Origin of the sequence: Agromyces sp. Leaf222 (assembly GCF_001421565.1) — a bacterium.
Classification (GTDB): domain Bacteria; phylum Actinomycetota; class Actinomycetes; order Actinomycetales; family Microbacteriaceae; genus Agromyces.
Genome location: NZ_LMKQ01000001.1, coordinates 1311746 through 1537932, shown reverse-complemented (window position 1 = coordinate 1537932; position 226187 = coordinate 1311746). Strand labels below are relative to the sequence as shown.

206 protein-coding genes, 5 tRNA genes and 1 riboswitch (2 of these 212 running past the window's edge) are annotated in these 226187 nt (G+C 71.4%); of the genes, 84 read left to right on the top strand and 127 right to left on the bottom strand.

Annotation, left to right across the window (positions count from 1 at the left end; all coding sequences use genetic code 11):
- The 6 genes from ASE68_RS06740 to ASE68_RS06715 form a co-directional block, all read right to left on the bottom strand.
- A protein-coding gene (locus ASE68_RS06740) for a zinc-binding dehydrogenase (protein ID WP_055856555.1) crosses the window boundary here: on the bottom strand, positions 1-1081 show its 5' portion. It extends 11 nt beyond the left edge of the window; the window shows 1081 of its 1092 coding nt (coding positions 1-1081); its start codon is at positions 1079-1081; its stop codon lies beyond the left edge, outside the window.
- 37 nt (positions 1082-1118) lie between these two features.
- Positions 1119-1850, bottom strand: a complete 732-nt coding sequence (locus ASE68_RS06735; RefSeq protein ID WP_055856553.1) for a fumarylacetoacetate hydrolase family protein — start codon at positions 1848-1850, stop codon at positions 1119-1121.
- Positions 1850-2623, bottom strand: coding sequence for an SDR family oxidoreductase (locus ASE68_RS06730; protein ID WP_055860869.1), 774 nt, complete (start codon positions 2621-2623; stop codon positions 1850-1852). The genes ASE68_RS06735 and ASE68_RS06730 overlap by 1 nt, the downstream gene beginning before the upstream one ends.
- Complete coding sequence (locus tag ASE68_RS06725) at positions 2620-4032, bottom strand: MFS transporter (protein ID WP_055856550.1); 1413 nt, start codon at positions 4030-4032, stop codon at positions 2620-2622. Before ASE68_RS06725 ends, ASE68_RS06730 begins: the two co-directional genes overlap by 4 nt.
- 221 nt (positions 4033-4253) lie before the next feature.
- Positions 4254-5060: an IclR family transcriptional regulator gene (locus ASE68_RS06720; RefSeq protein WP_055856547.1), complete on the bottom strand. Its 807-nt coding sequence runs from the start codon at positions 5058-5060 to the stop codon at positions 4254-4256.
- 32 nt (positions 5061-5092) lie between these two features.
- A complete protein-coding gene (locus tag ASE68_RS06715; protein ID WP_055856545.1) occupies positions 5093-6151 on the bottom strand; it encodes a D-2-hydroxyacid dehydrogenase in 1059 nt (352 codons plus the stop codon).
- A gap of 145 nt (positions 6152-6296) precedes the next feature.
- Between ASE68_RS06715 and ASE68_RS06710 the strand changes: the two genes are divergently transcribed.
- The 5 genes from ASE68_RS06710 (at position 6297) to ASE68_RS06690 (ending at position 9914) form a co-directional block, all read left to right on the top strand.
- Positions 6297-7259 (top strand): NAD(P)-dependent oxidoreductase, encoded by a 963-nt coding sequence (locus ASE68_RS06710; RefSeq protein ID WP_082462083.1) that lies wholly within the window; start codon positions 6297-6299, stop codon positions 7257-7259.
- 83 nt (positions 7260-7342) lie between these two features.
- Entirely contained in the window at positions 7343-8803 is a 1461-nt protein-coding gene (gene gndA / locus ASE68_RS06705; protein WP_369800065.1) for an NADP-dependent phosphogluconate dehydrogenase, read from the top strand.
- Positions 8804-8852: 49 nt separating this feature from the next.
- Complete coding sequence (locus tag ASE68_RS06700) at positions 8853-9209, top strand: YidH family protein (RefSeq protein WP_055856539.1); 357 nt, start codon at positions 8853-8855, stop codon at positions 9207-9209.
- Between the two features lie 4 nt (positions 9210-9213).
- Positions 9214-9555, top strand: coding sequence for a DUF202 domain-containing protein (locus ASE68_RS06695; RefSeq protein WP_055856536.1), 342 nt, complete (start codon positions 9214-9216; stop codon positions 9553-9555).
- Entirely contained in the window at positions 9552-9914 is a 363-nt protein-coding gene (locus ASE68_RS06690) for a hypothetical protein (protein WP_055856532.1), read from the top strand. Before ASE68_RS06695 ends, ASE68_RS06690 begins: the two co-directional genes overlap by 4 nt.
- 6 nt (positions 9915-9920) lie before the next feature.
- Here ASE68_RS06690 and ASE68_RS06685 read toward each other — a convergent pair whose 3' ends face one another.
- The 5 genes from ASE68_RS06685 to ASE68_RS06665 all read right to left on the bottom strand — a co-directional run bounded on the left by ASE68_RS06685 (position 9921) and on the right by ASE68_RS06665 (position 14732).
- Positions 9921-10481, bottom strand: coding sequence for a hypothetical protein (locus tag ASE68_RS06685; RefSeq protein WP_055856530.1), 561 nt, complete (start codon positions 10479-10481; stop codon positions 9921-9923).
- 12 nt (positions 10482-10493) lie between these two features.
- Positions 10494-12194 (bottom strand): long-chain-fatty-acid--CoA ligase, encoded by a 1701-nt coding sequence (locus ASE68_RS06680; protein WP_055856527.1) that lies wholly within the window; start codon positions 12192-12194, stop codon positions 10494-10496.
- A gap of 6 nt (positions 12195-12200) precedes the next feature.
- Positions 12201-13178 (bottom strand): ribose-phosphate diphosphokinase, encoded by a 978-nt coding sequence (locus ASE68_RS06675; RefSeq protein WP_055856524.1) that lies wholly within the window; start codon positions 13176-13178, stop codon positions 12201-12203.
- 38 nt (positions 13179-13216) lie between these two features.
- The gene (gene glmU, locus ASE68_RS06670; protein ID WP_055856521.1) at positions 13217-14659 is read right to left on the bottom strand and encodes a bifunctional UDP-N-acetylglucosamine diphosphorylase/glucosamine-1-phosphate N-acetyltransferase GlmU; all 1443 of its coding nucleotides are present in this window, start codon (positions 14657-14659) and stop codon (positions 13217-13219) included.
- A 1-nt stretch (position 14660) separates the two neighbouring features.
- A tRNA-Gln gene (locus tag ASE68_RS06665) sits at positions 14661-14732 on the bottom strand.
- A gap of 109 nt (positions 14733-14841) precedes the next feature.
- Between ASE68_RS06665 and ASE68_RS06660 the strand changes: the two genes are divergently transcribed.
- Positions 14842-15333, top strand: coding sequence for a MarR family winged helix-turn-helix transcriptional regulator (locus ASE68_RS06660; protein WP_055856518.1), 492 nt, complete (start codon positions 14842-14844; stop codon positions 15331-15333).
- Between the two features lie 36 nt (positions 15334-15369).
- Here the strand turns inward: ASE68_RS06660 and ASE68_RS06655 are convergent, their stop codons facing one another.
- The 11 genes from ASE68_RS06655 to rsmI all read right to left on the bottom strand — a co-directional run bounded on the left by ASE68_RS06655 (position 15370) and on the right by rsmI (position 27313).
- Positions 15370-16017, bottom strand: a complete 648-nt coding sequence (locus ASE68_RS06655) for a Pr6Pr family membrane protein (RefSeq protein ID WP_157421571.1) — start codon at positions 16015-16017, stop codon at positions 15370-15372.
- 104 nt (positions 16018-16121) lie between these two features.
- Positions 16122-16781: a methionine ABC transporter permease gene (locus ASE68_RS06650; protein ID WP_055856513.1), complete on the bottom strand. Its 660-nt coding sequence runs from the start codon at positions 16779-16781 to the stop codon at positions 16122-16124.
- On the bottom strand, positions 16781-17809 hold the full coding sequence (locus ASE68_RS06645; RefSeq protein WP_055856511.1) for a methionine ABC transporter ATP-binding protein: 1029 nt from the start codon (positions 17807-17809) through the stop codon (positions 16781-16783). Before ASE68_RS06645 ends, ASE68_RS06650 begins: the two co-directional genes overlap by 1 nt.
- Positions 17810-17911: 102 nt before the next feature.
- Complete coding sequence (locus tag ASE68_RS06640) at positions 17912-18805, bottom strand: MetQ/NlpA family ABC transporter substrate-binding protein (protein WP_055856508.1); 894 nt, start codon at positions 18803-18805, stop codon at positions 17912-17914.
- Between the two features lie 183 nt (positions 18806-18988).
- A complete protein-coding gene (locus ASE68_RS06635) occupies positions 18989-20863 on the bottom strand; it encodes an ABC-F family ATP-binding cassette domain-containing protein (RefSeq protein ID WP_055856506.1) in 1875 nt (624 codons plus the stop codon).
- Between the two features lie 70 nt (positions 20864-20933).
- Positions 20934-21860 (bottom strand): 4-(cytidine 5'-diphospho)-2-C-methyl-D-erythritol kinase, encoded by a 927-nt coding sequence (locus tag ASE68_RS06630; RefSeq protein ID WP_055856504.1) that lies wholly within the window; start codon positions 21858-21860, stop codon positions 20934-20936.
- Positions 21861-21864: 4 nt separating this feature from the next.
- Positions 21865-22707 carry a 16S rRNA (adenine(1518)-N(6)/adenine(1519)-N(6))-dimethyltransferase RsmA gene (gene rsmA / locus ASE68_RS06625; RefSeq protein ID WP_055860863.1) on the bottom strand — a complete coding sequence of 281 codons (843 nt, stop codon included), beginning with the start codon at positions 22705-22707 and terminating at the stop codon, positions 21865-21867.
- Positions 22708-22788: 81 nt separating this feature from the next.
- Complete coding sequence (locus tag ASE68_RS06620) at positions 22789-23682, bottom strand: TatD family hydrolase (RefSeq protein ID WP_055856502.1); 894 nt, start codon at positions 23680-23682, stop codon at positions 22789-22791.
- Positions 23679-25238 carry a methionine--tRNA ligase gene (gene metG / locus ASE68_RS06615; RefSeq protein ID WP_055856499.1) on the bottom strand — a complete coding sequence of 520 codons (1560 nt, stop codon included), beginning with the start codon at positions 25236-25238 and terminating at the stop codon, positions 23679-23681. The genes ASE68_RS06620 and metG overlap by 4 nt, the downstream gene beginning before the upstream one ends.
- Before the next feature lie 41 nt (positions 25239-25279).
- On the bottom strand, positions 25280-26380 hold the full coding sequence (locus ASE68_RS06610; protein ID WP_082462081.1) for an NADP-dependent oxidoreductase: 1101 nt from the start codon (positions 26378-26380) through the stop codon (positions 25280-25282).
- A 111-nt stretch (positions 26381-26491) separates the two neighbouring features.
- A complete protein-coding gene (gene rsmI / locus ASE68_RS06605; protein ID WP_055856496.1) occupies positions 26492-27313 on the bottom strand; it encodes a 16S rRNA (cytidine(1402)-2'-O)-methyltransferase in 822 nt (273 codons plus the stop codon).
- Between the two features lie 73 nt (positions 27314-27386).
- Here rsmI and ASE68_RS06600 point away from each other — a divergent pair, with 73 nt between their 5' ends.
- From ASE68_RS06600 to ASE68_RS06590, 3 genes are all read left to right on the top strand, one after another.
- Positions 27387-29168, top strand: coding sequence for a dolichyl-phosphate-mannose--protein mannosyltransferase (locus ASE68_RS06600; RefSeq protein WP_082462080.1), 1782 nt, complete (start codon positions 27387-27389; stop codon positions 29166-29168).
- A 35-nt stretch (positions 29169-29203) separates the two neighbouring features.
- Entirely contained in the window at positions 29204-30184 is a 981-nt protein-coding gene (locus ASE68_RS06595; RefSeq protein ID WP_055856492.1) for a YeiH family protein, read from the top strand.
- A 93-nt stretch (positions 30185-30277) separates the two neighbouring features.
- On the top strand, positions 30278-31225 hold the full coding sequence (locus ASE68_RS06590) for an alpha/beta fold hydrolase (RefSeq protein ID WP_055856489.1): 948 nt from the start codon (positions 30278-30280) through the stop codon (positions 31223-31225).
- Between the two features lie 96 nt (positions 31226-31321).
- On the opposite strand, the gene ASE68_RS06585 is transcribed toward ASE68_RS06590, so the two are convergent.
- The 10 genes from ASE68_RS06585 to ASE68_RS06540 form a co-directional block, all read right to left on the bottom strand.
- Positions 31322-32374 carry an NAD(P)-dependent alcohol dehydrogenase gene (locus ASE68_RS06585; RefSeq protein ID WP_055856486.1) on the bottom strand — a complete coding sequence of 351 codons (1053 nt, stop codon included), beginning with the start codon at positions 32372-32374 and terminating at the stop codon, positions 31322-31324.
- 6 nt (positions 32375-32380) lie between these two features.
- Positions 32381-32602 (bottom strand): helix-turn-helix transcriptional regulator, encoded by a 222-nt coding sequence (locus ASE68_RS06580; RefSeq protein WP_055856484.1) that lies wholly within the window; start codon positions 32600-32602, stop codon positions 32381-32383.
- On the bottom strand, positions 32596-33027 hold the full coding sequence (locus ASE68_RS06575) for a hypothetical protein (RefSeq protein ID WP_055856482.1): 432 nt from the start codon (positions 33025-33027) through the stop codon (positions 32596-32598). Before ASE68_RS06575 ends, ASE68_RS06580 begins: the two co-directional genes overlap by 7 nt.
- A 152-nt stretch (positions 33028-33179) precedes the next feature.
- A complete protein-coding gene (locus tag ASE68_RS06570) occupies positions 33180-33506 on the bottom strand; it encodes a multidrug efflux SMR transporter (protein ID WP_055856480.1) in 327 nt (108 codons plus the stop codon).
- Between the two features lie 14 nt (positions 33507-33520).
- Positions 33521-33586: riboswitch (guanidine-III (ykkC-III) riboswitch) on the bottom strand.
- A 79-nt stretch (positions 33587-33665) separates the two neighbouring features.
- Complete coding sequence (locus ASE68_RS06565; protein ID WP_055856478.1) at positions 33666-33968, bottom strand: antibiotic biosynthesis monooxygenase; 303 nt, start codon at positions 33966-33968, stop codon at positions 33666-33668.
- Entirely contained in the window at positions 33965-35383 is a 1419-nt protein-coding gene (locus tag ASE68_RS06560; RefSeq protein WP_055856475.1) for an AMP-binding protein, read from the bottom strand. The genes ASE68_RS06565 and ASE68_RS06560 overlap by 4 nt, the downstream gene beginning before the upstream one ends.
- A complete protein-coding gene (locus ASE68_RS06555; RefSeq protein WP_055856472.1) occupies positions 35380-35991 on the bottom strand; it encodes a hypothetical protein in 612 nt (203 codons plus the stop codon). The genes ASE68_RS06560 and ASE68_RS06555 overlap by 4 nt, the downstream gene beginning before the upstream one ends.
- On the bottom strand, positions 35984-37987 hold the full coding sequence (locus ASE68_RS06550; protein ID WP_235480774.1) for a VWA domain-containing protein: 2004 nt from the start codon (positions 37985-37987) through the stop codon (positions 35984-35986). The genes ASE68_RS06555 and ASE68_RS06550 overlap by 8 nt, the downstream gene beginning before the upstream one ends.
- Positions 37984-38670: a hypothetical protein gene (locus ASE68_RS06545; protein WP_082462079.1), complete on the bottom strand. Its 687-nt coding sequence runs from the start codon at positions 38668-38670 to the stop codon at positions 37984-37986. Before ASE68_RS06545 ends, ASE68_RS06550 begins: the two co-directional genes overlap by 4 nt.
- A complete protein-coding gene (locus tag ASE68_RS06540; protein WP_055856467.1) occupies positions 38667-40241 on the bottom strand; it encodes a MoxR family ATPase in 1575 nt (524 codons plus the stop codon). The genes ASE68_RS06545 and ASE68_RS06540 overlap by 4 nt, the downstream gene beginning before the upstream one ends.
- A gap of 92 nt (positions 40242-40333) precedes the next feature.
- Between ASE68_RS06540 and ASE68_RS06535 the strand changes: the two genes are divergently transcribed.
- Both ASE68_RS06535 and ASE68_RS06530 read left to right on the top strand, forming a co-directional pair.
- The gene (locus tag ASE68_RS06535) at positions 40334-41629 is read left to right on the top strand and encodes an O-acetylhomoserine aminocarboxypropyltransferase/cysteine synthase family protein (RefSeq protein WP_055856464.1); all 1296 of its coding nucleotides are present in this window, start codon (positions 40334-40336) and stop codon (positions 41627-41629) included.
- Complete coding sequence (locus tag ASE68_RS06530; protein WP_055856461.1) at positions 41626-42249, top strand: CoA-binding protein; 624 nt, start codon at positions 41626-41628, stop codon at positions 42247-42249. The genes ASE68_RS06535 and ASE68_RS06530 overlap by 4 nt, the downstream gene beginning before the upstream one ends.
- 217 nt (positions 42250-42466) lie before the next feature.
- Here ASE68_RS06530 and ASE68_RS06525 read toward each other — a convergent pair whose 3' ends face one another.
- The 6 genes from ASE68_RS06525 to ASE68_RS06500 all read right to left on the bottom strand — a co-directional run bounded on the left by ASE68_RS06525 (position 42467) and on the right by ASE68_RS06500 (position 46499).
- On the bottom strand, positions 42467-43309 hold the full coding sequence (locus ASE68_RS06525) for an ABC transporter permease (protein WP_055856458.1): 843 nt from the start codon (positions 43307-43309) through the stop codon (positions 42467-42469).
- Positions 43306-44283 (bottom strand): ABC transporter ATP-binding protein, encoded by a 978-nt coding sequence (locus ASE68_RS06520; RefSeq protein ID WP_055856455.1) that lies wholly within the window; start codon positions 44281-44283, stop codon positions 43306-43308. The genes ASE68_RS06525 and ASE68_RS06520 overlap by 4 nt, the downstream gene beginning before the upstream one ends.
- Entirely contained in the window at positions 44280-44771 is a 492-nt protein-coding gene (locus ASE68_RS06515) for a Clp protease N-terminal domain-containing protein (RefSeq protein WP_055856453.1), read from the bottom strand. Before ASE68_RS06515 ends, ASE68_RS06520 begins: the two co-directional genes overlap by 4 nt.
- Positions 44764-45033 carry a helix-turn-helix domain-containing protein gene (locus tag ASE68_RS06510; protein WP_055856450.1) on the bottom strand — a complete coding sequence of 90 codons (270 nt, stop codon included), beginning with the start codon at positions 45031-45033 and terminating at the stop codon, positions 44764-44766. Before ASE68_RS06510 ends, ASE68_RS06515 begins: the two co-directional genes overlap by 8 nt.
- Before the next feature lie 80 nt (positions 45034-45113).
- Positions 45114-45905, bottom strand: a complete 792-nt coding sequence (locus ASE68_RS06505) for an alpha/beta hydrolase (RefSeq protein WP_055856446.1) — start codon at positions 45903-45905, stop codon at positions 45114-45116.
- 72 nt (positions 45906-45977) lie between these two features.
- Positions 45978-46499 (bottom strand): DUF3060 domain-containing protein, encoded by a 522-nt coding sequence (locus tag ASE68_RS06500; RefSeq protein ID WP_157421570.1) that lies wholly within the window; start codon positions 46497-46499, stop codon positions 45978-45980.
- 77 nt (positions 46500-46576) lie between these two features.
- On the opposite strand from ASE68_RS06500, the gene ASE68_RS06495 reads away from it, so the two are divergent.
- The gene (locus ASE68_RS06495) at positions 46577-49795 is read left to right on the top strand and encodes a BTAD domain-containing putative transcriptional regulator (RefSeq protein ID WP_055856442.1); all 3219 of its coding nucleotides are present in this window, start codon (positions 46577-46579) and stop codon (positions 49793-49795) included.
- A 27-nt stretch (positions 49796-49822) separates the two neighbouring features.
- Here ASE68_RS06495 and ASE68_RS06490 read toward each other — a convergent pair whose 3' ends face one another.
- From ASE68_RS06490 to ASE68_RS06480, 3 genes are all read right to left on the bottom strand, one after another.
- Complete coding sequence (locus ASE68_RS06490) at positions 49823-50665, bottom strand: ABC transporter permease (RefSeq protein WP_055856439.1); 843 nt, start codon at positions 50663-50665, stop codon at positions 49823-49825.
- Positions 50662-51687, bottom strand: coding sequence for an ATP-binding cassette domain-containing protein (locus ASE68_RS06485; protein ID WP_055860857.1), 1026 nt, complete (start codon positions 51685-51687; stop codon positions 50662-50664). The genes ASE68_RS06490 and ASE68_RS06485 overlap by 4 nt, the downstream gene beginning before the upstream one ends.
- Before the next feature lie 141 nt (positions 51688-51828).
- A complete protein-coding gene (locus tag ASE68_RS06480; protein ID WP_055856436.1) occupies positions 51829-52932 on the bottom strand; it encodes a ThuA domain-containing protein in 1104 nt (367 codons plus the stop codon).
- A gap of 309 nt (positions 52933-53241) precedes the next feature.
- Here ASE68_RS06480 and ASE68_RS06475 point away from each other — a divergent pair, with 309 nt between their 5' ends.
- A complete protein-coding gene (locus tag ASE68_RS06475; protein ID WP_055856434.1) occupies positions 53242-54627 on the top strand; it encodes an L-serine ammonia-lyase in 1386 nt (461 codons plus the stop codon).
- 90 nt (positions 54628-54717) lie between these two features.
- On the opposite strand, the gene ASE68_RS06470 is transcribed toward ASE68_RS06475, so the two are convergent.
- From ASE68_RS06470 to ASE68_RS06450, 5 genes are all read right to left on the bottom strand, one after another.
- Positions 54718-55251, bottom strand: coding sequence for a rhodanese-like domain-containing protein (locus ASE68_RS06470; protein WP_082462077.1), 534 nt, complete (start codon positions 55249-55251; stop codon positions 54718-54720).
- A gap of 198 nt (positions 55252-55449) precedes the next feature.
- Positions 55450-56727 (bottom strand): M18 family aminopeptidase, encoded by a 1278-nt coding sequence (locus ASE68_RS06465; RefSeq protein WP_055856431.1) that lies wholly within the window; start codon positions 56725-56727, stop codon positions 55450-55452.
- 111 nt (positions 56728-56838) lie between these two features.
- Complete coding sequence (locus ASE68_RS06460; RefSeq protein ID WP_055856429.1) at positions 56839-57777, bottom strand: DnaJ domain-containing protein; 939 nt, start codon at positions 57775-57777, stop codon at positions 56839-56841.
- Between the two features lie 160 nt (positions 57778-57937).
- Positions 57938-60703, bottom strand: coding sequence for a hypothetical protein (locus tag ASE68_RS06455; RefSeq protein WP_157421569.1), 2766 nt, complete (start codon positions 60701-60703; stop codon positions 57938-57940).
- Between the two features lie 157 nt (positions 60704-60860).
- The gene (locus ASE68_RS06450; protein ID WP_082462076.1) at positions 60861-62489 is read right to left on the bottom strand and encodes a methyltransferase; all 1629 of its coding nucleotides are present in this window, start codon (positions 62487-62489) and stop codon (positions 60861-60863) included.
- Positions 62490-62699: 210 nt separating this feature from the next.
- On the opposite strand from ASE68_RS06450, the gene ASE68_RS06445 reads away from it, so the two are divergent.
- The gene (locus ASE68_RS06445) at positions 62700-63032 is read left to right on the top strand and encodes a hypothetical protein (protein WP_055856424.1); all 333 of its coding nucleotides are present in this window, start codon (positions 62700-62702) and stop codon (positions 63030-63032) included.
- On the opposite strand, the gene pnuC is transcribed toward ASE68_RS06445, so the two are convergent.
- Positions 62983-63693, bottom strand: a complete 711-nt coding sequence (pnuC, locus tag ASE68_RS06440; RefSeq protein WP_055856421.1) for a nicotinamide riboside transporter PnuC — start codon at positions 63691-63693, stop codon at positions 62983-62985. The two genes, ASE68_RS06445 and pnuC, sit on opposite strands and share 50 nt — an antisense overlap.
- Positions 63693-64154, bottom strand: a complete 462-nt coding sequence (locus ASE68_RS06435) for a DUF3054 domain-containing protein (RefSeq protein ID WP_055856418.1) — start codon at positions 64152-64154, stop codon at positions 63693-63695. The genes pnuC and ASE68_RS06435 overlap by 1 nt, the downstream gene beginning before the upstream one ends.
- Before the next feature lie 203 nt (positions 64155-64357).
- Here ASE68_RS06435 and ASE68_RS06430 point away from each other — a divergent pair, with 203 nt between their 5' ends.
- Positions 64358-64870 (top strand): O-acetyl-ADP-ribose deacetylase, encoded by a 513-nt coding sequence (locus ASE68_RS06430; protein ID WP_235480773.1) that lies wholly within the window; start codon positions 64358-64360, stop codon positions 64868-64870.
- A 39-nt stretch (positions 64871-64909) separates the two neighbouring features.
- Here ASE68_RS06430 and ASE68_RS06425 read toward each other — a convergent pair whose 3' ends face one another.
- Together ASE68_RS06425 and ASE68_RS06420 are read right to left on the bottom strand one after the other, a co-directional pair.
- Positions 64910-66937 carry a thioredoxin domain-containing protein gene (locus ASE68_RS06425; RefSeq protein ID WP_055856411.1) on the bottom strand — a complete coding sequence of 676 codons (2028 nt, stop codon included), beginning with the start codon at positions 66935-66937 and terminating at the stop codon, positions 64910-64912.
- A 73-nt stretch (positions 66938-67010) separates the two neighbouring features.
- Positions 67011-67847: an aldo/keto reductase gene (locus tag ASE68_RS06420; RefSeq protein ID WP_055856408.1), complete on the bottom strand. Its 837-nt coding sequence runs from the start codon at positions 67845-67847 to the stop codon at positions 67011-67013.
- Positions 67848-67968: 121 nt separating this feature from the next.
- Between ASE68_RS06420 and ASE68_RS06415 the strand changes: the two genes are divergently transcribed.
- The 9 genes from ASE68_RS06415 to ASE68_RS06380 all read left to right on the top strand — a co-directional run bounded on the left by ASE68_RS06415 (position 67969) and on the right by ASE68_RS06380 (position 79781).
- Entirely contained in the window at positions 67969-72117 is a 4149-nt protein-coding gene (locus ASE68_RS06415; protein WP_055856405.1) for a DUF3418 domain-containing protein, read from the top strand.
- A gap of 118 nt (positions 72118-72235) precedes the next feature.
- Positions 72236-73444: an MFS transporter gene (locus ASE68_RS06410; protein WP_055856404.1), complete on the top strand. Its 1209-nt coding sequence runs from the start codon at positions 72236-72238 to the stop codon at positions 73442-73444.
- A gap of 11 nt (positions 73445-73455) precedes the next feature.
- Positions 73456-74292, top strand: a complete 837-nt coding sequence (locus ASE68_RS06405; RefSeq protein ID WP_055856402.1) for an aldo/keto reductase — start codon at positions 73456-73458, stop codon at positions 74290-74292.
- Between the two features lie 322 nt (positions 74293-74614).
- Positions 74615-75694 (top strand): DUF4349 domain-containing protein, encoded by a 1080-nt coding sequence (locus ASE68_RS06400; RefSeq protein ID WP_082462074.1) that lies wholly within the window; start codon positions 74615-74617, stop codon positions 75692-75694.
- 9 nt (positions 75695-75703) lie between these two features.
- Entirely contained in the window at positions 75704-76882 is a 1179-nt protein-coding gene (locus tag ASE68_RS06395; protein ID WP_055856400.1) for an acyl-CoA dehydrogenase family protein, read from the top strand.
- Positions 76883-76961: 79 nt separating this feature from the next.
- Positions 76962-77138, top strand: a complete 177-nt coding sequence (locus ASE68_RS20165; RefSeq protein WP_157421568.1) for a hypothetical protein — start codon at positions 76962-76964, stop codon at positions 77136-77138.
- 10 nt (positions 77139-77148) lie between these two features.
- Complete coding sequence (locus tag ASE68_RS06390) at positions 77149-78021, top strand: hypothetical protein (protein ID WP_055856397.1); 873 nt, start codon at positions 77149-77151, stop codon at positions 78019-78021.
- A gap of 67 nt (positions 78022-78088) precedes the next feature.
- Positions 78089-78583, top strand: a complete 495-nt coding sequence (locus ASE68_RS06385; protein ID WP_055856393.1) for a cation:proton antiporter regulatory subunit — start codon at positions 78089-78091, stop codon at positions 78581-78583.
- A gap of 16 nt (positions 78584-78599) precedes the next feature.
- Positions 78600-79781: a cation:proton antiporter gene (locus tag ASE68_RS06380; RefSeq protein ID WP_055856390.1), complete on the top strand. Its 1182-nt coding sequence runs from the start codon at positions 78600-78602 to the stop codon at positions 79779-79781.
- 55 nt (positions 79782-79836) lie between these two features.
- On the opposite strand, the gene ASE68_RS06375 is transcribed toward ASE68_RS06380, so the two are convergent.
- Positions 79837-80961 carry an LLM class flavin-dependent oxidoreductase gene (locus ASE68_RS06375; protein WP_082462073.1) on the bottom strand — a complete coding sequence of 375 codons (1125 nt, stop codon included), beginning with the start codon at positions 80959-80961 and terminating at the stop codon, positions 79837-79839.
- A 229-nt stretch (positions 80962-81190) separates the two neighbouring features.
- On the opposite strand from ASE68_RS06375, the gene ASE68_RS06370 reads away from it, so the two are divergent.
- The 4 genes from ASE68_RS06370 (at position 81191) to ASE68_RS06355 (ending at position 85582) form a co-directional block, all read left to right on the top strand.
- Positions 81191-81850, top strand: coding sequence for an NADPH-dependent F420 reductase (locus tag ASE68_RS06370; RefSeq protein ID WP_055856387.1), 660 nt, complete (start codon positions 81191-81193; stop codon positions 81848-81850).
- 31 nt (positions 81851-81881) lie between these two features.
- Positions 81882-83267: a M20/M25/M40 family metallo-hydrolase gene (locus ASE68_RS06365; protein ID WP_055856384.1), complete on the top strand. Its 1386-nt coding sequence runs from the start codon at positions 81882-81884 to the stop codon at positions 83265-83267.
- 137 nt (positions 83268-83404) lie between these two features.
- Entirely contained in the window at positions 83405-84862 is a 1458-nt protein-coding gene (locus ASE68_RS06360) for an MFS transporter (protein WP_055856382.1), read from the top strand.
- 24 nt (positions 84863-84886) lie between these two features.
- Positions 84887-85582: a DNA alkylation repair protein gene (locus ASE68_RS06355; RefSeq protein WP_055856379.1), complete on the top strand. Its 696-nt coding sequence runs from the start codon at positions 84887-84889 to the stop codon at positions 85580-85582.
- A gap of 40 nt (positions 85583-85622) precedes the next feature.
- Here the strand turns inward: ASE68_RS06355 and ASE68_RS06350 are convergent, their stop codons facing one another.
- From ASE68_RS06350 to galU, 5 genes are all read right to left on the bottom strand, one after another.
- Positions 85623-87134 carry an MFS transporter gene (locus ASE68_RS06350; RefSeq protein ID WP_082462071.1) on the bottom strand — a complete coding sequence of 504 codons (1512 nt, stop codon included), beginning with the start codon at positions 87132-87134 and terminating at the stop codon, positions 85623-85625.
- Between the two features lie 189 nt (positions 87135-87323).
- Positions 87324-87399: transfer RNA gene (locus ASE68_RS06345), tRNA-Ala, on the bottom strand.
- A gap of 67 nt (positions 87400-87466) precedes the next feature.
- Positions 87467-88495 carry a hypothetical protein gene (locus tag ASE68_RS06340; RefSeq protein ID WP_055856373.1) on the bottom strand — a complete coding sequence of 343 codons (1029 nt, stop codon included), beginning with the start codon at positions 88493-88495 and terminating at the stop codon, positions 87467-87469.
- A 52-nt stretch (positions 88496-88547) separates the two neighbouring features.
- Positions 88548-89210, bottom strand: a complete 663-nt coding sequence (locus ASE68_RS06335; RefSeq protein ID WP_055856370.1) for a GNAT family N-acetyltransferase — start codon at positions 89208-89210, stop codon at positions 88548-88550.
- A 2-nt stretch (positions 89211-89212) separates the two neighbouring features.
- Positions 89213-90112, bottom strand: coding sequence for a UTP--glucose-1-phosphate uridylyltransferase GalU (gene galU, locus ASE68_RS06330; protein ID WP_055856368.1), 900 nt, complete (start codon positions 90110-90112; stop codon positions 89213-89215).
- Positions 90113-90183: 71 nt separating this feature from the next.
- Here galU and ASE68_RS06325 point away from each other — a divergent pair, with 71 nt between their 5' ends.
- The 3 genes from ASE68_RS06325 to mscL are packed head-to-tail and all read left to right on the top strand — an operon-like array spanning position 90184 to position 91618.
- Positions 90184-90762 carry a 5-formyltetrahydrofolate cyclo-ligase gene (locus tag ASE68_RS06325; protein WP_055856366.1) on the top strand — a complete coding sequence of 193 codons (579 nt, stop codon included), beginning with the start codon at positions 90184-90186 and terminating at the stop codon, positions 90760-90762.
- Positions 90763-90797: 35 nt separating this feature from the next.
- On the top strand, positions 90798-91151 hold the full coding sequence (locus tag ASE68_RS06320) for an FmdB family zinc ribbon protein (protein WP_055856363.1): 354 nt from the start codon (positions 90798-90800) through the stop codon (positions 91149-91151).
- Between the two features lie 29 nt (positions 91152-91180).
- Positions 91181-91618, top strand: a complete 438-nt coding sequence (mscL, locus tag ASE68_RS06315; RefSeq protein ID WP_055856360.1) for a large conductance mechanosensitive channel protein MscL — start codon at positions 91181-91183, stop codon at positions 91616-91618.
- Between the two features lie 42 nt (positions 91619-91660).
- Here mscL and ASE68_RS06310 read toward each other — a convergent pair whose 3' ends face one another.
- Positions 91661-91867: a hypothetical protein gene (locus ASE68_RS06310; protein ID WP_055856357.1), complete on the bottom strand. Its 207-nt coding sequence runs from the start codon at positions 91865-91867 to the stop codon at positions 91661-91663.
- Positions 91864-95553 carry an ATP-binding protein gene (locus tag ASE68_RS06305; RefSeq protein ID WP_055860851.1) on the bottom strand — a complete coding sequence of 1230 codons (3690 nt, stop codon included), beginning with the start codon at positions 95551-95553 and terminating at the stop codon, positions 91864-91866. Before ASE68_RS06305 ends, ASE68_RS06310 begins: the two co-directional genes overlap by 4 nt.
- A gap of 236 nt (positions 95554-95789) precedes the next feature.
- Between ASE68_RS06305 and ASE68_RS06300 the strand changes: the two genes are divergently transcribed.
- Entirely contained in the window at positions 95790-96098 is a 309-nt protein-coding gene (locus tag ASE68_RS06300) for a rhodanese-like domain-containing protein (RefSeq protein WP_055860848.1), read from the top strand.
- Between the two features lie 32 nt (positions 96099-96130).
- The gene (locus ASE68_RS06295; protein ID WP_082462328.1) at positions 96131-96496 is read left to right on the top strand and encodes a metal-sensitive transcriptional regulator; all 366 of its coding nucleotides are present in this window, start codon (positions 96131-96133) and stop codon (positions 96494-96496) included.
- A 24-nt stretch (positions 96497-96520) separates the two neighbouring features.
- Here ASE68_RS06295 and ald read toward each other — a convergent pair whose 3' ends face one another.
- Positions 96521-97621 (bottom strand): alanine dehydrogenase, encoded by a 1101-nt coding sequence (gene ald / locus ASE68_RS06290; protein ID WP_055856356.1) that lies wholly within the window; start codon positions 97619-97621, stop codon positions 96521-96523.
- A gap of 128 nt (positions 97622-97749) precedes the next feature.
- On the opposite strand from ald, the gene ASE68_RS06285 reads away from it, so the two are divergent.
- Complete coding sequence (locus tag ASE68_RS06285; RefSeq protein ID WP_082462068.1) at positions 97750-98328, top strand: Lrp/AsnC family transcriptional regulator; 579 nt, start codon at positions 97750-97752, stop codon at positions 98326-98328.
- A gap of 34 nt (positions 98329-98362) precedes the next feature.
- On the opposite strand, the gene ASE68_RS06280 is transcribed toward ASE68_RS06285, so the two are convergent.
- Complete coding sequence (locus ASE68_RS06280) at positions 98363-99427, bottom strand: ATP-dependent DNA ligase (RefSeq protein WP_055856352.1); 1065 nt, start codon at positions 99425-99427, stop codon at positions 98363-98365.
- Between the two features lie 179 nt (positions 99428-99606).
- Here ASE68_RS06280 and ASE68_RS06275 point away from each other — a divergent pair, with 179 nt between their 5' ends.
- Entirely contained in the window at positions 99607-99897 is a 291-nt protein-coding gene (locus tag ASE68_RS06275; protein WP_055856350.1) for a hypothetical protein, read from the top strand.
- A 69-nt stretch (positions 99898-99966) separates the two neighbouring features.
- Here ASE68_RS06275 and ASE68_RS06270 read toward each other — a convergent pair.
- Together ASE68_RS06270 and ASE68_RS06265 are read right to left on the bottom strand one after the other, a co-directional pair.
- Positions 99967-100038 (bottom strand) — tRNA-Arg (locus ASE68_RS06270).
- A gap of 26 nt (positions 100039-100064) precedes the next feature.
- Positions 100065-100637: a hypothetical protein gene (locus tag ASE68_RS06265; protein WP_055856347.1), complete on the bottom strand. Its 573-nt coding sequence runs from the start codon at positions 100635-100637 to the stop codon at positions 100065-100067.
- Positions 100638-100805: 168 nt separating this feature from the next.
- On the opposite strand from ASE68_RS06265, the gene ASE68_RS06260 reads away from it, so the two are divergent.
- Positions 100806-101840: a beta-propeller fold lactonase family protein gene (locus tag ASE68_RS06260; RefSeq protein ID WP_055856344.1), complete on the top strand. Its 1035-nt coding sequence runs from the start codon at positions 100806-100808 to the stop codon at positions 101838-101840.
- Positions 101841-102162: 322 nt separating this feature from the next.
- On the opposite strand, the gene ASE68_RS06255 is transcribed toward ASE68_RS06260, so the two are convergent.
- From ASE68_RS06255 to ASE68_RS06225, 7 genes are all read right to left on the bottom strand, one after another.
- Positions 102163-103113, bottom strand: coding sequence for a CHAP domain-containing protein (locus ASE68_RS06255; protein WP_055856341.1), 951 nt, complete (start codon positions 103111-103113; stop codon positions 102163-102165).
- A 134-nt stretch (positions 103114-103247) separates the two neighbouring features.
- A complete protein-coding gene (locus tag ASE68_RS06250) occupies positions 103248-104597 on the bottom strand; it encodes a M20/M25/M40 family metallo-hydrolase (RefSeq protein ID WP_055856338.1) in 1350 nt (449 codons plus the stop codon).
- A gap of 64 nt (positions 104598-104661) precedes the next feature.
- Positions 104662-106119 carry an SLC13 family permease gene (locus ASE68_RS06245; RefSeq protein ID WP_055856335.1) on the bottom strand — a complete coding sequence of 486 codons (1458 nt, stop codon included), beginning with the start codon at positions 106117-106119 and terminating at the stop codon, positions 104662-104664.
- Between the two features lie 29 nt (positions 106120-106148).
- Positions 106149-106556 carry a hypothetical protein gene (locus tag ASE68_RS06240; protein ID WP_055856332.1) on the bottom strand — a complete coding sequence of 136 codons (408 nt, stop codon included), beginning with the start codon at positions 106554-106556 and terminating at the stop codon, positions 106149-106151.
- Between the two features lie 211 nt (positions 106557-106767).
- A complete protein-coding gene (locus ASE68_RS06235; RefSeq protein ID WP_055856330.1) occupies positions 106768-107265 on the bottom strand; it encodes an HNH endonuclease in 498 nt (165 codons plus the stop codon).
- A gap of 372 nt (positions 107266-107637) precedes the next feature.
- Positions 107638-108330, bottom strand: a complete 693-nt coding sequence (locus tag ASE68_RS06230) for a C40 family peptidase (protein WP_157421567.1) — start codon at positions 108328-108330, stop codon at positions 107638-107640.
- Between the two features lie 408 nt (positions 108331-108738).
- Positions 108739-109431, bottom strand: a complete 693-nt coding sequence (locus ASE68_RS06225; protein ID WP_055856324.1) for a metal-dependent transcriptional regulator — start codon at positions 109429-109431, stop codon at positions 108739-108741.
- A 70-nt stretch (positions 109432-109501) separates the two neighbouring features.
- Here ASE68_RS06225 and serC point away from each other — a divergent pair, with 70 nt between their 5' ends.
- Both serC and ASE68_RS06215 read left to right on the top strand, forming a co-directional pair.
- On the top strand, positions 109502-110617 hold the full coding sequence (serC, locus tag ASE68_RS06220) for a phosphoserine transaminase (RefSeq protein WP_055856322.1): 1116 nt from the start codon (positions 109502-109504) through the stop codon (positions 110615-110617).
- A 5-nt stretch (positions 110618-110622) separates the two neighbouring features.
- Positions 110623-110889 carry a DUF2530 domain-containing protein gene (locus ASE68_RS06215; protein ID WP_055856318.1) on the top strand — a complete coding sequence of 89 codons (267 nt, stop codon included), beginning with the start codon at positions 110623-110625 and terminating at the stop codon, positions 110887-110889.
- Here ASE68_RS06215 and ASE68_RS06210 read toward each other — a convergent pair.
- Both ASE68_RS06210 and ASE68_RS06205 read right to left on the bottom strand, forming a co-directional pair.
- Positions 110865-111824 (bottom strand): DUF3027 domain-containing protein, encoded by a 960-nt coding sequence (locus ASE68_RS06210; protein ID WP_055856315.1) that lies wholly within the window; start codon positions 111822-111824, stop codon positions 110865-110867. The genes ASE68_RS06215 and ASE68_RS06210 overlap by 25 nt on opposite strands.
- Complete coding sequence (locus ASE68_RS06205) at positions 111817-112197, bottom strand: cold-shock protein (protein ID WP_055860839.1); 381 nt, start codon at positions 112195-112197, stop codon at positions 111817-111819. The genes ASE68_RS06210 and ASE68_RS06205 overlap by 8 nt, the downstream gene beginning before the upstream one ends.
- Positions 112198-112307: 110 nt before the next feature.
- Between ASE68_RS06205 and ASE68_RS06200 the strand changes: the two genes are divergently transcribed.
- The 3 genes from ASE68_RS06200 (at position 112308) to ASE68_RS06190 (ending at position 116204) form a co-directional block, all read left to right on the top strand.
- Positions 112308-112583, top strand: coding sequence for a multidrug ABC transporter ATPase (locus ASE68_RS06200; RefSeq protein WP_157421566.1), 276 nt, complete (start codon positions 112308-112310; stop codon positions 112581-112583).
- 9 nt (positions 112584-112592) lie between these two features.
- Positions 112593-114461 carry a helicase-associated domain-containing protein gene (locus ASE68_RS06195; protein WP_055856309.1) on the top strand — a complete coding sequence of 623 codons (1869 nt, stop codon included), beginning with the start codon at positions 112593-112595 and terminating at the stop codon, positions 114459-114461.
- 102 nt (positions 114462-114563) lie between these two features.
- Complete coding sequence (locus ASE68_RS06190) at positions 114564-116204, top strand: DNA repair helicase XPB (RefSeq protein ID WP_055856305.1); 1641 nt, start codon at positions 114564-114566, stop codon at positions 116202-116204.
- 67 nt (positions 116205-116271) lie between these two features.
- Here ASE68_RS06190 and ASE68_RS06185 read toward each other — a convergent pair whose 3' ends face one another.
- From ASE68_RS06185 to ASE68_RS06175, 3 genes are read right to left on the bottom strand one after another with little or no spacing between them, the layout of a single operon-like run.
- Positions 116272-117000, bottom strand: coding sequence for a pyrimidine reductase family protein (locus tag ASE68_RS06185; protein ID WP_055856303.1), 729 nt, complete (start codon positions 116998-117000; stop codon positions 116272-116274).
- A complete protein-coding gene (folP, locus tag ASE68_RS06180; protein ID WP_055860836.1) occupies positions 116997-117851 on the bottom strand; it encodes a dihydropteroate synthase in 855 nt (284 codons plus the stop codon). Before folP ends, ASE68_RS06185 begins: the two co-directional genes overlap by 4 nt.
- Positions 117852-117892: 41 nt before the next feature.
- Positions 117893-119179, bottom strand: coding sequence for an NAD(P)/FAD-dependent oxidoreductase (locus ASE68_RS06175; RefSeq protein ID WP_082462067.1), 1287 nt, complete (start codon positions 119177-119179; stop codon positions 117893-117895).
- An 88-nt stretch (positions 119180-119267) separates the two neighbouring features.
- On the opposite strand from ASE68_RS06175, the gene ASE68_RS06170 reads away from it, so the two are divergent.
- The 3 genes from ASE68_RS06170 to ASE68_RS06160 all read left to right on the top strand — a co-directional run bounded on the left by ASE68_RS06170 (position 119268) and on the right by ASE68_RS06160 (position 122207).
- Positions 119268-119966, top strand: coding sequence for a response regulator transcription factor (locus ASE68_RS06170; RefSeq protein WP_055860832.1), 699 nt, complete (start codon positions 119268-119270; stop codon positions 119964-119966).
- Positions 119967-119997: 31 nt separating this feature from the next.
- Complete coding sequence (locus ASE68_RS06165) at positions 119998-121791, top strand: HAMP domain-containing sensor histidine kinase (RefSeq protein WP_055856297.1); 1794 nt, start codon at positions 119998-120000, stop codon at positions 121789-121791.
- Between the two features lie 125 nt (positions 121792-121916).
- A complete protein-coding gene (locus ASE68_RS06160) occupies positions 121917-122207 on the top strand; it encodes a WXG100 family type VII secretion target (protein ID WP_055856294.1) in 291 nt (96 codons plus the stop codon).
- 93 nt (positions 122208-122300) lie between these two features.
- On the opposite strand, the gene groL is transcribed toward ASE68_RS06160, so the two are convergent.
- The 5 genes from groL to ASE68_RS06135 form a co-directional block, all read right to left on the bottom strand.
- A complete protein-coding gene (groL, locus tag ASE68_RS06155) occupies positions 122301-123920 on the bottom strand; it encodes a chaperonin GroEL (RefSeq protein ID WP_055856291.1) in 1620 nt (539 codons plus the stop codon).
- 130 nt (positions 123921-124050) lie between these two features.
- Positions 124051-125106 (bottom strand): DUF3048 domain-containing protein, encoded by a 1056-nt coding sequence (locus tag ASE68_RS06150; protein WP_055856288.1) that lies wholly within the window; start codon positions 125104-125106, stop codon positions 124051-124053.
- Positions 125107-125261: 155 nt separating this feature from the next.
- A complete protein-coding gene (locus ASE68_RS06145; RefSeq protein ID WP_055856285.1) occupies positions 125262-125462 on the bottom strand; it encodes a cold-shock protein in 201 nt (66 codons plus the stop codon).
- A 199-nt stretch (positions 125463-125661) separates the two neighbouring features.
- Positions 125662-126204: a LytR C-terminal domain-containing protein gene (locus ASE68_RS06140; RefSeq protein WP_055856281.1), complete on the bottom strand. Its 543-nt coding sequence runs from the start codon at positions 126202-126204 to the stop codon at positions 125662-125664.
- Positions 126205-126232: 28 nt separating this feature from the next.
- Positions 126233-126529: a DUF3263 domain-containing protein gene (locus tag ASE68_RS06135; RefSeq protein WP_055856279.1), complete on the bottom strand. Its 297-nt coding sequence runs from the start codon at positions 126527-126529 to the stop codon at positions 126233-126235.
- 149 nt (positions 126530-126678) lie between these two features.
- Here ASE68_RS06135 and msrB point away from each other — a divergent pair, with 149 nt between their 5' ends.
- The gene (gene msrB / locus ASE68_RS06130; RefSeq protein WP_055856275.1) at positions 126679-127080 is read left to right on the top strand and encodes a peptide-methionine (R)-S-oxide reductase MsrB; all 402 of its coding nucleotides are present in this window, start codon (positions 126679-126681) and stop codon (positions 127078-127080) included.
- Positions 127081-127082: 2 nt separating this feature from the next.
- The gene (locus tag ASE68_RS06125; protein ID WP_055856273.1) at positions 127083-127655 is read left to right on the top strand and encodes a nitroreductase family protein; all 573 of its coding nucleotides are present in this window, start codon (positions 127083-127085) and stop codon (positions 127653-127655) included.
- A gap of 40 nt (positions 127656-127695) precedes the next feature.
- Here the strand turns inward: ASE68_RS06125 and ASE68_RS06120 are convergent, their stop codons facing one another.
- The 3 genes from ASE68_RS06120 to ASE68_RS06110 form a co-directional block, all read right to left on the bottom strand.
- Positions 127696-128670: a DMT family transporter gene (locus ASE68_RS06120; RefSeq protein ID WP_055856270.1), complete on the bottom strand. Its 975-nt coding sequence runs from the start codon at positions 128668-128670 to the stop codon at positions 127696-127698.
- Between the two features lie 142 nt (positions 128671-128812).
- A tRNA-Thr gene (locus tag ASE68_RS06115) sits at positions 128813-128885 on the bottom strand.
- A gap of 87 nt (positions 128886-128972) precedes the next feature.
- Entirely contained in the window at positions 128973-129902 is a 930-nt protein-coding gene (locus ASE68_RS06110) for a thioredoxin domain-containing protein (protein ID WP_055856267.1), read from the bottom strand.
- 298 nt (positions 129903-130200) lie between these two features.
- On the opposite strand from ASE68_RS06110, the gene ASE68_RS06105 reads away from it, so the two are divergent.
- Both ASE68_RS06105 and ASE68_RS06100 read left to right on the top strand, forming a co-directional pair.
- A complete protein-coding gene (locus ASE68_RS06105) occupies positions 130201-131301 on the top strand; it encodes an ABC transporter ATP-binding protein (RefSeq protein ID WP_055860829.1) in 1101 nt (366 codons plus the stop codon).
- A gap of 166 nt (positions 131302-131467) precedes the next feature.
- A complete protein-coding gene (locus ASE68_RS06100) occupies positions 131468-132787 on the top strand; it encodes a DUF4032 domain-containing protein (RefSeq protein WP_055856264.1) in 1320 nt (439 codons plus the stop codon).
- Positions 132788-132862: 75 nt separating this feature from the next.
- On the opposite strand, the gene rlmB is transcribed toward ASE68_RS06100, so the two are convergent.
- From rlmB to ASE68_RS06080, 4 genes are all read right to left on the bottom strand, one after another.
- Positions 132863-133894, bottom strand: a complete 1032-nt coding sequence (gene rlmB / locus ASE68_RS06095) for a 23S rRNA (guanosine(2251)-2'-O)-methyltransferase RlmB (RefSeq protein ID WP_055856261.1) — start codon at positions 133892-133894, stop codon at positions 132863-132865.
- A complete protein-coding gene (gene cysS / locus ASE68_RS06090) occupies positions 133891-135300 on the bottom strand; it encodes a cysteine--tRNA ligase (protein WP_055856258.1) in 1410 nt (469 codons plus the stop codon). Before cysS ends, rlmB begins: the two co-directional genes overlap by 4 nt.
- A gap of 47 nt (positions 135301-135347) precedes the next feature.
- Positions 135348-136616: a 2-C-methyl-D-erythritol 4-phosphate cytidylyltransferase gene (gene ispD / locus ASE68_RS06085; protein ID WP_055856256.1), complete on the bottom strand. Its 1269-nt coding sequence runs from the start codon at positions 136614-136616 to the stop codon at positions 135348-135350.
- A gap of 90 nt (positions 136617-136706) precedes the next feature.
- Complete coding sequence (locus tag ASE68_RS06080) at positions 136707-137189, bottom strand: CarD family transcriptional regulator (RefSeq protein WP_022889889.1); 483 nt, start codon at positions 137187-137189, stop codon at positions 136707-136709.
- A 157-nt stretch (positions 137190-137346) separates the two neighbouring features.
- On the opposite strand from ASE68_RS06080, the gene ASE68_RS06075 reads away from it, so the two are divergent.
- Positions 137347-137796, top strand: a complete 450-nt coding sequence (locus tag ASE68_RS06075; RefSeq protein WP_055856253.1) for a hypothetical protein — start codon at positions 137347-137349, stop codon at positions 137794-137796.
- Between the two features lie 120 nt (positions 137797-137916).
- Here the strand turns inward: ASE68_RS06075 and ASE68_RS06070 are convergent, their stop codons facing one another.
- Positions 137917-138597 (bottom strand): response regulator transcription factor, encoded by a 681-nt coding sequence (locus tag ASE68_RS06070; RefSeq protein ID WP_055856250.1) that lies wholly within the window; start codon positions 138595-138597, stop codon positions 137917-137919.
- A gap of 52 nt (positions 138598-138649) precedes the next feature.
- A complete protein-coding gene (locus ASE68_RS06065) occupies positions 138650-139864 on the bottom strand; it encodes a cell wall metabolism sensor histidine kinase WalK (RefSeq protein WP_055856247.1) in 1215 nt (404 codons plus the stop codon).
- Positions 139865-140056: 192 nt separating this feature from the next.
- On the opposite strand from ASE68_RS06065, the gene phoU reads away from it, so the two are divergent.
- Positions 140057-140719, top strand: coding sequence for a phosphate signaling complex protein PhoU (gene phoU / locus ASE68_RS06060; RefSeq protein ID WP_055856244.1), 663 nt, complete (start codon positions 140057-140059; stop codon positions 140717-140719).
- A 126-nt stretch (positions 140720-140845) separates the two neighbouring features.
- On the opposite strand, the gene ASE68_RS06055 is transcribed toward phoU, so the two are convergent.
- Positions 140846-141592, bottom strand: a complete 747-nt coding sequence (locus ASE68_RS06055; protein ID WP_055856241.1) for a phosphoglyceromutase — start codon at positions 141590-141592, stop codon at positions 140846-140848.
- A gap of 100 nt (positions 141593-141692) precedes the next feature.
- Between ASE68_RS06055 and ASE68_RS06050 the strand changes: the two genes are divergently transcribed.
- Positions 141693-142550, top strand: coding sequence for a class I SAM-dependent methyltransferase (locus ASE68_RS06050; RefSeq protein WP_055856238.1), 858 nt, complete (start codon positions 141693-141695; stop codon positions 142548-142550).
- 9 nt (positions 142551-142559) lie between these two features.
- Here ASE68_RS06050 and ASE68_RS06045 read toward each other — a convergent pair whose 3' ends face one another.
- The 3 genes from ASE68_RS06045 to ASE68_RS06035 form a co-directional block, all read right to left on the bottom strand.
- On the bottom strand, positions 142560-143723 hold the full coding sequence (locus ASE68_RS06045; RefSeq protein WP_055856235.1) for a folate-binding protein YgfZ: 1164 nt from the start codon (positions 143721-143723) through the stop codon (positions 142560-142562).
- Entirely contained in the window at positions 143723-144331 is a 609-nt protein-coding gene (locus tag ASE68_RS06040; RefSeq protein ID WP_055860826.1) for an FABP family protein, read from the bottom strand. The genes ASE68_RS06045 and ASE68_RS06040 overlap by 1 nt, the downstream gene beginning before the upstream one ends.
- A 154-nt stretch (positions 144332-144485) precedes the next feature.
- Positions 144486-144800, bottom strand: coding sequence for a hypothetical protein (locus ASE68_RS06035; RefSeq protein WP_055856230.1), 315 nt, complete (start codon positions 144798-144800; stop codon positions 144486-144488).
- 75 nt (positions 144801-144875) lie between these two features.
- Here ASE68_RS06035 and ASE68_RS06030 point away from each other — a divergent pair, with 75 nt between their 5' ends.
- From ASE68_RS06030 to pstB, 7 genes are all read left to right on the top strand, one after another.
- Positions 144876-145562 (top strand): response regulator transcription factor, encoded by a 687-nt coding sequence (locus ASE68_RS06030; RefSeq protein WP_055856227.1) that lies wholly within the window; start codon positions 144876-144878, stop codon positions 145560-145562.
- A gap of 45 nt (positions 145563-145607) precedes the next feature.
- Positions 145608-147788 (top strand): RNA degradosome polyphosphate kinase, encoded by a 2181-nt coding sequence (locus ASE68_RS06025; RefSeq protein ID WP_055856224.1) that lies wholly within the window; start codon positions 145608-145610, stop codon positions 147786-147788.
- A complete protein-coding gene (locus tag ASE68_RS06020; RefSeq protein WP_055856221.1) occupies positions 147785-148726 on the top strand; it encodes an NUDIX hydrolase in 942 nt (313 codons plus the stop codon). The genes ASE68_RS06025 and ASE68_RS06020 overlap by 4 nt, the downstream gene beginning before the upstream one ends.
- 198 nt (positions 148727-148924) lie before the next feature.
- A complete protein-coding gene (gene pstS / locus ASE68_RS06015) occupies positions 148925-150016 on the top strand; it encodes a phosphate ABC transporter substrate-binding protein PstS (protein ID WP_055856219.1) in 1092 nt (363 codons plus the stop codon).
- Positions 150017-150141: 125 nt separating this feature from the next.
- Positions 150142-151086 carry a phosphate ABC transporter permease subunit PstC gene (gene pstC / locus ASE68_RS06010; RefSeq protein ID WP_055856215.1) on the top strand — a complete coding sequence of 315 codons (945 nt, stop codon included), beginning with the start codon at positions 150142-150144 and terminating at the stop codon, positions 151084-151086.
- Positions 151086-152186, top strand: a complete 1101-nt coding sequence (gene pstA, locus ASE68_RS06005) for a phosphate ABC transporter permease PstA (RefSeq protein WP_055856212.1) — start codon at positions 151086-151088, stop codon at positions 152184-152186. Before pstC ends, pstA begins: the two co-directional genes overlap by 1 nt.
- 60 nt (positions 152187-152246) lie before the next feature.
- Positions 152247-153026, top strand: coding sequence for a phosphate ABC transporter ATP-binding protein PstB (gene pstB, locus ASE68_RS06000; protein WP_055856210.1), 780 nt, complete (start codon positions 152247-152249; stop codon positions 153024-153026).
- A gap of 138 nt (positions 153027-153164) precedes the next feature.
- On the opposite strand, the gene ASE68_RS05995 is transcribed toward pstB, so the two are convergent.
- The 4 genes from ASE68_RS05995 to ASE68_RS05980 form a co-directional block, all read right to left on the bottom strand.
- On the bottom strand, positions 153165-155027 hold the full coding sequence (locus ASE68_RS05995) for a glycosyl hydrolase family 18 protein (protein ID WP_235480772.1): 1863 nt from the start codon (positions 155025-155027) through the stop codon (positions 153165-153167).
- 270 nt (positions 155028-155297) lie between these two features.
- On the bottom strand, positions 155298-157880 hold the full coding sequence (locus tag ASE68_RS05990; protein WP_055856207.1) for a glycosyl hydrolase family 18 protein: 2583 nt from the start codon (positions 157878-157880) through the stop codon (positions 155298-155300).
- A gap of 103 nt (positions 157881-157983) precedes the next feature.
- Complete coding sequence (locus ASE68_RS05985) at positions 157984-160491, bottom strand: helix-turn-helix transcriptional regulator (RefSeq protein ID WP_055856204.1); 2508 nt, start codon at positions 160489-160491, stop codon at positions 157984-157986.
- Positions 160492-160657: 166 nt separating this feature from the next.
- Complete coding sequence (locus ASE68_RS05980) at positions 160658-161539, bottom strand: aminodeoxychorismate lyase (RefSeq protein WP_055856201.1); 882 nt, start codon at positions 161537-161539, stop codon at positions 160658-160660.
- Positions 161540-161655: 116 nt separating this feature from the next.
- Here ASE68_RS05980 and ASE68_RS05975 point away from each other — a divergent pair, with 116 nt between their 5' ends.
- Complete coding sequence (locus ASE68_RS05975) at positions 161656-162510, top strand: MerR family transcriptional regulator (RefSeq protein WP_055856198.1); 855 nt, start codon at positions 161656-161658, stop codon at positions 162508-162510.
- A 78-nt stretch (positions 162511-162588) separates the two neighbouring features.
- On the top strand, positions 162589-163572 hold the full coding sequence (locus ASE68_RS05970; protein ID WP_055856195.1) for a transglutaminase-like domain-containing protein: 984 nt from the start codon (positions 162589-162591) through the stop codon (positions 163570-163572).
- A gap of 236 nt (positions 163573-163808) precedes the next feature.
- Here ASE68_RS05970 and ASE68_RS05965 read toward each other — a convergent pair whose 3' ends face one another.
- A complete protein-coding gene (locus ASE68_RS05965; protein WP_055856192.1) occupies positions 163809-164495 on the bottom strand; it encodes a response regulator transcription factor in 687 nt (228 codons plus the stop codon).
- A complete protein-coding gene (locus ASE68_RS05960; protein WP_162238254.1) occupies positions 164485-165747 on the bottom strand; it encodes a sensor histidine kinase in 1263 nt (420 codons plus the stop codon). Before ASE68_RS05960 ends, ASE68_RS05965 begins: the two co-directional genes overlap by 11 nt.
- A 204-nt stretch (positions 165748-165951) precedes the next feature.
- Between ASE68_RS05960 and ASE68_RS05955 the strand changes: the two genes are divergently transcribed.
- Positions 165952-167115, top strand: a complete 1164-nt coding sequence (locus ASE68_RS05955; RefSeq protein WP_055856187.1) for a hypothetical protein — start codon at positions 165952-165954, stop codon at positions 167113-167115.
- A 60-nt stretch (positions 167116-167175) separates the two neighbouring features.
- Here the strand turns inward: ASE68_RS05955 and ASE68_RS05950 are convergent, their stop codons facing one another.
- Together ASE68_RS05950 and ASE68_RS05945 are read right to left on the bottom strand one after the other, a co-directional pair.
- Positions 167176-167820: a hypothetical protein gene (locus ASE68_RS05950; RefSeq protein WP_055856183.1), complete on the bottom strand. Its 645-nt coding sequence runs from the start codon at positions 167818-167820 to the stop codon at positions 167176-167178.
- Positions 167821-167864: 44 nt separating this feature from the next.
- Positions 167865-168350, bottom strand: coding sequence for a hypothetical protein (locus ASE68_RS05945; RefSeq protein WP_157421565.1), 486 nt, complete (start codon positions 168348-168350; stop codon positions 167865-167867).
- A 6-nt stretch (positions 168351-168356) separates the two neighbouring features.
- Between ASE68_RS05945 and ASE68_RS05940 the strand changes: the two genes are divergently transcribed.
- Positions 168357-168428 (top strand) — tRNA-Lys (locus ASE68_RS05940).
- Positions 168429-168974: 546 nt separating this feature from the next.
- Here ASE68_RS05940 and ASE68_RS05935 read toward each other — a convergent pair.
- Positions 168975-170024, bottom strand: coding sequence for an LLM class F420-dependent oxidoreductase (locus tag ASE68_RS05935; protein ID WP_055856177.1), 1050 nt, complete (start codon positions 170022-170024; stop codon positions 168975-168977).
- A 239-nt stretch (positions 170025-170263) separates the two neighbouring features.
- On the opposite strand from ASE68_RS05935, the gene ASE68_RS05930 reads away from it, so the two are divergent.
- Positions 170264-171442 carry a MarP family serine protease gene (locus ASE68_RS05930; RefSeq protein ID WP_055856174.1) on the top strand — a complete coding sequence of 393 codons (1179 nt, stop codon included), beginning with the start codon at positions 170264-170266 and terminating at the stop codon, positions 171440-171442.
- A gap of 10 nt (positions 171443-171452) precedes the next feature.
- Here the strand turns inward: ASE68_RS05930 and ASE68_RS05925 are convergent, their stop codons facing one another.
- Together ASE68_RS05925 and ASE68_RS05920 are read right to left on the bottom strand one after the other, a co-directional pair.
- Positions 171453-172388, bottom strand: coding sequence for an aldose 1-epimerase family protein (locus ASE68_RS05925; protein ID WP_055856172.1), 936 nt, complete (start codon positions 172386-172388; stop codon positions 171453-171455).
- Positions 172385-173212 (bottom strand): DeoR/GlpR family DNA-binding transcription regulator, encoded by an 828-nt coding sequence (locus tag ASE68_RS05920; RefSeq protein ID WP_055856161.1) that lies wholly within the window; start codon positions 173210-173212, stop codon positions 172385-172387. Before ASE68_RS05920 ends, ASE68_RS05925 begins: the two co-directional genes overlap by 4 nt.
- Positions 173213-173294: 82 nt before the next feature.
- Here ASE68_RS05920 and galT point away from each other — a divergent pair, with 82 nt between their 5' ends.
- On the top strand, positions 173295-174515 hold the full coding sequence (galT, locus tag ASE68_RS05915; RefSeq protein ID WP_082462063.1) for a galactose-1-phosphate uridylyltransferase: 1221 nt from the start codon (positions 173295-173297) through the stop codon (positions 174513-174515).
- Complete coding sequence (galK, locus tag ASE68_RS05910; RefSeq protein ID WP_055856158.1) at positions 174512-175675, top strand: galactokinase; 1164 nt, start codon at positions 174512-174514, stop codon at positions 175673-175675. The genes galT and galK overlap by 4 nt, the downstream gene beginning before the upstream one ends.
- A gap of 15 nt (positions 175676-175690) precedes the next feature.
- Here the strand turns inward: galK and ASE68_RS05905 are convergent, their stop codons facing one another.
- The gene (locus tag ASE68_RS05905) at positions 175691-176281 is read right to left on the bottom strand and encodes a GNAT family N-acetyltransferase (RefSeq protein ID WP_235480771.1); all 591 of its coding nucleotides are present in this window, start codon (positions 176279-176281) and stop codon (positions 175691-175693) included.
- On the bottom strand, positions 176278-176772 hold the full coding sequence (locus tag ASE68_RS05900; RefSeq protein WP_055856155.1) for a YbaK/EbsC family protein: 495 nt from the start codon (positions 176770-176772) through the stop codon (positions 176278-176280). The genes ASE68_RS05905 and ASE68_RS05900 overlap by 4 nt, the downstream gene beginning before the upstream one ends.
- A gap of 73 nt (positions 176773-176845) precedes the next feature.
- Here ASE68_RS05900 and ASE68_RS05895 point away from each other — a divergent pair, with 73 nt between their 5' ends.
- Together ASE68_RS05895 and ASE68_RS05890 are read left to right on the top strand one after the other, a co-directional pair.
- A complete protein-coding gene (locus ASE68_RS05895) occupies positions 176846-178177 on the top strand; it encodes an APC family permease (protein ID WP_055860820.1) in 1332 nt (443 codons plus the stop codon).
- 33 nt (positions 178178-178210) lie between these two features.
- On the top strand, positions 178211-178744 hold the full coding sequence (locus ASE68_RS05890) for a gamma carbonic anhydrase family protein (RefSeq protein ID WP_055856152.1): 534 nt from the start codon (positions 178211-178213) through the stop codon (positions 178742-178744).
- On the opposite strand, the gene ASE68_RS05885 is transcribed toward ASE68_RS05890, so the two are convergent.
- The 5 genes from ASE68_RS05885 to glyA form a co-directional block, all read right to left on the bottom strand.
- Positions 178703-180253: a DUF6716 putative glycosyltransferase gene (locus ASE68_RS05885; protein ID WP_369800084.1), complete on the bottom strand. Its 1551-nt coding sequence runs from the start codon at positions 180251-180253 to the stop codon at positions 178703-178705. The genes ASE68_RS05890 and ASE68_RS05885 overlap by 42 nt on opposite strands.
- Positions 180253-181125, bottom strand: a complete 873-nt coding sequence (locus tag ASE68_RS05880; RefSeq protein ID WP_055856146.1) for an N-acetylneuraminate synthase family protein — start codon at positions 181123-181125, stop codon at positions 180253-180255. The genes ASE68_RS05885 and ASE68_RS05880 overlap by 1 nt, the downstream gene beginning before the upstream one ends.
- A gap of 15 nt (positions 181126-181140) precedes the next feature.
- Positions 181141-182445, bottom strand: a complete 1305-nt coding sequence (locus ASE68_RS05875) for an acylneuraminate cytidylyltransferase (RefSeq protein WP_082462062.1) — start codon at positions 182443-182445, stop codon at positions 181141-181143.
- A 193-nt stretch (positions 182446-182638) separates the two neighbouring features.
- The gene (locus tag ASE68_RS05870; protein ID WP_055856140.1) at positions 182639-183514 is read right to left on the bottom strand and encodes a bifunctional methylenetetrahydrofolate dehydrogenase/methenyltetrahydrofolate cyclohydrolase; all 876 of its coding nucleotides are present in this window, start codon (positions 183512-183514) and stop codon (positions 182639-182641) included.
- A 7-nt stretch (positions 183515-183521) separates the two neighbouring features.
- Positions 183522-184796, bottom strand: a complete 1275-nt coding sequence (gene glyA / locus ASE68_RS05865) for a serine hydroxymethyltransferase (RefSeq protein ID WP_055856135.1) — start codon at positions 184794-184796, stop codon at positions 183522-183524.
- A 296-nt stretch (positions 184797-185092) separates the two neighbouring features.
- Here glyA and ASE68_RS05860 point away from each other — a divergent pair, with 296 nt between their 5' ends.
- Both ASE68_RS05860 and ASE68_RS05855 read left to right on the top strand, forming a co-directional pair.
- A complete protein-coding gene (locus ASE68_RS05860; protein ID WP_235480770.1) occupies positions 185093-186832 on the top strand; it encodes a family 20 glycosylhydrolase in 1740 nt (579 codons plus the stop codon).
- 242 nt (positions 186833-187074) lie between these two features.
- Complete coding sequence (locus tag ASE68_RS05855) at positions 187075-187923, top strand: endonuclease domain-containing protein (RefSeq protein WP_055856132.1); 849 nt, start codon at positions 187075-187077, stop codon at positions 187921-187923.
- 120 nt (positions 187924-188043) lie between these two features.
- Here the strand turns inward: ASE68_RS05855 and ASE68_RS05850 are convergent, their stop codons facing one another.
- The 3 genes from ASE68_RS05850 to ASE68_RS05840 all read right to left on the bottom strand — a co-directional run bounded on the left by ASE68_RS05850 (position 188044) and on the right by ASE68_RS05840 (position 191292).
- Positions 188044-188952 carry a carbohydrate ABC transporter permease gene (locus tag ASE68_RS05850; protein ID WP_235480769.1) on the bottom strand — a complete coding sequence of 303 codons (909 nt, stop codon included), beginning with the start codon at positions 188950-188952 and terminating at the stop codon, positions 188044-188046.
- A 2-nt stretch (positions 188953-188954) separates the two neighbouring features.
- Positions 188955-189980 carry a carbohydrate ABC transporter permease gene (locus ASE68_RS05845; protein WP_082462060.1) on the bottom strand — a complete coding sequence of 342 codons (1026 nt, stop codon included), beginning with the start codon at positions 189978-189980 and terminating at the stop codon, positions 188955-188957.
- A 67-nt stretch (positions 189981-190047) separates the two neighbouring features.
- The gene (locus ASE68_RS05840; RefSeq protein ID WP_055856129.1) at positions 190048-191292 is read right to left on the bottom strand and encodes an extracellular solute-binding protein; all 1245 of its coding nucleotides are present in this window, start codon (positions 191290-191292) and stop codon (positions 190048-190050) included.
- A gap of 399 nt (positions 191293-191691) precedes the next feature.
- Between ASE68_RS05840 and ASE68_RS05835 the strand changes: the two genes are divergently transcribed.
- The 9 genes from ASE68_RS05835 (at position 191692) to ASE68_RS05795 (ending at position 201274) form a co-directional block, all read left to right on the top strand.
- Positions 191692-192561, top strand: coding sequence for an SIS domain-containing protein (locus tag ASE68_RS05835; RefSeq protein ID WP_055856126.1), 870 nt, complete (start codon positions 191692-191694; stop codon positions 192559-192561).
- Between the two features lie 2 nt (positions 192562-192563).
- Positions 192564-193592 carry an ROK family protein gene (locus ASE68_RS05830; RefSeq protein WP_082462059.1) on the top strand — a complete coding sequence of 343 codons (1029 nt, stop codon included), beginning with the start codon at positions 192564-192566 and terminating at the stop codon, positions 193590-193592.
- A complete protein-coding gene (locus tag ASE68_RS05825; protein WP_082462058.1) occupies positions 193589-194701 on the top strand; it encodes a 1-phosphofructokinase family hexose kinase in 1113 nt (370 codons plus the stop codon). The genes ASE68_RS05830 and ASE68_RS05825 overlap by 4 nt, the downstream gene beginning before the upstream one ends.
- On the top strand, positions 194698-195552 hold the full coding sequence (locus ASE68_RS05820) for a class II fructose-bisphosphate aldolase (protein WP_055856122.1): 855 nt from the start codon (positions 194698-194700) through the stop codon (positions 195550-195552). Before ASE68_RS05825 ends, ASE68_RS05820 begins: the two co-directional genes overlap by 4 nt.
- On the top strand, positions 195549-196337 hold the full coding sequence (locus ASE68_RS20160; protein ID WP_055856118.1) for a DeoR/GlpR family DNA-binding transcription regulator: 789 nt from the start codon (positions 195549-195551) through the stop codon (positions 196335-196337). Before ASE68_RS05820 ends, ASE68_RS20160 begins: the two co-directional genes overlap by 4 nt.
- Positions 196334-197500, top strand: a complete 1167-nt coding sequence (gene nagA, locus ASE68_RS20155) for an N-acetylglucosamine-6-phosphate deacetylase (protein ID WP_055856114.1) — start codon at positions 196334-196336, stop codon at positions 197498-197500. Before ASE68_RS20160 ends, nagA begins: the two co-directional genes overlap by 4 nt.
- A 327-nt stretch (positions 197501-197827) precedes the next feature.
- Positions 197828-199834, top strand: a complete 2007-nt coding sequence (locus ASE68_RS05805; protein WP_055856110.1) for a sigma-70 family RNA polymerase sigma factor — start codon at positions 197828-197830, stop codon at positions 199832-199834.
- 63 nt (positions 199835-199897) lie between these two features.
- Entirely contained in the window at positions 199898-200770 is an 873-nt protein-coding gene (gene purU / locus ASE68_RS05800; RefSeq protein ID WP_055856107.1) for a formyltetrahydrofolate deformylase, read from the top strand.
- Positions 200771-200908: 138 nt separating this feature from the next.
- Complete coding sequence (locus ASE68_RS05795) at positions 200909-201274, top strand: YrdB family protein (protein WP_055856105.1); 366 nt, start codon at positions 200909-200911, stop codon at positions 201272-201274.
- An 85-nt stretch (positions 201275-201359) separates the two neighbouring features.
- Here ASE68_RS05795 and ASE68_RS05790 read toward each other — a convergent pair whose 3' ends face one another.
- Positions 201360-202412 (bottom strand): hypothetical protein, encoded by a 1053-nt coding sequence (locus tag ASE68_RS05790; RefSeq protein ID WP_055856102.1) that lies wholly within the window; start codon positions 202410-202412, stop codon positions 201360-201362.
- 98 nt (positions 202413-202510) lie between these two features.
- Here ASE68_RS05790 and ASE68_RS05785 point away from each other — a divergent pair, with 98 nt between their 5' ends.
- Entirely contained in the window at positions 202511-203101 is a 591-nt protein-coding gene (locus ASE68_RS05785) for a TetR/AcrR family transcriptional regulator (protein WP_055856099.1), read from the top strand.
- 85 nt (positions 203102-203186) lie between these two features.
- On the opposite strand, the gene nagB is transcribed toward ASE68_RS05785, so the two are convergent.
- From nagB to ASE68_RS05740, 9 genes are all read right to left on the bottom strand, one after another.
- Entirely contained in the window at positions 203187-203972 is a 786-nt protein-coding gene (gene nagB / locus ASE68_RS05780) for a glucosamine-6-phosphate deaminase (RefSeq protein ID WP_055856096.1), read from the bottom strand.
- A complete protein-coding gene (locus tag ASE68_RS05775) occupies positions 203957-204883 on the bottom strand; it encodes an ROK family protein (RefSeq protein ID WP_055856093.1) in 927 nt (308 codons plus the stop codon). The genes nagB and ASE68_RS05775 overlap by 16 nt, the downstream gene beginning before the upstream one ends.
- Positions 204880-206409 (bottom strand): glycoside hydrolase family 3 protein, encoded by a 1530-nt coding sequence (locus ASE68_RS05770; protein ID WP_055856090.1) that lies wholly within the window; start codon positions 206407-206409, stop codon positions 204880-204882. The genes ASE68_RS05775 and ASE68_RS05770 overlap by 4 nt, the downstream gene beginning before the upstream one ends.
- Complete coding sequence (locus tag ASE68_RS05765) at positions 206406-207335, bottom strand: carbohydrate ABC transporter permease (protein WP_082462057.1); 930 nt, start codon at positions 207333-207335, stop codon at positions 206406-206408. Before ASE68_RS05765 ends, ASE68_RS05770 begins: the two co-directional genes overlap by 4 nt.
- A complete protein-coding gene (locus tag ASE68_RS05760; RefSeq protein WP_055856088.1) occupies positions 207332-208315 on the bottom strand; it encodes a carbohydrate ABC transporter permease in 984 nt (327 codons plus the stop codon). Before ASE68_RS05760 ends, ASE68_RS05765 begins: the two co-directional genes overlap by 4 nt.
- Before the next feature lie 130 nt (positions 208316-208445).
- Positions 208446-209693: an extracellular solute-binding protein gene (locus ASE68_RS05755; protein ID WP_055856084.1), complete on the bottom strand. Its 1248-nt coding sequence runs from the start codon at positions 209691-209693 to the stop codon at positions 208446-208448.
- 64 nt (positions 209694-209757) lie between these two features.
- Positions 209758-210993: an ROK family transcriptional regulator gene (locus tag ASE68_RS05750; RefSeq protein WP_082462056.1), complete on the bottom strand. Its 1236-nt coding sequence runs from the start codon at positions 210991-210993 to the stop codon at positions 209758-209760.
- 76 nt (positions 210994-211069) lie between these two features.
- Positions 211070-212953 (bottom strand): heavy metal translocating P-type ATPase, encoded by a 1884-nt coding sequence (locus ASE68_RS05745; RefSeq protein WP_055856081.1) that lies wholly within the window; start codon positions 212951-212953, stop codon positions 211070-211072.
- Between the two features lie 124 nt (positions 212954-213077).
- Positions 213078-214295 carry an NADP-dependent isocitrate dehydrogenase gene (locus ASE68_RS05740; protein ID WP_055856079.1) on the bottom strand — a complete coding sequence of 406 codons (1218 nt, stop codon included), beginning with the start codon at positions 214293-214295 and terminating at the stop codon, positions 213078-213080.
- A 229-nt stretch (positions 214296-214524) separates the two neighbouring features.
- Here ASE68_RS05740 and ASE68_RS05735 point away from each other — a divergent pair, with 229 nt between their 5' ends.
- Both ASE68_RS05735 and ASE68_RS05730 read left to right on the top strand, forming a co-directional pair.
- Positions 214525-214977 (top strand): GNAT family N-acetyltransferase, encoded by a 453-nt coding sequence (locus tag ASE68_RS05735; protein ID WP_055856075.1) that lies wholly within the window; start codon positions 214525-214527, stop codon positions 214975-214977.
- 53 nt (positions 214978-215030) lie between these two features.
- Positions 215031-215345 carry an MGMT family protein gene (locus ASE68_RS05730; protein ID WP_055856072.1) on the top strand — a complete coding sequence of 105 codons (315 nt, stop codon included), beginning with the start codon at positions 215031-215033 and terminating at the stop codon, positions 215343-215345.
- A 72-nt stretch (positions 215346-215417) separates the two neighbouring features.
- Here ASE68_RS05730 and ASE68_RS05725 read toward each other — a convergent pair whose 3' ends face one another.
- Together ASE68_RS05725 and ASE68_RS05720 are read right to left on the bottom strand one after the other, a co-directional pair.
- On the bottom strand, positions 215418-217151 hold the full coding sequence (locus ASE68_RS05725) for a sensor histidine kinase (protein ID WP_055856069.1): 1734 nt from the start codon (positions 217149-217151) through the stop codon (positions 215418-215420).
- Positions 217152-217225: 74 nt separating this feature from the next.
- Complete coding sequence (locus ASE68_RS05720) at positions 217226-217888, bottom strand: response regulator transcription factor (RefSeq protein WP_200921672.1); 663 nt, start codon at positions 217886-217888, stop codon at positions 217226-217228.
- Positions 217889-218106: 218 nt separating this feature from the next.
- Here ASE68_RS05720 and ASE68_RS05715 point away from each other — a divergent pair, with 218 nt between their 5' ends.
- On the top strand, positions 218107-218691 hold the full coding sequence (locus tag ASE68_RS05715; protein WP_055856066.1) for a hypothetical protein: 585 nt from the start codon (positions 218107-218109) through the stop codon (positions 218689-218691).
- Positions 218688-220145 carry a type III PLP-dependent enzyme gene (locus tag ASE68_RS05710; RefSeq protein ID WP_200921671.1) on the top strand — a complete coding sequence of 486 codons (1458 nt, stop codon included), beginning with the start codon at positions 218688-218690 and terminating at the stop codon, positions 220143-220145. The genes ASE68_RS05715 and ASE68_RS05710 overlap by 4 nt, the downstream gene beginning before the upstream one ends.
- A 100-nt stretch (positions 220146-220245) precedes the next feature.
- Here the strand turns inward: ASE68_RS05710 and ASE68_RS05705 are convergent, their stop codons facing one another.
- Entirely contained in the window at positions 220246-222051 is a 1806-nt protein-coding gene (locus ASE68_RS05705) for an ABC transporter ATP-binding protein (protein WP_055856063.1), read from the bottom strand.
- Complete coding sequence (locus tag ASE68_RS05700; RefSeq protein WP_082462054.1) at positions 222048-223946, bottom strand: ABC transporter ATP-binding protein; 1899 nt, start codon at positions 223944-223946, stop codon at positions 222048-222050. Before ASE68_RS05700 ends, ASE68_RS05705 begins: the two co-directional genes overlap by 4 nt.
- A 450-nt stretch (positions 223947-224396) precedes the next feature.
- Between ASE68_RS05700 and ASE68_RS05695 the strand changes: the two genes are divergently transcribed.
- Positions 224397-226187, top strand: partial view of a hypothetical protein gene (locus tag ASE68_RS05695; RefSeq protein WP_157421564.1) — the 5' portion only. Its footprint extends 1245 nt past the window's final position; the window shows 1791 of its 3036 coding nt (coding positions 1-1791); it begins with the start codon at positions 224397-224399; its stop codon lies beyond the right edge, outside the window.

Below are 226187 nucleotides of genomic sequence, written 5' to 3'. Positions count from 1 at the left end.
CGTCGCCGGCTGATTCGCCGGCTTCTCCGGCCGATTCGTCCCGGCCCTGATGGTCGCTGAAGTCGAGCAGCACCTTCGAGGAGACGGATGCGTCGGCCGCGACGCCGAAGGCCTCGGGCGCACGATCGGCCGGCAGCACGTGCGTGACGACGCCCGACACGTCGAGGCTGCCGTCGGCCAGGGCCGCGATCACGTCGTCGAACTCGTCGGCGAACCGGAACGAGCCGACGATCGTGAGTTCGCGCGTGATCGCGGTGGCCACGGCGGCGGGCACGTCGCCGGCGCGCTGGAGCCCGAGCAGCACGACGGTGCCGCCCCGACGGGCGGCCTCGATCGCGCTCGCGAGGCCGGGCACGGTGCCACTGGACTCGACGACGACGTCGGCGTGCAGCGCGGCGATCGCCGCGGCATCCGTCGCCGCGAGGGTCGTCGCGCCGTGCTGCTCGGCGATGCGCCGCGGCAGTGCGTGCAGGTCGGTCGCGAAGACCTCGGCCGCGCCGTGGTGGCGCGCGACCGCGACGACGAGCTGGCCGATGGGGCCGGCGCCGATGACGAGCACCCGCTTGCCGCGAACGTCGCCGGCCCGTTCGAGCCCGTGCCAGGCGACGGCGGCCGGTTCGGCGAGCGCGGCGACCTCGAGCGGCAGCGTTTCGGGCACGGCGTGCAGCAGGCGGGTGGGCAGCGCGACGCGCCTGGCGAATCCGCCCTGCGTGTGCGGCAGGTGCAGCGCCGAGCCCAGGTAGCTCGACGCGGGCGCGAGGTTCGGGCGGTCGGCGGGCCACGGCGTGATGCCGTCGCCATGGGGGGTGAGCGGGTGCACGGCGACGCGGGTGCCGGCCGAGGGTCCGCTGCCGTCGGCGGCGGCCGCGACGACGGTGCCCGAGATCTCGTGCCCGAGCACCATGGGCTCGCGCAGCACCGAGGCGCCCGCGGCGCCGTGCCGCCAGTAGTGCAGGTCGGAGCCGCACACGCCGCCGAAGGCGATCTCGAGCACCGCCTCGTCGGGAACGGGCGAGGGTTCTGGCAGCGCTTCGACGCGCAGGTCGTCGGCCGCGTGGGCGACGACGCCGAGGTTCGGCATGGGGTCCTCCGGAGAACGACGGTGGGCTGGAGCGGGGCTAGCGGGTGGGGGTGACGAGCCGGATGCCGGCGACCTCGATCTCGACGAGGGCGCCGGGGTCGATCGGCGCCTGCGAGGTCGGGGCGCCCGTCATGACGACGTCGCCGGGGCCGAGGGTGGTCCAGGCTGCGAGGTAGGCGAGGCATTCGCGCGGCGACGACGGCAGCGCTCGGCTGCTGGTCGCGCCAGCGAGCACGCCGTCGACGAAGAACTCGAGCGACACGTCGTCGAGATCGGCCTCGGTGTCGATCACCGGCCCGAGAGGCGTGTAGCCCTCCCCCGCCTTCGGCTCGAAGTTGCGCGGGTCGACCGCAGCCCGGTCGGGGCTCGACAGGTCGTTCACCGCGGTCACGCCGAGCACGTACTCGTGTGCGTTCGCCGCCGTCAGGCCGGTCGTCTCACGGCCGATGACGAGCGCGATCTCCCCCTCGGCGACCGTCGTGCCCGCGTCGCGGCGGAGGGTGACCGGCACTCCGGATGCCACGACCGAGCGCGGGCTCTTCAGCCACGCCTGCACGGGCGAGGCGTGCTCGGGCCCGTTCTGCGCGATGCCCACGACGACGAGCGGCTCGCACGGTGCGAGGAGCTCGCCGAGGAGCGGCGTTCCGGCGTCGACCGGGCGCCTCCCCTCGGCGAACGCGGGGTACGGGTCCTCGATCGGCACCCAGCCGTCGACGGATTCCCGAACGTGCACCGGCCCAGCGGGCGTGGCGATCCTGGCGATGCGCATCAGACCACCGCCGTCATTCCGCCGTCGACGTAGATCGTCTGGCCGTTCACGAAGTCGCTCGCGCTGCTCGCGAGGAAGACGAGCGCGCCGACGAGGTCGTCGACCTCGCCCCAGCGGCCCGCCGGGGTGCGCCCGCGCACCCACGCCGAGAAGGTCTCGTCGGCGACGAGCGCCTGCGTGAGCTCGGTCGCGAAGTACCCGGGCGCGATCGCGTTCGCCTGCACGCCGTGCGGCGCGAGGTCGGCGCAGAGCCCCTTGGTGAGCATCACGATCGCGCCCTTGGTCGCCGCGTACGGCGCGATCGAGGGGCGGGCGAGCTGCGACTGCACGCTCCCGATCTGGATGAGCTTGCCCGAGCCGCGCTCGATCATGCCCCGGGCCACGCGACGCGAGAGGTGGAACGCGCTCGACAGGTTCGTCTCGACGAGCTCGTGCCAGTCGGCGTCGCTGAACTCCGCGATCGGCGCACGCCGCTGGATGCCGGCGTTGTTCACCACGATGTCGGGCGTGCCGAGCTCGGCCTCGAGGGCGGCGATGCCCGCGTCGACGGCCGAGGCATCCGTCACGTCGAAGACCGCGCTGATCGTGCGCGACCCCGTCGCCTCGGCGATCTCGTCGGCCGCTCGTGCGGCCTTCGCCGCGTCTCGACCGTGCACGACGACCGTCGCCCCGGCGGCCGCGAGGCCCCCGGCGAGCGCCCGCCCGATGCCCTGGCTCGAGCCCGTGACGAGCGCGGTGCGCCCGGTGAGGTCGAAGGCGGCGAGGCCCGTCACCACTGGATCGTCCGGATCGACAGGGTGCTCGCGTCGACGTCGTCGCCGGACTCGGAGCTCGAGACCTTGATCGCGTCGTCCATGCGGGTGAGGTCGCGGCGGAGCGTCTCGGGTACGAGGAACGTGGACGCCGTCGTGATGAGCGCGAGCACGACCATGTAGATCGCGAGCAGCACCCAGTTGCCGTCGCTGACGGCGATGAGGTACGCGCCCAGCACACCGGCCAGGCCGCCGGCCAGAACCGCGGAGAGTTCGCGGGCCATGGCGACGCCGAGGTAGCGGTGGCGGTTGCCGAAGAGTTCCGGCAGCATCGCGCACTGCGGGCCGAGCATGGTGTTCACGGCGATGCCGATGCCGACCGCGACCGCGGCGATGGCGATCGGGTAGCTGCCGAGCGAGATGAGCCACCACGCGGGCACGGCGTAGAGGAGCATGAACACGGCGCCGAAGCGGTACACGGTGCGCCGGCCGACGCGGTCGGAGATGGCGCCCGTGAGCGGCACGGTGAAGATGCCGAGCAGCGAACCGAAGGTCACGCCCCAGGTGAGCAGGCTCTTGTCGGTGTCAGGACCGACGACCGAGACGAAGAACGCGAGCGCGAGCGCCTGGAACATGTAGGAGCCGCCGTTCTCGGCCATGCGCAGGCCGATGCCGACGATGACGCCGGGCAGACCCTTCGTGAAGATCTCCTTGACCGGCTTCTCGGCGATCTGCTCGTGCTTCTCGAGCTGCACGAAGGTCGGGGTCTCCTTGAGGCGCATTCGGATGAAGAGCGCGACGATGATCAGGAGGAACGAGGCGAGGAAGGGCACGCGCCAACCCCAGGTGAGCAGCGCCTCCTCGGGCAGCAGCGTGATGAGGCTGAAGACGAGCGCGGCGAGCAGCGTGCCCGCCTGGATGCCGATGAACGGCAGCGACGAGAAGAAGCCGCGGCGCCGCACCGGCGCGTACTCGGCCATGAGCACGGTCGAGCCGGCCTGCTCGGCGCCGGCGCCGAAGCCCTGCAGCAGGCGCATCGTCACGAGGAGGATGGGCGCCCAGATGCCGATGGCCTCGTACGTCGGCAGCAGGCCGATCGCGGTCGAGGCGCCGCCCATGAGCATGATCGTGATGACGAGCACCCACTTGCGGCCGAGCCGGTCGCCGAGCCGGCCGAAGAAGAGGCCGCCGAACGGGCGGGCGAGGAAGCCGACGCCGTAGGTGGCGAACGCGGCGACCGTGGCCATGGCCGGGTCGTCCTGCGGGAAGAACAGCACGTTGAAGATCAGCGCCGTCGAGAGCCCGTAGAGCGCGAAGTCGAAGTACTCCAGCGCGCTGCCGATGCTCGAGGCGTAGGTCGCGCGCTTGAGGTTCGCAGCGTACTCGGGATCGTCGTTCACCGCGGTGGGACTGGGGGCTGTACCGGTCATGTGCCATCTCCTTTGATCGGCTCGCACGAGTCGCGATGACGGCCACTGTATCAACGTGTTGTACGCAGTTCAACCCCTTGGCCTCTATTGGCTGAACGCGATCGAGCGAGCGGATGCCGGAGGCCTGCGTCAGGGCGCGACGAAGCACGCCGTGGCGCACACGGCGCGATCAGGGCGAGCGGATGCCGCGGGCCGGCCTCAGGCCCGGCTGCGCCCCGCGCTCAGGCCCGGCTGCGGCCCGCGCTCAGCGGGTTCGTGAGCCTCGCAGCGGCGTCGACGAGCGCGGCGGCCACGGAGGCGACGCGTCCGGGCGTCGCCTCGGCGACCGGCAGCGCGACGCCCAGCGCGAGGCTCGGGTCGCTCGGCGCCCAGCCCTCGAGGGGCACGGCGACCCCGACGATGCCGGGGAAGGACTCCCCGTCGTCGAGCGCCCAGCCTCGGTCGCGCGCGGCGGCGAGCTTCACGAGCAGGTCGGGGATGTCGCGGATGCTGCGGTCGGTGAGCCGAGGGAACGGCGCCTGGTCGGAGAGGAGCGCCGCGACATCCGCGTCGTCCATCGCCATCAGCAGGGCATTGCCCGTCGCGCTGAGCGCGGCGGGCAGCCTCGACCCGAGCGGGGTGCCGAATCGAACGCTGCGCGACCCCTCGTGCCGCGCGAGGTAGAGCGCCTCGGTGTCGTCGAGCATCGCGACCTGCACGACCTCGTGCACGAGCACGGGCGAGGTCTCGCAGACCGTGTAGAACTCGCGCACCTGGCTGAACTGCGACGCGTACGCGCCGCCCAGCTCGATCGTGCGACGGCCCAACTGGTAGCCGAGCGGCACGCGCTGCACCATCATGGCCGCCTCGAGCGCGAGGCAGAGGTTCGCGGTGGAGGACTTCGCGAGCCCGAGCCCGCTCGCGATCTCGGTGAGGGTCAGCGGTCCGGATGCCTCGGCCAGCAGCCCGAGGATCCGCATGCTGCGGGTGACGGCCGGCGCGGGGTCGCGCCCCTGACGGTCGGCCTTCGCGTCTGACTCGTCGGACATGCCACCCCTCTCGTCCGCGGCATCCGCGGGACTCAGTAGAACTCGACCGTATCGACCACGCTGCGCATCGGCAGGCCGTCGATGAACCGGGAGGCGTCGTCGGCGAAGCGCCGCGCGATGCGCTCCTCCTCCTTGCGCGAGAGCGCCGCGGTGTGCGGGCTCACGAGCACGGACGGGTGGGACCACAACGGCGACGCCGCCGAGAGCGGCTCGGACTCGAAGACGTCCAGTGCGGCGAAGCCGACCCGCCCGTCATCGAGCGCCGCGGTGAGCGCCGCCTCGTCGATCACCGTACCGCGCCCGACGTTCGCGACGATGACGCCGGGCCTGACGGCGCGCAGGATCCGATCGTCGAGCAGGTGGTGCGTGGCCTCGGTGCCCGGCAAGGTCATGACGATCGCGTCGACGTCGGCGACGGCGGACTCGAGCTCGTCGATGGGGATGAGCCGGTCGACGCCCTCGACCGGATCGCCGGTGCGCGTGGTACCCCAGACCCGGGCGCCGAGCGCACTGAAGCGTCGCGCGCACTCGGCGCCGATGCCGCCGAGGCCGACGACGAGCACGGTCATCTCGTCGACCTGGCGCATCTCCCAGCGCTCGGGCCACGTCGTCGACCGCTGGTCGGCGAGCAGGCGAGGCAGGCCCTTGGCGCCGGCGAGCACGCCGAACACGGCGAACTCCGCGAGCGGGCCGCCGTGCACGCCGGCGCTCGTGGTGAAGGCGATGCGATCGAGCTGCTCGCGGTCGAGACCGGCCGCCTTGACCTGGCTGCCGCCGCCCGCGGCCATCGTCATGACCCAGCGGAGCGCCGGATTCGCCGTGGCCGTGCGCGCGAGCGCGGCGGGCTCGACGTCGGGAATGCCGAACAACACCTCGGCGGAGTCGACCATGGCGTCGAACTCGGCCTGCTCGTCGGGCGTGCGCACGTGGTCTGGATCGCCCGACCAGTCGGCCGGTCCGCGCATCGGGCGGGTCAGCGCGTGATCGCGCACCAGGTCGATGCGCGGCTCGAGGGTCTCGATGAGGCGGCAGTGCTCCTCGGAGAGCGGCACCGCCACCACGGCTCGCAGGCGGTTCTGGGTGTCGGGCATCCGGTCTTCCCCTTCAGTGCGGTCTCGGCGACCGGGCGAGGGACGGGCCCACGGGCCCCTCCGACGCGGTCAGCGTGTTCAGCATAGCGGATGTTCAGCAGGTTGAACCATGTACGACTGGTTGCGATTCCGATAGGATGCCAGCATGTCCAACGCCGAACATCCCGCCGACGCCGAACGCGCGGCAGACCCGCTCCCCTCCGAGGGGCCCATTCCCCGCCCCGACGACCACGTCATCGGCGTCGTCGGACTCGGGTCGATGGGCGCGCCGATGGCCCGACGCCTGCTCGCCGCCGGACGCCGTGTCGTCATCACCGCACGTCGCCCGCAGCCCGAGCTCCTCGAGCTCGGCGCCGAGTGGGCCGCCACGCCGCGCGAGCTCGGCCTCCGCGCCGACGCCGTGCTCGCGATGCTGCCCGACCTGCCCCAGCTCGAGCAGGTGCTCGACGGCCCCGACGGGATGCTGGCCGGCCTGCTCGAACGCGAGGGCGAATCCATGCTCATGATCGGGTCGACCTCGTCGGCGCCGCAGGTGCGCGCCCTCGCCGAGCGGCTCGCCGCGGCATACGACGGTCGCGTCCGCGTCGTGGACTGCCCGGTCTCGGGAGGAGAGGACGGCGCGAAGGCCGGCACGCTCTCGATCATGCTCGGCGGCGAGCAGGCCGACGCCGCCACCGCCGCAGCGCTGCTCGCGCCGTGCGGCACCCCCGTGCACCTCGGCCCGCTCGGCGCCGGCGAGGTCGCCAAGGCCTGCAACCAGCTCATCGTCTCGGCCACGATCCTCGCGCTCGGCGAGGCCGCCGTGCTCGCCGAGCGCTCCGGCCTCGACCTCGGCGCGCTCTTCGGCCTGCTCTCGGGCGGCTACGCGGGATCGAACCTGCTCGCGAGCCGCATGGACAAGCTCGTCACGGGCGACGACTCCCCCTCCGGCGTGGCCGAGTACATGGTGAAGGACCTCCGTTTCGCCGCCGAGGCCGCGGCGGCGACCGGCACGGATCCCGTGCTGCTGCCGACGCTGCGCGCGGCCTTCGACGAACTCGTCGAACGCGGACTCGGCGATCGGGACATCGCCGTGACCCGTCGCTTCGTCTCGGAGCGGTCCCGATGACCTCTCAGCAACAGCGCGCAACGGTGAGGCCCGCTCACAGTACGCTTGACTCGACCCCCAGAAATCTCACGAGGAGTGTGTTCGTGCCTGCAACCGGATCAGCAAACATCGGCGTCGTCGGACTCGCGGTGATGGGGTCCAACCTCGCCCGCAACCTCGCCAGCCGCGAGGGCAACACGGTCGCCGTGTTCAACCGCTCGTTCGAGCGCACCACGACCCTGATCGAAGAGCACCCCGAGGCCGGCTTCGTCGCCGCCGAGACCTACGACGACTTCGTCGCCTCGCTCGCCAAGCCCCGCACCGCGATCATCATGGTGCAGGCCGGCAAGGGCACCGACGCCGTGATCTCCGAGCTCGCGAGCCGCTTCGAGCCCGGCGACATCATCGTCGACGGCGGCAACGCGCTGTTCACCGACACCATCCGCCGCGAGCGCGCGGTGCGCGAGACCGGCATCAACTTCGTCGGCGCCGGCATCTCCGGCGGCGAGGAGGGCGCGCTCAACGGCCCCTCGATCATGCCCGGCGGCTCCGACGAATCGTGGGTCACCCTCGGCCCGATCCTGAAGTCGATCGCCGCGGTCGCCGAGGGCGAGCCCTGCGTCACCCACATCGGCCACGACGGCGCAGGCCACTTCGTGAAGATGATCCACAACGGCATCGAGTACGCCGACATGCAGCTCATCGCCGAGGCCTACGACCTCATCCGCCGCGGCACGGGCAAGAGCCCGGCCGAGATCGCCGACGTCTTCGCCGAGTGGAACAAGGGCGAGCTCGAGTCCTACCTCATCGAGATCACCGCAGAGGTGCTGAGGCAGGTCGACGCCGAGACCGGTCAGCCGCTCGTCGACGTCATCCTCGACGAGGCCGGCTCGAAGGGCACCGGCGTCTGGACCGTGCAGACTGCGCTCAGCCTCGGCACGCCGGTCTCCAACATCGCCGAGGCCGTGTTCGCCCGCGGCCTGTCGTCGCACCCCGAGCAGCGCGCCGCCGCCAAGGGCCTCGCCGGCCCCGACGAGGCCGCACGCATTCCGGCCGACCAGGTCGACGCCTTCATCGAAGACGTGCGCCTCGCGCTCTACGCCTCGAAGATCGTCGCCTACTCGCAGGGCTTCGACGCGATCCGCGCCGGTGCCGTCGAGTACGACTGGAACATCGACCTCGGCGCCGTGTCCAAGATCTGGCGCGGCGGCTGCATCATCCGCGCGCAGTTCCTGAACCGCATCGCCGACGCCTACGGCGAGACGCCGAACCTCGAGCTGCTGCTCTCGGCGCCGTACTTCGCCGAGGCCTTCACGCGTGCGCAGGCCGCGTGGCGCCGCGTCGTCGTCCGCTCCGTCGACACCGGCATCCCCGCCCCCGCGTTCGCCTCCTCGCTCGCGTACTACGACGGCCTCCGTGCCGACCGCCTGCCGGCCGCCCTCGTGCAGGGCCAGCGCGACTTCTTCGGTGCGCACACGTACAAGCGCATCGACAAGGAGGGCGTGTTCCACACCCTCTGGTCGGGCGACCGCACCGAGATCGCCACCACTCCGTCGACCCACTAGTATCCTTGGCCCCGGACGCGAGTCCGGGGCCGAGGACGACGGAGGACGAATGCGCAAGCCGGCGTGGCGCGACGAGGGCCGAGACCCCGACTACCGGTTCACCCTCGCCAACGAGCGCACGTTCCTCGCCTGGGTCCGTACCGCGTTCGCGCTGCTCGCCGGCGGCGTGCTGCTGTTCGAGTTCGCGCAGAGCATCGGCCCCCGCGTCCTGGTGCTCATCCTCGCGCTCGGCCTGGCCGTCGCGGCCGCGCTGCTCGGAGGCCTCTCCTACGTGCGCTGGCGGGCCAACGAGATCGCCATCCGCAACGACCGCCCCCTCGCCTACAGCTTCGTCGTGCCGTTGCTGGCCGGCATCGCCCTGCTCTCGGCGGCGATCATCGCCGTCATGATCCTGCTCAGCCGCTGACGCCATGACACTGGCCCACTCCGACCTCCCTCCCCGCGATCCCGGGCTGCAGTCCGAGCGCACGGCGCTCGCCTGGAGTCGCACCGGGCTCGCGATCGCGGTGAACGCCGTGCTCGCGCTCCGCGACGGGCTCATCTCCGACCAGCCCGCCCTCGCTGCGGCCGGGGTCGCGCTCTTCGTCCTCGCGGGCGTCGCGATCGCCCATGGTGCGGTGCGGCGTCGGCAGCTCGACGCACGCCACGGCTTCGTGCCCCCGTCCTCGTGGGCCATGCTCGGCCTCACGGTCACCGTTCTGCTCGCCGCCCTCGCGGGCGTCATGTCCATCTCGATCGAGGCGACCCGATGACCGACGACCACCCCGAACTGGCCGGCTACGAGCCCGTCGACCGTCCACGCCGCCCCGGGCGCCAACGCGCGATGCGCATCGCGGTGGTCCTCGCCCTCGCCGCGATGGTGCTGCCGATCGTGCTCTCGACGTTCTCGGTCGCCACCTCGACCGCCCGCTCCACGTGCGCGGCCTTCGCCACGGCCGCTGCGGGCTCCACCGGCGGCGACCTCTCGACGGATGCCCCGTTCGAGCTGTTCGCCGCGGGCGGCCCCGGCTGGCAGTGCTACGTCACCACCGAGAACGGATCCCGCCACCACCTGGCGAACTTCGGGCTCTTCCCGGCCGCGCCGCGCTACGGGGTCGGCACCCCGACCTGATCGGTCTCAGCCCTCGGCGGGCGGGACGCGGTCGGTGGTGTCGGTGCCGACGCCGGCGCCGGTGGCGTCCGCGCCGCCGCCGTCGGGATCGGCGGGGTCGGTCAGGAAGACGCGCTTGTACGACCGGCCGTCTGGCAGCGTGATCGTGCGGGCCTCGACGAGGCCCCTCGTCACGCGCTGGTAGATCGCCTGCGGCGTCAGGCCGAGGCGCCTCGCGGCCTCGGACACGCTCTCGCCCGGCAGGTCGGTGGGCACGCTCGACGGTCGCTCGCGCTTGCGGCGACGGCTCGCCTCCTGACGGTCGGCGATCGTGTCGTCGTCACCCGCCCAGCGGTACTTCGCCGCCGAGGCGCTGAGACCCGCGGCATCCGCGATGTCGTCCCAGCTCGCGCCGGCATCGACCGCTTCGCGGGCGGCGACGAGGGCGGCCGGATCGGCCTCCAACGCGACCACCAGCGCCCGGATGCCGCGCAGGCGGTCGAGCGGCGCCGCCTCGCCGGCCCCCGACTCGAGTGCCGTGAGCGCCGCAAGGGCGGCCGCGGCATCCGGAGACAGGAACGACGTCATGACGGGTTCGACTCAGCCGGCCAGGAGGCGGTTGCGCACCTCGCGACGGATGACCTTGCCGATGAGCGACCGCGGCAGCTCGTCGACCTCGACGATGCGCTTGGGCACCTTGTACGGCGTGAGGCGCTCGCGGGCGAACTCGCGGATCGCCGCCTCGTCGAGGCGCTGTCCGTCGGCGAGCACGACGGCGGCGACGACCTGCTCGCCGGAGTGCTCATCGGGCAGGCCGACGACCGCGACGTCATCGATGCCGGGGTAGGTGCGCAGCGCCTCCTCGACCTCGGTCGGGGCGACGTTGAAGCCGCCGGTGATGATGAGCTCCTTGATGCGGTCGACGACGTGCACGAAGCCCCCGTCGTCGATCGAGACGATGTCGCCCGTGCGGAACCACGGGGTGCCGCCGTCGGGGTCGGCCACGAACACGGCGTCGGTCTCGTCGGGCTTCTTCCAGTAGCCCTGGAACACCTGCGGGCCGCGGACGACGAGCTCGCCCTCACCGCCCGAAGGCACATCGGCCGTCGGGTTCTCGGGGTCGACGACACGGCATTCCGTCGACGGCAACGGCAGGCCGATGGTGCCGGCCTTGCGGTTGCCCGCGACCGGGTTCGCGGAGATCACGGGCGAGCACTCCGAGAGGCCGTAGCCCTCGACGAGCACGCCTCCGGTCGCGGCCTCCCACGGCTCGACGACCGCGGGCGTGAGCGCCATCGCACCGGAGATCGCGATCTGGATGCCCTCGAGCGAGACGCCCTTGGCCGCGGCGGCCTTGGTCAGGCGGTCGTAGATCGGGGGCACCGCGGGAAGGAAGGTCGGCGGTCGCTTCTTGATGACCGGCAGCACGAGGTCGGGGTCGAACTTCGGGAAGAGCACGAGGCGTGCGCCCATGCTCATCGCGAAGGTGAGGCACAGCGTGAGCCCGTACGCGTGGAACATCGGCAGCACGGCGTAGACGACGCAGTTGCCTCGCTCGATCGTCGGCACCCACGCGCGCGACTGGGCCGCGTTCGCGAGCAGGTTCAGGTGCGTGAGCGTCGCACCCTTCGGCGACCCGGTGGTGCCGCTCGTGTACTGGATGAGGGCGACATCGGATGCCTCGGGCGCGACGACGTGCGGCGAGATGCGCTCGGCCTCGACGAGGTCGGGCCAGGTCGAGGTGCCCTTGGCACCCGAGGTGAGCGCCGCGCGGGACTCGCGGGCCTTCGCGATCGGCAGCTTGAGGGCCGCCCGCGTGAGGAACGGCATCGCACGCGTGACGTCGACCGAGACGATGTGCTTCACGCCGAGATCGGCCGGGAACTCGCGAATGGTCTCGACGACGTTGTCCCACGCGATCGCGAAGCGGGCGCCGTGGTCTTCGAACTGGTGGCGCAGCTCGCGCGGGGTGTAGAGCGGGTTGTGCTCGATGACGATCGCCCCGAGCCGGAGCACGGCGTAGAAGGCCACGATGTGCTGCGGGCAGTTGGGCAGCACGATGGCGACCGTGTCGCCCTTCTGCACGCCGAGCAGGCGCAGCCCCTCGGCCGCGCGATCGACCTGTTCGCCGAGCTCGGCGTACGTCGTCTCGCGACCGAAGAACTCGAGTGCGACGCTCGACGGGTGCTCGGCGATCGAGGTCGCGAGCAGGTCGTAGAGCGAGCCTTCGGGCAGCTCGAGCTCGTGCGGCACGCCTTCGGCGTACCCGGCGAGCCAGGGCCGGGGGGTCGAGATGGTCATCGGCGGTTACGCCGCCCCGTCGAACATGCTCGTGACGGAGCCGTCTTCGAAGACCTCGTGGATGGCGCGCGCGAGCAGCGGTGCGATGGGCAGCACGGTGAGGCGGTCCCAGCGCTTGTCTTCGGGTACCGGCAGCGTGTCGGTGACGACGACGCGGTCGATGACGTCGGACTGGAGGATCTCGGTCGCGGGCGGCGAGAACACCGCGTGCGTGGCCGCGACGACGACGCCGATGGCGCCGGCGTCCTTGAGAGCCTCCGCCGCCTTGACGATCGTGCGACCGGTGTCGATGAGGTCGTCGACCAGGAGGCAGACGCGGCCGTTCACGTCGCCGACGATCTCGTGCACCGAGACCTGGTTCGGCACCAGCGGGTCGCGGCGCTTGTGGATGATCGCGAGGGGTGCGCCGAGCTTGTCGCTCCAGATGTCGGCGACGCGCACGCGACCCATGTCGGGCGAGACGACGGTCAGCGTCGACGGGTCGAGCGAGTTCTTGAACTCCTCGAGCAGCACGGGCATGGCGAAGAGGTGGTCGACGGGGCCGTCGAAGAAGCCCTGGATCTGCGCGGCGTGCAGGTCGATCGACATGATGCGGTCGGCGCCGGCGGCCTTGAACAGGTCGGCGACGAGTCGTGCGGAGATCGGCTCGCGGCCACGGCCCTTCTTGTCTTGGCGCGCGTAGGGGTAGAACGGCGCGACGACCGTGATGCGCTTCGCCGAGGCGCGCTTCAGCGCGTCGAGCATGATGAGCTGCTCCATGAGCCACTCGTTGATGGGCGCGGTGTGCGACTGGATCACGAATGCGTCGGAGCCGCGGACGCTCTCGTCGAAGCGCGCGTAGATCTCGCCGTTCGCGAAGGTGCGCGCATCGGTGGGCACGAGCTCCGAGCCGAGTTCATGTGCGATCTGCTCGGCCAGCGCGGGATGCGCCCGCCCCGAAACCAGCACGAGCCGCTTCGATCCGGTGGTCTCGATTCCCGACATGTGCTGTGTCCTCTCCACCTGCGCTCGGCGCGGTGCGTTCAGTCGGCGTCGGAACCGGATGCCTCGCGCGCGGCCTCGGCGGCGTCAGCCGCCGCAGAACCGGCCCGGTGCTTCTGGACCCACTCCTCGATGTTGCGTTGCGGTGCCACGTTCACGGCGAGAGCGCCGGACGGGACGTCTTTTCGGACGACGGTGCCGGCGGCCGTGTAGGCGCCGTCCCCAATCCTAACCGGCGCGACGAAGACGCCGTGTGAGCCGGTTCGCACGTGCGAGCCGACCTCGGAGTGGTGCTTCCGGATGCCGTCGTAGTTGGCGAAGATCGAGCCCGCGCCGATGTTGGAGTGCTCGCCGATGGTCGCGTCGCCGACGTACGACAGGTGCGGCACCTTGCTGCCCGTGCCGATGGTGGCGTTCTTCGTCTCGACGAAGGCGCCGATCTTGCCGTCGGCGCCGAGCACCGTGCCGGGCCGCAGGAAGGAGAACGGGCCGACCGTGGCGCCCGCGCCGATGACGGCGAGCGTGGCGTCGGTGCGGCGCACGTCGGCGTTCTCGCCGACCTCGCAGTCGGTGAGCGTCGTGTCGGGGCCGACGACGGCGCCCGTCTCGATGAGCGTCGCGCCCTTGAGCTGGGTGCCGGGGCGGATCGTCACGTCTTGCGCGATGCGCACCGTGAGGTCGATCCAGGTGGTCGTGGGGTCTTCGATCGTGACGCCGTTGAGCTGCCATCCGCGGATGATGAGGGCGTTGAGCCTGGCCGCCGTCTCGGAGAGCTGGGCGCGGTCGTTGATGCCGGCGACCAGCCACGGCTCCGACACGGGCACGGCCTCGACCTCGGAGCCGGCCGCGCGCAGCAGCTGGATCACGTCGGTCAGGTACTTCTCGCCCTGCGCGTTGTCGGTCGTGAGGTTCGCGAGCTGATCGCGCAGTGCGGCGGCGCCGAAGGCGTAGATGCCCGCGTTGATCTCGCCGATCGACTGCTCGGCGTCGTTGGCGTCCTTCTGCTCGACGATGCGGTCGAACTGGCCCACCGTGTCGCGCACGATGCGACCGTACCCGGTGGGGTCGTCGTAGTACGCGGACATGACGGATGCCGCCGCGGCGCGGCCGCGGTGCAGTTCGAGGAATCCGGCGAGGGTGTCGGCGTTCAGCAGCGGCACGTCGCCGTTCAGCACGAGCACCTCGCCGTCGAAGTCGGCGGGGAGCGCGTCGAGCGCCTGCTCGACGGCTCGGCCGGTGCCGGGCATCTCGTCTTGGTCGACGATGCGCGTTCCGGGCAGCTCGGCCTCGACCGCGGCGGCGACCATGTCGCGCTCGTGTCGCACGACGGCGATGACGTGCGCGGCGTCGAGCGCCCGCGCCGTCGCGAGCACGTGCCCGACGACCGGCGCGCCCGCGAGCGGGTGCAGCAGCTTCGGGGTTGCGGACTTCATGCGGGTGCCCTGGCCTGCGGCGAGCACGATGATGGCGAGCTTCTGGTCCATGCTCCGCCACCAGGATTCGAACCTGGACCGAACAGCTCCAAAGGCTGCCGTGCTGCCGTTACACTATGGCGGACCACTCGGGCGCGAGGCGCACGAGCGCCCTCCAGTCTGCCAGACGCGCCACCGTGTTCGATGCGTTCCGGGCGGCACGCGCACCGGTCGGTTCGCGGGATACTGGGTGGATGACGCATGCCGACGAGGTCGACCGCATCGTCGAGGACTGGGAGCGCGAACGCCCCGACCTCGACTTCGCACCCCTGCAGGTGCTCTCGCGCGTCGCCCGCCTCTCGAAGCACCTCGACCGGGCCAGGCGTCAGGCGTTCACGCGCTCCGAGCTGGAGTCGAGCGAGTTCGACGTGCTCTCCGCCCTGCGCCGTGCCGGCTCGCCGTTCCGGCTCTCGCCGAAGCAGCTGCTGCAGCAGACGCTCGTCTCGAGCGGCACCATGACGAACCGCATCGACCGGCTCGTCGAACGAGGTCTCGTGAGCCGCCAGACCGACCCCAACGACGGCCGCGGCATCCTCGTCGAGATGAGCCCGGCCGGCCTCGCCAGGGTCGATGCCGCGATCACGCGCCTCGTCGATGCCGAGGCCGAGCTGCTCTCCGGCCTCCCGGCGGGCGAGCAGAAGCGGCTCGCCGGCCTGCTGCGCAAGCTGAGCCTCGGCTTCGACTGACGCGAGCGGCCGGCGCGACGAACGGGTCCCGAGCGGTCAGGCGCGGTCGGCGGCGAGCTCGCGGGCCGGGCTGTTGCGCAGGTTCCCGAGACCGCGCACGGCGAACGACAGCGCGAGGAACCCGACGAGCATGCCGAGGCAGTACAGCGCGACCGCGCCGTATCCGCCGACGGCGCCGGGGTTGAAGAACGGGTAGGGGTAGATGCCGGTCGCGGCCCCCCGGATGAGCGAGAACACCGTGTACACGACGGGGAACACCATCCACCAGAGGATCGCGCGACCCGGGATCCGATTCCTCGGCGCCCAGATCAGCCAGTCCACGACGCCCGCGATCGGGAGCACGAAGTGCAGGATGGCGTTCACGACCGGGTCGAGGTCTCCGAGGTCGGCATCGCGCAGCAGCGTGTTGAAGACCAGCCCCACGAACGCGATGTAGACGACGGCGGCACCCCGGATCGCGGAGTCCGTCGGCGTGGGCGCGCTGCGCTGCCGCACCAGGCGCACCGCGCTGACGATGAACACGATGCTGATCAGGATGTTCGACAGGTTCGTGAAGTACGTGAAGAAGTTGAAGACGCTGTAGCCCTTGGGGATGTGCACGGCGAACAGCTGGAACGCGATGGCCGACAGCGCGGCGACCGCGAACACCAGACGGAATACGACGGCTGCGATGCGACCCTTCATTCCGGTGATGCTACGGGTCGCGACACGGCGGGACCCCGCGACACGGCGGGACCTCGGGACCCGCCGCCCGCGGCATCCGCCCCGCTCGGTTCAGCGACCGGCGGTCAGCGGCGCAGGACCTTGCGGGCGAGCCAGTTGCCGAAGAACTGCGCGAGCTGCACGAACACGATGATGAGGATCACCGCGGCCCACGTGATCAGCGGCTGGTACTGGCGGTAGCCGTAGACCACCGCGAAGTTGCCGAGTCCGCCGCCGCCGATGAGCCCGGCCACCGCGGTCATGTCGACGATCGCGACGAGCACGAAGGTGTAGCCGAGGATCAGCGGGCCGAGCGCCTCCGGCAGCACGACGGTGCGGAGGATGCGGATCGGTCCGGCCCCCATGGCCCGCGCGGCCTCGACCACGCCGGGCGAGACCGTCAGCAGGTTCTGCTCGACGATGCGCGCGATGGCGAACGACGCGGCGATCGAGAGTGCGAACACGAGCGCGTCGTTGCCGATGCCCGTGCCGATCACGAGGCGTGAGAGCGGCTGCACGGCCGCGATGAAGATGATGAACGGGATGGGCCGGAAGAAGTTGATGACGACGTTGACGATGGTGAAGACCGGCTTGTTCGACAGCAGGCTGCCCGGCCGCGTCGTGTAGAGCACCATGCCGAGGAGGAGGCCGGCGAGCCCGCCGAACAGCAGCGTGAGCGCGACCATGTAGAGCGTCTCGAACGCCGCTTCCCAGAACTCCGGGCCGAGCTCGAACAGGCGATCCATCACGCCACCTCCGTGACCTCGGCGCGGGCGCCGATCGTCGCGAGCACCGCGTCGACCGCGGCATCCGCCCCTCTGATGGCGAGCGTCAGGTGGCCGAACGCCCGCCCCTGGATGTCGTTGATGCCGCCGTAGACGAGCTCGAACTCGAGCCCCGCGTTCGCGAGGTCGAGGAACACCGCGGCCTGCGAGGCGTCGCCGTCGCGGAAGGAGATGGTCACGATGCGGCCCGCGTGCCGCTCGCGCAGCACGACGACCTCGGCCGGCGACGGGATGCCCTTGACCACGGTCGAGACGAAGCGCGCCGACGAGGGGTTCTTCGGTGACGAGAACACGTCGAACACGTCGCCCGACTCGATGACCCGGCCGCCGTCCATGACGGCGACCTTGGTGGCGATCGACTGGATGACGTCCATCTCGTGGGTGATGATCACGATCGTGACGCCGAACTCCCGGTTCACGCGCTTCAGGAGCTCGAGCACCTCCTGCGTCGTCTCGGGGTCGAGCGCGCTCGTCGCCTCGTCGGCGAGGAGGAGGCGCGGCGAGGTCGCGAGCGCCCTGGCGATGCCGACGCGCTGCTTCTGCCCGCCCGAGAGCTGGTCGGGATAGCTCCTGGCCTTGTCGGTGAGCCCCACGAAGGCGAGGAGCTCGTCGACGCGGGCCGTGATCTCTGCCTTGGAGGCGCCGGCGACCTGCAGCGGGTAGGCGATGTTCGCCCGCACCGTCTTGGAGTTGAAGAGGTTGAACTGCTGGAAGATCATGCCGATCTCGAGGCGGATGCCGCGGAGCTCGCGCTCGGGCATCGTCGTGATCGTGCGCCCACCCACCTCGATCGTGCCCGAGGTCGTGGGCTCGAGGGCGTTGATGAGCCGCACGAGCGTGGACTTGCCGGCGCCCGAGTAGCCGATGATGCCGTAGACGTCGCCCGCCTCGATCTCGAGGCTCACCGAGTCGACGGCGACGACGGGCGCCCCGCCCTTCTCGGGTGAGGGGTAGGACTTGGTGACGTCGGTGAGGCTGACGAGAGCCATGTGGTGCTCCTTCCAGAACGCCGGAACGGGCGACGGGACCGATGCTACGGTTCCCGCCGCCCGCACGGTGCGGACGATCCGCGGATGCGGACGTCGGCGCGATCAGCCCTTGGCGGCCTTCGTGTCGGCCTCGACCTTGGTGAGCGAGTCCTGCAGGTCGGCGACGGAGACCTTGAGCGGCACCGCCGTGTTGCCGGACGCCTCGAGGAGGCCGGCCTGCACGTCGGGGTCGGTCTGGAAGATCTCGACGAGCTTGAGGTAGGTCTCGTTGTCGGCGTCGTCGGCGCGCGTGGCGAAGATGTTCACGTACGGCAGCGCGTTCGGGTCGGACGGGTCGTCCTGCGCGATGGCGTCCTCGAAGGACAGGCCGGCGTCGGTCACGTAGTCGTTGTTGATGATCGCGGCGGCGACGTCGGGCAGCGAGGTCGGCGTGAGCGAGGCCTCGAGCGTGGTGACCTTCACCTTGGACTTCGCCTCGTCGACGTCGGCGAGGTCGGAGAAGATCGTGCCGCCGCTCTTCAGCTCGATGAGGCCGGCCGACTGCAGCACGAGCAGGCCGCGGGCGAGGTTCGAGGCGTCGTTCGGCACGGCGACCGTGTCGCCCTCCTTGATGTCGGCGACGTCGTCGTACTTCGTCGAGTACAGGCCGAGGGGGTAGATCGCGGTCGAGCCGATGGGCGTGAGGTCTTCGCCGGCCGACACGTTGTAGTCGGCGAGGTAGACGATGTGCTGGAACTGGTTGAGGTCGAGCTCGCCCTCGGTCGTGGCGGGGTTCGGCTGCGCGTAGTCCGAGAAGTCGACGAGCTCGATGTCGATGCCCGCCTCGCCGGCGGCCTTCTCGAAGGCGTCCCACTGGGCGTCGCCCTTGCCGACGACGCCGATCTTGATGACGTCGTCTGCACCGGCGTCGCCCGAGCCCACGGAGGCGCAGGAGGCGAGGCCGAGCACGAGGGGGACGGCGGCGAGTGCGGCGATGAGCTTGGTGCGGTGTGCCATGGTGTGTTCCTTTCACGTGGGCGCGCGCGATCTGGTGCTGATGGCTGTGGAGCAGGCATGGCTCCGCCACGGTCGGTCACAGTGGGGGCTTCGATGCCGCGAACGCGGGCGCACTCCTACGCTAAGCGAAGATCCTTTGCCCGACTCCGCGCAGCGACACAGAACGTCACAGCATCTGCGACGTCACGCCTCGAGAATCTCAGAAACTTCGAGCCACCGGGTCTCGAGGTCGACGACGGATGTCTCGAGCGCGCGCAGTTCGTCGCCCAGCGCCGCGAGGCCGACGTAGTCGCCCTGGTCGTGCACGGCCAGGCGCTCGTGCGCCCTCGCGATCTCGGCGCCCAGCTTCTCGAGCCGACGGTCGATCGAGGAGAGCTCCTTCTCGGCGGTGCGCCGCTCGGCGCCCGCGAGGGCCGGAGCGGCGGGAGCGGCGGAGGCACCCGCGGCAGCCGGCGCCGCGGCGGCCGAGGACGACGGGGAGTCCCCACGACGCGAGTCGGCCGCATCGCTGCGGCGCGCGGCATCCGTCGCCTTTCGGAGTTCGAGGTACTGGTCGACGCCGCGGGGCAGGTCGCGCAGGTGCCCGTCGAGGATCGCGAACTGGCGGTCGGTCACGCGCTCGATGAGGTAGCGGTCGTGCGAGACGACGAGCAGGGTGCCCGGCCAGGAGTCGAGGAGGTCCTCGATGGCCGCGAGCATGTCGGTGTCGAGGTCGTTCGTCGGCTCGTCGAGGATCAGCACGTTCGGCTCCTGCAGCAGGATCAGCAGGAGCTGCAGGCGCCGCTTCTGCCCGCCCGAGAGGTTCTTCACCGGCGTCGAGAGCTGCGCCGTCGTGAAGCCGAGGCGCTCGAGCAGCTGCCCGGGCGTCATCTCCTTGCCGCCGACCTCGTAGCTCGTGCGCTGCTCGGCGACGACCGCGGAGACGCGCTGCTCGGCCCACTCGGTGAGCTCGTTCAGCTCCTGGCTGAGCGTCGCGATGCGCACGGTCTTGCCGCGCTTGACCTTGCCGCTCGTCGCCTCGACCGCACCGGTCACGAGGCCGAGCAGGGTCGACTTGCCGGCGCCGTTGACGCCCAGGATGCCGGTGCGCTCCCCCGGCGCGATGCGCCACTCGATGTGGTGCAGCACGGTGCGGGTCGCCGGAGCGCCCGGCGCGGCATCCGACACCGGGTACTCGACGGACACGTCGATGAGGTCGACGACGTCCTTGCCGAGCCGGGAGACGGCGAGTCGGTCGAGCTCGACCTTGTTGCGGATGGGCGGCTCGTTCTCGATGAGCTCGTTCGCCGCGTCGATGCGGAACTTCGGCTTCGACGTGCGCGCCGGGGCCCCGCGGCGGAGCCACGCGAGCTCCTTGCGCATCAGGTTCTGCCGCTTCGCCTCGGATGCCGCCGCCATGCGATCGCGCTCGACGCGCTGCAGCACGTAGGCCGCGTACCCGCCCTCGAAGGGCTCGACGATGCCGTCGTGCACCTCCCACGTGTCGGTGCACACCTCGTCGAGGAACCACCGGTCGTGGGTGACGACCACGAGCGCGCCCTGGGCGGTGGCCCAGCGCTGCTTCAGGTGCCCGGCGAGCCAGGCGATGCCCTCGACGTCGAGGTGGTTCGTCGGCTCGTCGAGGAACACGACGTCCCAGTCGCCCACCAGCAGGCCCGCGAGCCCGACGCGGCGACGCTGTCCGCCCGAGAGACTCGAGATCTGGGCGTGCCACGGCACGTCGGACAACAGCCCGCCGATCACGTCGCGCACCCTCGGGTCGCCCGCCCAGACGTGCTCGTCGATGCCGCCGACGACGGCCTCGGCCACCGTCTGGCCCGGGTCGACGACGTCGGACTGGTCGAGCATGCCGATGCGGATGCCGCGGCGCATCGTGACGCGCCCGCCGTCGGGCTCGATGCGGCCGGAGAGCAGCTTCAGGAGGGTGGACTTGCCGTCGCCGTTGCGGCCGACGACGCCGATGCGATCGCCCTCGTCGATGCCGAGGGTGACCTCGTCGAAGACGGTGCGCGTCGGGAACTCGAGGTGCAGGCGCTCGGCGCCCAGAAGATGTGCCATGTCCCGTCGAGCCTAGCCGTCGAGCCTGAGCGTGCGGCGCGCGGGGCCTCGGTGCGGCTTCTGCGCGGACTCAGTTCGCGAGCACGCGCGCGCCGTGCACCGCGCCGTGCACATGGATCGCATGCAGGCGCGCGGCCGAGAGTGCGACCTGCAGCTCGAGCGCCGAGTCGGAGTCGACGGCGAGGAACGCGACCGTCGGCCCGGACCCGGACACGATGCCCGCGAGCGCGCCGTGCGACTCGCCGAGCTCGAGGATGCCGCCGAGCCCGGGCGCGAGCCGGATCGCCGCCTCCTGCAGGTCGTTGTGCATCGACTGCGCGAGCAGTACGGGGTCGCCGGCGCGGAGCGCCTGCAGCACCTCGGCGTCGACGACGGGCGAACGCGGCACGTTGCGCCCGTCTTCGAGGCGGATGCGGTCGAGCTCGCCGTAGACGCCGGGCGTCGAGAGGCCGAACTCCGCGACCGCCAGCACCCAGTGGAAGGAGCCGGTGGCCAGGGCCGGGCTCAGCCGATCGCCGCGGCCGGTGCCGATCGCCGTTCCGCCGGTGAGCGAGAAGGGCACGTCGGCGCCGAGCTTCGCCGCGAGGGCGACGAGCTCCTCCTTCGACAGGGCCGTGCCCCAGAGGGCGTCGCAGGCGACGAGGGTGGCCGCGGCATCCGCGGAGCCACCGCCCATGCCGCCCGCGATCGGCACGTGCTTGTCGATCTCGAGGCGTACGCCGCCGGCGACCCCGGTCGCCCTCGCGAGCAGCTTCGCCGCGCGGATCGCGAGGTTCGAGCCGTCGGTCACGAGGCCCGAGGTGTCGATGCTGCCGCCGAACGCGACGCTGAACTCGTCGTCGGGCCACGCCCGCACGTCTTCGTAGAGCGACACGGCCTGGTAGGCGGTCGCGACGTCGTGGTAGCCGTCTGGCTGCACGTCGCCGACGCGCATGAAGACGTTGATCTTGCCGGGCGCGCGCACGTGCACGGCCTCTTCGGTCCAGGCGATCGTCATGGGGTCACGCTTCTCCGGCGGCCCTGGCGATGCGCAGGAAGTCCTCGATCACGAGCTGCTCGCCGCGCGACTCGGGCGAGACGCCGGCGCGCTCGAGCACCTCGCTCGCGGCCGCGGCCGACCCGCCGAACACCCCGGAGAGCGACTGGCGGAGCATCTTGCGGCGCTGCTGGAACGCCGCGTCGATGAGCGCGAACGTCGCCCGGCGCTCCTCGATCGTGCCGGGCTCGGTGCCGCGCTCGAATCCGACGAGCACGGAATCGACGTTCGGAACGGGCCAGAAGACCATGCGCGACACCTGGCCGGCCGTGCGCCAGTCGCCGTACCAGGCGGCCTTGAGGCTCGGCGCGCCGTAGACCTTCGATCCGGGTTCGGCCGCGAGGCGATGCCCGACCTCGGCCTGCACCATGACGATGCCCGACCGCAGCGAGGCGAAGTGCTCGAGCAGGTGCAGCAGCACCGGGACGGAGATGTTGTAGGGCAGGTTCGCGACGAGCCGCACCGGTTCGCCCGGCAGCTCGGTCACGCGCAGCGCGTCTTGCGTGACGACCGTGAGCTGCGTGCCCGGCTGCATGACGCTGGCGGTGTGCGGCAGCTGGGCGGCGAGGCGCTTGTCGATCTCGACCGCGATCACGTCGGCGCCCGCCTCGAGCAGCCCGAGGGTCAGCGACCCGAGCCCGGGCCCGATCTCGAGCACGGTCTCACCCGACTGCACGCCGGCGACCTGCACGATGCGGCGAACGGTGTTGCCGTCGTGCACGAAGTTCTGGCCGAGCTTCTTGGTCGGCGTCACCTCGAGCAGCTCTGCGAGGTCGCGGATCTCGGCGGGCCCGAGCAGGCGCGCGATGGTCGGCGCGCCCTCGGCCTCGTGGCGATGCGCGTTCACGCCTCGCACCTCATGCCGGTCGCGCGGCGCCCGGTCGAACGTTCACTCCCCCACACGGGCCTCATCCTCCCATGAGCCGTACACGCGTCGCGTGTTCGACGCGAGATCGGCGCAGAGCTCGTCGAGGTCGGCTCCGAGCACCTCGGCCATGAACCTGACCGTGTGCGGCACGAGGTAGGGCGCGTTCGGACGTCCGCGCAGCGGCGCGGGCGTCAGGTACGGGGCATCCGTCTCGACGAGGATGCGATCGCGCGGCGCGACCCGCAGCGCATCGCGGAGGTTCTCGGCGTTCTTGAACGTCACGTTGCCCGCGAACGAGAGGTACCAGCCCTCGGATGCCGCGAGCCGCGCCAGCTCGTCGCCGCCCGAGAAGCAGTGGAACACCGTGCGCTCGGGCGCGCCGACGCGCCGCAGGGTCGCCACGACGTCGTCGTGAGCATCGCGGTCGTGGATCTGCATGGCCACGTCGTGCCGCTTGGCGATGTCGATGTGCGCCTCGAAGGAGCGGAACTGCGCGGGCCGGCCGTCGGCCTCGGTGCGGAAGAAGTCGAGCCCCGTCTCACCGACGGCGCGCACGCGCGGCTGCGCGGCGAGCTCGTCGATCACGGCGAGCGCGTCATCGAGGGTGCCGGCCGCCTCGAGTTCCGGCGCCTCGTTGGGGTGCAGCGCCACGGCGGCCAGCAGGCGCGGCTCGCGCGCGGCCATGTCGGCCGACCAACGGCTCGTCGCGACATCCGTGCCGACCTGCACCGCGCCGATCACGCCGACGGATGCCGCGCGCTCGAGGTGCTCGTGCACGCTGAGCGGCAGTGCGCCGTCGGCGATCTCGAGGTGCGTGTGGTTGTCGTAGACGCCGATCGCGAGCGACTCGGGCAGCGGCGGGTACTCGACGGGTCGGCCGCCGTCGTTCCTGGTGCGGAGGTGCTCGGCGCTCATTCAGCCGTTTCGATACGCGGGAACAGCGCCTCGAGCGGCGCGACCTGCGCACCGACGACCCACTCGTTCGCACGGTCGATGCGCTGCTCCTGCACCGTGCCGGGCGCGCCGAGCGAGCTCCAGAGCTTCGCCGTGGCCTTGGGCAGCACGGGCGAGAGCAGCACGGCGAGCGTGCCGAGCCCGTGGTACGCGGTCGCGAGCACGGTCTCGAGCCGGGCCCGGTTCGCGGGATCCTTCGCGAGCACCCAGGGCTCCTCGCTCGTGATGTAGCCGTTCAGCGCGTCGACGAGCTCCCACACGGCGGCGATCGCCTCGTGGATCGCGATGCGGTCGATGGCCGACCACGAGGCATCCGTCGCCCGCTGCTCGATCGCGACGATCGCGTCGTCGGCCTCGGTCGGGGCCGTCGACGCGGGCACGACGCCTTCGCAGTAGCGCGTGATCATCGCGATGACGCGCGAGGCGAGGTTGCCGAAGCCGTTCGCGAGCTCGGCCTGGTAGCGGGCCGAGAGGTCCTCCCACGAGAACGAGCCGTCTTGCCCGAACGCGATCGCGCGCAGGAAGTAGTAGCGGAACGCGTCGGAGCCGAACGTGTCGGTGATCTGCTCGGGCGCGATGCCCGTGAGCTTGGACTTCGACATCTTCTCGCCGCCGACGAGGAGCCAGCCGTGGCCGAACACGCCGCGGGGCACGTCGAGCCCCGCCGCCATGAGCATGGCCGGCCAGATCACCGCGTGGAAGCGGAGGATGTCCTTGCCGACGATGTGCTGCGCGGGCCAGCGGCTCGCGAACTCCTCGTCGTCCTGGCCATAGCCGACGGCGGTGATGTAGTTCAGCAGGGCGTCGAACCAGACGTAGACGACGTGCGTCTCGTCCCACGGCACCTTCACGCCCCAGTCGAACGTCGAGCGCGAGATCGACAGGTCGGAGAGTCCGGAGCGCACCCAGCCGAGCACCTCGTTGCGCGCCGACTCGGGCTGCACGAAGTCGGGGCGCTCCTCGTAGAGCGCGAGCAGGCGCTCGGCGAAGGCCGAGGTGCGGAAGAAGTAGTTCTTCTCGTGCAGCAGCTCGACGGGCTTGGAGTGGATCGCGCAGACGAGCTGGCCCTCGTACTCGCCGGTGCCCGGCACGAGGTCGGACTCCTGCTTGTATTCCTCGCAGCCGACGCAGTAGTACCCCTCGTACTCGCCGGTGTAGATGTGGCCGTCGTCGTAGAGCTTCTGCAGGAACTTCTGCACGTTCTCTTCGTGGCGCACGTCGGTCGTGCGGATGAAGTCGTCGTTGGCGATGTCGACGGTCTCGAGGAGCGGCTTCCATGCCTCGTCGACGAGCTTGTCGGCCCACTGCTTCGGCGTCACGCCGTTCGCGGTCGCCGTGCGCAGGATCTTCTGGCCGTGCTCGTCGGTGCCCGTGAGCATCCACGTGGGCTCGCCCGCCTGGCGGTGCCAGCGCGCGAGCACGTCGGCGGCCACCTCCGTGTAGGCGTGCCCGATGTGGGGAACGTCGTTGACGTAGAAGATGGGCGTGGTGACATAGAACGAGGAGCCTTCGGCCATGCCGTCAATCCTACGGGCGAGCGGATGCCGCGATCGCCGCGTTACTCGCGGCCCAGCGCGTCGGCCTCCGCACGCTCGTGCGCCTCGCGTCGGCGACGCCGCACGCTGCCGTCGCCGATCGCCGACGGCACGGCCTCCTCGACGTCGACGTGCGCGTGATCGGTCGGCACGCCGAGCGTGACGTCCTGCTGCTTCAGCTCCGGCACGCCGACCCGCTGGTTCGGGTAGTCGACCACGCGCATGCCGAGCACGATCTTGCCCGGGGCCTCGCGCTTCTCGAGCGCGCGGTAGGCGTCGGCCACTCGATCGAGCGGGAACACGTCGGCGATCGGCAGGCGGATGCGGCGGGCCGAGACGAGCGCCGCCACTCGCCCGAGCGCGACCACGTCGCCGGCTCCGGCGCGCACGGCGTCGTCGCGTTCGACGGCGTCCCAGTCGGTCAGGGTGAAGACGCGCGACGGATGCACTCCGAGCGCGTGCGCCTCGCCGGACTCGCCGCCGAGGAAGTCGAGGAACACGCTCACCGGATGCGGGGCGAGGCCGCGCACCCGCCCGGCGAGATCGGGCCCGTACGCAACCGGGATCACGCCGAACTGGCGCAGGAAGTCGAAGCGCGCGTCGGGCGCCGTGCCGATGACGCTCGCGCCGCGGAGCCGTGCGAGCTGCGCGGCGAGGCATCCGACGCCACCTGCGGCGGCGGTCACGACGACCGTGTCGTTCGGCTGCAGGTTCAGCCCCTCGATCACCGTCCAGGCCGTGGTGCCGGCGGTGTAGAGCGAACCCGCGACCTCCCACGACAGCGCGGGCGGGCGGGCGATGAGGTTGCCCTCTGGCACCGCCACGTGGGTGGCTTGGGCGCCGCGATCGACGAACCCGAGCACCTCGTCGCCGCGGTCGAACCGGGAGACGCCAGGGCCGACGGCGATCACCTGGCCGGCGAGGTCGCGCCCCTGCACCGACGGCGGGTCGACACGCCACCGCTCGGGATGCTCACCGCGACGGATCGCGCTCTCGACCGGATTCAGGCCCGCCGAGTACACCTCGACGAGCACCTCGCCCTCACCCGGCTCCGGCGTCGGCATCTCGACGATCTCGAGCACCTCCGGACCGCCGAACGTTGCGAACCTGACTTCGTGGGCCATGTCGCACCTCCCTGTGCGTGTGATCCCATTCTCCGCCCATCACCCCCGAATTGGTGACAAAAGCTCGGGATTCCCAGCCCGGCTGCAGTTCGGGCGACGGCCCTCGCCGGCTCAGCTCGAACGTGCGGCGAGCGCGGCCTCGTAGAGATCGCGCTTGCCGAGGCCCGTCTCGGCGGCCACGAGCGACGCGGCGTCCTTCAGTCGCGTTCCCGATGCCGCGAGCCCGAGCACGCGGTCGAGGGCCGTCGTGGCATCCGCCGCCCGTTCTTCGGCCCCGGCGACGACGATGCAGATCTCGCCGCGCACGCCGGCGGCCGCCCATTCGGCCAGCTCGCCGAGCGGGCCGCGACGCACCTCCTCGTGCAGCTTCGTGAGCTCCCGGCACACGGCGGCCCGGCGGTCGGCCCCGAACGCCTCGGCGAGCGCCGTGAGGCTCGCGGCCAGGCGCGAGGGGCCCTCGAAGAACACGAGCGTTCGACGGTCGCCGGCGAGTTCGGCGAGGCGGCGCGACCGGTCGCCGGCCTTGCGGGGCAGGAAGCCCTCGAACGAGAACCGGTCGGTCGGCAGGCCGGCCACGGCGAGCGCCGTGATGACCGCGCTCGGACCCGGGATCGCCGTGACCTCGACGCCGGCGGCGGCCGCGGCCTGCACGAGCGGGAACCCCGGATCGGAGACGGTCGGCATGCCCGCGTCGCTCAGCACGAGCAGGTCGGTGTCGCGCGCGAGCTCGACGAGCTCCGCTGCCTTCTGCCGTTCGTTGTGCTCGTGCAGGGCGATCAGGCGCGGCCGATTCGCGATGCCGAGGCCCGCGAGCAGTCGCTGGGTGACCCGCGTGTCCTCGGACGCGACGACCTTCGCCTCCTCGAGCGCTTCGCGCAGGCGCACCGACGCATCGCCGAGGTTTCCGATGGGCGTCGCCGCGAGGATGATCATGCCCCCAGTCTCGCGCACCGCGCCGTGTGGAGTGTCGCTTCACGGTCGGCCCGTGCGGGTTACTCTGGGGCGCATGACTTCAGGAACGGATGCCGCGGGCGACCCCGACACCGGGTCTGTCGGCACCATCGACCACGAGGCCGAGCCCGAGCGGGGGCACGTGGTCGCGCCACCGGTCGCACCCGAGTCCACGCTCGCGGCCGGGGCCGAGCCGCAGGCGCAGCCCGAGGCGGAACCCGGATCCGAGGCCGCGCCCGAGAGCGCATCGGATCCCGCGCCCGAACCCGAGCCGCGCGGCACCCGACTCGACGACTGGTGGGCGCGCACGCTCTCGACACCTCGTCGGCGGGCCCTCTGGTACTGGGGCGGCCCGGCGCTCGTCGTGCTGCTCGCGGCGGTGCTGCGCTTCTGGAACCTCGGGCACCCGCAGGCGATCGTCTTCGACGAGACGTACTACGTGAAGGACGCGTGGACGCTCCTGCACCACGGCTACGAGTCCACGTGGCCCGAGGGCGCCGACGAGCAGTTCGCGAACGGCGACACCGACACGTTCACCGACGCCGGGTCGTACGTCGTGCACCCGCCGCTCGGCAAGTGGATGATCGCGCTCGGCATGGGCCTCGTCGGCGGCGCGGAGAGCGCGTTCTGGTGGCGCGCGACGACCGCGCTCGCCGGCACGGCCGCGGTCTTCATCCTCATGATGATCGCGCGTCGCCTGTGGCCGTCGACGATCCTCGCGGTCATCGCGGGCCTGCTCTTCGCGATCGACGGCAACGCGATCGTGATGTCTCGCGTGGCCCTGCTCGACAACTGGGTCATGCTCTTCGCGCTGCTCGGGTTCTGGTTCGTGCTCATCGATCGCACGTGGGCGCGCGATCGCCTCCAGCGCGGGCTCGACCTGGCGCGCGCCTCGGGCTACGAGCCGCACTACGGCCCCGCGCTCTGGGCCAGGCCGTGGGTGATCGCCGCCGGAGCGGCGTTCGGCGCGACCACGGCCGTGAAGTGGTCGGGCCTGTGGTTCCTCGCGGCGTTCGGCGTCTACCTCGTCATCGTCGACGCGCTCGCCAGGCGCCGCGCCGGGGTGCCGTTCTGGGCGACCGCCGCCATCCTGAAGCAGGGTCCGGTGACCTTCCTGCTGTACGTGCCGGTCGCGTTCGTCGTGTACCTCTCCTCGTGGACGGGCTGGCTCGTCACCGACGGCGGGTACGACCGGCACTGGGCCGACGACCCGGCGAACCGCGCCTCGGGGGTCTTCTCGTGGGTGCCGCTCGCGCTGCAGAGCCTCTGGCACTACCACCAGTCGGCGTACAACTACCACGTCGGCGTGCACGCCGAGCACCCGTGGCAGTCGAATCCGCTCACCTGGCTGTTCATGATCCGGCCGACGAACATGTACTTCGCCTCGACCGACGACGGGTCGGGCGGCTGCGGCGCCGACACCTGCTGGTCGTCGATCATGGGCATCGGCAACCCGCTCATCTGGTGGGCGGCCGCGATCGCCTGCCTCTACCTCGTCTACCGGCTGATCCGCTACCGCGAGTGGCAGGTCGGGCTCATCATGCTCGGGCTCGGCGCCGGCTACCTGCCGTGGATCATGTACCTCGACCGCACGGTCTTCCAGTTCTACTCGATCGCGTTCGAGCCGTACATGATCCTCGCGCTCACCGCGGTCGCGGGGCTCGTGCTCGGCAGCCGCGACGACGTCTGGTGGCGCCGAGAACGCGGCATCGCCACCGTCGGCGTGTACCTCGTGCTCGCGGTGCTCGTCTCCGCGTTCTTCTATCCGCTCTGGACCGGCATGCCGATCACGCCCGATTTCCGGCAGCTGCACTTCTGGCTGCCGTCCTGGGGCTGATCGGCCGCCCCCCGCTGCTCGGCTAGCCTGTCGACATGCGCGAACGGATGCCGGGACTCGCGGTCGCGGCATCCGCGGCCGTCGTCGCGTGGCTCGTGCACCTGGCGCTCCCGGCGCTGCCGCTGCTCACGGCCGCGGTCGCCATCGGCATCGTCGTCGGGCAGGTTCCCGCGGTGCAGCGCCTCCTCGACGGCAGGCTCGCTCCGGGCCTCCGCACCGCGTCACGCAGCCTGCTCCGCGCGGGCATCGTGCTGCTCGGCCTCAAGCTGAGCCTCGTCGACATCGCGGACCTCGGCTGGGTGACGATCGTCACGACGGTCGCGGTCGTGGTGCTCACCTTCGTCGGCACCATCGGGCTCGGGCGGGCGCTCGGACTCCCCGGCCACCAACCGCTCCTGGTCGCGAGCGGATTCGCGATCTGCGGCGCCTCCGCGATCGGGGCGATGGGCTCGACGGTGCGCGCCCGCGCCGAGGACCAGGCGGTGCCCGTGGCGCTCGTCACGCTGTGCGGCACCCTCGCGATCGCCGTGCTGCCCGCGCTGTGGCATCCGCTCGGCCTGTCGAACGTGGAGTTCGGTCACTGGGTCGGTGCGGGCGTGCACGACGTGGGACAGGTCGTGGCGACCGCCCAGCTCGGCGGCCAGGCGGCCCTCGCGATCGCGGTCGTCGTGAAGCTCACCCGCGTGCTGCTGCTCGCGCCGATGGTCGCGGTCACCGCGGCGGTCGAACGCCGCAGGCACGTGTCGGCCGACGGCCCGCGTCCCCCGATCGTGCCGCTCTTCATCGCGGGCTTCCTCGTGGCGGTGCTGGTCGCGTCGTTCCTGCCGGTGCCGACGCCCGTGCTCGAGGCGGCCGACGTCGTGCAGACCGCCCTGCTGGCGATGGCGCTCTTCGCACTGGGCGCCTCGATCCGCTTCGCCGACCTCGCGGCCACCGGGTGGCGGGCGCTGGTCGTCGGCCTCACGTCGTGGGTGCTCGTCGCGACGCTCGCGTACGGCGCGGTGCTGCTCGGCTGACGCCGGAGCACACACCGTGGAGGCCGGTTGCCGCCCTCGACGCATCAGCCTAGATTCGCAGGACACGTTTCCGAAGACGGCGACGGAGGAGTCATGCGCTTCAGGACACTCGCGGGCATCCTGGTGGTCGCCATCGCGTTGAGCGGTTGCAGCGCCGCCATGCCGGGCGCGCCTCTCGACCCGGCGGAACGATCGACACCGCCGAACGGCACCCGGTCCGGCCTGGTCACCATCGGTGGGGGTCGTGAGGTGTTCCTCTCGTGTCGCGGGTCGGGGTCGCCGACCGTCGTCTTCATTTCGGGCACGGGCGGCGGCGCCGACGAATGGAGCACCCTGCCGGGCGCGGGTGCCGATGCGCCGTCGAGTCCGCCGGAATCGACACACGCCGCCGTGCCGGTCTTCGCCGCCGTCGCCGAATCGACCAGGGTCTGCGCGTACGACCGTCCGGGCGTGGCCCTCGAGGACGGCTCGCCGACGACGACCACGCCAGTGCCTCAACCGACGACCGCCCAGCAGGGTGTCGACGACCTCGACGCGGTGCTCGCGGCCTCCGACGAGACCGGCCCGTTCGTCCTGGTCGGCGCCTCATGGGGCGGCCTCATCGCGCAGCTCTTCGCGCGCACGCATCCTGATGCGACGGTGGGTCTCGTTCTGGTTGACTCCGCATCGATCCATCTCGAGCAGACCCTCAGCCCCGAGCAGTGGCAGGCGTGGATGGCCGCCATCGAGGGCGCCCGCTCGGGTGATGCCGAGAGCCCGGCATACGAGCCGACGATGGTGGAGTTCCGCGGCGCCCGACCCTCGCCGTCGGTACCGGCCGTCGTCCTGTCGTCGGACGAGCCCTGGGACCTGCATGTGACACCGGGCGAGTCGACCTGGCCGGCCTGGCTGGCGGCGCAGTCCGCTCTCACCGAGTCCGTGCACGCCACGCACGTGAGCGAGACCGACAGCGGGCATGGCATCCAGGTCGAGCAGCCCGACCTCGTGAGCGCGGCGATCGACGACGTCATCGAAGAGGCCCGGAGGGGGGTGACCGGCTGACGGCACGGCGACCGTCACGTCCCTCCCGGCTCGATCCGTGAGGGCGACATCGCGCCGAAGGACGGATGCCGGTGGCTGCCCGCTGAGCCCGCTCGCTCAGCGCACCGAGAGCACGAGCTTGCCGCGGATCTCGCCGGCCAGGTAGGCGCGCACCGCGCTCTGGACGTCGGCGAGCGGCACGACGCGGTCGATCATCGGGCGGAGGCGACCGTCGGCGAGCAGCGCCATGAGCGCCTCGAGGTCTTCGGCGCTGCGGGCTGCCGCGAGGGGCTTCAGCGACGCGCGCATGAACGGCCCGCGCAGCATCGCCCCGAGCAGCCGCGGGATCGGTCCGAGCAGACCGTCGCCGCCGCCGGCCGAGAGCACGACGGTGCCGCCGCGCCGCGTGAGTCGGGCGAGGCGACTCAGCGACTGGGCGCCCGCGAGGTCGAACACGGCGTCGTAGCCTCCGTCGGGCTCGGCGTCCGCCCAGGGGCCGCCGTGGTCGAGCACGCGGTGGGCGCCGAGCGCGCGCACGTGATCGGCCTTCGCCCGGCTGGCGACCCCCACGACCTCCCAGCCGGCGAGCGCGGCGAGTTGCACCGCGAATCCCCCGACGCCGCCCGAGGCGCCGATGACGAGCAGGCGATGGCGGTCGCCCGACGCGTCGACCGGCTGCGCGGGGTCGATGCCCGCGAGCCGCAAGCCCTGGAGCGCGGTGCCGGCCGAGACCGGAAGGGTCGCGGCATCCTCGAACCGGATATCGTCGGGCACTCGCACCGCGAACCGCCCGGGCAGCACCGCGACCTCGGCCCAGCCGCCCTGCGACACCTCGCCGCAGACGCGGTCGCCGACGGCGAACCCGGTCACCGCTGACCCGACCGCCGCGACCGTGCCGGCGATGTCGCGGCCGACCGTCGGCACGCGGGGCCTCCGGAATCCGAAGAACGCCCGCATGAGCTTCGGCTCGCCGCGCATGACCCGCACGTCGCCCGAGGCGACGTCGACGGCGTGCACGGCGACGAGCACCTCGTCGGGCTTCGGCACGGGCGCCGTCACGGTCTCGAGCGCGAGCACGTCCGGCCCGCCGTAGCGGTGCTGGGCGACCGCCCGCATGGCGGTCGTGGTGGGCCGCCCGGCGGCATCCGTCTCAGGCTGCGTCTCGTTCATGGTCGTTCACTCCCCTTCGGGGTACTGGAAGACGTCGTCGAGCGGCACCCCGAAGACCCGCGCGATCTGGAAGGCCAGTTCCAGCGACGGCGAGTACCGGCCCTGCTCGATGGCGATGACGGTCTGGCGGGTGACCCCGATGCGACCAGCAAGGTCGGCCTGGGTCATCTCGCCGTGGGCGAACCGCAGTCCGCGGATGGCGTTGGTCACGCGCGTGGGCTTCACCATTCCTGGAACCCCCCGGTGCGGTAGGCCGCCAGTCTCGTGAGGCTCGCGAGGATGCCGCTCACCACGAAGCACAGGTACACCGCGTTGGCGATCCAGAACCAGTCGACCTCGAACCAGGCCATGACCAGGGCGGCCAGGGCGCCGATGACGACGAACGAGTTGCCGACGCGCTCGCCGGTGCGCTCGATCTCGCGGTCGCGCTGGTCTGCCTTGGAGGTCTCGCTCGGTGCGACGATCTCGATGAGGATGCGCGAGACGATGCCGGCGACGATCGCGCCGCCGATGGTCCAGACCATCGGCCAGACGTAGTCGACGTCGGGGATCGGCGTGCCCGCGAGCCTCGGGAGCACGATGCCCAGGTAGACCGCATAGCCGATGACGGCGATCGCCAGGAACGACCAGACGCCCTTCTCCTCGTACGACATCGTGCCCTCCTCCGTGCGTGTCAAGAATTCTTGACACACCGAATGTAAGACATTCCGAACCCGAGGTCAAGCATTCTTTACATGGCTGCTCTGCAGAGCGGATGTCGGCAGCGCCGCCGGCATCCGCTCTGCACCGTCATCCCGGCGTGGCGCTAATGGCCGCCGGCGTCGACGAACTTCAGGCCCACGACGCAGCCGACCAGGCCGATGAGCAGCGCGACCTTCGCCCACGAGACGTCCGTGTCGCCCGTGATCATCGCCCACACGACGGTCAGGGCCGCGCCGATGCCGACCCACACGGCGTAGGCGGTGCCGGTCGAGATGTCGCGCATGGCGAAGGCGAGGCCGCCCATCGAAGCCACGAGGGCGACGCCGAAGACGATCGACGGCCAGAGCTTCGTGAAGCCCTCCGAACGACCGAGGGCGGTGGCCCAGACGGCCTCGAGGACACCGGACGCGATGAGGACGATCCAAGCCATGACTGCTCAACTCCTGAGCCAGTCTTGTCGCGTTCCGGGTACTGGGTGCCCTCGTCCGGAGGCCGCGATCGCGGCCGTGAACCCGACCATACCGGGACGCGCTGTGCAGGCCCTGTGCAGCGCTGTGCAGGCCTGTCGGGCCGGGCGCGGACCCCGGCGTCAGCCCTCGACCGACGCCACCTCGTCGAAGTGCTCGACCACCGGGAAGGGCTCGTAGAACCGGTGCAGCAGCGACCGCCAGAGCTCGTACTCGGGCGAACCGCGGAACCCGACCTCGTGCGCCTCGACGCTCTGCCAGTGCACGAGCAGCAAGTAGGTCGACGGCGACTCGACGCCGCGGGAGAGCGTGAGGTCGACGAACCCGGGCATCGACGCGATGATGTGGCGGGCCTCGTCGAACGCCGCCTCGAACTCCGACTCGAGGCCGGGGACGACGGGCAGCAGCGCGTGCTCGAGGATCATCCGCCCATCGTATCGGCGGGCCGGGCGTGCCGATCAGCGGAGGCCGCGCGACCCGCCGGATCGGCCGCGAGGCTGCGGTACCGGCGCGGCTTGCCCTCGCCGAGGTCGGCGAGGCGATCGACCCGCTCGACCGCCACGGCGCGGCCGAGCAGCGCGGCGAGCGCGGCCTCGACGGCCGGCGCATCACCGCCGGCGATGCGCGCCGTGACGGCGCCGTCGGCGGCCTGCTCCACGCTCCAACCGAGCGCACCGTGCGCCTGGAGCTGCTGCGTGAGGTCGACGCTCGGCACGAGGTCGCCGCTCGCCGCGACGAATCGGGTGTGCTCCCGGCCCTCGAGGTCGGCGATGCCCGCCGCACCGTCGGCGAGCCGAACCAGGCGCCCGAAGTCGCCCGTGCGGTAGCGAACGAGGGGCAGCAGCGGATTCTCGCCGGCCGTCACGACGAGCTCGCCGACCTCGCCGTCGGGCACCGTGCGTCCGTCGGCGTCGAGCGTCTCGACGAGCACCCGTCGATCGAGCACGCGGAACGGCCCATCGTCGGTGCGCACGGCGATCGGTCGGGTCTCGTGCAGGCCGTAGACGTCGAAGACGGGACAGCCGAAGGCCTGCTCGAGGCCGGCGCGCAACGGCGCCGACAGCGCCATGGCGCCCGAGAAGATCGCGAGCGGCCGGATCGCGGAGCGCACCTCGGGGGCGAGCAGCTCGGCGAGGCTCGTGGGATTGCCGGTGACCACCTGCGGGTCGGCATCGGCGAGGAACGCCGCGCGCGCGGCATCCGTCGGCCAGGCCGACCCGTGCAGGTTCACGCGGGCCATCGCGCGCTGCTCGAACGAGCTCACGATCGACACGTACGTGAACGCCTGCCGCTGGTGCACGACCTGCACGACCGCGAGGCGCTCGCCGTCGGGTCGCCAGTCGACGCCCTCGCCGGCCGCGAGCGCCACGAGCAGGTGGAACCCGCGCGCGACCTCCTCGACCTCGTCGGGCAGCACCAGTGCGGCGCCCGTCGACCCCGAGCTGGTGCCGTGCACGGCGAGGTCGAGGTCGGCGTCGAGCGGCACGAACGCGGCGAGGTCGTCGACGAGGTCGCGGCGCGACGAGGTCGGGAAGTCCTCGAGCCGGTCGAGCCCCGACATGCGGCGATAGCGGATGAGGCGACGCGCCGTCGCGAGATGCCCGTCGAGCCATCCCTCGACGGGCAGCGGCCGCCGCACGCGGTCGAGCTGCTCCTCGCGCAGGCGGTCGCCGGTCGCGTGCACCCAGCGCGGGGCGTGCGGATGCCGCCGCCACCGCTCGAGCCGGGCGCGGCCCTCGTCGGACAGCGTCGGCCATCGCTCGGCGTCGCTCAGGACGGCGGCCTCGCCCGGCGCGTACTCGGCGAGCTCGAGCGGATCGGGCCGGTCGGGGTCGCTCATTCGGTCGAGTACCTCGCCGCGGCCTCCTTCGCACGCGCATCGGCGAGTCGCCGGGCGATCTCGGCGCGATGCCGATGCTCGGCATAGGCCTCCGCGAGCTCGCGGTGCCTGGCCAGCGAGTCCCGCGCGACGAGCAGTGCACGCGCGGTCGCGGCGTCTTCGCCCGCCGGCAGGAATCCGCACCAGAGCAGGAAGGTGCGGGCGGCCTCGTCGCGCCGCTCGTCGTCGGCGAGCCAGTCGAGCGGATCGGCGACCGACGCGACCCGCAGGGCGAGCGCGTCGACCGCGAGCGCGGTGGTGCCGGTGCGGATCGCGGGTGTGAAGGGTTCGACGAGGTCTTCGCTCGCGACGAGCCAGAGGGCCAGCGACGCGCCGAGCCGCACGCGAGCATCGTCGGCGAAGGCGAGCGCCGTGAGCGGCCGCCCGCCCAGCACGTCGCCCGCGAGCGCCGCGAGCACGACCCGATCGTCGAGGAACGCGCGGGGCGCGCTCGCGAGCCGTGCGGCGACCGCGTCGAGCGACGGGCCGGGCCGCGCCGCGGCCCAGACCGCATCCACGTCACCGGCGAGCACGGCCCACGCCGCGAGCCGTTCGTCTTCGTCAGCCACGCAGCACCTCCGCGAGGCGCGCGCACACGCGCGGCGCCTCCTCCATCGAATCCAGGTAGACGACGTCGTAGCCGGCGGCCTCGGCGAGCGGCCCGACCCGCCGCCAGCGGTCCTGGAGCACGAGCGTTCCGGTCGTGAGCTTCTCGCGAACCTGTCGGGCCACGTCGGCGAACGGCTCGTTGCCGACGCCGAACATCGAGACGAGGCCGTCGTCGGAGAGCACGACGACATGGCGGCGCACCCCGTCGCGCGGCGGCGCGAGCCGTCGATAGCGGTCGCCGTAGACGTCGAGGGGAAAGCTCGTGCCGCTGCCGAAGAAGAACGCCAGCGACGAGACGATCTCGCGGGGATTGCGGCTGAACCGCTCGCCGCCCGCGACCTGACCCGCCGCCGAGAAGCTCGTGACGCGCACCCGGCCGCCGCCGCGGAGCACCGAGAGCGCGAGGATCGTGCCGGCGAGCACGGCCGGGGAGCCCTCGCTCGGGCGCGCCATCGACCCCGACGAGTCGAGGTAGAGGTCGAGCTCGATGCTCGCCTCCTCGGGTTCGGGGTCGTCGTCGAGCCGCGAACGCCTGCGCGTGGTCACGCCCGGCACGACCACCGCACCCGCCTGCAACGTCGCCGACCAGTCGAGGTCCGCGAGCTCGTCGCCGGCGTCCCAGAGCTCGATCGGCCCCGGCAGGTCCGCGACGGGGCGGTCCGGCCTGCGTTCGGTGAACGGCCTGACCCACGGCGCCGCGGTCGTGCGGTACCACGTGGCGATCACGTCGTCGGCGACCGATGCGGGGTACAGCCGCAGGGTCTGGGCGACGCTGAAGCCCTGGCCGCGACCGCGCCCCTGCCCATCGCCGCCAGGCCCGACGTCGCCCTCGCCGTCGTCACCGCCGGGCGCGTCGGCACCGGGCGCGTCGCCGAGGTCGCGCGAAGGCATGGGCTCCTGCAGTCGGCGATCGGCGAGCACGCGCCCGAGCTCCTCGGCCGTCGGCGGCGCCGCGTCGGACGAGCATCCGCCGGCGTTCCCACCGCTGCCGCCGATGGCGCGGGCACCGGCCAGCCCGCCGCCCGACTGCGCGGCGCGTTCGGCCTCGACGAGGTACGGCGCGGTCAGCACGCCGAAGCGCAGGGCCCCCGCGACGGGATCGCTCGCGAAGGTGCGCACGAGGCCGGCCACGCGATCCGCGTCGAACTCGGGCGTCGTCATCGTGATGCGCGAGAGCTCGTCGGCGATGCGCGCCGCGCGTTCCTGGGCTTCGCGGAGCTCGCGCTCCTGCTCGCGGAACTTCTCGGGAACCTCGGAGAGCGGCTTCGGCACGTACGCGGCGGCGGCCGCCGAGACGGGTCGCACCGGCACCGGCGGCGGGTCGACCGGGCACATCGTGCCGGCCGGCAGGCCCCACACGTGCTCGTAGGCGCGGCGGTACACCCACCACAGCCGGCTCTGCGCATCGAAGCCGCCCCGGAAGAGCTCGTGCATGAGCCTGACGACCCCCGGGGTCGTGCCCGGCGCCGCCCGGGTTCCCGGCTCGGGCACGTCGACACCCGGAACGCCGCGTCGACGTTGGAGCACGGCGACGCGGGCGTTGACGAGCAGGTCGCACCAGAGGTTCGCCAGCCGCTGCGCGGGCTCGGGGCGAACGGGTACGGCGCCCGCGGCGGCGAGCGCGCGCGCCATCTGCTGCACGATCTTGAACGAGTCGACGCGCGTGCTCGGCGCGAGCACGTGGTGGCCGAGCTCGTGGGCGAAGACGCTCTCGAGCTCCCCCGAGATGCCGTCGTCGACGAGCATGACCGGGTCGACGGCGATCGAGGGCGGGAACGTGAACCACGCCGCCGCGCCCTGCGCATCGCCGGCGCCCGGCCGCAGCTCGGCATCGTGCATGCGCACACCCCACAGGCCCTGCGCGTGCTCCCAGGCCGCGCGGGCCTCGCCGACGAGCGGCACGCTCACGGCGTCGACCGGCCCGATGACGGGAGCCTCACCCCGCACGCCGCTCACGCGGCATCCCGAACGTGCAGCCAGGCCAAGTGCGTGTCGGGGCGGCACACGATGCTCACGCGCGGGTCCGCCGTCGCCGATGCCTCGGGGGCCTCGGCGAGGCGGATGAGCCTCGCGCCCCAGACGTCGGCGTCGAGTCGCCACCAGTCGCCGGCGGCGTGCACGCCGAACGCGCCGGGCTCCGCGAGCGCGCACCAGCCGTCGGGGGGTGCGATCCACGCACCGCCGAGCCCGGAGAAGCCACCGGCGGAGCACACGTATCCGCGGAGGCGATCCCGGCCGGGCCACCAGTACCGGTCGTCGGCCTGGCGCTCGACGAACCCGTCGAGCTCGTCGGTGTCGAGCCCGAGCACGGCCGCCGCTGCCGGCCGCATCCGCTCGTCGGACCGGATCGTCTCGAGGCGCCGGAGCGCGTCGTCGCGAAGCCCCAGCACGCCGGCCCGCCAGCCCGCGACGGCCACGAGGTCGAGGGCATCGGCCCGTGACGGCGCCGCCTCGAGTGCGGCGAACCCGGCGCCGAGCGTCACGGCGAAGCGCAGCGGGTCTCCCCCGCTGCGGCCGACGTTGCCCGCCGCGAGCGCGAGATCGAGGTCGCGGCAGCGGGCCGCGGCATCCGACACCGCGCTCTCGAGCGTCACCGCCGCGAGCGGCGCGTTCGCCGCATTGCCCGCGACGCGGATCATCTGGGCTGCTCCGCCCACCGCAGGTAGGCGGTGTACCGCTGGTGCAGGTACTTGAGCGTCATGAGGTCGTCGAAGTCGCGGCCGTAGAGCTTGCCGGTGTCGGCGATGCGACGGATGCGCGTCTCGACGGCCGTGATGCGGCGGGAGACGTCGACCGACGAGAGGCCGTCGAGGCCGCGATCGAGCTCGGTGAGCAGGTCGCCCACCGGGTCGTCGTGGTCGCGCCCGAGCGCGTCGTACTGCCGGCACGACTCGGCGAAGAGGTCGCCGAGCCAGCTCGCCGTGTCGGTCGCGAGCTCCCGCTCCGCGCCGACGTCGAATCGCGGATGGGCGAGGTTCGGCAGCAGCTTGCCGCGCAGTGCGAACGGCAGCACCGCGGCCACGTCGGCGAGCGACACCGCGCCGGTGCCGCGGAACCACGCCATCGCCTTGGCGTAGACGATGAGCGTCTGCATGGCTCGCACCGAGAGCCCGTTGAGCGTCTGCGCGCCGAGGTCGGCCTCGAGGTCGGCGCCGGAGTTCGCCTCGATGATCTCGCCGACCCGGCCGCCGGCGGTCGTGGCGGTGTCCTTCGTGCGGTATTCGAAGCGCCGGCCGGCGTGCTGCACGAACTCGAAGTGGCCGAAGAAGTACTCGAGCCGTCGCCGCACCTCTCGCGGCATCGGCACCGCGCGGATCTCGGCGCGCATGCGCTCCTGCTCGTCGCCCGAGAACACGAGCTCCTGCGGCACGTGCTCCTCGGGCTTCTCGCCGGCCTCGACCCGTGCGATGAGCTCGTCGAAGAAGCGGCTGTTGAACCCGGCCGACTGCACGGTCACGTCCATGCGGTCGCGCAGCGCCTGGATGACGGGGAACGTACCGCCGCCGGCGTCGTCGTTCGCGGTGAAGAACCAGCTCTCGACGCCGGACTCGGGGGCGGTGCGCCGCATCTGGTCGTGGCTCTCGACGTACCCCTCTGCGACCATGGTGAGCAGCGCCGACTGGGTCTTCGTCGGGATGCGGTTGTACTCGTCGACGATCTTCACCGGCCGCGTGAGCCACTCGCGCCAGGCGATGCCGATGTCCGCCAGTCGCGACGCGTTCACGAGGTCGCGCGGCAGCGGGATGCCGACCAGGTCGCTCACGGTCAGCTGCGGCTGGCCCTGCTGCACGCCGCGGCGCACGTCGTCGGCCGAGCTGCCGGCGAGCACGCCCATGATCACCGCGACCGTCGTCTTGCCGCGCCCGGGGCCGCCGACGAGCAGGCACTTGCCGCCGAGTGCGAACGAGAGCAGGGGCACCAGCACGTTCGACGAGAACGACGCCTCGGTCGGCAGGGTCAACTGCGCGCCGGCATCGCCGAGCCCGAAGGTCAGCGGCGCACCCGACGAGAACTCGAGGTCGTAGTACGGCGAGATGACCGCGCGGTTCACGATCCAGTAGTAGGCCTGGCGCAGCTTCTCGTCGAGCGCGATGGCGGCGGCGGCCTCGACGGGCTGCGCGAAGAGGTCTTCGGCGGCCAACGGTTGCACGCCGTGGCCCGCCCCGGGCGCGGTGGGCGAAACGGAGACCCTGTGCCATCGATCCGACATCGCGCCAGCCTAACCGTTCGGGTTCCGCGATCTGATTGCTCCGCATTACGGATGCCGCGGGCCGGCGGGTGCGGCGCGGCTAGCGTTGCGGTATGGCAGACCGCGAATACGGCTTCAAGACCCGCGCCATCCACGCGGGCAACATCCCCGACCAGGTGACGGGCGCCCGCGCCCTCCCGATCTACCAGTCGAGTGCGTTCGTCTTCGACGACACGGCGGATGCCGCGGCGCGCTTCGCGCTGCAGAAGTACGGCAACATCTACTCCCGCCTCGCGAACCCGACGGTCGCGAGCTTCGAGGAGCGCGTCGCGAGCCTCGAAGGCGGGCTCGGCGCCGTCGCCACCGCCTCCGGCCTCGCCGCGCAGTACATCACCTTCGCGAGCCTCGCCGGCTCGGGCGACCACATCGTCGCCTCGGCGAACCTCTACGGCGGCTCGATCACCCAGCTGGATGTCACGCTCCGCCGCTTCGGCATCGACACGACGTTCGTCCGCTCCTCCGACCCGGCCGACTACGCGGCCGCGATCACCGACAAGACCAAGGCGCTCTTCGTCGAGACGATCGCGAACCCGTCGGGAGAGATCGCCGACCTCGAGGGCCTCGCCGACGTGGCGCACGCCCACGGCATCCCGTTCATCGTCGACTCGACGATCGCCACCCCCTACCTCAACCGCCCCATCGAGTGGGGCGCCGACATCGTCACCCACTCGGCCACGAAGTTCCTCGGCGGCCACGGCACGACCCTCGGCGGCGTCGTCGTCGAGTCGGGCCGCTTCCACTGGCACTCCGAGAAGTTCCCGCTCTTCGGCCAGCCCGTGCCGAGCTACGGCGGACTCGAGTGGTCGGGCAACTTCGGCGAGTACGCGTTCCTCACGCGCCTGCGCGCCGAGCAGCTGCGCGACATCGGCCCGGCGCTCGCACCGCACTCCGCGTTCCTGCTCGCGCAGGGCGTCGAGACCCTTCCGTACCGCATCCAGGCGCACATCGACAATGCGCGCGCCGTCGCCGAGTGGCTCGAGTCCGACTCCCGCATCGAGAACGTCTGGTGGGCCGGCCTGCCGAACCACCCCCACTACGACCGTGCCCAGAAGTACCTGCCCAAGGGCGCCGGTTCCGTCTTCAGCTTCGAGGTCAAGGGCGGCCGCGCGGTCGGCCAGACCCTCATCGAGTCGGTCAACCTCGCCTCGCACCTCGCGAACATCGGCGACGCGAAGACGCTCATCATCCACCCGGCGTCGACCACGCACGCGCAGTTGACCGAGCAGCAGCTCGTCGACGCGGGCGTGCTTCCTGGCGTCGTGCGGATTAGCGTGGGCATCGAAGACGTTGAAGACATCATCGACGACCTCGACCAGGCCCTCACGGCCGCGACTGGAGCAGCACGATGAGCACTGCCACCGACACCATCATCGACCCGAGCACGACGGATGCCGCGGCATCCGTCGACTCCACCGAGACCGTCCGCCTCGTCAACGGCCTCTCATGCGAGCTGCCCGCGAGCTCGCCGCTCGCGAAGCTGCTGAAGTCGCAGCGCACCTGGGTCGGACCCGACGCCAAGGCGCGCCTGCGCATCCTGAACGCGGCGAAGTCGGTCGCGATCGTCGGCGCGTCGCCCAAGCCGCAGCGCTCCAGCTTCTTCGTGGGCACGTACCTGCAGCAGTCCAGCGACTACCGCCTCTACTTCGTCAACCCGATGGAGAAGGAGATCCTCGGCCAGCCGGCGTACGCCAGCCTGAAGGACCTGCCAGAGGTGCCAGACATCGTCGTGGTGTTCCGCAAGGGCAGCGACATCCCGCAGGTCATCGACGACGTGGTCGCCGCGGGCGCCAAGACCGTCTGGGTGCAGCTCGGCATCTGGAACCAAGATGCCGCGTACTACGGCGAGGAGCAGGGTCTCACGGTCGTCATGGACCGCTGCATCAAGGTCGAGCACGCCCGCTTCCACGGCGGACTGCACCTGCTCGGCTTCGACACCGGCCAGATCACGGCGCGCAAGACGGTGCGCTAGGAGCGGCGGCGCTCGCCCTCACCGCAGATCTCGGATGCCCCGGAGCCGCTCGGTTCCGGGGCACCCGTCGTTCGCCGCGACATCCGGCGCCGGTTCCGGCGCCCGCTGGGCCCAGGCGCGCCGAGCACGTCCGCCGAGCGGTCACGTTCTGCGGCTTCCGAGCCCGTCGTTCCGACGTGTCGCGACCACTCGGGCGGCCCGATCGGCGCGTCGAGCATCAGCCGAGCCGCTGCAGCGCCCGCTCGCGACGTGCGGCCACCCGCGAACCGGACTCCTTGCGGGCCATGCGTCCGAGCACGACGGGCGCCGAGATGAGCCCGGCGATCGCCCACCCCCCGAGCACGACCGCGGTCTCGACCGGCCGCCACGAGCCGCCGATCTCGACGACGACCGCCGAGTCGGGCAGGAGCGCCGAACGCATGCCGAGACCGAGCCAGCAGACCGGGAACACCTGGGCGATCCCCGCCAGCCAGGCCGGCAGCGCGGTGATCGGGGCGAAGATGCCCGAGATCGCGATGAGCGCGAGCACCGGCAGCGACAGGTAGCCGGCGCCGCGGGAGCTCGACACGAGCGACCCGAGCACCGCGCCGATGCTCTGCGTCGCGACCAGGCCGAGCAGCACGACCCACGCGAACGTCAGCCAGGAGCCCGGGCGCCCGAGCGCGAGCCCGTCGACGAAGAACAGCCCGGGCACCAGCACGATCGTGACGTACGCGAGCACGGTCGCCGAGATCTGCACGAGCTTGCCGACGAGGTATGCCGGGATGCCGTTCGGCGTGATCTTCGCTCGCAGCACCGATCCGTCCTCACGGTCGGCCGCGAGTTGCTGCACGACGAGCAGCATGCCGAGCGCCACGAACATGCCGAGGGCGCCCGGCAGGATGAACGTGTCGAGCGTGTAGCCGTCGCCGATCTGCACGTCGCGCACGAGGAAGATCGCGACGAGCGTCAGCAGGGGCCAGAGCAGCTGGCCGATCAGCTCGGCACCGCTGAACGCCTGCCGGAGTTCGATGCGTCCTCGTACGAACCCGGCCCGCGCGGCGATCGCCGAGACGCTCATCGGTTCGCCTCCGCGAGGTCGCGCGGGCCGTCGGTGCCTCCGGACGCTGCGCCGGATACTCCGCGCGATTCGGCGGCCGCCTCGGCCGCCTGCACGAGCGCGAGGTAGGTGTCCTCGAGCGAGGCGCGCCGGATCTCGAGGTCGGCGATGCCGCGCCCGTGCTGCTCGAAGAGCTGTCGGGCGAAGGCCGTGGAGTCGCGGACGTGGTGCGTCATCGACTGCCCCTCGAACGTCCACCGCACCTCGTCTTCGCCCACGATGCGCCGTGCCAGGTCGTCGGAGGTACCGTCGGCGACGATCCGCCCGTCGGTGAGGATCGCGATGCGATCGGCGAGCTGCTCGGCCTCGGAGAGGTCGTGCGTGGTCATCAGGATCGTGGTGTCGAGCTCCTGCGCGATCCGCCGCACGAGGTCGTGGAAGTCGCGTCTGGCCTGGGGGTCGAGCCCGGCCGTGGGTTCGTCGAAGAAGACCAGCTCGGGGCGTCCGACGAGGCCGATCGCCACATCGAGCCGGCGGCGCTGGCCTCCGGAGAGCGACTTCAGCATGCGGTCGGACTGCTCGGCGAGCCCCACCGCGGCGAGGAGCTCGCCCACCGGCCAGGGGCGGATGATGGAGTCGGTCGAGTACGGCGCGGCGAGCGAGCCCTGGTACTCGAGCAACTCGCGCACACACCACTTGGCGTGGTCGCGCCACGACTGCAACACGACGCCCACACGGGCGCGCCACCGCTCGTCGGCCTGCGCGGGGTCGATGCCGAGCACCTCGACACGCCCGGCCGATCGGCGGCGCAGGCCCTCGAGGATCTCGATCGTGCTGGTCTTGCCCGCGCCGTTCGGGCCGAGCAGGGCCAGGACCTCGCCGCGGCCCACCTCGAAGGACACGTCGCGAAGCACCTCGTGCGCGCCGTAGCGCATCTGCAGGCCGTCGACCGCGATCACGGGCCGCGCACCGTCGAGGCGGTCGGGGGTGCTCATCGAAGCGCCTCGAGCCTGGTGATGAGGGCGGCACGATCGACGCCCGCGTAGGCGAGCGCACGCGGAACCGTGCCGACCTCGGCGCGGAGCACGCCGACGAGCGCATCGGCGACGGCGAGTCGCTCGCGCTCGGCCCTCGGTCGGCCGCGACGGGCACGGAAGTTCGCGCGACTCAGGGACTCGCGGATCGACGCGCCCCAGCCTGGCCGGGCGTCACGCACGGCGCGCAGGCGCTCGTCGGCGACCGGCTCGACCCCGGCGGAGGCCAGCGAGTTCGCGCGTTCGACCCGGAGCGCCTCGTCGATCGCGCCGTGGTCGAGGCCGACCTCGGCGAGCGTCGCCGAGGCGAGGTCGCCGCTGGCCGCAATGGAGAGCAGGAGGTGCTCGGACTCCACCTTCGTCGCGCCGCGCCGGGTCGCCTCGTCGATCGCGCCGAGGACGACGCCCTTCAGGGTCGGCCCGAGTTCGTCGTGCACCAGTTCAGGCATTGCCGCGCCTCCTCAGTTCGATTCCCGCATGCTCGAGTCGCCGGTGGTGCTTCTTGTGCACGGCCTGGCGGGTGACGCCGAGGGCCTCGGCGACCTGGGTCCAGCTCCAGCCCTCGCGCATCGCGCGTTCGATGGCGGCGTCTTCGAGCTGGTCGGCGAGATCACGCAGTGCGACGACGGCGGCGAGGTCGGAGGCCTCGGCTCCGGTGGGGTCCGGGCTCGTCGTGGGCGGCGGTGGCGGCGGTGGTGGCGGCGGGTTCATGTAAGCAACCTATGTTGCTTACATGACTTTGTCAACCAGAGTTGCTCAACCGTGATCGGATGCCGCGGCATCCGACCGCGCTACTCCCCCGACGCGCCCGAATCGCCCCAGAACGCCACGAGCGCATCGGTGATCGCCGCCCGCACGTCGCCATCGGGAATCGTCGCGACGCCGTCGCCCGGCTGCACGCCGTAGTTGCCGAAGCTCGCGTGGTTCGCGCCCTCGATCTCGACGTAGGTCGTGTCGGCCGGAACCAGGTGCGCGGCGCCCTCGATCTTGTCGGGCGTGCTGAGCCCGTCTTCGCTGCCCGAGATGCTGAGCACGGCGAGGTCGGTGCCGCTCACGTCGTTCGCGCAGTACGAGCCGAAGAACACGAGGCCGGCGACCTCCTCGCCGTCGGCCGCCATCATGCACGCACGCACCCCGCCGAGCGAATGCCCGCCGACGTACCACTCGTCGACGTCGGGCGCGTGGCTCGTGAAGGTGTCGAGCGGGCGCTGGTCGAAGAAGGCGAGGTTCAGCGTGGGCTTCGTGATGACGACGGTCGTGCCGGTCTCGGCGGCGGCGTCGACGAGCTTCGCCAGGTAGGCGTACGGGTCGACCTTCGCCCCGGGAATGAACACGAGGCCGCGATCGGATGCCGCGTCGACGGGGGTCATCACGACCGAGTCGTCGAACGACTCGATGCTCACCCGGTCGTCCGTCCACGCCTCGAGGGCCGCAGGCCGTTCGCCCTGCATGACCGTGTTCGCCCACACGAGGAAGCCGACGACGAGCAGCACGAACACGGTCAGCACCGCGAGCAGGATCCGGATGACGCGGCGCCCGGTCGATCGTTCGTGTGCTGGCTCGTGCTCGGCGGCGTTCGTCATACCCCGAGTCTCGCAGTTCGGCCGCGGCGACGCGTGCGACTTTCGGACGGTTCGGCGTCGACGAGCTCGACGTCAGTGGCGCTCGACCATGTTGCCGTCGCCCGTCACGCGTACCGGTTGCGGGTCGTTGCCGGCTTCGACGCCGTTGTCGTCGCCGGCGATCTCGACCGATCCGACGGTCTCGGCCTCGAGGTCGTTCTCGTTGCCCGCGATCACGATCGACGCGATGGTGGTCGCCTCGACGTCGTTGTCGTCGCCCTTGATCGTGACGGCGCCCACACCGGAGCCCGAATCGACCTCGTTCGCACGACCCTCGATGCTGAGCTCGGTGGTCGCCCCCATGCGCACGTCGAGGCCGTTGCCGCGCACGATGACCTCGGCGCAGTCGCCGACGACCTCGTACGCCACGCGCTCGCCGTCGAGCGTCACGCTCGACGCCTCCGCGCACGAGACCTGCTCTCGGCCGCCGGCGCCCGCCCCATCGCCGGAGCCACTGGAGCCGTCGCCCCCGCCCTGGCCGCCGGGCGGCCCGACGCATCCGGCGAGCAGCAGGATTCCGGTAAGTCCGAGCAGTGTCCCCACAGGTGCGCGCATGTCATCCCCCCGAGCCCAGCATAGACAGGCGACCGCGCCGCGCTCCAGCCCCGGAACGTCGCCGGTAGGCTCGTGCCGTGCACACCGACCCCGGCGAGTCCCCCCGCGTGCGCGTGCTGGGCCCGATCTCGGTCGAGGGCCCCGACGGCAGCCGGGTCGAGCCTCCCGGCGCGCTCGCGAAGGCGCTGATCGCCGTGCTCGCGGTACTTCCGCGGGCCGCCGGCGGCGGGGTCGGGGTCGAGGCGATCGTCGACGAGATCTGGGGCGACGCACCGCCGCGCAACGCGAAGGCGGCGCTGCAGACCCTCGTGAGTCGCCTGCGTTCCACGACGGCCGATGGGCTGCTGCGCTCAGTGCCCGGCGGGTACGCGCTGGGGGTGGAGGCCGACCAGCTCGACCTCTCGCTCGCCGCCCGGGTGTCGACGGATGCCACGGCGAGCCCCGCAGCGATCGATGCGGCCCTGGCCCTCTGGCGCGGCGAGCCGGGCGCCGATCTCGGCGGGGCGCCGATCGCCGAGGCACTCGTCGACCGCGCATCCGCTGCCAGGTCCGCGCTGCTCGAGCGGCGTGCACGGCTGCGCGGCGAGGCCGGCGATCACGCCGGCGCCGCGGCAGACCTGGCCGCACTGCTCGGCATGCAGCCGTTGAACGAACGACTGATCGCAGCCCGGCTGCGCGAGCTCGCGGCATCCGGTCGGCGGGCCGAAGCCCTCGCGGCATTCGCGGGATTCCGCGAACGCCTCGCCGACGAACTGGGCGCATCCCCTTCGGCCGAGCTCGTGACCCTGAACGCCGAACTTCTGCAGGACGAGGCACCCGACCTGTCCGACGCCACGACGGCACCGGCGCAGCGGCGCCGCATCGGCGTACGCGCGGCTCCGAACGCGCTGATCGGCCGCGACGCCGACGTCGAGGCTGTCGAGCGCGCGATGGCCGAGCACCGGCTCGTGACGATCCTGGGACCTGGCGGCCTCGGCAAGACCCGACTCGCGCAGCAGGTCGCCCTACGCTCCGATGCGCCCGCCGTCATCGTGGTCGAGCTCGCGAGCGTGCGCACCGACGACGACGTGGCCCTCGCGCTGGGCTCGGCCCTCGGCATCCGCGAGGCGAGCGCGAGCCAGCGACTCGGCGAGGCCGCCATGACGCGACGCGACGCGCGCTCGCGCATCGTCGAGCAGCTCGCCGAGCGGCCCACCCTGCTGGTGCTCGACAACTGCGAGCAGATCGTCGAGGGCGTCGCGACGTGGACGGCCGAGCTGCTCGCCGCCGTGCCGACCCTGCGCGTGCTCGCGACCAGTCGCAGTCCGCTCGCGATCGGCGCCGAGCAGGTGTACCCGCTCTCGACGCTCGCGGCCGGCGAACCCGATGCCGAGCCCGGCCCGGCCGCCCGCCTGTTCCTCGAGCGTGCGAGGTCGGCCCGCCCCGCGGCGTCCCTCCCCCTCGACGTCGTGCAGCGCCTCTGCGACCGACTCGACGGGTTGCCGCTCGCGATCGAGCTGGCCGCGGCCCGCGTTCGCTCGATGAGCGTCGAGCAGATCGAGGCGCGACTCGCCGACCGGTTCACCCTGCTCGCGCGCGGCGACCGCTCGGCGCCCGAACGCCAGCGCACGCTCGCCGGGGTCATCGAGTGGAGCTGGGCCCTGCTGACGCCGGCGGAGCAGGCCGCGCTGCCGAGGCTCGCCTGGTTCGTCGACGGGTTCGGCGCGGAGGCCGCCGAGGCCGTGCTCGGCACCGCCGACGCCGTCTGGGTGCTCGACGGGCTCATCGCCCAGTCGCTGCTCGCCGTGGCCGACGACGCGCTCGGGCAGCCGCGGTTCCGCATGCTCGAGACCGTGCGCGAGTTCGGGCAGCTGCGGCTCGCACCCGAGGAGCGCGACGACGTCGCCGCGGCGATGGCCGACTGGGCCTCGGCGTTCTCCCGACGCGCGCTCGCGCATGTGCGAGGGCCGGCCCAGTTGCGCACCTTCGCGTCGATCGCGATCGAGCAGGACAACCTCGTCGCCGTGCTCCGCCGGGCGATCGAGCGCCGCGACGCCCCCACCGTCACCTCGGTGTTCGCGACGCTCGGCTACTTCTGGACCGTCAGGAGCGCCCACTCCGAGATCCTCGGCCTCAGCGACGCCGTGCTCGAGGCGACCAGGGGCACGCGACCGGATGCCGCGACGAGCGAGGCGGCGACGCTCGGCCTGATCCTCATCGCCGGCACGAACTTCGCCGCGGACACGCCCGTCGGCCTTCGCGCCCTCGCCCGGCTGCGCGCCGTCGCGAAGCTCGGGCTCGCGCGAGCGCCGTGGATCGACGCGATCACGCAGTTCCTCCTCGCGATGCCCGACTTCGAGCTGGCCGGCCGCCTGATCGCCGCGATGACCGAGTCCGACGACCCCGAGACCGCCCTGCTCGCCAACATCCTGCAATCGCAGTTCACCGAGAACGAGGGCGAACCGGGCCAGGCCGCAGAGTACGCCCTGCGCACGCATCTCCTCGCCGAGCAGGTCGGCGACGCGTGGGCCTCCGCGATGTCCGCCCTCATGCTCGCCGAGCTCGCCGGCCAGCGCGGGGCTTCCGACGAGGCGCTCGAATGGGCGACCGAGGCGCGCGCCGGCATGGTGCGGCTCGAGGCGACGCAGGACCTGATGCAGATCGACTGGATGATCACGAGCCACCTGATCTCCGCCGGCCGGCTCGACGAGGCCGAGGAACGGCTCGTGGCGCAGGCGGCCGACGACCGCGTCACGAGCGACGGGATCCCGCACGCGATGACGGCCAGGCTCGGACTCGTCGAGGTCGCCCGACTCCGTGGCGAGACCGCGCTCGCGTTCGCGCGGGCGCCCGAGGTGATCGCGCAGTTCGCGCAAGGGCGCCAGCGATCGTCGCCGTGGTACCAGATCGCGCTCGCCGCGGTCGTCGCGGGCGGCGTGCAGTCCGGCTGGCCGGAGCCCGCCCTCGCGGAGTGGGCCGAGCTCATGCGGCGGCGAGCGGTCGCGGCGCTGCGCGTTCGAGGCGACGTCTTCACGGATCGCCCGGTGCTCGGCACGGTCGCCGCCGGCTGGAGCGCGTGGGCGGTGCGGCATCCGTCGCTGTCGGATCGAGCCGTCGAGTCGTTCGCGCTCGCCGAGGTGCTGCACTCGCGGCAGGACCTGCCCGCGCTGCGCCTCGAGAACATCGCCGCGGTCATCGCCGAGCACGCGGGCGCCGAGCGCCTCGCCACGGCGCGCGCCGCGGCATCCGTGCTCTCGAACACCGAACGCACGGAACGGGCTCGCGCGTTGATCGCGGAGCCCGTTCCCGGGGTGTGACGGCGCCGACCTCGGCCTGCACTGGCGTCACGCCTTGCGCATGTACGCCTTCACGGTGAGCGGCGCGAAGACCGCGACGATGACGGCCGCGCCGAGGAGCGAGAGCCAGGCGTCGCCGCCGAACGTGCCGGCGTCGAAGAGCTCGCGCACCGCGGTGACGAGGTGCGAGACCGGGTTGATGTCCACGAACCACTGCAGCCAGTCGGGCATGGTGTCGGCCGGCACGAAGGCGTTCGAGAGGAACGTCAGGGGGAACAGCACGAGCATCGAGATGCCCTGCACGCTCGAGGCGGTGCGCGCGATCACGCCGAAGAAGGCGAAGATCCAGCTGATCGCCCACGAGCAGGCGATCACGAGCACGGCGCCGCCGACGACGCCGCCGAGCCCGCCCTCCGGCCTGAGCCCCATGATGACGCCCATGGTGATGGTGAGCGTCGTCGCGATGAGGTAGCGCACGGTGTCGGCGAGCAGCGCACCCGAGAGCGGCGCGATGCGGGCGATGGGAAGCGAACGGAACCGGTCGAACACGCCCTTGTCCATGTCCTCGCGCAACTGCGTGCCGGTGACGATCGACGTCGTGATCACGGTCTGCACCAGGATGCCCGGGATGATGATCGGCAGGTAGCTCTGCACGTCGCCGGCGATGGCGCCGCCGAAGATGTACGTGAACATCAGGGTGAAGATGATCGGCTGCAGGGTCACGTCGAACAGCTGCTCCGGCGTGCGCTTGATCTTCAGCAGGCCGCGGTAGGCCATCGTGAACGTGTGCGAGATCGTCTCGGGGATGGAGACGCGGTTCCTGAGCGAACGCTCGACGCCCGGGGTGATCGGCGACGCGGTGGTCGCCTTCGGCGAAAGCGTGGTGGTCATGCTCGGCTCCCTTCGAGCGCGGCGGATGCTGCGGACTCGGCGTCGTCGGTCTCGACGCCGTGGCCGGTGAGGGTGAGGAACACCTCATCGAGCGTGGGCTTCTGCACACTCATCTCGGCGAGGTGGATGCCCTCGTCGCGGAGCGTCACGAGCAGCTCGGTGACGAGGTCGGGGTTGTTCATCGGCGCGGTGATCCGGCCGGCCTCGGGCGAGACGGAGGCCGTGACGCCGAGGACGCGCTGGATCGCGACGCGCACGTCATCGGCGTCCGACGCGCTCGCGAGCCGCAGCTCGAGCGTGGACTCGCCGACGGAGGCCTTGAGCTCGTTGCCCGTGCCCTCGGCGACGACCCGTCCACGGTCGATGACCGCGATGCGGTCGGCGAGCTGGTCGGCCTCGTCGAGGTACTGGGTCGTCAGCAGCACCGTCGAGCCCGATGAGACGAGGCGGCGGATGGTCTCCCACATCTGGATGCGGGTGCGCGGGTCGAGGCCCGTGGTCGGCTCGTCGAGGAAGATGAGGGGCGGCTGCGCGATGAGGCTGGCTGCGAGGTCGAGGCGACGGCGCATGCCTCCCGAGAAGTTCTTCAGCGGACGCTTGGCGGCGTCGGTCAGCCCGAACTCCTCGAGGAGCTCGGCGGACTTGCGCCGCGCGGCGGCTCCGCTCAGGCCGTGCAGCCGCGAGAAGAGGTAGAGGTTCTCGGTCGCCGAGAGGGTCTCGTCGACCGAGGCGTACTGGCCGGTGACGCCGATGAGCTGGCGCACGACCTGGGACTCGCGCTGCACGTCGTGGCCGAAGATGCGGGCGCTGCCGCCGTCGGGTCGCAACAGGGTCGCGAGCATGGAGATCGTGGTGGTCTTGCCGGCGCCGTTGGGGCCGAGCACGCCGTAGACGGTGCCGGTCGCGACGCGGAGGTCCACGCCGTCGACGGCGCGGTTGGATCCGAAGGTCTTCACGAGGCCCTCGGCCTCGACGGCCCAGCCGCGCCCGGCGGTGGTGTCGTGTGAAGTGAATGTGGTCATGTCGACCATGCTCCGCGCCGGCGCTCACACGGCGCTGTCGCGGCGCTGACATGCGCAGACATGGTCTGTGAGCGCAGACGAGGGGACGGGCCCCGCCGTCCTGGCGGAGCCCGTCCCGTCGATGCGCTGCTGGTGCGCGGGTCAGCCGCCGAGCGCCTGCTGCCACTCGATGAGGTCGGCGATCTTCTCGACGAGCTCGGCGTCCTGGATGCCGTGCGCCTTGCCCTTGGCCTGCTTCAGCACGTGGCTCGCACGTGCGTGATCGCCGGCGTCGGCCGCGGCCTCGGCGGTCACGAGGTACGCCGTGACGTCACCGGCGAGCTTGGCGTTCTTCTTCGAGTCATCAGCGAGATCCGCGAGGATCCCGTCGACCTCGGGGAACGTCACGCAGTCTCCGCCACCGGTGACCTTGCCCGCGGTCCACTCGATGCCGCCGAGGATGTGCTCGAGGAAGAGCGGGTCGCTCCAGGAGACATCCGTGTGTCCGGCGCCCTCGTACCAGGAGCGACCGCCCTCGAAGTTCTGGCACCACGCGATCGGGTGGTCGGCGCCCATGGCGCCGTTGCCCGGGTTGTAGGTGGACTCGTCGAGCGTGATGAGCACGTGGACGTCGTCACGCGGGTTGGTCGTGAAGTTGTACCACTCGTCGAAGCGCTGCCACGCGGCGGGCAGCATCGTCGTCGACGGATGCCCCGGGCTCTCGACCCGCATCGTCGCGGTCTGCTGCGCCGGGTGGTTGCGGAAACGCGCGCTGCCGCCCGTGAGCTCGCTGTACCAGGGCACCGTGTGCATCGAGTCGGTGGCCGCGTGGAGGCCCACGTAGCCGCCGCCCCCGCGGATGTACCCCTGGAACGCCCCGAGTTCGGTGTCGTTCAGCAGGCGCGGCCGGTTCGGGTCGAGGTTGTTCGTCGCGTCGACCGGCGAGGCGAAGATGATCGTCTCGTACTTGGACAGGTCGGCCGCGGTGGTGAACGGTGAGCTTGTGAGCGTGAGCGCGGGCTGGCCGGGCGAGTTGCCCTGCGGCGGATCCCACACGTCGACGCCGAACCCGTGCTCCTCGCCGAGGGCGATGATCGCGAGCGTGGTGTCGTCGATGTGCGAGTGGCGGAAGCCGAGGGTCTCCCCGACGACGAGCACCTGGTACTCGTCGTCAGCGGCGTTCGCCGGAGCCGCGGCGATGCCGAGGCTGAGCGTGACGCCGACGGCGCAGAGCCCCGTGACGGCTCGTTGGACGTGTTGCTTCATAGGTCGTTCTCCCCTTCGAGTGGACCGTGCATGAGCTGACCGTTCGCCGCTCGGGCGGATCGGCCGAATATGTTGCCTTAAGCGACATATCCACAGGGACGAGACTATTCGGCGCCCACGATGGATGTCAACGGGTGCCCGGCAATACCCGCGCCATTGGCATCCAGCTTTCGCCGAAACTTCAGCAGAAGTGAAGATCGGCCGACGGCGGTATCCACGCGCGGGTTCCGCGACGATCGGACCGACCACGCAAGATCCATGCACGCTCCCGGCGAATGCGTGCACGGTCTGCGGCGTACCCTTGAACCCGTGACAGCGTTCGTCTCTGCCCTCGATCTCTTCTCGATCGGGATCGGCCCCTCGAGTTCGCATACCGTCGGCCCCATGCGGGCGGCCAGGGCCTTCGCCGAACGACTCGTCGACGACGGCCTGCTCGAGCAGGTCGACCGGGTCACGTGCACGCTCTTCGGCTCGCTCGGCGCGACCGGGCTCGGCCACGGCACGCCCGATGCCGTCGTCGCCGGGCTCCGCGGGCTCCGACCCGACGACTGCGATCCCGACGACGTGCGCAACGCGTGGACCGCGCTCGGCGAGGGCGCCGACGTGCAGCTCGCGGGTCGGCATCCGATCACCATGTCGAGCGAAGACGTGGCGTTCGCCCCGCGCACCCGCCTGCCCGGGCACCCGAACGCGCTGACGCTGCAGGCCTGGCACGGCGACGACGCGCTGCCGCTCGTCGAGGAGACGTACTACTCCGTGGGCGGCGGGTTCATCCGGCGCGACGGCGACGCCCCGCAGGAGTCGGAGGTCGTGCGTTATCCGCTCGCGTACTCCACGGCGGCCGAGTTGCTCGAGCTCTGCGAGGAGCACGACGTGTCGATGTGCGACATCGTGCGGTCGAACGAGGTCGCCCTGCACGGCGAGGCCGGCATCGACGCCGGGCTCGACGCGATCTGGGCGGCGATGGCCGTGTGCGTCGAGCACGGCCTCGACACCGGGGGCACGCTGCCCGGCGGCCTCAAGGTGAAGCGCCGCGCCCCCGACGTTCGACGGCGCCTCGAGCAGTACGAGCGCGACGAGGCCGCGCATCCGGGCGCCCGCGACACGTCGACCGAGTGGCTGCACGCGTTCGCGCTCGCCGTGAACGAAGAGAACGCGTCGGGCGGGCGCGTCGTCACCGCGCCGACGAACGGCGCCGCGGGCATCATCCCCGCGGTCGGCCACTACTACCTGCGTTTCGTTCCCGGTGCGGATGCCGCCGGCATCCGCCGCTACCTGCTCACGGCCGCGGCGATCGCGTCGCTCGTCAAGCGCAACGCCTCGATCTCGGGCGCCGAGGGCGGATGCCAGGCCGAGGTCGGATCCGCGTGCGCGATGGCCGCCGGCGCGCTCTGCGCGGTGCTCGGCGGCACGCCCCGCCAGGTCGAGAACGCGGCCGAGATCGCCATGGAGCACCACCTCGGCCTCACCTGCGACCCGGTCGGCGGGCTCGTGCAGGTGCCCTGCATCGAGCGCAACGCGATCGCGTCGTCGACGGCGGTCTCGGCCGCGCGCCTGGCCCTGCACGGCGACGGCACGCACCTCGTGTCGCTCGACACGGTCATCGAGACCATGCGCCAGACGGGCATCGACATGAAGTCGAAGTACAAGGAGACGAGCCTCGGCGGGCTCGCCGTCAACGTCGTGGAGTGCTGACCGGGCCGCGCAGGCGGTGTCGCGCGCTGCGCGGCCCGAGTCGGTCCGCCCGCTGAGGGGTCGGCACCGCAGGGTTCAGCCGCCGGGGCCTCAGCAGGCGCAGGTGATGCCCGTGTCGATGGTCGTGACGGATGCCGCGGCGCCGGTCGTCGCGTCGGCCCCCGTGAGCCCGGCGGGCGCGACGTTCGTGAGCGCGTCGGGCACCCGCTGGGCGAGCCCGTCGGCCGTGTCGAACGCGAAGCCCTCTCGCACCCAGTACTCGAAGCCGCCGATCATCTCCTTCACCGGGTAGCCGAGCGTCGCGAATTCGAGCGCCGACTTCGTCGCGCCGTTGCAGGCGGGGCCCCAGCAGTAGACGACGACCGGGGTGCCGATCGGAACCACGGATGCCGCGCGCAGGCCGATGTCCCGACGCGGCAGGTGCACGGCGCCGGGCACGTGCCCCTGCGCCCAGGCGGCGTCGTTGCGGGTGTCGATGAGCACGAACGGCTCGCCGTCGGCGAGGGCGCCGTGCACGTCGGAGACGTCGGCCTCGAAGCCGAGTCGTCCACGGAAGTGCGCGATCGCGTCGAGCGACGGGGCGACGTGCTCGAACAGGGTGGCGGTGGCCGTATCTTGCGTCATGCGTCGATGCTGCCATCGAGCGGCCGCTCGGCGCTCATGAAATCCGGACGCCGACCCGCGACATCCGGCCATCGCCATGCGGCCGTGCCTCGAGAACAGGCCCGTGCCTCGAGAACAGAGTGCGGCGACCGGACCTGCACCGGAACAGGCGTCGAACCGGCGCGTCGGGCGCCAACGCCTGTTCCGGGGCGCGGATGATCAGGCGGGCGTGAGGAACGCGGTCGCCGCCGCCGCGAGCGCGGCCAGGTCGTCGACGTGCGAGAGCTCACGGGCCGAGTGCATCGACAGCAGCGGCGTGCCGACGTCGACCGTGCGGATGCCGAGGCGCGTCGCGCTCAGCGGCCCGATCGTCGAACCGCACGGGATCGCGTTGTTCGACACGAACGGCTGGAAGCGCACGCCCGCCTGCTCGCACGCCCGCGCCCAGAGCGCCGAGCCGTGCGCGTCGGTCGCGTACTTCTGGTTCGCGTTCAGCTTCAGCAGCGGTCCGTCGCCGAGGTGCGGGCGGTTCACGGGGTCGTGGCGCTCGGGGTAGTTGGGGTGCACGGCATGGCCCGCGTCGGACGAGAGCAGCCACGACGAGGCGAACGCACGACGGCGGTCGTGCTCATCGGCGCCGAGGCCGCCGGCGATGCGCGCGAGCACGTCGACGAGGAACGGACCGCTCGCGCCCGAGCGCGACTCGGAGCCGAGCTCCTCGTGGTCGAACGCGGCGAGCACGCTGACATGGTCGGATGCCGCGTCGTCGCCGGCCGCGAGCAGCGCCACGAGTCCGGCGTGCACCGAGGTCAGGTTGTCCTGGCGCCCGGCGGCGAAGAACACGTCGTCGAGGCCGAAGCGCGTCGGCGCGGCCGTGTCGGCCACGAGCACGTCGTGCCCCGCGATCTCGTCGGCGTGCAGGCCGGCGATGCCCGCGAGGTGCGCGAGCACGTCGCCCGCGGCGCCCGAACCCCAGATCGGCTGCAGGTGTCGCTGGCGGTCGAGCGTGAGGCCCTTGTTGACCTCGCGGTCGAGGTGGATCGCGAGCTGCGGGATGCGCAGCAGCGCGCCCGTGCGCACGAGGTGCTCGGTGCCGTCGGCCGTCACGAGGCGTCCGGCGAGTTCGAGCTCGCGGTCGAGCCACGAGTTCAGCAGCGGGCCGCCGTAGACCTCGACGCCGGCCTGCAGCACGCCCTCGGAGCTCGTCGAGGCGCCGGGCTTCAGCTTGAACGAGGGCGAGTCGGTGTGCGCGCCGATGATGCGGTACGGGCTCGTCGCGGTCGCGGCCTCGGGCTGCACCCAGGCGATGACGGCGCCGTCGCGCACGACCACGCGGCGACCGGGGCCGGCCGGCCACTCGTCGCGCTCGTCGAGCCGCTCGAACCCCGCGGCGACGAGGCGATCGGCGACGGCGACCGCCGCGTGGTACGACGACGGCGATTCGCGGATGAACGCGGAGAGGTCTTCGATGTGGGCGTCACGGTCAACGAGGGGCATGGGTCAATCCAACACCGCGGATGCCGCCGACGCGAACCGAGCGGCCATCCCCCGCCGTGCGAGGAGGCGCCCCGGCGCCGTCACGAGACCGGCGTCGGGCCGGCACGACGGTCAGGCGAAGCGCACGCTCTGCTGCAGGCGCGTGCGCACCTCCATGACCTCGGCGCCGCCGATGAACGGGGATCCGGGGATGCCCTCGCGGATCGCGCTCGCGACCCGCGACGCGCGCGCGAGCACGACGACCGCACCGCGGTTGGTGCCGCCGACCTGCAGCGGCTCCTCGGCGAACTCGTCTGGCACGACGACGATGAGCCCGGTCGGCTTGACCTTCGCGGCGCGGCCGATGGACTTCGCGCGGGCGGCGAGCGCGCGGATCGGCCGCTCCCCCGCGAGCGCCTCGCCGATGAGCTCGCCCCGGCGGAAGCGCACGGGCCCGCCCCAGTCCTCGGACTGGATGGCGAACAGGCCCGTCGGGCCGAGCACGAGGTGGTCGAGCTTCGGGGGCAGGCCGTGCCCCGCGGCATCCGTCGCCACGTCGTGCCAGACCGTGAACGCGATGCCGAGCGTCGAGAGCGATCGGGCCGTGGCCTCTTCGGCGAGCGCGTCGGCGAGGAGGTGCCGGATCTCGCGGGGAGCTCGACGAACGAGCGTCGGGTCGTACGGGTCGGGGATCTCGTCGCCGAGGCCGACCCATTCGCGGATGCCGTCGAGATAGCGCTGCCGGGTGAGCCCGCCCGGGTGGCCGTACGAGCGGGCGAGCGGACGCGAGTCGCGAGGCGGGCGCGGCGGCGCCGGGGCCCAGGTCGCCCGCGTGGGCTCGGCCATGGACTCGGCGCCGCGGCCTCCCCGGTCGAACGCGGCCCGCGCGGCGGGCGTGCCGACGAGGATCCACGCGCGCTGCACGGCATCGAACTGCGTCGTCGATCCCCCGGTGTCGGGGTGCGCGTGCCGGAGCGCGCGGCGGTACGCGCGGCGGAGTTCGTCGTCGTTCGCGTCGGCGCGGACGCCGAGCACCTCGTACGGTGAGGCGGAGAGCGGACTGTCGGGCATGGGCTCGCTTTCGTCGTGCGCAGACGAGACTACCGCCGACCGACTGCGAGACGGCCGCGCCCGACGCAGGCGCGGCGCGTGGCGCGGCCTGCCGCCGGACAGCGCGAGGGCCGGCCTCCCCGAGTTCGGGAGACCGGCCCTCGACGGGTGGATCAGGCGATCAGCCGACGGGCACGACGGCCGACGACCCCTTCACGATCGTCTGGTAGCCGCTGAGCGTGCCCGTGACCAGGACGGAGACCGCCGTGCCCTTCTGCGCCGTCGCGAGCTGGTAGGTCGACGCGGTCGCACCCGGGATCGCGGTGCCCCCCGCGTACCACTGGTACGTGAACGCCGTGCCGGTCGTCCAGGTGCCGGTCTTGGCAGTGAGCGTCGAGCCGACCTTCGCCGTGCCCGAGATCGTCGGCGTCGCCACCGTCGCGACCTTCGGCGTCACCTCGGACGTCTTCGTGATCGTCGGATACCCCGACAGGGTGCCCTTCACCGCGACGGTGATCGTCTTGCCGGCGTGGGCAGTCGTGAGCGTGTAGGTCGACGAGGTCGCACCCGAGACCGCCGCACCGTTCACGTACCACTGGTACGTGAACGTCGTGCCGGTCGTCCACGTGCCGGTGTTCGCCTTCAAGGTCGACCCGACTGCGATCCACTCCGAGATCCACGGCGTGGCGACCGTCGCGACCTTGGCCGTCGCAGCCGACGTCTTCGTGATCGTCGGATAGCCCGACAGCGTGCCCTTCACCGCGACCGTGATCGCTTTGCCGGCCTGCGCGCTCGTGAGCTTGAACGTGGACGCCGTCGCACCCGAGATCGCCGTGCCCGAGGCGTACCACTGGTACGTCAGCGCGGTGCCGGTCGTCCACGTGCCGGTCGTCGCCGTCAGCGTGGATCCGACGGCGAGGGTGCCGGAGATCGTCGGCGTTGGGGCCGTCGCGACGGTCACTGTCGCAGCCGACGTCTTCGTGATCGTCGGGTAGCCCGACAGCGTGCCCTTCACGTCGACCGTGATCGTCTTGCCCGCCTGCGCGCTCGTGAGCTTGAACGTCGATGCCGTCGCACCAGCGATCGCCGTGCCCGACGCGTACCACTGGTACGTGAACGTCGTGCCCGTCGTCCACGTGCCCGTCTTCGCCGTCAGCGTTGAGGCGACTTCGGCGGTTCCCGAGATCGTGGGCGTCGCGACCGTTGCGACCTTCGCCGTCGCCGCCGAGGTCTTCGTGACCGTGGCGTAGCCCGACAGCGTGCCCTTCACGGCGACCGTGATGGCCTTGCCCGCCTGCGTCGACGTGAGCTTGAACGTCGACGCCGTCGCACCCGAGATCGCGGTGCCCGAGGCGTACCACTGGTAGGTCAAGGCGCTGCCGGTCGTCCAGGCGCCGGGAGTCGCGGTGAGCGTCGATCCGACGGCCGCCGTGCCGGCGACGGTCGGGGTGGTCGCGGTAGCGACCTTCGCGGTCGCGGCCGACGGCTTGACGGCACGCGTGTTGCCGCCGAGCTTGCCCGTGACAGTGACCGAGATCGTCTTGCCCGCCTGAGCGCTCGTGAGCTTGAACGTCGATGCCGTCGCACCACTGATCGCGGCGCCCGAGGCGTACCACTGGTAGGAGAGCACGGTGCCCGAGGTCCAGGTGCCGGTCACGGCCGTGAGCGTCGAGGCGACGGCAGGGGTGCCCGAGACCGTCGGCGTCGGGGCCGTGTAGCCGTCGGCCTGGGAGGGGCCGATACCTGCGCTGCGCCCGGTCGCGGGCTCGTACCCCGCCAGCGTGCCGGTCACGAGGACCGCGACGAGTCGACCCTGCTGCGCCGAGGTGAGGACGAACGTCTTGCCGGTCGCGCCGGCGATGTTCGCGCCGGAGGCGGTCCACTGGTACGTGAGCGTCGTTCCCGTCGGCCAGGTGCCCGGCACGGCGGTCAGGGTCGCGCCGGTGACCGTGGTGCCCGTGATCGACGGCGTAGCGGCCGTGATGAGCCCCTTCGAGATCGTGCCGACCTGGATGACGTCGGTCGCCGAGACGTACCCCGCCTTCTCACCGACGAACCGGACGCTGATGGAGGCGCCGACGACGGCCGCGGTCGGGGTGTAGGTCGACGACGTCGCGCCGGCGATCGCCGTGCCGTTCGCGAGCCACTGGTACGAGACCGTGTCGGGCTGCGTCTCCCAGGTGCCGGTGACCTGGAGCACCGAGCCGACCTGACGCGATCCGGCCACGTTGAGGCTGGGCGTGACCAGCCCCGCGGAGACGTCCGCGTCGAATCCCGTGAGCGCGCCCCCGGCGACCTCGATGCGCGTCGCCGAGGCGAGGTCGGCCTGCAGCTTCCAGTACTGGTCGCGGTAGGTGCCGGTGTTGAATTGCAGCGTGTATGTTCCGACCGCGAGCCCCGAGATCTCGTACGGGCCGTTCGCTGCGAGGTTCTGGTATCCCGCCTGCGACCACTGACCGCTGCTGTCGAGTCGCCAGGCGATCACGTTCGCGCCGGACGCCGGGACTCCCGAGAGCACGCCGGCGATCGATCCCGCCTGCGCGAGCGTCGCGTCGATGCCGGTGAGCTGCTGTCCGGCGGTGAGCGTCACGGTCTTGGCGGAGGCGAAGTCGACAGCTCCCCCGTACCACCCGGGCAGCACGGACGGCTCGTTCCAGGCGCGGAACTCGAGCTTGTAGGTGCCGGCGCCGAGACCCGAGACGACGAAGTCGCCTGCGGGCGTGATGGATCCGCCCATCGAGCTGTTGTCGACGGAGGCTTCGAACACACCGACCGAGAGGCCGGCCGTTGCCGGGTCGATACCGGCCGGCAGCGTGATGTGGCCCGAGATGCTCCCGGTTCCACTGGGGATCGCGGCGTTGGCCGGGGCGGCGGAGATGCCGACGCTTGCGAGCACGAGCGCGATGACCGCGCCGAGGACGGCCCAGGCTCGTGGTCGTCTGGTCACGAGGATGTTCAAGCGATGCCTCCCAGCATGCGACGCCCCGACCCGCCCCGGCGCGGGCACGAGGGCGGAACGGGTCGCTTCTGCCGGGACGATGGACATCATCACACGAGAGCCGGTCGAATTGGCATGGGGAGCGCTCCCCTGTGGCTCCCGGTGGCTACTCCGCGAAGCGCAGCATCCCGTCGTCGACGAGGGCGCGCACGGCGGGCAGCAGCTCGGCGGCGAGCGCGGCCGCGTCCACCTCGAGCAGGTGCGCGATGGCCGCGATGATCTGCCCGACCTCGAGGTCGCCGTCGCAGGCGCCGACGAGGGCCGCGAGGCCGGTGTCGAGCGTGATGGCGCGGCCGAACCCGCCGCCCTGGCGCAGCACCATCGCCGTCGGGTTCTCGTCGCCCGGCCAATGGTGGCGTTCCTCGGTCACGTCGGGCGCGACGACGAGCCTGGTGCGGGCGAGCTCGACGTCGTCGAGGCCGGCGAGCACGTCGTGCGCGGCGAGGCACTCCGACAGGTGCGAGCCGAGGGTCGCCCCGTCGCCGCCGAGCGGGCCGTGCAGGCGTTCCAGGCGCGACAGGCGAGGGGTGTCGGATGCCGCGGGCCGCCGCAGCAGCACGTAGCCGAAGCCGACCTGGCGCACGCCGCGGTCGGCGAAGTCGTCGAGCCAGGCGTCGTAGAGCCGGTCGAAGCGTTCACCCGGCAGGGTGCCGCCGTCGCGGATCCAGGTCTCGGCGTACTCGGTGACGTGCTGCACCTCGCGCTCGATGATCCAGTGGTCGAGTCCGCTCCGGCCGACCCAGTCGGCGACCCGGTCGAAGGCGTCGGCGCGGCCGCGGTACTCCCAGTTGCCGAGCAGTTGCGCGACGCCGCCCGGTGCGAGGTGCGCGCCGACGCCCGTGATGACGGCCTCGACGATGCCGTCGCCGACCATGCCGCCGTCGCGGTAGTCGTACTCGGGCACGCCCTCGCGGCGCGGGGTGATGACGAACGGCGGGTTCGAGACGACCCGGTCGAAGCGTTCGCCGGCGACCGGTTCGAAGAGGCTGCCGAGGCGGAACTCGACGCCGTCGATGCCGTTCAGCTCCATGTTCATGCGGGCGATCTCGAGGGCGCGTTCCGAGATGTCGGTCGCGACGATGCGCCGGGCGAACCGCGACGCGTGCATCGCCTGGATGCCGCATCCGGTGCCGAGGTCGAGCACGCTCGCCGCGGCATCCGGGATCATCAGGCCCGACAGCGTCGACGAGGCGCCGCCGATGCCGAGCACGTGATGCTCGCCGAGCGCGTGGCCGAGCGCGAGTTCGCCGAGGTCGGAGACGACCCACCACTGCCCGGCGCCGTGCGCGTCGGCGAACGCGTACGGGCGCAGGTCGAGCCTGGCCCGGATGTCGCGGGCCGGCGCATCGGCGTCGGCCGTCGCCGCGTCGCGGGTGTCGGTCGGTGCGGGACCGACGAGCCCGAGCGCGATCGCCCCGTCGACGCCGAGCAACGGCAGGGCGTGCTCGAGCTCGTCGCGCCGAACCGGCAGCCCGAGCACGAACAGCTCGGCGAGGGTCGCCAGGTCGGCGGATGCCGCGTGCTCGGCGCGCCGGGCGTCGAGCACGCGTCGGGCGGGCACGCGTTGCCCGCGGTGCAGTGCTGCAGCAGCCTCGGCCCCCCACAGCGACTCGAGCGCCGCGACGTGGAACCGTGCGGAGTCGAGGTCGGCGCGGAGCCGCCCGAGCAGTTCGCCGCGCACCTCAGCCGTCGCGGTGCCGAGGCGGTCGGGGTCGGATCCATCGTGCGCGTCCATCCGTCCATTCAAGCGCACGCCCTCGCGCCGCCGTGCGGAGGGCGGCCCGCCTGCACCACCCGGCGGGAGCGGCGTCGCGGACGCACGGTGCCCGACATCGGGCGTCACGCACGTGTCATCCGTTGGCCATCTGGGGTCATGCCCCGTAACCCGCGCGACACACGGCCCCCGTAGCGTTGGTTACGATCTAGACAGCGAGGGGAGGTCGCCATGACACACGCGACGACGCTGGAGAACCTGCGGCAGGACGCCCGCGACGAGCTCTCGGCGCTCATCGAACTGCGATGCCGTCTGGGCGAAGACCCGTGGGTCTTCCTGCCCGACCTGCCGTCGGTCGACGAGCAGGTGGTCGCGACGCTCCGCGAGGAGCGCATGCATTCCGATCGCTGGAACACGGCTCGGGCGCGGGCCTACCACCCCGCCGCCCGCGAGGGCGACGTCGAGAAGTTCGAGTTCGAGCTGCTCCGCGAGATCGCGCTCGAACTGCCCGAGCTCAGCGCCGCGGTGTGGAAGATCCTCGATCGGGTGCCGTCGGCCTGGTAGTCCCGGCGTCTGCCGCCCGGCGCTGCACGCGCATCCAGGTGATGAACCCCAGGATCGTGAACGCACCGTAGAACAGGTAGAGGAACGCCGAGGCGTAGTAGCCGGCGCTGATCAGCAACGGCACGCCGACGAGGTCGACCGCGACCCAGATGAGCCAGAACTCGGTCCACCCCTTGGCCATGCCGTAGGTCGCGAGCAGCGATCCCATGAAGATCCACGCGTCGGCCCACACGGGCTCGAACGAGCCGAGCGCCCGGAAGATCGGGGTGAGCGCGAGCGTGCCGCCGACCATGCCGAGGCCGAGCAGCACGCGCACCTTCCATGTCGCCCAGCGGGGTTCGACCGGGGGCGTGTCGCCGCCGCCCGCACGCTGGTGCTGCGACCACCGGATCCAGCCGTAGACCGACACGATGATGAACATGACCTGGCGCGCGGCCTGACCCAGCAGGTTCACGGGGTTCGGGGTGTCGAACACCGCGCCGAGGAACACCGTGAACAGCAGCGCGTTGCCGACGATGCCGACGGGCCACGCCCAGATCTTGCGCCGAAGGCCGCCGAGTGCGCTCGCGAGGCCGAAGAGGTTGCCGACGATCTCGCGCCAGAGGATCACCTGGTCGCCGATCACGAGCTGGGCGTCGAACAGCCACTCGATGGGGTTCACTAGGCGGCGCTCGCCGAAGCCTCGGTCGCCGATGCATCGGTTCCGGATGCCGCGGGTCGGCCGTTCCTCGCCCGCAAGCGCAGCACCAGGCCGGCGATCGCCCGCCATCCGAGCAGCAGCAGCGCGAGCGTGAGGGTCGCCACGATGATGAACGCCACCGCGGTGCCCTGACCGGATGCCGCGCGCAGCAGCATGCCGACGACGACGGTCGCGACCCACACGATGACCCCGGTCGGCCACACCGCGATCGGGCGACGCCAGGCGCGCGCCGCCGTCCAGCCGAGCATGGCGCCCACGAGGAACGGCCACGCGGTGCCCCAGAGTCCGGCGGGGTCGAGCGCCTCGCCGTGGCTGCTGCGGCCGATGACCGCGAACACGACGACGAGCACGGCGTCGAGTGCGGCGGCGAGCGCGATCGTGCCGGCGCCGGTCGACCGCGGCGCGTGCGAGGGTGAAGTCACGCCCTCATCGTACGGTGGGCGCGGCCATGGTTCCTCTCCGGCCCGCGGGACTTCCGCCCCCGTGGACCGGCGCAACAACGCAACAACGCAACAACGCAACAACGCAACAACGCAACAACGATTCGAGGACGAACCCCGGCGCCACGAGCACACCGCTCGCGACCGCCCGGGCGTTCCGACCGGCGATGCGGGAGACTGGCCTGGTGCCCGTCATCACTGCTGTGCCCGGCGACATCACGACCCAGGACGTCGATGCGATCGTGAACGCCGCGAACCGCGCCATGCGCGGAGGCGGCGGCGTCGACGGCGCGATCCACCGGGCGGGCGGGCCGGCGATCCTCCGCGACTGCATCACCCGGTTCCCCGACGGACTCGCGACGGGCGACGCCGGGTGGACGACGGCGGGCGAGCTGCCGGCGCGCTGGGTGATCCACACGGTCGGCCCGAACTTCGCGGCCGGTGAGCGGGATCGATCGTTGCTCGTCTCCTGCTACCGGCGAGCGCTCGAGGTCGCCGACGACCTCGGTGCGCGCACGGTGGCGTTCCCGCTCATCAGCGCGGGCGTCTATGCCTGGCCGCTCCACGACGCCGTCGCGGCAGCCGTCGAGACGATCGCGTCCGCGAGCACGCGCGTCGACGCCGTCAGGATCGTGTGCCGTACCGACGACGCCCACCAGCACGTGATCGCTGCGCTCGACGCCCGCCGCGCCGGCTGAGTCGACCAGGCGGTCGGCGACGCGAAGACGTCGGTCGCCTCAGCGCGCGAGCGCGGCGAGCGCGTCGGCGGCCTGCACGGGCAGGGCGCAGACGAACGACTCGCAGCGGTACGCCGTCGCCTCGCCGCCCACGGCGGCGCGCGCCTCGAAGAGTTCGAAGCCCGCATCTGCGAACGCCCGCGCCTGCGACTCGGTGACGATCGCGGTGACGGATGCCGCGTGCCGACGGGTCGCGTCGACGAGCTCGATCTCGGGGTCGAACGCGGGCTGGAACCCCTCGCCGAGCACGGGATCGAACACGGTCGTGGGCTCCGCGAACGGATCGGACTCCGCCGCGCGCTCGGCCGGATCGGCCGAGGCCTCGACCGCGGCATCCGGAACCACCGTGACGAGTTGCACGAGCGGGGCGTCGAGCCGCGCCATGAGTGCGAGGGCGCCGCCGAACGCGATCGGACGCTGCACCGCGATGCCGGCGACGGTCTGCATGGCGCGACGCGCGGCATCGAGGTATCGGTCGCCGGCGCCGAGTGCGGCGAGCCGCCACGCGGCATCGGCGCACGAGGTGAGCCCCGACGGCGTCGCGCCCTCGGCCGGGTCCTCGGGGAGGGCGAGCCCGCGCGCGGCGAGCACCGGGTCGGCGCCTCCGGGCGGCGCGAACCGCCCATCGTCGGCGAGCGCGCCGTCGACGAGCGTTCGCGCGGTCACGGCATACGACGCCTCCCCCGTGGCGAGCGCGAGGTCGATGAGCCCGCCGGCGAGCATGCCGACGTCCTCGAGCGTCGCGACCGCCTCGGAGACCTCGCCGCCGAGCGAGGCGCGCACGAGCATGCCGTCGGGTCGGAGGTGCACGGCGAGCACGTGGGCGGCGGCCCGGGTGGCCCCGCCGAGCGCGGCCGCGCCCTCGGGCCCACCCTCGACCGCGGCGAACCGGGCCAGCGCGCCGATCGCGAGGCCGTTCCACCCCGCGAGCACCTTGTCGTCGAGCGCGGGCGGCGGCTGCGACATCCGCTCGTCGCGTGAGAGGGCGTAGTACCCGCCCTCCGTGCGCACGCCGTCGACGTCGCTCTCGGAATCCTGTGCGCTCGCGAATCCGCCGGAGGGCAGCTGCATGACGTCGCGCAGGAAGGCCGCGACGCCCGACGCGATCTGCTCGATGCCGCCGGAGCCGCCGTCGCCGGTCATGAGCTCGGCGAGCGCGCGGAGCAGCAGCGCGTTGTCGGTGAGCATGCGTTCGTAGTGCGGTTCGCTCCAGTCGGCGCGCGTCGCGTAGCGGAAGAACCCGCCCTCGACGGGGTCCAGCAGCGGCGAGGCGCCCATCGCGAGCAGGGTGCGCTCGGCGAGCGCCCGACCCGCATCCGCCGACCCCACCCCACCGGCTCCACCGGAGGCGACCCCGGAGGCGACCCCGGAGGCGACCCCGGAGGCGACGAGGAAGTCGAGCACCGGCGCGACGGGGAACTTCGGCGCCCCGCCGAATCCGCCGTGCACCGCGTCTTCGTCGGCCGCGAGCAGCGCGACCGCAGAGGCCAGCTGCGCCGCCCCCGGCAACGCCCCCTCGGTCGACGCGACGGATGACGCGGCCAACGCATCGGCGACGGCCGCGGCGGTGTCGTCGAGCTCGCCGCGGCGATCGCGCCAGGCCTCCGTCACCGCCACGAGCACGTCGACGAACGACGGAACGCCCTGCACGGCGCGCGGCGGAAAGTACGTGCCCGCGTAGAACGCCCGCCCCTCGGGCGTCGCGAACGCCGTGAGCGGCCAGCCGAGCTGCTTCGTGAACGCCGAGGCCGCGGCGAGGTAGCTCGCGTCGACGTCGGGATGCTCTTCACGGTCGACCTTGATCGCCACGAAGTGCTCGTTCAGGTACGCCGCGACGGCCGGGTCGCTGAAGCTCTCGCGCGCCATGACATGGCACCAATGGCACGTCGCGTACCCGATCGACACGAGCACGGGCACGTCGCGTTCGCGCGCGGCCGCGAACGCCTCCTCGCCCCACGGGTACCAGTCGACGGGGTTGCCGGCGTGCGAGCGCAGGTACGGGCTCAGCGCGGCGGCGAGCCGATTCATCGGGCGCCCGCCGCCGGGAACCCGCCATGACCTGCCGCGCGCGGCTGCGGCATCCGCCTTCGCGTCATCGGACTCAGTTGAACTCGTCGGGGTGCGCGCTCACGCGACCCTCGCGCTCGAGGCCCGTGATGGCGGTGACCTCGTCATCGGTGAGCTCGAAGCCGAACACGTCGAAGTTCTCGGCCATGCGCTCGCGGCGGTTCGACTTGGGGAACAGGATGTGCCCGCGCTGCAGGTGCCAGCGGATGACGACCTGGGCGGGCGTCACGTCGTGCGCGGCGGCGGCCCCGGTCACCTCGGGCAGGTCGAAGAGCGGGTACTTGCCCTGGCCGAGCGGGCCCCAGGCCTCGATGCCGATGCCGTGCTCCTCGGCGAACGCCGCGGTCGCGGGCTGCTGGTGGTACGGGTGCAGCTCGATCTGGTCGACCGCCGGCACGACCTCGGTCTCGGCGAGGAGCCGCTCGAGGTGGTGCGCGAGGAAGTTCGAGACGCCGATCGAGCGCACGCCGTCGGTCTCGCGCAGCTGCTCGAACGCCTTCCACGTCTCGACGTAGCGGTCGCGCGCCGGCGTGGGCCAGTGGATCAGGTAGAGGTCGAGGTAGTCGAGGCCGAGGCGCTCGCGGCTCTGCTCGAACGCCGTGCGCACCGACTCGGTGCCCTGGTCGTCGTTCCAGAGCTTCGTCGTGATGAACAGCTCCTCACGCGGGATGCCGGATGCCGCGATCGCCCGCCCGACCCCCTCTTCATTGCCGTAGATGCGGGCCGTGTCGAGGTGCCGGTAGCCGACCTCGAGCGCGTCGCTCACGATGCGCTCGGTCTCGCCCGGATCGACCTTGAACACGCCGAACCCGAGCTGCGGAATGGAGGTGCCGTCGTTGAGCTGGACACGGGGTACGAGCTGATCGGTCATGGCTCCATCCCATCACGCGGGCCTCCGGGTGCGACAGGGGGTTTCGCCGAGCGCGAAGGCGTGCCACCGGCGCGGCGGACGCGCGCTCGGCACGCCGGGCCGGCCGTACGATGGAGGGCTGATGACCTCCACCGCGACGATCCCCGTGATCACCTATCCCCCCGAACTGCCGGTCTCCGGGCAGCGCGAGGAGATCGCGCGCGCGCTGCGAGACCACCAGGTCGTCATCGTGGCCGGCGCGACCGGGTCGGGCAAGACCACCCAGCTGCCGAAGATCTGCCTCGAACTCGGGCGCACCTCGATCGCGCACACGCAGCCCCGACGCATCGCCGCACGCACCATCGCCGAACGCATCTCCGAGGAGCTGCAGGTCGAGCTCGGCGACCTCGTCGGCTACCAGGTGCGCTTCACCGACAAGGTGAGCGAGGCGACGCGCGTCAAGGTGATGACCGACGGCATCCTGCTGAACGAGATCCACCGCGACCGCGACCTGCGCAAGTACGACACGATCATCATCGACGAGGCGCACGAGCGCAGCCTCAACATCGACTTCCTCCTCGGCTACCTCAAGCGCCTGCTCCCCCGGCGCCCCGACCTCAAGGTCATCGTCACGAGTGCGACGATCGACCCCGAGAGCTTCGCCCGGCACTTCGCGAGCGAGACGGATTCCTCGGGCGCGCCGCTGCCGGAACCCGAGCCCGCTCCCGTGATCGAGGTCTCGGGCCGCACGTACCCCGTCGAGGTGCGCTACCGCCCCCTCGTCGCCGAGCAGGGCGCCGGCGCCGGCGGTGACGACAGTGACGACGAGGGCGCGGCCGCCGACGACAAAGACGTGCAGCGCGGCATCCTCGACGCCCTCGACGAACTCGACCGGGAGTCCTCGGGCGACGTGCTCGTGTTCCTCTCGGGCGAGGGCGAGATCCGCGACGCCGAGGCGGCGGTACGCGCGCACTACGCGACCGGGCGCGGTGGTCGGGCCGGCGAGACCGAGGTGCTCCCCCTCTACGGGCGCCTCTCGTCGGCCGACCAGCACAAGGTCTTCGAGCCGTCGAAGGTCGCCGGGCTCCGCCGCCGCGTCGTGCTCGCCACGAACGTCGCCGAGACGAGCCTGACCGTGCCGGGCATCCGCTACGTCGTCGACGCCGGCACGGCCCGCATCAGCCGCTACTCGGTGCGCTCGAAGGTGCAGCGCCTGCCCATCGAGGCGATCTCGCAGGCCTCGGCGAACCAGCGCTCGGGGCGCTCGGGGCGCACGAGCGACGGCATCGCGATCCGCCTCTACTCCGAGGAGGACTTCGAGCGCCGCCCCGAGTACACCGATCCCGAGATCCTGCGTACGAACCTCGCGGCCGTCATCCTGCAGATGGCCTCGCTCGGCCTCGGGCCCATCGAGGAGTTCCCCTTCCTCACGCCGCCCGATGGCCGCGGCATCCGCGACGGCCTCGACCTGCTGCGCGAGCTCGGCGCCATCGACGACGACCGCGGCGACCGTGCCGGGCGGGGCGACCGCGGCGACCGGGGCGACCGCACGAACGCCGAAGGGCGTGCGGGGCGAGGCGAAGGACGAGCGGATGCCGCGGCCGCCCGCGGCCCGCAGCTCACCCGCATCGGCCGCCAGCTCTCGCGCCTGCCGATCGAGCCGCGCTTCGCCCGCATGGTGCTCGAGTCAAAGACGCAGGGCGTCTCACGCGAGGTGCTCGCGATCGTCGCAGGACTCACGGTGCAGGATCCGCGCGAGCGCCCGCTCGAGCGACGCGAGCAGGCCGACCAGTTCCACGCCCGGTTCATCGACCAGACGAGCGACTTCCTCACGCTGCTGAACCTCTGGAATCACCTCGAGGCCAAGCAGCGCGAGCTCTCGGGCAGCGCGTTCCGGCGCATGTGCAAGTCGGAGTACCTCAACTACCTGCGCATCCGCGAGTGGCAGGACCTCGTGCGGCAGCTGCGCAGCCTCGCGAAGCCGCTCGGGCTGCACATCGCGAACGAGGCCGGCGAGCCGAACGGCGACGGCATCCACCGGGCGCTGCTCGCGGGGCTGCTCTCGCAGATCGGCCTCCGCGACGACAGCAAGACGTCGACCGGGCGCGGCGGCGCCGGCTCGGCACGCGAGTCGGAGCGCAAGGGCCGTCGGCAGCAGGCCGAGTTCGTCGGCGCCCGCAACACGCGGTTCGTGGTGTTCCCCGGGTCGGCGCTCGCGAAGAAGCCGCCGGCCGCGATCATGAGCGCCGAGCTCGTCGAGACGAGCCGGCTCTTCGCGCGCACGAACGCGGCCATCGATCCGGCGTGGGCCGAGCAGCTCGCCGGCCCGCTCGCGAAGCGCTCGTACAGCGAGCCCCGCTGGGAGCGCCGCCAGGGTTCGGCCGTCGCCGACGAGAAGATCACCCTGTTCGGCGTGCCGATCGTCGCGAAGCGCCGCATCCTCCTCGGCCGCGTCGACCCGTCGCTCGCACACGAGCTGTTCCTCCGCCACGCGCTCGTCGAGGAGGACTGGGATTCCGACCGCCTCGACAAGCGCGTCTTCAGGTTCGTGCGCGCCAACCGCGAGCTCCGGCGCGAGCTCGGCGAGGTCGAGGAGCGCACGCGCCGCCGCGACATCCTCGTCGGCGACGAGACCGTGATGCGCTTCTACGAGGCGCGCGTGCCGGCCGACGTCGCCGACACCCGTTCGTTCGAGCGCTGGTGGCGCGCCGAGCACCGCCGCACCCCCGAGCTGCTCACGATGACGCGCGCCGACCTGCTCGGCGAGGACGCCGTCGCCGACACCGGTGACGGGTTCCCCGACCGCTGGCGGCAGGGCGACCAGACGTACTCGCTCTCGTACCGCTTCGAGCCCGGCACCGACGACGACGGCGTGACCGTGGTCGTGCCGATCGTGCTGCTGCCGCGCATCAGCCCGGCCGGGTTCGACTGGCAGGTGCCCGGGCTTCGCGACGAGCTCATCACCGCCCTGCTTCGCACCCTGCCCAAGGTGATCCGCCGACAGGTCGTGCCGGCGGCCGAGTGGGCCGCGAAGATCGCCGCCGAGCTGCCGACCGGCCCCGAGCGCGGCGAGGAGCGCGACGCGTTCACGGCCGTCGTCGGGCGCACGATCCGCGCGCTGACCTACGCCACCGTCGACCCGGGCGACTTCGACCTCGAGCGCGTTCCGCCGCACCTGCGCGTCACGTACCGCGCCGTCGACGAACGCGGCCGCACGCTCGGCACGTCGAAGGACCTCGCCGCCCTGCAGGCGAAGCTCGCCGACCGCACCCGTGAGGCCGTCGCGAAGGCCGTCACGTCGACCCCGGATGCCGGTGGCCGCCGCCGACCCGGTCGTGACGCGGCATCCGGCCCCGCGCCCGACGCCCGCCGTGGCGCGCCGGCGACACCGCCCGCCGCCGCCGACCCGGCGCTCGCCGAGCGCTCTGGCATCACGACGTGGGAGTGGAACGAGCTGCCCGCGCACCTCGACACCCGTCAGGCCGGCAACGTGATCCGCGCCTATCCCGCCCTCGTCGACGAGAAGACGGGCGTGGCGCTGCGGCTCGTGGCCACGGCCGCCGAGCGCGATCTGGCGTCGCGCCGCGGCATCCGTCGCCTGCTCGTGCTCGCCACGCCGACCCCCGTCGCCTACGTGCAGGGACACCTGTCGAACGACGAGAAGCTCGCCCTCGCCACGAGCGCCTACCCGGGCACCCGTGCGCTGCTCGACGACTGCGTCGCGGCCTGCGTCGACGCCGAGCTGCGGGCGACCCACCCCGACGGACTGGTGCGCACGCGCGCAGAGTTCGAGGCCGTGCGCGACGCGATCGCGGCCTCGATCATGGACCGCATGTTCGAGACCGTGGCGCTCGTCGCCCGCATCCTCCGCACCGCGCGCGACGTCGACCGGGCCATCGCGAAGGCCTCGAGCATCAACCTGATGTCCTCGCTCAGCGACGCACGTGCGCAACTCGACGCGCTCGTGCCGGCGGGGTTCGTCTCGGCGACGGGCCTCGAGCGGCTCCGGCACCTGCCGAGGTACCTCGACGCGATCACCGCGCGCATCGCGAAGCTCGTCGAGAACCCCGGCCGCGACCGGCAGGCCATGAACCAGTTCACGCCGTCGTTCGAGGCCTTCGAGGCCGCCGGCGGGCGGGTGCCGATCGACCCCGAGGCGCCCGAACGACTCGTGCGGGTGCGCTGGATGCTCGAGGAGCTGCGCGTCAGCCTCTTCGCGCAGGAGCTGCGCACCGCCGAGACCGTCTCGCCGCAGCGCATCGCGAAGGCGCTCGCGGCGCCGGCCGAGTAGTCGCCAGGCGGGCCGGATCGAGCGCCGAGCAGGGCGGACACGGCGTACAGGCCACGCCCCGGCACACGCCTCGACGTCCCCTCGCCCGCGACATCCGGATCGATAGAGTGGTGCCACCGTGGCTAGCTACACCGACCTGCTGAAGACCCCGGGCGTCGCTCGCATCATCGCCGCCCAGCTCACCGCGCGCTTCCCGTCGGGCATGCTCTCGCTCGCATTCCTGCTGCACATCGAGCAGGTCACGGGTTCGTACGGCTCCGCCGGTCTCGTGCTCGCCGCGACCTCGATCGGCCAGGCCATCGCGGGTCCGCTCACGAGCCGCCTCATGGGCCGCCTCGGCATGCGCCCCGTGCTCATCGTCACCACGGCCCTCTGCGTCACGGGCATCGTCTCGATCGGCGTACTGCCCCTGACCGTGCCGCTGTACATGCTCGTCGGGTTCATCACCGGCCTCGCCACCCCGCCGGTGCAGCCGGCCGTGCGCACCATCTACCCGAAGATGGTCAACTCCCGGCAGCTGACCCCGCTCTTCTCGCTCGACGCGTCGGCGCAGGAGATCATCTGGGTGGTCGGCCCGGTCGTCACCACGCTCGTGGCAACGCAGATCGGCACCATCTGGGCGATCATGCTGGCCGCGGTGATGATGGTCGGCGGCGGCGCCTGGTTCATCAGCTCCCCCGAGCTCGGGCGCGTGCGCATCCCGCGGTCGAAGCGCAGGTTCGGCGTCGTGCTCAGCCGTCCGGCCGTGCTGCTCGCGACGGTCGTCGGGTTCCTCCTCATCGGGGCGTGCGCCGCGGTCGAGGCTGGCGTCGTCGCGGTCTTCGGCCATGGCGGCCCCGAGGCCGGTCTCGTGCTCGCGATCTTCTCGGTCGGCTCCCTCGCCGGCGGCTTGCTGTTCGGCCACATCCCGATCGGCCCGTGGGCGACCGCCCGCCGCATGTTCATCGTCTTCGCGGGCATGGCGCTCGCCGCCTTCGTCATGGACTTCTGGTGGCTCTCGGCCACGCTGTTCCTCGCCGGCATCGGCATCGCCCCGGCACTCGCCGTGCTGTTCTCGATCGTGTCGTCGAGCGTGAAGTTCTCGGACACGGCCGAGGCCTACGGCTGGGTCGGCACCGGCCAGCTCATCGGCGCCGCCCTCGGCTCGGCGCTCGCGGGCTTCTTCATCGACGGCTACGGCGCGCAGGGCGCGTTCTGGATCGCCGCCGGGTTCGCGTTCGTCGGCGTGCTGGTGCCGACGTTCGGCCGTCGCTGGCATCCCGACCTGCGTGGCCGCGACGCGAGCCCCATTCCCGACACGGAGCCCGTGCCCCTGCAACCCAGCTGATCGGAGACCCCATGACCGACGCACCGCTTCCCCTCGCCCCGCGCCTCGACCTCGCCGACGGCGCGCGCATCCCGCAGCTCGGGTTCGGGCTCTACAAGGTGCCGGCGACGGATGCCACGGAGCTGGCGCTCGCGGCCATCGACGCGGGATACCGGCATCTCGACACCGCCGCGTTCTACGCGAACGAGGCCGAGGTCGGCCGCGCCGTGCGCGAGACCGACGTCGCCCGCGACGACCTGTTCGTCACGAGCAAGGTCTGGAAGGACGACAACGGGTACGACGCGACCCTCCGCGCCTTCGACGACTCGATGGCCCGTTTCGGACTCGACGTGCTCGACCTGTACCTCATCCACTGGCCGGTGCCGTCGACCGACCGCTACGTCGACACGTGGCGGGCGCTCGTGCGGCTGCAGGCCGAGGGGCGCGTGCGCTCGGTCGGCGTCTCGAACTTCCACGTGCACCACGTCGACCGCATCATCGCCGAGACCGGGGTCGCCCCCGTGGTCAACCAGGTGGAGCTGCACCCGTGGCTGCCGCAACGGGAGCTGCGCGCCGATCACGAGGCTCGCGGCATCCGGGTGGAGGCGTGGTCGCCGCTCGCCCGCGGGCGCGTGCTCGACGACCCGACGCTCGCGCTGATCGCCGCACGCCACGACCGGAGCCCGGCGCAGATCGTGCTGCGCTGGCACATGCAGCAGGGGGTCATCGCGATTCCGAAGGCGTCGTCGTCGGCGCGCCTGCGCGAGAACCTCGACGTGTTCGACTTCGAGCTCGACGAGGTGGACCTCGCCGCGATCGCGGCCCTCGAGTCCGGCGAGCGCACCGGCCGCGACCCCGACCTCGACTGACGGATCGGGCCCCGCCCGGCGCGCGGCCGGCCCACCGCACGTGCCTCCGCGCCCGCATCTACATCCGCATTCGCATTCGCATTCGCATCCGCATCCGCATGGCATCCGCGCCAGAAATTCAGGAGATTCGACCCCATAGGTCTCTCTGGCGACGCATGCAGCGGAATCTCCTGAATATCCGCGACCGGAAGACCGCCGAACGAGTGGGTGGCGCGGTTCGTTGGGGCCGTTCGACGACTCCCAGCAAAGCGCAATCCGATCGTGATCGCACTCCCAGCCGAGGCCCAGACATCGGGTTCGCGCCGCGCAGTACCGTGTGCCCATGAGAGCCTCGCAGCGCAGCAACCGCACCGGAGTCGAGCGTCATCAGCACCCCGCATCGGAGGTCGGCGACCACCGGCATCCGCTCGCCCGACGACGCCGTCGACGCGTCGTCGCACCCGTGGCGACCGCCGGCGCGGCGCTACTGATCGCCCTGCTGGCCGGATGCAGCGCCGGCGGCTCGGCGATGTCCGAGCAGGCGCCGGCGGCAGGCGGTTCGGCCGACGGCTCGGCGCCCCAGCCGCTCTCGGGCGAGGTCGCGCTCTCGGACGAGGCGGCACTCGACGCCATGGAGGGCAGCGACGCCGGGTCGAGCGCCGCCGAGCGCAGCGTCATCACCACGGGCGACGTGTCCGTCACGGTGGACGACCCGGTGGAGGCCGCGGCCGACGCCGCGCGGATCGCGGAGCAGGCCGGCGGCCGGGTCGACAGCCGCACCGAGAACCCCGGCAGCGAGGTCGAGCCCGCGTGGGCGTCGCTGACGCTGCGCATCCCCGCCGACGACCTCGACGCCGTGCTCGACGACCTGCGCGAGCTCGGCGACGTCACCTCGGTCTCGATGAACGCATCGGATGTCACGCAGCAGCATCAGGACCTCGATGCGCGCATCAGTGCGCTGAAGACCTCGGTCGGGCGCATGACCGCGCTGCTCGCCGAGGCGAAGGACCTGGGCGACCTGATCGCGATCGAGTCGGAACTCACGACCAGGCAGGGCGAGCTCGACGGACTCGTGCAGCAGCGCGAGCAGCTCGACGACCAGATCGCCTACTCGACGCTCACGGTCGGGTTCACGACGGTCGACGTCGCGCCCTCCCCAGCGCCCGATGGCTTCTGGGGCGGCCTCGTGGCCGGCTGGAACGGGTTGCTGCTGTTCCTCGGATGGCTGGGCGTCGCGGTCGGCGTGATCCTGCCGTGGGTGCTCGCGGGGCTCGTCGTCGCGGCGATCGTCGTCGGCATCGTGCGGCTCGTGCGGCGCCGCGGCGGTCGCGGTCCCGGCGACCCCGGAGCGACCGCCGGCGCCGAGGGCGACGCTCAGGAGGCGCCCGTCGCGCCCGACCACGACCCCGCGACTCGGGCGTAGTCTGGCGACGTGACCTCGATCGCGACCCCTGAGACGCCGGTGTCCCTGCTCGACGACGACCTGCTCGAGCGATTCCGAGAACGGGCAGCACGCTACGACCGCGACAACGCCTTCTTCGACGAGGACCTCGTCGAGCTCCGAGAGATCGGCTACCTGCGATCCCTCGTGCCGACCCGGTTCGGCGGCCTCGGATGGGGGCTCGACGACGCGGTGCGCGGGCAGATGCGCCTCGCCGGAGCGGCGCCCGCCACGGCCCTCGCGGTGAACATGCACCTCGTCTGGACCGCGGTCGCGAAGATCCTCGCCGACCGCGGAGACGACACCCTCGAGTTCCTGCAGCGCGAGGCCGCAGCGGGCGAGGTGTTCGGCTTCGGCATCAGCGAGGCCGGCAACGACCTCATGCTCTTCGGCTCCCGCACAGAGGCCGACCCGCAGGCCGACGGCGGCTACCGCTACACGGGTCGCAAGATCTTCACCTCGCTCTCGCCCGCGTGGACCAGGCTCGGCACCATGGGCCTCGACACCGCGTCGGCCGATGCCCCGAAGCTCGTCTACGGGTTCATCGACCGTGAAGACCCCGACGTGAGGATCCTCGACGACTGGAACACGCTCGGCATGCGCGCCAGCCAGAGCCGCACGACCGTGCTCGACGGCGCGTACGCGGCATCCGATCGCATCGTGCGCCGGCTCGATCCGGGGCCGAACGCCGACCCGCTCGTGTTCGGCATCTTCGCGAGCTTCGAACTGCTGCTCGCCTCGGTGTACGCGGGCATCGGCGCGCGCGCCCTCGACCTGGCGGTGGCCGCCGCGCACCGGCGCACCTCGATGAAGCGCGACGGCGCGCCGTACGCCCACGACCCCGACATCCGCTGGCGCATCGCCGACGCCGCGCTCGCGCAGGACGCCCTCGAGCCGCAGCTGCTCGCCGTCGCGCGCGACCTCGACGGACTCGTCGACCACGGGTCGCGCTGGTTCGCGAAGCTCGTCGGCGTCAAGGTGCGCTCGACCGAGACGGCGAAGCAGGTCGTCGACCAGGCCGTGCGCGTGTCGGGCGGATCGAGCTACTTCGCGGGTTCCGAGATCGGGCGCCTGTACCGCGACGTGCTCGCGGGCATCTTCCACCCCTCCGACGACGAGTCGGCGCACGCGACCGTGGCGAACGCGTGGCTCGGGCCCGTTCCCGACTAGCGCGCGGTCGCGCCGCGGCATCCGCTCGATAGACTGGCATCGTGCGGCGCAGCGCCGCGTACTCGTCAAGGGGGTCGTCGTGAGCGCCGTTCTGTTCATCATCGCCATGGCCGTGTTCGTGTTCGGCATGTGGCTCATGGGCAATGCCACGCACGTCGTCGGCTTCGAGGCGATCGTGTTCTTCGCAGGCATCCTCTGCATCTCGCTCTCGATGGCGATCCCGATGAGCTTCCTCGGCCGCAGCGACAAGGCCTGAGCGCCGCTCGATGACGCTGCCGCAGCAGGACACCCGCGTCACCTATCCCGAGGGCGAGCTCGTGCAGCCCGCACGGGTGCTGCACGTCGAGCGCGTCGATGGGCGGCTCGTGGTCGTCACCGACGTCACCAGCTTCCACCCCGTCGACGCCGCCTGGCCCGACCAGCCGGCCGACACGGGCGTCATCGAGGCCCACGGCGTCAGCCTCACCGTGCACGAGGCCGTCGTCGCGGCCACCGACGGCTCCGCACTCCACCTCGGCGCGGGCATCCCGGTGCGCAAGGGCACCGACGGCTGGTCGTTCCTGGTCGCGCACCTCGTCGACGGCGACGCCTCGATCGCCGAAGACGACCGGGTCGCGATCACGGCGGATGCCTCGGCGCGGCGCGCCCTCTCCCTCGGGCACACGGCCTGCCACGCGGCATCCCTCGCCCTGAACCTCGCACTGGCGTCGCGCTGGTCGAAGCCGGCACGACCCGACGCGCTCGGCAACCCCGACTTCGACGGCATCGCCATCGCCTCGAGCCGCATCGAGCCGGGCGGTTCGATCGACCGCTACCGACTCAACAAGTCGCTCCGGCGCGCCGGCTTCGACACCGCGGGCCTCCTCGAGGCCGATCTCGACTCCCTCGCACGTACCGTGACCGCGACCGTGCAGGGCTGGGTCCTCGCGAACGCACCGGTGCGCATCGACCGCGACGGCGACCGGCTCACCGACCGCCGCACCTGGGTCGCCGAACTGCCCGGCGGCGCGGCCGCGATCCCGTGCGGCGGCACCCATGCCGACTCGCTCGGCGAGCTCGGCAACGCGCAGATCGCCCTGCAGCTCGTCGATGACGACGGCACGCCCGTGCTCGAGATGCGCACCAGCGTCACGGTCTGACGACCGACACACGGCGAGCCGCGTCGAACCGGACGGCGGCCCCTCCAGCGGGGTTACGATATCCGCTGTGGGTATTCGCATCGAGAAGGTCGACCTGCCGGGCATCGGCGTGCGTCACGACCTGGTGACTGAAGGCGGGCGGCGCATCAGCGTCGTCTCGCACCGCGACGGCGAGCGCGATCTCGGCGTCTTCGACCGCGACGATCCCGACGCGTGCCGTGACTCGATCCAGCTGAACGACGACGAGGCCGCGGCGCTGGCCGACGTGCTCGGCGCGTCGGTCATGTTGAGCCGGCTCACGAGCCTCAGCGACGAGACCGCCGGGCTCTACACCGAGCAGATCGCCCTGCCGACCGATTCGCCGTACCTGAATCGCACCCTCGGCGAGACGAAGGCCCGCACGCGCACGCACGCGTCGATCGTGGCGATCGTGCGCGACGGCACGATCATCCCCTCCCCGACACCGGCCGATCACCTGCGGGCGGGCGACGTCATCGTCGCCGTCGGAACGCGAGAAGGACTCGACGGAGTAGCCAAGCTGCTCGCCTCCGGCCCCGACTGATCGCCGGGCGCCGCCGATGCACGACACCACGCTGCTGCTGATCGAAGTCGGCGCGCTACTGCTCATCATGAGCCTGGCCGGGCGCCTCGCCCTGCGCATCGGCATGTCGCCGATCCCCTTCTACCTCGTGATCGGGCTCGCGTTCGGCGAGGGCGGCATCGTGCCGCTCGACGCCAGCGCCGAGTTCCTCGAGGCCGGCTCCGAGATCGGCATCATCCTGCTGCTCGCCCTGCTGGGGCTCGAGTACACCGCGCCAGAGCTCTTCGGGAGCCTCAAGTCCACGCGTGCGGCGGGCATCGTCGATGCCCTGCTGAACGCCGTACCCGGCGCGCTCGTCGCCCTCATGTTCGGTTGGGGCCCGCTCGCGGCGGTCGCACTCGCGGGGGTCACGTGGGTATCGTCCTCGGGCGTGGTGGCCACGCTGCTGCGCGACCTCGGCCGCCTGTCCAACCGCGAGACGCCCGCGATCCTGGGCGTGCTCGTCATCGAAGACCTCGCGATGGCGTTCTACCTGCCGATCCTCTCGGCCCTCGCGGTGGGCGCGAGCATCCTGCAGGGCGCCATCGGGGTGGCGATCGCCGTCGGCGTCGTCAGCGTCATCCTCTACGTCGCGCTCCGGCACGGGCACATCGTGTCCCGGCTGTTCCCGGCCGACCACGCCGAGCCGCTGCTGCTCGGCGTGCTCGGGCTCACGATGCTCGTCGCCGGGCTCGCGGCCCAGGTCAGCGTGTCCTCGGCGGTCGGCGCGTTCCTCGTCGGCATCGCGCTCTCCGGCCGGGTGGCCGCAGCGGCCAGCCGCGTGCTGACGCCGCTCCGCGACCTGTTCGCAGCCACGTTCTTCGTGTTCTTCGGCATCACGTCCGACTCGTCGGCGCTCTGGTCGATGCTGCTACCCGCGTTCCTGCTCGCGGTCGTCACGATCGCGACGAAGGTCGTCACGGGCGCGTACGCGGCCCGGCGCGCCGGCGTCGGCACGCTCGGCCAGTGGCGCGCGGGCTTCACGCTCGGGCCGCGCGGCGAGTTCTCGATCGTGATCGCCGGCATCGCCGTGGCCTCCGGCGCGGCGCCCGAGCTCGCGTCGCTCGCGACGGCCTACGTGCTCATCACGATCATCTCGGGCACGTTCCTCGCGAGGGTTCCGGATGCCGCGTGGTTCCGCGCGATCGTGCGACGCCGCGCCGCCCGGGCGACCGCCTGATCAGGCCGAGCGCCTGATCAGAGCGACCACCTGATCCGGCTGGCCGGCCGGCCGCCTACTCGACCGACGTGGAGCGTTCGGCTGCGGCATCCGCCCGGTCCTGCGCCGCGAGCTCGCGCGCGGCGGCGAGGTCCGCGTCGACGTCGTCGTCGGCCGCGAGCAGCTCGCGCACGCGCGGCACCACCTGGGTCGCGTAGCGCTCGATGCTGCCCATGATGGCCTCGTGCGAGAGGCCTCCGTTGGAGACCTTCATGTCGAAGCGGGTCGCACCGGTGACGCGGAGGGCGTCGGCGATGCGTTGCGCGACCGCCTCGGGCTCGCCCGCGTAGAGCGCGCCGTTGACGGACTCGTCCTCGAAGTGGCGACGGTTCGTCGGGCCCCAGCCGCGCTCGGCGCCGATCCGGTTCGTCATGGCCTCGTAGTGCGGCCAGAGGGTGTCGAGGGCCTCGGCGCGGCTGTCGGCGATGAACCCGGGCGAGTGGATCGCGACGGGCTGCGGCTCGTGCCCGAACTGGTCGAGCGCTCGGCGGTAGAGGTCGGCGAGCGGGGCGAAGCGGGCCGCGCTGCCGCCGATGATCGCGAGCACGAGCGGCAGGCCGTAGTGGGCGGCGCGCACGACGGATTCGGGGCTGCCGCCGACGCCGATCCAGGTCTTCAGCGAGCCGTGCTCGACGGTCGGGTACACGAGCTGGTCGGTCAGCGCGGGGCGGAGCTTGCCGCTCCAGGTGACGGGCTCCTGCGGCAGCAGGGCGGCGAAGAGCTCGAGCTTCTCGTCGAAGAGCTCCTGGTACTGGGCGAGGTCGTAGCCGAAGAGCGGGAACGACTCGATGAAAGACCCGCGTCCGAGGATCACCTCGGCGCGCCCGTTCGAGATGCCGTCGAGGGTGGCGAAACGCTGGTGCACGCGCACGGGGTCGTCGCTGCTCAGCACGGTGACCGCCGACCCGAGGTGGATGCGCTCGGTGCGGGCTGCGATCGCGGCGAGCACGACCTCGGGGGCCGAGATCGCGAACTCGTGGCGGTGGTGCTCGCCGACGCCGAAGAAGTCGAGCCCGAGGCGGTCGGCGAGCACGCCCTCCTCCACCACGTTGCGCAGCACCTGCGCGTGCGAGAGCTTCGCGCCGTCGGCGCCGAGGGTGATGTCGCCGAACGTGTCGACGCCGAACTCGTAGTGGGTCATGATGCTCCGTCTTCATTCGTATGCGTTCGCATCGATCAACCGGGCCTGCACCGATGCTATTCCCCCGGGCCATCCCGCCGCCCGGTCCTGTCGAGGACGTCGGGCGGATGTCGCGGGGCGGCGACCGTGACGCCGGCGCCGGGAATGCGACATCCGCTCGCCCGGTTGAACCTGACGCACACGCATGGAACCTTCGGGCGACGACGGGCGTGCGCGCGAGAATGGAGACATGCACGTGGCAGATCTGCCGTCGATCGGCATCTTCGGAGCGGGAAAGGTGGGCACCGCCCTCGCCCGCCTGCTGGTGGCGTCCGGATACGAGGTCGTGATGGCGGGTTCGCCCCGCCAGACCGCGCTCGACCTGCTCGTGTCGGTCGTCGCCCCCGGAGCGAAGGTCGCCACTCCCGCAGAACTCGTGGCGGGCGCCGAGGTCATCATCGTGGCCGTGCCGTTCGGCAAGGCCGGCACCGTGCCGTGGAGCGACTTCGGTGAGCGCGTCGTGGTCGACGCGATGAACTACTGGCCCCCGGTCGACGGTCACATCGCCGAGATCGACGCCGATGAGCGATCCACGAGCGAGATCATGGCCGCCCGCAACCCGAACGCCCGCGTCGTTAAGTCACTGAACCACCTCGGCTACCACGAGATGGAGGACGACAGCATGGATGCCGGATCCCCCCTGCGCCGCGCCCTCGCCGTCGTCGGCGACGACCCAGAGGCCCGTGCCGTGCTCGCCCGCATCATCGACGACCTCGGCTTCGACGCCGTCGACGGCGGCCCCCTCGCCAACGGACGGGCGCTCGAGCCCGGACATCCCGCCTTCGGCCGCGAGCTCAGCGCGGCGGAGCTCACGGCGCTCGTGACCCCTGCGGCGCACCTCGCAGCCTGACGCGCTCGGTTCGCGTCGTACGCTGGGTCGCATGCCCGACTCCCCCACGGTGCCCGCCGCCCCCGCAGTGTCCCCAGCGTCGCCGGCTCCCACCGTCCGCCCCGGCGCCCCCGAGCGCCTCTCCCGCATGATCGCACTGCCGACCGTGTCGGCCGAGCTCGAGCAGCGCGGCATGGCCGACTTCGACGCGTTCCGCGACCTGCTCGCCGGGCTCTACCCGCTCACGCACGAGCGCCTCGCGTTCGAGCAGCCGCATCCGCTCGGCCTCCTCTTCCACTGGCGCGGCCGAAGCGACGCCGACCCGGTCGTGCTCATGGCGCACTACGACGTCGTGCCGGCGGTCGAGGCCGACGGGTGGACGTTCCCGCCGTTCGAGGGCCGCATCCACGACGGCTCGGTCTGGGGTCGCGGCACACTCGACGACAAGGGCCCGATGCTCGTGCTGCTCGAAGCCGTCGAGAACCTGCTCGCCGACGGCTTCACCCCCGCGCGCGACGTGTACCTCGCGTTCGGCGGAAACGAAGAGGATCACGGCAGCGCCGGCAAGGCGATCGCCGACCTGTTCCAGGCGCGCGGCATCACGCCGTGGCTCGTGCTCGACGAGGGCGGCGCGGTCATCGACGCGCCGTTCCCGTTCGTCTCGCTCCCCTCGGCGATGGTCGGGGTCGGCGAGAAGGGCATCGTTTCGCTGCGGCTCGCAGCCGAGAGCAAGGGCGGCCACGCGTCGGCGCCGCCGACGCACACCCCGACCGACCGCATCGCCCGCGCCGTGCACCGCCTGCACCCGAACCCGTTCCCGAAGCGGGTTCCCGCGTCGGCGCGCGCGATGCTCCGCAGCTTCACGCCGCACACGAAGGGAGCACCGCGACTGCTGCTGCAGGCCCTCACCGCCCTGCCGTGGGTCACGGCCCGCGTGTTCGCGAAGCTCGGCGGCGAGCCCGCGGCCATCGTGCACACCACCGTCGCGGCCACCATGCTCGAGGGCGGCACCGCCCACAACGTGCTGCCGTCGCAGGCCGCGGCCGTGCTGAACCTGCGCATCGCGCCCGGCGAGACAATCGCGGGCACGGCCGAGCGGGTGCGCCGCGTCATCCGAGACCGGCACGTCAGCGTCACCGTGCTCGACGGCAGCGAGCCGTCGCCGGAGTCCGCGACCGACAGCCCCGCGTTCCACGCGATCGAGGCCGCCGTCGCCGCGTCGTACCCCGAGGCCGTCACCGCGCCGTACCTCGTGATGGCGGCCACCGACTCGCGATGGTTCCACCGCTTCGCCCCCGCCGTGTTCCGCTTCGCCCCACTCGCCATGACGGCCGCGCAGCGCGCCGCGATCCACGGCGTCGACGAGTCCGTCACGTTCGACAGCCTCGAGCGCGGCGAACGGTTCCACCGCACGCTCATCGCCTCGCTCGATTCCTGAGGTTCCGGATGCCGCGACGCGCCGCCGCGGCATCCGACCAGGTGTGACCGAAGCGTGATCAACGCGAGCCGATCTCGGAACGGGAGCGCTCTCATGAGGGCTTAGGGTGAATCCACCCCAACCCGAAGGAGCCCCCGATGTCGCGTGCCGTCAGCCTCGGTCCCATCGCCGCGATCGTCGGATTCCTCGCGTTCGTCGAGTTCACGAGCGGCATCCTGCAGGGCTTCTACACCCCGATGCTCACCGACATCGCGCGAAACCTCGGCATCCACGACGCGGATGTGAACTGGCTCGAGGGCACGCAGCTCATGCTGTCGGCGCTCGTGGTCCCCGCGTTCGCGAAGCTCGGCGACATGGTCGGCCACAAGCGCATGCTCGTGTGGTCGACGGCCATCACGGCCGCCGCGTCGTTCGTGCTGCCGTTCACCGACTCGTTCGCCCTCTTCCTCGCCGCGTGGGCGCTGCAGGGCTTCTACGTGGTCTGGCTGCCGCTCGAGATCGCGCTGATCTGGTCACGTTCGCGTCGGGCGGGGCACCCGGCGTCGCTCACCATGAAGTCCGCCGGCGTGCTCGTCGCCGCGCTCGAGATCGGCGCCATCTCTGGCGCGCTCGCGGGCGGCGCGCTGATCGACGTGCTCCCGCTCACCACCGTGCTGCTCATTCCGGCGATCGCGGTGACCGCCTGCTTCTTCGTGATCCTGTTCGGCGTGAAGGAGTCGCCCGAGCTCACCGGCGGCCGCCTCGACCTCATCGGGCTCGTGCTCATCTCCCTGGCGCTGCTCGCCGTCACCGGCGGCCTCAGCTTCCTGCGCCTGAACGGCGTCGCCGACCCGCTGTCGTGGGGGCTCATCGTGCTCGGCATCGCGCTCGGTGCGGTGTTCGCCCGGTTCGAGCTCGGCCACGACGACCCGCTCATCGACGTGCGCATGTTCGCATCGCCGTCGCTGCGCCCGGTGTTCATCACGGCCGGCCTGTTCGGCGTCAGCGTGCTCGGCGCCCAGGCCCCGCTCTCGACGTTCGCCCGCACCGACCCCGAGGTCTACGGCTACGGACTCGGCACCCAGGGCTTCCAGACCTCGCTGCTCATCGGCGTCTACCTCATCGCGATGATCGCGGGCGCGCTCTCGTACTCGTCGGTCGCGCGTCGTCTCACGCCCCGCATCACGCTCATGCTCGCCTCGTCCCTGGTCGCGGTCGGCTACCTGCTGTTCGTGCCGTTGCACGACACCTATGCGCAGACGCTCACGAACATGGTGATCGCGGGCATCGGCTCCGGTGCGCTCGTCGCCGCCCTCCCGGCGGCAGCCGCCGCCGCCGCTCCCCCGACGCAGACCGGCGTCGCGACCGGACTCACGAACTCGGTCAAGACCGTCGGCGGCGCGATCGCCTCGTGCGTGTTCGGCATCGCGCTCGCGAGCCATCTGACCGGCGGGTCGGGCGCCGGCGACGGCACCGCGGGATCGCTCTCGGGCTACCTCACGGTCTGGATCGTGTGCGGCCTCACGGCCGCGGTCTCGGTCGTGCTGCTCGCGTTCGTGCCGAAGCTCGCGTTCTCCGACGCCCCCGAGGTGCAGGCGGCCGCTGCCGTAAGCTGACGCCGTGCGCGGAGGGGGCGCGAGATGACGGATGCCGCGGCGCTGGTCGCCCAGCTCGAGACCCTCGCGACGCCCGAGGAGCGGCAGAAGTACACCCGGTTCTTCCCGCCCGACGACTCGGCGCCCTTCATCGGCGTGCGCATGGGCGCGGTGTTCGACCTCGCGAAGACGGCGCTCGACCTGCCCGTCGCCGAGCTCGAGGCACTGCTCGAACGGCCGACGCACGAGGTGCGCGCCCTCGCCTGCAGCATCATGGGCAAGTCGGCGGCGCACCGGCGCACGCCCGAGTCCCGCCGGCACGAGCTCTACGAGCTGTACCTCCGCCGGCACGACCGCATCGACCAGTGGGATCTCGTCGACCTCGCCGCGCGCGACGTGGTCGGCGGGTGGCTGCTCGAACGCGATCGTTCGCCGCTCGGGCGGCTCGCGGCATCCGGAGCCTGGCCCGAACGACGCACGGCGCTCGTCGCGACCTTCGCGTTCCTCAAGCGCGGCGAGCTCGAGGACGCCTACGCCATCGCCACGACGCTCGCAGACGATCAGGAGCCCTACGTGGCGAAGGCGCTCGGCTGGGTGCTCCGCTCGGCGGGCGACCTCGACCGTCCGCGGCTCACCGCGTTCCTCGAGCCTCGGGCCGCAGCGATGCCGCGGGTCGCCCTTCGCGCCGCGCTCGAGCACTACGACAAGCCCGAACGCGCACGCATCCTCGCGATCGGCTGACCGGCGCTGGGGTACCGACTCGGGCTCGGACGAGCGCTGCTCAGCCCACGGCCGCCGCGTCGTCGTTTCCGAGTGAGCCGCTGCCGTCCTCACCGCGGTGGCGGCGTCGCGAGCCGAGGTCGGCGACCCCGATGCCGAACGCGATGGCGATGAGCACGGCGACCGCGAGCATGCCGTAGCCGTACGCGTGGTGGTACACCTCGAGGTCGGGCTCGCCGTCGGACTCGCGGTAGATCGTCGAGTAGAACAGCGAAAGCGTGACCGCGGTGCCGATCGCCGTGCCGATGCGCTGGCCGAGCTGCCCGACCGAGCCGGCGAGCCCGCCCTGCCGCACCGGGATGTCCATGAGCGTGAGGGTCTGGTTCGGCGAGACCACGAGTCCGCCGCCCGCGCCGGCGATGGCCATCGCACCGGCCATCGCCCACGGGGTGATCTCGGCCGGCGTCGTGATCGCGACGAGCACGAGCAGCGCGATGCCCACGAGCAGCAGCACGAGACCTGCCACCACGAGCGGCCGGCCGAGCCGGTTGACGAGGTTGCCGCCGATCCACGAACTCAGGGCGCTGACGAGGGCGAAGCCGATGCTGACCATGCCGGCGAACACGGCCTCGAGGCCGAGCCCGTCCTGCAGGTACAGGGTCGTGAGCAGGAACATCGACGGCATCGCGGCGAAGTACACGCTCGCCAGCGAGATGCCGTTGCGGAACGACGCGACGCCGAACAGCGCGAGCGGCACGAGCGGTTGGCGCCCGGATGCCGCGTACCGCCGTTCCCACGAGAGGAACCCGATGAGGGCGAGCACGAACACCACGAGCACCCACCATCGGGCGGGGTTGTCGCTCGGCGAGCCCGTCGTGAACAGGAACGGCCACATGAGTGCGAGCACGGTCACGGCGAACAGGGTGAGGCCGACGGGGTCGAGCGAGAGCGGGTCGTTCGACGGGCGCCGCGTGACCGGCAGGAACCAGATGGCGAGCACGAGCGCGATGATCACGAGCGGCACGTTGATGAGGAAGATGCCGCGCCAGCCGTCGGTGGGCCCGCCGATCGCGATCATGAGTCCGCCGAGCGTGGGGCCGAACGCCGTGGCCAGCCCGATGACGGCACCGAAGAGCCCGAACGCCTTGCCGCGCTCCTTGCCGCGGAACAGCTCCTGGATGATGCCGAGCACCTGCGGCATCTGGATGCCGGCCGCGACCCCCTGCAGCAGTCGGGCCACGAGCAGCACCGTGATGTTCGGCGCGACCGCCGCCACGAGGCTCGTGACGAGGAAGAGGCTGAGGCCCGTCACGAACAGGGTCTTGCGCGACCGCTGGTCGCCGATGCGTCCCGCGGGCACGAGCGTGAGTCCGAAGGTCAGCACGTAGCCCGCGACGATGAGCTGCAGCTGCGTCGCCGAGGCGTCGAACGCCGCCTCGATCGAGGGCAGTCCGACGTTGACCTTCGACAGGTCGAGGATCGTGAGCGCGGCAACGCCGACGCAGATCCAGTACGCGCGCCACCGATGCTGCTCGGAGACGGGAAGGGACCTGGTGACCGGTGGCTGCGACATCCCTGCCAGACTACGCCCGGCGATTCAGGAGGCCGGCGGCGCGCCGAGGTGGCGGATCGCAATCGTACGAGTTGGCCGAGCACTGCTTTTGACCGTTCGCGGAGTGCGCCTGCACCGACGTCTCGAGGCCTCTGGGCGCACCGGAACATGCAGAAAGGCCCCGGATGATTCCGGGGCCTTTCTGGTTGCTGGTGGACCCAGGGGGATTCGAACCCCCGACCTTCTCATTGCGAACGAGACGCGCTACCAACTGCGCCATGGGCCCGAGCGAGTACGAGCCTATCACCACTGAACGGGTGGTTCCGACCACCCCAGCAGGCTCGATCGGCCGCTCAGCCGGCCTTGCGCCGACGCTGCAGGACGGCGTCGAGATCGCCGAATCTCCGCTGCGGTTCGCCGACCACGCCCATGCCCGCGTACGGGCTCGCAGGCTCCGGCGCGACCTTCGCGGGCGCCGCCTGCGGCGTCTGCGCGGCCGGCGCGATCGTGGGCACGGGCGTCGCGAGTTCCTCGATGCGGCGGGCCCGCTCGGCCTCCTGTGCGACGCGCTGCAGTTCGGCGGCGGCCTCGATCGAGGCCATCGCGGTCGCCGCGATCGTGCCCCGCGAGAGCGTGAGCGGCTTCGGCAGCGGACGCGGTGTCCATCCTTCGTGACGCTCGTCGTCTGCGGCGAGTTCGACCGGTTCGAAGGCCTCGACGACGGGACGCGCCACGGGTGCCGCGACCGGTGCGGTCGTGCGCACACGGGCGAGCGACGCGAGTGCGGTGAAGGCCAGCGCGACGAGCGCCCCGCCGGCCACGGCGACGAGCGGGGACGCCCCGAAGACGAGCCCGACGAGACCGCCGGCGGCCGTCAGCAGTCCGACGAGCAGCAGCAGCGAGCAGAGGGCACGGCGTCGCCGCAGCATGCGACGCGAGGCGATGGGCGACGACCCGGCGGGCGCAGCCTGCTTGGAACGGCCGGCCGCAGCATCCGGAGCGACGACCTCGATGGGCTCGGTGCGCGAGGCGTGCGCGATCGGGGTGTGCGCGACCACGTCGGCGGCAGCCTCAGCCGCGGCTTCGGCGACCCTGCGCTCGGCGATGGCGAGCCGCTCGGTGGTCTGCGCCTCGAGGCGCGCCGTGCGCTCCTGCTCGCGCAGGGCGCGCTGGTGCAGGGCGATCTGACGTGCGTTGGCCTCGATGAGCACCGGCTCGGGCGTCTCTGCCGTCTCGGCGAGGATGCGCAGGGTCTGCTGCAGCCGAACCGCATTGCGCTCGGTCGCGAGGTACTGCCGACGCCGGAACCAGATGGGCATGAGGTACGCGATCCACAATGCCGCGGCCACTGCCACGAGCAGACCCCCGCCGATCACACCCATGTGAATACGCTAGGTCACCACGGACGGATGCCGGGGGTGCTTGCGGGGTGTGTCAATGATCTGATAGCCGAAGCGGCTGCGCCGCGGCGGTGCGATCATCGGCCGGGATGCGCGCGGCGTCGATCGGGGCGCGCCCGTCGCGCCACCGCCTGAGCACGCCGCTCGGCACCTCCTCGGCCACGAGCGCGAACGAGAAGTGGTCGCGCCACGAGCCGTCGATGTGGATGAAGCGCCGACGCAGGCCCTCGTAGCGGAAGCCGAGCTTCTCGACGACCCGCAGCGATGGCCCGTTCTCGGGTCGGATGCAGATCTCGATGCGGTGCAGCCGCAGCACCTGGAAGCAGTAGTCGGTCGCGAGCGCGACGGCCGCGGGCGTGATGCCGCGGCCCGCCGCGGTCTGCGCGACCCAGTAGCCGATCGAGGCCGACGAGAGCGACCCGTAGACGATCGACGAGACGTTCAGCTGGCCCACGATCTCGCCGTCGACCTCGAGCAGGAACGGGAGCGCGTGACCGGCGCGCGCGTGCGCGAGCAGGTTGCGGATGCTCGCGCGCGTGTCGATGACCGAGCCCCCGCCCGGATACGTGGCCTCCCACTGCCGGAGCCAGGCACGGTTGTCGAGCAGCACGCGCTCGAGCTGCTTCGCGTCGCGCGCCCGGATGGGGCGCACCACGAGGTCGCCGTCGCGGAGCGTCGGGATCGCGGCGGCGGGCATCGTCAGGCGCGCCCGAGGCCGGCGACGTACTCGACGAGCCAGGGCTTGAGCTCGGGCCCGATGTCGTCGCGGTCGGCCGCGAGCTGCACGACGGCCTTGATGTAGTCGAGCTTGTCGCCTGTGTCGTACCGGCGGCCGCGGAAGACGACGCCGTAGACGCCGCCGGTGCCCTCGACGTCGCCGGCCATCTCCATGAGCGCGTCGGTGAGCTGGATCTCTCCGCCCTTGCCGGGCTCGGTGTGCTCGAGCACGTCGAACACGTCGGGCTTCAGCACGTAGCGGCCGATCACGGCGTAGTTCGAGGGTGCGACCTCCTTCGCGGGCTTCTCGACGAGGCCGGTGATGCGCACGACGTCGCCCTCGTCGGTCGGCTCGACGGCTGCGGCGCCGTAGAGGTGGATGCTGTCGGGGTCGACCTCGAGCAGGGCGACGACCGTGGCGTTGCGCTCGGCGTGCACCTCGAGCATGCGCGTGAGCAGCGGGTCGCGGGCGTCGATGAGGTCGTCGCCGAGGAGCACGGCGAACGACTCGTTGCCGACGTGCTTGCGGGCGCGGAGCACGGCGTGCCCGAGGCCCTTCGGGTCGCCCTGGCGCACGAAGTGCACGTCGGCGAGGTCGCTGGACTCCTGGACCTTCGAGAGCTTGGAGTCGTCGCCCTTGGTCTCGAGGGTGTGCTCGAGCTCGGTGACGCGGTCGAAGTGGTTCGCGAGCGCGTTCTTGTTGCGGCCGATGATCATGAGCACGTCGTCGAGTCCGGCGGCGACCGCCTCTTCGACGACGTACTGGATCGCGGGCTTGTCGACGACCGGCAGCATCTCCTTCGGCATGGCCTTCGTCGCGGGAAGGAATCGAGTGCCGAGGCCGGCTGCCGGGATCACTGCCTTGGTGATGCGTTCAGTCATGCGCTTCAGCGTATCCGCAAGCCCGTTCCATCGCGGTTACGAATGTTGAACATCGTCTTAGGATGAGGGGCATGTCCGACGATCCGTCCGTCCAGAAGCGGATTCTGCGCGCGGAGCTCCGTGAACGCCGCCAGAACATGTCCCAGCACGAGCGCCGTCTCGCGACCGAGGGCTTCACCTCGAGGCTCGAGGAGCTCGTCGGGTCGACGGATGCCGCGTCGGTCTCGTGCTACCTCTCGATGCCGTCCGAGCCCGACACGCGTCCGTTCGTCGAGTGGGCGGAGCACCACGGCATCCGGGTGCTGTTCCCGGTGACGCGCGAAGACGGCCTCCTCGACTGGACCATCGGGGAGTCCGAAGACGAGGTGCTCGGCCTGCACGGCACCCCCGAGGCGGTCGGCGAACTGCTCGGCCCGATGGCGATCAACGACGTCGACCTGATCATCGTTCCGGCCGCGGCGATCGACCGCACGGGCATGCGTTTGGGCTGGGGTCGAGGCTATTTCGACAAAACCCTCGGTTCGATGGGAAAATGTCCTCCGGTGTACGCCGTGGTCTTCGACAGCGAGTTCGTCGAAGACGTTCCGCGCGAGGTGCACGATCAGCCGGTCAACGGCGTCGTCACCCCGACGCGCATCCACGCGTTCTGACCGGCGTCGCACCCCCTCGAGCCGAAAGTCCCTTCATGCCCACGTATTCGTACCGCTGCACCGAGTGCAGTAACGCCTTCGACATCCAGCAGTCCTTCACCGACGACAGCCTCACCGTCTGCGAGTCCTGCGGGGGCCCGCTGCGCAAGGTGTTCAACTCGATCGGCGTCACCTTCAACGGATCGGGCTTCTACCGCACCGATTCGCGCAGCGGCGGCGCCTCGGGCGGTTCGTCGGTGCCCGCGTCGAAGGGGTCGTCGGGCGAGTCCTCGAAGGGCTCGTCGAAGGGTTCCTCCGGCGGTTCGTCGTCGTCGAGTTCGTCATCAGGTTCGTCGTCCGGCGGTTCGTCGGGTTCGTCTTCGGGCGGATCCGCGGCTAGCGTGGCCTAGACCTGATCGATGAGACAGCAGGGGGCAAGGTGCTGAAGGGTTTCAAGGAGTTCATCCTCAGGGGCAACGTGATCGAGCTGGCCGTCGCGGTCGTGATCGGCACGGCGTTCACGGCCGTGGTGACCTCGATCGTGAACAACCTGATCAACCCGCTGATCGGGGCGGTCTTCAACGCGCAGAGCCTCGACGAGGCCTTGATTTGGACCATCCCGACCCTCGATGGCGGCACCTCCGACGTGAAGCTCGGCGCCGTGATCGGCGCGATCATCACGTTCGTCATCGTCGCGTCGGTCGTCTACTTCGTGTTCGTCCTCCCGATGAACACCCTCAAGGAGCACGCAGAGGCGAAGCGCAAGGCCGGCCAGCCCGACCCCGACGCGCCCGAGTCCGAGCTCACCCTGCTGTCGGAGATCCGCGACCTGCTCGCCGAGCGCCCGACCGGCGAGGCGCACCAGCCCAGGCACTGAGCCCGGCCGCGCTGACCGGCACTCGAGCCGGGCGCGACGCGGTCAGCCCCAGTGCGGCGGCTTCTCGCGCCTGAGGCGCTCGTCTTCGGGGCGAGCGGATGCCGCGCGCCCAGCGTCCTCGTCGTCGGCCACCGCGTCTCGACCGGGCACCGGCGCCTCGGGCGTCGGATCGGTGCCGGGCGCCGGCGTCAGGCGCGCGCGCCGGGCACGACCCTTCGCCCGCTCGACGCGCTGACGTTCGTCGTTCATGCGGACGCGGCATCCGGCGGCAGCACCGGAGGCTTGCCGAGCAGCGTCGCGACCCGGTCGGCGACCGCCTCGGGGTTGCCGAACAGCTCGAAGCTGTGCACGCGCAGGTAGTGCCAGCCGAGGCGCCGCAGCACGTCGGGCCGAAGCCGCAGCGATTCACGCAGGCTGTACCCGGTGAGCACCTCGTCGGTCTCGACGACGACGGCCTTGCCGGCGTTCGCGGCGGCGAGCGCGAGCCTGCCCCGGTGTCCGGGGCTGACCCGGATGCCGCGGCGCTGGAGCCTGGCCGCGAGGTCGTCGAGCATCGAGGCCCCCGAGGTGCCGCTCGGCTCCTCGGCCGCGCGCTCCTCGGTCTGGCTGAGGATGCTGGCGAGGGCGAGCACGCCGTGCGCCTGGCGCTCCTCGTCGATGTCGTCGGGCCGGAACGCCGAGACGATGTCCATGGATCGACGCGCTCTGGTCATGCCGACGGCGAGCAGGCGGTCGCCGCCGGGTTCGCCGAGCGAGCCGAAGTTCGAGAGCAGTCGGCCGTGCGGGGTGCGGCCGTAGCCGACCGAGAAGATGACCCGGTCGCGGCTCTGGGCCACCGACTGCTCGAGCGTGAGCACCGTGAACGGCTCGGCGCGGTCCTTCAGGATGAAGTCCGAGAGGTCGGTGCGCTTGGCGAATGCCGCGAGCACCGCCTGGTGCACGCGGGCCGCGTGGCGCGTGCTCGCGGTGACGACCATGAGCGACTCGCGAGGGCGCTTCACCGCGTGCTCCATGACGAGCTCGACGACCTTGGCGACCTCGGAGTCGATGCTCTCGACGGTGCCGGTGACCTGGTCGGGCAGGCCGTTGCCGCGTACGTAGTGCAGGCCGAGGCTGCCGTGCCCGAGGAAGCTGCCCGCCCAGGGCAGCGACTCGATGCGGCCGCCGTAGAAGCGACGGTTCACGAGCTCCGCGAGGTCCTCTCCTCCGGCTCGGTAGCTGCGGGTGAGCGTCATGGTCGGCAGCAGTTCGCCGAGGCGGGCGAGCGCGGAGTCGGCGTGCAGTGCATCGACGCCGTCGGGTTCGCGCTCGACGGCGGCCGCGGCATCCGTCGTCGCATCGGGGTCGTCGAGGCCGGTCTCGAAGATCGTCGGCGTCTGTGTCACGGGGTCGCCGAACGCGACGACCTGCTTCGCACGACGGATGGCGCCGAGGTTCTCGGCCATGGTCGTCGACCCGGCGTCGACGAGGATCACCGTGTCGAACGAGACCGACGGGTCGATGGCGCCGACGTCGTACGGCGAGGCGAGCCAGATCGGGGCGAGAGCCCGGAAGAGGTGCGGGGTGTCGTGCTGCAGCCGCGCCGCGTCGACGCGATCGCCGCGGAGCATGCGCTTGAGGTGGCCGGCCTCTTCGGGGTGGTCGACGAGCGCGACCTTCCAGTTCTCGCCGAGGTGCCAGGCCAGCTGCGGACCGGCCGACGACGCGTGCGCCTCGTCGACGAGGCGGAAGTCGCCCTCGAGCCGGTCGAGCAGTGCGGTGTCGGCGCCGAGCAGGGCGGTGTCGGTCGCGAGCATCTGCTCGAGCACGGACTGCCACCACGCGAGCTCGAGCTCAGCGGCGACGACCTGCTCGGGCACGTGGCGCCTGGAGAGGTCGACGAGCAGCGGGTCGAGGCCGAGGTCGCGCAGCGTGCCGAGCAGTGCGGTGCGCTCCTGCAGGTTCGCGAGCACCTCGGACTCGGCCGCGAGCCCGGTGAGCATCGTGGTCAGGTCGCGCACGGGGCGAGCGGCGAGTCGGCGGGGCGTGCCCACGAGGCCGAGCGGACCGTCGAGCACGCCGAGGTCGTGATCGACCGACCGATGCGCGACGTGCACGTCGTCGAGTCCGACCGGCACCCCGGGGATCGAGCCCGCCTCGGAGTAGCGCTGCCAGAGCGTGCGCTGCTGCTGGATGCCACGGAGGGAAGCGTTGAGATCGGTGACGTGCACGCCGGGGCGGACGTACTCGAGCGCGTGGCGCCGCAGGCGGCGACGGTTCGCGCCGGACATGCCGGGCGACTCGCGGCGGGGCGAGGTCGCGGCGATGAGCTCGCCGAGCGGACGGTCGAACACCGACGGACGGAACCGGTCGAGGGTCTCGCGCACGTCGAGCAGCAGGCGCAGGAACACGCCGAGCTCGGCGATCGACTCGAACGTGCGGAGTCGCGTCTGCCCGATGAGGGTGCGGCCGCGATCGATGAGGCGGGGCACGTCGACGTTGCTCAGGCGCTTCGCGAGGTCGTGGGCCTCGGTCGCCTCGGCCGACGACGCGAACGAGGCGCCGTACCAGGGCGAGTCGCCCGGGCCGTACTTGAACTCGCCGAGGGCCGCCGCGCGCACGAGGTCGCGCGACACCTTCTCGCGGCCGTCGGCGAGCGCCACGAGCGAGGCGTGCGACAGCCGCGCGGTGGTCGACGGCGGCGCAGGCAGCAGCGCGAGGCGTGCGAGCTCGCCGAGGGCCTCGAGCACCGAGACCTTGAGCGAGGGCTCGGGTCGGGTGAGCGCCGAACGGTAGTCGACGAGCGCCTTGCGCAACCGGACGAGTGCGTCGTCGACATCGGCGACCCTGGGGCGCTCGACCTTCTCGTTGCGCGAGATCGACGTGATGAGGTCGCGGCGGAGGCTCGCCGTCGTGACGGCCGCTCCCCCGAGGCCGACCTGGCCGAGCCGGTGCACGATGCCGTCGAGGCTCGCGCGACGGGCGCCGACGACGAGCACGCGGCGGTCCTTCGCGACCAGCGCGCCGACCGCGTTGACGATCGTCTGCGTGCCGCCGGTGCCAGGGAGGGTCTTCACGACGAGCGAGGTGCCGGCCTCGATCTCGGCGACCACGCGCTCCTGCTCGGGATCCGCGTCGAGCAGCAGAGTGTCGGTCGACGGCGGCCGTTCGTCCTGCGGCACCGGGCGAACGCGTTCGCCGCCGTGGGCGAAGGCCGCACGTGCGGTCGGGTTGCCCGCGATCGCGTCGATGAGGGGATGGTCGGGCTCGGCGGCATCCGCGGCCATCGAGGGGCCGACCTCCGCGAACGACGAGACCACGAGGCGCGGGGCGACCTGGAACCACGGCAGGTGGCTCGTGAGGCCGCGCAGCCGATCGATCACGGGCTGGGGCTTGAACACGCCGTTCGTGATCGCGAGCGCGACGAACGCGTCGGCGTCGAGCGTGATCTGGAACTGCTCGCGGAGCTCGCGGGCGAGCGCGGGGTTGAGGAACGGCTGCCCCTTGAGCTTCAGCTCGAAGTCGCGGCCGTAGCGGCGGATCGCCAGCGGGCGCAGCAGCACGGGTGCGAGGAACTCCTCGCCGCCGTTGCGCCACGAGGCCAGGCCGATCGCCAGGTGCACGGATTCGACGCCGCGCACCGAGCGCAGCTCGACGCCCTTCTGCGTGATCTCGGCTGCCGCGAGGCGCGCGTTGCGCAGGGCGAGCTCGTCGCGGATGAGGCTCGAGAGCAGCGTCGACCGGCCGGTGATGAACTGCGGAAGCCCGCCGGGGTGCGTCGTCGACAGCTCGATGCGCGTGCGCGGCGTGTCGACGAACCGCACGAGCGGCGATCGCCCGCCGACCGTCTCGAGCTCGCGCTGCCACCGGCGCCACGAGGGTTCGGCGACGTTGCCCGCGACCAGATCTGGGTCGCCGAGGCTGAGGCTGTGAGGGCTCGTGAGGTTCTGAGTCATCGCTTCCGGATCGCGTTCTACGGCAGCGGCAGCCGACTCCGGGTCGAGGAGCAGGTCCTCTTCTTCGTTCCGATCGAGCCGCCGCACACGGAAACGATAAGGCCCAGAGGGCCGATTCGTGGGATGCAGCGCCGATCGGACCGGCTTCGGATACCCCATGGGTATCGTGGTAGCCTCGACCGCTCCAGCCCGTGCCCCATCCACCGCACGGCATCGACCCGAAGGAACCCGCCGCGATGCAGGAGATCACCCCCACCGAAGTGCACGAGCTCGACGGCGCCGTCATCCTCGACGTGCGCGAACCGCGCGAACTCGAGCAGGCCCGCATCGAGGGCGCGCTGCACATCCCGCTCGGCGAACTCGTCGCCAGGGTCGACGAGGTGCCCCGCGACACGACGGTCTACACGCTCTGCCACATCGGCGGGCGCAGCGCCCAGGCCGCCGCCTACCTCGAGAGCCTCGGCGTCGACACCGTGAACATCTCGGGCGGCATCGTCGAGTGGCACCGGCAGGGCCTGCCGCTCACGCTCGGCAGCACCGAGTGACCATGACGACGGATGCCGCGTCGACCGTCGCGATGTCGCTCAGCGGCGTGCCCGCCCACGGTTCGGCGACGGCCCCCGAGTCGCCGACCTCCGAGGCGCCAACCTCCGACGCGCAGCGCCGCATCCTGAACCGGCTGAAGCGGGCGCGCGGCCAGCTCACCGCGGTCATCGACGCCGTGGAGTCCGGATCCGACTGCCGCGCGGTCGTGACGCAGCTGTCGGCCGTGTCGAGCGCGCTCGACAAGGCCGGCTTCGCGATCATCGCCACGGCCATGCGCGACTGCCTCGACCGCGACCGCGACCTCCTCGACGAAGAACGCCCGACCGCGGCATCCGATGCCCGAGGCGAGCACCTCACGGTCGACGAGCTCGAGAAGCTGTTCCTCACGCTCTCCTGAGCCCGCCGACCGCTCAGCGACGGATCACGGGGCCGTCTGCAGCTCCAGCCCGTGCGCGAGCGCGACGCCCTCGTTGGTCAGGCGGCCGGCCGAGGCGTTCAGGCCCTTGGCGAGCGCCGGGTCCGCGGCGAGCGCGGCCTGCCAGCCGAGGTCGGCGATGCGCACGGCGTAGGGCAGCGTGGCGTTCGTGAGCGCGGGCGTCGAGGTCGCGGGCACGGCGCCGGGCATGTTCGCGACGCAGTAGTAGATCGCGTCGTGCACGCGGAACGTCGGCTCGGCGTGCGTGGTCGGGCGCGAACCCTCGAAGCATCCGCCCTGGTCGATGGCGATGTCCACCAGCACGGCACCCGGCCGCATGCGCGAGACCATCTCGTCGGTGACGACCTTCGGTGCCGCGGCACCGGGCACGAGCACCGCGCCCACGACGAGGTCGGCGTCGGCGACCTGACGTGCGATCTCGTACGGCGACGAGGCGAGCGTCTTGATGCGGTGGTCGTAGCGGGCGTCGAGCTCGCGGAGCTTCGGCAGCGAGATGTCGAAGACCGTCACGTCGGCGCCGAGTCCGAGTGCGGTGGCCGCCGCCTGCTCCCCCGCGACGCCGCCGCCGATGACGACGACCTTCGCCGGGGTGGTGCCCGGAACGCCCGCGAGCAGCACGCCGCGGCCGCCCTTGGAGGCGAGCAGCTCGGCCGCGCCGACCTGCGGTGCGAGACGGCCGGCGACCTCGCTCATGGGGGTGAGCAGCGGCAGCGAACGGTCGGCGAGCTGCACGGTCTCGTAGGCGATCGCGGTGACGCCCGAGTCGAGGATCGCGCGCGTCAGCGGAAGGTCCGCGGCCAGGTGCAGGTAGGTGAAGAGCGTGAGGTCCTCGCGGAGGAACCCGTACTCGGCCTCGATCGGCTCCTTCACCTTGAGCACGAGCTCGGCCGACCACGCCTCGGCGGCCGTCGCGACGATCTCGGCGCCGGCGGTGACGTACTCGTCGTCGGTGAATCCGGCGCCGAGCCCGGCGCCGGCCTGGATGGCGACGCGGTGCCCGCGCTGCACGAGCGTGTGCACGCCGGCGGGCGTCATCGCGACGCGGAATTCGTTGTTCTTGATCTCAGCAGGCACGCCGATGTACATGGGGGCTCCGAACGATATGGGACTGTACCTCTGATTTTCGCCGCTTATGCGCCCGATCGAAAGGTGCACCGCACAGAATTCGGTAGAGTTGCGTTACTCGATTCATATGTTCGAAAGGATGCCTCGACATGACCGATGCGCCGCAGATCAGCACAGCGTCATCCGGTACGACGTCATCCAACACAGCGTCATCCGGCACTGCGTCATCCGGTACGGCGCCGGGCGGCATCTCCGGCCCGGTCGAACTCGACGAGGTCGACCGCGCGATCATCGCCCGCCTGCACGACAACGCCCGTACCCCGAACGTCGACCTCGCCAGGGCCGTCGGCATCTCGCCGTCGACCTGCCTCGCCCGCGTGCGCTCGCTCCGCGAACGCGGCGTCATCGTGCGCTACACCGCCGAGATCGACCCGGTCGCACTCGGCTTCACCCTGCAGGCGCTCGTGAGCGTGCGCATCCGGCCGGGCGCCAGGCACCTCATGGAGCAGATCTCCGACGAGCTGCGCCGCGAGCCAGAGGTCGCCCAGCTGTTCTTCCTCGGCGGCACCGAGGACTTCCTCATCCACGTGCGCGTGCGCGACAGCGAGCACGTGCGGCAGTTCGTGCTGAAGAACCTCTCGGCGAACCCCGCGGTCGCCCTCACCGAGACGAACCTCGTGTTCGAGCATCACACCGCGCTCTCCGCCGGGCTCCGCGCGGTGATCTGACCCGGCGCGGCGAAACCGGCCGCAGCACCGCCGGTCAGCGCACGGGCAGGATCTGCGACAGGTCGAGCCCGTCGGGCGACTCGAGCTGCTCGTACGTGCACGACGCGGCATCCCGATCGGGCCGCCACCGCTTGAACTGCGCCGTGTGGCGAATCCGGTCGCCCTCCATCTGGCTGTACCCCACCTCGACCACGAGCTCGGGCCGCAACGGCACGAACGACAGGTTCTTGCCCGCCGACCAGCGACTCACCGCCCCCGGCATCCGCGTGCCCTGCTGCCCCTCGGCGGCCGCCCATTCGCCCCACGGATGCCGAGACAGGTCCTCTTCGATGAACGGCTCGAGCTCGGTGACCAGACTCGCCCGCTTCGCCATGGTGAACGAGGCCGCGACCCCCACGTGGTGCAGCCGGCCGTCGTCGTCGTAGAGCCCGAGCAGCAGGGAGCCGACGATGTCGCCGGTCTTGTGCCAGCGGAACCCGGCCACGACGCAATCGGCCGTGCGTTCGTGCTTGACCTTGAACATGGTGCGCTTGTCGGGCAGGTACGCACCGTCGAGCGGTTTCGCGACGACACCGTCGAGCCCAGCGCCCTCGTAGCGCGTGAACCATTCGCGCGCCTCGTCGAGGTCGGCCGTGGCCGGGGTCACGAAGATCGGGTCGGATGCCGCGGCGAGCGCCTCGACCAACGCAGCACGTCGCTCGCCGAACGGCCGCTCCATGAGGTCGTCGCCGCCGAGCGCGAGCAGGTCGAATGCGACGAACGACACCGGCGTCTGCTCGGCGAGCAGCTTCACGCGCGACGCCGCAGGGTGGATGCGCTGCTGCAGCGCATCGAAGTCGAGGCGGCCGTCGCGCACGAGGATGATCTCGCCGTCGACCACGCACCGCTCGGGCAGGTTCGCCCGCAACGCCTCCACGAGTTCGGGGAAGTACCGGGTCATGGGCTTCTCGTTGCGACTGCCGAGCTCGATCTCGTCGCCGTCGCGGAACACGATCGTGCGGAACCCGTCCCACTTGGGTTCCACGTGCCCGACGTCGAGGATCTCCTTCACGGCCTTCGACAGCATGGGCGAGACAGGAGGCATCACCGGCAGGTCCATCCGTCCATCATGCTCCGTGAACGCCGGATCGCACAGACCTCTTCGGTCAGGCATTCCGACCCGTTCACAGAGGCGACATCCGGCATTCCGGGGCAAGCCCTGCGAATGTTCGGATTCGTGGCGTATGGTCTATTCCGGTCGCCCCCGACGACGTGGCCGACCAGAACGAGGAAACACACATGTACCACCGCATCACCGATGCGCCTGCGCGCACCACGACCACCCCCCAGTCCACCGGACTCCCGCCCATCGGACTCCCGCCCATCGGGACCTGGTGGACGCTGCTCGACCGGGGTCTCCAGCGCGAGATCCTGGCGAACCCGACCGAACCGCTGCGTCCGTTCGTCGTCCGCCGCGTGCACGAGATCTGCGGCATCGCCGTCGACGCCTCACCCGCACAGCCCGTGCAACTCGGCGCGAACGAGCGCGCCTACATCGCCGGTTGGGCCCACGCCGTCGACTGGACCTGACCGACTCGCCCCGGCGTGTCGACGACGACACCCGACGAACGGTGCCCGATGAACGCCGCCGATGAACGGTGCCCCTGGAGGGACTCGAACCCCCAACCCTTTCCTTAGGACGGAACTGCTCTTCCATTGAGCTACAGAGGCTGACCGCAGAATCCTACCCGAGTCGGTCAGTCCGCCGGACCGTCGGGCACCGCGTGCACGCATCCGGGCGGGTTCGAGTTGCCGCTCAACGCGAAGTCCTCGCAGGTGAGGAAGAGCGCCTGGTTCGCCCCGAGCACGAAGCTGAGCACCGCGATCCCGGCGATCGCGCCGATGCCGACGGCCACGGCCCCGCGCGAGAGCCCCTGCCCGAGATCAGGCCAGAAGATCGCCGCGAGCACCCACAGCGTGAACGGGATGCCGGCCAGGGCGACGACGAGCGCGAGCAGGTCGATGAGTCCCATCACCCAGTCCTCGCCCGCATCGGGGATGAACGACAGCAGGAGCCACAGGCTCGGGATCGACAATGCGATGAGCCGGCGCGTGCGGTGGGGGAACGGCCGCGGCTGGAACGCCACCACGACGAACGCGGCCGTCGATGCGACCCACACCATCAGGTTCTGGTCGAAGAACAGCACGCCCCATGCGCCGAGGGTGAACGCCGGCCACCAGACCGACAGGCTCGCGGCGACGACCACGAGGCCGTGCAGCGGCCGGCGCGCGCGTGGCGCGTCGACGCTCGTCTCGCCCGGCTCGCTCATCTGCACTCCCCCGCTCGCATCCGCATCCCCCGCTCGCCATTGTGCCGACGGTGGGGTCGAGACGGCCGACGGCGCGCTGGCCTCGCCGGTCGCGATACCCTGTCCGACGGCGTTCCAGCGCGAACGGCATCCGCCCATTCGCGAGCACGCCACGACGAGCGGAGAACGATGAGCGGCGACGGCACGAGGTTCTGGGTCGGCGCATCGACGGTCGGCGCACTCGGGTCGGCGGCCCGCGGCATCCGACCGCTCGATGTCGCGGCCGACGGCACGACCACGCTGGGCGAGCCGGTCGAGGTGGGCGAGAACCCCATGTTCCTCGCGGTCTCCCCCGCCGGCGTGCTCGGCATCGTGCACGAGCTCACCGAGGGGCGGGTCACGACGTGGGCGATCGACGGCGACACCGTGCGCCCGTTCGCGGCCGGCGGCGCGACCGATTCGGCCGACCCCTGCCACATCGCGTTCGATGCGAGCGGCGACTGGGCGTTCGCGGCGAACTACTCGGGCGGCAGGGTCACAGCGCACCAGGTGGTTCCGGATGCCGCGGCCGACGCCGCGCTCTTCGCCGCGTTCAGCGGCACCGGGCCCGACACCTCGCGGCAGGAGTCCTCGCACCCGCACCAGGTGGTGCTCGACGACGCCCGCGCGCGCCTGCTCGTGCCCGACCTCGGATCCGACCGCATCCGCGTCGTCGGCCTCGCGTCGCTGCCGGGATCGCTGGAGCGTGCCGACGGCGACGACATCTCGGTGCACCCCGGCGCGGGCCCACGCCATCTCGTCGTGCTCGGCGACGTCGCGATCGTCGCGAACGAACTCGACCGCACGGCGAGCGTCATCGACCTCGTCGAAGGGCGCGAGCTGGCCTGGTTCCCGGTCGACGAGCGCGTGACGCCGCGTGGGCTCGGCCTCTCGGCGATCCGGGCGACGCGCGCCGGAACGGTGCTCATCGGCGACCGCGATGCCGATGCGCTGGTCGCGCTGCGCTTCGACGCCGCTGCCGGAACGCTCGAACGCGTCGCGTCGGTGCCGACCGGCGGGCACCACCCGCGCGACCTGCACATCACCCTCGATGAGCGGTTCGCGCTCGTCGCCGATCAGGCCTCGGACTCGATCGCGATCGTCGCCCTCGAAGCGGGCGTGCCGACGCGCGTCGTCTCGACGATCGCCACGCCGGCTCCCGCGTGCCTGGCACGCCTTCCCTGACGCTCGCCCGCCGGGCGGACTTCGCGGCTCAGTTGTAGCCGAGCACCACGATCGCGGACGTCGTCGGCGAGAGCTCGTCGACGAACGCGATCTCCTCGAGTCGCGTGTCGTCCGGGGATTGCGTCATCGCGGTCACCTGCCTCTGCGTGGGATGGTTCACCACGCTACGGGAGCCGCGCTCGGAGTTCACTGTCCGTGTCGTCCAAGTTTGCCGGCACTCTTCGCCAGAATGTCACAGTGCCGGTGGATGTCACGGCGCCGGCGGATGTCGCGGTGCAGGTGGATGTCACGGTGCCGGCGGAGTCTCGGCAGCGGCCGGGCGTCAGCCGGGCGGGTAGAGGTACAGCGCGTCCGCCTTGGCGATCGTGCGCTGGTGATACGAGTGGTCGGAGTTCTGGTTGTACTCCTCGATGTTCACCGTGCCGTCGCCGTTGATCGACTGCACATAGGCGACGTGGTTGTACGGGAACCAGGCGACCGCGCCGACGACCGGCTCACTGCTCGTCGGCCAGCCGTGCGAGACCCATTCGTCGGCCCACGCGTACGCGCTGCCCGCGGCGAGGTTCGACCAGTCCCACTTCCAGGGAGCGCTCGTGACGCCGGCGTCGCGATTCAGCCGCCAGGCGACGAAGTCGACGCACTCGCGGTAGTAGTAGCGGAGCGGCGAGAGCCCTCCGCCGTAGTCGTCGGGGATCTGGTCCCACCAGGGGTAGTCGTCGCCTTCGGCCTTGACGGTGTAGATGGCGTAGCTGCCCGACCCGCGCGAGGCGAGCTCGGCCGCCCAGGCAGCCTGCGCCGCCTCCTCCGCGGAGAGCGCAGCCTCGTCGATCTCCTGCTTCGTGGTGACGGCGTAGGCGTCGGACGAGATCGGGGCGCCGCTGGCCACCGACGAGACGTCGAGGTCCTGGGCTTCGGCCACGGCGAAGCTGAAGGCGCCGCCAGGCTGGAACGCATCGCCGCCGGGCATGAACGCGTAGGCCGGTACGGCGACCGTGCCGAAGATGGCGGGCACCACGAGCAGCGTCGCGAAGACCCGGACCGGGCCGGTTCGGCGCACGGTCATCGGCTTGCGGATCGCGCTCGGCGCCGTCGGGGAGCCGGCCGGGTTCTTGGGGACGTCGGCAGAGGCCGGGTTCTTCGGAACCGGGGCGGATGCCGCGGCGCTGCGCCGACCGGTACGAGGCGCCGACCGTGCCCCGCCGCGCGAACGGCCGACGGACTCAGCCGCGCGCCGTTGCGAGCGCGACGGCTGCTCGGCGTGGTCTTCGTGCAAAGTCGATCCTCCGGACACAGCCCGGCCGCGGCGCGGCTCGGTTCGGGTTGATGTACGTCATCGCCGGTCGGGTGCTCCGGAGACTCGTTCCACCTTAGGGCACCCGGTGGGCGAAAGTCACTCGGGCGAGTCGATCAGTGGGCGGCGGACTCCGAGAGCTTCGTGATGAACAGGGTCTGCGCCGCGATCATGCGCTCGATCTCGCCCGGGTCGACCGATTCGTCCGACGCGTGGATACGCGACTGCGCGGTGTCCTCTGCGCCCCAGAGGATGATCGCCCCATCGGGCGCGATCTTCTGCAGCGAGGCCACGAGCGGGATCGACGCGCCGCTGCCGATCTTCTCCACGGCCCCTGCGTAGGCCTCCTCCAGCGCCGCCCCCGCGGCGATGATGGCGGGGTGGCTCTCGTCGACCGCGAACGGTTGCCCGACCTTGACCTTGGCGACCTCGACCTCGCAGTTCCACGGCCGCTGCGACCGGAGGTGGTCCATGAGCGCGTCGAGCTGGGCCTCGCCGTCGGATCCAGGCACGATGCGCATCGAGAGCTTCGCCGTCACCTCCGGCAGGAGCACGTTCGAGGCCTCGGCCGTGTTCGGCAGGTCCATGCCGAGCACGGTGACCGACGGCTTCATCCAGATGCGGTCCGAGAGCGATCCGGTGCCGAGGAACTCGACGCCGGGGAGGATCGCCGAGCCGTCGCGATAGACCTGCTCGTCCATGTCGGCGCCGCCCCATCGACCGTGCTCGACACCGGGAATCACGGTGTCGCCGTGCTCATCGTGCAGGGAGTCGAGGATCCGGATCATCGCGGTCATCGCGTCGGGCGCTGCGCCGCCGAACATGCCGGAGTGCACCGGGTTCGCGAGCGTGCGCACCGTGACCGTGCAGGCCACGTCGCCGCGCAGGGCTGTGGTCAGTCCAGCGCGGCCGACGCGCTGCGGCCCGATGTCGCCGATGACGTACGCGTCGGCGGTGAAGAGGTCGGGGTTCGCCTCGACGAAGGCCTCGAGATGCGAGATCGTCTCCTCCTCGCCCTCGACGAGGATCTTCACGTGGCACGGCCGGTCGGGGCCGAGCAGCTTCAGCGTGCCGTAGTGGATCACGAGACCGGATTTGTCGTCGGCCGCCCCACGCCCGTAGATCCGGCCGTCCTCCTTGGTGACGGGTTCGAACGGCTCGCTCGACCAGCCCTGGCTCTTCGGCGCAGGCTGCACGTCGTAGTGCGCGTACAGCAGGACCGTCGGCGAGCCCGCCGGGCCGGGCAGGTCGGCGTAGACGCACGGGTAGCCGTCCGGCACGTCGAGGAGCTTCACCCCGGTGGCGCCCGCCGCCTCGAAGAGTTCGACGACGGCAGCGCCCATCGCGTGCACCGGCTCGGGGTCGAAGCCCGGGAACGCGACGGACGGGATCCGCACGAGGGCCTCGAGACGCTCGATCACCTCGGGCATCAGCTGGGCCGCTGCGGCGGAGATCTCTTCGGACATGGGCTTCCTCCTCGTCGAACGAGCTTGCGTCGATGGCGGCCGAACTCGTCGGCGCGCGGTGGGATCAGGCGGGTACGACCAGCTGGATGAGCAGGCCCGCCCCCACGACCGCGATCCAGGACACCAGCATCGGGATCGTGAACGAGTGCCAGACGGGCACCTGGGTGAGCTTCGTCGATCCGGTCAGGTCCGTCTCGACGGCGGCGATCTGGGAGCCGTTGGCCGGGAACAGCCACACGCCGATGAGCGACGGCCACATCGCGGTGATGACGCCGGGGGCGAGACCGGCGGCCAGGGCGATCGGGATCATCGTGTTCGTCGTCGCCGACTGGCTGGTCGTGAGACCGCAGACGATGAAAAGGGCGACCGCGAGCAGCAACGGGTTGGTCTCGATCATCGCGCCGAGCGGCTCGATGATCGTCTCCTCATTCGCCGCGATGAAGGTGTCGGCCATCCACGCGATGCCGAAGAGCGCCACCGCGGCGACGAAGCCGGCCTTGAGCAGGGGCTGCTCGACGACCTTCGCAGGCTTGACCTTGCGCACGAGGATGATCACGAGCGCCACGGTGAACATGATCATCTCGATCACGGTCGACATGCCGATCGGCACGAGTTCGCCCTCCTCGTCGGGGAAGGCCGGACGAAGCGAGGGGAACAGGCCGAACAGCACGATCAGCAGCGTGCCCGAGACGAAGATCCACGCCGAGACGGCGCCGCCCGGCGGCACGGGGTGCTCGATCGGGGCCCGGGACGTCGCCGCGCTCCGCGAGGCGCCGCCGCCGCCGCCAGGAGCGGTGGCGGTCGCCGTGGCGGTCGCCGTGCCCCCGACCGCGCCACCGCCGACCTTGGCTTCGTAGCGCTGCTTGAGCGAGGCCGGCACCTCGACGGTGCCCGCCTTGACCCGCTTCAGGAACTCGGGGTCGTCGAGGAGGTCCTTGCCGAGTCGCTGCTGCACGAACGAGGTCACGATGCAGGCGACGATGGCGGCGGGAACCGTGATGAGGAGGATCTGGGGCAGTCCGTATCCGGTGCCGTCCATCAGCACCAGATATGCAGCCATGGCCGCAGAGACCGGACTCGCGGTGATGCCGAGTCCCGACGTGACCGTCGATGCCGCGAGCGCCCGTTCCGGTCGCTGACCGTTGCGATACGACGTCTCGTAGATCACGGGGATGAGGGCGAAGAAGATGTTCGACGTGCCCGACAGCACCGTGAACACGAACGCGACGAGCGGCGCGACATAGGTGAGCCGCTTCGGGTTGCGCTGGATGATCTTCGACGCGATCGAGACGAGGTAGTCGATGCCGCCCGCGGCCTGCATCGCCGACGACGCCGTGATCACGGCGATGATGATGAAGAAGGCGTCGATCGGGATGGCGCCCGGTGGGAGGTGGAACCCGAACACGAGGATCACGGTCCCGACGACGCCCCAGAGCCCGAGCCCGAGACCACCGGTGCGAACGCCCATGGCGATGGCGCCGACGACGACGACCGCTTGCAGGACGACCAGGAAGATCTCCATGGTTACCTACCCCCCTCCGAGCCGCCGGATCACTCGCCGGACGCCTGCAGTTCGCGTCCGTGCGCCGTGATCGCGTAGATGACGAGCACGTCGATGGCGATGACGATGATCGCCCACCACGGCTGCGCGGGAACGAGGAGCAGCTGCCCGATGGCGCTGAGCCCAGCCGCGATGATCGCGACGATGCGGGCCCATGTCGCACCGGAGAACAGCGCGAAGCCGGTGAGGGTCAGCACCACGCCGATGATGAGGTTCCACCATCCCCAACCGGTGAGGTCGAACAGGAAGAGCGTCCCGTTGCCGACCGCGTAGTAGTAGTTCGATCCGATGAGGGCGATCGAGCCCTGAATGATGCTGAACAGACCGCTCAGGATGAGGATGAAGGCGGCGAAGCCGATCCATCCGACCCAACCGCTCAGTTGCCGAGACTCAGCCATGACAAGTACCGCCCATCTGCGATGTGATCCGCTCACGACCCCTCTTGAGCGGATGCCCCCGGATCGAAATCTCGATCTTGTGCCGAGTATGGCGCTCGGCGTCGCCCGGGGTCAACAACCCGCTTCGCGTGTCGTGGGTGGCGTGGGCCCGCTCTGCTCAGCCCGTCCGGTCCGGGCCCGCCCCGGCCCGGCCCGGCCCGGCCGTCGAGGATCAGGCTGCGGTGGAGAGGTACTCGTCCCACTGCGGGAGGGTCCGCTCGAACCCGCGCACGACCCAGCTGCGTCCGTGCGGCATGCGCGGGGTGAAGCGCAGCTCCCAGCCCATCTCGGCGGGCGTGTGGTCGCTCTTGATGTTGTTGCAGCGCAGGCAGCACGCGACGAGGTTCTCCCACGTGTCGCGTCCGCCGCGAGAGCGCGGCAGCACGTGGTCGATGGTCGCGGCCGATCGGCCGCAGTAGGCGCACCGGTGCTCGTCGCGGCGCAGCACCCCCCTGCGACTCACGGGCACCGCGTGCACGCGGGGCGTGCGCACGTATCTCGTGAGGATGATCACGCTCGGTCTCTGCCACGAACCGCTCGCCGCGCAGACGGGGTTGCCCTCGTCATGCTGAATCACGGTTGCCTTCTGGTTCATGACCAGCAGCAGGGCCCGCTTGAACGAGATGACCGCGAGGGGCTCATAGCCGGCGTTGAGCACGAGGGTGCGCATGGAGTGCCTTTCGATCGGGGCTGGATGGCTTCCAGCCGCGTGAACGGGTCGACGCTCCGACGGCGCTGCGGCCGCTCGATGGCACGGGTGGGGCGGATGCCGCTCGCCGCCGGGTTCCGCCCCGAAAACGCAGAACGGGCACCGTCATGAAGACAGTGCCCGTCGAAACGTCGGCTCGTGCGGTACTCGGCTGACTACTGCGCCGTTGGTGGAATTGCGCGCGCGCATCCGTGGAATGGATGCTGCACGTGCGAACCATCGGCGTTCCCCTCGCCCGGATCTCAGATCGTCAGAGCTTCAGGCTACGGCATGAACGCCGCGGAGGGGCATCCTCCGCGGCGTTCGGCAGCCGTGTCATCCGATGTTCACCGATCAGATGCCGATGCGGACGATCGTGTAGTCGCTGGTCCAGATGGGCTGCACCCGAACCGAGGCGCCCTCGTAGGGGGCGTGCAGGATCATGCCGTTGCCGGCGTAGAAGCCGTCGTGGCCGTCCATGATCACGAGGTCGCCCGGCTGCGCGTCGGCCTCGGAGATGACCGTGCCCATAGCGCCCTGCCCAGCGGAGGAATGGGGCATGGCGACGCCGAACTGGGCGTAGACGTACATGACGAAGCCCGAGCAGTCGAAGCCGGCGGGGGTCGCACCGCCGTAGACATACGGGGTGCCGATGTACTGCGTCGCGACGCCGTACACGCTGCCGAGGTCGAAGCTCGGATACGGCGGGTTCGCCAGGAAGTCGCCGACCGACGGGCCCTCGTACGACGCGGCGTACGAGGTCATCGCGGTCTCGGCTGCGACGCGCGCGGCCTCGGCGGCGGCAGCGGCCTCGTCGGCCTGTCGCTTGGCCTCGGCGGCAGCCTCGATCTCCTCGGCCGTCACGGCGGCGAAGCCGTCCTTCGTGACGGGCGCGGCGATGACGTCTTCGGCGACCTCGACCGACTGGGCCTGCGCCTTGGTCATCCTGGTCTCGGCGCTCGTCGCGAACTGCGGGCCCGTGCTGCCCGGCGCGAACGCATAGGCGGGGATCGCGATGGTTCCGACGATGCCGGCTGCGATCGTCATGACCGCGACGTTCGCGACGCCGCCACGGCGGAGCCGGCGGGTCGAGGCGAGCGGTCGTGCGGCAACGGCCGCATCGACGGTGGGCTTGGGTTCGGGGCTGACGCTGGGGACGACGACCTTCGAGGCGACGCCCCGCTTCGGTGACGTGAAACGGCGGCGTGGGGTGAATCGAGCCAAATCGGGTTTCCTCCACCGCCCCACGGAGTCGGGCTCCGTCTCACCTGGTGCGCTCGAGGCGCGTCTTCGTCCTGAACCGGGCGGTGAGTGCCGAGGGGCGATCCCGATTCTGGTCCGACGACCGGCTTCGTGCCGTCGAACTCGACCGAGAATACGCGAGGGTTGCTTGAATGTCACATTCCGATCACGGTTTACTGCGATCCCTTGCGAACTCTCAGGTTCATTCCGGGTTCATTCCGCGACGAAGATGTGCCCCGCGACCTCGTTCGGGAGCTCGAGCGCGCCCTCGACGCCGTCGACCTCGACGGCGACGTATGCGCCGCTGCGCGTGAAGGTCGCGGAGGCCCCCGGCATGATGCCGGCCTGCTTGAGCTGGAGGAGGAGTTCGGGGTCGAACTGCACCGGCTCGCCGAGCCGGCGCACCACGCCTCGCACCGCGGAATCACGCTCGGCGATGGCGTCGGTGACGCGCACCACACCCGTCATGAACGGGTCTGCCGGCGTCAGGCCGAGCTCTTCGAGGCCGGGGATGGGATTGCCGTACGGCGACTCCTTCGGCTCGCCGAGGATCTCGATCAGGCGACGTTCGACCTGCTCGCTCATGACATGCTCCCAGCGGCATGCCTCGTCGTGCACGTACTCCCACTCGAGCCCGATGACGTCGGCGAGCAGGCGCTCAGCGAGTCGGTGCTTGCGCATCACGTGCACGGCCTTGCTGCGGCCCTCGGCAGTCAGCTCGAGGTGACGGTCGTCGGAGACGACGACGAGTCCGTCGCGCTCCATGCGGGCCACGGTCTGCGAGACCGTGGGCCCCGAGTGACCGAGCCGCTCGGAGATGCGGGCGCGAAGCGGCACGATGTGCTCTTCTTCGAGGTCGAGAATGGTCCGGAGGTACATCTCCGTCGTGTCGATGAGATCCGTCACCAGTAAGCCCTCCCTGTCGCAGCCCGTCATCAAGCCTAGCCCGCTGCAACGGCTCGGTAGACTTCCGTCCATGCCGAGCATCGTGATCCCCAGCGACCTCCTGCCCGCCGACGGACGATTCGGCTGCGGCCCCTCCAAGGTGCGCCCCGAACAGCTGGCCCACCTGGCGGCCGTCGGCCCGTCCCTGCTCGGCACCTCGCACCGTCAGGCCCCCGTCAAGAACCTCGTCGGCCGCGTGCGCTCGGGCCTGTCCGACCTCTTCGACCTTCCAGACGGATACGAGGTCGTGCTCGGCAACGGCGGTTCGACCGCATTCTGGGATGCCGCGGCATCCGGTCTCATCGAGCGCCGCGCGCAGCTGAGCTCGTTCGGCGAGTTCGGCCAGAAGTTCGCCGGCGCCGCGGCCGCGCCCTGGCTCGAGGCGCCCGACGTGCGCAAGGCCGCCGCGGGCACGCGTTCGAACCCCGAGGCCGTCGAAGGCGTCGACGTGTACGCGTGGCCGCACAACGAGACCTCCACCGGCGTCATGGCGCCCGTGCAGCGCGTCTCGGGCGACGAAGGCGCGCTCACCGTCATCGATGCGACGAGCGCCGCGGGCGGCGTCGCCGTCGACCCGAACGAGTTCGACGTCTACTACTTCGCCCCGCAGAAGAACTTCGCCTCCGACGGCGGCATCTGGTTCGCCCTCCTCTCCCCGGCCGCGATCGAACGCGTCGAGCGCATCGCCGCGAGCGAGCGGTACATCCCCGAGTTCCTCTCGCTGAAGAACGCGGTCGACAACTCGCGCCTGAACCAGACCCTGAACACGCCGGCCCTCGCCACGCTGCTGCTCCTCGAGAACCAGCTCGAGTGGATGAACGCGTCGGGCGGACTGAGCTGGGCCGACGCCCGCACCAGGGAGTCCTCGTCGGTGCTCTACGACTGGGCGGCGCGCACCACGGTCGCGACCCCGTTCGTCGCGGACCCCGCCGATCGCTCGCAGGTCGTCGTGACGATCGACTTCGACGAGTCGACGGATGCCGCGCGCATCGCCTCGATCCTCCGCGAGAACGGCGTCGTCGACACCGAGCCCTACCGCAAGCTCGGGCGAAACCAGCTCCGCGTCGCGACCTTCACCGCGATCGAGCCCGACGACGTCCGTGCGCTGACCGCCTCGATCGACTACGTGCTCGAGCAGATCGGCTGACGCCGATGCGGCTCTGGCTCCCCGAGGCGGAGCGTCGGCCCGATCCGGCGCCCGCCCGGGCCGACGCGCGAAAGGCGGTGCTCGCGGGCACCGCCCTGTGGCTCGTCGCCCTCGTGGTGTGCCTGCTGCTGCGCGACGCGCTCGCGTCGTCGGGGCTCGGCTGGCTGATCTGGGCGTGCGCCGTCGGCGTGCTGATCGGCGTCGTCTCGCTCGCGGTCGTGCAGGCGATCAGGCGCCGGCGCGCACGTCAGCGCTCGGGCGACGCGTCCTGACGCTCGGCGTCGGGCGCCTCGGTGACGGCCGCCTCTGCGGCTGACGTGTCGTCGTCCAGCTCGGCGGAGTCGTCGTCCGACTCATCGTCGTCCGACTCGTCGTCATCAACCGACTCGTCGTCATCAACCGACTCGTCGTCATCGTCCGACTCGTCGTCATCGCCCGACTCGTCGTCATCGTCCGACTCGTCGTCATCGGTGTCGGCGTCGTCGGACTCGATCGGTCCGTCGAGCGCGTCGATGTCGATGCCGTCGAAGACGTCGTCGTGCTCTTCGTCGTCGTGCTCATCTTCGTGCTCTTCGTCGTCGTCGAACTCGTCGTCGCCGACGATCTCGAGCTCCTCGGACGCGTCGTCGAAGTCGCGCTCGTCGGCGTCGAGCTCCTCGCCCGCTTCACGAGCGGCGACCGCGGCGACCGCCTGGTTTGCTCGATAGTCGGCGAGCCGCTCCGACCACGGCACCCAGGCGGGAGCGAGCAGTGCCCGCTCTCCGGGCATGAGCTGCGTCTCGACGATCGTCGGCTCGTCGTCGTCGACGCGCACGATCGTGACGCTCCAGTGCCAGCCGGGATAGCCCGACATGTCGGAGGCGAAGTGCAGCGTGAGCACGTGCTCGTCTTCGGCGATGTGGCCGATGACGGAACCGACCGTCTCGGGCGCCGTCGTCTCGAGCAGGGCCCGTCGCGCGAGGTCGACCGAGGCGAGGAGCACCGGGTCGGGCTCGAAGATCACGGGCTCGGGCACAGCATCGGGCTCGTCGGACTCGGGCGACGCGTCGGGTTCGGGCTCTGCGTCCGGCTCGGGCGCTGCGTCCGGCTCGGGCGCTGCGTCGGGCTCCGCCGCCGTCGGCTCGGATGCCTCGAGCAGAGCGTCGGGTGCGACGGCCTCGGACGTCGACTCGGCGGCATCCGTCTCGGATTCGGTGAACTCAGGCATCCAGGTCGTCAGCCACCTTGCGCAGCACGGTTGCGACCGTGCGCGCCTTGGACTTCTCGGGGTAGCGGCCGCGACGGAGGTCTGCGCCGATCGAGTCGAGGAGCTTGACGACGTCTTCGATGATGATCGCCATGTCGTCGGCGGGCTTGCGATTGATCTTCGCGAGGCTCACGGGTGCGTCGAGCACGCGGACCGAGAGCGCCTGCGCGCCGCGCTTGCCCTCGGCGAGACCGAACTCGAGTCGGCTGCCCGCGCGCACGGTCGCACCGGCGGGAAGAGCGGATGCATGGAGGAAGACCTCCTGGCCGTCATCGGAGCTGATGAAGCCGAATCCCTTCTCCTCGTCGTAGAACTTGACCTTGCCGGTGGGCATCGTGGAAACCTCGCTCATGTCGTCGAAGGCGCGCGAGAAGACGTGCGCCGTGCATGCACCAGTCTAGAGTCACGCCCCCCTCGGGCGGTGCGCTGCCCTATCCTTGCAGGGTGAGCGAAACCCAGCAGTCCGGCAGCCAGCGCATCGAACGCGTTCTCGCATACATGTTCACTGGTCTCGTCATGCTCTCCGTCGCCGCGTTCATCGCCGTGCTCATCGCGACCATGGCGGGCGTCGCCGAGAACGACGGCTTCAGCCAGGGCGTCTGGCCGATCGTGATCATGCTGCCGTGGTTCGGCCTGCCGCTCGCGTTCCTGCTCCTCATCTCCCTCTTCATCGTGCACGCCGTGAACCGCTCGCGCACCGCGCGGGCCCAGACGAACTGATCGGAGACGATGCTCGAACTCGCCGCACGACTCCGCTCGCTGCCCCGCGCCGACCTCGAGGCGGCGCTGGCGACGCGTGAGTTCGATGCCACCGGCATCCGCGACCTCTTCGACCTCGCCGAGGTGCTGCTCGCTCCCGATTCACTCGACCACGTCATCTCCCGCCTCGACCGCCCGCGCCTCGCGGTGCTCGCGGCGACCGCGAACCTGACCGCCGACCACACGGGCACGACGGTCGATGCGGTGGCCGGTGAGCTCGCACGGCTCGGCGCATCGGCAGAGCTCGCGGCCGCCGTGCCCCAATTGCTGCGCCGACTCGCCGACTCCCTGATCCTCACGGTCGACGATCAGCGCGTGCACCTGCCCGCAGCGGTCTCCGGCCGCCTCGCAGTGCGCATGGAGCGCGACATCCCGGATGCCGCCGAGCTGGCCGCTCCCGCTCCGCCCGTGCTCGTCGGGGTCGACGACGTCGACCGCACGCTGCTCGATCGGCGGGCCGCAGAATCCGCGTACGCGACGGTCGCCGCCACCGCCGAACTGCTCGCCGCCGTCGGCAACCAGCCCGCCCGCGAACTCGCGAAGGGCGGCCTCACGCTGCCCGACTCGAAGCGGCTCGCCGAGGCGTGCGGCATCGACCTCGACGCGCTCCCCCGCCTGTTCCACCGCGCCGACGAGGCCGGCCTCGTGTTGCGCGACGGCGCGTACTGGCTCGAGTCCGACATCGGCGCCGAGTGGTCGCAGCTGGGTTCGGCCGACCGCTGGCAGCGTCTCGCCGAACAGTGGCTCGCCCGCATCCCCCCGTCGTTGCGCGAGCTCGTCGCACGACGCAGCGAGTCGATCTCGGCGACCGACCTGCGCGAAGACGTGCGCTGGCTCTATCCGGCTGGCGGAAAGTGGCTCGACGACGGCCTCGACCGCCTGGTCGACGACGCCGAGGCGATCGGCCTCGCGGTCGCCGGCGAACCCGTCGAGTCGGGCCGCCTCGTGCTCACCGGCGAGGTGAACCGCGCCGCATCCGCCCTCGCCGTGCACTTCCCGGCGCAGGTCTCCAAGGTGTACGTGCAGCACGACCTCACCGTCGTCTCCCCCGGCCCGCTCGAGCCGGCGCTCGACGCCCGCCTGCGGGGGTTCGCCGACGTCGAGGGGCGCGACCTGGCCTCGACCTATCGCGTGAGCGCGGCATCCGTGAACCGTGGCCTCGCCGCGGGTGAGACGTCGGAGTCGATCCTCGAGTTCCTCGGCGGCATCTCGCTCACCGGGATCCCGCAGCCCGTCGCCTACCTCGTCGGCGAGGCCGCGCGGCGGTTCGGCAGCGTGCGCGTCGCCGCAGCAGACGAGGCCGATCTGCCGGCCCGCACGGTGGTGCGCTCCGACGACGACCAGCTCATCGGCACCCTCGCCGTCGACCAGACCCTGAACGCGGTCGGGCTCCGACAGGTGGGGCCGCACCGCCTGCTCTCGCGCTTCGCCCCCGACGTCGTCTTCTGGGCGCTGGCCGACGCCCGCTACCCGGTCGCGGCCGAAGACCATGAGGGCACCATCGTGCGCCTGCGGCGGCACCACCTGGCGCAGTCTCCGCCGGTGCCGCCCGCGAGCGATCCGATCGCTGCACTGCTCGACCGGCTCCTCGCCAAGAACGACGACGACGCGACCGACGAGGTCGCCTGGCTCGCCCGCCAGCTCGAGGCGGCCGCCCGCTCGAAGGAGACGCTCACGGTCACCGTGCGCATGCCGGGCGGCACCACCGCCGACTACCTGCTCGCCCCCGCGAGCGTGGCGAACGGGCGTCTGCGGGCACGGGACCGCAAGGCGGACATCGAGCGCACGCTGCCCCTCTCCGCGATCGCCTCCGTCGCCCCGGCGCCGTCGAACGTCTGAGCGCGCGCCGAGAATCAGGTCGCGCCCTGAATCGGATGCCGGTGGCCGCCGATTGCGCGACGGCGGCCGACCACCCATGAACCGGGCGTAGACTCGATGGCTATGTCAGACGGCCCCCTCATCGTGCAGAGCGACCGAACCGTGCTGTTGGAAGTCGCGCACCCGCTCGCAGAGGACGCGCGCCACGACCTCGCGGTCTTCGCCGAACTCGAGCGCGCACCAGAGCACGTGCACACCTACCGCATCACGCGCCTCGGACTCTGGAACGCCAGGGCCGCCGGGCACACGTCCGACGACATGCTCGGCACGCTCGAGCGCTATGCGAAGTTCCCCGTGCCGCAGACCGTCTCGGTCGACATGAGAGAGACGGTGGCACGATACGGCCGGCTCGTCGTCGACCGCACCGACGACGGCGCGCTGCGCCTGCGCTCCGACGACATCGCGGTACTCACCGAGGTCGCCAACGCGAAGCGCATCGCACCGCTGCTCACCGAGCGCATCGACGACGGGTTCCTCGTCGAGGCGTGGGCCAGGGGCGCCCTCAAGCAGGAGCTCGTGAAGCTCGGCTGGCCCGCAGAAGACCTGGCGGGGTACACGCCCGGCACGCCGCATCCGATCGACCTCGACGAATCGGGCTGGCACCTGCGCGACTACCAGCAGAAGGCCGTCGACAACTTCTTCGACGGCGGCTCCGGCGTCGTCGTGCTGCCATGCGGCGCCGGAAAGACGCTGGTCGGCGCGGGCGCGATGGCCACCGCGAAGACCACGACCCTGATCCTCGTGACGAACACCGTCTCGGCGCGGCAGTGGCGCGACGAGCTGCTCAAGCGCACCAGCCTCACCGCCGACGAGATCGGCGAGTACTCGGGGCAGGTGAAGGAGGTCAAGCCGGTCACGATCGCGACCTACCAGATCCTCACCGCGAAGCGAAAGGGCGAGTACGCCCACCTGGCGCTCCTCGATGCGCTCGACTGGGGCCTCGTCGTCTACGACGAGGTGCACTTGCTGCCCGCCCCCGTGTTCAAGCTCACCGCGGAGCTGCAGGCCAGGCGCCGTCTCGGCCTGACGGCGACGCTCGTGCGCGAGGACGGCCGAGAGGGCGACGTGTTCAGCCTCATCGGCCCCAAGCGATTCGACGCCCCCTGGAAGGAGATCGAGGCCCAGGGCTTCATCTCCCCCGCGGCCTGCTACGAGGTGCGAATCGACCTGCCGCAGTCCGAACGACTCGCGTACGCGGCATCCGCCGACGACGAGCGCTACCGGCTCGCAGCGACCGCGCCCGCGAAGCTCGAGGTCGTGAAGGAGCTCGTCGCCAAGCACCGCGGCGAGCGCATCCTCGTGATCGGCCAGTACCTCGACCAGATCGACGAGCTCGCCGAGGCGCTCGGCGCTCCGCAGCTGACCGGTGCGACCTCCGTCGACGAACGCGAACGCCTCTTCCAGGAGTTCCGCGACGGCACCACGCAGGTGCTCGTCGTGTCGAAGGTCGCGAACTTCTCGGTCGATCTCCCCGAGGCGACCGTCGCGATCCAGGTCTCGGGTTCGTACGGTTCGCGTCAAGAGGAGGCGCAGCGACTCGGGCGCCTGCTGCGGCCGAAGGAGTCCGGCCTCACCGCCAACTTCTACACGCTCGTCGCGCGCGACACCGTCGACCAGGACTTCGCGCAGAATCGCCAGCGGTTCCTCGCCGAGCAGGGATACAGCTACACGATCCTCGACGCGCACGCGCTCGAAGCCGCCTGAGCCGCGCGGTTGCGGTCGCGGTCGCGGTCGCGGTCGCGCCTGAGTCTCGCTCGGCCGCGTTGCGAGTTCAGCCCCGCACGTAGCGGAGCAGCAGCAGGTCGCCGGCCGGCATGGCGTGCCCGAGCTTCATGGAGCGGGCGGCCTCACGGCTGCCCTGCACGATGCGTCCGGCCTCGCCGCCGACGAGCATCGGGCTGAGCGAGAGGCAGACCTCGTCGACGAGGTCGGCGTCGAGCAGCGCACCGAACAGGTGCGGCCCGCCCTCGCAGAGCACCTGCGCGAGGCCGAGGTCGGCGAGTGCGCGCTGCGCCTCGGCGAGGTCGACCACGTCGCCCTCTCCTTCGCCGCACACGAGCACGTCGGCCACCTCCGCCAGCGCGGCCCGACGCGCCTCAGCCGCGGCCGCATGGGTGACCACGACCGGCCGCCGCACGGCATCGCGGAAGAACGGATGCCGCGGGTCGAGGTCGAGCCGTGACGAGACCACGGCGATGCGGGGCTGGTCTGCGAGCCCGTGGGAGCGCCGCCACGCGGCATCCGCCTCGTCGACCGCGAGGCCGCCGTAGCCCTCGACCCGAACCGTGCCGGCCCCGACGAGCACGACGTCGGCGACCGTGCGCATGACCTGCATCGCGAGCCGGTCGTTCGCGTCGCCGAGCCCGCCGCTGCGCCCGTCGACCGTGACCGCTCCGTCGATGCTCGCGACGAAGTTCATGCGGATCTGCGGCATGGACCGCTGCTCGGGCGCGTAGGCGGCGAGCAACCGCTCGCGATCGACGGCGGCCTCGCCGGTCATCGGTTGTGCTCCAGGAACACAGGTTCGCGCCAGCCCTCGATCGCCTCGACCATGCGCATCGCGTCGACCGTCTCGCGCACGTTGTGCACGCGCACGATGCGCGCGCCGCGCAGCACGCAGTACACGGCGGCGGCGATCGAGCCCTCGACGCGTTCGGCGCGCGGGCGCCCGAGGCTCTCGCCGACGAAGTCCTTGTTCGAGAGCGCGACGAGCGTCGGGTAGCCGATGGCGACGATCTCGTCGAGGCGCCGCGTGAGCTCGAGCGAGTCGAGCGTGTGCTTGTTCAGGTCGTGGCCCGGATCGATGATGATGCGATCGGGCGCGACGCCCGCCGCCTCGGCCCTCGCCACCCGGGAGCGCAGGTAGTCGGCCACCTCGAGCACCACGTCGTCGTACCGCGGCGACGGAAGCGGCGTGCGCGGCGCCGCCAGGCTGTGCGTGATGACGACCGAGGCGCCGGTCTCGGCGAGCACCTCGGCCATCGCGGGATCGCTGAGCCCCGTGGTGTCGTTCACGACATGCGCCCCCGCGGCGATCGCGGCCCTGGCGACCTCGGCGTGGAACGTGTCGACCGAGATGACGGCTCCCGCGTCGGCGAGTGCCGCGACCACGGGCACCACGCGGTCGATCTCCTCGGAGACGGGAACGGGTGGACCAGGCGCGAACTTGGCGCCGCCGATGTCGATCCAGTCGGCGCCATCGGCGATCGCCCGACGCCCGGCCGCGACGGCGGCGTCGAGCGCGTCGGTGCGGCCCCGATCGTAGAACGAGTCGGGCGTGCGGTTCACGATCGCCATGACCGCGACCTCGCGCGCGAAGTCGAAGGTGCGCGGGCCGATGGTGCGCACCATGCCGTCGACGGAAGGCGACGACGATGCGGCCGCGGCCGCCGTCACGAGGCGTCCCCGGCGAGCGCGTCGAGCGGCACGGAGGAGTCGGCCAGTTCCTCGCGCGAGACCACGCGACCCGACCTGATGAGGCGTTGGACCTGCTCGTTGACATCCCACACGTTGATGTTCATGCCCGCCACGACGCGACCGTCGGCTGCCAGCCAGAAGACGATGCCCTCTCGGGTCGTGCCGGGCCCCGACGCCGCCGTGAGCGGCACGTCGCCGCGCACCACGACCTCGGCGCCGACGGCGAGGTCGCCGTAGCCCGAGTACTCCATGCCGAGGTCGAACTGGTCGGTGAAGAAGTAGGGGACCTCGTCGAAGACGACCGGCTCGCCCGCGAGGGCGCGCCCCGCTGCGGCGCCGCTCGCCAGGGCGTTCGCCCAGTGCTCGACGCGCAGGTGCCGCTCGAGCACGCGGTTCCACACCGCGGCGACGTCGCCGGCGGCGAAGACGTCGACGGCGCTCGTGCGGAACGACGCGTCGGTCACGATGCCATCGTCGACCCTCAGCCCGGCGGATGCCGCGAGCTCCGCATTCGGGATCGCGCCGATGCCGAACACCACCAGGTCGGCCGCGACCTCCTCGCCCGTGCCCAGCACGACCGCCGCGACCCTGCCGCGCTCGCCCCTGAGCGCCGTGACGGCCGCCCCGCCGCGGATCGCGACGCCGTGCTGCTCGTGCAGCCCCCGGAACATGCGACCGAGCCCTTGGCCGATCACGGCCTCGAGCGGCTCGTCGCCCCGGACGATCACGCTGACCTCGTTGCCGTATCCGCGCGCCGCGGCAGCCACCTCGAGGCCGATCCACCCGCCGCCGACCACGACGACGCGACGATCACCTCGACGGAGCGCCGTTCGCAGCCTCGTCGAATCGGGCAGCGTGCGCAGCACGTGCACGCCGCGGAGCCCGGCACCAGGGCCGGAGAACCGACGCGGTCGGGCGCCCGTCGCCAGCAGCACGCGGTCGTAGTCGAGCGTCGAGGTCGCTCCGTCGGAGTTCGTGACGTCGAGCGTGTGCGCCGCGGGATCGAGCGCGACCGCGCGCGCGCCCCGTCGCACGTCGATCTCGTGCCGCCGGTACCACCGCTGATCGTGCGGGTAGACGCTGCTCGCGGCATCCGCCCCGTTCAGGTAGCCCTTCGAGAGCGGCGGGCGCTCGTGCGGCAGGCGAGGCTCCTCGGCGACCACCACGACCTCGCCTTCGAAACCCGCCTCGCGGACCGATCCCACCGCCGAAGCCGCCGTCAGACCGCCGCCGACCACGACCACTCGCTCATGTGACGCCATAGGCCAAGTGTTCCATTCGGCGCACGGATTTCACGACCCTCGAAGAATGTTCAGGAAAGTTCCAGCCAGTGCGCAGAAGATGGTCAACATGAGCGATGGACCACGCATTCTCATCGTCGATGACGAGCCCAACATCCGCGACCTGCTCACCACGAGCCTCCGCTTCGCCGGCTTCGCCGTGCGAGCGGTCGGCAACGGCGCCCAGACGATCTCGGCGGTCCTCGAAGAGGAACCCGACCTGATCATCCTCGACGTCATGCTGCCCGACATGAACGGCTTCGGCGTCACCAAACGCCTGCGTTCGGCCGGCTACACGGCGCCGATCCTGTTCCTCACGGCGAAAGACGACACCGAAGACAAGATCACGGGTCTGACGGTCGGCGGCGACGACTACGTCACCAAGCCGTTCAGCCTCGACGAGATCGTCGCGCGCATCAAGGCCATCCTGCGCCGCACGATGCACGCCGAAGAAGACGCCGTCATCCGCACCGGCGAGCTCGTCATGGACCAGGACACCCACGAGGTGCTCGTGGGCGACGTGCCCGTCGAGCTCTCCCCCACCGAGTTCAAGCTGCTGCGCTACCTCATGCTGAACCCGAACCGAGTGCTCTCGAAGGCGCAGATCCTCGACCACGTCTGGGAGTACGACTTCAACGGCGACGCCGGCATCGTCGAGAGCTACATCTCCTACCTGCGACGGAAGCTCGACCAGCACTCGACCGAGCCGCTGATCCAGACGAAGCGCGGGTTCGGGTACATGCTGAAGTCCTCGGCCTCCAAGCCCTGACTCAGGGTCCACCACTTAGACTCGCCCCGCTATGCATCAGACGATCTCCGAGCGGTGGAACCGCATCTCGCTGCGCACCAAGATCACCGGTGTGACGGTGCTGATGCTGACCCTCGGGCTGCTCGTCTCCGGCATCGGCACGGCCGCGATGCTGCGCTCCTACGTCGAGGACCAGATGTCGGCGAAGCTCGGCAGCATCGCGGGCGGCAGCCTCGACAAGTACTTCGTCGCCGACGAGTCCGACGCCTCGCCCGACAAGGACTCGCGCGCGTTCTCCGAGAACGACCAGGTGTTCGTCGCCGTCTACGACGCGACGACCGGCATGCTCGACGGCACCAACTGGGACGACCGGCCGATCGAGGATCGGCCGCGCATCCCCGAGTCATTCACCCAGGCCGACGTCAACGCGACGAACGCGCAGAGCTCGGGCAAGTACACGGTGTTCGAGTTGAAGGACGCCGACGGCAACAAGACCTTCCGCGGCGTCACGGCGCTCATGGTCGCCGACCAGCACGGGGTGTACTCGCCGATCATCATCGCGATCTCCTCGAAGGACACCGAGTCGCTCATCGCGGTCTACCTCACGATCTTCCTCGGCTTCGGCATCGGCGTCGTGCTCGTCGGCGCGCTGCTCACCCGCATGCTCGTGACCACCACGTTCACGCCGCTCCGCGAGGTCGAGGCGACCGCGGCCGCGATCGCCGACGGCGACTTCAGCCAACGACTCGGCGGCGCGACGCCGAACACCGAGGTCGGCCGGCTCAATCGCTCGCTGAACACGATGCTGAACCGCATCGACCGGGCCTTCCGCGATCGCGCGCGCACGATCGAGCAGATGCGCCGCTTCGTCGGCGACGCGTCGCACGAACTGCGCACGCCGCTCGTGTCGGTGCGCGGGTATGCCGAGCTCTACCGCATGGGCGCCCTGCAGACCCCCGACGACGTGGCACAGGCCATGGAGCGCATCGAGAAGGAGGCCATCCGCATGGGCGGCCTCGTCGAGGACCTCCTCGCCCTGGCCCGTCTCGACGAGGCGAAGCCCCTCGTGCTCGCCGAAGTCGACCTGGTGCCCCTCGCCCGCGACGCCGCCCTCGACGCCATGGCCGCGCACCCGGGTCGCACGATCACCGTCACGACCCCCGACGACGTCACCGCCCCGGATGCCGCGGCGGCACCGGTCGGCAGCACCCCCGCCGTGACCGGTGCCGCACCCGACCGACCGGCGACCGGGGCGATCTCGTTCGCGGGTGCGACGCTCGCCCGCCTCCGCAATCGCCGGCCGCGCACGACCGAGCCGTCCACGACCGGCGGCAAGCGCGTCGTCGCCGTGCCGGCGGCCACGGCGGCTTCGACGAGCGCGGCGGTCTCCGCGAACGATGCTCCGGTCAACGGCGCGACCCGTCCCGCATCCGCCGGGTCCGGAGCCTCGCGGGCCGTGGTGCTGGCCGAGGAGAACAAGATCCGCCAGGTGATCACGAACCTGATGGGCAACGCCATGCGGTTCACGTCCGACGACAGCCCGGTCGAGATCCGGGTCAGCGCGGATTCCGCTACCGAGCGCGCGATGATCCAGATCGTCGATCACGGCGAGGGCATCCCCCCGCAGATCCGCGAGAAGATCTTCCAGCGGTTCTGGCGAGCCGACACGTCGCGCACGCGCGAGACCGGAGGCTCCGGGCTCGGCCTCGCGATCGTGTCCTCGATCGTGGCGGCGCACAATGGCGCCGTCGACGTCGTCGAGACCCCGGGCGGCGGCGCGACGTTCCGCGTGCTCCTGCCCCTCGCCGGCAGCTCGGCCGCCCCGCAGCCCGTCACGACGGACTGATCTCCGGGCACTCCTCCTCCCCTTCGGCTCGGCTCGCCGCTGCGCGCACACGACCGTCTCCCCGCGGCTCGATGCAGGGGACGCTCGGCGTACCGTGGCGGCACCAACCGAACGAAAGGACCCCCATGTCGAGTTACCACGTCGATGCCGCCCAGGTCTCGGCCGCGACCCAGACCGTGCAGGGCACGATCGGCCGCATCCAGTCCGAAGTCGCGTCGCTCCTGGGCCAGCTCACGGGGCTGCAGTCCTCGTGGTCGGGTCAGGCGGCGACGGCCTTCCAAGGGGCGGTCTCCGACTGGCGTGCGACGCAGCTGCAGGTGGAGCAGAGCCTCGACGGGCTCAACCATGCGCTCGGCCTCGCCGCCACGCAGTACACCGAGGCCGAGCAGGCCAACGCGCGGCTGTTCCTGCGCTGATCGCGCGAACTCCCCGCACGCGACGAAGGGCGCCTCCGGAACAGAGGCGCCCTTCGCGCTGATCAGGCCGTGACGGCCGTGGATCGGTTCGGACTAGAAGTCCATGCCACCCGTGGGGTCGCCGACCGGAGCCGGGTTCTTCTCGGGCTTGTCGGCGACGACGGCCTCGGTGGTGAGGAACAGGCCGGCGATCGACGCTGCGTTGAGCAGTGCCGAGCGGGTGACCTTCACCGGGTCGTTGATGCCGGCGGCCAGCATGTCGACGTACTCGCCGGTCGCGGCGTTGAGGCCCTGGCCGACCGGGAGGTTGCGCACGCGGTCGACCACGACGCCCGGCTCGAGGCCGGCGTTGAGGGCGATCTGCTTGAGCGGAGCGTCGATCGCGACGCGCACGATGTTCGCGCCGGTCGCCTCGTCGCCCGTGAGCTCGAGCTTCTCGAAGGCGGTCTTGCCCGCCTGGATGAGGGCGACGCCACCACCGGCGACGATGCCCTCTTCGACGGCTGCCTTCGCGTTGCGGACGGCGTCTTCGATGCGGTGCTTGCGCTCCTTGAGCTCGACCTCGGTGGCCGCGCCCGCCTTGATGACGGCGACGCCGCCGGCGAGCTTCGCGAGGCGCTCCTGGAGCTTCTCGCGGTCGTAGTCGGAGTCGGTGTTCTCGATCTCGGCGCGGATCTGCGCGACGCGACCGGCGATGCCCTCTTCGTCACCGGCACCCTCGACGATGGTCGTCTCGTCCTTGGTGATGATGACCTTGCGGGCCTGGCCGAGCAGGTCGAGGGTGACGTTCTCGAGCTTGAGGCCGACCTCCTCGGAGATGACCTGGCCGCCGGTGAGGATCGCGATGTCCTGGAGCTGCGCCTTGCGACGGTCGCCGAAGCCGGGGGCCTTGACGGCGACCGACTTGAAGATGCCGCGGATCTTGTTCACGATCAGGGTCGCGAGCGCTTCGCCGTCGACGTCCTCGGCGATGATGAGGAGCTGCTTGCCGGTCTGGATGACCTTGTCGACGATCGGCAGGAGGTCCTTGATGTTCGAGACCTTGCCGTTGACGATCAGGATGTACGGGTCTTCGAAGACCGCTTCCTGGCGCTCGGGGTCGGTGACGAAGTACGCCGACAGGTAGCCCTTGTCGAAGCGCATGCCCTCGGTGAGCTCGAGCTCGGTGCCGAACGTGTTCGACTCCTCGACGGTGACGACGCCTTCCTTGCCCACCTTGTCGATGGCCTCGGCGATCAGCGCGCCGATCTCGAGGTCGCCGGCGGAGATGGACGCGGTGGCGGCGATCTCCTCCTTGGTCTCGACCTCCTTGGCGTTGGCGACGAGCTCGGCGGTCACTGCGGCGACGGCCTTCTCGATGCCGCGCTTCAGCGAGATGGGGTCGGCGCCTGCGGCGACGTTGCGGAGGCCCTCGCGCACGAGCGCCTGGGCGAGCACGACCGAGGTCGTGGTGCCGTCACCGGCGACGTCGTCGGTCTTCTTGGCGACCTCCTTGACGAGCTCGGCGCCGATCTTCTCGTACGGGTCGTCGAGCTCGATCTCCTTGGCGATCGACACGCCGTCGTTCGTGATGGTGGGAGCGCCCCACTTCTTCTCGAGCACGACGTTGCGACCGCGCGGGCCGAGGGTCACCTTGACCGCGTCGGCGAGCGTGTTGAGGCCACGCTCGAGACCGCGGCGGGCCTCCTCGTTGAAAGCAATGATCTTTGCCATGTGTGTTTCTCGTCCCTTCTCGGACGTCTCAAAGATTCTCGTTAGCACTCGATTCGAATGAGTGCTAAGACGATTCTGGCACTCGACTGCCATGAGTGCAAGCGAGCGCCCGATGGCGCACACGGTTCACTCAGGGTGCGAACGACACCGATCCGGTCGTCGGCACGAGCTCGATCCAGGTGTTGCCCGGAGCCAGCAGGAGCGGGTCGCCGCCGTCGGACGTGAGCACGATCGGGGCCGCCTGCGCACTCTTGCTCCACGTGCCGTGCGCCGTTCGTCCGCCGACCGACACCCACGCCTCCCCCCTACCGACGAGCACGGTCTTCGGCACCTCGCCATAGCGCCAGTCGATGTCCACGCGGAGGGTCACCACGTTCACGGCCTGCACCTGCGCGCCGGTGTCGTCGAAGTCGGGTGCGCCCTCCTGCGACCTGAGCCAGACGGATGCCGCGGCATCCCATGACCACGACGGATACCGTTCGTCGGAGAAGACCTGCGAGATGCCGGACGTCGGTTTCGCCGCGAAGGCGGGCGCGGAGAGCGGGTCGGTGCCGCCGTAGGCGAACTGCACCGCGGGCGGAGGCAGCTCGGCGTTGCGCGCGAGCACCTCGGTCGCATCGAGGATCACGTCGTGCGGGCCCGGGCGTTCGTCGGCGCGGGTGAAGAGCCCGGTGTCGTCGAAGTCGAAGACCACGTTGACGAGCGGGGTCGCCTGCATCATCTCGACGAACTGCTCCTGCCCGCCGGAGTACGCGATGATGCCGCCGAACGGGGTCGCGATGTCGGGGTCCATCGGCCGGATCGAGCGCACGGGCCCGATCTGCGCCGGGATGTCGGAGTGCCACACCGCCAGGTAGCGCGTGAGCCCGCCCTCGACGAACTCCTCGAACACGATGTCGGCGCGGTTGAGCCCGATCTGCGGGCGCGCCTCCTCATGGTTGTCGATCTTCGCGGCGAGCGACGGATGCTGCATCGCGGCCCAATCGGCACGGGTGCCTCGCAGCGGCGCGAACGCGACGGCGGCCGGGACGCCGGATTCACCGACCGCGCGTGCTGGTGCCGTGGGCGTCGGCGTCGCGACGGGTTGCGGGCCTTCGGCGCTGCACGCGGCGAGCAGCAGGGCGGATGCCGCGAGCAGCACGAGGTGCGCCTGCCACCTCCCGGCAGATCCGCGCCGCCTCGCCATGCGCACAGCCAACCACCACGGCCCCGGCGAGTGCGGGCGACGCGCCGCATCGACATGCCGCTCGACCTCGGACGGCCGCCCTCGGGAGACGCTCGGCGGCGCGGATGACGATGCGCCGCCGGTGCGGGATCGGCGGCGCATCGTCGACGCGTCTGTCAGGCGGGGCGGACTGCCTCGGCCTGCGGGCCCTTCGAACCGGTGCCGACCTCGAACACGACCGCTTGGCCCTCTTCGAGGACCTTGTACCCGGTCATGTCGATGGCGGAGTAGTGGACGAAGACGTCCTGACCTCCGTCAGCGGTGATGAATCCGTAGCCCTTTTCAGCGTTGAACCACTTGACGGTTCCGTTCGCCATGCGTTGCTCCCATGTAGCTGTGTGTCGATCAGCACGTGCAGTCGCCTGTACCGGGCCCCCCTTCGTGCTGGACCAGTGGTGGTACCGGGCGTTCACACGGGTTCGAGCGACCAATTCCAGATACTAATGACGGGGACGCGCCGAAGAGAAGGGGTGAAACGCAACGAAATGTCGCGGAATGGCAACGATTCGCTGGATCTCAGCCTGCGACGCTCTCGGCGTACGTCGAGCCGACGACGAGCACGAGGGGCGTGCCGATCTCGCCGAACTTCGCGTCGAGGCGCACGTCGGCCCCTGGGACCGCCTGGGCGACGCCTCGCGCAGCGCCCTCGAGGTCGGCCGTCGCGTAGTAGACGACCGAATCCGTGATGGTGTTCTCGCTCGCGTTCGCGGTCGCGCCGACCGGGATGCCGGCGGCGGTGAGGGCATCGGCCGCGGTCGCGGCGAGGCCGGCCGTGTCGGTGCCGTTGAGTACCGTCACCGGCACATCGGGAGCGATCGTCGGCTCCGCGGTCACCACCGGCGTGGCCGGGGCCGTCGGGGTCGCCTCCGAGAAGTCGAGGCGATCGTTCGCCACGACGACCCACGTGATGCCGAGTCCGGTGAGCACGATCGTGGCGAGGGCCGCCCACCCGAACGCGATCCAGCGCGCTCCGCGGCGCTGCGGCGCCCGGTGGGCTCCGACACGCTCGATTCCGTGCGGGATGGTGTCGAATCGATCTCGAGGGGGGGTTTGCGCCATGGGTCCAGTCGTCGGTGTCGGGGCCTGCTCAGTCGAGCGTGCGGCCGTTCGAGAGCGAGCGTCGCGCGCGGGTCGCCGCCCGTGCGTCACGCAGTCGCTGGAGGCGCTTGACCAGCATGGGGTCGTGCCGGAGCGCCGCCGGCGAGTCGATCAGCTCTCCGAGGATCCGATAGTAGCGGGCGGCCGACATGTCGAACTCATCGCGGATGCCAGCGGCCTTCACGCCGGGCTGCTGCCAGGCGTGCGCCTCGAAGGCGAGCACGCGCAGGGCCAGATCGTCGAGCTGCGCGGTGTGGTCGTCGCGCGCGGTCTGTTCGACGCTCATCGTGCACCTCCCGCGGGCGACGGCGTCGCCTTCGGGTGACATCCTAGGGATGCCTCGCCGTGAGGGTGCCGAGCATCGGCGGCGTGTGTGCGCGCCGCCACTGCAGACCTGAGACGATGGAGGCATCCGCAGTTCTGAAAGGGAACCCCATGGCGTATCAGGTCGAGAAGTCCGACGACGAATGGCGCGAGCAGCTCGGTGACGAGCAGTTCCAGGTGCTGCGCGAGGCGGCGACCGAACGTCCGTGGACCGGAGAACTGCTCGACGAGGAGCGCGCCGGCGTCTACGCATGCGCCGCGTGCGGCTCCGAGCTGTTCAAGAGCGGCACGAAGTTCGACTCCGGATGCGGCTGGCCGAGCTTCTACGAGTCGGTGCGGCCCGAGGCCGTGCAGCTCATCGAAGACACTTCGCTCGGCATGGTGCGCACCGAGGTGCGCTGCGCGAACTGCGGCTCGCACCTCGGCCACGTGTTCCCCGACGGCTTCGGCACGCCCACCGGCGACCGGTACTGCATGAACTCGATCGCGCTCGACTTCACGCCCGAATCCTGAACGTGCGCCCGGTGCTCGACGCGGCTCGGGCCCGCCGCTCGGTCTCGAAGGTGACGGATGCCGCACCCGACGACGCCGAGCTCCTCGAGTTGCTCGCGGCAGCCGGTCGCGTCGCCGATCATGCAGCGCTGCGCCCCTGGCGGGTCATCGCGCTGCGGGGCGATGCGCGTGCCCGGCTCGGGGCCGCTCTCGCCGAGGCGTCGGGGCTCGACGCGTCGGACCCGCGAGGTGCGGCGAAGCTGGCCGCGAAGCCGTTGCGCGCGCCGCTGCTCCTCGCGGTCGTCGCGGTGCGCACGCCCGGTCATTCGAAGGTTCCCGAATGGGAGCAGGATGCCACGGCCGCCGGGGTCGCGCACCTGCTCAGCCTGCTGCTCGACGAGGCCGGCTGGGGCGTGATGTGGCGCACGGGGCCGCACACGCGGCATCCGGCGGTCGCGACCGCGCACGAGCTCGGCGACCACGAGGCGCTCCTCGGATGGCTCTACGTCGGAGGCAGGCCCTCCGGGTGGCGTGCCGAGCGGCGCAGGCCGAGCGATGCGACGGCACAGTTCAGCACCCTGCGATCGCGCGACTGACGCGGAGCTCCGGCTCAGGCCGCGTACTCCGGCGCAGCCCTCAGCGCTCTTCGCCGTCGGATGCCGGGGCGCCGTCGGGCCGAACCGAATGACGGCTTCGCCTGAATCGCGTGCTCGCGATGACGACGGCGACGAGGGCGAGCGCCGCACCGCCGATGGTGGCGAGGTCGACGGCCTGGCCTCCGACCGGCACCAGCACGTCGAGCGCGAGTGCGGCCGTCAACTGGCCTACGACGCCCGCGAGGGCGAGCACGAGCACGCCGATCACACGCACGACCACGGCCTGCACGGCGATGAAGACGCAGCCGATCATGCCGCCCGTATAGAGCCACGCCTCGCCGGGCAGCGAGGTCGGCCAGCCGACGAGTGACGAGTGCACGACCATGACGGTGACGAGCACCGCCGTGCCCACCGCGAAGTTCACGAAGGTGGAGGTCAGCGCGCTCGAGGCCGCGACGCGGATTCGGCCGTTGACGGCCTGCTGCCACGCCGCCCCGAAGCCCGCGGTGAACGGCAGCAGCACGAGCAGCACCGGTGCCGCACCGCCGATCTCCGACGACAGGGTCCAGGTCACGGCGCCCAGGGCGAGCAGCGCCCCGATCGCCCGCGTCGCGGTCAGCGGGCGTCGACCGGCCGGGCCGAGGCCGATCAGGTCGAACACGACTCCCCCGACGGTCTGCCCGGCCACGATCGACACCGTGAAGAGCGCGACGCCGATGACTCCGGCCGACAAGCCCTGGGTCGCCACGAACCAGGCGCCGGCGACGCCGCCGAGCAGCATCCACCAGCTCACGCGGCCGGCCCTGAGCTCGGACCCGACGTTGGCGAAGCCCGCGCGCCCGGGCTTCCAGATCGCGAGCGCGACGAGGAGGATCAGCAGTCCGCTGCCGAACGAGATCGCCGCGGCGGTGTAGGCGTCGCCGATCGACGCCGCGAGTTGCCCGTTGACCCTCGACTGCACGGCCGTGAGGGCGCCGCCGATGGCGGCAAGGGCGATCGCGACCCACGCGGGCATTCCCGGATGCTCGACGTGGGCGTGACGATGCTCGGGGTCCGCGTGCTCCGGGGGTCCGGAATCGCGCGAGGTCGAGGACTCCGACGGCGAAGCAGCATCCGAGGACGGAGCGGCATCGGGAGTCGAGGCGTCTTCAGTCAAGTGCCGGCTGCGGGACTCGAACCCGCAACCCCCGCTTTACAAGAGCGGTGCGCTACCAATTGCGCCAAGCCGGCGAGGCGAACCTCGGGGGCCATCTTATCGACGACCGGCACACCGACCGCGCGGCGGAACCCGTGATGGGTTCCGCCGCGCGGACCGGCTCACTGGGCCGGAGTCGGAGTGGGCGTCGGAGTCGGGGTCGACTCGGCATCGTTGAAGGTCGCGCTCGTGGCCTGCACGACGAACGACTGGAACTCCTGCGCGTCGCTGAGCGAGCCGCTGTACTGCTGGCCGTTCACGAGCACGGTCGGCGTGCCGGTCACGGAGGCGAGGTCGGAGTTCGGGATCGGGCCGGTGAGCGCCCGCGTCGTGGCATCCTGCACCCATGCCTTGAAGCGCACGTCGTCGATGCACGCCCCGACGGAGGATGCGGCGCCGGCATCGGTCGCGAGCTTCTTCAGGTCGGCGTTGGCGAGACCGACCGTGCCCTCTTCTGGCTGGTTCTGGAAGAGCAGCTCGTTGTAGTCGAAGAACGCCTCGGGCGAGAGGTCGGCGACGCAGGCGGCCGCGTTCGCTGCACGGAGCGAGTACTGCGTACCGGCCGACTTGTTCGTCAGGATCGCGATCGGGTGGACCTCGAGGGTCGCCGCCCCCGACTCGACCATGGTTCGCATCGCCTCGGAGTTCGTCGTCTCGAACTGGCCGCAGTACGGGCACAGGTAGTCGATGTACGTCACGATGTTCGCGACCGTGCCGCTGTCGTCGGGAACGGTCGCCGTCGGCTCGCCGCCCGCCTCGATGGCCGGCGTCTCGACCGCGGTGATCGCGCCATCGTCGCCTGCGACGAGGAGGATGCCGTCGCTCGCCATGTTCGCCGGCCCGGGGCCCGCCGGCTTGATGCTGTTGAAGATCAGCCAGCCCACGAGGGCGGCCACGAGCAGCACGGCGACGATGACGCCGCCCTGAATCAGGACCTTGTTGCGCTTGTCGCGCTTCTTCTGCTCCTCGCGAAGGACACGCGCCTTCTCTCGTGCCGCCTCCCGACGTTCGTTGCGGGAGGCACGAGGCTCATTGGATCCGACGTTGGTCATCGATGGTCACTCCGGGTCGCTGTGTGGGCGCGCGCGTACTGCGAACGCACCCACGATAGTAGGAACGGTGGCTGGGAATCAGCCACACGAGCACCCTCGGCCGGCGTTCGGCCCCCGTTCGGTGGGCGTTCAGCCCGCTCCGGGCGCGCTCGCAGCCGCCGCGGTACACGGATGCCGCCGGCCGGCGTCGAATCGGACGGCGGCCTCGCGCATGCAATACTGAGGGAGCGTCGACGATGACGCAGTCCATCACTACGGATCGTCCGGCACGTACCTGCCGGTGAAGGAGAAGAACACCATGGCGTCAGTCACGTTCGACAAGGCCACCCGCCTCTACCCCGGCGGCACCCGTCCGGCCGTCGACCAGCTCGACCTCGATGTCGCAGACGGCGAGTTCCTCGTGCTCGTCGGCCCCTCGGGTTGCGGCAAGTCCACGTCGCTCCGCATGCTCGCCGGTCTCGAAGAGGTCAATGACGGCAACATCTTCATCGGCGACCGCAACGTCACCGACGTGCCGCCGAAGGACCGCGACATCGCGATGGTCTTCCAGAACTACGCGCTCTACCCGCACATGACCGTGGCCGAGAACATGGGCTTCGCGCTCAAGATCGCCGGCGTCGGCAAGGACGAGCGCGCCGCTCGCGTGCTCGAGGCGGCCAAGCTCCTCGACCTCGAGCCCTACCTGAGCCGCAAGCCGAAGGCCCTCTCGGGTGGCCAGCGTCAGCGCGTCGCCATGGGCCGCGCGATCGTGCGCCAGCCCCAGGTCTTCCTCATGGACGAGCCGCTGTCGAACCTCGACGCCAAGCTCCGCGTGCAGACGCGCACCCAGATCGCGTCGCTCCAGCGCCGCCTCGGCGTCACCACGGTCTACGTCACGCACGACCAGACCGAGGCGCTCACCATGGGCGACCGCATCGCCGTGCTGAAGGACGGCCTGCTGCAGCAGGTCGGCACCCCCCGCGACCTCTACGAGAAGCCGCAGAACGTGTTCGTCGCCGGCTTCATCGGCTCGCCCGCGATGAACCTGTTCCACGCGGACCTCGTCGAGGGCGGCGTGCTCTTCGGCACCGCCACCGTGCCGGTCGACCGCGACGTGCTCGCCGAGGCCTCGGCGAAGACCGCGACCATCGGCGTGCGCCCCGAGGACATCACCGTCTCCCCCCACGAGGGCGAGGGCCTCGCGGTCGACGTCGACCTCGTCGAGGAGCTCGGCGCCGACGGCTACCTCTACGGCCACTCCACGGTCGAGGGCAAGCGCACCGACATCGTCGCCCGCGTCGACGGCCGCATCCACCCGAGCGCCGGCGACCGCGTGTACCTCACGGCCACGCCGAACCACGTGCACCTGTTCGACACCGAGTCGGGCCTGCGCCTCAGCAACAAGGCCGTCGTCAGCTGACGACCCCGCACGAACGATCGATGCCGGTCGGGCTTCCAGCCCGGCCGGCATCGGCGTTTCCCGAGGCCGGTCGCCACGGCATCCGCTCGCCCCGGGGCCGGTGCCGGACCGCCGGAGCCGACCAGGGTTCTGCGGTCGGCCGCTCCCCCGGCTACGCTGAACCACGATGAGCGGTTCACTTTCGATCACGTCGGCCACGACCGACCCGGCACTGCTCGACCTGCCATGGCACCTGCCGCTCGAGTCCTGGCCGAACGAGAACATCGCGGCGCTGCCCAAGGGCATCTCGCGCCACCTCGTGCGCTTCGCGCACCTCGCGGGGCATGTCGTCGCCATCAAGGAGACCACCGCAGACATGGCCCGCGGCGAATACGAGATGCTGCGCACGCTGCAGCGGCTCGAGATCCCGTGCGTCGAGCCGGTCGCGGTGATCACGAACCGCACCGACGCCGACGGCGAGCCGCTGAAGCCCGTGCTCGTCACCCGGCACCTGCGGTTCTCGTTGCCGTACCGAGCACTGTTCTCGCAGACGCTGCGCCCCGACACCGCGACCCGGCTCGTCGACGCCCTCGCGCTGCTGCTCGTGCGCCTGCACATCATCGGCTTCTTCTGGGGCGACGTCTCGCTGTCGAACACGCTGTTCCGGCGTGACGCCGGGGCGTTCGCCGCCTACCTCGTCGACGCCGAGACCGGCAAGCTCTACGAAGGCGGCCTGTCGAACGGCCAGCGCGAGAACGACCTCGAGATCGCACGCGTGAACATCGCCGGCGAACTGCTCGACCTCGAGGCCGGCGGGCGCGTCGCCGACGAGCTCGACCCCGTGCGCATCTCGAACGGCATCGTCGACGCCTATCGCAGCCTCTGGACCGAGCTCACGGGCTCCGAGTCGTTCTCCTCGGCCGAGCGCTGGCGCATCAACGAGCGCGTGAGCCGACTGAACAAGCTCGGGTTCGACATCGAGGAGCTCGCGATCCGCACCGACGCCCAGGGCACGACCGTGCGCATCCAGCCGAAGGTCGTCGACGCCGGGCACCACCAGCGACGCCTCCTGCGCCTGACCGGCCTCGACGCCGGCGAGAACCAGGCGCGGCGGCTCCTCAACGACCTCGACTCGTACAGCGTCACCTACGGCAAGGGCGACATCGATGAGGAGATGGTGGCCCACGAATGGCTCGTCCGCGTGTTCGAGCCCGTCGTGCGGGCGATCCCGACCGACCTGCGCGGCAAGCTCGAGCCCGCCGAGGTCTTCCACCAACTGCTCGAGCACCGGTGGTACCTCGCACAGCAGGTCGGCCACGACATCCCGCTCGCCGAGGCAGTGGCGTCGTACATCAACAGCGTGCTGCGCCACCGCCGCGACGAGGCGACCGTGATCGGGCCGACGACCGGCACCATCACGACCTCGATCGACGTCGTGCCCCTCGACACCTCGGCCATCGCCGTCGTCGACCCCGACGACGACCACGACTGGCGCCTGAAGGTCTGATCGCGACGAAGAAGGGGGCCTCCGATGTGGAGGCCCCCTTCTTCTTGTCGTCCGGCGAGAGCCGGCTGCGACTCGCTACTTCTCGGCGCGGAGCTTCGAGATCTCGTAGAGCGTGACGGATGCCGCGATGCCGGCGTTCAGCGACTCGGTCGCCGCGCTGATCGGGATCGAGACGATCGCGTCGCAGGTCTCGGCGACGAGGCGGGACAGGCCCTTGCCCTCACTGCCGACCACGACCACGATCGGCCGTTCGGCCCACGACAGGCCGGGCAGCGACACGTCGCCGTCGCCGTCGAGTCCGAGCACGAAGACGCCGCGCTCCTTCAGCGCCTTCAGCGTCTGGGTGAGGTTCGGCGCCATGGCGACGGGAATGCGCGCGGCGGCGCCGGCCGAGGTCTTCCAGGCGCCGGCGTTCACGCCGACCGAGCGACGCTGCGGCACGATCACGCCGTGCCCGCCGAATGCGGCGGTCGAGCGGATGATGGCACCGAGGTTGCGCGCGTCGGTGATGCCGTCGAGCGCGACGAACAGGGGGGTCTCGTCGCGTGCGATGACCTCGTCGAGCAGCTCGATGGGGTGGGCGTACTCGTACGGGGGCACCTTGAGCGCGAGGCCCTGGTGCACGCCGCCCTCGCCGGCGAGGCGATCGAGCTCGGGGCGCATGACCTCGAGGATCGGGAGCCCGCGGTTGGTGGCGATCTTCATCGCCTCCTTCACGCGGTCGTCCATCTCGATGCGTGCGGCGACGTAGAGCGTCGTCGCGGGGATGCGAGTGCGGAGCGCCTCGACCACCGAGTTGCGGCCGGTCACGATCTCGGACTCGTCGCCCGACTTCGAGCGGCGGGATGCGCCGGAGGCGCCACGGGGTGCACCCGGGCGACCTGCGCCCTGTCCGGCGACCTTCGCGCCCGGCTTGCCCTTGCCGCCGGATGCGGAGTAGCGGTCCTGTGCGGCCTTGCGCTTGCCGGCGGGGTGCCAGGCGCGGTCTTCGGCCTTCGGCGTCGGCCCCTTGCCCTCGAGCGCCTGGCGCCCCTGGCCTCCGGATCCGACCTGCTTGCTCTTGCCCTTGCGCACGGCTCCGGCGCGCGGCTTGCTGCTGCCCTTCATGATTCCAAGCTCCAATGTGTGCCGGTCTGGCTGTCTTCGATGGTGATGCCCGCCGACGAGAGTTCGTCGCGGATGCGGTCTGCGGCAGCGAAGTCCTTTGCTGCACGTGCCGCCTGGCGATCCTCGATGAGTCTGGTCACGAGGGTGTCGAGGGCGGATGCCGCGGGCGCGGCATCCGGGCTCCACCTGGCGTCGCGGGGGTCGATGCCGAGCACGCCCGCCATGGCGGCGACCTGCCCGTGCAGCGCCGCGGCGTCGTGGAGTTCGTCGGCGTCGAGCGCCTGGTTGCCGGCGCGGACGGTGTCGTGCAGCACGGCGATCGCCTGCGGCACGCCGAGGTCGTCGTCCATGGCCGCGGCGAACGCGTCGGGGATGACGGGCGCGCCCACGCCCTCGTAGCGGGTGCCCACGAGGCGGCGTTCGACGCGCTCGAGGAACGTGCGGATGCGGTCGACCGCGGCCTCGGCCTCGGTGAGCGAGGTGGGCGCGTAGTCGAGCGTCGAGCGGTAGTGCGCGGCGCCGAGCAGGTAGCGCACGGCGAGCGGCGAGGCGAGCTCGAGCAGCTCGGCGGCGAACACCGAGTTGCCGAGCGACTTGGACATCTTCTGCCCGCCGGTGTTCACGAGGCCGTTGTGCACCCAGTAGCGGGCGTACGCGTCACCGGCCGCCGTCGACTGGGCGAGCTCGTTCTCGTGGTGCGGGAATCGCAGGTCGAGCCCGCCGCCGTGGATGTCGAACTCGGTGCCGAGGTAGCGGGTCGCCATGGCGGAGCACTCGATGTGCCACCCCGGACGGCCTTCGCCCCACGGCGACGCCCACGAGGCGGACTCGGGTTCGTCGGCCTTGCGGCCCTTCCAGAGGGCGAAGTCGCGGGGGTCGCGCTTGCCGCGCGGGTCGGCGTCGGCGGCGGCCTCCATGTTGTCGCGCGCCTGGCGCGTGAGCTCGCCGTAGGCCGGCCAGCTCGCGGTGTCGAAGTACACGTCGCCCGAGGCATCGGGAGCCGCGTAGGCGTGGCCGCGCTCGATGAGCCGGGCGATCAACTGCTGCATCTGCTGCACGCTCGCGGTCGCACGCGGTTCGTAGGTCGGGGGCAGGATGCCGAGCGAGGCGTAGGCGGCCTGGAACTCGAGTTCGATGCGGTAGGCCAGCGCCCACCACTGCTCGCCGGTGGCGGCGTCGAGGATCTTGTCGTCGATGTCGGTCACGTTGCGCACGAAGGCCACGTCGTAGCCGCGGTACGAGAACCACCGGCGCAGGATGTCGTAGACGAGGGCGCTGCGCAGGTGCCCGATGTGCGGGCTCGACTGCACCGTCGGACCGCAGACGTACATGCCGACGTGTCCCTCTTGCAGGGGCACGAAGTCACGCAGGGCCTGGGCCTTCGAATCGTAGAGTCGCACGGTCACCCGGCAAGCCTACCGGCGCGCGGCTGAGCGCCCGATCGGCGCCCCGATCAGGCCGTCGTGAGCAGTGCAGTCGCGATGGCCGAGACGCCCTCGCCGCGGCCGGTGAAGCCGAGCCCGTCGGTCGTCGTCGCCGCCACCGACACCGGCGCTCCGAGCAGTGCGGACAGCAGCGCCTCGGCCTCGCCGCGGCGGGGTGCCAGCTTCGGACGGTTGCCGACGATCTGCACGGTCGCGTTCACGATGCGGAACCCCGAGGCCTCGACGAGCCGACGCGTCTCTGCGAGGAACACCTCGCCGTGCGCGGCGGCGAATCGGGGATCGGCCGTGCCGAAGACGGCTCCGACGTCGCCGAGGCCGGCGGCCGCGAGCAGTGCGTCGCAGATCGCATGCACGGCGGCGTCGCCGTCGGAGTGGCCTGAGAGCCCGCGCTCCCCCGGCCATTCGAGGCCCGCGAGCCAGAGCGGGGTCGCCGGGTCGTCGTCGAACGCGTGCACGTCGACGCCGGTGCCGATGCGGAGGGCGGCGGGGCCGGGCACCCCGACGGGCTCGGGTTCCGGGACGGACTCCAGAACCTCGGCCGCTTCGGAAGGCCGAGTCGGATCGGGAACCTGGGCGGGTTCGCGCTCATCGCGAAGCTGCTGCTCGGCGCGACGGAGGTCTTCGGGCACCGTGATCTTGAACGCGCGCGCGTCGCCCGGCACGAGGTCGACCGTGAGTCCGGCCGCGGCCGCGATCGCGGCGTCGTCGGTGTACTCGTAGGTCGGGTCGGCGGCCGCGAACGCGGCGTCGAGGTCTTCACGCGGGAACCCCTGCGGCGTCTGCACGGCCGCGAGCGTCGAGCGGTCGACCGTCTCGACGATGTGCCCCCCGGCGATGCGCTTGATGGTGTCGACCACCGGGAGCCCGGGCACGATGCCGTGTCCGCGCGAACGGACCGCGGCGGCCACCTCGTCGAACACGAGCGACGGGGTCAGGGGACGGGCCGCGTCGTGCACGAGCACGGTGTCGACGATGCGCGGCAGCACCGCGAGGCCTGCCTCGACCGAGCCCTGGCGCGAGTCGGCGCCCGGCACGACATCGAGCGGGGCGGATGCCGCGGCCGCGGCCCGCGCGTATCGATCGCGCACCTCGGCGACCCGATCGCTCGGCGCGACGACCACCACGTGCGGCGTCTCGCGCATGCCGAGGACGGCATCGAGCGCCACGCCGAGGATCGTGGAATCACCCAATGGCACGAGGGCCTTGGGCTCGGTGCGACCGAGGCGCGTGCCGCTGCCCGCGGCGACCAGGATGACGGCGACCGTCGACGAACTCATGGCTCGAGCCTATCCAGCATCGGGACGGCGCGAGGGCATGCGGGCGCACAACGACATCGCGCCCCCGAAGAGGCGCGATGTCGCGAGTCGCTAGGAGGCGAGGACCTCGTCGAGGACCGTCGAAGCGGCCTCCTCGTCGGTCTTCTCCGCGAGCGCGAGCTCGGAGATGAGAATCTGCCGCGCCTTGGCGAGCATGCGCTTCTCTCCCGCGGACAGGCCGCGGTCCTGATCGCGCCGCCACAGGTCGCGCACCACTTCGGAGACCTTGATCACATCGCCGGAGGCGAGTTTCTCGAGGTTCGCCTTGTAGCGACGAGACCAGTTCGTGGGCTCTTCGGTGAACGGTGCGCGAAGCACCTCGAAGACCTTGTCGAGGCCCTCCTTGCCGATGACGTCTCGAACGCCGACCAGGTCGACGTTCTCTGCGGGCACCTCGATGACGAGATCACCCTGCGTGACGTTCAGCTTGAGGTAGAGCTTCTCCTCACCCTTGATGATGCGCTTCTTCACCTCGGTGATTGTTGCGGCGCCGTGATGCGGGTATACGACGGTTTCGCCAACCTCAAAAAGCATGAATATATGTCCTTCCGGCAACTTTCAGGATATCACATTCGCGTTCGTGCTAAGGTTCCGCCGCTCGCTCGCAGGCTCCGTTCCGCCGTTGCGCTACACTCGGATTCGATTCCGTGCGCGCCCAGAACGTGCGCGCACGCCCGTATTTGGAGGTTCTGTGAAGGCGCGTCTCGCGGCATCCGCTGTTCTGGCCCTGGGTCTCGCCATCGGCGCGACCGGCTGCTCGATGGTCACCTACCAGGCGACGACCGAGCACTACGACGCGAGCGACGGCGTCTCGATCACGGTCGGCCAGCTCGACCTCCGCAACATCCTCGTGGTGAGCGAAGACGGCGTCGACGGCAACCTCGTGATGACCGTCATCAACACCGGCGACGACGACCAGACGCTCAAGATCCAAGCCGGCTCCGCCACGCAGGAGCTCGAGGTCGAGGGCAACGCGTCGGTCGTGCTCGGCGGCGAGGACACCGAACCGCTCCTGCTCGAGGGCATCGACGCCGAGGTCGGCGGCCTGACCCCGATCTTCTTCCAGTACGCGGGCGAAGAGGGCCTCGAGAAAGAGGTCCCCGTGCTCGACGACCGCCTCTACCCGGGCCTCGAGCCGTAAACCTCGGGCTCGGGCCGGCCTGCCGGCACCCACGACCGACACGAAACGGCTCCCGCCTCGGCGGGAGCCGTTTCGCATGCCCGGCGCCGCAGCACGGCGCTCAGCCGCGGGCTCGGCGGGTCACGCCTCGAAGCGGTAGCCCAGCCCTCGAACCGTCACGAGCTGCACGGGCTCCGACGGCTGCTGCTCGATCTTCGAGCGGATGCGCTTGATGTGCACGTCGAGGGTCTTCGTGTCGCCGAAGTAGTCCGAGCCCCACACCCGGTCGATCAGCTGCCCGCGCGTCAGCACGCGACCCGGATTGCGCATGAGCAGCTCGAGCAGCTCGAACTCCTTCAGCGGCATGGGCACCGGTTCGCCGTCGACCTCGACCGTGTGCCGGTCGACGTCCATGCGCACGCGCCCGCCCTCGATCAGCGAGTCGTCGAAGTCGTCGGCGTCGATGCGACGCCGGAGCACTGCACGGATGCGCGCGAGCAGCTCGCGGGTCGAGTACGGCTTCGTCACGTAGTCGTCGGCACCGAGCTCGAGGCCCACGACGATGTCGATCTCGGAGTCCTTCGCCGTCAGCATGATGATGGGCACGTTGGAGCGAGCCCTGATCTCGCGGCACACCTCGGTTCCGGGCAGCCCGGGGAGCATGAGGTCCAGCAGCAGCAGGTCCGCGCCGCCTCGGTCGAACGCCACGAGCGCCGACGGGCCGTCGGCCGCGACCTCGATCTCGTACCCCTCGCGTTCGAGCAGGAAGCTCAGCGGGTCGCTCAGGGCGATCTCGTCCTCGACGAGCAGGATGCGGGTCACTGGGTGTCTCCTCGGTCAGGAACGGCGCCGTGCGCCGCCCCGGTGGTGTCGGTCATCGGACGGGGTGCGAAGCGCGCCCCGGGAGGGGCGCGGCGGCGAGCTCGGCCTGCGAGGGCCCGCCCGCGGCATCCGTCGCCGGAATCGGCGGCTCTGCGAGCGGAAGCCGGAGCGTGAAGGTCGAGCCGCGCTCGGGGGTGGACCAGACGCGCACGTCGCCGCCGTGGTTCTGCACCGTGTGCTTGACGATGCTGAGGCCGAGCCCCGAGCCGCCCGTGTTGCGCGATCGGGCCTGGTCGACCCGGAAGAAGCGCTCGAAGACGCGATCGAGGTCGTCTCGCTGGATGCCGATGCCCTGGTCGGTGACCGAGATCTCGACCGTGTCGCCCGAGCGCTTGACGCCCACCCCGACCCGGCCGCCCTCGCTCGAGTACGCGATCGCGTTCGCGAGGAGGTTGTGCACGGCCACCACGAGCAGCGCACGGTCGCCGTACACCTGCGCGGAGCTCGACGCCCGGACGGCGATCTCGACGCGCTTCGCCGCGGCGACGATGCGATTCTGGTCGACGGCGTCGGCCACGACCTCGTCGATCGCGACGAGGACGTCGGGGCGGAGCGCATCGCGCGCCTGCAGCCGGGAGAGCTCGATGACCTCGCTCGTGATGTGCGCGAGGCGTGCGGCCTCGGTCGAGAGCCGGCCGGCGAAGCGCCGCACCTGGTCGGGTTCGTCGGCGGCCTGGTCGAGCGCCTCGGCGAGCAGGCTCACCGAGGCGATCGGCGTCTTGAGTTCGTGCGAGATGTTCGCGACGAAGTCGCGCCGCACCTCGTCGAGCCGGTACGACTCGGTGCGGTCGTCGGCCAGCAGCAGGACGAATCGCGTGCCGAGTCGCGCCACGAGCACGCGCAGGCGCATCGTCGAGTCGCCGTACGGGCCGCGCGCGAGGGTGAACTCGTCGGCGATCGTCTCACCGGAGCGGCGCACGGATGCCGCGAGCTCGAGCAGGTCGGGATGCACGAGCGCACTGCCGCGCACGAGTCCGAGCGAGAGCGCGCCCGGCGAGGCCTTCAGCACGTTGTTCGACGGATCGAGCACGATGCCGGCCGACTCGAGCACGTCGAGCACCTGCTCGACGCCGTCGGGGATCGTGGGTGCGATGACCTGCGCGGCACGTGCGCCGCGTCGTTCGGCCATGTACAGCAGGAGAAGGAAGCCGGCCCCGAGGAACGCGCCGAGAGCCAGCGCGCCGAGGACCAGCCAGATGGAGTCCATGCTCAGTAGCGTAGCCACACCGCGTTGACCCGAATCCCGATTCCGGGGGCTCCGCGGCGGTAGGTTAACGAGTGTTCAGGTCCAGGGCACCCGCCGTTCACCTTCCCCGGCGACGATGTGCAGGTCCGGTGCGACCTCCGGACCGCTCCCGCGTGCGCGCAGCGCGCGCACCCGAAAGAGGATGTTTCGTATATGCGTGAGGTGTTCCAGCAGGAACTTCGAGAAGTCCAGGAGCGACTCGTCGAGATCGCCGAGCTCGTCGCGACGTCGATCGACAAGGCGACTCGGGCGTTCAACGAGTCCGACGTGAGTCTCGCCGAGGAGGTGATCGCCGACGACCACCGCATCGACCAGGCCGCCGTCGAGCTCGACGAGCTCGCCATCACGATCCTCGCCCGCCAGTCGCCGGTCGCCCGCGACCTGCGCACGGTGGTCAGCGCGCTACGCATCAGCGCGTCGCTCGAGCGCATGGGCGACATGTCGACCCACATCGCCCAGCTCGCGCGCTACCGGTTCCCCGACAAGGTCGTGCCCAAGCGGCTCCGCGGCACGTTCGCCGACATGGGCGCGCTCGACGTCGAGATCGCGCAGAAGCTCACCGAGCTGCTGCGCACCGAAGACGTCAAGCTCGCCGAGGAGATCCGCAACGAGGACGACAAGGTCGACGACCTGCACCTGTCGGTCTTCGACACCGTGCTCGGCGAGAAGTGGAAGGGCGAGGCGGCCGACACCGTCGACGCCACCCTCGCGAGCCGGTACCACGAGCGCTTCGCCGACCACGCGGTCTCGATCGCCAAGAAGGTGCAGTACCTCGTCACGGGTGACTGGGATCCCGACATCAGCGCCGGCCTCTGAGGCCGAGCGCGAAGAGCCGGGCCGGGGCGCGCCGGACGGCGCATCGCAGGACATGACGAAGGGCGGGGGATCACTCCCCCGCCCTTCGTCATGGTGCCGGCCGGATCGAGGCCGCAGGCGGTGCGACTACTTCTTGCCCTGCGCGGCGACCGCGGCAGCACCTGCCGCTGCGGCCTCGGGGTCGAGGTAGCGCCCGGGCGCGAGCGGCGTGAAGTCGTCGCCGAGCTCGTAGACGAGCGGGATGCCGGTGGGGATGTTCAGCTCGGCGATGTCGTCGTCGCTGATGCCGTCGAGGTGCTTGACGAGCGCGCGCAGCGAGTTGCCGTGCGCGGTCACGAGCACGGTCTTGCCCTCAGCGAGGTCGGGCACGATGCCGTCGTGCCAGTACGGCAGCATGCGGTCGATGACGTCCTTCAGGCACTCGGTGCGCGGCAGTTCGTCATCGGCGAGGTCGGCGTATCGGGCATCGCCGACCTGCGAGTACTCGGCGTCGTCTGCGAGCACCGGCGGCGGCACGTCGAACGAACGGCGCCAGAGCTGGAACTGCTCGGGGCCGTACTTCTCGAGCGTCTCGGCCTTGTCGAGGCCCTGCAGCGCACCGTAGTGGCGCTCGTTGAGGCGCCAGGTGCGACGCACGTCGATCCAGGCGCGGTCGGCCACGTCGAGCGCGATGTTCGCGGTCTGGATGGCGCGGGTGAGCACCGAGGTGTGCAGCACGTCGGGCAGCAGGCCCGACTCGGCGAGGAGCTCGCCCGCACGGGCGGCCTCGGTGCGTCCGAGTTCGCTGAGCCGAACGTCGACCCAACCGGTGAACAGGTTCTTCTGGTTCCATTCGCTGTTGCCGTGGCGAAGCAGCACGAGGGTGTGAGGCATGACTCCAGCCTAGCCGTGAGGCATCCTCCGCCTTCGACGCACGTCGATCGACGTCACGTGAGCGGATGTCGCGGCCACGCGCGGCTGGCAGACTTGATGCATGCCCGCGGATGCCTCGCCCCACCCCCGGCGGCTTCGACCCGGGCAGCGCGTGGGCACCGTCACCCGCGGCACCACGAACACCAACCGCCTGCGCCGCGTCGATCGCTGGATCGCCGCGCACCCGGCCTTCCTGCACGCCGTCGACCCCTTCGTCGTCGACCTCGGCTACGGGGCGAGCGGCGTCACGACGCTCGAGCTCGCCACCCGACTGGCGCATGTCAGGCCGGGCCTGCGCGTGCTCGGCCTCGAGATCGAGCCGGAGCGGGTGCGCGTCGCACGCGAGCAGCTCTCCGGGGTGCGCGCGGGCGAGCGGCACTTCCCTCCGGGGCTCCAGGTCGACTTCGCGGTCGGGGGCTTCGAGGTGCCGGTCGCCGGCGGCGCCAGGCCCGCGGTGATCCGCGCGTTCAACGTGCTGCGGCAGTACGACGAGTCGGAGGTCGCGGCGGCCTGGGCGTTGATGCGCTCGAGGCTCGCGCCAGGGGGCCTGCTCGTGGAGGGCACCTGCGACGAACTCGGCCGGGTCTCGAGTTGGGTCGGCATCGGCGAGGCCGGCCCCCGCACCTTCACCGTGAGCCTGCGCCGCTCCGGGCTTGAGCTGCCCTCGGTCGTCGCCGAGCGCCTGCCCAAGGCGCTCATCCACCGCAACGTGCCTGGCGAGCGCATCCACGCCCTGCTCGGCGACCTCGACCTCGCGTGGCGCACGCACGCGGCGATGGCCGTCTACGGACCGTCGCAGCGGTGGATCGCCACCGTCGCGACGCTGCGCCACGAGGGATGGCCGATCATCGGCGGCCCGCGCCGCGCCAGGCTCGGCGAGTTGACGGTGCCGTGGTCGGCGGTCGCCCCGCTCGGCTGACGGCGCGGGTCAGGGGCGCGAGCCGAGCCTCGGCAGTCGCGGCACGTCGACGGCGGACGCCGCCTCGGCCGGCACGATCTCGACCTGGGCGGCCGCGACATCCGTGCCGTGGCTCTCGACGATCAGCGGGAGATCGGCCGGCACCTGCCGCTTGATCACCGCGAGCGCGACCGGGCCGAGCTCGTGGTGCATGGTGCTCGACGTGATGTGGCCGACGACGCGCCGCTCGGGCGCCTCGCCCGGCGCCGGCTCGGGGCGCACCTTCTCGCCGATGACCTCGTCGCCCGGGGCCGGAAGCACGGTGTCGCTGCCATCGAGGTGCAGGAGCACGAGCCGCCGAGGGGGTCGCCCGAGGTTCAGCACTTTGGCCACGGTCTCCTGGCCCTTGTAGCAGCCCTTGCCGAGGTCGACCGCGCTCTGCAACCAGTCGAGCTCGTGCGGCAGGCTCCGCTCGTCGACCTCGGTGGCGAGCCGCGGACGCCATGCGGCGATGCGCAGCGCCTCGGCGGCGAGCGAGCCTGCGACCTCGACGCGGCCGGCGCGCACCGCTGCGGCCGCCTCGGAGCGGGCCTCGCGAGCGACGATGCGCTCGATGAAGTGCCAGTCGGATGCCGGATGCCCCGCGTCGCGCGCATAGCGGTGCGTGCCGGGGATGCGCGCCGACCACGGGTCGTTCCAGTCGAGCGCGACGCCGGCGGGCGAGGCGGCGGGCACGGCCGCGTCGAGCGCGGACGCGGACATCGCGCCGAGCACGGCGAACTCGCCCGATCGGTCGGCGACCTCGACGCGGAGCATGAAGCGCATGCGGTCGAGGAAGGACACCAGCGGCGCGGCATCCGCTCCCTCGACGATGAGCCAGGTCGTCTCGCCGTCGTCGATGGCGTGCACCACGTGCTCGATGCGACCGGATGCGTCGAGGAAGAGCGCCTCGATGCTCTCGCCCGGACGCAGGCGGGCGAACGACTGGCTGGCCATGGAGTGCAGCCACGAGAGGCGGTCGGGACCCGTGACCGTGACGATGCCGCGATCGGAGAGGTCGACGATCGCGGTGCCGCGCTCGAGGTGGCGCTGCTCGACGATCGGGTTGCCGTAGTGGCCTGGGCCGGCGACGGCCTCGTCGACGTCTTCGGTCGGGACGGCGCCGGGGAGCGAGAGGAAGGGAGACGCGGACATCAGTCGACCTTCGCGAGGCGGGCAGAGGCGTGCGTGCGAAGGTCTTGCCCCAGGGCGGCGATGTCCCACGCCCAGAGCAGGTGCCCCTCGACCAGGCCGTAGAGGCGGGTCGCCGCCGAGTAGTCCTTCGCGCCGGCGCCACGCATGACCGCATCGGTCGCGAGGTCGATGCGCGGACCCTTGACCTGGCCCAGGTAGAGCTCGGCGACGCCGCCGGGGTGCACGAGCGAGACCTCGAGGTCGAAGCCGCCGTCGGCGTTGCGGAGCGTCTCGACGTCGTCGGCCGATCGGATGCGGGACTCCCCGACACCGGGCAGCAGGGCCGGGCCGGGATCGCCGTCGCCGAGCTCGCGCGCGATGCGCCAGTACCCGGTCTCGGTCGCGAGCGGACGCGGGTCGCCGTCAGGCTCGGCCGGGAACAGCCACGTGTACGACGTGTAGTTCAGGTGCGGCAGGCCATCGTGGCTGAAGCTGATGCGCTGCCCGAACTCGTGCGTGACCTTCTCGTCGCCGACCGTGTAGTCGAGGACGCCGGAGCCCTCCCAGACCCCGAGGAGCCACGAGAGCGGAACGAGTTCCGCCGGCAGGTCGACGGGGAGATCGATCATCGCCACATCTTCACCAGCGCCTAGCGCTGTCCCTTGAAGAGCTTGTAGACCACGACACCGCTGATCCATGCGATCGCGAGGCTCGCGAGACCGAGCAGACCGATGAAGAGGAGTTCGAGAGCGAGCAGCTGCGACATGCTCAGAGTCTATCCGCTCAGGCCGCGAGGGTCGGCGCCACGATGATCGCGGCGATCCCCACGACCAGCACCGCCCCGCCGACGCTCGCGCTGGCGCGCACCACGTAGCCCGGCGGCCGGCGCGTCGCGAGCTGCGCCACGAGCGCCCCGACCACGCTCGTCGCGAGCACCACGCCGAGCGCGTCGTAGACGCCGAGCGCGTCGGCATCGCCGAACCATGCCCGAGTGCCGCCGTACGCGAGCGAGATCACGATGACGGAGCCGACCACCGCGATCGCCCAGACGACGCCGATCGAGAGCCATCCGCCGTTCGATTCGGTCTCCGCGTGCATGTCGTCCTCTTCGTGTCAGCGCCGGGCTCGTGCAGTCCCGTAGTATTTGGTGAACCTTACTCCTGGAGTGTGTGCGTGGCGCAGTTGCTGATCCTGTCGCCGGCGGCTAACGAAGAAGTTCTTCCGGCGCTTTCACTGCTGTCTCACCGAACGCGGATCATCCCCGCTTCGCCTGAGCAGCTGGTCAGAGCGCCCGAATCGGACCTCGTCTTCCTCGACGCGCGCACGAACCTCGCCGCGGCGAAGGCCCTCGCGCAGATCCTGCGCACCACCGGCCTCTCGTCGCCGCTCCTGCTCATCGTCACCGAGGGCGGCCTCACGGCGGTCACCCCCGACTGGGGCGTCGACGACGTCGTGCTCGAGCACGCCGGCCCGGCCGAGGTCGACGCGCGCATCCGGCTCGCGCTCGGGCGCGCGGCGGCGACGCAGCCGTCCGAACGCATCCAGACCTCCGGCGTCGTGATCGACGAGGCCAGCTACTCCGCCAAGGTGCACGGTCGAACGCTCGACCTCACCTACAAGGAGTTCGAGCTGCTGCGATTCCTCGCGGCGCATCCGTCGCGCGTGTTCACTCGAGAGCAGTTGCTCAGCGAGGTCTGGGGGTACGACTACTTCGGCGGCACGCGCACGGTCGACGTGCACGTGCGGCGCCTGCGCGCCAAGCTCGGCGATCTCGACAGCCTCATCGGCACGGTCCGCAACGTCGGATACCGCTTCAACGTGCACGAAGACGACGAAGGCGCCCCCGTCACGACCCGTTGACACGGTGTTCATCGCCGCCATCGCCTCGAATGGCATTATGAGGGGATGACCACGGACAGCGCACTCGACGAAGACCGCACGTCGAGCGATTTCGACGACGACTTCGAACCGTTCGACATCGAAGGCGCCCCCGACCTTCCGGCGGAGCGCTACCTCGATCGCGAACTGAGCTGGCTCGCGTTCAACAAGCGGGTGCTCGAGCTGGCGGAGGACTCCTCGCTGCCGGTGCTCGAGCGAGCCAACTTCCTCGCGATCTTCGCCTCGAACCTCGACGAGTTCTTCATGGTGCGAGTGGCCGGCCTCAAGCGCCGCATCATCACCGGGCTCGCGGTGCCCACGAACGTCGGCCGCGCCCCGCTCGACGTGCTGGGCGACGTCTCGAAGCAGGCGCACGAACTGCAGTCCAGGCACGCCGCCGTCTACCAGGACCTCGTGAAGCCGGCGCTGGCCGAGGCGGGCATCCGCGTGGTCACCTGGAGCGCGCTCGGCGACGAGGCGCGCGACCACCTCCGCGACTACTTCTCCAGCCAGATCTTCCCGGTGCTGATGCCGCTCGCGGTCGACCCGGCGCATCCGTTCCCCTATATCTCCGGTCTCTCGCTGAACCTCTCGGTGCGCGTGCGCAACTCGCGCACCGGTCGGCAGGAGTTCGCCCGCGTCAAGGTGCCGCAGATGCTGCCGCGCTTCGTGCGCGTCGACCCGACCGAGTCGGTCGAGAACGCCAGGTACGTCACCCTCGAGGAGCTCATCGCCAACCACCTCGGCGATCTCTTCCCCGGCATGGAGATCCTCGAGCACCACGTGTTCCGCGTCACGCGCAACGAGGACGTCGAGATCGAGGAGGACGAGACCGAGAACCTCATCAAGGCGCTCGAGAAGGAGCTGCTGCGTCGCAGGTTCGGTCCGCCCATCCGCCTCGAGGTCACCGACGACATGGACGACGTCACGCTCGGCCTGCTCGTGCGCGAGCTCGACGTCACCGACCAGGAGGTCTTCCGCCTCCCGGCGCCGCTCGACCTCGGGGGCCTCTTCGACCTCTCGCGCCTCGACCGGCCCGAACTGCACTACCCGATCCACGTGCCGGTGACGGCGCAGCAGCTGCAGCCGTCCGACACGAACCTGCGGGCCGACATCTTCAAGGCCGTCTCGCGGCGCGACGTGCTGCTGCACCACCCCTACGAGTCGTTCGCGACGAGCGTGCAGGCCTTCCTCGAGCAGGCCGCCGCCGATCCCGACGTGCTCGCGATCAAGCAGACGCTCTACCGCACGTCGGGCGACAGCCCCATCGTCGAGGCGCTCATCGACGCTGCCGAGTCCGGCAAGCAGGTGCTGGCCCTCGTCGAGATCAAGGCGCGCTTCGACGAGCAGGCGAACATCACCTGGGCGCGCAAGCTCGAGAAGGCCGGCGTGCACGTGGTCTACGGGCTCGTCGGCCTGAAGACCCACTGCAAGCTCGCGCTCGTGATCCGCCAGGAGAAGGGCACGCTGCGGCACTACTCCCACATCGGAACGGGCAACTACAACCCCAAGACGAGCCGCATCTACGAGGACCTCGGGCTGCTCACCGCCGACGACCAGGTCGGCAAGGACCTCACGCGCCTGTTCAACGAGCTGTCCGGCTACGCGATCGAGAAGAAGTTCAAGCGCCTGCTCGTCGCCCCGCTGCACCTGCGCAAGGGGCTCCTGAAGCACATCGCCGCCGAGGTGGCCAACGCGAAGGCCGGCAAGCCCGCCGGCATCCGCATCAAGGTCAACTCGATGGTCGACGAGGCCATCATCGACGCGCTCTACCGCGCCTCGAACTCGGGTGTGAAGGTCGAGGTGTGGGTGCGCGGCATCTGCAGCCTCCGGCCCGGCATCCCCGGGCTCAGCGAGAACATCACGGTGCGCTCGATCCTCGGGCGATACCTCGAGCACTCGCGCATCTTCTCGTTCGCCAACGCCGGCGATCCGCAGATCCACATCGGCTCCGCCGACATGATGCACCGCAACCTCGACCGTCGCGTCGAGGCGCTCGTGCGCCTCACCGACCCCGGCCACGTCACCGAGGTGAACGCGCTGTTCGACCGCGCCATGGACGACACGACGAGCTCGTGGCACCTCGACGGCGACGGAACGTGGACCAGGCGCGCGGTCGACGAGTCCGGACAGCCGCTCGAGGACATGCAGTCCTCGCTCATGCTCGAGATCGCCCAGCGCAGCAGTCGATCAGGCCAACGCCGATGAGGGCCGAGACGGCGGTGTACGCCGCCGGCGCCGTGTGCTGGCGCATCATCGACGGCCGCATGCACGTGCTGCTCATCCACCGCACGGTGCACGGCGACGTGACCATCCCGAAGGGCAAGGTCGACCCGGGCGAGACGCTCCCCCAGACCGCGGTGCGCGAGATCCAGGAGGAGACGGGGCTCGCGATCGCGCTCGGCGTGCCGCTCGGCATCTCGCGCTACATGATGCCGAGCGGGCGCGAGAAGGTCGTGCACTACTGGGCGGGCGAGGTCAGCGACCATGCCCTGCAGCATTCGACCTTCAAGCCCAACGCCGAGGTCGCCGCGCTCGAATGGGTCACCATCAAGCGTGCGCGCGGCTACCTGACGTACGCACCGGATGTCGAGATCCTCGAGAACTTCGCGGCACTCGTCGAGCAGGGCGTCACGAGCACGTTCGCGCTCCTGCTGGTGCGCCACGGCAAGGCGCTCGCCCGCAGCGGCTGGAAGGGCGACGACTCCGCCAGGCCCCTCACCGCCAGGGGCGTCGCGCAGGCCGCGGCCCTCGCGGACACCCTCGCCGCGTGGCGGCCGGAGCGCATCGTCTCGAGTCCCGCGATTCGCTGCGTCACGACCGTGCGACCGCTCTCGGCCGCGACGTCGATCAAGGTCAAGCTGAAGCCCGGCATCAGCGAGGATGCATGGGCGAGCGGCGATGCCGACATCCGAGGCGTCGTCGGCAAGCGCATCCGCTCCGGCCGGTCGGTCGTGCTCTGCAGCCACGGCCCGGTGCTGCCCGAGATCATCCGCGAGATCTCCCTCGCCACGTCGACGCCGTTGGGCTCCTACGTGACGGATGCCGCCGAGCTCGAGCCCGGCGGATTCAGCGTCGTGCACGTGTCCAAGACGAACTCCGGGTCGGGCGTCATCGCGATCGAGACGCACGCACCGAAGGCCTGAACCACCTTCCCTTCCCACGAATGAGGCGAGGCCGGGGAGCCGAGATCCGCGGAAATCCGCGGGACTTCCGCGACGGACAGCGGTCGTTCACCTTCCGTTCACCGCTGTGGCGCAAGCTCGTAAGGCAGGCTGCATAGCCTCGCAGGCGGGTCGGCACCCGGCCCCAACCTGCACTCAATCCCCGGAAGGGAACCTCACGTGAACCTCAAGCGTTTCGGCGTGCCCGCCGTCGTCGCCATCACGGCCGCGCTCGCGCTCAGCTCCTGCGCCACGAACGAAGGCGGCGCCGCCGCTCCCGAGGAGTCGGCCTCGACGCTCTCGGGCACCATCAACGCAGCCGGCGCATCGTCGCAGGGCAGCGCCCAGGAGGCCTGGATCGCAGCCTTCCAGACGGCCAACACCGGCGTCACGATCAACTACGACCCGTCGGGCTCCGGCGCCGGTCGTGAGAGCTTCATCGCGGGCGGCGTGGACTTCGCCGGCTCGGACTCGTACCTGAAGGACGAGGAGCTCGCGGGCGAATTCGCCTCCTGCGCCCCCGACACCGCGGCGATCGACCTCCCGGTCTACATCTCGCCGATCGCGCTCATCTTCAACATCGACGGCGTCGACGAGCTCAACCTCGACTCCGCGACGATCGCGAAGATCTTCAAGGGCGAGATCACCACCTGGAACGACCCGGCGATCGTCGCGCTCAACCCCGACGCGACCCTGCCGGCCGCGAACATCACGGCCGTGCACCGCTCCGACGACTCGGGCACCACGAAGAACTTCGCGGACTACCTGTTCCAGACGGCCCCCGACGTGTGGGACGCCGAGCCGGCCGACCCGTTCCCGTACCAGACCGGTGAGGGCGCCCAGGGCACCTCGGGCGTCGTCGACGCCGTCACCAACGGCGTGAACACCATCGGCTACGCCGACGCGTCGCGCGCCGGAGACCTCGGTGTCGCGAACCTCGAGGTCGGCGGCGAGTTCGTCGGCTACACGGCCGAGGCCGCTGCAGCCGTCGTCGCCGAGTCGCCGCTGGTCGAGGGCCGTGAGGCGAACGACCTCGCGATCGCGCTGGACCGCACCACGACCGACCCGACGCACTACCCGCTGGTGCTCGTGAGCTACGCGATCGTCTGCCAGGAGTACGCCGACGCAGCGCAGGGCGAACTCGTCAAGTCGTACGTCAGCTACATCGCCAGCGCCGACGGCCAGGCCCTCGCCGCCGAGCAGGCCGGTTCGGCTCCGCTCTCGTCCGACCTGTCGGACAAGGTCGCGGCCGCGCTCGAGACCGTCAAGTAGCACCCGCTGCCCGGCCCGGTCGCCCGCCATTGTGCGCGGCGACCGGGTCGGGCAGGCTTGGCGCGTCGGCACCAGCGCGAGCGCCGCCCAGTTCCCCATCCCGATGCACGCAGGAAGACCCGGACATGACGTCAGCCCCACCGGCATCCGCGATCACCGCGAAAGCCAGACCCGGTGACCGGGTGTTCTCCACCGCCACGGTCGTGGCCGGTTCCCTCATCCTCGTCACGCTCGCCGCCGTGGCGATCTTCCTCGTCGCCCAGTCGCTGCCGGCCTTCACGGCCGAAGCCGAGGACTTCAAGGGCGACGCCGACAACTTCTGGCAGTACGTCGGTCCGCTCGTCTTCGGCACGCTGTGGGCCGCCGCCCTCGCACTGATCATGGCGATCCCGGTCGCACTCGGCATCGCGCTGTTCATCTCGCACTACGCGCCGCGCCGCCTCGCCCAGGGCCTCGGGTACGTCATCGACCTGCTCGCGGCCGTGCCGTCGGTGGTCTTCGGCCTCTGGGGCATCTCGGTGCTCGCCCCCGCGGTGCAGCCGTTCTACACCAGCCTCACCGAGTGGTTCGGCTGGTTCCCGCTCTTCGCCGGCCCCGTGTCCGGCACCGGGCGCACGATCCTCACGGTCGCCGTGGTGCTCGCGGTCATGGTGCTGCCGATCATCACCGCGCTCTGCCGCGAGGTCTTCCTGCAGACCCCGGTGCTGCACGAGGAGGCGGCCCTCGCCCTCGGCGCCACCCGCTGGGAGATGATCAAGCTCTCCGTTCTGCCCTTCGGTCGTCCCGGCATCATCTCCGCGTCGATGCTCGGCCTCGGCCGTGCACTCGGCGAGACGATGGTCGTGGCCATGGTGCTCTCGCCCGCGTCGATCATCTCCTTCGCCCTGCTGCAGTCGCAGAACCCGACCACCATCGCGGCGAACATCGCGCTGAACTTCCCCGAGGCGCACGGCGTCGGGGTCAACATCCTCATCGCGACGGGCCTGATCCTCTTCGTGATCACCCTCGCCGTCAACATGATCGCCCGGTACATCGTCGACCGGCGCAAGGAATTCTCGGGAGCGAACTGATGAGCGTCCTCACCTCGCCCCCGAAGTCGCCGGTCGGCACGCCGGTCTCGAACTCGCTCACCGCGGGAAAGCTGCCCCGCTACGCCTCGGTCTACGTGCTCGTCTCGTGCATCGCGGTCATGTCCGCGATCTTCGCGATGGTGGCGATCGCGGGCGGCACCGACTTCAACATCGCGGCCGCCGTGTTCCTCGGCGTCGTGGCCTACGTCGTCGTCATCTGGGTGCTCTCCCGCGCCGTCGAAGGCCCGCGCAAGGCGGCCGACCGGTTGGTGACCGCGCTCGTGGCGACCGCCTTCACCATTGCGCTGCTGCCGCTCATCTCGGTCACGTACACGACCATCGTGAACGGGCTGCCCCGCTTCGACATCCAGTTCTTCAGCGAGTCGATGCGCAACGTCGTCGGCCCCGGCGGCGGCGCACTGCACGCGATCGTCGGCACGCTGCTCGTCACGGGCATGGCCGCGCTCATCTCGGTGCCGGTCGGCCTGCTCGCGGCGATCTACCTGGTCGAGTACGGCCGCGGGCGCCTGAAGCACGGCATCACGTTCTTCGTCGACGTCATGACGGGCATCCCGTCGATCGTCGCCGGCCTGTTCGCGTTCGCGCTGTTCGCACTGATCACCGACGACCCCGGCATCCGATTCGGCTTCGGCGGCTCGGTCGCGCTCTCGGTGCTCATGATCCCCGTGGTCGTGCGCTCGAGCGAGGAGATGCTGAAGCTCGTGCCCAACGAGCTGCGCGAGGCCTCGTACGCCCTCGGCGTGCCGAAGTGGCTGACGATCCTCAAGGTCGTGCTGCCCACGTCGATCGCGGGCATCATCACGGGCGTCATGATCTCGATCGCCCGCGTCATCGGCGAGACGGCCCCGCTGCTCATCATCGCGGGCTTCACGACGAGCATGAACTACAACCTCTTCGCGGAGCGGATGATGACCCTCCCCGTCTTCGTGTACACCCAGTACGCCAACCAGGGCGCCGACACCCAGGCCTACATCGACCGCGCCTGGGCCGGAGCGCTCACGCTCATCCTCATCGTCGCCCTGCTGAACGTCATCGCCCGGGTCGTCGCCAAGGTCTTCTCGCCGAAGACCGGCCGCTGACGCCGCGCCACCCCCAGACCTGAAACCCCTCCCGAGCCCAGAGAGAAGCGAAGCTCCCAAGTGTCAAAGCGCATCGAAGTCAACGACCTGAACGTCTACTACAGCAGTTTCCTCGCGGTCGAGGGCGTCACGCTCCAGATCGAGCCGCGCACGGTCACGGCGTTCATCGGTCCGTCGGGCTGCGGCAAGTCGACGTTCCTCCGCACGCTGAACCGCATGCACGAGGTCATCCCCGGCGCACGCGTGCAGGGCGAGGTGCTCATCGACGGCAACAACCTCTACGACGCCGCGGTCGACCCGGTGCTCGTGCGGCGCCAGGTGGGCATGGTCTTCCAGCGCCCGAACCCGTTCCCGACGATGTCGATCAAGGAGAACGTGCTCGCCGGCGTACGCCTGAACAACAAGCGCATCTCGAAGTCCGACGCCGACGACCTCGTCGAGAAGTCGCTGCGCGGCGCGAACCTCTGGAACGAGGTCAAGGACCGTCTCGACCGCCCCGGTTCCGGCCTGTCGGGCGGCCAGCAGCAGCGCCTCTGCATCGCGCGCACGATCGCCGTCTCGCCCGAGGTGATCCTCATGGACGAGCCGTGCTCGGCCCTCGACCCGATCTCGACCCTCGCCATCGAGGACCTCATCGAGGAGCTCAAGCTGCAGTACACGATCGTGATCGTGACGCACAACATGCAGCAGGCTTCGCGCGTGAGCGACCGCACGGCCTTCTTCAACATCGCCGGCACCGGCAAGCCCGGCAAGCTCATCGAGTACGACGACACCACGACGATGTTCTCGAACCCGTCGGTGAAGGCGACCGAGGACTACGTCTCGGGCCGCTTCGGATGATCGGATGCCGCGTCTGATGCGGCGGCAGTGAACGACGGATGCCCCGGAGCGAAACTCGCTCCGGGGCATCCGGTGTTCTCGGCTTGCCGTCGATCTCGAGACGCGGTGCGCGCTACCCGACCGACGTCGGCAGGTGCGTCAGCACGCGCCCTGGAGGGCCCACGGCCCCCATTGCTCGGCCCCGGGAGTATTGCCCTGCGTCCACCACTTGGCCTTATAGGTCGAGCCCTGGTGGCTCACCACTGCGCCGCCGTTGTACGCGGCCGTCGCCGACCAGGCCGTCGCCGAGCAGGTGCCCGGGTCGGTCGGCGGCGTCGTCGGAGGCGTGGTGGGCGGCGTCGTCGGAGGTGTGGTCGGCGGGGTCGTCGTGCACGAGCCGACGAGCGCCCAGACGTCGTTGGTGCCGGGCGTGTTGCCCTGCGTCCACCACTTCGCCGAGTACTCGGAGCCGTTGTGCGACACCTTCTGACCACCCGTGTAGACGGTCGCGGCGTTCCAGGCTGCTGCGGCGCAGTCGCCCGGGTTCGTCGGATCGGTCGGGTCGGTGGGATCGGTCGGATCCGTCGGCCCGGTCGGGCCCACCGGATCCGTCGCCGGTCCGGTCTTGGCCGCGCGGAGCTTGTCGGCGAGCGTGCCGATCAGCTCGCCGTTGCGGTCGCCGTCGAGCTCCCACCACATGCCGCCGCCGAGGCCCTGGTCGACGATGTACTGCGACTTGCGGGTGGTCGACTTGACGCTGTCGTAGCTCCACCACTGGTTGCCGTCGTACCGCCATGCGGCGCCGAGCGCGGCGTCGTAGTACTCGGTGCCGAGGGTCTTCAGCTTGTCGTAGTCCTCGTTGCCCTTCTCCCACGTGCCGGGTGCGGCATCCGTCGCGGTGCCCCAGGCGTTGGAGGACTTCACGCCCTGCCAGCCTCGACCATAGGCCGCGAGGCCGATGCCGAGCTGCTTCGGGTTGATGCCCGTCTTGAGGTACTCCTTGACGGCCTTGTCGACGCTGAACCGCTGCGCCGGAGCGCGGGTGTCGGCCGGGTCGTCGAACAGGTTCGCCTGGTGGCCGGTCAGCGTCGGGTTCCACGCACCGTGCAGGTCGTAGCCCTGGATGTTGCCGTAGTCGAGGTAGCGGAAGTTCTCGGGGTCGTTCCAGCCGCCCGACGCGATGTCGCCGGGGTTCGCCGGCAGGAAGGCCGAGAGCTGGTAGGGGTGCCCGTTCTCGGCGGTCAGCGCGTCGACCTGCGTGCGGAACTCCTTCAGCAGCGCCTTGAAGTTCGCCTTGTCGTTCGCGACGTCGACGTGGTTGCCCACCTCGCCGTTCAGCGATCCGGGCCACTCCCAGTCGATGTCGATGCCGTCGAAGACGCCGGCTGCAGCGCCGGTGCCGCCGCGGCCGTCGATCACCGGCAGGTTGCCGCGGAGGTAGAGGTCGACGCAGCTCTTCACGAACTTCTTGCGCGAGGCATCCGTCGCGGCCGCCTTGGAGAAGTTCTTCGACCAGGTCCAGCCGCCGAGCGAGATCATGACCTTGAGCTTCGGGTGCTTCGCCTTCAGCTGCTTGAGCTGGTTGAACGAGCCGGCGAGCTTCTGGTCCCACGAGTCCGCGACCCCCGCGACGGAGTTCGCCGCGGTGTAGCCCATGCCGAAGTCCGCCCATGCGTCACCAGCGCCGTCGGAGCCGTTGGGCCCGGTGCCCTGCGCCTTGTTCGCGATGAAGCACTCGAGGGTCTGGTGGTTGATGTTGCCGAACGAGTAGTTGATGTGGGTGAGGTCGGCGGCGGTGCCCGAGGTCTCGAGCTGCTTCGCCTGGAAGGCGCGGCCGTAGACGCCCCACTGGGCGAAGTAGCCGACGTTGCGATAGCCGTTGACGGCGCTCGGCGCCGTCTCTGGGGCGGCGACGGCGGGGGCCGCAGCCCCGACCGCGGCGAGACCGGCGACCAGCGCGCCGGTGGCGAGGGTGGCGAGCGCCGTGCGCATGCCCCGTCGCGTGCTTCTCTGTCTCTGCATGGTGTCCTTCGTCGAGGGAGGATCGGGCGCGGTCGCGCCCCTCGAGGTCACGGTACGAGCGGATGCCGCGTCGCGGCGTCCGCACGATCCACATGTTCGCGGCGACGACGAGGAGCCGGGTACGTAGTGCTACGTACCCGGCTCCGAGAAGGTCGCCGCCGTGGCAGGGGGCATGCCGGGGTCGGCCGGCGACCGGAGCAGGCGGAGACGATGGACTCGCCCCCGCCCGCGGCATCCGGACGACGCGTGAGTTGCGCCGCCCGGACGTGTTCAGCAGGCCGTCGCGGTGCCCCACACGTCGTTGGTGCCCGGCGTGTTGCCCTGGGTCCACCACTTCGCGGTGTACTCGGAGCCGCCGTACGACACCTGCTGGCCGCCGGTGTACACCGCCGAGGCGCTCCACGCCGGGGCGTCGCACGTGCCCGTGCCGCCGCCACCGCCCGTTCCGCCGCCGGAGCCTGGTGAGGGCTCGACGACCGTGACCCCGCGAGGCAGGTCGTAGAGGGTCGCGAACGTCTCGGTGCCGACCTTCACGCGCAGGTTCGAGATCTGCGTCATCGGGAGGCGCCACGAGAACTTCGTCGAGACGCTGCCGCCCGCGGGGATGCCGCCCGCCGGCACCTTGACCGTGTAGGTGTGGAAGTCGCCCTTGAGGCCTCCGACGTTGGAACCCGTGTGGTCGCTGGACACCTTGGTGATGCCCCAGCCGCCCTGCTCGCCCAGCGCACCGGTGTCGCTCGTCGCGGTGTCGAACGTGATCGTCGACCCCGCCGGGATCGCGGTCTTGGACTTGTTCGTGAAGGTCGCCTTCGGGTTGATCGGGTAGTTGTTGTCGCCGAGCGCGAACTCGCCGAACGACAGCTGCAGGTCGATCGCCTTCGTCGGCATCGCGACGTTGGCCTTCGTGGCGTCGTAGGGCGTCGAGGCCGCGAAGCGGTCGTGCAGCAGCGAGACGAGGGTCGATCCCATCTCGTACTGCCCCTTCTGGGCGTTGTACTCGTAGTCGCCCGCGAGCTCCCAGATCATGGCGCCGCCGATGCCGTTGTCGGCGATGTAGTCCGCCTTCGCCGTGATCGCCTGGTTCGAGTCGCCCGAGAGGAACGTCTTCGTGGTCGCGTTCCACCACCACTCGGTCTTCGTCACGGAGTCGAAGTGGTGCGTGTACGAGCCGGTGATGGTCGACGGCGCACCGTAGGCGGACGTGTAGTCGCCGACGACGCCCTTCTGCAGGTTCAGCACGTGCCAGATCGGGTTCGCGCCTGCGCCGACCTCGTCGCCGGTCTTGTCGAGGTCATGCCAGAGGTTGTTGATGCCGACCGCGCCGTTACCGCACTTCGAGGTGCCGCCGGTCGAGGGGCCGGTGCCAGCTGGGCACTTCGTCTGGTCGGCGAGCGGCGCCTTGCCGTAGAGGCCGTTCGTTCCGCCCTGCACGCCGTCCCAGCCGCGCGTGTAGAACGGCAGGCCGACGTTGATGCGGCCGGCCGGCATCGCGCCGCGGAAGTAGTGGTACGCCCAGTCGGTGTTGAGGTAGCCGATGTTGCTGTAGGCGCCGTAGACGCCGCCGGCCGCGAGCTCCGGGTCGTTGCCGTCGTCGAAGAGCGGGCCGTTGCCGCCGACGTAGTCGTTCCACGAGCCGTGCAGGTCGTAGCTCATGATGTTGACGTAGTCGAGGTACGGGGTCACCTGGTAGACCTCGGCGCCGCGCAGCAGCCATCCGGATGCCGGTGCCGCGACGGTGAGCAGGTAGTGCTTGCCGTCTGCCGCACCAGCGCGGTCGAGCTTCTCGCGAAGCGTCTTCATGAGCGACTCGTAGCCGGCCCAGAGCTTCGCGCGACGCGGCTCCGAGAACGAGAAGTCGTCTGGGCTGCCGGCCTTGCCGTTGCTGTTCGCGTATTCGTAGTCGATGTCGACGCCGTCGAAGCCGTAGGTGCGGATGAACTGCACGGCCGAGTCGGCGAACGTGTCGATCTTCGCCTGCGAGTCGGTCATCGTGTAGAAGCCACCGTCGGCGACGCGGTCGCCCGCGGCGTCGAAGTGGCCGCCGGTCTCGGCCCAGCCGCCGACGGAGACGAGCGCCTTCACGCCCGGGTTCGCCTTCTTGTACTTCGTGAGCAGGTTGAAGTGCCCCTTGTACGGCAGCGTCGGGTCCATCTCGGCACCGGCGACGCCGGGCCAGGTGAGGTCGGTCGAGGCGTTGCCGGCGACGCCCTGGTTCACCGAGACCTTGCCCTGCCCGTCGATGTGGGCGAAGGCGTAGTTGATGTGGCTGAGCTTCTTCCACGGGATGTCGCTCGCGAGGTAGCTGGGGGCGCCGTTCACGCCGGTGCGCCAACTCGTGAAGTAGCCGATGACGCGGTTCTTCAAGCCGTTCGGCAGCTTCTCACGGCCCTGCTCGTCGTAGATCGTGCAGTAGGGCACGTCGACGCCCGGGGTCTGGTAGAGGCCGTCGGGGCGGCACTTCTCGTCGGGGTTCGCGGTCCACGGGGTGCCGGGCTGCGGGGTGGGAGTCGGCGTCGGCGTGGGGGTCGGCGTCGGCGTCGGCGTCGGCGTGGGAGTCGGCGTCGGCGTCGGGGTCGGCGTCGGCTCGGTCGTCGTGCCGCACGCGCCGTTGCTCGTCCACGGGCCCCACTGCTCGGTGCCGGGCACGTTGTTCTGGGTCCACCACTTCGAGGTGTAGTTGGCGCCCTGGTACGACGCCTTGGCGCCACCTGAGTATGCGGTCGTGGCATTCCACGCCGGGGCGCAGGCCTCGGCGGCGTTGGCGATCGTCGCGGGGATCAACGCCGCCAGCAGCAGACCGACCCCGGCGACGGCGGTCGCGAGCCGCGTTCGCGTGAGAGTGGGAGTTCGCATGTCGTTCCTGTCTGAGTCGAGAGGTCTCCCGCATGGACGCGGGCAGCCCGACGCTACGACGGCGGACGGCCGGGCGAATCAGCACATCCACGCATACGCAGGACTACGTACGCGACGTCGAGAGGCGCCCGTGCATACGGTGCGCGAGCACGGCGAGCTCGACCCGCGAGTGCACCGCGAGCTTGGTGAAGACCCGTCCGACATGCACCTCGACGGTGCGCACCGACACGTAGAGCTGCGACGCGGCCTCGCGGTTGGAGCAGCCCTCGACGACGAGCATCGCGACCTCGAGCTCGCGGTCGGTGAGCACCTCGGCCCACGCCGTGCGGCACTCGCCGAGCACGTCGTCGGGTGCTCGATCGTCGGATGCCGCGGCCGCGCGTTCGAGGGTCGTCCGCTCGCTCGCAGGGGCGGGCGCGGGCCGTGCCGTCGAGCGCACGCCGGGCGTGGCGGCCTCGACCGGCGCGGTCTGCGCAGCACCTGCGGGAGACGAGTCCGGCGCCGTCGTCGAGGACGACCAGGGCGTCACCCCGGGTCTCGGAGCACCGTCGACCGCACCGACCGCCATGCGCACATCGGCGGCCGACGAGACGACCCGGTGCGCGGTGAGCTGCGCCACCCGCTCGGCCGCGACCGCGCGAAGCCAGCCGACGGCACCGCAATCGGCGAACAGGTGCTCGGCGGCGACGAGGTGCCGGCCCGCCGGGTCGGCGGCGCCGAAGGCCGCGCAGGCGCGCGCGAGCATGAGCTCCGTGCGTGCACGTTCGTAAGGCGAGCGGATCGAGCGCGCACTCGCGGCGACCGCGTCGTACTCGGCATCGAAGCCGGCGCGGTCGATGCCGCGCATGCGGTGCCGGAGTTCGCTCGCGAGACGCGCGTCGGGCGGACGCCGTGCAATGCCGACGGCTTCGGCCCCGCGCGACGACGGCGAGGCGTGCTCGGCCGCGGCGTCGAGTCCGGGGATGTGCAGCCCGCAGCCGAAGCCGCCGCGCGCCCGCTCGTCGGCGAGCGCCACGAGCGTCTCGGCCTCGGCGCGCCGGCCGTGCAGGTGCGCCTCGACGGCGCGATCGATGAGGTCCTCGCGGCGCACGCCGGACGCCGACTGCGGCAGGCTCGACTCGACGGCGCGCGCCCACGGCCCGATCTCGCCGGTCTCGATGAGCTCGAGCCGGCGCGCGAGGGCCGCACCGAGTCCGCCGAAGGTCAGCGCCACCGGCAGGTCGCACGCGGCCTGGCGCAGCCCGTTCGCCGCTCGCTGCACCTCGCCGGCCCAGAGGTCGAGCAGCGCGATCGCGACGGCGCGCTCGGCGCGCAGCAGCGGGGACCGCTCGAAGCTCCCGTCGGCGGGATGCCGGTCGCGCGGCACCTCGCGGCATGCGCCGAGCCATCGCATCGCCGCAGCGGGGTCGCCGGCGAGTCCGACCTCGAGGGCCATCGTGATGGCGTGCAGGCCGCCCACCACGGGCGCCAGGGGCCCGGTGGCCTCGACCTCGCGCCCGTCGCCCGCGAAGAGCGCGCACCACGCTCGCCCGACGATCCAGTCGTCGGTGACGAGGCCGTGCCGCTCGATGAGCGCACGCGCCTGGTCGAGGCGACGTGCCGCCCGTTGCGCCGCGCCGCGCTCCGCGAGCAGGCCCGCCGCGATCGCGATCGCGCGCACGAGCGACTGCAGGCGTCGCCTCGTGGCGGCAGTGTCGAAGAGTTCGGGCTCGACGGCACGTTCGAGCTGCGCGTCGAGCTCGGGTTCGGCCACGTCGCCGTGCAGCAGCGCCGTCGCCACCAGGTAGTCGCCGAGCACGGCCGCACGGCTGTCGTCGTCACCGTGGCTCAGCACGGCGCCGAGCCAGCGCTCCGCGTCGTCGACGAAGCCGCCGTGCAGCGCAGCGGTTCCCGCGACTCGACGTGCGAGCACGGCTCCGGCCCCCGACGCGTGGCTCTCGGCCTCGCGGGCGATCGCGTGCGCGCGCTCGGCTTCGCCCGCGGCATCCGCTCGCCTGGCGAGCCGGAGCAGGGGCGAGACCAGGTCGGGCGAGCCCTCGAGCGTGGCGAGCGATCGGTGCCAGACGACCTGGTCGTCGACGCCGAGCGCGCGGTACGCGTCGGCGAGGGACGCATGCGCGGCCGTGCGCTCGGCGAGTGACGCCTCGGCGTGCGCCCAGACGCGCATGCGCGGATCGGCGAAGGCGAAGTGGCCGGCCACGAGCAGCAGGTGCCGGCTGAGGAACCCGCCGACGAGCTCGGACATCGAGCGCCCGCTCGCGGCGAGCAGCACGTCGATGCGGTCGTCGGTGCAGACGGCGGCGATGACGAGCACCTGTCGTTCCCAGGGTGCGAGGCTCGCGGCGTGCGGCTCGATGGCCGCCGAGACGGCCGGCACGAGCGGGAGCGGGTCGGGCAGCACCGCGAGTCCGAGTCGCTGGGCCGCGCGCAGCAGCGCGGCGACCTCGATGATCGCGTCGGCATCGCCGCCGAGTCCGAGGCCGAGCCGCGAGGCGACATGCGGCGCGACGACGATTCGGTGGCGAGCGAGGAGCTCGATGATGGCGTTCGAGCTCTCGAAGGCCTCGACGTTCGAGCGGTGGCGTGGCTGCGTGCGTGAAGTCTCGTCCATGGGTTGCATCGGCCCTCCGCTCGCTCACTTCACTGATCGCGTGCGGTTATGTTAGCAACGTTTACAAACGCGCGTCGAGGGGGAATTCACCTGAGCGCAATTCCCCGTTCAGGGGACGCCGGAGGAACGCCCTCCGACGTCGCAGGCGTGCAAACGCTCTCGCGGCTCAGTCCCGCGGTTCGAGCAGGTAGGCGTTGAACGCCCTCGTCGTCTCGGCATCGAAGGGGAACGCCGCGCCGTCGAGTTCGGTCACGCCGGCCGCGAGACGCACGCTCGACACCAGCCAGAGCGCATCGGCGGTGCCGAGCTCGTCGACGCGGATGTCGCGGTACTCGGTCTGCCGACCCGTCTCGGCGAGGTGGTCGAAGAGGCTCATCTGCGTGGTGCCGTGCAGGATCGCGCCCGACGGTGCGGGAGTCGAGTAGACCTCGCCGTGCCGCAGGAGCACGCTCGAGGTCGGCCCCTCCATGACGAACCCGTCGGATGAGACGAAGATCGTGTCGTCGGCCCCGCGACGGTGCGCCTCGCGGAGCGCCGCCATGTTCGTCGCGTAGCTCAGCGTCTTCGCGCCGAGCAGCAGCCACGGCGCCTGGGCCGCGGCGTCGTGCGCGTAGCCGCGATCGAGGGTGACCACGCTGATGCCCTGCTCGCGCGGGCGGCTGAAGTCGGCGGCCGGTGCCGCGTGCAGCCAGGCGGTCGGCGCCGGACCGTGCTCGACGCCGCGGCTCAGCACGAGCTTCAGCGCGAACTCGCCCGTCGAGGGCAGCAGCTCGACCGCACGGGCGATCGCGGCACGCCACTGCGCGAGGTTCGGCTCTGGCAGCTCGCAGATCACCGCCGAGTTGCGCAGGCGATCGAGGTGCGGCCCGGTCTCCTGCGCGTGCCCGTTCGCGACCGAGATCGTCTCGAACACGCCGTCGCCGCGCTGCGTCGAGAGCTCGCCGACCCGGAGGGCCGGGGCATCCGCCGGCACCTCGCGGAAGGTCGACGCGAGGTCGTCGACACGGGCATCCGCGGGCAGCGGCTCGAGCAGCAGGGTGACGGTCATGCCTCGATGCTACGCGGATGCCGCGGGCCGGCCTGCCTGCAGGCCGCACGCCCGGCGCTCGCCGTCCGACCTCCGGCGGCCTCGCCTCCCGTGGTCGCGCGCGCTAGCGTCGACCCATGCGCGAACTCGGCACCGGGGAGCTGAGCCGAGCCTCCGGCCTCTCGCTGAAGGCGCTGCGCGTCTACGAGGCGAGCGGGCTGCTCCTGCCGGCATCCGTCGACCCCGTAACGGGATACCGACGCTACGGCGAGGCCGAGCTCGCCAGGGCGCGCTCGATCCAGGCGCTGCGACTCGTCGGCATGCCGCTCGCGCTGGTGCACGAGATGCTCGACGCCTCGCCCGACCGCCTGCGCGGCGACCTCACCGCCTGGTGGTCGGCCGAGCGCGCCGCCTTCGCCGAGCGGAGCCACGTCGTCGACGTCGTGGCGGACGACGCGGCGAGGTCGCACCTCGACCGGGCCGCGGCGAGCGCGGTCGCCGCCCGCGTGCGGGTCGTGCACCGCGACGGGCAGAAGGTCGCGTCGATCACGCGCGTGGTCGAACAGGGCGACCTCGTGCCGACGAGCATCGCCGACGTCATCGCCCTGCGGCGCCACCTCGCCGAACAGGGCGCACGTCCGCTCGACGCACACCACCTGATCTTCCACGAGCCCGTCGGCTTCGGCCTGCCGGGGCGCGTCGAGGCCGCGGTGCCGTACTCCGGTTCGTGCGACCCTGCCGGCGAGATCGTGTTGCGCATGCAGCCCGCGACGAGCCTCGTCGCGATCGAGGTCACCGCCGCCGAACTCGTCTACCCAGCCCTACTGCGGTTCTACGACGCGCTCGCCCGGGCGGCCGATCGGCACGGCGGCGCGGCCGGCGCTCCGCGCGAGCTGTACGAGCGGCCGTGGTCCACCGACGCGGGCGCCGTCGTGGCGACGATCGCGACGCCGATCGCGACACCGGTCGCGACGTCGGAACGCGAGGCCTGAGCCGCTGCGCCTCCGCCGGCCCGCGGCATCCGGAACGGCACTTGACTCCGCCCCAGGGGCGGACCCCACACTCGTGACATGACCGACCACCTCACTCGCACGCACCCGACCGCAGGCGCGCGCCTCGACCGGTACCGCGAGCACTCCCCCTTCACCGACCCCGGCGCGCACCACGAGCTGCTGCGCGAGAGCGGGATCGACTTCGCCGCACTGCACCGCACCGTCGAGAACGTCATCGACCACTACCGTGCGACGCCCGGCGGCGTCGGACCCGAACAGCTGGCCGACATCGACCGCCGCTGGGTCGCCTCGCAGCTCGAAGCCCTCGCCGAGCGCCGGCCCGGCGCGCTCGGGCTGCCGCGACCCGGCGCGTGCCGGCTCGGCGGATGCTGTCGCGACCACTCGCTGCTCGCCGTCGCGATCCTGCGCGAGCACGGCGTGCCCGCGCGCACCCGGCTCGGGTTCGCCGGGTACTTCACGCCCGGCTACTCCAGCGACCACGTCGTCGCGGAACGATGGGATGCCGCGGGCCGGCGCTGGCGGCGCTTCGACCCGGAGCTCGACCCGGCCGCGTACGACTTCGCCGTCGACGACCTGCCGCGGGGCGACGCCTCGGGATTCCGCACGGCCGCGGAGGCCTGGGGCGCGTACCGCGCGGGCCTGACCGACCTCGCCGACCACGGGGTCGGGCCTGACACCCCGTACTGGGGTCCCTCCTTCGTGCACCGCTACGTCATCTCGGACCTCGCTCATCGGCAGGGCTGCGAGCTGCTGCTCTGGGACGGCTGGGGTGCCATGGCGTTCCCCGGCGACGAGCTCGACGCGGACCAGCTCGCGCTCACCGACCTGCTCGCCGACCTCACGGAACGCGCCGACGCCGGCGACGCGACCGCCGACGACCGCCTCGACGAGATCTGGGCGACGGATGCGCGCGTGCGCCCCGGCCGGTTCGTCGAGACGCACTCCCCCGCTGGTCGCGTCGGACGCACCGATCTGGAGCGGCGGATCACGGAGTGGAGCGACGTCGCCGGGGAACGGCTCGCGACCGCGGCGAACGGCTGAACGCGGAGGCGCCGGGCGCCGGGACCCGGGATCACACCCCGGGATTCACCTGAGGGCATGAAGAGGCCGGCCGCAGGAACGCCTCTCGGCGCGAGGCCGCTCGGAGCGGCGAATATTGGAGCCCGGGGTTACTGCGGCCGGCCACGTCAAGTGTAAACGAGACTCGGGACAGCTCTATTCCGCACCCGGCCCTGAGCCCGGATCCACCCGCCGGAGCGGAACGGAACGGCCCCGGGCTACCCCCGGCGGCGCTCGCGTCCGGCGAGGCCGTTCTCGAAGGCCCAGATGACGACGTGCACGCGATCGGGCAGCCCGAGCTTCGCGAGGATCGACGCGATGTGCGTCCTGACGGTGTTGCCGGTCAGGAACAGCCGATCGGCGATCACGTCGTTCGTGGCACCGGTCAGCACCTCCATCAGCACGTCGCGTTCGCGGGGCGTGAACGGGGCGAGCAGGACGTCGGGATCCACAGGTCGCTGCGCACGGGCGACGAAGTCGAGCAGGCTCGCCGTGGCCCGCGGGGCGACGACGGCGTCGCCCGCATGGACGGCACGGATCGCCTCCGCCAGCTCGTCGCTCGAGGCGTCCTTCGTGAGGAACCCGCTCGCGCCCGCCCGGATCGCAGCGAACACGTACTCGTCGAGGTCGTAGGTGGTGAGGATCAGAACGCGAACGCCCGCCTGCGCGTCGAGCAGTCGCTCCGTCGCCGCGATGCCGTCGAGCCGCGGCATCCGGATGTCCATCAACACCACGTCGACCCGGCGAGCGCGAGCCGATTCGAGGAGTTCTGCACCGTCGGCCGCCGAGACGACGAGCTCGAGGTCGTCGTGCACCTCGACCATCGCCCCGACCGCGGAGCGGATGAGCTCCTGGTCGTCGGCGATCGCGACCCTGATGCGCGGCTGCTCGGGGTCATCGGACATCGGGCGGCACCTCCGTTCCGACGGGGAACGAGGCCCGGATCCGCCAGCCGCCGCCGTCGAGCGGTCCACTCTCGAACCGGCCGCCGAGCCGCTCGACGCGGTCGCGCATGCCCCGGATGCCGCTGCCGGCCGCGGCAGGCTCCCCGAGCGTCGACGGTCCGTCGTCGACGATCTCGACCACCAGCTCGTCGGCGGCCCACCCCAGCCGCACCTCGTTGCACGTGGGCGGATCGGTGTGCTTCAGCGTGTTCGTGAGGGACTCCTGCACCGCGCGGTACACGGCGAGCTCGGTGCCGGGACTCACCGCCAGCGGGTCGCCGGTCTCGACGAGGGCCACGCGCCGCCCCGGCGCCCCGGCTCGTTCCACGAGCGCGGTCAGGTCGCCCAGTCCGGGGTTCGGCTCGCGGGGCCCAGGCCTCGGTGCGTCGTCGTCGGCGGGCGGGTCGACGAGCACCCCGAGGAGGCCGCGCATGTCGGTCATGGCCGCTCGACCCGTCGCGACGACCTGTTCGATCGCCGTGCGCGCCCGCGCCTCGTCACGATCGAGCAGCACCCGCGACGCCTCGGCCTGGGTCACCATCACGGCGAGCGAATGCGAGATGACATCGTGCAACTCGCGCCCGATGCGACGACGTTCGTCGGCGACGGACGCGCGTTCACCCTGCAGCCGCAACTCGATGGACTGCCGCCGCCCGAACTCCTGAGCGGCCCGCTTCCTCCGCGATTCCCGGCGATATCGACCAAGGGCCCACGCTGCGGCGATCGAGGCGACGAGGAAGCCGCAGAGCGCGACGAGCACCCAGGGCTCGGGAACCGGGCCATGTGCGAAGGCGACCGAGGTCATGAGTCCGGCGCCGAGCAGGCCGAGCACGATGGCCGAGACATCCGCCAACCCATCGTCACTCGCCGCCGCCGTGAAGACGAAGACGAGGTAGGCGGCGCTGCTCGGCAGCAACACCGCGATCGAGGACGTGCCCGGCAGGCTCGCCGCCGCGAGCAGGAGCATCACGGCGGATGCCGCGAACAGCACCAGGCGCGGCGACCGGCGGCGCGCGACCACCAGGAGGTGCAGCACGACGAAGAGCGAGATCGTGGCGGCGAGCCAGACGCCATCGGGCGCCGAGCCGGCCTCGCGAACGAGTTCGACGACGGTCACCGGCAGGAGTGCCGCGGCACAGGCGGCCGCCCAGACCCAGTCGGCGGTCGACGGTGGCCGGGCCTCCTTCGAGCCGCCGATGGCTGCGGTGGACATGTCGAACGGCGCCTCGCGGGAGGCCGCGGACGAGGTGGACCGAGGACTGGACGACGCACCCATTTCGCGCTCCACGCTACCCGGCCGCATCAGGCGACATCTCGTCCGTTCGGGTGAGGTGGCAGTGCGACCTCGACTGCGACGCTGAGCGCCTCCCGATCGCACACGGCGGTCGGGCGGCATCCGGAAGGACCCTGAACCATCATGCACTCGACACCTCCAGAGGCAGACGCCCGATCGACGGCGGTCCTCGAACGCGACCGAGCGCACCCGCACGTTCGTGCGCTGGCATCGGCGGCACTCGTCACCTCATCGGCCATCGCGGGCCTGGGGCTCGTCTGGCTCCTCTCCCCCGGCCTCAACCCGTTCGCGGGCGGCGACATGACGAGCCTCGTCTCCTCCGTGCTCGGCCCGGTCGCGGTGGCGGGAGCAGTCCTCGGCATCGGCCTCGTCGGCATCCTGCTCGGGGTGACCCTGCTCCTCGGGCGGCGCGCCGACCCGGTCGGGATCGCCGCTCCCGGTGGCGTCGTACTCGCCGCAGCGCTCTCGGTCACCCTCGGCAGCGTCCACGTCATCGCCTTCGCCGGCTACGTGTTCGGTGCCGCCGCGGTCGCGGCCGGGCTCGTCACGGTCGCCGTGCTCCCCTTCCGAGCGCCTCGGCTCGGCCTGCCGGTGCTCGGCGGCGTCATCGTGCTGATCGCGGCATCCGCCTGGGCCGGGGTCACCGTCGACGGCATCGTGGAATTCGCCACCGCGTTCGGTGCTGCGCTGGTCGACGACGCGCTGAACCTCGCCGTCATCGCCGCGACCGTCGCCGCGATGCTCGCCTGGGCCGTGATCGCCATCGTCGTGGTCGGTCGTACACGAGGCGGACGGCGCTTCGAGGCGCGGCTCGTGCGGCACCGCAGGCTGCTCACGATCCTCGCCGCCGCGGGCCCGCTCCCCTACGCCGTCGCGCGGGCGTCCTGGCTGACCCCGTGGCCGCTATTCGGTCCGGCCGACACCGCGCAGATCACGGCACCCATGCTCACCACCGGCCTGATGCTGGGCGCCGGTGCGGTCACCGCGAGCGTGCTCACGCTCGGCCTCATCCTGCCGTGGGGCCTGCGGTTCCCGCGCTGGATGCCGCGGATCGGCGGCCGCACCGTTCCCACGGCGACCGCGGTCGTTCCGGGGGCCATCGCCGCCGGGATCCTCTGCGTGTCGGCGAGCCCCATGCTCGTGTCGGGGATCGGCGACCCGGGCGATCCCGTCAGCCCGCTCCTCGTCAACCTCGTGCTGCCGTTCTGGTACTGGGGACCGATGCTCGCCCTCGCCGTCTGGTCGTACGCGGCGTGGCGGCGGCGAATGGCGCTCGACATCGCCTGATCGAAGCGCCCGATCGCCGGACGGTACGCACAACGCGGGCCGTGCCGGCGAGCGACCGGCTCAGTCGAGCGCGTCGCGCCGCCAGAGCCGCGCGCAGGCGACGAGCTCGTCGGCGAGCTGGGTGAGCCGCAGCGCCCGCTGCGTGAGCTCGCGCGGCCGGTCGGGATGCACGTGGTCGGCGGCGTCGGCGTCATCGGCAAGGCTCGTGTACCCGACGGCGACGAGGCGGCAGAACGCGGCCGCCCGATCGAGCGCGACCGCGAAGTCGCCCACGAACAGGCCGTGCAGGATGCGGTCGGCGAGCGCGCGCACCTCGTCGGGCCCGGCCGGAGCGGGCGCACCCGCGACGACCTGGTCGATCGTGTGCGACACCTCGGCACCGCGCTGGTACCCGAGGCTCACCCCCTGCGGATCCTGGTGGATGAGCGTGCGCAGCAGGTAGACCCGCCAGAGCGCACCCGGAAGGCTCTTCGCGGAGGCCTGGGACCACAGCTCGGCGATCGCGTCGATGCCGTGCTCGTCGGTGTACGAGATCAGTCGGGCGACCACCTGCGGGTCGGGGTCTTCACGCACGCGCGCGAGGAGCGCCGCGGCGGTGTCATGCGCCATGCGGCTGAGCCGCGCAGGGTCTTCGCCGCCCAGGAACGCGTCGAACTTGTGCGGCGGGAACTTGGTCGGACGGTGGAAGGAGTCGTCGGAAGCCATCGCCGCAAGGCTACCCGCTCGGCCTCGACGCCCGCCCGTGTGCATCACTCCGCTCCCCCGATCTCGCGTTCCGTGTGCCGCGCGAGGTATCGGGTTCGCCACGTCATACCTTGACGTGCGTAGGTCACCCGGGCATGGCAGTTCCGGCAGCGTACGTCGCATTTGGCGATCTCGCTCATGACACGTGAGATCGAGTATCCGTCCTGCGCCAGTCTCATGACCTCGGCGTCTTTGTGCTCGTGCTCTCGATGGTCGAAGTCGAGAACGCGAAGGTCCGCCTCACCGCAATCGACGCAAGGGTGAACCGAAAGGTAGTCGCCCACCGCGTCGAGTGCCGCTCGCCGGATGATCGCCTTGCGTGCGACGATCACCCGCACATGGGCTTCGCGATTCTCGGCATAGTAGCGTCGAGCTCGTTCGCGGTTGCAGGCACGGCACACGTTCTGGAGACCGTCGGCCGAGCCTCGCCGGACGTTGAACTCGGCGTTTGGCTTAGACTGCTTGCAGCTTGTGCACCGTTTCTCGGACATGAGCTCGCCCCCGTAGCTCAGAGGCAGAGCAGCTGACTTTTAATCAGCGGGTCGGGATGTCGGAATTCCCCGGGGGCACTTGACGCAGGCTCATCTTGTCGCTCTAAGACAGGCGGTGTCCACTTGCAGCAGACCGTGTCGTGACAGCGCGACGAGTAGCGGGATTCAGACATGGCTGAATCTTGCGTCAGGCTACTGACATTCGGCCGCTGGTAGGGCGAGGGTCAATCCGCCATAGCTGACGAGAACGCCACTGCTGAACCGGCGAAACCAGAGTCTCGAAATACCGGAATCGAGATCGAAGTACCGAATCCGACCGGCGTGAAACCGGAACACCGTCTGGCGGGAGTTCGCCCTCACTCGAGGAAACGAATGCTCCCGCCCCGACGGCCCCTCCCCAAGTGTCCCCTTGGTCCGCACGACTCCGTGCGAATTGGGACTCACCGTACGCTCCTGCACGCGCGAACGCCAGTGTTTTCCGGGGACTTTTCCGCCTGATCCTGCGGAAGTCCGGGCGAGCGTCGAACGCTCCTCCACGTGAGAGCGCGATCACGCAGAGGAGCGACCATACGCGACCGAGGCGGCGCCGATTCGACGCTGCAACACCCTCGATCGACGCAGGATTCAGCCGACGATCGAACGGAACCCCGACATGAGCGCCACGCGCTCCGCCGAGTCGCGCGCGAGGGGCGTGACCGCGAGCGTCGTGACCCCGGCCGCACGGAACGCCTCGACCCGCTCGGTGACCTCTGATGCCGATCCGATCAGCGAGATCGCACGCACGAGTTCGTCGGGCACGGCCGCGATCGCCTCGTCGCGCCGACCCTCGAGGTAGAGGTCCTGGATGCGCGCGGCATCCGCTTCGAAGCCGTAGCTCGAGATGAGGTCGTTGTAGAAGTTCTTGCCGCGGGCACCCATGCCGCCGACGTAGAGCGCGAGCTGCGGCTTCACCGAGGCGAGGGCCATCGCCGCGAGTTCCGGACGATCGGTGATGGCGAGCGCGGGGCTCGCGAACACGTCGAGCGGAGCGAGGTCGGCCGACCGCTTCGCCGTGCCTGCGGCGAGCGCGTCGCCCCAGACATCCGTCGCCTTCTCGGGGTGGAAGAACATCGGCAGCCAGCCGTCGGCGATCTCGGCGGTCTGCTCGACGGACTTCTGGCCGAGCGAGGCGACCGTGATCGGGATGCGGTCGCGCACGGGGTGGTTGATGAGCTTCAGCGGCTTGCCGAGGCCGGTGCCCTCGCCCGCGGGCAGCGGGATCGAGTAGTTGCGCCCCTGGTGCACGACGGGCTCGCGCCGCCACGTCATGCGGCAGATGTCGATGATCTCGCGGGTGCGGCCGAGCGGCGCGTCGTAGCGCACGCCGTGGAATCCCTCGATGACCTGGGGGCCCGAGGCGCCGATGCCGAGCTCGAAGCGGCCGTTCGAGACGTAGTCGAGGCCGGCGGCGGTCATCGCCGTGAGGGTGGGCGTGCGCGTGTAGAGCTGCAGGATGCCGGAGGCCAGCGTGATCTTCGACGTGCGGGCCGCGAGGAATCCGAGTTGGCTGACGGCGTCGAACGAGTACGCCTCGGGAACGGCGATGAGGTCGACGCCCGCCTGCTCGAGCTCGGCGACCTCGTCGGCCGCCTCGCGGAACCCGCCCGCATAGTTCAGGAACATCCCGACGCGCATGTCACTCCTCATCGTGTGATCGGCCGACGATCGCGACCCCTCCGAGGCTAACCGACCGGGTCGCGCGGGGGCCGGGCGATTGTGCGGCGGCCACGACGGGCAGCGGCCGAGGGTGCGATCGGTGGTGGGATTCCCTGAACGGGGCGGGCTGCGCGGACATCGTTCGCAGCATGCTCCGAGCCGGATGCCGCAGGCTGGAGGTTCGCGACGACGATCATCGCGCCGATGAACGGAGGATCATGGACTGGAGCCTGCTGCTCGACGTACTGCTCGTGCTCCTCTTCATCGGCGCCGTCGTGAACGGCTACCGCGCCGGACTGCTCCGCACGGCCGCCGGGCTCATCGGCGTGCTGCTCGGAGCGGTCGCGGCCGCGTTCGTGATGCCGTGGGTGATGGGCGTGGTCGGCGCGCCGGAGTGGCGTGCGCCCGCGGCGATCGGTGCGGCGCTCGTGCTGGTCTCGATCGGCGGCGCGCTGGGCGGCGCCCTCGGTGCCGTGCTCGGTCGCGGGGCGGAGGCCGTGAAGCTCGGTGTCGTCGACCGGCTGCTCGGCGCGGTCGGCAACCTGCTCGTCACGGTGTTCGTCGTGATGCTCGTGGCCTCCGGCGTCTCCGCCATGGGCGTGCCCGTCGTGTCGCCCGCGATCGCCGGGTCCCGCGTGCTCGGCTCGATCGAGGCGCTGACGCCGACGCCCGCGCAGCGGTTCCTCGCCGAGGTGCGATCCGCGGCGGTCGGCGAGGCCCTGCCGTGGCTCGTCGACGTGCTCGAGGCGCCCGCCGAAGCGCCGGCCCTCCCGTCTGGCGGGGTCGACGACGCCGAGATCGCCCGCGCTTCGGCATCCGTCGTCAGGGTCACCGGCACGGCCTTCGAGTGCGGCGTCTCGATGTCGGGCAGCGGGTTCGTGATCGCGCCCGATCGCATCGTGACGAACGCACACGTCGTGGCCGGGGTCGACGAGCCGGTCGTCGAGACGCCGGGCCTCGCGGCGCGCTCGGGCGAGATCGTGGCGTTCGACGCCGACCTGGACCTCGCGGTGATCGCCGTCGACGGGCTCGACGCCCCCGCCCTTCCGGTGGCGGATGCCGCGGCCGGCGCGGAGGTCGCGGTGGCGGGATATCCGTTCGGCGGCCCGTTGGAGCTCCGCCCCGGACGCGTCATGTCGGTGGGCCAGGTGACGTTCCGCGAGGACGACGGCACGCGGACGCGCGACGTGATGACGCTCGCGGCCGACGTCGACCACGGCAACTCGGGCGGCCCGGTGATCACGGGCGACGGCGAGGTCGGAGGCGTGGTCTTCGCGAAGTCCGAGGCCGTCGAGAACGTGGGCTTCGCGATCCCGGTGTCGACGCTCGACGCCTTCGCCGGCAACGCGGCATCGCTCGACCAGCCGGTCGACTCGGGCAGCTGCTCGACGGGCTGAGGCGCCGCGGCTACTCGGCCGTGAACCCCTCGAAGCGGATGCCCCACGAGAGCTCCCAGGCCTCGCCCGGGTCGAGCAGGCGCAGCCCACGGCCGGAGTTGAACGCCTCGGCCGGTGCGGTCATGGGCTCGATCGCGATGGCGACCTGGCCGTCTTCGCCGGGGAACCGGTCGGTCGTGTACACCTGCACGTAGGCGAACTCGTCGTCGGCCCAGATCGACACGCTGCGGCCGTCGGGCGCGGTGAGCGAGTGCACGACCTCGCCGTCGCGGTCGACGACCTCGCCGAACGCGTCGTCGAGCGAGAGCTCGGCGACCCGACGGCCCTCGCGGAGATCCCATTCGGTGCCGTCCACCGGCACCTCGCCGGTCGGCAGCAGGCGGTCGTCGACCTCGATGTGGCTGGCCGCGTCGAGCTTCAGCACGAGGTCGCCCGTCGGCACGCCGCCGATCTTGAGGTACGGGTGCGTGCCGATGGCGACGGGCGCGGCCTCGCCGCCCAGGTTCTCGATGTGGTGCGTGACCCGCAGTCCGTCGGCGACGAGCTCGTAGTGCACGGCGGTCTCGAGCAGGTACGGGTAGCCGAGCTGCGGGTAGATGTTCGCGGCCAGGGTCACCGAGTCGCGCTGCTGGTCGACCACGCGGTACTCGGCGTACCGCAGCAGCCCGTGGATCGCGTTGTTGAACTTGGGCTCGGTGATCGCGAGGCGGTGCTCGACGCCCTCGTCGTCGCGCCAGACGCCGTCGCGGATGCGGTTGGGCCACGGCACGAGCACGATGCCGGCGCCCATCGGCGTCGGAAGGTCTTCTGCGTACTCGGGAACGAGGTCGATGCCGTTGATGCTGAGGGTGCGGATGCCCGCGGCCACGGCCGTGATCGTTGCGCGGAGGTCACCGCTCGCGGTCGAGGTCTCGAGCACGAACTGCTCGCCCGTGGGTAGCGTCATGGATCCACTCTAGGGTCTCGCGCAATCGTCGTCGCGAGGCCGGCCTCGCGCAGTTCCGCGATGAGCGGGGCGGGTGCCGCGGCATCCGTGATGAGGGTGTCGAAGGCGTCGACGGCGGCGATGCGTCCGAGGTGCACCTCGCCGAGCTTGGTCGCGTCGGCGACGACGATCGAGCGCGCCGCGGCCTTCAGCATCATGGTCTTCACCGAGGCCTCGGGGAGGTTCGCGTTCGTGACGCCGTGCATCGGATCGACGCCGTTGCAGCCGATGAAGGCGAGGTCGACGTGCACCTCGTCGAGCATCGAGCCCGCGAGCGGGTGCACGAGCGAGTGCTGCTTCGGCCGGAGGCTGCCGCCGGTGACGATGACCGAGAAGCGCGGGATCTCGGGCTCGAGCTCGAGCGCGATCGACAGGCCGTTCGTGAACACGGTCAGGTCGTCGAGGTCGGTGCGGGCGCGCAGCGCGCGGGCGATCTGCAGGGTCGTGGTGCCGACGTCGAGGATGATGCTCTGGCCGCTGCGCACGAGCGAGGCCGCGTGCACGCCGATGAGCCGCTTGGGCTCGACGGATGCCGCGAGCGCCTCTTCGAAGCTCGGTTCGCGTTCGGGCCGCTCGGCCTCGATGAGGGAGCCGAGCGGAACGGCCCCGCCGTGCACCCGGCGGATCGCGCCCCGGCGTTCGAGGGCGTCGAGGTCGGCTCGGGCGGTGACGGTCGTGACGCCGAAGACGCTGCTGAGTTCGGCGACGCGCACGAACCCGCGTTCGGCGACGAGGGCGAGGGCACGCTCGCGCCGCTCGGGGGCGGGCAGCGCGGCATCCGTCATCTTCGTATCATCGGTGACGACCGCCTATTTTGCAATACGAAAGCCGGTTGTTTGCAAAACGAAAAGCGCGTAGGGTTGCCGCGTGCATGACACCGAACCGGTCTTCGACCCCGCCATCACCGTGCGCCCGGCGGTGCTCGCCGACGGCCGCGACCTCATCTACTTCGACGACGCCGACACGACGCTGAGCGCCGAGCGCTCGGTCGATGCGCGCACGCTCGACCCGCGCCCCGCGAACGCGCACATGCGCCAGGACCCGCTCACCGGCGAGTGGGTGTCGATCGCCGCCGCACGCCAGAACCGGGTCATGCTGCCGCCCGCGCACCTCGACCCGCTCGCCCCGCAGACGCCCGACAACCCGTCGGAGATCCCGAGCGTCTACGACGTCGCCGTCTTCGAGAACCGCTCCCCCTCGTTCGGGCCGGCGCTCGGCGAACCGGGTGCCTCCGCTGCCGACGCGCTCGCAGACCTGCGTCGCATCGGGCTCGAGCGCACGAAGACCTCCATCGGCCGCTGCGAGGTCGTGTGCTTCAGCCCCGCGCACGAGGGCTCCTTCGGCTCGCTCTCGCGCTCGCGCGCACGCACCGTCATCGAGGCGTGGGCGCATCGCACCGCCGCGCTCTCGGCACTGCCGGGGGTGCAGGAGGTCTTCCCGTTCGAGAACCGCGGCCGCGAGATCGGCGTCACTCTGCCGCACCCACACGGCCAGATCTACTCGTACCCCTACATCACGCCCCGCACCGAACGCCTGCTCGCCGCGATCGACGACTACGGCCCCACCCTCATGGCCGACGTCCTCGAGCGCGAGCGCAACGGCCCGCGTGTGCTGCTCTCGGGCGAGCACTGGACCGCGTTCGTGCCGTTCGCCGCCCGCTGGCCCATCGAGGTGCACCTGCTGCCGCACCGCCACGTGCCCGACTTCGCCGCGACCACGCTCGCCGAGCGCGACGAGCTCGCCGGGCTCTACCTGCAGCTTCTGCGCGGCATCGACCGGCTCTACGACTCCCCCACGCCCTACATCGCCGCCTGGCACCAGGCGCCCGTGCACGAGCACCGCGACGACGTGCGGCTCATGCTGCAGATCACGAGCCCCCGCCGCGCGGCCGACAAGCTGAAGTTCCTCGCCGGCTCCGAGGCGGCGAAGGGCGCCTGGATCGGCGACGTCGCCCCCGAGACCGCGGCCGAAGCGCTCCGACGGGCCATCGCCGACGCGGCGAGCGACGAGACGACGACCGCGAACACCCCGACGACGGATGCCGCGGCATCCGCACCGGCATCCGAGACCGAAGGACCCCGAGCATGACCGAGACCCCCGTCGAGACCGCGACGCGCGGCTTCATCGAGCGCTACGGGCACGAGCCCGTCGGCGTGTGGTCGGCGCCCGGCCGCGTGAACCTCATCGGCGAGCACACCGACTACAACGACGGATTCGTCTTTCCGTTCGCGATCGACCAGCGCGCGAGCGTCGCGCTCGGCATCCGCGCCGACCGGCTCGTCAGGGTCTCGTCGACGTTCGCGCCCGATCCGGTCGAGGTGCACCTCGACGACCTCTCGCCCGAGCTCCTCGAGGGCTGGTCGGCCTACCCGCTCGGTGTCGCCTGGGCGCTCGGGCAGTTCGGCGCCGACCTCGAGCACGTCGGCGGCGTCGACCTGCACATCGCGAGCACCGTTCCCGTCGGCGCCGGCCTGTCGTCGTCGGCCGCGATCGAGAGCTCGGTCGCGCTCGCGCTCGACGAGCACTGGGACCTCGGCCTCGACCGCCCGACGCTCGCGAAGGTCGGCCAGCTCGCCGAGAACCGGGTCGTCGGGGCGCCGACCGGCATCCTCGACCAGTCGGCCTCGCTGCTCTCCGAAGCCGATGCGGCGGTGTTCCTCGACTGCCGCAGCCTCGACGCCGAGGTGATCCCGCTCGGACTCGTCGGCGACGGCCTCTCGATCCTCGTCATGGACACGAACGTGTCGCATGCGCACGCCACGGGCGGCTATGCGGCCAGGCGCGCCTCCTGCGAGGCCGGTGCGAGCGCGCTCGGCGTCGACTCGCTGCGCGACGTTCGCGTCGACGACCTCGAGCGCGCCGCGACCGTGCTCGACGACGAGACGTTCCGCCGCGTGCGCCACATCGTGACCGAGAACCAGCGCGTGCTCGACACCGTGCGCACGCTGCGCGAGCAGGGCGCCGGCGCGATCGGGCCCCTGCTCGACGCCTCGCACGTGTCGATGCGCGACGACTTCGAGATCACCGTGCCAGAGGTCGACCTCGCGGTCGAGATCGCCCAGTCGAACGGCGCGATCGGCGCGCGCATGACCGGCGGCGGATTCGGCGGCTCGGCGATCGCCGTCGTGATCGATGCGCTCGTGCCCGTCATCGAGCGCGAGGTGAAGGCCGCGTTCGCCGCGGAGGGCTATCGCGCGCCGACCACGTTCGTCGTGCGCCCGAGCCAGGGCGCGCGCCGCGACGTCTGAGGTCGGGCCCCCTGATCACGGCTGCCTGAGCTCCTGCACCCCGCCGGCCCATTCGTCGGCGAGGATCGCGTAGGTGAACCCGTCGACCCAGCCGAGTTCGGCGTGCCACGAGTCGCGGACCCCGTGCTGCTCGCGGCGCATGCCGAGCTTCTCCATGACCCGCCAGGAAGCCCGGTTGTCGGCGAAGCATGCGGCGGTGACGCGGTGCAGCCTGAGCTCGGTGAACGCGAGGTCGAGCAGGGCCCTGGCGATGTCGGTGGCGTAGCCCTTTCCAGCGTGTGCCGGGTCGATCAGGTACCCGAGCAGGCCCTCTGACCTGCGCCACTCGTCGCCGTCGAACTGTCCCATGCCGTCGCTCACGTCGAGCGAGCCGGTGCCGACGATCATGCCGTCGACGACGGCGACCACGGCGTGCTGGTCGGGATCGTCGATGGCCGCGAGCCACGCCGCCACGTACGCCTCGGGATCGACCGTGGTGCGCAGCAGCCAGCGCGTGACCTCGGGCCGATTGCGCCACTCGAGCGCGCGTTCGAGGTCGTCGCGCGTGGGCGTGCGGAGTTCGAGCGGGCCGGCCATCCGCTGCCAGGCCACGGCGCCGGCGCTCACGGCGCGGCCTCCAGCGGGGGCTCGACCGCGTGCGGCGTGCCGCCCGTGATGCGCACGAGCTCGGCGAACGTCGTCGGGAACACCGTCTTGGCGTGCCCGGCCGCAGCCCAAACCTCGTCGTAGCCGGCGAGGTCGACGTCGACGATCGTGCGCACCGGCGTCGGGTGGCCGACGGGTGCGACGCCGCCGATGACCTGGCCCGTGGCCTCCTTCACCGTCTCCTTCGAGGCGCGCCCGATGACGCCCCCGAGCTGCGCGCCGAGCCAGTCGGTGTCGACGCGGTGGGCGCCGGAGGTGAGCACGAGGATCGGCTCGTCGTCGAGCGTGAACACGAGCGAGTTCGCGATCTGGCCGACCTCGACGCCGAGCGCGTCGGCCGCGAGCGGGGCGGTCGTGACGGCGTCGTCGAACCAGACGATCTCGGGCGAGAGCCCATGGCTCGCCAGGGTTTCGGCGACGCGCTCGACGGCGGGGTGGGAAGTGGTGGTCATGCGACGATCCTACGAAGGCGAGCGGATGCCGCGGGCCACCGCCGCGACATCCGAATGGCGTAGGGTGCCGAGCGTGACCGACCGGCCGGCCCTCGCGAGACGACTCGGGCTCCGCGATGCCATCGCGATCGGGCTGGCGTCGATGATCGGGGCCGGCGTGTTCGCCGTGTGGGTGCCGGCGGCGCAGGCGGCGGGCCCGTGGCTACTCGCCGGCCTCGCGGTCGCCGCGTTCGTCGCGTTCGCGAATGCGAGTTCGACGGGCCAGCTCGCCGCGCGGTATCCGGAGTCGGGCGGCGCCTACCGCTACGGGAGGGAGCGCCTCGGCGAGTGGCCGGGCTTCGTCGCGGGTTGGGGCTTCGTCGTCGGCAAGACCGCGAGTTGCGCGGCGATGGCGCTGACCGCGGCTGCCTACCTCGTGCCCGGGCCGTGGCAGAAGCCGGTCGCCGTGCTCGCGGTGCTCCTGCTCGCGGGCGTCAACCTGCTCGGGGTCACGCGAACGGCCCGCGCCGCGACCGTGATCGTGACCGTCGTGCTCGTGGTGCTCGGGCTCGTCGTCGCGGCCGGGGCGAGCCACCTGTTCGAGGTCGGCTCCACGGCGCAGTCGGGGGCGGACGCACCGGCGCCCGGATGGTTCGGAGTGCTCCAGTCGGCCGGCCTCCTGTTCTTCGCATTCGCGGGGTACGCGCGCATCGCGACGCTCGGCGAGGAGGTGCGCGACCCGGCGCGCACGATCCCCCGCGCGATCGCGATCGCGCTCGGCATCGCGCTCGGGGTGTTCTCGGCCATCGCGGTCGTGCTCCTTCTCGTGCTCGGTCCTGCCGCCCTCGCGGCCTCGGGCGACGCCCCGCTGGCCGACCTCGTGCTGGTGAGCGGATGGGGGTGGATGGCACCCGTCGTGCGGGTCGCCGCGGCCATCGCCGCCTGCGGCGCCCTGCTCGCGCTCATCGCGGGCATCGGGCGCACGGCGCTCGCGATGGCGCGCGACCGTGAGCTCCCCGCGCCGCTGGCGGCGGTGCACCCGCGCGCACAGGTGCCGTACGTGGCCGAGATCGTCGTCGCGGCGGTCGTCGTCGCGCTCGTGCTGCTCGTCGACCTGCGCGGGGCCATCGGGTTCAGCGCCTTCGGCGTGCTCGTCTACTACCTCGTCGCGAACGCATCAGCACTCACGCAACCCGCGTCGGAGCGGCGCGTGCCTCGATGGCTCAGCGCAGCAGGGGCCATCGGATGCCTCGTGCTCGTCGTCGCGCTGCCGATCGAGGCGGTGCTCGGCGGGCTCGTCGTCTTCGCCGTCGGCGTCGCGTATCGGCTCGTGCGCACCGCCGTGGAGCCGCGGCGGCGTCCGCCGTCGGACGGCGGCGGCAGCGGCGGCGGCGACGGCGGCAACGGCAACGGCTCGGGCTCCTGAGCCGTCGCGACGCCCCACGGCTAGGCTGGCGCCATGAGCGCAGACCCGTCCGCCCGCATCCTCACCGTCGCCGGCGTGCCGGCGCCCGACCTGCATGCGACGGCCTTCGTCGCGGCCGGTGCGGTGGTCGTGGGCGACGTCCGCCTGGCCGCGCACGCGAGCGTCTGGTACAACGCGGTGCTGCGCGCCGAGGCCGAGCCGATCGTGATCGGCGAGCGCTCGAACCTGCAGGACACCGTCGCGTGCCACGTCGACCGCGGATTCCCGCTCGTGGTCGGCACCGGCGTCTCGGTCGGGCACGGCGCGGTGCTGCACGGCTGCACCGTCGAGGACGACTGCCTGGTCGGCATGAACGCGACCGTGCTGAACGGCGCGGTCATCGGCGCGGGGTCGCTCATCGCCGCCGGAGCCGTGGTGCTCGAGGGCACGGTCGTGCCGCCCGGGTCGCTCGTCGCCGGCGTCCCGGCGAAGGTGCGGCGCGAGCTCACCCCCGAGGAGCAGGCCGGCATCCGACGCAACGCCGACTCATACGTCGGCCATGTCGAGCGGCACGCGCCCGTCGGCTGACGTCGCGAGGCCCGACACCGCCCCGTCCGGTGCCGGCCGGTCCGGTGCCGGCCGACCCGATGCGGTGCCGCTCGTTCGATCCGTCGTCCACCCGGGGCCGCGTTGCGTCGCGACCGGCGCCCGGCCGCCGGCGAGGCGGGCCCTGGCCCGTCGTGCGCGCCGTACGAGCCAGCGAGCCGGAACCCCGATGCCCCACGCGAGCGCGCCGAGCAGGCTGCGGTCGTGCGAGCCGAGCATCCGCCGCCGCTCGAACGCGGAGCGCAGCCCGCCGCCCGACAGGTCCCGGCGACGCGCCAGCGGGCGCAACGGCACGACCTCGCGCGCCTCGACGAAGGCGTCGAGGCGTCGCACCCAGTCGGCCGCCTCGACGGCATGGAAGTAGTTGTCGGTGCGCCACGAGGCATCCGCCGTTCGGAACCGCCCCTCGACGAGGTCGAGCGTCGACCCGATCAGCCCGGAACCCTCGAAGACGACGTTGATCATCGCGGGTGAGACGCCGTAGTCGTCGATCACCAGCGAGGGGAGGTCGAGGGCGACGGCCTCGAGCACGGCCGTCGAGCTCACTGTGACGAGGGCGGCGGCACGCGCGAGCCGGTCGGCCATCGGGCCGTCCTCGATCACCAGGTTCGCGGGCGGGTCGACCTCGGGCATGAGGTCGGCGTAGTCGAACGTCTCCTCGTGCGTCTGCGCCTCGCCGCGACGCGCACGCACCTTGACGACCACGCGCAGGTCGGGTCGACGCCTCGCGAGCTCGGCCAGCGCGCCGAGCAGGTGCACGCGGTCCTCCCGTGCTGCCGGCACCTTGGCCTGCGTCGCGAAGACGACGTCGGTTCGGGCGGATGGCGCGCGGCCGGTGGCGGCGGTCGCGGACCCGACGGCCGCGGCATCCGTCGTGCTCGCACCGAGCGATGATGCGACGAGCGGTGATGCGCCGTGCGACGCAGAGGCCTCGCCCGCCCCCGCGAGGAACGGCAGCGTCGCGAGCGCGAACGTGGTCCCGAGCCCGAGTTCCGCCGCGTTCGCCCGGAACTCGCGCACCTCGCGACGGCTGTGCAGCACCACGAGGTCGGTCTGCTCGCGGTAGATGACCGCCTTCGGCACCGCGGGGATCGTGAGCCCAGGGAACCCGCTCACGAGCACCGGGCGATCGGCACGGCGTTCGAGGATCGGCGCGACGACCCGCACGAACGGGCCGCGCAACGCCAGCAGCACCGCGTGCGGATCGAACACGTCGAGCAGTCCGTCGAGGTCGTCGAGGTGCACGACCCTCGTGCGGGCGGGCGTGAACGCGGTGCCGGCCAGCGCGTGGGCGAGCTGCGTCGCGCTCGGCTGCACGGGCGACGCGAGCACCACGAGCTGCACCTGCCACCGCTGCGGCAGCGTCGAGGCGAGCGCCGCACCCCACTTCACGTAGGAGTCGGAGTCGGCGACGACGAGCAGGCGTCGTGCCGCGGCATCCGCCCCACCTGACGTGCCCGAGCGGCGCGACGCACCCGACCCGGCGAACATCACGCGGGCACCCGGCGGAGCTTCGCCCGCGGTGCCTCCTCGCCGGGGAACACGCGCTTGACCCCGTCGCCCATGGCGTCGCCGATGATGCGGATGTCGCGCACGAGGTGCTCGAAACCCTGCGGCTCGAGCGACGCGGCCTGGTCGGAGCCCCACATCGCACGATCGAGCGTGATGTGGCGCTCGACGGCGACCGCGCCGAGCGCGACGGCCGCGAGGGAGATCTGCAGGCCGCGCTCGTGACCCGAGTAGCCGATCGGCACACCGGGGTAGCGGGAGCGCAGCGTCTCGATCATGCGCAGGTTCGCCTCGTGCTCGGGCATCGGGTAGCTCGAGGTGGCGTGCATGACCACGAGCCGCTCGCGGTCGAGGCGGTCGACGGCCCGGTCGATCTCGTCGATCGTGGACATGCCCGTCGAGAGGATGATCGGCTTGCCCGTCGCGGCGAGCGCGTCGAGCAGGTCGAGGTCGGTGATCGACGCCGACGCGACCTTGTGCGCGACCACGTCGAGGCCCTCGAGGAAGGCGACCGACGGAACATCCCACGGCGAGGCGAACCAGTCGACGCCCGCACGCATCGCGTAGGACGCGATCTCGAGGTACTCGGCCTCGCCGAACTCGACGCGATGGCGGTACTCGAGGTAGGTCATCGTGCCCCACGGCGTCTCGCGCGGTACGTCGCGCATGTGCTCCGGCGTCGCGATCTCGGGCGTGCGCTTCTGGAACTTCACCGCCTGCGCGCCCGCCTCGACGGCGACGTCGATGAGCCGCTTGGCGATCTCGACGTCGCCGTTGTGGTTGAGTCCGATCTCGCCGATGACGTAGACGGGGTTTCCGGGGCCGATCAGCGATCGTCCGATGCGCACCGACATGGCTGCTCCTCGCGGTCAGCGCGCCGTGGCGCGCTCGTGGTTGGGGTGGTCGTGGATGTCCTGCTCGCGCGTGCGGTTCGCGGGGTGCTCGCGCGAGGCGTGATCGCGCGAGGCGATGACGAGGTCGGCGAGCTCGCGCACCGCCCCGTGCCCGCCCGCGCGGTCGAGCACGTGGCGCGCGGCGGCGAGCACGTCGGGCACCGCGTCGCGCACGGCGACGGGCCAGCCGACGAGCTCGAGCGCGGGCAGGTCGTTGCGGTCGTTGCCGACGTAGGCGACGCGGTCCAGGTCGAGGCCGCGGGCGAACGCCCACTCGGCGAGCGCCGCCCCCTTCGCGTCGACGCCGTGCAGGCACTCGACGCCGAGCTTCTCGGCGCGCCTCGCGACGACCGGGTTCGCCTCGGCGCTGAGGATGAGCACCGGGATGCCGGCGGCCCGCAGTCGGGCGACGCCCGCGCCGTCGCTGCGGCTCACGCGCACCGATTCGCGGCCGAGCGTGTCGACCCACGCGGTGTCGTCGGTGTGCACGCCGTCGAAGTCGGTGACGATCGCGTCGACGTCGATGAGCGGATGCCGCGGGTCGCCGCCCGCGACGAGTGCGTCGACCGCCGGCGCGAGCATGCGGGCCCGAGCGAGGTCTGCGGCGTCGTCGATCTCGACCGCGTGGTCGGGATGCACGGGCGCGATGCCGACGCGACCGAAGAAGCGGTGCCCGGCCTGCACGAACCCGTCGGCGCGCATGACGTAGAACGCGCCCGTCTCGGCGTACTCGGGTTCGCGGTCCTGACGGCGCGGGCGAGCGGATGCCGCGTGGTTGACGCCGTCGGCGCCGGCATCCGTCTCGCGCCAGAGGAACACGTGGCTCGGCACCGCCGAGAACACGACGTCCTCGTCGCCGCGCTGCACGCGTTCGACGGCGAGGTCGAGCGCCGCCGGATCGATGAACGGCGAGGTCGCCTGCACGAACACGAGCACGTCGGGGCGCACTCCCGTGTGCGCGGCGATGCTGTGCAGCGCGTGCAGCAGCGCCGATTCGGAGGTCGCGGTGTCGCCCGAGAGGTCGGCGGGTCGCCTGACGACGCCGGCGCCGGCCGCGCGGGCGACCTCGGCGATGCGGTCGTCGTCGGTCGACACGAGCACCGCGTCGATGCGCCGCGCCGTGACGGCCGCGCGCACCGCGCGAGCCACGAGCGGAACACCGCCGACCTCGGCGAGGTTCTTGCCCGGCAGGCCCTTCGAGCCGCCCCGCGCGGGGATCACCGCGACGACCCGCGGCGCGGGGTGCATGGCGCGGCCCGACGGCCGCCCGTCTTCGAGCATGCTGCGACGCTACGGTCGGCTCATTGCCGCCCCCTTGCGGCCCGATGATCGCCCGGTGAACGACCGGCGACGGGCAGGCGACGGAGCAGCCGCGGGTGCAGGACGAGACGACGGATGCCGCGAGCCTCGGCCCGCGGCATCCGCTGTGCTTCGTGGTGTTCGCCGCGCGTTCTCAGCGCGGGCGCTCGGAGCGCTACCCGCGCTCGGCCGCCTTCACGACGTTCGCGAGGAGCATGGCGCGGGTCATCGGTCCGACGCCGCCGGGGTTCGGCGAGAGGTGACCGGCGATCTCGGCGACCGCGGGATCGACGTCGCCCGTGAGACGGCCCTTGCCCGTCGCCTCGTCGATCACGCGCGTGATGCCCACGTCGAGCACCGCGGCGCCCGGCTTGACCCAGTCGGGCTTCACGAGGTGCGCCACGCCCACCGCCGCCACGACGATGTCGGCCCGGCGCACCTCGGCGGCCAGGTCGACGGTGCGCGAGTGCGTGAGCGTGACGGTCGCGTCGAGCCCCTTGCGGGTGAGCAGCAGCCCGAGCGGGCGCCCGACCGTGATGCCGCGGCCGATGACCGCGACGTGGCGGCCCGCGATCGGCACGTCGTACCGCTGCAGCATCTCGACGATGCCCGCCGGCGTGCACGGCAGCGGCGACGCGAGCTCGCCCGCGACGCCGAGCACGAGCCGCCCGAGGTTGGTCGGGTGCAGGCCGTCGGCGTCCTTCTCGGGGTCGATGAGCTCGAGCATCGCGTTCTCGTCGTGCCCGGCGGGCAGCGGCAGCTGCACGATGTACCCCGTGACCTCGGATGCCGCGTTCAGGTCGGCGATCGCGGCGCGCACGTCGGCCGGGCTCGCCGTGGCCGGCAGGTCGACGCGGATCGACTCGATGCCGACCTCGGCGCAGTCGCGGTGCTTGCCCGCGACGTACGAGCGCGAACCCGGGTCGTCGCCGACGAGCAGCGTGCCGAGGCCGGGCACGACGCCCTTCGCGCGGAGCGCCGCGATGCGCGACGCCAGCTCGGACTTGACGGCGGTGGCCGTGGCCACGCCGTCGAGCGTGATGGCGGTCATCGGCGGCCTACTGGGCGAGGCCCGGGTAGAGCGGGAAGGCCGCCGTGAGGGCCTCGACGCGCGAACGCAGCGACGCGACATCCGCCTCGCCCTGGAGCGCGAGCGCGATGATGTCGGCGACCTCGGTGAACTCGACGTCGCCGAAGCCGCGGGTCGCGAGTGCCGGGGTGCCGATGCGCAGGCCGGAGGTGACCATCGGCGGGCGCGGGTCGAACGGCACCGAGTTGCGGTTCACGGTGATGAGCGCCTCGTGCAGGAGGTCTTCGGCCTGCTGGCCGTCGATCTTCGAGTTGCGGAGGTCGGCGAGCACGAGGTGCACGTCGGTGCCGCCCGTGAGCACGTCGACGCCGGCCGCACGCGAGTCGTCGGCCGTGAGACGGTCGGCGAGGATCTGCGCGCCGCGGATGGTGCGCGCCTGGCGGTCCTTGAACTCCTCGGAGGCCGCGATCTTGAACGCCGTGGCCTTGGCCGCGATGACGTGCATGAGCGGGCCGCCCTGCTGGCCAGGGAACACGTTGGAGTTCAGCTTCTTCGCGAGCTCGGTGTCGCGCGAGACGATGAAGCCCGAGCGGGGGCCGCCGATGGTCTTGTGCACCGTGCTCGACACGACGTCGGCGTAGGGCACGGGCGACGGGTGCAGGCCCGCGGCCACGAGGCCCGCGAAGTGCGCCATGTCGACCCAGAGCTTCGCGCCCACCTCGTCGGCGATCGCGCGGAACGCGGCGAAGTCGAGGTGACGGGGGTACGCCGACCAGCCGGCGATGATGACCTGCGGCTTGTGCTCGAGGGCCTTGTCGCGCACGACGTTCATGTCGACGAGGAAGGTCTCGGGGTCGACGCCGTACGACACGGCGTTGTAGAGCTTGCCCGAGAAGTTGAGCTTCATGCCGTGCGTGAGGTGGCCGCCGTGCGCGAGCTCGAGGCCGAGGATCGTGTCGCCGGGCGTCGCGATCGCCGAGAGCACGGCCGCGTTCGCGGTCGCGCCGGAGTGGGGCTGCACGTTGGCGTACTCGGCGCCGAACAGGCTCTTCGCGCGCTCGATCGCGAGCGACTCCGCGATGTCGACGTACTCGCAGCCGCCGTAGTAGCGGCGGCCGGGGTAGCCCTCGGCGTACTTGTTGGTGAGCACCGACCCCTGCGACTGCAGCACCGAGACGGGAACGAAGTTCTCGCTCGCGATCATCTCGAGGTAGTCGCGCTGGCGACCGAGCTCGAGTTCGAGCACCTCGGCGATCTCGGGATCGACCTCGGACAGGGGGGCGTTGAAAACGGACTCGGCCAAGACTGGCTCCTTCAGTGACGGTACGGACCAAACGAGAGTTCCTCGTCGCGCGACTCGCGCGACAAGGCATCCGTACCGGCCCAGGCGTGCGGTCGATACTCGCCAGTCGCTCCCCGATGGGAATCCATCTCAACGCCAGTCGCGACCCCGCAAGCATAGCAACGGATGCCGCGTGCGCGAGGGTGGATGCTCGCGCACCCCTGTCGCCGGGGCCGTCTCGATGGCAAGATGGGAGCACGCCGCACTGTTAGGAATCCTTCGCATTCCGGCGCGGAGCCCGAGCACCCCGAGGACGCATGCCACGACGCACCCGCAACGCCGCACGCCGCGCACCCGGCGCATCCCGCGCAGCCCTCGTCGCTCGCGGGGTCGCCATCAGCCTCGTCACGGGCCTCGCGCTCGCGGCCACACTCACCGCGTGCACCGCACCGGCCAAGAACGGAGAAGCCATGACCGGCATCGTGCCGGCGCCGATCAGCGCCGACTACCCCGACCGGGCGCCATTCACGCTCGAACAGAACAGCCGTCTCGTCGCCAAGGGCGAAGGGGCGGCGGCGGTCGCCGAGACCTTCGGCGCCCTCGCCCGGGTGTCGACGGGCTTCGGGTTGCCCGTGGTCGACGGTGCCGATGGAGCGGATGCCGCGGCATCCGACATCGCGTTCGTGGTCGCCGCGGGCGAAGCGCCCGACGGTGCCGCCGAGGGCTACACGCTCGAGTCCGGCTCCGACGGCGTGCGCCTCGCGGCCGACACGCCCGCCGGACTGTTCCGGGCATCGCAGTCGCTGCGCCAACTGCTGCCCGCCGCGATCGAGCGAACGGATGCCGCGAAGCCGCCCGCCGACGGATGGACGCTGCCCGCGGCATCCGTCGCCGATGCGCCCCGCTTCGCCTACCGCGGATCGATGCTCGACGTGGCCCGCCACTTCTTCCCCGTCGAGGACGTGCTCGACCACATCGACCGCATCGCCCTGCTGAAGCTCAACGTGCTGCACCTGCACCTCACCGACGACCAGGGCTGGCGCATCCAGATCGACTCGTGGCCCGAGCTCACCGCGGCCGGCGCGACGACGTCGGTGGGCGGAGACGGCGGCGGCTTCTACACGAAGGACGACTACCGGCGCATCGTCGAGTACGCCGCCGAGCGGTTCGTGACCGTCGTGCCAGAGGTCGACCTGCCCGGACACACGAACGCGGCGCTGCACGCCTACCCCGAGCTGAACTGCGACGGCGTCGCGCCCAAGCCCTACGAGGGCATGGAAGTCGGGTTCTCATCGCTCTGCGCCTCGCCGGAGCGCGCCGAGGCCACCGACCGGTTCCTCGCCGACGTCACGCGCGAGCTCGCCGAGATGACCCCCGGCCCGTGGCTGCACGTCGGCGGCGACGAGTCGCTCGCGACGCCGCAGGCCGACTACCTCGATCTCGTGCGCCGCATCACGGCCGCCGGAGCCGCGACCGGCAAGACGCTCATCGGATGGCACGAGATGGGCGCCTCGCGCGAGCTGCCCGCCGGCACCGTCGGCCAGTACTGGAGCTACGTCGAACCGCAGGAGGACGCGGCCGAACTCACCACCTCGTTCGTCGAGCAGGGCGGGAGCGTCATCCTCTCCCCCGCCGACGTCGCCTACCTCGACATGAAGTACCCCGACGACCCCGACGGCCCCCTCGGCTCCAAGCTCGGACTCACGTGGGCCGACGGACCGACGACGCTCGAGGAGGCCTACGGCTGGGAGCCCACCGCGATCGTGCCGGGGCTCGCCGAGGCCGACATCCTCGGCGTCGAGGCGCCCCTCTGGACCGAGACGATCGCCGCGGCGCCCGACCTCGAGTACATGGTGTTCCCCCGCATCGCGGCGATCGCCGAGATCGCGTGGTCGCCGGCGCCCTCGGCCTCGGCTCTCGCCGAGGGCCGGCCCGTCACCGACGGCGGGGCCCGCGACCTGGACTCGTTCCATGGCCGGCTGGCGTCGCTCGGCGCCCACCTCGACGCCCTCGGCGTCTCGTACCGCAAGGTCGGCGGGGTGCCCTGGGTCGACTGAGCGCGGCGCCGCCCGACTCGCCGCCCGCCCGCTCGGCACGCCCCTGCCCGTCATGGATTCAGGCGAACGTGCGCTGCTCAGGCACGAATCCGCAGAACAGGCCTGAGTAGCGAACGTTCGCCTGAGCACCGTTCGATGAACGGGTGATGCCACCGTTCCTCCACACGCCCGCAGCGGACTCCCCACCATGCCGGCGGCCGGAACCACCGGCGTGGACGTGTCGGTGCCGCGAGGCTGGACCGATGCGCGATTCGCTCACCCGATGGCTCGAGGCCGAAGGCGGCATCCGGCACGTCCAACAGGCCCTCGCCGCGGGGTTCACGAAGTACTCGATCCGCGCCGCGGTCGCCGCCGGGTCCGTTCAGCGACTCCGGCGCGTGTGGCTCGCCGGCCCCGACGCGCCGCCGCTGCTCCGCGCGGCAGCCGCGATCGGCGGACGTGTCGCGTGCGTCACAGCCGCACGGGAGCACGGCTTGTGGGTCATCGACGACGACGTGCCGCATTTCGCCGTCGCCCACGGCGCTTCGCGATTCGACGCCGCTGGCGCGCGCATCCACTGGAACGCCGGGCCGCTCGGAGCCCACCACCTCGAACTGGTGGAGCCGGTGGTGGATGCGCTGGTCCATGTCGCCGAGTGCCGGCCGCTCGATCACGCGCTCGCAACGTGGGAATCCGCCATGCGGCAAGGAACCGTCGACCACCGGTACCTCGCACGTCTCCCGCTCCGGCACGCCTCGGCGCGCCGGGTCCGCGACGGCGCCTCCCAACTCTCGCTGCCGGTGCGTCAGCAGGTGCACCTGGCAGGGCACGCGGTCGACGGACTCGTCGGGTCCAGCTTGGTCATCCAACTCGACGGCTACGAGTTCCACCGGGATGCCGCGAGTCGGCGCCGTGACCTCGCCCACGACCGCCGGCTCGCCCTGCTGGGGTTCACGGTGCTGCGGTTCGACTACCGGCAGGTGCTCTACGGCTGGCAGGAAGTCGAGCTCGAGATCCGATCGGCGGTGGCGATCGGCCTGCATGGCTCTTTGGGCGAACGCTCGTCAAGCGATCGCACGCTGCTCAGGCGCATCCGTGCGGAATCGGCCTGACGTGCGTGCGGGTGCCTGAGCAGGGTGCGAACCACGGTTCGGATGCCGGGGCGTCACGCACGGCTTGCATGCGCTGGGTTCCGGATGCCGCAGCGCGCGCCGCGGCATCCGGAACCTGCGCTACTTGACGCTGCCCGCCGTGAGGCCGCCGACGAGGCGCTTCTCGATGATCATGAACAGGATCACGACCGGGATGATCGCCACGACCGAGACGCCGAAGACGTAGTGCCAGCTGGTCTCGTACTGGCCGACGAACTTCGTGAGCGCGACCGAGAGCGGCTGGTTGCCGGCGGTCGAGAGGATCACGAGCGAGGCGGCGAACTCGTTCCAGCAGGCGACGAACGTGAACACGATCGCGGTCACGATGCCGGGCCACACGAGCGGCAGCTGGATGCGGAACAGCACGGTCAGGCGCCCGGCGCCGTCGATCTGCGCGGCCTCATCGACCTCCTTCGGGATGCCCGCGAAGAAGGAGTGCATGATCCACACGGCGAACGACAGGTTGAACGCGGCGTTGATGAGGATCATCGCCGCCCAGGTGTCGACGAGGTCGAGCGTGACGAACTGGCGGAAGAGCCCCGACGTGAGCACGGCGGGCTGCAGCATCTGCGTGACGATCACGAGGAAGAGGAACACCATGCGCCCCGGGAAGAGGAACCTCGCCGTGTAGTACGCCGCGGGCAGGGCCACGAGCAGCACGAGCAGCGTGGCGAACACCGCGATCACGATCGTCGAGATGAGGTTCTGCACGAGGGGCGTCTCGGGTGTCGACCACATGGTGAGGTAGTTCTCCCAGTGCCATTCCTGGGGGAAGTAGGTCGGGTCGACCGAGCGGATCTGCGACTTCGTCTTGACCGACCCGAAGAACATGATCGTGTACGGGAGGATGAAGATCGCGAGCACGACCAGGCCGGCGAGCATGCGCAGCAGCACACGGCCGATCGGGATCTGGTCCTCGGTGTAGCGACGCTTGCGAGCGGATGCCGCAGGCGGGCCGATCGTCTCGAAGGCGGGGGCGGTGACGGCCACGGTCAGACCTCCTTCATGGGCTTGACGACCCTGACGTACACGGCGACGATCACGATCACGATGAGGAACGCGACGACCGAGAGCGCGCTCGCGACGTCGATCTTGTGCTGGTTCTGGATGTACTTGAAGATCAGCGTCATGATCGTGTCGGCGTCGTAGCCGGGGATCGAGCCGGTCATGACCTTCAGGATCGGCAGCGAGTTGAACACGTTGATGATGTTGATCAGCACGGCGACGCTGAGGGCGCCGCGCAGTTGCGGCAGCACGATGCCGAAGTAGGTGCGCACGGGCCCGGCGCCGTCCATCTTCGCGGCCTCGACGATGTCGCCCGGCACGGTCGCGAGCCCGGCGAGGATCGTGTAGGTCGTGAACGGCAGCGAGACGAAGACGGCGACGACGATCGACCACGCGAAGGCCGTCTCGGGATTGCGGGTCCATCCGTAGCCCTCTGGGGTGTCGACGAGACCGACGTCGACGAGGAACTTGTTGATGATGCCGAAGTACGGCTCGAGGCCGTAGTAGACGACCATCGTCGTCATGACGACGGATGCCGCCCACGGGATGATGACGGCGAGGCGCACGATGCGCCGACCGGGGAAGGCCTTGTCGAGGATCTGGGCGAGGCCGAGCGAGAGCAGCACGGTGACCGCCACGACCACGACGACCCAGACGATGGTGCGGCCGAAGATCGGCCAGAAGTAGGGGAACGAGAAGACCTCGACGAAGTTGTCGAAGCCGACCGAACCCTTGTCGACGCCCGACTGCGAGATGTCGCGCGTGGAGTTGAAGAACATGACGACGGCCGGGTAGAGCACGACGCCGAAGATGAGGATGAGGGCGGGGCCGATCCAGGGCAGGGCGGCGAGGATCTCGCGGCGCCGGCTGCGCGGCCGTCGGCCGTTCTCGGGGGCTTCGGGATTCCGGCCGGAGTTCCCGCCGGAGCTCTGGCCGGAGTCCGACCCGCCGGAGCGGGGGCGGCGCTCGGCCGCCCCCGCCGGGGTCGATGACACATCTGACGTGGTGCTCATGAGTCGGTGGTCACCGATCCCTCCGGTCGTGCTGGTTGGTGCGCGATGGTGCTAGGTGCGGGTCGGCTCAGCCGGCGTCGGCCTGCGCCTGGACCTCGGTGAGGACGTCCTGCGCGGGCTTCGTCTGGATCTGGCCGAACAGCGCCTTGAACGCGGAGTCCGCAGCCGACCATCCGGGGTTGGTGCTCGGGTAGAACTGCGCGTCGGGCAGCACGTCGAGGAACGGCTTCAGCGCCTCTTCGCCGCCGAGCGCGTCGGCGCCGGACTTCGTGACGGGCAGGAAGCCCTCGGCCTGCACCCACGGCACGTACACGTCGGACGTGTAGTAGTAGTCGAGGAACTTGGTGATGGCGTCCTGCTTGTCGCCGTCGTTCTGGAAGGCCATGAGCTGGTCCATGACGCCGACCGTGATCGGGCTGCCGTCCTGGGTGGGGATCGGGACGATCGAGTAGTCGAGGTCGGGGTTGTTCTCCTCGATCTGGCCGACGGTCGGCGGGAGGCCCACCTGCATGCCGATCTTGCCCTGGATGAAGATGTCCATGAGCGGCGAGCGGTCGGTCGAGCCGGGGTCGGCCTGCGTCGCGCCGGCGTCGATCATCTTCTTGATCTGCTCGGCGCCCGGCAGGTTCGACGGGTCGTCGATCGTGATCGTGGACGCGTCACCGAACGTGCCGCCGCCGCCCCAGAGCCACACGGCCGCTTCGGCCTGCGCCTCCTCGGAGCCGAGGGGCATGCCGTAACCGGCGATGCCGCCGCCGAGCGCGGAGACCTTCGTGGCCGCGTCGAGCAGTTCGTCCCAGTTGGTGGGGGCCTCGACGCCGGCCTGGTCGAGCAGTGCGTTGTTCACGAACAGCGCACGGGCCGACGCGATGAGCGGCAGCGCGTAGGCGGTGCCGTCGACCTCGGCGTTGGCGAGGAACGAGTCCTGGAAGTCGGAGTAGGTCTCGGGCGAGACGACGTCCTCGGCCGGGTAGAGCAGGTCGTCGGCCGCGAAGCCGGCGAACGGGCCGCCGTTGTAGATGTCGGGTGCCTCGCCGGCCTGGATCTTGGTGGCGATGACCGTCTCGAGGTTGTCCCACGACTGGACCTCGAGCTTGACGTCGATGTCGGTGTTCTCGGCTTCGAAGCCCTTGATGACGTCCTCCCAGAGACCCTGGGTGGCATCGGAGTAGCTGGGCACGAGCAGGTCGATGGTGGTCGCCCCCGACGCGCTGTCATCGTCGCCGCCGCCGCCGAAGCCGCACGAGGCGAGTGTCATCGAGGCGACCGCGGCGATCGCGACCGCCGAGCCGAAGCGCAGTGACTTCTTCATGGATGCTTTCCTCACTCTGATGGGTGGTGCGCCGGCGACATCGCGCGTTCACGCCCCGGTGCGTGTGTTCCGATCCAGCACATTTCGACGCTGCGCCGTGCTGTTTCATGAACGTTTCTCGCATAAACGAGCAGAATCGTTCACTCGGTGCGGAAAACTTATGACCTCGCTCCGAGGGGCGTCAACCCCTTTCGAACGATCGTTACCGAATTTGTTCAGAATCTTCACAAACCAACGGCTTCGCCTGACCGCATCCACAAACGCGCGTTGGGGTGATCATTAGACAGGCGTAGCACTCATCTGCAATCATGAATTCATCACGCTCGCATCGCGAGCCCGAACGTCTCACCGAGAGCAGAACACGTGACCTCCACGCCGACCCACCAGCCCGCAGCGCACATGGCCGCGGAACTCGAATCGCAGCCCCAGACCTGGGCGCGAGCCGCGGCCCTCACCGACCAGCAGCGAGCCCTGCCGGCACACGGCGCACGCATCGCCGTCGTCGGCTGCGGCACCTCCTGGTTCATGGCCCAGTCCTACGCGTGGCTGCGCGAATCCGGCGGGCACGGCGAGACCGACGCGTTCACCGCATCCGAGGCGTTCGTCGATCGCGGCTACGACGCCGTGGTCGCCCTCACCCGGTCTGGCACGACCACCGAGGTGCTGCAGCTCGTCGAGCACCTCCGCGGGCGGGTGCGCACGATCGGCGTCATCGGCGACCCGACCTCGCCGCTGGTCGGCCTCGTCGACGAGGCGATCACGCTGCCGTTCGCCGACGAGCAGTCGGTCGTGCAGACCCGCTTCGCGACCACCGCGCTCGCGCTCTTCCGCGCCTCGCTCGGCGAGAACCTCGAGGGCGCGATCACGGATGCCGCGACGGCCGTCGCCGAGACCCTCGACCCCGAGCTCGTCGACGCCGAGCAGTACTCGTTCCTCGGCCAGGGCTGGTCGGTCGGCCTCGCGCACGAGGCGGCGCTGAAGATGCGCGAGGCATCGCAGTCGTGGACCGAGTCGTACCCGTCGATGGAGTACCGCCACGGTCCGATCGCGATCGCGGCACCCGGTCGCGTGACCTGGCAGTTCGGCGACGCACCCGTCGGGCTCGCGGGCGACGTGCGTGCGACGGGCGCCAGGTTCGAGGCCGGCACGCTCGACCCGATGGCCGAGCTCGTCCGTGCCCAGCGGGTCGCCCTCGCCAGGGCCCGCGCTCGCGGACTCGACCCCGACGCACCGCGCAACCTGACCCGTTCCGTCATCCTCGACGCCTGACCATGTCCGCCGACGACCGATCCCCCGCACACGGCTCCCCCGTCGACGGCGCCGCGGTGCCGGGTCCGCCCGCGACCGGCCGACCCGTGCTCGGCCCCGGCGCGGCGGTGCTCGCCTTCGACGTCGGCGGCACCGACACGAAGTCGGCCCTGGTCGATCGCGACGGCCGGGTCGTCGGGCTGCGCCGCACGGCGACCCCGATCGATCCGTCCGACCCGGCGGGCTCGGTCGTCGACTCGCTCGCCGAGCTCGCGAGAACGCACCTCGCCGAGCAGCCGGGCCTCGAAGCGGTCACCGTGGGCCTCAGCGTTCCCGGCATCGTCGACGAGGTCACCGGCGTCGGCGTCTTCGCCTCGAACTTCGGATGGCGCGACGCGCCGATCCGCGACCTCGGCGAGCGCGCGTTCGGGCTGCCGGTCGCGTTCGGGCACGACGTGCGGGCCGCCGGCGACGCCGAGCATCGCCTCGGTGCCGCGCGGGGCTACCACGACGTCATCGTGCTCGCCATCGGCACGGGCATCGCCGGATCGATCGTGCTCGACGGTCGCCCGCTCGCCGGCGGCGGGTTCGCCGGCGAGATCGGGCACTCGCTGGCCGATCCCCACGGCGAGCGCTGCGCATGCGGCGCCATCGGATGCCTCGAGACCATCGCCTCGGCGGGCGCGATCGCTCGGCGCTACGCCGCGGCATCCGGTGTCCCGGTCGTGGGGGCCCGTGAGGTGCTTGCAGCCGCGGCAGCAGGCGACGCCGTCGCGGCGGGCATCTGGAACGACGCCCTCGACGCGCTGGCCGACTCGCTCGCCCGGCTCACGGCCACGATCGCGCCGCAGGCGGTCGTCATCGGCGGCGGGCTCTCGCAGGCCGGCGCGGACCTGTTCGATCCGTTGCGCGAGCGGCTCGACGCACGGCTGAGCTTCCATCGCCGCCCCGAGCTCATCCGCGCGCTCCTCGGCGACGACGCCGGGCTGCTCGGCACGGCACTCGCCGCCCGCGATCTCGCGGCCGGCACCACGCACGCGGGCACGGCATGATCCTCGCGATCACCCCGAATCCGGCCCTCGACCTGACCTGGCACGTCGACCGGCTCCTTCCGGGCGAGACGCATCGCGTCGAGGCGGGTGCGTCCCGGGCGGGCGGCAAGGGCGTCAACGTCGCCAGGGTGCTGCACGAACAGGGCATCGCAGTGCTGGCGCTCTCGACCGCGGGCGGCCCGACCGGCTCGGAGTTCGCCGCAGACCTCATCGCCACCGGGGTCCCCCATCGTCTCGTGGCCGTCGAAGGCGCGACCCGCCGCAGCGTCGCCATCGTCGACACGGATGCCGCCCACACCGCCGTGCTCAACGAGCACGGGTCACCGCTCACGCCCGACGAGGCGGCAGCGCTCGACGCGGCCGCCCTGGAGTGGGCCTCCCGCGTCGGGGCGCGCACCGCATCCGCACCGGCCTCCGCATCAGCACCGGCATCTTCGTCCGACGTGCGCGACGTCGACGTCGTCGTGATCGCGGGCAGCCTGCCGCCCGGGTACACGCCCGAGCGGCTCGGCGCCCTCGTGACCGCGCTGAATCGCGCAGGGCTTCGTGTGATCGTCGACACGAGCGGCCCCGGCCTGCTCGAGGCGGCACGCGCCGGCGCCTACGCGCTGAAGCCGAACGGCGAGGAGCTTGCGGCGGCCACCGGGCTCGGCGACCCCGTCGACGGCGCCCGCATGCTCCTCGACCTCGGTGCGACGCTCGTCGTCGTTTCGCTCGGCGGCGACGGGCTCATGCTCGTGAGCCGGGCCGAGCACGGCGAGCCCGTTCGCGCCCGCCTGCCGCGGGTGCTCCGCGGCAATGCGACGGGGGCGGGCGACGCGGCCGTCGCCGCGATGGCCGCCGCACTGGCCGAGCCCATCGCCCTCGACGAAGACACCCCTTCGGCGACGGCGGCCCGCCGACGGCTCGTGCGACGGGCCGTCGCCTGGTCGGCATCCGCGGTGCTCGCACCGCTCGCCGGGTCGTTGTCGCCCGAGCACCACGCGCTCGAACGCGAGGTCATCGTCGACGGCCCGCCGCCCGACCCGCACGAGCACACGGACCGCACCCGCAGCACCGGCGACTCCGAGAACCCCGACCACGCCGACCCCACCGAGGACCCCGCATGACGCTCGCCCCCACTCGCCGCCTGCTCGACGAGGCCGTCGCCGCACGACGCGGACTCGGCGCCTTCAACGTGCTGCACCTCGAGACCGCCGAGGCGCTCGTGGCGGCGGCCGAGCAGACCGGCCTCCCGGTCGTGCTGCAGCTCTCCGAGAACTGCGTGAGATTCCACGGCGACCTCGACCCGATCGCGAGGGCGACGCTCGCCGTCGCCGACGCGTCGAGCGCGCAGGTGGCCGTGCACCTCGACCACGCCGAGGACCCGGAGCTGGCGCTGCGCGCGATCGACCTCGGCTTCGGCTCGGTCATGTACGACGGGGCGAAGCTGCCCTTCGAGCAGAACGTCGCCACCACGAGACGCGTCGTGGCGCATGCCGCGGCATCCGGCGTGCTCGTCGAGGCCGAGCTCGGCGAGATCGGCGGCAAGGACGGCGCCCACGCGCCCGGCGTGCGCACCGACCCCGACGAGGCCGCCCGTTTCGTCGCCGAGACCGGCGTCGGCGCCCTCGCCGTCGCCGTCGGCTCCTCGCACGCCATGACCGAGCGGGTCGCGGCCATCGACCTCGACCTCATCGCACGGTTGCGCGACGCCGTGGCCGTGCCGCTCGTGCTGCACGGGTCATCCGGCGTGTCCGACGACCTGCTCGTCGCCGGCATTCGCGCCGGGCTCGTCAAGGTCAACGTGTCGACGCACCTGAACGCGCAGTTCACCGGAGCGATCCGTGCCTACCTCGACGCGCACCCGGCAGCCGTAGACTCGCGGACGTACCTGGCCGCCGGGCGCGATGCCATCGCCCGCGAGGCGGCCCGCCTGCTCGAGCTCTTCGGATCCGCCCGAAAGGACCCCAACGGATGAACCGTGCCGAGCGCCTCAGCGCAGTGCTCGACCTGCTCGCCGAGAACAACCAGGTCGAGGTCGAGCAGATCGTCGACCGGCTCGGCGTGTCGCCGGCCACCGCGCGGCGCGATCTCGACGCGCTCGCGCAGCAGCAACTGCTGACGCGCACGCGCGGCGGCGCGGTCGCCCACTCGGTCGCCTACGACCTGCCGCTGCGCTACAAGAACCAGCAGAACCCCGATGCGAAGGCGGCCATCGCGCGCGCCGCGAGCGCCCTCGTGCCGCGCGGTGCCGTGATCGGACTCTGCGGCGGCACGACCTCGACGGCGATCGCCGATGCGCTCATGGCGCGCGCCGACATCATGGAGCCGGCGCCCGACCCGGGCCTCACCGTCGTCACCAACGCGCTGAACATCGCCATGCAGCTCTCGGTGCGGCCGCAGATCAAGACCGTCGTCACCGGCGGCGTGGTGCACCCGCGCTCGTACGAGCTCGTGGGCTCCTACGTCGACGCCGTGCTCGGCAACATCACGCTCGACCTCGCGTTCATCGGGGTCAACGGCATCGACCCGATCGTCGGCCCGACGTCGCACGACGAGCGCGAGGCCGCGGTCAACACGCTCATGGCCTCGCGTGCCACGCACGCCGTGATCGTCGCGGACTCCTCGAAGATCGACAAGCGCGCGTTCGCCGCGATCGGCCCGCGCCGCCTGTTCGCGACCGTCATCACCGACGAGGGCGCGACGCCCGAGCAGCGCCAGCGGCTGACCGAGCACGGCTACGACGTTATCGTTGCCTCGTGAGCTCCGGCACGACCGTCATCCATTCCGCGCGCCTCGTGCGCCCCTCCGGCATCGTCGACGACGCCTGGGTGCGCTTCGCGGGTGACCGCATCGCCGCCGTCGGCACGGGCGCCGGCTGGGCCGACGACACCGGCCCCGACGCATCCGAGCTCCAGGTGACGGATGCCGCGGGGCGGCTGCTCGCGCCCGGGTTCATCGACCTGCACTGCCATGGTGCAGGCGGGGCCGCCGCCGACGAGGGCGTCGACGCGATCGAGCGCATCCTCTCGGTGCACAACCAGCACGGCACCACGCGCAGCGTGCTCTCGCTCGTGACGGCCTCGATCGACGACCTCGTGTCGCAGGTGCAGACCATCGCCGCGGTGAGCGCCCGCGACCCCCGCCTGCTCGGCTCGCACCTCGAGGGGCCGTTCCTCGATCGCGGGTTCCGCGGTGCGCACGACCCGACGCTGCTCAGGACGGCCGATGCGGCATCCGTCGACCGCCTGCTCGAAGCCGCCGACGGCACGCTCAGGCAGATCACGATCGCCCCGGAGCACGAGGGCGCCGCTGCGGCGATCGCCCGGTTCGTCGAGGCCGACGTGCGGGTCGCCGTCGGCCACACGAGTGCCGACTTCGACACCGCGCTCGCGGCCTTCGACGCCGGGGCATCGCTGCTCACGCATGCGTTCAACGCGATGCCGGCCATCCACCATCGGATGCCGGGGCCGGTCGTCGCGGCGATGCACGCGCAACACGTCACGCTCGAGGTGATCAACGACGGCGTGCACGTGCATCCCGACGTCGTACGGTTGGCGTTCGCCGGCGCTCCCGGCCGAATCGCGCTCATCACCGACGCGATGGCCGCCGCCGGCTCCGCCGACGGGCGATACCTCCTCGGGTCGCTCGAGGTCGACGTGGTCGACGGGGTCGCCAGGCTCGCCGAGGGCGGATCGATCGCCGGTTCCACGCTGACCCTCGACGTCGCCCTGCAGCGTGCGGTCGCCGTCAGCGGCCTGCCGATCGAGATCGCGGTCGCCGCGCTCACCGAGGTTCCGGCCGCCGCGATCGGGCGCGCGCACGACCTCGGCCGGCTCGAGGTCGGCTACGCCGCCGACGCGGTGCTGCTCGCCGACGACCTCGCGGTCGAAGGCGTGTGGGGCGCGGGCACCCGACTCGCCTGAGGCGCCGGGCGCGGGCTCGCTCCGGGAGCGGGTCCGCAGGTGTGTTCCCCTTCACCTCCGGACCCGCTCGGGCGATCGGAGCATCGCCCCCACGACGCGCCGATCCTGGCGTCCGACCGGCACGGGGTTGGGGTCCCCACGCCGGTCGTCCGCAAGGGCTCCCTCTCGGTCTCCCTCACCTATGAGACGCATCGGCGTTCGATTCATGACGCGGTTCCTGAGGAAATCTGGTGAAATAGCCCTACCCGTCCCGAATCGCGTCATGATCAGCCCGCCGACGCGTCTCTCAGGTGAACACCCTCACGCCCGCGACCCGAAGGAGGCGGCATGGCACGCCTGCGCGAAGAACCGTCCGCCGACGCAGCGCTCATCGCGCGCGTGCGCACGGGCGATCGCACCGCCTACGGCGAGCTCTGGAACCGCCACTCGGCCGCGGCGCGCACCGTCGCACGCTCCTACAGCTCGCTCGACCCCGACGACCTCGTCTCCGAATCCTTCACGCGCATCTACGACATGCTGCTCGCGGGCGGCGGCCCGCAGGGTGCGTTCCGGCCGTACCTGTTCACGACGATCCGCAACACGGCGTCGAGTTGGGGGCGCGCACGGCACGAGACCAACCTCGAGACGCTCGAGTCCTTCGAGGACCCGGCGACGAGCGAGGCGGCGACCCTCGACGCGCTCGACCGGTCGACGACTGCGCGCGCGTTCCGCTCGCTGCCGACACGGTGGCAGGAGGTGCTCTGGTACTGCGAGGTCGAGGGCATGACGCCGCAGCAGGTCGCCCCGTTGCTCGGCATGAGCGCGAACAGCACCGCGGCGCTCGCGTACCGGGCGAGGGAGGGCCTCCGTCAGGCGTGGATCCGCGCGCACCTGCGCGACGCGAAGACCGAGCCCGAATGCGGCTGGAGCATCGAACGGTTCGGCACGTATGCGCGGGGCAAGCTCGGCACCCGTGACACCACCCGCCTCGAGGCGCACCTCGACGGCTGCGCCAAGTGCACGATCATCGCGGCCGAAGCCCGTGAGGTCGGCTCGAGGCTCGCCCTCGTACTGCTGCCCCTCGTCGCCGGCGTCGGCGGCGCGACGGCGTACTCCGCCTGGCTCTCCCAAGGGGTTCCGGTCGCCGACGTCGCACTCGGTGCCGCAGGCGCGGGTGCCGCCGCCGGCACCGGCGCGGCGGGCGGCACGACGGGTGCCGGAGCGTCGGGCGCAGGCGCCTCGGGGGCCGGCGCGTCTTCCGTGGCGGCAGTCGCCGGCTCGGGTGCCGCGACCGCCGGCATCGGCGGCGTCGCGATCGGCAGCGGCATCGGCGTGCTCGCACTGGCCGCCGCCGCCGTCGCGGCCGCGGTCGTCATCGCCCCGAACTTCGGACCCGCGTCGCAGGATCCCGTGCCGCCCGCCGCGGCGGTCGCCGCCGAGCCGACCGAGCAGTCCTCCGCGAACGCGGAGGCGCCCGCGCCGTCGCAGGCGCCCGCTCCCGAAGCTCCCGTGCCGAGCCTCGAGCCCGAGCCGATCTCGGCGCCCGACCTGCCCGTGGCCGCCCCTGCCCCGGTGCTCCCCGTCGTCGCCCCGCCGACGACGCCGACTCCGACGATCGTCGACCCCGTCGCACCGGTGGATCCGGTGGACCCCGTCGACCCGGTCGATCCAGTCGACCCGGTGGATCCGGTCGACCCCGTCGATCCCGTCGATCCCGTGGATCCCGTCGATCCCGTCGACCCGGTCGATCCCGTGGATCCCATCGACCCTGTCGATCCGGTCGACCCCGTCGATCCCGTCGATCCCGTCGATCCCGTGGATCCCGTCGATCCCGTCGATCCCGTCGACACCGTCGCCCTCCCTCCGCTGGTCTCCGAACCCGACACCGCCGGCGGCCTCGTCGACCCGATCCTCTCCGGCTCGGCGGAGCCGGGCGCGAGCCTCCAGGTCGCCGCGAACGGCCGGACCTGGGCAGCGACGGCCGACGCCGACGGCGCATGGACCCTGAGGATCGACGGCCTGCCCGCCACCACGACGGCCGTCGCCGTGGTGCAGACCGACACGGCGGGCAACGTCTCGGACGCGACGGTGGTCGAGGTCTCGCTCTCGAGTCCGCAGCTCCTGCTCACCCGTGGTCGTCTCGGCTGGCAGGGCGAGTACTCGGGCGCTGCCAACGCCGTGGTGCAGGTGAGCTACGGCGGGTGGTTCACGAGCGAGGTCGCGCTCGACGGGAACGGCCGCGCCGCGGCATCCGGAGCACTGCTCGCCCTGATCTCGAACTTCCTCGATGTCTCGGTGCGCTACGTGGTCGACGACCGCAGCGGTCCGGCGGCCGGCGTCACCCGACTCGACTAGGGCGGCCTCTCCCGACGAGTGCCGGCGAACTCCGGCCCACCGCCTCCCCGGTACGCTGGGCGGATGACCTCGGATGCCTCGACCGACCGCCTGAACCACTGGGTCCTCACGCTGAGCTGCGTCGACTCGCCGGGCATCGTGCACGCCATCAGCGGGGCGATCGTGGCCGCACGCGGCAACATCACCGAGAGCCAGCAGTTCGCGAGCACCGAGACCGGCAGCTTCTTCATGCGAGTGCAGATCGAGTCGCCGGCCCAGCGCGCCGAGTTCGAGGCCGCCCTCGAGCCGATCACGGCCAGGTGGGCCATGGACTGGGAGCTCGACGAGGTCGGGCGCCCGCTGCGCACCCTCGTGCTCGCCTCGACGGCCGGCCACTGCGTCAACGACCTGCTGTTCCGACAGCGCGCAGGGCAGCTGCCGATCGAGATCCCGCTGGTGCTCTCGAACCACGGCACGCTGCGCGACCTCGTCGACTTCTACGGGGTGCCGTTCGAGGCATCCGCCGTGACCGACCCCGAGTCGAAGGCCGCCTTCGAGGCGCGCGTGCTCGAGGCGGTCGACGCGCACGACATCGAGCTCGTCGTGCTGGCCCGCTACATGCAGATCCTGTCGCCCGAGCTCTGCGCGGCACTCGCCGGGCGGTGCATCAACATCCACCACTCGTTCCTGCCGGGCTTCAAGGGCGCGAACCCGTACCGTCAGGCGCACTCGCGCGGCGTGAAGCTCATCGGCGCGACCGCGCATTTCGTCACGAGCGACCTCGACGAGGGCCCCATCATCGAGCAGAACGTGGTGCGGGTCGACCACTCGCGCTCGGTGTCCGAGCTCGTCGCGATCGGTCAAGACGAGGAGAGTCGCACGCTCAGCCAGGCCGTGAAGTGGTTCGCCGAGCGGCGGGTGCTGCTCGACGGGGCGCGCACGATCATCTTCCGCTGATTCCGCAACAGTCCGGTCCGGTCGCTTCGGCCTGATCCGTTCACCTGGGCCTGATGAGCGGATGCCGCCCGCGGGCCCCGCGGCCTCGACACCGTTCGAGGCGGTTGCACCTCGCGAGGCGAAGTAGGCTGGTATCCCGTGAGCAGTGCACTCCCCCAGCCCCAGCCCAAGGTCGGCCCGAACGACATCCTCCGCTTCCTGCTGGAGCTCTTCGCGTTCGTGAGCCTCGGCATCTGGGGGTTCGTGATGTTCCCGCTGCCGTGGCCCGGCGTGCTGATCGGCCTCGGCGCTCCCGCCCTCGCCGTGCTCGCCTGGGCGCTGTTCCTGTCGCCGAAGTCCGTGTTCCGCATCGACGTGTTCGGGCGGGCGCTCGTCGAGATCGTCATCTTCACGACGGTCGCGATCGCGTGGTGGATGCTCGGCCAGCCGGTCGTCGCGATCGCGTTCGCCGTGGTCGCCGCCGTGAGCGGCATCCTGCACGGGCGAAGCCAGCTGGCCGACTGACCGGCGACCGCCACTGATCGAACGCACGGAGGCCCCGACATCCGCCGACCGGATCTCGGGGCCTTCACCATGTCGTGCCGAGCGTTCAGACCGCCACGGCCGCCTCGGCGTCGGATTCGGCGCCGCCCGCGGTGCGGAAGTGCCCGACGATCGAGAGCAGCAGGCCGCCGACCGCCCATGAGCCGAGCACGAGCCACGCGAACGTGGCGTCGGCCTCAGGGAAGTACGAGAGGTCGCGGAGCAGCGTCGCCGCCGCACCCGGCGGGAACCACTGGCCGACCTCGCCCCACGGCGCGAGCAGGAACTCCTTCGGCACGGTCGCGGCCGAGAGCGGGTTCGCGAAGAGCAGCATCACGACGGGACCGAAGGCGATGCCGGCCCGGCCGATGAGCGCGACGAGTCCGGTGATGGGGGCGGCGATCGCGATGAGCGTCAACCCGATGGCGGCGGCGTTGGCCCAGTAGTCGCCCTGCAGCGAGCCGAACCACCCGCCGAGGATCCAGGCGAGCAGGAGCCCGCCGGCAGCGCCGTAGACGACGACCGCGAAGACGCGGCGGAGCGCCCCGATGACGACGAGGGAGACGGCGATGCCGCCGATCATGCCGCCCAGCACGAGCGGGAACATGGCCGTGGCGATGCCCGTGCCACGCGCATCGGTCTCGGCGAGCGGCACGATGTCGGTGACCGCGACCACGATCGCGTCCGGCGCGGGTGCTCCCGCGGCCGCAGCCGCCGCCTGCGCCTGGGCGTTCACGCCCTCCTGGAGGCTCGCCGCGACCCCGGTCAGCATCTGGGCGACCGCGACGCCGGCGCCCGAGGCCACGAGCACCTCCGGCTTCTCGCCGAGGATCACGGCGCCGTAGACGTCGCGCTGCTCGATGGCCTGCACGGCGGCGGCGCGGTCGTCGACGGTCTCGAGCGCGACGGCGCCCTCGGCCTTCTCGTCGATGGCCTCGGATGCCGCTGCGACCGCGGCGTCAGGACCGGCGATCGCGACCGGCAGGTCCTTGGGGTCCATCGTGACGGTCGGCCACGAGAACGCGAGCACGAGCACGCCGACGAGCACGACGAGCGCGAGTGCGAGCCCGGCGACGCGTGCCAGCGGCGTGTGCGCCGTCATGGCATCCGGATGCGACATGATTCCTCCAATAAAAACGAATATTCGTTCTTTATTGTGAACCCGGCTTCTATGCTTGTCAAGAACGCCCGTTCGGTTTGTGCTCGAAGGAGGTACGGATGCCGAAGGTCACCGCTGAGTATCGTGCGGCCCGCCGCGACGAGATCATCGAGGCCGCACTGCGCAGCTTCTCCCAACGCGGAATCCAGCGCACGTCGATGGCCGACGTCATCGAGAGCTCAGGGCTCTCCGCGGGCGCGATCTACGGGCATTTCGCGGGCAAGAAGGAGCTGTTCGCCGCGGTCGCCGAGCGCGTGCTCGACTCGCGATCCGCCGAGCTCGAGGAACTCGGCCGCGACGGCGCCGTGCCGTCGCCCGGCGAGCTCATGGCCTCGCTCCTCGGCGGCATGAGCCGTGAGCCCTTCGCCGACGTCGTCGTGCAGCTCTGGGGCGACGCGGCGATCGACCCCGACATCCGCTCGATGGTGCAGGGGGTCTTCGCCAAGCTCCGCGGCATCCTCGAGACCGGCCTGCTGGCCTGGGCGTCGGCGAACCCCGACCGCGTCGAGGGCGATGCGGCCGATTGGGCGCGGCGCGCGGCGCCGGTCGTGCTCGGGTTCGGCCCCGGGTTCCTGCTGCAGCGCGCGCTCATCGACGGCTTCGACGCCGAGTCCTACCTCGAGACGCTGCCCGAGCTGCTCCCCCGCTGATCCTCGCCGACGACGCGAACGCCGGTCGAGACGCGCAACGGCGCGGACTCGACCGGCGATCGACGCGGCCTCGAAGAGTTCGGGCTCAGATGCCCTGCCATTCGGGCTTGTTGTTCCACGCGTGACGGTAGTAGTCGACGTTCACGAGGAGCGACGCGGCCGCCTCGTCGACGATCACGGTCGTGTGGGGGTGCAGCTGCACCGCTGAGCCGGGCTGGCTCGCCGTCACCGGCCCCTCGACCGCGGCCGCGATCGCCTCGGCCTTGGCCTCGCCGAAGGCGAGCAGCACGAGGTGGCGCGCGCGGAGGATCGTTCCGATGCCCTGCGTGATGCAGTGCCTCGGCACGTCGTCGGGCGAGTCGAAGAACCTGGCGTTGTCGGCACGGGTCGGCGCGGTCAGCGTCTTCACCCTGGTGTGCGACGCGAGCGAGGATCCGGGCTCGTTGAACCCGATGTGCCCCGTGCGACCGATGCCGAGGATCTGGATGTCGATGCCACCGGCGGCGTCGATCGCCGCCTCGTAGTCGGCACCGGCGTGCTGGATCGAGCCGGGGTCGCCGTTCGGCACCCGCACGAGCTCGGGCGTGAGCCCGAGCGGCTCGACGACCTCGCGCGTGATGACCGACCGGTAGCTCTCGGGGTGGCCGGCCGGCAGGCCGACGTACTCGTCGAGAGCGAATCCGCGAACGCCGCGCACGTCGATGGCCTGCTCGGCGATGCGGCCGGCGAGTGCGCGGTACGTCGCGAGCGGGGTCGAGCCCGTGGCCAGGCCCAGCACCGCGTCGGGCTTGCGGCGGATCAGCGAGACGATCGAGTCGGCGACGAGGTCGCCGGCCGCGCGCGCGTCATCGACGATTACGAGTTCAGCCATGAAGGTTCTCCAACGAGGGCGGCGCCGACGGCGGCCGCGGGGAATCCGAACGGGATGACCTGCACCCGCTCTGCGAGATCGGTCGACGCGAGGAATGGTGATCCCCCGGCCCACTCGTTCAGCATACGGCGGATGCCGAGCAGCAGCGGTTCACCGAGCGACGCGAGCCCACCGCCGATGACGATGTCGTCGACATCGGTCGTGAGCGCGAGCAGTCGCACCGCGGAGGCCGCGCCGAGGAGGAACCGGTCGCGCACCTCGATGGCGCGCTCGTCGCCGGCCTCGGCGGCGTCGAAGAGCTCGCGGGCGGGCAGCGGGTGCTCCGTCGGCCACATGCGGGCGATCGCCGAGCCCGAGGCGATGGTCTCGAGGCACCCGCGCTGGCCGCATCCGCAGACCACGCCGGCCGGGTCGACCGGGATGTGCCCGATCTCGCCGGCGACGCCGTGTCCGCCGCGGAGCAGTTCGCCGTCGAGCACGATGCCGGCGGCGAGTCCGGTGCCGAGGTTCAGGTACGCCATCGAGTGCGCGGTGATGCCGTCGGCCACGCCGAGCAGGTGGTGCGCGCCGAGCGCGGCCGCCTTCACGTCGTTCTCGACGCGAACGGCGACCCCGAGCTCGTCGGAGAGCCGAGGGCCGAGGTCGAGGCCCTCGAGCCCGAGGTTCACGGCGTGCTCCACCCGACCGGTCGCGTTATCGACGGCGCCGGGGATGCCGATGCCGATCGACGAGAACGACGCCGAAGGCATGCCCGCGAGCTCGCTCATGCGCGCCACGACCTGCAGTGCGGTGGACACGACCTGGGGTGCCCCGAAGCCGGTGGGCAGCGAGACGAGGTCGCTCAGTTCGCCGTCGGCGCCGATCGCGACCGCGGCGGTCTTCGTGCCGCCGATGTCGATGCCGAGCTTCATGCCACCTCCACCGTCTCGCCCGCGAGCGCTGCGCCCACGAAGGCGAGCAGCGCCGAGCCGATGAGCCGGGATGCGCCGAAGGTGGAGACATCGGCGTAGGCGCGATCGTTCGAGGGCCAGCCCATGTCGACGGTCACGACGTCGTCGCGGACCGCACGGAGGCGTTCGATCGCGTCGACGGCGAATGCGTGCCGGTGCAGGTCCTTGCCGACGACGAGCACGGGGCCCGCGAGCTCGACGATCTCGCCGAGCGGCGAGCCGGCGGCGATGCCGACGACCTCCGCGTCGCCGAACCAGTCGGGCACGCCCTCGACGAGCGAGCTCGCGAATGGACCCCATGGCGCGACGCCGACCGCGATGTTCGCCACGGTGTCGACGCGAACGATCGTGCCGACCCGGGATGCGGACGCCAGACGCGTGCGCGCGGCATCCGACACCTCGAAGGACGCCGCGAAGGCGGCGAGCTCCTCGACGTCGTGAGCGGGTTCGACCGTGACGACGGACGCCGGGATCACAGGAGCGTCGGCGCTCAGCGCCCGCACGCGGGCGGCGGCCTCGCGGAGGCGTTCGACGGGCAGGCGCCCCGACGCGACGGCGCCCTCGACCGCGGCGACGATATCGTCGAGCTGCGCGTCGGAGTTGTCGGACCCGATGCAGAGCAGGTCGCAACCGGCGGCGAGGGCGAGCACGGCCGCCTCAGGGATGCCGTGCACGCCGCTCGCCCCCTTCATGTCGAGGGCGTCGCTGACGATGACGCCCTCGAACCCCAGCTCCCCGCGGAGCAGGCCTTGCAGAATGCGGGGAGAGAGGGTGGCCGGGTTCTCCGCATCGAGCTGCGGAAGCAGTATGTGGCTGGTCATGATCGTGCGCGTGCCGGAGGCGATCGCGGCACGGAACGGAACGAGCTCGCGCTCTCGCAGCGTCTCGAGCGAGACGTCGACGACCGGCAGCGCGAGGTGCGAATCGGTCGCGGTGTCGCCGTGGCCCGGGAAGTGCTTCGCGCTGGCCGCGACACCCGTCGACTGCACGCCGCGGACCCAGGCCGAGGTGTGTCGCGCGACGAGCTCGGGGTCGGAGCCGAAGCTCCGCACGCCGATCACCGGGTTGTCGGGGTTGGAGTTCACGTCGATGTCGGGTGCGAACGTGACCGTGCACCCGGTGGCGGCGAGCGCCCGGCCGACCTCATGGGCGACGCGCTCGGTCAGCTCGGTCTCGTCGAGACGGCCCAGGACGGCGTTGCCCGGATACGGCGCACCCCGGTCGTAGAAGAGCCGGGTGACGTCGCCGCCCTCCTCGTCGATCGCGACGACGGCGAGGGGGTTCGCCTCGCGGAGGCTCGCGTTGAGCGTGCGGAGCTGCTCGGCGTCGACGATGTTCGGACCGAACACGCACACGCCGCCGAGGCCGTCGCGAAGGCGGCCGAGCAGCCACTCGGGCGCGGTCGTGCCGGCGAATCCCGGGAGCAGGGTCGTGTGGATGTCCCGGCGCAGTTCGGCGACCGCGTCGGTGTGGTGCTGCGCGTTCATCCCTTGACGGCTCCGCTCACGAGGCCGCCGGTCATGCGGCCCTGCACGAAGAGGAAGAAGATCACGACGGGCAGCGCGATGAGGGTGGAGCCGGCCATGACGGCGCCCCAGTTCGTCGCCTCGGTCGCCGACTGGAAGGAGTTCAGCCACGGCGGGAGCGTGAGGTTGTAGCCCTTCATGAGCAGCAGCGCCATCGTGAACTCGTTCCAGCTCTGGATGAAGGCGAAGATGCCCGTCGAGACCAGGCCGGGGGCGAGCAGCGGGAAGGTGACCTTCCAGAAGGCCTGCGCCTTGGTGCAGCCGTCGATCTGGGCGGCCTCCTCGAGGTCGGCCGGAACACCGGCGACGAAGCCGCGGAGGGTCCAGATCGTGAACGGCACGACCGAGGCGAGGTGCACGATGAACAACCCGATGAGGGTGTTCATGAGGCGCCAGTCGTCGATCATGTTGTAGATCGTGAACATCATCGCCTCGCCGGGCACCATCTGCACGACGAGCACGCTCACGATGAAGACGTAGCGGCCGCGGAAGGCGAACCGGGCGATCGCGATCGATGCGAGGAAGGCGAAGATCGCGCAGATGACCACCACGGCGATCGCGACGATGATGCTCGAGCCGAGCGCGTGCGGGAAGTCGGTCTGGCCAGGGGCAGCCTCGCGCGTCCAGGCAGTCACGTAGTTCTTCACCGTGAACTCGAGCGGGAAGAAGCTCGGGGTGCGGCTGATGATCTGGTTCGGCGGGGTGAACGACATGTTCACCATCCAGTAGACCGGGAACACCGAGCAGAGGAACACGAGGATCGCGACCGTGTTGATCAGGGCCCTGGGTGCGCGGCTGCGAAGCGTTCGCCGGGGCTTCTGGGTGCGGGGGGTCATGCGCCCCGGCGTCTCGGAGAGTTGGACGGCGGGAGAGATCTGCGTGGTCATGCCTCCTCCTCCTTCAGGCTGTTGCGGACGTTGAAGTAGGAGATGCCCATGAGCAGGATGACCATGAACACGCCGATGGCGGCGGTCACGCCGAACTCGCCGAGCCCCTGCCGGAACAGGTAGGTGCCGAGCACGTTGGTCTCGGAGGCGATGCCGCCCTGCTGCTGCAGCGCGTACACCTGCGTGAAGATGCGGAGGTTCCAGATGGTCTCGAGCACGATCACCGCGGTGATGACGTTGCGCAGGTACGGCAGCACGATGAGGCGGAAGCGCTGCCAGGCGTTCGCACCGTCGAGCTGCGACGCCTCGAGCACCTCGTCGGGCACCTGGCCGAGTCCGGCGTAGAACGTGAACACCGCGAACGGGATGCCCTGCCAGACGACGATGAGGATGAGCACGAACATGAACGACAGCGGGTCGATCAGCCATGAGTGACCGCGGAAGTCGTTGGACTGCGTGAGGGTGTTCAGCACCCAGTTGACGAGACCGTAGTCGGTGTCGAAGATCCAGCCGAAGACGACCGTGGCCGACAGGGGCGGCATCGCCCAGGCGAGCAGCAGGCCGATGGAGACGAGCAGCCGCCAGCCCTTCGTGAGCTTCAGCATGAGCAGCGCGAGCAGCATGCCGCCCGCGACGATGAGCACGGTCAGGATGACCATGAGGGCGAGGCTCCTGGCGAGCACCGCCGGGAAGTCCGACTTGGTGAAGACGTCGATGTAGTTGTCGAAGCCGACGAAGTTCGCCGGCGTTCCGAGCATCTTGTTCTTGATCTGGAGGTCGGTGAACGACGTGATGAACATGACGATCGTCGGGTAGACGACCATGACGGCCAGGAGGACGATGCTCGGGGCGAGCAGCATCCACGGCGCGAAGGGGAACTTCTTCTGCTTGGGGCTGCGGCCCGCAGAGGTCTCGGGTTTCGGAGGGCGGGTACCGGGCGTGCGCGGCGCTGCGTCGTGTTCCGTGAGGGTTGCGCTCATCGGCTGCTCCTCGGGGTGGTCGCGAGGGAATCGCGGGTGGGACTGATGGTACGGGCGCGGGACGATTCCCGGCAGGGGAACGGGGGGCGGAGCTGTGTGGGTCTCCGCCCCCCGCGTCGGGCTCAACAGGCTAGCTGTTGAGGATCTCCTCGATCTGCGCGTCGAGGTCGGTCGCGATCGACTTCACGTCGCCACCCTGGGCGATCTTGACGAGCGCCTCCTGGATGATCTGCGCAGCCTCGACCTCGGCCCACTTGGGCGTGGTCGGGGTGACCTTCGAGTTCTCGAGCGCGACGGCCTGGGCCTTCGCGATCTCGGTGTCGGGCAGGTTCGCCGCCGAGGCGGTGAGGCCCGGCGTCAGGCCACCGGCGGCCAGGAGGTCCTGGTAGCCGGCGCTCGCCATGATGTCGAGCGCGGCGCGAGCCTGCTCGGGGTTGGCGCTCTTCGTCGCGACGGCGACGTTCGAGCCACCGGCGAAGATCGGGGCGGTCTCGCCGGCCTCGGCACCCGGGAGGGCGAAGGCCTTGAGGTCGGCGCCGTAGGTGTCGGGGCAACCCGGGGCCTCGGCGTCGGCCGGAGCCGTGATCGACCACTGCACCCATGCCGGAGCGGAGAGGAAGAGGTCCTCACCGGCGCAGAACGGAACCTGCGGGTCGGTCTCGTCGCCGTCCTTGGCCGCGTTCGAGGCGTTGACGTAGACGTCCTGCAGCTGGGTCAGGCCCTCGATGCCGCCTTCGCTCGAGAAGCCGGCCTTCCAGGTGTCGCCGTCCTGCTCGGCGATGAAGCCGCCGTGCGACCAGACGTAGGGCAGCGCGTTGTACCAGTCGCGACCCGGAGCCCAGATGCCCGAGAGGGTGTCGGTCTTGCGCTCCTTGCCGGTCGCCACGTACTCGTCGAGCGTCGTGGGGATCGCGGTGTCGCCGAGGATCTGCTCGCTGTAGAAGACGATGCGGCCGCCGGCGTAGTACGGAGCGGCGTAGAGGTCGCCGTCGTAGGTCGCCGACTCGACGAGACCCGGGAGGTAGTCGTCGGTCGCGAAGTCCTCGAGGGGGAGGAACAGGCCCTGGTCCGCGAAGCTCGCGGTCTGGGTGTTTCCGACCTCGACGACGTCGGGCGAGTCGTTCGACTGGAGCGCGGCAGCGTAGGTGTCGCTGACGTCGGCCCAGGTCTTCTCCTCGACCGTGAGGGTCCAGCCGTCGTTCTCGGACTCGAAGGTGTCCTTCAGGTACGCGCGCGCATCCTTGGGCGTGTCGGAGCCGACGACCCAGACGGTGATCTCGCCGCCGTCAGCCGACGTCGACTCGCCGCCACCGGTGCTGCAACCGGCGAGGGTCAGGGCAGCAGCGGCGCCGAGCGCCACAATGCCGAGTTTCCTCATTTGCGTTTCCTTTCATGGGGTGTGGGTCGCAGCGGGGGTTCGCTGCACCCTTGGTGCGTGGGGCCTAGGAGACCCCGAGTTGTCCGGAGAGGACCATGACGGCCGCGCCGCGAAGGACGATGTCCTGCGCCTGCTCGGTCATCCGGAGCCTCAGATCACGGTTGTGTTCCGCCATCGTCCGCGTCCGGAGCGTTTCGACGGCCGCCAGGGCGAGGGGGCCGTCAAGCAGTTCGGCGGGGCCGCTGAGCGCGACCTCCGACAGGTTGAGGGCACCCACGACGGGTGCCAGCACGATGCCGAGCCGGCGACCGGCCTCGGTGAGGATGGCCTCGCGCTCGGATGCCGCGAGCGGGCCGGGCTCGATCGCGTCGAGCTGTGCGGTGAGCCGGGGCACGGCGAGCCACGTCTCGAGGCAGCCGTGCTTGCCGCACGCGCAGCGCGGGCCGCCGTCGGTGCCGACGGTGACGTGGCCGATCTCGCCCGCGGCGAATCCGCCGCCGATCACGGGGCGTCCGCCGATGATGAGGCCGGCGCCGACACCGTGGCCGACCTTGACGAGCAGGAGGTCGTCGGCGGTCGAGGCACCGTGCTCGGCGAGCACGGCGACGTTCGCGTCGTTGCCGACGTGCACGGGCAGGTCGAACGCGGCGTTCAGGCGGCCCTGCAGGTCGACGCCCTGCCAGCCGAGGTTCGGGGCGGAGCGGATGACGCCCTGGGGGTCGACGACACCGGGCGAGCCGACGCCGATGCCGAGCACGGGCGCCGTCGCGGCGGCCACGAGGCGTGCGGCGAGGGCGTCGACGAGGGCGACGGCTGCGGCGCCGGTCGCGCCGTCTCGCGGAACCTCGTCGCGCGCGACGATGCCGCCGTCGAGGTCGACGATCGCGCCGAGGAAGCGCTCGTGGTCGGAGAGGTCGAGGCCGATGATCTGGAACGCGGCGCGGTCGACGTCGATGAGGATCGCGGGCTTGCCCGGGCGGGAGTCCTCACGCTGGCCGAGTTCGACGACGAGGGCCTCGGCGATGAGTTCGGCGACGAGGTCGGAGACGGTGACGCGGGTGAGGCCGGTCTCGCGGGCGACGTCGGCGCGGCTCTGCGGGCCGATCGTGTAGAGCGTCTGCAGCACGAGGGCGCGGTTGTGGCTGCGCGCATGCTCGGGCAGCACCTTGCCGGTGGGGCGCAGGGCGCGCGACCTGGTGAAGATCGGAGCGTTGTCGAACGGCGCGGTGAGCACGTCTGCGCCGACCCCGGTGGGGGTCGGGCTCTCGAGGATCTGGCCTCGCTGCGCCTCCGTTGACATGTTTGTTAGTAAAGCTTACGAACAAACAACGCGCAACTGTTCGCCGGAGCTTTTCCTCGGTGTTACCGAACCGTGATCAGCGGGCGACGACCTCGGTTCCGGCGCCGACGGCCGCCTCGCGCGACGCCTCGGCATCGAGTCGCCCGCCGATCGCCCGCAACGCCGCGAGGATCGTGATGAGGTCCACGACCTCCTGCAGGATCGCCCCGATGGTCGCCGGGATGACACCGAACGCGGCGATGATCATCAGCCCGACGCTCACCAGGATCCCCACCCAGATGCTCTGCAGGGCGATGCGCACGGTGTCACGGCCGATCCGCACCGCCTTGGCGACCCGGGAGATGTCGTCGACGAGGATCACGGCCGCCGCCGACTCGCTCGCCGCCGTCGCGCCCTTCGCCCCCATCGCGATGCCGACGTCGGCCGCGGCGAGCACGGGTGCGTCGTTGACGCCGTCGCCGACCATGATGACCGGCCGCTCGGAGATCCGGGAGACCTCCTCCACCTTGTCGGCGGGCAGGCAGTCGGCACGCACATCGTCGATGCCGAGTTCCGCGGCGATGTGCTCCGCGGTCGCCTGGGCGTCGCCCGTCAGCATCATCGTCCGCCGCACCCCGAGCTCCGCGAGCTGCTCGAGCGTGGCACGGGCGTTGTCCCGCACCCGGTCGCTCGCGAGCAGCGCACCCGCGTACGTCCCGTCGATCGCCACGTACACCGCGAGTTCGCCGGGGGCGATGACCGTGCGCACGGCGTCCGGTGCGTGCTCGCGCACGAAGGCGAACTTGCCGACCACGACCTCCCTCCCGTCGATGCGGGCCCGGACCCCGTTCGTCGCGGTCTCCTCGGCCGACTCGGCCTCGCCCAGCGGCAGGCCGCGATCGCGCGCCGCCGCGATGAACGAGGCCGCGAGCACGTGCGACGAGTACTGCTCGGCAGTGGCGACGGCGGCGAGCAGCTCATCCGCTCCAAGGCCACCCGCCGCGCGGATCTCCACGAGCGTCGGCTCGCCCCGCGTGAGCGTGCCCGTTTTGTCGAACACGGCGGTCTTCGCCGAGGCGAGCTGTTCGAGCACTCCCCCGCCCTTGACGATCACGCCGTTGCGCGCGGCCCGGCTCATGCCTCCGATGAACGCGACCGGCGCGGCGATGAGCAGCGGACACGGCGTCGCGAGCACGAGCACCTCGGCGAAGCGCACGGGATCGCCCGAGACCCACCAGGCGACGGCGCCGAGTGCCAGGGAGAAGACGGTGAACGGCACCGCATACCGATCGGCGAGGCGCACGACCGGCGCCTTCGAGTCGGCGGCCTCGGCGACGAGCGCCACGATCTGCTGGTACTGGCTGTTCGCCGCGGTGGCCGTCGCCACGATCTCGACCGCGGTCGACCCGTTCACCGCGCCGCTCAGCAGGGCATCGCCCGCGCGCTTCTCGACGGGCACGCTCTCACCCGTGATCGAGGACTCGTCGAGCGTCGTCTCGGCCGACCGCAGCGTGCCGTCGACCGGGACGATCTCGCTCGGCCGCACGAGCAGCACGTCGCCCGGTCGAACGCGGTCGGCGTGGACGTCGACGATCGCGTCGCCCTCGATGCGGTGCGCGAGTTGCGGCGCCCGCGTGAGCAGGGCGTCGAGCTCACGCTTGGCCCGGCGGTTCGCGTAGTCCTCGAGCGCCTCTCCGCCCGTGAGCATCAGCACGACGAGCAGCGCCGCGACGTACTCGCCGACCGCGACGGTCGCGATGATCGCGGTGATCGCCAGCACGTCGAGGCCCCAATGCCCGCGCAGCATGTCGCGCACCATGCCGACGGCCTGCCACGCCGCGATGGCGAGGGCGTACCCGCTGAAGATCCACGCGACGGCGGCCCCGGCCCCGACCAGTGCGAGCGTGATGCCGAGGCATCCGATCGCGATGGTGAGCGTGACCACCCAGTAGCGGCGGGCGAGCGTCAGGATGCGGGCCATGCCCCCATCTTCCGCCCGTTCGCGGCTGGGGTGTCGCCCTGAGTACAGGAGGGTCGGGTTTCGGCATCCGGAGACGCCGAAGGGGCGGATGCCGCAGCATCCGCCCCTCGTTCGTGACCGTCGATCAGGCCGCGACGCGCGCCTTCAGGTTGTCGGAGAGCGTCTGCAGGAACTCCTCGGTCGTCTGGTAGGCCTGTTCGGGGCCGACGAGGGCCGCGAGGTCCTTCGTCATGGCGCCGGACTCGACCGTCTTGATGACGACGTCTTCGAGGGTGAGCGAGAAGTCGATGAGCTCCTGGTTGCCGTCGAGCTTGCCGCGGTGCGCGAGGCCGCGCGTCCAGGCGTAGATCGAGGCGATCGGGTTCGTCGACGTGGGCTTGCCCTGCTGGTGCTGGCGGTAGTGGCGGGTGACCGTGCCGTGCGCCGCCTCGGCCTCGACGACCCTGCCGTCGGGCGTGGCCAGGACCGAGGTCATCAGGCCGAGCGAGCCGAAGCCCTGCGCGACGGTGTCGGACTGCACGTCGCCGTCGTAGTTCTTGCACGCCCAGACATAGCCGCCCTCCCACTTGAGGGATGCCGCGACCATGTCGTCGATGAGGCGGTGCTCGTAGGTGAGGCCGGCCTCGTCGAACGCCTGCTTGAACTCGGCCTCGAAGACCTCCTGGAAGAGGTCCTTGAAGCGGCCGTCGTAGGCCTTGAGGATCGTGTTCTTCGTCGAGAGGTACACGGGGTAGTTGCGCGAGAGGCCGTAGTTGAGCGAGGCGCGCGCGAAGTCGCGGATCGACTCGTCGAGGTTGTACATGCCCATGGCGACGCCGGAGCCCGGCGACTGGAAGACCTCGAACTGCTGCGGCTCCGAGCCGTCCTTCGGGGTGAAGGTCATCGTGAGCGTGCCCTCGCCCTCGAAGCGGAAGTCGGTGGCGCGGTACTGGTCGCCGAACGCGTGGCGGCCGACGATGATCGGCTTGTTCCAGCCGGGCACCAGGCGCGGGATGTTCGAGATGATGATCGGCTCGCGGAAGATCACGCCGCCGAGGATGTTGCGGATCGTGCCGTTCGGCGAACGCCACATCTTCTTGAGGCCGAACTCCTCGACACGCGCCTCGTCGGGCGTGATCGTCGCGCACTTGACGCCGACGCCGTGCTTCTGGATCGCGTGGGCCGCGTCGACCGTGATCTGGTCGTCGGTCTCGTCGCGCTTCTGGATCGAGAGGTCGTAGTACTCGAGGTTCACGTCGAGGTACGGGTGGATGAGCTGGTCCTTGATGGCCTGCCAGATGATGCGGGTCATCTCGTCGCCGTCGAGCTCGACGACGGTGCCTTCAACCTTGATCTTGGACACGATGCGTGTTCTCCTTGCGGTCGTTCGGGAAGAATCGAGGAAGCCTCGAGAGGGCGCGCGAACGCCAACGGGCAGTTTACCGTGTCGGGTCGGATGTCTTGACATCGAGACATCCGGCCGGCCTGCGCGAGCGGGAACCCGCGGCATCCGCTCCTGTTCATGACACGTTCGCTGCAGGCGAGACATCGCGGCTTTCCCGGTGCGCCCTCGTCGGGTTAGCCTTGGCAGCATGGCTGAGCTGAGACTGGAAGAACTGTCCGCGTCGAACATCGTGGCGGCGAACACGCTCTCGCTGAAGCCGGGCCAGGAGCAGTTCATCGCTCCGGTCACCTACTCGGCAGAGGCCTCGGTCGTGAATCCGATCACGTCGTGGCAGCGCGTCGTGACGCTCGACGACCGCGTCGTCGGCTTCATCCACGGCAACTTCGACCCCGAGAACGCGCACGAGGAGTTCCGCGCCTGCATCTGGCGCATCAACGTCGACGCCGGCGCGCAGGGCAAGGGCGTCGGCCGGTTCCTCGCCGAATCGCTCGCCCAAGAGGCCAAGCGCCGCGGCTTCGACCGCATCACGGTGCTCTGGGAGCCGGGCGAAGACGGCCCGGAGGCGTTCTTCCACCGCATCGGGTTCGCCGACGTCGGCGAGACCGCGTACGGCGACGTGATCGGCGCCCTGGCGCTCTGAGCGTCGAGCCCCGAATCCGATCCACGGCCGACCCGAGCACCGAGGGCGAGCGGATGCCGCAGCACCCCGTCGGCTTCGTCGAGGCCGTGCTCGTCGTGGTCGCCGACATCCCGCCCGGCCAGGTGGCCACCTACGGCGATGTCGCGGCCCTGCTCGGATCCCGCGGGGCGCGTGCCGTCGGAGGCGTCATGGCCCATCACGGGTCGGAGGTCGCATGGTGGCGGGTCATCCGCGCCGGAGGACGCCCGCCGGCCGGCCACGCGGAGGCCGCACGAGCGCACTACGAGGCCGAGGGCACGCCGATGCTGCCCGCAGCGAACGAAGACGGCTACCGCATCGACCTGCGCTCGGCCCGCTGGCGCGCCTGAGCTGCGGCTCGCCTGACCTCGCGCTCGTCTGAACTCCGGCTCGCCTGAAGGCCGGCGCGCCTGAGCTTCGGCTCACAGGCCCCAGGCCGACGCGCCCCACTTGGCCTCGCCGAGCGGGATCCGCACGGTGAGGGTCGTGCCCGCACCCGGCGGGCTCTCGACCGACAGGCTGCCGTCGACGGCGTCGATGCGGTCGCCGATGCCGAGCATGCCCGTTCCGCCGTCGACCGAGGCTCCCCCGACGCCGTTGTCGCGCACCTCGAGCACGAGGTCGCCGTCGACGACGTGCGCGCGCACCCACGCCCTGGTGGCCCACGAGTGCTTGGCCACGTTCGCGAGCGCCTCGGCGATGGCGAAGTAGGCGGTGGACTCGATGAGCTCCGGCAGCCGGCCCTCGCCCTGCACCTCGACCTCGACCGGCACGGGGCAGCGCCCGGCGAGCTCCGGCACGGCGAGCGCGAGCCCGCCGGAGCTCAGCAGGCTCGGGTGGATGCCGTGCGCCAGTTCTCGGAGCTCGCGCAGCGCCTGGTTCAGGGTGAGGATCGTGCGCTCGAGCTCGTCGGCGAGGTCGGGCTCGCCCGCGGCCTTCGCCGCGTTCGCGGAGAGCCGCAGCTGCATGCCGAGCGACACGAGGTGCTGCTGCGCGCCGTCGTGCAGGTCGCGCTCGATGCGCCGCCGCGCCTCGACGCCGGCCTCGACGATGCGCTGGCGCGACTGGCGCACCTGTTCGAGGGTGCGCTCGATCTCGGAGCGCAGGCGGCCGTTGTCGACCGAGAGGCGCAATGCGCTCGAGACGCCGTCGAGCAGCCGCATGTTGTCGGTGAGCACGCGGTCGTGGCGGATCAACGCGATCGGGGCGCCGAGCGGCGACGACACCGGGAGGATGCTGTGGCCCGCCTTGGACCCGATGTCCTCGTCGGAGATCGGGTCGCCCGCGGCATCCGCATACCTGCCCCGCGTCTCATCCCACCAGAAGACGCGCACCGAGGCGTCGCGCAGCGTGCGGGCGAGCGACTCGGCCCAGAGCCCGCGGTCGGCGCCCTCGCGCGTGATGCGCATGAGGTCGGCGACCCGCGCACGCATGTTGCGGGCGTGCGAGACGCCGGCGTCGAAGCTCACGGGGATCGAGGCGATGGCGATGAGCGAGACGGTGCGGAGCACCATGTCGGTCGTCGGCGTGAAGACGTAGGCGACCGCCTGGGCGGCGAGCGTCGTCGCCCAGGCGAACAGCGCGACCGGCATCAGGAACGCGACGGTGCGGGCGGGCACGCTCGCGCGCACCCAGCGCACGAGCAGGCGCCCGGCGATCACGAGCGCGAGCCCGACGCCGATGATGCGGTAGCCGATGTCGGTCACGGCGAAGAGCAGCGGGGCATCGGCGAGCTGGTAGCCGTTCGGTGCGCACCCGCACGGATTCGCGTCGGGCCCCGCGAACAGCACGACGACGAGCAGGTTGACGACGAACGAGACGATCGCGATGCCGGCGATCCAGCGATCGAACCGCCCGCTCAGGCCGCCCTTCGGGTAGACGAGCACGAGGATGCCGGCCACGACCGCCCAGGCGAGGTCGGCGCCGCGCACGACCGGCCACACCCACTGCCAGGCGCCGATGACGTAGTAGATCGACTGCGGGATCCAGAGCAGGACGAACGCGATCATGAGCCGCGCAGGGGTGCGCGAGGGCCCGATGTGCCACGCGACGCCGGCACAGGCGGCGAACACGAGCGGCACGAGGGCGTGCAAGGTCGTGTACGAGACCTCCGGATGCTCGGAATCCGGCGTCGCAAGGAATCCGCCGATCTCCATCGCGAGGCTGAGCGCGACCGCGATGGTAATGGTGATGGTACGTCTGACGATCCGGCCTTTGCGGCCGGGGGCCATCACCGTTCGCCGAGGAGGGTGAGCACGGCGAGCACTCGCCGGTGGTGCTCTGGCGACTCCTCGAGGTCGAGCTTCTGCAGGATGCTCCGCACGTGCGTCTCGACGGTCTTCAGGCCGAGGAACAGGGTCTGCGCGATGCCGCCGTTGGAGTACCCCTGCGCCATCAGCTCGAGCACTGACCGCTCGCGCTCGGTGAGGCGGGAGATCGGGTCGTCGGCGCGCGTGCGCTTCACGAGCTGCTCGACGACCTCGGGGTCGACGACCGAGCCGCCGGATGCCACGGTCTCGACCGCCCGCACGAGGGTCTCGGGCTCGGAGACGCGCTCCTTCAGCAGGTATCCCGTGCCGCTGCCGGCCTGCATGACGCGCAGCGCGTACTCGGGCGTCGCGTACATCGACAGCAGCAGGACGCCGATCGTGGAGCCGCTCGCACGGATCGTCTCGAGGGCGCGCACGCCCTCGTCGCGGTGCGTGGGAGGCATGCGGATGTCGAGCACGGCCGCGTCGATGCCGCCGCCGCGCACCGCCTCGACGAGCTCGTCGCCGGTGCCGACCGATGCGACGACCTCGATGCCGCCGCCCTCGAGCACCTTCGCGATGCCCTCGCGCAGCAGCAGCGCGTCGTCGGCGATCGCGACGCGCAACGGGCGGGCATCGTTCATCGGGTGCACCCTCCGGTCGTCAGGCACGCGGGCAGCGGGGGCTCGTCCGCCTGTGGCGACACTACCGCCAGCACGACGGCGCCCTGTACCCCCAAACTGGGGGTGCCGTTCCCCGTGCTGCTGGAGTCGAGCGCATCGTGCGGCTCAGTGCCAGCCCAGACGCCGAGTGCGTGGAGGCACGGATGCGGCGGCCCTCCGCCCCGCGGAGGCTTCATGCCATGACCTCGACCCGCGGCCGCGCACGCGACTGGCTGGCGCGCTACCTCCCGCTCGAGGTGTGCGGCACCCTCGCCGCCATGCTCGGGGCGTGGCTCGCGTTCGACGCGTCGGGCTCGCTCGCGGTCGCCGCGCTCGCGGGCAGCCTCGCCGAGTCGGTGGGCTACTACGGGATCGTCGTGGTGCGGGCCGCCCGCGGACACGCCGCCTCGGCACGGGTGCAGCGGCTCGGCGGCGTGCGCGCGATGCTCGCGACGACGTGGCTGACCCTGCGCAGCGTCGCCGTGGAGTTCGGCCCGGCGGAGCTCGTCGACTCCGTGCTCGTGCGGCCGGCGCTGCTCTGGGCCGCGAGCGCGGCCTGGGGCGCAAACCCCGGCGCGTGGCTCGCGGGCAAGCTCGCGGCCGACGCGGTGTTCTACGCGATCGCGATCGTCTCGTTCGAGCTGGGCCGACGGGTCATCCTGCCGAGCGCCGAGCACGATGTCGAGCATGACACCGGGCGCGATGCCGAGCACGACGCGGCCCCATCCCCAGCACCTCTCCCCCGGCCGATCGACCGGCCGCTGACCACTGGAGCCCGATCATGACCGTCACCACCACCGAGCACGGCCGACACGCCGACCGCCGCCGGTCCGACGCCGGCCGGCGCCCGAGCCGGGCCGAGCGAAGGGCCGAGCGCCGCGCCGAGCGCGCCGAGCGCGCCGAGCGCGCCGAGCGCGCCGAGCGACAGGCGGCCGGCGACCTCGGCCCCACACCCGCACACGGTCGCGACGGCGACGCCGCCACGACGACCGCGATCGCGCCGGAGATGCCCCCGCACCGGGAGCTCGTGCGCCGCGGCCTGGCCGACGACGCCCGCCGCTTCGATCTTGCGGGCCTCGCGGAACGCCACGGGACGCCCCTGCTCGTGCTCGACGCCGACCGGGTGACCGGTCGACTGCTGGAACTCCGCCGGCACCTGCCCGGCGTGGAGATCGCCGTGGCGCTGAAGGCGCTCCCCCATCCGGCGCTCATCCGCGCCGTCGACGCGTTCGGCGCGAGCTTCGACGTCGCGTCGCGCGGCGAGCTCGACCTCCTCGAGGGCGAGGGCGTCGACGTCTCGCGGTGCGTCCACACCCACCCGGTGAAGTCGATCGCCGAGCTCACGAGCGCCTACCTGCGAGGCGTGCGCACGTTCGTGGTCGACGACCCCGGCGAGGTCGACAAGTTCGCGGGTCTCCCCGCTGACGCACGCGTGCTCGTGCGGCTCTCGTTCCCGAATCCGGAGGCCGTCTCCGACCTCTCCTCGAAGTTCGGCGTCGTTCCGGAGGCGGCGCCCGCCCTCGTCGCCCACTGCCTGCGCTCTGGCCGCGAGGTCGCCGGATTCACGTTCCACGTCGGCAGCCAGACGACCTCCGCCGAGCCGTGGCGGCGTGCCATCGCCCGCACGCTGAAGCTCATGCGCGACCTCGAGGCGAAGCACGGCGTGGCGTTCGACACGCTCGACCTCGGCGGCGGATTCCCGGTCGCGTACGACGAGCCGGTTCCCGCGTTCGCGGTCATCGCGCACGGGATCCGCGAGGCCCTCGCCGAGGCGCCGTCGCGGTACCGCGTGATCGTCGAGCCCGGCCGGTTCGTCGCGGCTCCCGCGATGACGCTCGTGACCCGGGTGGTCGGCACCGCGATCCGCAGCGACGGCCGGTGGGTGCACCTCGACGACGGCCTCTACGGCGCGTACTCGAACATCGCCGCCGAGGGCGTGCATGCGCTCGTGTTCGCGGCGTCGGAGCTCGCGTACCGCCCGCCGGCCGACGAGGGCAGCGAGCGCGCCGTGCGTCGACTGCGCGAGCTCGCGCACGAACCCGTGACCCTCGCCGGTCCGACGTGCGACAGCGTCGACGTGATCGCGCGGGCACTGCCGCTTCCGCCGCTCGGCACCGGCGACCTGCTCGTGAGCCCCATGATGGGCGCCTACACGTCGGCGACCGCGACCCGGTTCAACGGCATCGAGCCGACGCCGATCCACGTGCTGGGCCGCGGCGGGCACGCCGTGCCGCGCTGAGCGACGCCGGGTACCGTCCGTCCGGCCCGGGCGCGAACGGCCGCCCGCGGCATCCGCTCTCCTCACTGGAGAAAGACGGATGCCGCGTGCGGCCGAAGGCTCAGACCAGCGAGTCGCGCCAGGCCGCGTGCAGCGCCGCGAACCGGCCCTCGCCGCCGATGAGGTCGGCGGGCGCGCCGTCCTCGACGATGCGGCCGTGCTCCATGACGAGCACCCGGTCGGCGATCGCGACCGTCGACAGGCGGTGCGCGATGATGATCGCGGTGCGGTCGGCGAGCAGCGTCTGCAGCCCCTCCTGCACGAGTCGCTCGCTCGGGATGTCGAGCGAGCTCGTCGCCTCGTCGAGGATCAGCACGGCCGGGTCGGCGAGGAACGCGCGGGCGAACGAGATGAGCTGGCGCTGGCCGGCGCTCACGCGCCCGCCGCGCTTGTTCACGTCGGTGTCGTAGCCGTTCGGCAGGCCCTCGATGAACTCGTGGGCGCCGACCGCCTTCGCGGCCGCCACGATCTCGCCGAACGAGGCGTCGGGCTTGCCGAGCGCGATGTTGTCGGCCACCGAGCCGGAGAAGAGGTACGCCTCCTGCGTGACCATGACGATCGCCCGGCGAAGGTCCTTCGGGTGCAGCGAGCGCAGGTCGATGCCGTCGAGCTCGATCGCGCCGTCGCTCGGGTCGTAGAACCGGGCGATCAGCTTCGCGAGGGTCGTCTTGCCCGCGCCGGTCGAGCCGACGAGCGCGATCGTCTGCCCGGCGGGCAGGTCGAGGCCGAACCGCGGCAGGATGACGCGATCGGGCGTGTACGCGAACTCGACGTTCTCGAACCGCACGTGGCCCGACGCCTTCCAGAGGTCGACCGGGTGCGCGGGGTCGGGCACGCTGGGCTCCTCCTCGAGGACGCCCGAGATCTTCTCGAGCGCGCTCGACGCCGACTGGTAGCCGTTGTAGAACACCGCCACGTCTTCCATGGGGTCGAAGAAGCGCTTCACGTAGAGCACCGCGGCCAGCAGCACGCCGATCGCGAGGCTGCCCTCGGCGACGCGGAACCCGCCGAGCAGGATGGTCACGGCGACCGCGGTGGCCCCCACGAACGCGAGACCCGGGTTGAACACGGCGAAGAGGCCGAGCACCTTCGCGTTCACGTCGCGGTAGTCCTCGACGAGTTCGCCGAACTCGTCTTCGTTGCGCTTCTCGGTGCGGAACGCCTGCACCGCCCTGATGCCCGTCATCGTCTCGACGAACTTCACGATGAGGCTCGCCGACGCCACGCGCGAGCGACGGAACAGCGCCTGCGAGCGCACCTGGAACCATCTCGTGAGCAGGCTCATCGGGATCATCGCGCCGAGCAGCACGAGACCGGAGAGGGGGTCGAGCAGCACGAGCATGAGCGCCGTGAACAGCATGTACATGAACGACCGCACGAGCAGGGTCAGGCCTTCGTCGAGCAGCTCGCGGATCGCATCGAGGTCGCTCGTCTGACGCGAGATGATGCGCCCCGACGTGTACGACTCGTGGAACTCGAGGCTGAGCTTCTGTGTGTGCAGGAACACCCGCGTGCGCAGGTCGATGAGCACGGCCTGGCTGACCCGCGCCGAGAGGCGGATGTAGATCGCGATCATGAACGCGCCGATGAGGCCGGTGCCGAGGTATGCGAGGGCCGAGAGGCCCGCCGGGAACCAGTTCTGCTCGAGCAGCGCGGGAATGCCGCTGTCGATGCCGAACGCGATGATCGCCGGGCCGGCGGCCTGCGCGGCCGAGGAGAGCACGATCGCCGCGGCCGTGAACCACAGACGCGTGCGCTGCGGCTGCAGCAGCGAGCCGAGCAGGCGCAGCGAGCGCTTGCGGATCTCGCGGGACTCGGCCTTCGTGTAGTCGAGGCGTTCTTCGCCCTGGACGCCGGTCACGCTCATGATGCGGCTCCTTCGCTGATCTGGGTCTCTGACGTTCTCGGGTGGTGGTCGGATGCCTCGGACCGGTCGGGATCGACCTCGCCGAAGCCCGGCTGGTTCGCGGCATCGTCCTCGAGGCTCGAGATGACGAAGCGGTAGTGCTCGCTCTCGCGGAGGAGCTCGGAGTGCGTGCCGACCGCCGTGACGCGGCCGTCCTCGAGCAGTGCGACCCGGTCGGCCATCATCACGGTCGAGGGCCGGTGGGCGACGATGAGCGCGGTGGTCGACGCGAGCACCGCGCGGAGCTCGGCCTCGACCCGCGCCTCGGTCGCGACATCCAGCGCCGACAGGGGGTCGTCGAGCACGAGCACGGCGGGCTTGGCCGCGACCGCACGCGCGAGCGCGAGTCGCTGGCGCTGACCGCCGGACAGGCTCATGCCCTCTTCGCCGACCTTCGTCTCGACGCCGTCGGGCAGGTCGTACGCGAAGCCGGCCTGCGCGATGCGCAGCGCCTCGTGCAGCACCTGCTCGGCGGCGTCGCCCTCGAGCCCGGGGCGGCCGAGCAGCACGTTCGCCCGCACCGAGTCGCTGAAGAGGGTCGCGTCCTCGAACGCCATCGCGATGTGCCGACGCAGTTCCTCACGCGAGAACGCGCGCACGTCGACGCCGTCGAGCGTGATCGAGCCGCCCGTGACGTCGTAGAGGCGCGTGGTGAGCGCGGTCATCGTCGTCTTGCCGCAGCCGGTCAGGCCGACGAGCGCCATGGTCTCGCCGGGCCGGATGTCGAGGTCGACGCCCTGCAGCAGGTCGCCGAACCGTTCGGGCGAGTCCTGGTAGCGGAACCGCACGTCGGTGAAGCTCAGCGCGCCGACCGGGTCGCCGAGCACGCGCGGCGTCTCGGGGTCGACGACGGTGTTCTCGCTGTCGATCACCTCGAAGAATCGGTCGGTCGCGGTGCGGGCGTCGAGCGCGAAGGCCAGGAGGAAGCCGATCGACTCGATCGGCCACGCGAGCATCGTCGCGGTCGCGAAGAACGCGACGAGCGTGCCGACGCTGAGCTCGCCGTTCGCGGTCAGCCAGATGCCGAGGCCGAGGCAGAGCGAGATCGACAGCGCGGGCACGAGCAGCAGCCACGCCCAGATGTTCGCGTCGAGGCGGGCCTTCTCGATCTCGGTGCTGCGCAGAGACTCGGCCTGCTTGCGGAAGCTCGAGAGCGCGTGCTTGCCGCGCCCGAACGCCTTCAGCACGCGGATGCCGTGCACCGACTCCTCGACCGCCGTCGCGAGGTCGCCCGCCTGGTCCTGGCTCAGCCGCGACATCTCGGAGTAGCGGCCCTCGAATCGGTAGCCGATGATCCACAGCGGCATCGCGCAGACGAGGAACACGAGCCCCAGCATCCAGTTCATCGACACGAGGATGCCGATGCCGACGACGATCGTCAGCAGGTTCACGAACGTGAACACGAGGCCGAACGAGAGCCAGCGGCGCACGAGGCCGAGGTCGCTGACGGCGCGCGAGAGCAGCTGGCCGCTCGGCCACTTGTCGTGGAAGCTCACGGGCAGGTCCTGCAGCTTGGCGTACAGGGCGTTGCGCATGCGCGACTCGACGCGCGTGCCCGGGCCGACGACCACCCAGCGACGGAGCGCGTAGAACAGGGCCTCGAGCACGCCGAGGCCGAAGATGAGCAGTGCGAACGGCACGACCGCGGCCGCCTCGCCGTCGGCGAGCGGGCCGTCGACCATCGACTCGAGCACCTGCGGGATGGAGAGGCCGATGAGCTGGCCGGCAGAGGCGAACACCGCGCTCAGCACGAACGCGGGCGCGGACCGGCCGATGAAGACGCGGAGGCGCCAGAGCGCGCGCACGGCGTTGGGTGCGGCGGGATCTTGGTGGTGGTGGTGCTGGGTGGCGGACAAAGCCGTGTCCCTTTCGAGAGTGATTGCGAGACGACCGCGTGCGTGTGCGGTTCGGCAGCGCGCCGACCACTCGGGTCGTGGCGCTGAAAGGCGTCGCGAGCGACGCGGGTGCGGGGCTACCGCTGATCAGGCAGGCGGGGCCTGCGGGGCCGGGTGCGAACTACCCTGAGATGCCCGTGACCCGGGAGACCGGACGCAGAGCGCTACCGGCCACGAACGGGCGGGCGTAGCTGTCTGTCTGCATGGTGTCCTCCTGCGTCATCGTCTTCTTCACCAGCGGGCGGCGCGAGCGCAGCCAGCCCTACAGACTACGACGTTCGACGCGTCGCACGCAACACCACCGGTGCGGATATGCTGTGCGAACTCGTCATGCGCTCGAGGGGCGCCCTGCACCGCTCCGCCCCGACCAATCCTCCACGGCGCGACCCGATTCACGAACGAGGAGATCGCGTGGGAGCGACATCGACCGCAGTGGCGCGCGCCGGCGCCCACCGCGGCGTGTTCGCCGCCATCGCGGCGGTCGTGCTCGTGCTCGCGTTCCTCGGCACGGCGATCATCGACTCCCTCGCGAGCGCCTCGCTGAGCGGCCTGCGCAGCGGCCTCGCGTCGGCGACCGGCACCGAGGGTGCCGCGAGGTGGCAGATCCGCCTCTCCGGCGATCCCGTCGCACAGGCGGATGCCGCGGCATCCGTCCTCGACCGCATGCTCGTGCCGAACGGCGCGGCGTGGACCAGGTCCGTGCAGACCGCGCCCGTCGACGCGAGCGCCGACGACGCCGTCTTCGATGCGGTGCTGCTCGCCGACGCGTCAGCCGCGGCCCGCGCCGATCTCGTGAGCGGCGTCTGGCCAGACGGCGCCGAGGCGCTGCAGACCGGTGGCCGACCGGGCGCGGTGCCCACGGCCGTGCAGGCCACGGCCGCGCGCGAACTCGGCCTCGAACTCGGCGACGAACTCGTCGTCGGCGGCACCGATCCCGTGCGACTGCGGGTCGTCGGCACGTGGATGTCGTCCGATCCGGCGGATCCGGCGTGGTTCGCGGAGCCGATCGTCTCGGCCGGCGTGCTCGACGGCGTCGCCGGCCCGTTCGTCGTGGCCGACGAGGCCGACCTCGTCGACCTGCCGGCCGCGGTCGTGGTGCGCTGGACCGCGACCGTCGCGCCAGGCGGGATGACACCCGAGCTCGCCGCAGATCTGCGCTCCGCCCTGCCGGACGTCGAGCCCACCCTGCGCGCGCAGGACGACCTCGGCGACGACGGGCTCGGCGCGTCGGGCACGCTCGTGCTCACGCTCGACCGCCTGCTCGCGGGGCTCACGACGGTGCGCGCGATCGCGCCGCTGCCCGTGCTCGTCCTCGCGTTCGCGGGGTTCGCGGCGCTCGATCGCCTCTCGGCCCTCCTCGCGGCCGGCCGGCGCGGCGAGACGCTGCTGCTCCGGGCACGTGGGGCCTCGGCATCCAGGCTCGCCGCGACCGCGGCCCTCGAGGCGGTCGCCGTCGCAGCCCCCGCCGCGATCGCCGGCGTCCTGCTCGCCGACGCCGTGCTCGCCATCGCCCGCCCCGGCGAGGCGGCATCGTGGTCGATCGCGGCCGCCGTCGCGGCCGCCTGCCTGCTGGGCGCGGTCGCGCTCCTGGCGGGTCGGGCCTGGTGGCAGGCGACGAGGCCGATGCTCCGCGGTTCGGGCGACGAGGTCGGGCGCGTGCCCCGAGCCGCGACCGCGGGCGGGGTGCTCCTCGTCATCATCGCAGCGGCGGTGTCGCTCTGGCAGTTCCGGCTGTACGGGTCGCCGCTCGTCGCGAACGCCTCCGGCGGTCTCGAGGTGGATCCCATCGCCGTGCTCGCGCCGGTCCTCGTGCTCATCGCGCTCGCACTGGTCGGGAACGGCCTCGTGCGCCCGGTTGCGCGCCTGCTCGAACGGATCGCGGCAGCGCGCCCCGGACTGGTGCCGTCGCTGCCGATGCGCCAGCTCGCCCGGCGCGCGGGCCTCTACGCCTCGGCATCGCTGATGACGATGCTCGCCGTCGGCGCCCTGACGCTCGCGGCCGCGTTCGCCGGCAGTTGGCAGGCCTTCGACCGGACGGCCGCCTCGGTCGCCGTCGGGGGCGACGTGCGCATCGCCTACGCGGGTCGAACGGTCGTCCTCGGCGCCGACCCGCTCGCCCTCGACGACCCGTTCGCGACGGTGGCCGCCGTCGACGCGAGCCTCCCGGTCTTCCGCGGCGAGGCCCGCATCGGCTCGGACCCG

Bases quoted from the DNA above. Each gene is read 5' to 3' on its own strand.
- ASE68_RS06540 (WP_055856467.1), bottom strand. From the start codon at position 40,241: ATGTCGGATCGATGGCACAGGGTCTCCGTTTCGCCCACCGCGCCCGGG.
- serC (WP_055856322.1), top strand. From the start codon at position 109,502: ATGCCGAGCATCGTGATCCCCAGCGACCTCCTGCCCGCCGACGGACGA.
- ASE68_RS06285 (WP_082462068.1), top strand. From the start codon at position 97,750: ATGACCGATGCGCCGCAGATCAGCACAGCGTCATCCGGTACGACGTCA.
- ASE68_RS06685 (WP_055856530.1), bottom strand. From the start codon at position 10,481: ATGACGTCGTTCCTGTCTCCGGATGCCGCGGCCGCCCTTGCGGCGCTC.
- ASE68_RS05920 (WP_055856161.1), bottom strand. From the start codon at position 173,212: ATGACGGATGCCGCGCTGCCCGCCCCCGAGCGGCGCGAGCGTGCCCTC.
- ASE68_RS06720 (WP_055856547.1), bottom strand. From the start codon at position 5,060: ATGTCCGACGAGTCAGACGCGAAGGCCGACCGTCAGGGGCGCGACCCC.
- ASE68_RS05765 (WP_082462057.1), bottom strand. From the start codon at position 207,335: ATGACCACGCAGATCTCTCCCGCCGTCCAACTCTCCGAGACGCCGGGG.
- ASE68_RS06400 (WP_082462074.1), top strand. From the start codon at position 74,615: ATGAGAGCCTCGCAGCGCAGCAACCGCACCGGAGTCGAGCGTCATCAG.
- ASE68_RS05760 (WP_055856088.1), bottom strand. From the start codon at position 208,315: ATGAGCGCAACCCTCACGGAACACGACGCAGCGCCGCGCACGCCCGGT.
- ASE68_RS06230 (WP_157421567.1), bottom strand. From the start codon at position 108,330: ATGACGATCGCAGCCGGCATCGTCGGAACCATCGCGATCCCCGCCTAT.
- ASE68_RS06210 (WP_055856315.1), bottom strand. From the start codon at position 111,824: ATGCCTGAGTTCACCGAATCCGAGACGGATGCCGCCGAGTCGACGTCC.
- ASE68_RS06420 (WP_055856408.1), bottom strand. From the start codon at position 67,847: ATGACCGATCAGCTCGTACCCCGTGTCCAGCTCAACGACGGCACCTCC.
- ASE68_RS06370 (WP_055856387.1), top strand. From the start codon at position 81,191: ATGCACGTGGCAGATCTGCCGTCGATCGGCATCTTCGGAGCGGGAAAG.
- ASE68_RS06295 (WP_082462328.1), top strand. From the start codon at position 96,131: ATGTCGCTCAGCGGCGTGCCCGCCCACGGTTCGGCGACGGCCCCCGAG.
- ASE68_RS05785 (WP_055856099.1), top strand. From the start codon at position 202,511: ATGCCGAAGGTCACCGCTGAGTATCGTGCGGCCCGCCGCGACGAGATC.
- ASE68_RS06500 (WP_157421570.1), bottom strand. From the start codon at position 46,499: ATGCGCGCACCTGTGGGGACACTGCTCGGACTTACCGGAATCCTGCTG.
- ASE68_RS05770 (WP_055856090.1), bottom strand. From the start codon at position 206,409: ATGAACGCGCAGCACCACACCGACGCGGTCGCCGAACTGCGCCGGGAC.
- ASE68_RS06545 (WP_082462079.1), bottom strand. From the start codon at position 38,670: ATGATCCGCGTCGCGGGCAATGCGGCGAACGCGCCGCTCGCGGCGGTG.
- galU (WP_055856368.1), bottom strand. From the start codon at position 90,112: ATGACTGAACGCATCACCAAGGCAGTGATCCCGGCAGCCGGCCTCGGC.
- ASE68_RS06150 (WP_055856288.1), bottom strand. From the start codon at position 125,106: ATGGCGAGGCGGCGCGGATCTGCCGGGAGGTGGCAGGCGCACCTCGTG.
- ASE68_RS05775 (WP_055856093.1), bottom strand. From the start codon at position 204,883: ATGAAGCTCGGCATCGACATCGGCGGCACGAAGACCGCCGCGGTCGCG.
- ASE68_RS06080 (WP_022889889.1), bottom strand. From the start codon at position 137,189: ATGCTTTTTGAGGTTGGCGAAACCGTCGTATACCCGCATCACGGCGCC.
- ASE68_RS06425 (WP_055856411.1), bottom strand. From the start codon at position 66,937: ATGAATCGGCTCGCCGCCGCGCTGAGCCCGTACCTGCGCTCGCACGCC.
- ASE68_RS05980 (WP_055856201.1), bottom strand. From the start codon at position 161,539: ATGACCGTCACCCTGCTGCTCGAGCCGCTGCCCGCGGATGCCCGTGTC.
- ASE68_RS05870 (WP_055856140.1), bottom strand. From the start codon at position 183,514: ATGACCGCCATCACGCTCGACGGCGTGGCCACGGCCACCGCCGTCAAG.
- ASE68_RS06050 (WP_055856238.1), top strand. From the start codon at position 141,693: ATGCCCGCGGATGCCTCGCCCCACCCCCGGCGGCTTCGACCCGGGCAG.
- ASE68_RS06235 (WP_055856330.1), bottom strand. From the start codon at position 107,265: ATGCGCACCCTCGTGCTCAACGCCGGCTATGAGCCCCTCGCGGTCATC.
- ASE68_RS06260 (WP_055856344.1), top strand. From the start codon at position 100,806: ATGAGCGGCGACGGCACGAGGTTCTGGGTCGGCGCATCGACGGTCGGC.
- ASE68_RS06610 (WP_082462081.1), bottom strand. From the start codon at position 26,380: ATGGCCCACGAAGTCAGGTTCGCAACGTTCGGCGGTCCGGAGGTGCTC.
- ASE68_RS06365 (WP_055856384.1), top strand. From the start codon at position 81,882: ATGCCCGACTCCCCCACGGTGCCCGCCGCCCCCGCAGTGTCCCCAGCG.
- ASE68_RS06600 (WP_082462080.1), top strand. From the start codon at position 27,387: ATGACTTCAGGAACGGATGCCGCGGGCGACCCCGACACCGGGTCTGTC.
- phoU (WP_055856244.1), top strand. From the start codon at position 140,057: ATGCGTGAGGTGTTCCAGCAGGAACTTCGAGAAGTCCAGGAGCGACTC.
- ASE68_RS06725 (WP_055856550.1), bottom strand. From the start codon at position 4,032: ATGACCGGTACAGCCCCCAGTCCCACCGCGGTGAACGACGATCCCGAG.
- ASE68_RS06485 (WP_055860857.1), bottom strand. From the start codon at position 51,687: ATGACCACATTCACTTCACACGACACCACCGCCGGGCGCGGCTGGGCC.
- ASE68_RS06300 (WP_055860848.1), top strand. From the start codon at position 95,790: ATGCAGGAGATCACCCCCACCGAAGTGCACGAGCTCGACGGCGCCGTC.
- galK (WP_055856158.1), top strand. From the start codon at position 174,512: ATGACCGAGACCCCCGTCGAGACCGCGACGCGCGGCTTCATCGAGCGC.
- ASE68_RS06735 (WP_055856553.1), bottom strand. From the start codon at position 1,850: ATGCGCATCGCCAGGATCGCCACGCCCGCTGGGCCGGTGCACGTTCGG.
- ASE68_RS05995 (WP_235480772.1), bottom strand. From the start codon at position 155,027: ATGCAGAGACAGAGAAGCACGCGACGGGGCATGCGCACGGCGCTCGCC.
- ASE68_RS06470 (WP_082462077.1), bottom strand. From the start codon at position 55,251: ATGACGCAAGATACGGCCACCGCCACCCTGTTCGAGCACGTCGCCCCG.
- ASE68_RS05705 (WP_055856063.1), bottom strand. From the start codon at position 222,051: ATGAGCGTGACCGGCGTCCAGGGCGAAGAACGCCTCGACTACACGAAG.
- ASE68_RS05825 (WP_082462058.1), top strand. From the start codon at position 193,589: ATGATCCTCGCGATCACCCCGAATCCGGCCCTCGACCTGACCTGGCAC.
- ASE68_RS06240 (WP_055856332.1), bottom strand. From the start codon at position 106,556: ATGGCTGAGTCTCGGCAACTGAGCGGTTGGGTCGGATGGATCGGCTTC.
- ASE68_RS06715 (WP_055856545.1), bottom strand. From the start codon at position 6,151: ATGCCCGACACCCAGAACCGCCTGCGAGCCGTGGTGGCGGTGCCGCTC.
- ASE68_RS06505 (WP_055856446.1), bottom strand. From the start codon at position 45,905: ATGACGAACGCCGCCGAGCACGAGCCAGCACACGAACGATCGACCGGG.
- ASE68_RS06450 (WP_082462076.1), bottom strand. From the start codon at position 62,489: ATGGACGCGCACGATGGATCCGACCCCGACCGCCTCGGCACCGCGACG.
- ASE68_RS06515 (WP_055856453.1), bottom strand. From the start codon at position 44,771: ATGCCTGAACTGGTGCACGACGAACTCGGGCCGACCCTGAAGGGCGTC.
- ASE68_RS20160 (WP_055856118.1), top strand. From the start codon at position 195,549: ATGAACCGTGCCGAGCGCCTCAGCGCAGTGCTCGACCTGCTCGCCGAG.
- ASE68_RS05880 (WP_055856146.1), bottom strand. From the start codon at position 181,125: ATGTCGGTGCGCATCGGACGATCGCTGATCGGCCCCGGAAACCCCGTC.
- ASE68_RS05965 (WP_055856192.1), bottom strand. From the start codon at position 164,495: ATGTCCGATGACCCCGAGCAGCCGCGCATCAGGGTCGCGATCGCCGAC.
- ASE68_RS05745 (WP_055856081.1), bottom strand. From the start codon at position 212,953: ATGGCCCGCATCCTGACGCTCGCCCGCCGCTACTGGGTGGTCACGCTC.
- ASE68_RS05860 (WP_235480770.1), top strand. From the start codon at position 185,093: ATGCCACGACGCACCCGCAACGCCGCACGCCGCGCACCCGGCGCATCC.
- ASE68_RS06390 (WP_055856397.1), top strand. From the start codon at position 77,149: ATGACGCTGCCGCAGCAGGACACCCGCGTCACCTATCCCGAGGGCGAG.
- ASE68_RS06110 (WP_055856267.1), bottom strand. From the start codon at position 129,902: ATGACCAACGTCGGATCCAATGAGCCTCGTGCCTCCCGCAACGAACGT.
- ASE68_RS06480 (WP_055856436.1), bottom strand. From the start codon at position 52,932: ATGAAGCAACACGTCCAACGAGCCGTCACGGGGCTCTGCGCCGTCGGC.
- ASE68_RS06185 (WP_055856303.1), bottom strand. From the start codon at position 117,000: ATGACCGGCGAGGCCGCCGTCGATCGCGAGCGGTTGCTCGCCGCCTAC.
- ASE68_RS05925 (WP_055856172.1), bottom strand. From the start codon at position 172,388: ATGACGCTACCCACGGGCGAGCAGTTCGTGCTCGAGACCTCGACCGCG.
- ASE68_RS06205 (WP_055860839.1), bottom strand. From the start codon at position 112,197: ATGCCCACCGGCAAGGTCAAGTTCTACGACGAGGAGAAGGGATTCGGC.
- ASE68_RS06350 (WP_082462071.1), bottom strand. From the start codon at position 87,134: ATGTCGCAGCCACCGGTCACCAGGTCCCTTCCCGTCTCCGAGCAGCAT.
- ASE68_RS06325 (WP_055856366.1), top strand. From the start codon at position 90,184: ATGTCCGACGATCCGTCCGTCCAGAAGCGGATTCTGCGCGCGGAGCTC.
- ASE68_RS06165 (WP_055856297.1), top strand. From the start codon at position 119,998: ATGCATCAGACGATCTCCGAGCGGTGGAACCGCATCTCGCTGCGCACC.
- ASE68_RS05890 (WP_055856152.1), top strand. From the start codon at position 178,211: ATGAGCGCAGACCCGTCCGCCCGCATCCTCACCGTCGCCGGCGTGCCG.
- glmU (WP_055856521.1), bottom strand. From the start codon at position 14,659: ATGGACCAGAAGCTCGCCATCATCGTGCTCGCCGCAGGCCAGGGCACC.
- ASE68_RS06145 (WP_055856285.1), bottom strand. From the start codon at position 125,462: ATGGCGAACGGAACCGTCAAGTGGTTCAACGCTGAAAAGGGCTACGGA.
- ASE68_RS06675 (WP_055856524.1), bottom strand. From the start codon at position 13,178: ATGTCGGGAATCGAGACCACCGGATCGAAGCGGCTCGTGCTGGTTTCG.
- ASE68_RS06595 (WP_055856492.1), top strand. From the start codon at position 29,204: ATGCGCGAACGGATGCCGGGACTCGCGGTCGCGGCATCCGCGGCCGTC.
- ASE68_RS06640 (WP_055856508.1), bottom strand. From the start codon at position 18,805: ATGGCACACCGCACCAAGCTCATCGCCGCACTCGCCGCCGTCCCCCTC.
- ASE68_RS05715 (WP_055856066.1), top strand. From the start codon at position 218,107: ATGACCTCGACCCGCGGCCGCGCACGCGACTGGCTGGCGCGCTACCTC.
- ASE68_RS06045 (WP_055856235.1), bottom strand. From the start codon at position 143,723: ATGTCCGCGTCTCCCTTCCTCTCGCTCCCCGGCGCCGTCCCGACCGAA.
- ASE68_RS05985 (WP_055856204.1), bottom strand. From the start codon at position 160,491: ATGGACGAGACTTCACGCACGCAGCCACGCCACCGCTCGAACGTCGAG.
- ASE68_RS06695 (WP_055856536.1), top strand. From the start codon at position 9,214: ATGACACTGGCCCACTCCGACCTCCCTCCCCGCGATCCCGGGCTGCAG.
- ASE68_RS06680 (WP_055856527.1), bottom strand. From the start codon at position 12,194: ATGACCATCTCGACCCCCCGGCCCTGGCTCGCCGGGTACGCCGAAGGC.
- ASE68_RS06340 (WP_055856373.1), bottom strand. From the start codon at position 88,495: ATGGGTGTGATCGGCGGGGGTCTGCTCGTGGCAGTGGCCGCGGCATTG.
- ASE68_RS06245 (WP_055856335.1), bottom strand. From the start codon at position 106,119: ATGGAGATCTTCCTGGTCGTCCTGCAAGCGGTCGTCGTCGTCGGCGCC.
- ASE68_RS05835 (WP_055856126.1), top strand. From the start codon at position 191,692: ATGGCCGCGGAACTCGAATCGCAGCCCCAGACCTGGGCGCGAGCCGCG.
- ASE68_RS05955 (WP_055856187.1), top strand. From the start codon at position 165,952: ATGCACTCGACACCTCCAGAGGCAGACGCCCGATCGACGGCGGTCCTC.
- pstA (WP_055856212.1), top strand. From the start codon at position 151,086: ATGAGCGTCCTCACCTCGCCCCCGAAGTCGCCGGTCGGCACGCCGGTC.
- ASE68_RS06635 (WP_055856506.1), bottom strand. From the start codon at position 20,863: ATGGCACATCTTCTGGGCGCCGAGCGCCTGCACCTCGAGTTCCCGACG.
- ASE68_RS06335 (WP_055856370.1), bottom strand. From the start codon at position 89,210: ATGCCCGCCGCCGCGATCCCGACGCTCCGCGACGGCGACCTCGTGGTG.
- ASE68_RS06040 (WP_055860826.1), bottom strand. From the start codon at position 144,331: ATGATCGATCTCCCCGTCGACCTGCCGGCGGAACTCGTTCCGCTCTCG.
- ASE68_RS05840 (WP_055856129.1), bottom strand. From the start codon at position 191,292: ATGAAGAAGTCACTGCGCTTCGGCTCGGCGGTCGCGATCGCCGCGGTC.
- ASE68_RS06575 (WP_055856482.1), bottom strand. From the start codon at position 33,027: ATGTCGTACGAGGAGAAGGGCGTCTGGTCGTTCCTGGCGATCGCCGTC.
- ASE68_RS06320 (WP_055856363.1), top strand. From the start codon at position 90,798: ATGCCCACGTATTCGTACCGCTGCACCGAGTGCAGTAACGCCTTCGAC.
- ASE68_RS06160 (WP_055856294.1), top strand. From the start codon at position 121,917: ATGTCGAGTTACCACGTCGATGCCGCCCAGGTCTCGGCCGCGACCCAG.
- ASE68_RS06460 (WP_055856429.1), bottom strand. From the start codon at position 57,777: ATGCCCGACAGTCCGCTCTCCGCCTCACCGTACGAGGTGCTCGGCGTC.
- ASE68_RS05830 (WP_082462059.1), top strand. From the start codon at position 192,564: ATGTCCGCCGACGACCGATCCCCCGCACACGGCTCCCCCGTCGACGGC.
- ald (WP_055856356.1), bottom strand. From the start codon at position 97,621: ATGTACATCGGCGTGCCTGCTGAGATCAAGAACAACGAATTCCGCGTC.
- ASE68_RS05885 (WP_369800084.1), bottom strand. From the start codon at position 180,253: ATGTTCGCCGGGTCGGGTGCGTCGCGCCGCTCGGGCACGTCAGGTGGG.
- rsmI (WP_055856496.1), bottom strand. From the start codon at position 27,313: ATGATCATCCTCGCGGCGACGCCCATCGGAAACCTCGGCGATGCGTCG.
- ASE68_RS06250 (WP_055856338.1), bottom strand. From the start codon at position 104,597: ATGTCCGAAGAGATCTCCGCCGCAGCGGCCCAGCTGATGCCCGAGGTG.
- ASE68_RS06135 (WP_055856279.1), bottom strand. From the start codon at position 126,529: ATGAGCGTCGAACAGACCGCGCGCGACGACCACACCGCGCAGCTCGAC.
- ASE68_RS06360 (WP_055856382.1), top strand. From the start codon at position 83,405: ATGTCGCGTGCCGTCAGCCTCGGTCCCATCGCCGCGATCGTCGGATTC.
- ASE68_RS05735 (WP_055856075.1), top strand. From the start codon at position 214,525: ATGGCTGAGCTGAGACTGGAAGAACTGTCCGCGTCGAACATCGTGGCG.
- ASE68_RS05790 (WP_055856102.1), bottom strand. From the start codon at position 202,412: ATGTCGCATCCGGATGCCATGACGGCGCACACGCCGCTGGCACGCGTC.
- metG (WP_055856499.1), bottom strand. From the start codon at position 25,238: ATGGCCGAAGGCTCCTCGTTCTATGTCACCACGCCCATCTTCTACGTC.
- nagB (WP_055856096.1), bottom strand. From the start codon at position 203,972: ATGGCTGAACTCGTAATCGTCGATGACGCGCGCGCGGCCGGCGACCTC.
- ASE68_RS06660 (WP_055856518.1), top strand. From the start codon at position 14,842: ATGACGCATGCCGACGAGGTCGACCGCATCGTCGAGGACTGGGAGCGC.
- rlmB (WP_055856261.1), bottom strand. From the start codon at position 133,894: ATGAAGGGCAGCAGCAAGCCGCGCGCCGGAGCCGTGCGCAAGGGCAAG.
- ASE68_RS06280 (WP_055856352.1), bottom strand. From the start codon at position 99,427: ATGGACCTGCCGGTGATGCCTCCTGTCTCGCCCATGCTGTCGAAGGCC.
- ASE68_RS06375 (WP_082462073.1), bottom strand. From the start codon at position 80,961: ATGACCCACTACGAGTTCGGCGTCGACACGTTCGGCGACATCACCCTC.
- ASE68_RS06120 (WP_055856270.1), bottom strand. From the start codon at position 128,670: ATGCCCGCGTGGGTCGCGATCGCCCTTGCCGCCATCGGCGGCGCCCTC.
- ASE68_RS06215 (WP_055856318.1), top strand. From the start codon at position 110,623: ATGCGGCTCTGGCTCCCCGAGGCGGAGCGTCGGCCCGATCCGGCGCCC.
- ASE68_RS06535 (WP_055856464.1), top strand. From the start codon at position 40,334: ATGGCAGACCGCGAATACGGCTTCAAGACCCGCGCCATCCACGCGGGC.
- ASE68_RS06415 (WP_055856405.1), top strand. From the start codon at position 67,969: ATGACCTCCACCGCGACGATCCCCGTGATCACCTATCCCCCCGAACTG.
- ASE68_RS06690 (WP_055856532.1), top strand. From the start codon at position 9,552: ATGACCGACGACCACCCCGAACTGGCCGGCTACGAGCCCGTCGACCGT.
- ASE68_RS06580 (WP_055856484.1), bottom strand. From the start codon at position 32,602: ATGGTGAAGCCCACGCGCGTGACCAACGCCATCCGCGGACTGCGGTTC.
- ASE68_RS05970 (WP_055856195.1), top strand. From the start codon at position 162,589: ATGACCGACCACCTCACTCGCACGCACCCGACCGCAGGCGCGCGCCTC.
- ASE68_RS06380 (WP_055856390.1), top strand. From the start codon at position 78,600: ATGCACGACACCACGCTGCTGCTGATCGAAGTCGGCGCGCTACTGCTC.
- ASE68_RS06310 (WP_055856357.1), bottom strand. From the start codon at position 91,867: ATGAACGACGAACGTCAGCGCGTCGAGCGGGCGAAGGGTCGTGCCCGG.
- ASE68_RS05750 (WP_082462056.1), bottom strand. From the start codon at position 210,993: ATGTCAACGGAGGCGCAGCGAGGCCAGATCCTCGAGAGCCCGACCCCC.
- ASE68_RS05710 (WP_200921671.1), top strand. From the start codon at position 218,688: ATGACCGTCACCACCACCGAGCACGGCCGACACGCCGACCGCCGCCGG.
- ASE68_RS06265 (WP_055856347.1), bottom strand. From the start codon at position 100,637: ATGAGCGAGCCGGGCGAGACGAGCGTCGACGCGCCACGCGCGCGCCGG.
- ASE68_RS05935 (WP_055856177.1), bottom strand. From the start codon at position 170,024: ATGCGCGTCGGGATGTTCCTGAACTATGCGGGCGGGTTCCGCGAGGCG.
- ASE68_RS05930 (WP_055856174.1), top strand. From the start codon at position 170,264: ATGGACTGGAGCCTGCTGCTCGACGTACTGCTCGTGCTCCTCTTCATC.
- ASE68_RS06175 (WP_082462067.1), bottom strand. From the start codon at position 119,179: ATGGCGTCACATGAGCGAGTGGTCGTGGTCGGCGGCGGTCTGACGGCG.
- ASE68_RS06305 (WP_055860851.1), bottom strand. From the start codon at position 95,553: ATGACTCAGAACCTCACGAGCCCTCACAGCCTCAGCCTCGGCGACCCA.
- ASE68_RS06525 (WP_055856458.1), bottom strand. From the start codon at position 43,309: ATGAGCGTCTCGGCGATCGCCGCGCGGGCCGGGTTCGTACGAGGACGC.
- msrB (WP_055856275.1), top strand. From the start codon at position 126,679: ATGGCGTATCAGGTCGAGAAGTCCGACGACGAATGGCGCGAGCAGCTC.
- ASE68_RS06065 (WP_055856247.1), bottom strand. From the start codon at position 139,864: ATGGACTCCATCTGGCTGGTCCTCGGCGCGCTGGCTCTCGGCGCGTTC.
- ASE68_RS05975 (WP_055856198.1), top strand. From the start codon at position 161,656: ATGCGCGAACTCGGCACCGGGGAGCTGAGCCGAGCCTCCGGCCTCTCG.
- ASE68_RS05855 (WP_055856132.1), top strand. From the start codon at position 187,075: ATGCGCGATTCGCTCACCCGATGGCTCGAGGCCGAAGGCGGCATCCGG.
- ASE68_RS05945 (WP_157421565.1), bottom strand. From the start codon at position 168,350: ATGTCCGAGAAACGGTGCACAAGCTGCAAGCAGTCTAAGCCAAACGCC.
- ASE68_RS06490 (WP_055856439.1), bottom strand. From the start codon at position 50,665: ATGACCACCACGCTTTCGCCGAAGGCGACCACCGCGTCGCCGATCACC.
- ASE68_RS06570 (WP_055856480.1), bottom strand. From the start codon at position 33,506: ATGGCTTGGATCGTCCTCATCGCGTCCGGTGTCCTCGAGGCCGTCTGG.
- ASE68_RS06025 (WP_055856224.1), top strand. From the start codon at position 145,608: ATGACCACGGACAGCGCACTCGACGAAGACCGCACGTCGAGCGATTTC.
- ASE68_RS06620 (WP_055856502.1), bottom strand. From the start codon at position 23,682: ATGAGCGCCGAGCACCTCCGCACCAGGAACGACGGCGGCCGACCCGTC.
- ASE68_RS05755 (WP_055856084.1), bottom strand. From the start codon at position 209,693: ATGAGGAAACTCGGCATTGTGGCGCTCGGCGCCGCTGCTGCCCTGACC.
- ASE68_RS06405 (WP_055856402.1), top strand. From the start codon at position 73,456: ATGACCGACGCACCGCTTCCCCTCGCCCCGCGCCTCGACCTCGCCGAC.
- ASE68_RS05845 (WP_082462060.1), bottom strand. From the start codon at position 189,980: ATGAGCACCACGTCAGATGTGTCATCGACCCCGGCGGGGGCGGCCGAG.
- groL (WP_055856291.1), bottom strand. From the start codon at position 123,920: ATGGCAAAGATCATTGCTTTCAACGAGGAGGCCCGCCGCGGTCTCGAG.
- ASE68_RS06710 (WP_082462083.1), top strand. From the start codon at position 6,297: ATGTCCAACGCCGAACATCCCGCCGACGCCGAACGCGCGGCAGACCCG.
- ASE68_RS05990 (WP_055856207.1), bottom strand. From the start codon at position 157,880: ATGCGAACTCCCACTCTCACGCGAACGCGGCTCGCGACCGCCGTCGCC.
- ASE68_RS06170 (WP_055860832.1), top strand. From the start codon at position 119,268: ATGAGCGATGGACCACGCATTCTCATCGTCGATGACGAGCCCAACATC.
- ASE68_RS05725 (WP_055856069.1), bottom strand. From the start codon at position 217,151: ATGGAGATCGGCGGATTCCTTGCGACGCCGGATTCCGAGCATCCGGAG.
- ASE68_RS06355 (WP_055856379.1), top strand. From the start codon at position 84,887: ATGACGGATGCCGCGGCGCTGGTCGCCCAGCTCGAGACCCTCGCGACG.
- ispD (WP_055856256.1), bottom strand. From the start codon at position 136,616: ATGAGTTCGTCGACGGTCGCCGTCATCCTGGTCGCCGCGGGCAGCGGC.
- ASE68_RS05875 (WP_082462062.1), bottom strand. From the start codon at position 182,445: ATGCTCGAAGACGGGCGGCCGTCGGGCCGCGCCATGCACCCCGCGCCG.
- ASE68_RS05805 (WP_055856110.1), top strand. From the start codon at position 197,828: ATGGCACGCCTGCGCGAAGAACCGTCCGCCGACGCAGCGCTCATCGCG.
- ASE68_RS06275 (WP_055856350.1), top strand. From the start codon at position 99,607: ATGTACCACCGCATCACCGATGCGCCTGCGCGCACCACGACCACCCCC.
- ASE68_RS06700 (WP_055856539.1), top strand. From the start codon at position 8,853: ATGCGCAAGCCGGCGTGGCGCGACGAGGGCCGAGACCCCGACTACCGG.
- ASE68_RS06630 (WP_055856504.1), bottom strand. From the start codon at position 21,860: ATGACGATCGCCTGGACCGAAGAGGCCGTGCACGTGCGCGCGCCCGGC.
- pstC (WP_055856215.1), top strand. From the start codon at position 150,142: ATGACGTCAGCCCCACCGGCATCCGCGATCACCGCGAAAGCCAGACCC.
- ASE68_RS06650 (WP_055856513.1), bottom strand. From the start codon at position 16,781: ATGGATCGCCTGTTCGAGCTCGGCCCGGAGTTCTGGGAAGCGGCGTTC.
- ASE68_RS06510 (WP_055856450.1), bottom strand. From the start codon at position 45,033: ATGAACCCGCCGCCACCACCGCCGCCACCGCCGCCCACGACGAGCCCG.
- ASE68_RS06645 (WP_055856511.1), bottom strand. From the start codon at position 17,809: ATGGCTCTCGTCAGCCTCACCGACGTCACCAAGTCCTACCCCTCACCC.
- ASE68_RS06560 (WP_055856475.1), bottom strand. From the start codon at position 35,383: ATGAGCGACCCCGACCGGCCCGATCCGCTCGAGCTCGCCGAGTACGCG.
- ASE68_RS06565 (WP_055856478.1), bottom strand. From the start codon at position 33,968: ATGATCCTCGAGCACGCGCTGCTGCCCGTCGTCCCCGGCCTCGAGTCG.
- ASE68_RS06520 (WP_055856455.1), bottom strand. From the start codon at position 44,283: ATGAGCACCCCCGACCGCCTCGACGGTGCGCGGCCCGTGATCGCGGTC.
- ASE68_RS06465 (WP_055856431.1), bottom strand. From the start codon at position 56,727: ATGCCCCTCGTTGACCGTGACGCCCACATCGAAGACCTCTCCGCGTTC.
- folP (WP_055860836.1), bottom strand. From the start codon at position 117,851: ATGGTGCGCACCATCGGCCCGCGCACCTTCGACTTCGCGCGCGAGGTC.
- ASE68_RS06590 (WP_055856489.1), top strand. From the start codon at position 30,278: ATGCGCTTCAGGACACTCGCGGGCATCCTGGTGGTCGCCATCGCGTTG.
- ASE68_RS06585 (WP_055856486.1), bottom strand. From the start codon at position 32,374: ATGAACGAGACGCAGCCTGAGACGGATGCCGCCGGGCGGCCCACCACG.
- ASE68_RS06020 (WP_055856221.1), top strand. From the start codon at position 147,785: ATGAGGGCCGAGACGGCGGTGTACGCCGCCGGCGCCGTGTGCTGGCGC.
- ASE68_RS05960 (WP_162238254.1), bottom strand. From the start codon at position 165,747: ATGTCCACCGCAGCCATCGGCGGCTCGAAGGAGGCCCGGCCACCGTCG.
- ASE68_RS06105 (WP_055860829.1), top strand. From the start codon at position 130,201: ATGGCGTCAGTCACGTTCGACAAGGCCACCCGCCTCTACCCCGGCGGC.
- ASE68_RS05820 (WP_055856122.1), top strand. From the start codon at position 194,698: ATGACGCTCGCCCCCACTCGCCGCCTGCTCGACGAGGCCGTCGCCGCA.
- ASE68_RS06195 (WP_055856309.1), top strand. From the start codon at position 112,593: ATGCTCGAACTCGCCGCACGACTCCGCTCGCTGCCCCGCGCCGACCTC.
- ASE68_RS06655 (WP_157421571.1), bottom strand. From the start codon at position 16,017: ATGAAGGGTCGCATCGCAGCCGTCGTATTCCGTCTGGTGTTCGCGGTC.
- ASE68_RS06100 (WP_055856264.1), top strand. From the start codon at position 131,468: ATGAGCGGTTCACTTTCGATCACGTCGGCCACGACCGACCCGGCACTG.
- ASE68_RS05950 (WP_055856183.1), bottom strand. From the start codon at position 167,820: ATGGCTTCCGACGACTCCTTCCACCGTCCGACCAAGTTCCCGCCGCAC.
- ASE68_RS06140 (WP_055856281.1), bottom strand. From the start codon at position 126,204: ATGGCGCAAACCCCCCCTCGAGATCGATTCGACACCATCCCGCACGGA.
- ASE68_RS05720 (WP_200921672.1), bottom strand. From the start codon at position 217,888: ATGAACGATGCCCGCCCGTTGCGCGTCGCGATCGCCGACGACGCGCTG.
- ASE68_RS06445 (WP_055856424.1), top strand. From the start codon at position 62,700: ATGACACACGCGACGACGCTGGAGAACCTGCGGCAGGACGCCCGCGAC.
- ASE68_RS05730 (WP_055856072.1), top strand. From the start codon at position 215,031: ATGCCGCAGCACCCCGTCGGCTTCGTCGAGGCCGTGCTCGTCGTGGTC.
- ASE68_RS06190 (WP_055856305.1), top strand. From the start codon at position 114,564: ATGTCAGACGGCCCCCTCATCGTGCAGAGCGACCGAACCGTGCTGTTG.
- ASE68_RS06055 (WP_055856241.1), bottom strand. From the start codon at position 141,592: ATGCCTCACACCCTCGTGCTGCTTCGCCACGGCAACAGCGAATGGAAC.
- ASE68_RS06035 (WP_055856230.1), bottom strand. From the start codon at position 144,800: ATGCACGCGGAGACCGAATCGAACGGCGGATGGCTCTCGATCGGCGTC.
- ASE68_RS05900 (WP_055856155.1), bottom strand. From the start codon at position 176,772: ATGACCACCACTTCCCACCCCGCCGTCGAGCGCGTCGCCGAAACCCTG.
- purU (WP_055856107.1), top strand. From the start codon at position 199,898: ATGACCTCGGATGCCTCGACCGACCGCCTGAACCACTGGGTCCTCACG.
- ASE68_RS06530 (WP_055856461.1), top strand. From the start codon at position 41,626: ATGAGCACTGCCACCGACACCATCATCGACCCGAGCACGACGGATGCC.